This window comes from Enterobacter cloacae complex sp. SHL022 (assembly GCF_049237785.1).
Taxonomy (GTDB): Bacteria; Pseudomonadota; Gammaproteobacteria; order Enterobacterales; family Enterobacteriaceae; genus Enterobacter; species Enterobacter hormaechei_C.
Map to the genome: position 1 here is coordinate 1 of NZ_JBMKJH010000001.1, position 230,686 is coordinate 230,686.

The 230,686-nt window shown below is 54.5% G+C and carries 211 protein-coding genes, 2 tRNA genes, 1 other RNA gene, 8 pseudogenes and 1 other annotated feature (1 of these 223 cut by a window edge); of the genes and pseudogenes, 75 read left to right on the forward strand and 147 right to left on the reverse strand.

Annotation, left to right across the window (positions count from 1 at the left end; all coding sequences use genetic code 11):
* Positions 1-639: 639 nt before the first annotated feature.
* A complete protein-coding gene (locus ACOTZD_RS00005; RefSeq protein WP_048247263.1) occupies positions 640-2,256 on the reverse strand; it encodes a peptide ABC transporter substrate-binding protein in 1,617 nt (538 codons plus the stop codon).
* A 183-nt stretch (positions 2,257-2,439) separates the two neighbouring features.
* Here ACOTZD_RS00005 and mpaA point away from each other — a divergent pair, with 183 nt between their 5' ends.
* Positions 2,440-3,153, forward strand: a complete 714-nt coding sequence (gene mpaA, locus ACOTZD_RS00010; protein ID WP_137048625.1) for a murein tripeptide amidase MpaA — start codon at positions 2,440-2,442, stop codon at positions 3,151-3,153.
* On the opposite strand, the gene ycjG is transcribed toward mpaA, so the two are convergent.
* Positions 3,144-4,109 (reverse strand): L-Ala-D/L-Glu epimerase, encoded by a 966-nt coding sequence (gene ycjG, locus ACOTZD_RS00015; protein WP_072139935.1) that lies wholly within the window; start codon positions 4,107-4,109, stop codon positions 3,144-3,146. The two genes, mpaA and ycjG, sit on opposite strands and share 10 nt — an antisense overlap.
* 106 nt (positions 4,110-4,215) lie before the next feature.
* On the opposite strand from ycjG, the gene tpx reads away from it, so the two are divergent.
* The gene (gene tpx, locus ACOTZD_RS00020) at positions 4,216-4,722 is read left to right on the forward strand and encodes a thiol peroxidase (RefSeq protein WP_003856889.1); all 507 of its coding nucleotides are present in this window, start codon (positions 4,216-4,218) and stop codon (positions 4,720-4,722) included.
* A gap of 34 nt (positions 4,723-4,756) precedes the next feature.
* On the opposite strand, the gene tyrR is transcribed toward tpx, so the two are convergent.
* The 3 genes from tyrR to ACOTZD_RS00035 form a co-directional block, all read right to left on the reverse strand.
* Positions 4,757-6,298 carry a transcriptional regulator TyrR gene (gene tyrR, locus ACOTZD_RS00025; RefSeq protein ID WP_003856887.1) on the reverse strand — a complete coding sequence of 514 codons (1,542 nt, stop codon included), beginning with the start codon at positions 6,296-6,298 and terminating at the stop codon, positions 4,757-4,759.
* 111 nt (positions 6,299-6,409) lie between these two features.
* The gene (locus tag ACOTZD_RS00030) at positions 6,410-7,462 is read right to left on the reverse strand and encodes a TIGR01620 family protein (RefSeq protein ID WP_421636241.1); all 1,053 of its coding nucleotides are present in this window, start codon (positions 7,460-7,462) and stop codon (positions 6,410-6,412) included.
* Positions 7,459-8,856, reverse strand: coding sequence for a YcjX family protein (locus ACOTZD_RS00035; protein WP_045336517.1), 1,398 nt, complete (start codon positions 8,854-8,856; stop codon positions 7,459-7,461). Before ACOTZD_RS00035 ends, ACOTZD_RS00030 begins: the two co-directional genes overlap by 4 nt.
* A gap of 155 nt (positions 8,857-9,011) precedes the next feature.
* Here ACOTZD_RS00035 and ACOTZD_RS00040 point away from each other — a divergent pair, with 155 nt between their 5' ends.
* Positions 9,012-10,022, forward strand: a complete 1,011-nt coding sequence (locus ACOTZD_RS00040; RefSeq protein ID WP_003856881.1) for a LacI family DNA-binding transcriptional regulator — start codon at positions 9,012-9,014, stop codon at positions 10,020-10,022.
* A 33-nt stretch (positions 10,023-10,055) separates the two neighbouring features.
* Here ACOTZD_RS00040 and ACOTZD_RS00045 read toward each other — a convergent pair whose 3' ends face one another.
* The 15 genes from ACOTZD_RS00045 to pspA form a co-directional block, all read right to left on the reverse strand.
* Positions 10,056-10,970, reverse strand: coding sequence for an OmpG family monomeric porin (locus ACOTZD_RS00045; RefSeq protein WP_023314240.1), 915 nt, complete (start codon positions 10,968-10,970; stop codon positions 10,056-10,058).
* Positions 10,971-11,035: 65 nt separating this feature from the next.
* A complete protein-coding gene (locus ACOTZD_RS00050; RefSeq protein ID WP_003856876.1) occupies positions 11,036-12,118 on the reverse strand; it encodes an ABC transporter ATP-binding protein in 1,083 nt (360 codons plus the stop codon).
* Between the two features lie 13 nt (positions 12,119-12,131).
* Positions 12,132-12,797, reverse strand: coding sequence for a beta-phosphoglucomutase (pgmB, locus tag ACOTZD_RS00055; protein WP_023324784.1), 666 nt, complete (start codon positions 12,795-12,797; stop codon positions 12,132-12,134).
* Positions 12,787-15,066 carry a glycoside hydrolase family 65 protein gene (locus tag ACOTZD_RS00060; protein WP_059294431.1) on the reverse strand — a complete coding sequence of 760 codons (2,280 nt, stop codon included), beginning with the start codon at positions 15,064-15,066 and terminating at the stop codon, positions 12,787-12,789. The genes pgmB and ACOTZD_RS00060 overlap by 11 nt, the downstream gene beginning before the upstream one ends.
* A complete protein-coding gene (locus ACOTZD_RS00065) occupies positions 15,060-16,118 on the reverse strand; it encodes a Gfo/Idh/MocA family protein (RefSeq protein WP_121301500.1) in 1,059 nt (352 codons plus the stop codon). Before ACOTZD_RS00065 ends, ACOTZD_RS00060 begins: the two co-directional genes overlap by 7 nt.
* A gap of 11 nt (positions 16,119-16,129) precedes the next feature.
* On the reverse strand, positions 16,130-16,918 hold the full coding sequence (locus tag ACOTZD_RS00070; protein WP_059294430.1) for a sugar phosphate isomerase/epimerase family protein: 789 nt from the start codon (positions 16,916-16,918) through the stop codon (positions 16,130-16,132).
* A 16-nt stretch (positions 16,919-16,934) separates the two neighbouring features.
* Positions 16,935-17,987, reverse strand: coding sequence for a zinc-dependent alcohol dehydrogenase (locus tag ACOTZD_RS00075; RefSeq protein ID WP_003856866.1), 1,053 nt, complete (start codon positions 17,985-17,987; stop codon positions 16,935-16,937).
* Between the two features lie 28 nt (positions 17,988-18,015).
* On the reverse strand, positions 18,016-18,858 hold the full coding sequence (locus ACOTZD_RS00080; RefSeq protein ID WP_059294429.1) for a carbohydrate ABC transporter permease: 843 nt from the start codon (positions 18,856-18,858) through the stop codon (positions 18,016-18,018).
* Positions 18,845-19,726: a carbohydrate ABC transporter permease gene (locus ACOTZD_RS00085; RefSeq protein ID WP_003856862.1), complete on the reverse strand. Its 882-nt coding sequence runs from the start codon at positions 19,724-19,726 to the stop codon at positions 18,845-18,847. Before ACOTZD_RS00085 ends, ACOTZD_RS00080 begins: the two co-directional genes overlap by 14 nt.
* Positions 19,727-19,747: 21 nt before the next feature.
* Positions 19,748-21,040 (reverse strand): ABC transporter substrate-binding protein, encoded by a 1,293-nt coding sequence (locus ACOTZD_RS00090; RefSeq protein ID WP_003856860.1) that lies wholly within the window; start codon positions 21,038-21,040, stop codon positions 19,748-19,750.
* 13 nt (positions 21,041-21,053) lie between these two features.
* Positions 21,054-22,751, reverse strand: coding sequence for a sugar phosphorylase (locus ACOTZD_RS00095; protein ID WP_059294433.1), 1,698 nt, complete (start codon positions 22,749-22,751; stop codon positions 21,054-21,056).
* A gap of 195 nt (positions 22,752-22,946) precedes the next feature.
* Positions 22,947-23,171 carry a phage shock protein PspD gene (gene pspD / locus ACOTZD_RS00100; RefSeq protein ID WP_003856857.1) on the reverse strand — a complete coding sequence of 75 codons (225 nt, stop codon included), beginning with the start codon at positions 23,169-23,171 and terminating at the stop codon, positions 22,947-22,949.
* A 12-nt stretch (positions 23,172-23,183) separates the two neighbouring features.
* Complete coding sequence (pspC, locus tag ACOTZD_RS00105) at positions 23,184-23,543, reverse strand: envelope stress response membrane protein PspC (protein ID WP_045333121.1); 360 nt, start codon at positions 23,541-23,543, stop codon at positions 23,184-23,186.
* A complete protein-coding gene (pspB, locus tag ACOTZD_RS00110) occupies positions 23,543-23,767 on the reverse strand; it encodes an envelope stress response membrane protein PspB (protein ID WP_003856853.1) in 225 nt (74 codons plus the stop codon). Before pspB ends, pspC begins: the two co-directional genes overlap by 1 nt.
* A 49-nt stretch (positions 23,768-23,816) precedes the next feature.
* The gene (gene pspA, locus ACOTZD_RS00115; protein WP_022651342.1) at positions 23,817-24,485 is read right to left on the reverse strand and encodes a phage shock protein PspA; all 669 of its coding nucleotides are present in this window, start codon (positions 24,483-24,485) and stop codon (positions 23,817-23,819) included.
* Between the two features lie 151 nt (positions 24,486-24,636).
* Between pspA and pspF the strand changes: the two genes are divergently transcribed.
* The 6 genes from pspF to sapF all read left to right on the forward strand — a co-directional run bounded on the left by pspF (position 24,637) and on the right by sapF (position 30,997).
* Positions 24,637-25,629, forward strand: a complete 993-nt coding sequence (gene pspF / locus ACOTZD_RS00120; protein WP_160863291.1) for a phage shock protein operon transcriptional activator — start codon at positions 24,637-24,639, stop codon at positions 25,627-25,629.
* Positions 25,630-25,717: 88 nt separating this feature from the next.
* Complete coding sequence (sapA, locus tag ACOTZD_RS00125; protein ID WP_003856847.1) at positions 25,718-27,358, forward strand: ABC transporter substrate-binding protein SapA; 1,641 nt, start codon at positions 25,718-25,720, stop codon at positions 27,356-27,358.
* A complete protein-coding gene (gene sapB, locus ACOTZD_RS00130) occupies positions 27,355-28,320 on the forward strand; it encodes a putrescine export ABC transporter permease SapB (RefSeq protein WP_003856845.1) in 966 nt (321 codons plus the stop codon). Before sapA ends, sapB begins: the two co-directional genes overlap by 4 nt.
* A complete protein-coding gene (sapC, locus tag ACOTZD_RS00135) occupies positions 28,307-29,197 on the forward strand; it encodes a putrescine export ABC transporter permease SapC (protein ID WP_003856843.1) in 891 nt (296 codons plus the stop codon). The genes sapB and sapC overlap by 14 nt, the downstream gene beginning before the upstream one ends.
* Positions 29,197-30,189 (forward strand): putrescine export ABC transporter ATP-binding protein SapD, encoded by a 993-nt coding sequence (sapD, locus tag ACOTZD_RS00140; protein WP_003856840.1) that lies wholly within the window; start codon positions 29,197-29,199, stop codon positions 30,187-30,189. Before sapC ends, sapD begins: the two co-directional genes overlap by 1 nt.
* Position 30,190: 1 nt before the next feature.
* Positions 30,191-30,997, forward strand: coding sequence for a putrescine export ABC transporter ATP-binding protein SapF (sapF, locus tag ACOTZD_RS00145; RefSeq protein WP_003856838.1), 807 nt, complete (start codon positions 30,191-30,193; stop codon positions 30,995-30,997).
* On the opposite strand, the gene ACOTZD_RS00150 is transcribed toward sapF, so the two are convergent.
* Entirely contained in the window at positions 30,994-31,584 is a 591-nt protein-coding gene (locus tag ACOTZD_RS00150; protein ID WP_022651344.1) for a TetR/AcrR family transcriptional regulator, read from the reverse strand. The genes sapF and ACOTZD_RS00150 overlap by 4 nt on opposite strands.
* A gap of 132 nt (positions 31,585-31,716) precedes the next feature.
* Here ACOTZD_RS00150 and ACOTZD_RS00155 point away from each other — a divergent pair, with 132 nt between their 5' ends.
* Both ACOTZD_RS00155 and ACOTZD_RS00160 read left to right on the forward strand, forming a co-directional pair.
* A complete protein-coding gene (locus ACOTZD_RS00155) occupies positions 31,717-32,118 on the forward strand; it encodes a RidA family protein (RefSeq protein WP_003856835.1) in 402 nt (133 codons plus the stop codon).
* Between the two features lie 47 nt (positions 32,119-32,165).
* Positions 32,166-32,987 (forward strand): helix-turn-helix transcriptional regulator, encoded by an 822-nt coding sequence (locus tag ACOTZD_RS00160; protein WP_174402225.1) that lies wholly within the window; start codon positions 32,166-32,168, stop codon positions 32,985-32,987.
* An 8-nt stretch (positions 32,988-32,995) separates the two neighbouring features.
* Here ACOTZD_RS00160 and ACOTZD_RS00165 read toward each other — a convergent pair whose 3' ends face one another.
* Complete coding sequence (locus ACOTZD_RS00165) at positions 32,996-34,336, reverse strand: sensor domain-containing diguanylate cyclase (RefSeq protein ID WP_137047937.1); 1,341 nt, start codon at positions 34,334-34,336, stop codon at positions 32,996-32,998.
* A 393-nt stretch (positions 34,337-34,729) separates the two neighbouring features.
* Between ACOTZD_RS00165 and fabI the strand changes: the two genes are divergently transcribed.
* From fabI to pdeR, 4 genes are all read left to right on the forward strand, one after another.
* Positions 34,730-35,518 (forward strand): enoyl-ACP reductase FabI, encoded by a 789-nt coding sequence (fabI, locus tag ACOTZD_RS00170; protein WP_003856831.1) that lies wholly within the window; start codon positions 34,730-34,732, stop codon positions 35,516-35,518.
* 152 nt (positions 35,519-35,670) lie between these two features.
* On the forward strand, positions 35,671-36,657 hold the full coding sequence (locus tag ACOTZD_RS00175; protein WP_045333123.1) for a CMD domain-containing protein: 987 nt from the start codon (positions 35,671-35,673) through the stop codon (positions 36,655-36,657).
* Between the two features lie 88 nt (positions 36,658-36,745).
* A complete protein-coding gene (locus ACOTZD_RS00180; RefSeq protein ID WP_022651348.1) occupies positions 36,746-38,680 on the forward strand; it encodes an exoribonuclease II in 1,935 nt (644 codons plus the stop codon).
* A 204-nt stretch (positions 38,681-38,884) separates the two neighbouring features.
* Complete coding sequence (pdeR, locus tag ACOTZD_RS00185; RefSeq protein WP_003856827.1) at positions 38,885-40,876, forward strand: cyclic di-GMP phosphodiesterase; 1,992 nt, start codon at positions 38,885-38,887, stop codon at positions 40,874-40,876.
* On the opposite strand, the gene ACOTZD_RS00190 is transcribed toward pdeR, so the two are convergent.
* Entirely contained in the window at positions 40,873-41,742 is an 870-nt protein-coding gene (locus tag ACOTZD_RS00190; protein WP_003856826.1) for a crotonase/enoyl-CoA hydratase family protein, read from the reverse strand. The genes pdeR and ACOTZD_RS00190 overlap by 4 nt on opposite strands.
* Positions 41,743-41,933: 191 nt before the next feature.
* Here ACOTZD_RS00190 and ACOTZD_RS00195 point away from each other — a divergent pair, with 191 nt between their 5' ends.
* The 3 genes from ACOTZD_RS00195 (at position 41,934) to osmB (ending at position 43,387) form a co-directional block, all read left to right on the forward strand.
* Entirely contained in the window at positions 41,934-42,116 is a 183-nt protein-coding gene (locus ACOTZD_RS00195; protein WP_003856825.1) for a hypothetical protein, read from the forward strand.
* A 37-nt stretch (positions 42,117-42,153) separates the two neighbouring features.
* Positions 42,154-42,906 carry a DNA-binding transcriptional regulator YciT gene (locus tag ACOTZD_RS00200; RefSeq protein WP_032609351.1) on the forward strand — a complete coding sequence of 251 codons (753 nt, stop codon included), beginning with the start codon at positions 42,154-42,156 and terminating at the stop codon, positions 42,904-42,906.
* Positions 42,907-43,168: 262 nt separating this feature from the next.
* On the forward strand, positions 43,169-43,387 hold the full coding sequence (gene osmB / locus ACOTZD_RS00205; RefSeq protein WP_003856823.1) for an osmotically-inducible lipoprotein OsmB: 219 nt from the start codon (positions 43,169-43,171) through the stop codon (positions 43,385-43,387).
* Between the two features lie 104 nt (positions 43,388-43,491).
* Here osmB and yciH read toward each other — a convergent pair whose 3' ends face one another.
* From yciH to pgpB, 5 genes are all read right to left on the reverse strand, one after another.
* Positions 43,492-43,818, reverse strand: a complete 327-nt coding sequence (gene yciH / locus ACOTZD_RS00210) for a stress response translation initiation inhibitor YciH (RefSeq protein WP_003856822.1) — start codon at positions 43,816-43,818, stop codon at positions 43,492-43,494.
* The gene (gene pyrF / locus ACOTZD_RS00215) at positions 43,818-44,555 is read right to left on the reverse strand and encodes an orotidine-5'-phosphate decarboxylase (protein WP_003856820.1); all 738 of its coding nucleotides are present in this window, start codon (positions 44,553-44,555) and stop codon (positions 43,818-43,820) included. Before pyrF ends, yciH begins: the two co-directional genes overlap by 1 nt.
* A gap of 184 nt (positions 44,556-44,739) precedes the next feature.
* The gene (lapB, locus tag ACOTZD_RS00220) at positions 44,740-45,909 is read right to left on the reverse strand and encodes a lipopolysaccharide assembly protein LapB (RefSeq protein ID WP_003856819.1); all 1,170 of its coding nucleotides are present in this window, start codon (positions 45,907-45,909) and stop codon (positions 44,740-44,742) included.
* A gap of 6 nt (positions 45,910-45,915) precedes the next feature.
* The gene (locus tag ACOTZD_RS00225) at positions 45,916-46,224 is read right to left on the reverse strand and encodes a LapA family protein (protein ID WP_003856817.1); all 309 of its coding nucleotides are present in this window, start codon (positions 46,222-46,224) and stop codon (positions 45,916-45,918) included.
* Between the two features lie 148 nt (positions 46,225-46,372).
* Positions 46,373-47,140 carry a phosphatidylglycerophosphatase B gene (gene pgpB, locus ACOTZD_RS00230; protein ID WP_003856815.1) on the reverse strand — a complete coding sequence of 256 codons (768 nt, stop codon included), beginning with the start codon at positions 47,138-47,140 and terminating at the stop codon, positions 46,373-46,375.
* A gap of 197 nt (positions 47,141-47,337) precedes the next feature.
* On the opposite strand from pgpB, the gene ribA reads away from it, so the two are divergent.
* Positions 47,338-47,928: a GTP cyclohydrolase II gene (ribA, locus tag ACOTZD_RS00235; protein ID WP_003856813.1), complete on the forward strand. Its 591-nt coding sequence runs from the start codon at positions 47,338-47,340 to the stop codon at positions 47,926-47,928.
* Between the two features lie 36 nt (positions 47,929-47,964).
* On the opposite strand, the gene acnA is transcribed toward ribA, so the two are convergent.
* From acnA to topA, 6 genes are all read right to left on the reverse strand, one after another.
* On the reverse strand, positions 47,965-50,640 hold the full coding sequence (acnA, locus tag ACOTZD_RS00240) for an aconitate hydratase AcnA (RefSeq protein WP_022651350.1): 2,676 nt from the start codon (positions 50,638-50,640) through the stop codon (positions 47,965-47,967).
* Between the two features lie 165 nt (positions 50,641-50,805).
* Entirely contained in the window at positions 50,806-50,904 is a 99-nt protein-coding gene (gene ymiC / locus ACOTZD_RS00245) for a small membrane protein YmiC (RefSeq protein ID WP_032103392.1), read from the reverse strand.
* Positions 50,905-51,041: 137 nt separating this feature from the next.
* Entirely contained in the window at positions 51,042-51,206 is a 165-nt protein-coding gene (locus ACOTZD_RS00250; RefSeq protein WP_162183706.1) for a hypothetical protein, read from the reverse strand.
* Between the two features lie 8 nt (positions 51,207-51,214).
* A complete protein-coding gene (locus ACOTZD_RS00255) occupies positions 51,215-51,355 on the reverse strand; it encodes a YmiA family putative membrane protein (RefSeq protein ID WP_213083754.1) in 141 nt (46 codons plus the stop codon).
* A 336-nt stretch (positions 51,356-51,691) separates the two neighbouring features.
* Complete coding sequence (gene cysB, locus ACOTZD_RS00260) at positions 51,692-52,666, reverse strand: HTH-type transcriptional regulator CysB (protein WP_033486857.1); 975 nt, start codon at positions 52,664-52,666, stop codon at positions 51,692-51,694.
* 186 nt (positions 52,667-52,852) lie between these two features.
* Positions 52,853-55,450, reverse strand: a complete 2,598-nt coding sequence (gene topA, locus ACOTZD_RS00265) for a type I DNA topoisomerase (protein WP_003856806.1) — start codon at positions 55,448-55,450, stop codon at positions 52,853-52,855.
* Between the two features lie 398 nt (positions 55,451-55,848).
* Between topA and ACOTZD_RS00270 the strand changes: the two genes are divergently transcribed.
* Positions 55,849-56,100 carry a YciN family protein gene (locus tag ACOTZD_RS00270; protein ID WP_003856804.1) on the forward strand — a complete coding sequence of 84 codons (252 nt, stop codon included), beginning with the start codon at positions 55,849-55,851 and terminating at the stop codon, positions 56,098-56,100.
* A 35-nt stretch (positions 56,101-56,135) separates the two neighbouring features.
* On the opposite strand, the gene sohB is transcribed toward ACOTZD_RS00270, so the two are convergent.
* On the reverse strand, positions 56,136-57,182 hold the full coding sequence (gene sohB, locus ACOTZD_RS00275; RefSeq protein WP_048240659.1) for a protease SohB: 1,047 nt from the start codon (positions 57,180-57,182) through the stop codon (positions 56,136-56,138).
* 252 nt (positions 57,183-57,434) lie between these two features.
* Here sohB and ACOTZD_RS00280 point away from each other — a divergent pair, with 252 nt between their 5' ends.
* Positions 57,435-58,196 carry a YciK family oxidoreductase gene (locus ACOTZD_RS00280; protein WP_017384219.1) on the forward strand — a complete coding sequence of 254 codons (762 nt, stop codon included), beginning with the start codon at positions 57,435-57,437 and terminating at the stop codon, positions 58,194-58,196.
* Positions 58,193-58,783 (forward strand): cob(I)yrinic acid a,c-diamide adenosyltransferase, encoded by a 591-nt coding sequence (cobO, locus tag ACOTZD_RS00285; protein ID WP_023314251.1) that lies wholly within the window; start codon positions 58,193-58,195, stop codon positions 58,781-58,783. Before ACOTZD_RS00280 ends, cobO begins: the two co-directional genes overlap by 4 nt.
* A 36-nt stretch (positions 58,784-58,819) precedes the next feature.
* On the opposite strand, the gene rluB is transcribed toward cobO, so the two are convergent.
* The 3 genes from rluB to rnm all read right to left on the reverse strand — a co-directional run bounded on the left by rluB (position 58,820) and on the right by rnm (position 61,303).
* Complete coding sequence (gene rluB / locus ACOTZD_RS00290) at positions 58,820-59,695, reverse strand: 23S rRNA pseudouridine(2605) synthase RluB (protein ID WP_003856794.1); 876 nt, start codon at positions 59,693-59,695, stop codon at positions 58,820-58,822.
* 97 nt (positions 59,696-59,792) lie between these two features.
* Complete coding sequence (locus tag ACOTZD_RS00295) at positions 59,793-60,413, reverse strand: L-threonylcarbamoyladenylate synthase (RefSeq protein ID WP_003856793.1); 621 nt, start codon at positions 60,411-60,413, stop codon at positions 59,793-59,795.
* Positions 60,410-61,303 carry an RNase RNM gene (rnm, locus tag ACOTZD_RS00300; protein ID WP_023314252.1) on the reverse strand — a complete coding sequence of 298 codons (894 nt, stop codon included), beginning with the start codon at positions 61,301-61,303 and terminating at the stop codon, positions 60,410-60,412. The genes ACOTZD_RS00295 and rnm overlap by 4 nt, the downstream gene beginning before the upstream one ends.
* 127 nt (positions 61,304-61,430) lie before the next feature.
* Here rnm and trpL point away from each other — a divergent pair, with 127 nt between their 5' ends.
* The 8 genes from trpL (at position 61,431) to yedF (ending at position 69,718) form a co-directional block, all read left to right on the forward strand.
* On the forward strand, positions 61,431-61,475 hold the full coding sequence (trpL, locus tag ACOTZD_RS00305; RefSeq protein ID WP_071524153.1) for a trp operon leader peptide: 45 nt from the start codon (positions 61,431-61,433) through the stop codon (positions 61,473-61,475).
* Positions 61,452-61,546, forward strand: a sequence feature (Trp leader region). It overlaps the preceding gene by 24 nt.
* Positions 61,547-61,569: 23 nt before the next feature.
* Positions 61,570-63,132 carry an anthranilate synthase component 1 gene (locus tag ACOTZD_RS00310; RefSeq protein WP_099543743.1) on the forward strand — a complete coding sequence of 521 codons (1,563 nt, stop codon included), beginning with the start codon at positions 61,570-61,572 and terminating at the stop codon, positions 63,130-63,132.
* Positions 63,132-64,727, forward strand: a complete 1,596-nt coding sequence (gene trpD / locus ACOTZD_RS00315) for a bifunctional anthranilate synthase glutamate amidotransferase component TrpG/anthranilate phosphoribosyltransferase TrpD (protein ID WP_017384223.1) — start codon at positions 63,132-63,134, stop codon at positions 64,725-64,727. The genes ACOTZD_RS00310 and trpD overlap by 1 nt, the downstream gene beginning before the upstream one ends.
* Before the next feature lie 3 nt (positions 64,728-64,730).
* Positions 64,731-66,089: a bifunctional indole-3-glycerol-phosphate synthase TrpC/phosphoribosylanthranilate isomerase TrpF gene (trpCF, locus tag ACOTZD_RS00320; protein WP_003856781.1), complete on the forward strand. Its 1,359-nt coding sequence runs from the start codon at positions 64,731-64,733 to the stop codon at positions 66,087-66,089.
* Between the two features lie 10 nt (positions 66,090-66,099).
* The gene (gene trpB / locus ACOTZD_RS00325) at positions 66,100-67,293 is read left to right on the forward strand and encodes a tryptophan synthase subunit beta (protein WP_174402223.1); all 1,194 of its coding nucleotides are present in this window, start codon (positions 66,100-66,102) and stop codon (positions 67,291-67,293) included.
* Entirely contained in the window at positions 67,293-68,102 is an 810-nt protein-coding gene (gene trpA, locus ACOTZD_RS00330) for a tryptophan synthase subunit alpha (RefSeq protein ID WP_032609356.1), read from the forward strand. Before trpB ends, trpA begins: the two co-directional genes overlap by 1 nt.
* Before the next feature lie 174 nt (positions 68,103-68,276).
* A complete protein-coding gene (gene yedE / locus ACOTZD_RS00335; protein WP_110108473.1) occupies positions 68,277-69,488 on the forward strand; it encodes a selenium metabolism membrane protein YedE/FdhT in 1,212 nt (403 codons plus the stop codon).
* Positions 69,485-69,718, forward strand: coding sequence for a sulfurtransferase-like selenium metabolism protein YedF (gene yedF / locus ACOTZD_RS00340; RefSeq protein WP_003856774.1), 234 nt, complete (start codon positions 69,485-69,487; stop codon positions 69,716-69,718). The genes yedE and yedF overlap by 4 nt, the downstream gene beginning before the upstream one ends.
* A 286-nt stretch (positions 69,719-70,004) precedes the next feature.
* Here the strand turns inward: yedF and ompW are convergent, their stop codons facing one another.
* Entirely contained in the window at positions 70,005-70,637 is a 633-nt protein-coding gene (gene ompW / locus ACOTZD_RS00345; RefSeq protein WP_017693317.1) for an outer membrane protein OmpW, read from the reverse strand.
* 282 nt (positions 70,638-70,919) lie between these two features.
* Between ompW and ACOTZD_RS00350 the strand changes: the two genes are divergently transcribed.
* The 5 genes from ACOTZD_RS00350 to yciA all read left to right on the forward strand — a co-directional run bounded on the left by ACOTZD_RS00350 (position 70,920) and on the right by yciA (position 75,507).
* Positions 70,920-71,324, forward strand: coding sequence for a YkgJ family cysteine cluster protein (locus ACOTZD_RS00350; protein WP_174402222.1), 405 nt, complete (start codon positions 70,920-70,922; stop codon positions 71,322-71,324).
* Between the two features lie 25 nt (positions 71,325-71,349).
* Positions 71,350-72,093 carry a YciC family protein gene (locus ACOTZD_RS00355; RefSeq protein ID WP_003856765.1) on the forward strand — a complete coding sequence of 248 codons (744 nt, stop codon included), beginning with the start codon at positions 71,350-71,352 and terminating at the stop codon, positions 72,091-72,093.
* A 13-nt stretch (positions 72,094-72,106) separates the two neighbouring features.
* Complete coding sequence (locus ACOTZD_RS00360) at positions 72,107-72,646, forward strand: septation protein A (protein WP_003856762.1); 540 nt, start codon at positions 72,107-72,109, stop codon at positions 72,644-72,646.
* A gap of 180 nt (positions 72,647-72,826) precedes the next feature.
* Positions 72,827-75,013 (forward strand): TonB-dependent siderophore receptor, encoded by a 2,187-nt coding sequence (locus tag ACOTZD_RS00365; RefSeq protein WP_174402221.1) that lies wholly within the window; start codon positions 72,827-72,829, stop codon positions 75,011-75,013.
* Positions 75,014-75,111: 98 nt separating this feature from the next.
* Positions 75,112-75,507, forward strand: coding sequence for an acyl-CoA thioester hydrolase YciA (gene yciA / locus ACOTZD_RS00370; protein WP_023314256.1), 396 nt, complete (start codon positions 75,112-75,114; stop codon positions 75,505-75,507).
* A gap of 38 nt (positions 75,508-75,545) precedes the next feature.
* On the opposite strand, the gene tonB is transcribed toward yciA, so the two are convergent.
* A complete protein-coding gene (tonB, locus tag ACOTZD_RS00375) occupies positions 75,546-76,274 on the reverse strand; it encodes a TonB system transport protein TonB (protein ID WP_017384230.1) in 729 nt (242 codons plus the stop codon).
* A gap of 221 nt (positions 76,275-76,495) precedes the next feature.
* On the opposite strand from tonB, the gene ACOTZD_RS00380 reads away from it, so the two are divergent.
* Positions 76,496-76,792, forward strand: coding sequence for a YciI family protein (locus ACOTZD_RS00380; RefSeq protein WP_003856755.1), 297 nt, complete (start codon positions 76,496-76,498; stop codon positions 76,790-76,792).
* A gap of 33 nt (positions 76,793-76,825) precedes the next feature.
* Here the strand turns inward: ACOTZD_RS00380 and leuE are convergent, their stop codons facing one another.
* The 4 genes from leuE to ACOTZD_RS00400 all read right to left on the reverse strand — a co-directional run bounded on the left by leuE (position 76,826) and on the right by ACOTZD_RS00400 (position 78,371).
* Positions 76,826-77,461, reverse strand: a complete 636-nt coding sequence (leuE, locus tag ACOTZD_RS00385) for a leucine efflux protein LeuE (RefSeq protein ID WP_022651359.1) — start codon at positions 77,459-77,461, stop codon at positions 76,826-76,828.
* Between the two features lie 67 nt (positions 77,462-77,528).
* Positions 77,529-77,939 (reverse strand): Exc2 family lipoprotein, encoded by a 411-nt coding sequence (locus tag ACOTZD_RS00390; protein ID WP_003856751.1) that lies wholly within the window; start codon positions 77,937-77,939, stop codon positions 77,529-77,531.
* Between the two features lie 11 nt (positions 77,940-77,950).
* Entirely contained in the window at positions 77,951-78,079 is a 129-nt protein-coding gene (locus ACOTZD_RS00395) for a KPN_01571 family protein (protein WP_210911827.1), read from the reverse strand.
* Positions 78,080-78,197: 118 nt separating this feature from the next.
* Entirely contained in the window at positions 78,198-78,371 is a 174-nt protein-coding gene (locus ACOTZD_RS00400) for a YciY family protein (protein WP_017384232.1), read from the reverse strand.
* A gap of 143 nt (positions 78,372-78,514) precedes the next feature.
* On the opposite strand from ACOTZD_RS00400, the gene cls reads away from it, so the two are divergent.
* Both cls and ACOTZD_RS00410 read left to right on the forward strand, forming a co-directional pair.
* Positions 78,515-79,975: a cardiolipin synthase gene (cls, locus tag ACOTZD_RS00405; protein ID WP_003856750.1), complete on the forward strand. Its 1,461-nt coding sequence runs from the start codon at positions 78,515-78,517 to the stop codon at positions 79,973-79,975.
* A gap of 33 nt (positions 79,976-80,008) precedes the next feature.
* Complete coding sequence (locus tag ACOTZD_RS00410) at positions 80,009-80,338, forward strand: HI1450 family dsDNA-mimic protein (protein ID WP_003856748.1); 330 nt, start codon at positions 80,009-80,011, stop codon at positions 80,336-80,338.
* Positions 80,339-80,369: 31 nt separating this feature from the next.
* Here ACOTZD_RS00410 and ACOTZD_RS00415 read toward each other — a convergent pair.
* The 7 genes and pseudogenes from ACOTZD_RS00415 to ACOTZD_RS00445 all read right to left on the reverse strand — a co-directional run bounded on the left by ACOTZD_RS00415 (position 80,370) and on the right by ACOTZD_RS00445 (position 88,250).
* Positions 80,370-81,237 (reverse strand): annotated as a pseudogene (locus ACOTZD_RS00415) (ion transporter).
* 14 nt (positions 81,238-81,251) lie between these two features.
* Complete coding sequence (gene oppF / locus ACOTZD_RS00420) at positions 81,252-82,256, reverse strand: murein tripeptide/oligopeptide ABC transporter ATP-binding protein OppF (protein ID WP_003856743.1); 1,005 nt, start codon at positions 82,254-82,256, stop codon at positions 81,252-81,254.
* The gene (locus ACOTZD_RS00425; protein ID WP_003856742.1) at positions 82,253-83,266 is read right to left on the reverse strand and encodes an ABC transporter ATP-binding protein; all 1,014 of its coding nucleotides are present in this window, start codon (positions 83,264-83,266) and stop codon (positions 82,253-82,255) included. Before ACOTZD_RS00425 ends, oppF begins: the two co-directional genes overlap by 4 nt.
* An 11-nt stretch (positions 83,267-83,277) precedes the next feature.
* Complete coding sequence (gene oppC, locus ACOTZD_RS00430) at positions 83,278-84,186, reverse strand: oligopeptide ABC transporter permease OppC (protein ID WP_003856740.1); 909 nt, start codon at positions 84,184-84,186, stop codon at positions 83,278-83,280.
* A gap of 12 nt (positions 84,187-84,198) precedes the next feature.
* A complete protein-coding gene (gene oppB, locus ACOTZD_RS00435) occupies positions 84,199-85,119 on the reverse strand; it encodes an oligopeptide ABC transporter permease OppB (protein ID WP_022651360.1) in 921 nt (306 codons plus the stop codon).
* Positions 85,120-85,201: 82 nt separating this feature from the next.
* The gene (gene oppA, locus ACOTZD_RS00440; protein WP_003856736.1) at positions 85,202-86,833 is read right to left on the reverse strand and encodes an oligopeptide ABC transporter substrate-binding protein OppA; all 1,632 of its coding nucleotides are present in this window, start codon (positions 86,831-86,833) and stop codon (positions 85,202-85,204) included.
* A gap of 769 nt (positions 86,834-87,602) precedes the next feature.
* Entirely contained in the window at positions 87,603-88,250 is a 648-nt protein-coding gene (locus ACOTZD_RS00445; protein WP_017384236.1) for a YchE family NAAT transporter, read from the reverse strand.
* 480 nt (positions 88,251-88,730) lie between these two features.
* On the opposite strand from ACOTZD_RS00445, the gene adhE reads away from it, so the two are divergent.
* Positions 88,731-91,412, forward strand: coding sequence for a bifunctional acetaldehyde-CoA/alcohol dehydrogenase (adhE, locus tag ACOTZD_RS00450; protein ID WP_003856730.1), 2,682 nt, complete (start codon positions 88,731-88,733; stop codon positions 91,410-91,412).
* A gap of 69 nt (positions 91,413-91,481) precedes the next feature.
* Here adhE and tdk read toward each other — a convergent pair whose 3' ends face one another.
* Positions 91,482-92,096, reverse strand: coding sequence for a thymidine kinase (tdk, locus tag ACOTZD_RS00455; protein WP_003856726.1), 615 nt, complete (start codon positions 92,094-92,096; stop codon positions 91,482-91,484).
* 550 nt (positions 92,097-92,646) lie between these two features.
* On the opposite strand from tdk, the gene hns reads away from it, so the two are divergent.
* Positions 92,647-93,060, forward strand: a complete 414-nt coding sequence (gene hns / locus ACOTZD_RS00460) for a histone-like nucleoid-structuring protein H-NS (RefSeq protein WP_003856724.1) — start codon at positions 92,647-92,649, stop codon at positions 93,058-93,060.
* 202 nt (positions 93,061-93,262) lie between these two features.
* On the opposite strand, the gene galU is transcribed toward hns, so the two are convergent.
* From galU to rssA, 3 genes are all read right to left on the reverse strand, one after another.
* Positions 93,263-94,168 carry a UTP--glucose-1-phosphate uridylyltransferase GalU gene (gene galU / locus ACOTZD_RS00465; protein ID WP_003856723.1) on the reverse strand — a complete coding sequence of 302 codons (906 nt, stop codon included), beginning with the start codon at positions 94,166-94,168 and terminating at the stop codon, positions 93,263-93,265.
* A gap of 199 nt (positions 94,169-94,367) precedes the next feature.
* Positions 94,368-95,381 (reverse strand): two-component system response regulator RssB, encoded by a 1,014-nt coding sequence (gene rssB / locus ACOTZD_RS00470; RefSeq protein ID WP_003856721.1) that lies wholly within the window; start codon positions 95,379-95,381, stop codon positions 94,368-94,370.
* 89 nt (positions 95,382-95,470) lie between these two features.
* Positions 95,471-96,373, reverse strand: a complete 903-nt coding sequence (gene rssA / locus ACOTZD_RS00475; RefSeq protein WP_045351007.1) for a patatin-like phospholipase RssA — start codon at positions 96,371-96,373, stop codon at positions 95,471-95,473.
* Positions 96,374-96,486: 113 nt separating this feature from the next.
* Here rssA and ACOTZD_RS00480 point away from each other — a divergent pair, with 113 nt between their 5' ends.
* From ACOTZD_RS00480 to ACOTZD_RS00500, 5 genes are all read left to right on the forward strand, one after another.
* Entirely contained in the window at positions 96,487-96,951 is a 465-nt protein-coding gene (locus ACOTZD_RS00480) for a YchJ family protein (protein WP_026094296.1), read from the forward strand.
* A 41-nt stretch (positions 96,952-96,992) separates the two neighbouring features.
* Positions 96,993-97,835: a formyltetrahydrofolate deformylase gene (gene purU / locus ACOTZD_RS00485; protein WP_003856715.1), complete on the forward strand. Its 843-nt coding sequence runs from the start codon at positions 96,993-96,995 to the stop codon at positions 97,833-97,835.
* A gap of 157 nt (positions 97,836-97,992) precedes the next feature.
* Positions 97,993-98,077 (forward strand) — tRNA-Tyr (locus tag ACOTZD_RS00490).
* A 34-nt stretch (positions 98,078-98,111) separates the two neighbouring features.
* Positions 98,112-98,196: transfer RNA gene (locus ACOTZD_RS00495), tRNA-Tyr, on the forward strand.
* 45 nt (positions 98,197-98,241) lie between these two features.
* Positions 98,242-98,372, forward strand: a non-coding RNA gene (locus tag ACOTZD_RS00500) — RtT sRNA.
* 211 nt (positions 98,373-98,583) lie between these two features.
* Here ACOTZD_RS00500 and narI read toward each other — a convergent pair.
* From narI to ACOTZD_RS00525, 5 genes are all read right to left on the reverse strand, one after another.
* A complete protein-coding gene (gene narI, locus ACOTZD_RS00505) occupies positions 98,584-99,261 on the reverse strand; it encodes a respiratory nitrate reductase subunit gamma (protein WP_003856712.1) in 678 nt (225 codons plus the stop codon).
* Positions 99,261-99,971 carry a nitrate reductase molybdenum cofactor assembly chaperone gene (gene narJ / locus ACOTZD_RS00510; protein WP_022651366.1) on the reverse strand — a complete coding sequence of 237 codons (711 nt, stop codon included), beginning with the start codon at positions 99,969-99,971 and terminating at the stop codon, positions 99,261-99,263. The genes narI and narJ overlap by 1 nt, the downstream gene beginning before the upstream one ends.
* On the reverse strand, positions 99,968-101,503 hold the full coding sequence (gene narH / locus ACOTZD_RS00515; protein ID WP_017384243.1) for a nitrate reductase subunit beta: 1,536 nt from the start codon (positions 101,501-101,503) through the stop codon (positions 99,968-99,970). Before narH ends, narJ begins: the two co-directional genes overlap by 4 nt.
* Complete coding sequence (locus tag ACOTZD_RS00520) at positions 101,500-105,243, reverse strand: nitrate reductase subunit alpha (RefSeq protein WP_022651367.1); 3,744 nt, start codon at positions 105,241-105,243, stop codon at positions 101,500-101,502. Before ACOTZD_RS00520 ends, narH begins: the two co-directional genes overlap by 4 nt.
* A 381-nt stretch (positions 105,244-105,624) precedes the next feature.
* Positions 105,625-107,022: a NarK family nitrate/nitrite MFS transporter gene (locus ACOTZD_RS00525; RefSeq protein WP_003856705.1), complete on the reverse strand. Its 1,398-nt coding sequence runs from the start codon at positions 107,020-107,022 to the stop codon at positions 105,625-105,627.
* A gap of 309 nt (positions 107,023-107,331) precedes the next feature.
* Between ACOTZD_RS00525 and narX the strand changes: the two genes are divergently transcribed.
* Together narX and narL are read left to right on the forward strand one after the other, a co-directional pair.
* The gene (gene narX / locus ACOTZD_RS00530; protein ID WP_003856703.1) at positions 107,332-109,128 is read left to right on the forward strand and encodes a nitrate/nitrite two-component system sensor histidine kinase NarX; all 1,797 of its coding nucleotides are present in this window, start codon (positions 107,332-107,334) and stop codon (positions 109,126-109,128) included.
* Entirely contained in the window at positions 109,121-109,771 is a 651-nt protein-coding gene (narL, locus tag ACOTZD_RS00535; RefSeq protein WP_003856701.1) for a two-component system response regulator NarL, read from the forward strand. The genes narX and narL overlap by 8 nt, the downstream gene beginning before the upstream one ends.
* A 1-nt stretch (position 109,772) precedes the next feature.
* On the opposite strand, the gene ACOTZD_RS00540 is transcribed toward narL, so the two are convergent.
* From ACOTZD_RS00540 to nasR, 7 genes are all read right to left on the reverse strand, one after another.
* A complete protein-coding gene (locus ACOTZD_RS00540) occupies positions 109,773-111,191 on the reverse strand; it encodes a YchO/YchP family invasin (RefSeq protein ID WP_045351009.1) in 1,419 nt (472 codons plus the stop codon).
* A gap of 174 nt (positions 111,192-111,365) precedes the next feature.
* Positions 111,366-113,843: a nitrate reductase gene (locus ACOTZD_RS00545; RefSeq protein WP_137048246.1), complete on the reverse strand. Its 2,478-nt coding sequence runs from the start codon at positions 113,841-113,843 to the stop codon at positions 111,366-111,368.
* Positions 113,840-117,826 carry a nitrite reductase large subunit NirB gene (gene nirB / locus ACOTZD_RS00550; protein ID WP_137048243.1) on the reverse strand — a complete coding sequence of 1,329 codons (3,987 nt, stop codon included), beginning with the start codon at positions 117,824-117,826 and terminating at the stop codon, positions 113,840-113,842. Before nirB ends, ACOTZD_RS00545 begins: the two co-directional genes overlap by 4 nt.
* Positions 117,827-117,838: 12 nt before the next feature.
* Positions 117,839-118,627 (reverse strand): ABC transporter ATP-binding protein, encoded by a 789-nt coding sequence (locus ACOTZD_RS00555; protein ID WP_045336446.1) that lies wholly within the window; start codon positions 118,625-118,627, stop codon positions 117,839-117,841.
* Between the two features lie 9 nt (positions 118,628-118,636).
* Positions 118,637-119,515, reverse strand: coding sequence for a nitrate ABC transporter permease (gene ntrB, locus ACOTZD_RS00560; RefSeq protein WP_003856687.1), 879 nt, complete (start codon positions 119,513-119,515; stop codon positions 118,637-118,639).
* 2 nt (positions 119,516-119,517) lie between these two features.
* The gene (locus ACOTZD_RS00565; RefSeq protein ID WP_174402219.1) at positions 119,518-120,765 is read right to left on the reverse strand and encodes a CmpA/NrtA family ABC transporter substrate-binding protein; all 1,248 of its coding nucleotides are present in this window, start codon (positions 120,763-120,765) and stop codon (positions 119,518-119,520) included.
* A gap of 227 nt (positions 120,766-120,992) precedes the next feature.
* On the reverse strand, positions 120,993-122,165 hold the full coding sequence (nasR, locus tag ACOTZD_RS00570) for a nitrate regulatory protein NasR (RefSeq protein ID WP_174402218.1): 1,173 nt from the start codon (positions 122,163-122,165) through the stop codon (positions 120,993-120,995).
* A 73-nt stretch (positions 122,166-122,238) separates the two neighbouring features.
* Here nasR and ACOTZD_RS00575 point away from each other — a divergent pair, with 73 nt between their 5' ends.
* From ACOTZD_RS00575 to ACOTZD_RS00585, 3 genes are all read left to right on the forward strand, one after another.
* Positions 122,239-122,592 (forward strand): DsrE/DsrF/TusD sulfur relay family protein, encoded by a 354-nt coding sequence (locus tag ACOTZD_RS00575; RefSeq protein ID WP_045895428.1) that lies wholly within the window; start codon positions 122,239-122,241, stop codon positions 122,590-122,592.
* Between the two features lie 106 nt (positions 122,593-122,698).
* On the forward strand, positions 122,699-124,483 hold the full coding sequence (locus ACOTZD_RS00580) for a methyl-accepting chemotaxis protein (protein ID WP_060579462.1): 1,785 nt from the start codon (positions 122,699-122,701) through the stop codon (positions 124,481-124,483).
* Positions 124,484-124,677: 194 nt separating this feature from the next.
* Entirely contained in the window at positions 124,678-124,917 is a 240-nt protein-coding gene (locus tag ACOTZD_RS00585; protein WP_003856678.1) for a hypothetical protein, read from the forward strand.
* Between the two features lie 30 nt (positions 124,918-124,947).
* On the opposite strand, the gene ACOTZD_RS00590 is transcribed toward ACOTZD_RS00585, so the two are convergent.
* Both ACOTZD_RS00590 and chaB read right to left on the reverse strand, forming a co-directional pair.
* Entirely contained in the window at positions 124,948-125,643 is a 696-nt protein-coding gene (locus tag ACOTZD_RS00590) for a gamma-glutamylcyclotransferase (protein ID WP_017384255.1), read from the reverse strand.
* A 176-nt stretch (positions 125,644-125,819) separates the two neighbouring features.
* Positions 125,820-126,050 (reverse strand): putative cation transport regulator ChaB, encoded by a 231-nt coding sequence (gene chaB, locus ACOTZD_RS00595; protein ID WP_023314272.1) that lies wholly within the window; start codon positions 126,048-126,050, stop codon positions 125,820-125,822.
* A gap of 268 nt (positions 126,051-126,318) precedes the next feature.
* Between chaB and chaA the strand changes: the two genes are divergently transcribed.
* Positions 126,319-127,419 carry a sodium-potassium/proton antiporter ChaA gene (gene chaA / locus ACOTZD_RS00600; protein WP_003856672.1) on the forward strand — a complete coding sequence of 367 codons (1,101 nt, stop codon included), beginning with the start codon at positions 126,319-126,321 and terminating at the stop codon, positions 127,417-127,419.
* 106 nt (positions 127,420-127,525) lie between these two features.
* Here the strand turns inward: chaA and kdsA are convergent, their stop codons facing one another.
* The 6 genes from kdsA to hemA are packed head-to-tail and all read right to left on the reverse strand — an operon-like array spanning position 127,526 to position 132,829.
* Positions 127,526-128,380: a 3-deoxy-8-phosphooctulonate synthase gene (kdsA, locus tag ACOTZD_RS00605; RefSeq protein WP_003856671.1), complete on the reverse strand. Its 855-nt coding sequence runs from the start codon at positions 128,378-128,380 to the stop codon at positions 127,526-127,528.
* A gap of 36 nt (positions 128,381-128,416) precedes the next feature.
* Positions 128,417-129,226 carry an invasion regulator SirB1 gene (gene sirB1, locus ACOTZD_RS00610; RefSeq protein WP_003856670.1) on the reverse strand — a complete coding sequence of 270 codons (810 nt, stop codon included), beginning with the start codon at positions 129,224-129,226 and terminating at the stop codon, positions 128,417-128,419.
* 3 nt (positions 129,227-129,229) lie between these two features.
* The gene (gene sirB2, locus ACOTZD_RS00615) at positions 129,230-129,622 is read right to left on the reverse strand and encodes an invasion regulator SirB2 (RefSeq protein ID WP_003856669.1); all 393 of its coding nucleotides are present in this window, start codon (positions 129,620-129,622) and stop codon (positions 129,230-129,232) included.
* Positions 129,619-130,449: a peptide chain release factor N(5)-glutamine methyltransferase gene (prmC, locus tag ACOTZD_RS00620; RefSeq protein ID WP_045346353.1), complete on the reverse strand. Its 831-nt coding sequence runs from the start codon at positions 130,447-130,449 to the stop codon at positions 129,619-129,621. Before prmC ends, sirB2 begins: the two co-directional genes overlap by 4 nt.
* Positions 130,449-131,531 carry a peptide chain release factor 1 gene (prfA, locus tag ACOTZD_RS00625; RefSeq protein WP_003856667.1) on the reverse strand — a complete coding sequence of 361 codons (1,083 nt, stop codon included), beginning with the start codon at positions 131,529-131,531 and terminating at the stop codon, positions 130,449-130,451. The genes prmC and prfA overlap by 1 nt, the downstream gene beginning before the upstream one ends.
* Positions 131,532-131,572: 41 nt before the next feature.
* Complete coding sequence (gene hemA / locus ACOTZD_RS00630) at positions 131,573-132,829, reverse strand: glutamyl-tRNA reductase (RefSeq protein WP_003856666.1); 1,257 nt, start codon at positions 132,827-132,829, stop codon at positions 131,573-131,575.
* Positions 132,830-133,030: 201 nt separating this feature from the next.
* Between hemA and lolB the strand changes: the two genes are divergently transcribed.
* The 4 genes from lolB to dauA all read left to right on the forward strand — a co-directional run bounded on the left by lolB (position 133,031) and on the right by dauA (position 137,385).
* A complete protein-coding gene (gene lolB, locus ACOTZD_RS00635) occupies positions 133,031-133,642 on the forward strand; it encodes a lipoprotein insertase outer membrane protein LolB (RefSeq protein WP_003856665.1) in 612 nt (203 codons plus the stop codon).
* A complete protein-coding gene (gene ispE / locus ACOTZD_RS00640; protein ID WP_003856664.1) occupies positions 133,639-134,508 on the forward strand; it encodes a 4-(cytidine 5'-diphospho)-2-C-methyl-D-erythritol kinase in 870 nt (289 codons plus the stop codon). The genes lolB and ispE overlap by 4 nt, the downstream gene beginning before the upstream one ends.
* A 125-nt stretch (positions 134,509-134,633) precedes the next feature.
* Positions 134,634-135,581 (forward strand): ribose-phosphate diphosphokinase, encoded by a 948-nt coding sequence (gene prs, locus ACOTZD_RS00645; RefSeq protein ID WP_003856663.1) that lies wholly within the window; start codon positions 134,634-134,636, stop codon positions 135,579-135,581.
* 124 nt (positions 135,582-135,705) lie between these two features.
* Positions 135,706-137,385, forward strand: coding sequence for a C4-dicarboxylic acid transporter DauA (dauA, locus tag ACOTZD_RS00650; RefSeq protein ID WP_174402217.1), 1,680 nt, complete (start codon positions 135,706-135,708; stop codon positions 137,383-137,385).
* On the opposite strand, the gene ACOTZD_RS00655 is transcribed toward dauA, so the two are convergent.
* Together ACOTZD_RS00655 and ychH are read right to left on the reverse strand one after the other, a co-directional pair.
* The gene (locus ACOTZD_RS00655; protein ID WP_022651374.1) at positions 137,371-138,429 is read right to left on the reverse strand and encodes a MerR family transcriptional regulator; all 1,059 of its coding nucleotides are present in this window, start codon (positions 138,427-138,429) and stop codon (positions 137,371-137,373) included. The two genes, dauA and ACOTZD_RS00655, sit on opposite strands and share 15 nt — an antisense overlap.
* 120 nt (positions 138,430-138,549) lie before the next feature.
* Positions 138,550-138,825 (reverse strand): stress-induced protein YchH, encoded by a 276-nt coding sequence (gene ychH, locus ACOTZD_RS00660; protein ID WP_003856655.1) that lies wholly within the window; start codon positions 138,823-138,825, stop codon positions 138,550-138,552.
* Between the two features lie 274 nt (positions 138,826-139,099).
* Between ychH and pth the strand changes: the two genes are divergently transcribed.
* Positions 139,100-139,684 (forward strand): aminoacyl-tRNA hydrolase, encoded by a 585-nt coding sequence (gene pth, locus ACOTZD_RS00665; protein WP_006810922.1) that lies wholly within the window; start codon positions 139,100-139,102, stop codon positions 139,682-139,684.
* 126 nt (positions 139,685-139,810) lie between these two features.
* Positions 139,811-140,905 (forward strand): redox-regulated ATPase YchF, encoded by a 1,095-nt coding sequence (ychF, locus tag ACOTZD_RS00670; protein WP_003856650.1) that lies wholly within the window; start codon positions 139,811-139,813, stop codon positions 140,903-140,905.
* A gap of 49 nt (positions 140,906-140,954) precedes the next feature.
* On the opposite strand, the pseudogene ACOTZD_RS00675 reads toward ychF, so the two are convergent.
* The 7 genes and pseudogenes from ACOTZD_RS00675 to ACOTZD_RS00705 all read right to left on the reverse strand — a co-directional run.
* A pseudogene (locus ACOTZD_RS00675) lies at positions 140,955-141,245 on the reverse strand (YciI family protein).
* A gap of 100 nt (positions 141,246-141,345) precedes the next feature.
* Positions 141,346-141,711, reverse strand: a complete 366-nt coding sequence (locus tag ACOTZD_RS00680) for a hypothetical protein (RefSeq protein WP_003856647.1) — start codon at positions 141,709-141,711, stop codon at positions 141,346-141,348.
* 476 nt (positions 141,712-142,187) lie between these two features.
* Positions 142,188-142,664, reverse strand: a complete 477-nt coding sequence (locus ACOTZD_RS00685; protein ID WP_003856645.1) for a hypothetical protein — start codon at positions 142,662-142,664, stop codon at positions 142,188-142,190.
* A gap of 26 nt (positions 142,665-142,690) precedes the next feature.
* Positions 142,691-143,173, reverse strand: a complete 483-nt coding sequence (locus ACOTZD_RS00690) for a hypothetical protein (RefSeq protein ID WP_023314281.1) — start codon at positions 143,171-143,173, stop codon at positions 142,691-142,693.
* The gene (gene comJ / locus ACOTZD_RS00695) at positions 143,170-143,457 is read right to left on the reverse strand and encodes a competence protein ComJ (RefSeq protein WP_023314282.1); all 288 of its coding nucleotides are present in this window, start codon (positions 143,455-143,457) and stop codon (positions 143,170-143,172) included. The genes ACOTZD_RS00690 and comJ (ACOTZD_RS00695) overlap by 4 nt, the downstream gene beginning before the upstream one ends.
* 442 nt (positions 143,458-143,899) lie before the next feature.
* Positions 143,900-144,106, reverse strand: coding sequence for a hypothetical protein (locus tag ACOTZD_RS00700; RefSeq protein ID WP_022648388.1), 207 nt, complete (start codon positions 144,104-144,106; stop codon positions 143,900-143,902).
* A gap of 5 nt (positions 144,107-144,111) precedes the next feature.
* Positions 144,112-145,296, reverse strand: a pseudogene (locus tag ACOTZD_RS00705) (RHS repeat domain-containing protein); the annotation flags it as partial.
* Here ACOTZD_RS00705 and ACOTZD_RS00710 point away from each other — a divergent pair.
* Positions 145,292-145,689, forward strand: a pseudogene (locus ACOTZD_RS00710) (DUF933 domain-containing protein); the annotation flags it as partial. The pseudogenes ACOTZD_RS00705 and ACOTZD_RS00710 overlap by 5 nt on opposite strands.
* Before the next feature lie 518 nt (positions 145,690-146,207).
* On the opposite strand, the gene ACOTZD_RS00715 reads toward ACOTZD_RS00710, so the two are convergent.
* The 3 genes and pseudogenes from ACOTZD_RS00715 to ACOTZD_RS00725 form a co-directional block, all read right to left on the reverse strand.
* Complete coding sequence (locus ACOTZD_RS00715) at positions 146,208-146,726, reverse strand: hypothetical protein (RefSeq protein WP_023324823.1); 519 nt, start codon at positions 146,724-146,726, stop codon at positions 146,208-146,210.
* 629 nt (positions 146,727-147,355) lie between these two features.
* On the reverse strand, positions 147,356-148,144 hold the full coding sequence (locus ACOTZD_RS00720) for an Appr-1-p processing protein (protein ID WP_045898815.1): 789 nt from the start codon (positions 148,142-148,144) through the stop codon (positions 147,356-147,358).
* Between the two features lie 153 nt (positions 148,145-148,297).
* Positions 148,298-148,456 (reverse strand): annotated as a pseudogene (locus ACOTZD_RS00725) (RHS repeat protein); the annotation flags it as partial.
* Between ACOTZD_RS00725 and ACOTZD_RS00730 the strand changes: the two are divergent.
* Positions 148,443-148,850, forward strand: a pseudogene (locus ACOTZD_RS00730) (DUF933 domain-containing protein); the annotation flags it as partial. The pseudogenes ACOTZD_RS00725 and ACOTZD_RS00730 overlap by 14 nt on opposite strands.
* A 32-nt stretch (positions 148,851-148,882) precedes the next feature.
* Here ACOTZD_RS00730 and comJ (ACOTZD_RS00735) read toward each other — a convergent pair.
* The 45 genes from comJ (ACOTZD_RS00735) to ACOTZD_RS00955 form a co-directional block, all read right to left on the reverse strand.
* The gene (comJ, locus tag ACOTZD_RS00735) at positions 148,883-149,365 is read right to left on the reverse strand and encodes a competence protein ComJ (protein ID WP_023314287.1); all 483 of its coding nucleotides are present in this window, start codon (positions 149,363-149,365) and stop codon (positions 148,883-148,885) included.
* Between the two features lie 164 nt (positions 149,366-149,529).
* On the reverse strand, positions 149,530-150,081 hold the full coding sequence (locus tag ACOTZD_RS00740; protein ID WP_023324827.1) for a hypothetical protein: 552 nt from the start codon (positions 150,079-150,081) through the stop codon (positions 149,530-149,532).
* Between the two features lie 71 nt (positions 150,082-150,152).
* Complete coding sequence (locus tag ACOTZD_RS00745; RefSeq protein ID WP_032628402.1) at positions 150,153-150,629, reverse strand: hypothetical protein; 477 nt, start codon at positions 150,627-150,629, stop codon at positions 150,153-150,155.
* A gap of 1 nt (position 150,630) precedes the next feature.
* Positions 150,631-154,998, reverse strand: coding sequence for an RHS repeat-associated core domain-containing protein (locus ACOTZD_RS00750; protein WP_234903198.1), 4,368 nt, complete (start codon positions 154,996-154,998; stop codon positions 150,631-150,633).
* 3 nt (positions 154,999-155,001) lie between these two features.
* Positions 155,002-155,442: a DcrB-related protein gene (locus ACOTZD_RS00755; protein WP_023314292.1), complete on the reverse strand. Its 441-nt coding sequence runs from the start codon at positions 155,440-155,442 to the stop codon at positions 155,002-155,004.
* Positions 155,443-155,518: 76 nt separating this feature from the next.
* The gene (locus ACOTZD_RS00760; protein WP_023324830.1) at positions 155,519-156,595 is read right to left on the reverse strand and encodes a hypothetical protein; all 1,077 of its coding nucleotides are present in this window, start codon (positions 156,593-156,595) and stop codon (positions 155,519-155,521) included.
* Between the two features lie 3 nt (positions 156,596-156,598).
* Positions 156,599-157,165, reverse strand: coding sequence for a hypothetical protein (locus tag ACOTZD_RS00765; RefSeq protein ID WP_023324831.1), 567 nt, complete (start codon positions 157,163-157,165; stop codon positions 156,599-156,601).
* 63 nt (positions 157,166-157,228) lie between these two features.
* On the reverse strand, positions 157,229-157,726 hold the full coding sequence (locus ACOTZD_RS00770) for a hypothetical protein (RefSeq protein WP_072204174.1): 498 nt from the start codon (positions 157,724-157,726) through the stop codon (positions 157,229-157,231).
* Positions 157,719-159,641 carry a type VI secretion system Vgr family protein gene (locus tag ACOTZD_RS00775; protein WP_174401952.1) on the reverse strand — a complete coding sequence of 641 codons (1,923 nt, stop codon included), beginning with the start codon at positions 159,639-159,641 and terminating at the stop codon, positions 157,719-157,721. Before ACOTZD_RS00775 ends, ACOTZD_RS00770 begins: the two co-directional genes overlap by 8 nt.
* 159 nt (positions 159,642-159,800) lie before the next feature.
* Positions 159,801-160,901, reverse strand: a complete 1,101-nt coding sequence (gene tri1, locus ACOTZD_RS00780) for an ADP-ribosylarginine hydrolase Tri1 (protein WP_032634185.1) — start codon at positions 160,899-160,901, stop codon at positions 159,801-159,803.
* A gap of 38 nt (positions 160,902-160,939) precedes the next feature.
* Positions 160,940-161,320, reverse strand: a complete 381-nt coding sequence (locus ACOTZD_RS00785) for an immunity protein Tsi6 family protein (RefSeq protein ID WP_022651396.1) — start codon at positions 161,318-161,320, stop codon at positions 160,940-160,942.
* An 80-nt stretch (positions 161,321-161,400) separates the two neighbouring features.
* Entirely contained in the window at positions 161,401-162,471 is a 1,071-nt protein-coding gene (gene tri1 / locus ACOTZD_RS00790) for an ADP-ribosylarginine hydrolase Tri1 (protein WP_047653768.1), read from the reverse strand.
* Between the two features lie 209 nt (positions 162,472-162,680).
* A complete protein-coding gene (locus tag ACOTZD_RS00795) occupies positions 162,681-162,764 on the reverse strand; it encodes a hypothetical protein (protein WP_230246519.1) in 84 nt (27 codons plus the stop codon).
* A 482-nt stretch (positions 162,765-163,246) separates the two neighbouring features.
* Positions 163,247-164,320 carry a hypothetical protein gene (locus tag ACOTZD_RS00800; RefSeq protein WP_023314297.1) on the reverse strand — a complete coding sequence of 358 codons (1,074 nt, stop codon included), beginning with the start codon at positions 164,318-164,320 and terminating at the stop codon, positions 163,247-163,249.
* Between the two features lie 14 nt (positions 164,321-164,334).
* A complete protein-coding gene (locus ACOTZD_RS00805) occupies positions 164,335-164,781 on the reverse strand; it encodes a hypothetical protein (RefSeq protein ID WP_023314298.1) in 447 nt (148 codons plus the stop codon).
* Between the two features lie 24 nt (positions 164,782-164,805).
* Positions 164,806-165,876, reverse strand: coding sequence for a PAAR domain-containing protein (locus ACOTZD_RS00810; protein WP_023324835.1), 1,071 nt, complete (start codon positions 165,874-165,876; stop codon positions 164,806-164,808).
* Positions 165,877-165,897: 21 nt separating this feature from the next.
* Positions 165,898-167,856, reverse strand: a complete 1,959-nt coding sequence (locus tag ACOTZD_RS00815; protein WP_048240619.1) for a type VI secretion system Vgr family protein — start codon at positions 167,854-167,856, stop codon at positions 165,898-165,900.
* 84 nt (positions 167,857-167,940) lie between these two features.
* Positions 167,941-168,357 carry a hypothetical protein gene (locus ACOTZD_RS00820; RefSeq protein WP_023314301.1) on the reverse strand — a complete coding sequence of 139 codons (417 nt, stop codon included), beginning with the start codon at positions 168,355-168,357 and terminating at the stop codon, positions 167,941-167,943.
* A gap of 52 nt (positions 168,358-168,409) precedes the next feature.
* Positions 168,410-169,156, reverse strand: a complete 747-nt coding sequence (locus ACOTZD_RS00825) for an ankyrin repeat domain-containing protein (protein ID WP_032628406.1) — start codon at positions 169,154-169,156, stop codon at positions 168,410-168,412.
* An 11-nt stretch (positions 169,157-169,167) separates the two neighbouring features.
* Positions 169,168-170,634: a phospholipase gene (locus ACOTZD_RS00830; protein ID WP_174401954.1), complete on the reverse strand. Its 1,467-nt coding sequence runs from the start codon at positions 170,632-170,634 to the stop codon at positions 169,168-169,170.
* Positions 170,635-170,659: 25 nt separating this feature from the next.
* Complete coding sequence (locus ACOTZD_RS00835; RefSeq protein ID WP_045617713.1) at positions 170,660-172,093, reverse strand: serine/threonine protein kinase; 1,434 nt, start codon at positions 172,091-172,093, stop codon at positions 170,660-170,662.
* 24 nt (positions 172,094-172,117) lie between these two features.
* Positions 172,118-174,733, reverse strand: coding sequence for a type VI secretion system ATPase TssH (tssH, locus tag ACOTZD_RS00840; RefSeq protein WP_032658917.1), 2,616 nt, complete (start codon positions 174,731-174,733; stop codon positions 172,118-172,120).
* 38 nt (positions 174,734-174,771) lie between these two features.
* Positions 174,772-175,815: a type VI secretion system baseplate subunit TssG gene (tssG, locus tag ACOTZD_RS00845; RefSeq protein WP_045896019.1), complete on the reverse strand. Its 1,044-nt coding sequence runs from the start codon at positions 175,813-175,815 to the stop codon at positions 174,772-174,774.
* Entirely contained in the window at positions 175,812-177,683 is a 1,872-nt protein-coding gene (gene tssF / locus ACOTZD_RS00850) for a type VI secretion system baseplate subunit TssF (protein WP_045332153.1), read from the reverse strand. Before tssF ends, tssG begins: the two co-directional genes overlap by 4 nt.
* A gap of 2 nt (positions 177,684-177,685) precedes the next feature.
* Positions 177,686-178,249 carry a type VI secretion system baseplate subunit TssE gene (tssE, locus tag ACOTZD_RS00855; protein ID WP_063869205.1) on the reverse strand — a complete coding sequence of 188 codons (564 nt, stop codon included), beginning with the start codon at positions 178,247-178,249 and terminating at the stop codon, positions 177,686-177,688.
* The gene (locus tag ACOTZD_RS00860; protein ID WP_174401955.1) at positions 178,242-179,054 is read right to left on the reverse strand and encodes a type VI secretion system accessory protein TagJ; all 813 of its coding nucleotides are present in this window, start codon (positions 179,052-179,054) and stop codon (positions 178,242-178,244) included. Before ACOTZD_RS00860 ends, tssE begins: the two co-directional genes overlap by 8 nt.
* Before the next feature lie 9 nt (positions 179,055-179,063).
* On the reverse strand, positions 179,064-180,050 hold the full coding sequence (locus ACOTZD_RS00865) for a hypothetical protein (RefSeq protein ID WP_022651409.1): 987 nt from the start codon (positions 180,048-180,050) through the stop codon (positions 179,064-179,066).
* A 16-nt stretch (positions 180,051-180,066) separates the two neighbouring features.
* Positions 180,067-180,864, reverse strand: a complete 798-nt coding sequence (locus ACOTZD_RS00870) for a PP2C family protein-serine/threonine phosphatase (protein WP_174401956.1) — start codon at positions 180,862-180,864, stop codon at positions 180,067-180,069.
* Entirely contained in the window at positions 180,861-182,636 is a 1,776-nt protein-coding gene (gene tagH, locus ACOTZD_RS00875; protein WP_174401957.1) for a type VI secretion system-associated FHA domain protein TagH, read from the reverse strand. Before tagH ends, ACOTZD_RS00870 begins: the two co-directional genes overlap by 4 nt.
* Before the next feature lie 90 nt (positions 182,637-182,726).
* The gene (locus ACOTZD_RS00880) at positions 182,727-183,080 is read right to left on the reverse strand and encodes a hypothetical protein (RefSeq protein ID WP_225622224.1); all 354 of its coding nucleotides are present in this window, start codon (positions 183,078-183,080) and stop codon (positions 182,727-182,729) included.
* 73 nt (positions 183,081-183,153) lie between these two features.
* Positions 183,154-183,546 carry a hypothetical protein gene (locus ACOTZD_RS00885; RefSeq protein ID WP_032628301.1) on the reverse strand — a complete coding sequence of 131 codons (393 nt, stop codon included), beginning with the start codon at positions 183,544-183,546 and terminating at the stop codon, positions 183,154-183,156.
* Positions 183,547-184,563 (reverse strand): hypothetical protein, encoded by a 1,017-nt coding sequence (locus ACOTZD_RS00890; RefSeq protein WP_022651412.1) that lies wholly within the window; start codon positions 184,561-184,563, stop codon positions 183,547-183,549. It abuts the gene before it with no gap.
* Positions 184,564-185,162: 599 nt separating this feature from the next.
* Complete coding sequence (locus ACOTZD_RS00895) at positions 185,163-185,645, reverse strand: Hcp family type VI secretion system effector (RefSeq protein WP_014884229.1); 483 nt, start codon at positions 185,643-185,645, stop codon at positions 185,163-185,165.
* A gap of 180 nt (positions 185,646-185,825) precedes the next feature.
* Complete coding sequence (locus ACOTZD_RS00900) at positions 185,826-186,275, reverse strand: T6SS amidase immunity protein Tai4 family protein (protein ID WP_022651413.1); 450 nt, start codon at positions 186,273-186,275, stop codon at positions 185,826-185,828.
* On the reverse strand, positions 186,260-186,754 hold the full coding sequence (locus tag ACOTZD_RS00905) for a T6SS effector amidase Tae4 family protein (protein ID WP_022648411.1): 495 nt from the start codon (positions 186,752-186,754) through the stop codon (positions 186,260-186,262). Before ACOTZD_RS00905 ends, ACOTZD_RS00900 begins: the two co-directional genes overlap by 16 nt.
* Before the next feature lie 3 nt (positions 186,755-186,757).
* Positions 186,758-187,183 carry a Rap1a/Tai family immunity protein gene (locus ACOTZD_RS00910; protein WP_022651414.1) on the reverse strand — a complete coding sequence of 142 codons (426 nt, stop codon included), beginning with the start codon at positions 187,181-187,183 and terminating at the stop codon, positions 186,758-186,760.
* Positions 187,184-187,262: 79 nt separating this feature from the next.
* Complete coding sequence (tssC, locus tag ACOTZD_RS00915; protein ID WP_006810956.1) at positions 187,263-188,762, reverse strand: type VI secretion system contractile sheath large subunit; 1,500 nt, start codon at positions 188,760-188,762, stop codon at positions 187,263-187,265.
* 3 nt (positions 188,763-188,765) lie between these two features.
* A complete protein-coding gene (gene tssB / locus ACOTZD_RS00920) occupies positions 188,766-189,290 on the reverse strand; it encodes a type VI secretion system contractile sheath small subunit (protein WP_022648413.1) in 525 nt (174 codons plus the stop codon).
* A gap of 75 nt (positions 189,291-189,365) precedes the next feature.
* Positions 189,366-190,382 (reverse strand): type VI secretion system protein TssA, encoded by a 1,017-nt coding sequence (tssA, locus tag ACOTZD_RS00925; RefSeq protein ID WP_003859964.1) that lies wholly within the window; start codon positions 190,380-190,382, stop codon positions 189,366-189,368.
* An 11-nt stretch (positions 190,383-190,393) separates the two neighbouring features.
* A complete protein-coding gene (gene tagF / locus ACOTZD_RS00930) occupies positions 190,394-191,110 on the reverse strand; it encodes a type VI secretion system-associated protein TagF (protein WP_006810959.1) in 717 nt (238 codons plus the stop codon).
* A 16-nt stretch (positions 191,111-191,126) separates the two neighbouring features.
* A complete protein-coding gene (gene tssM, locus ACOTZD_RS00935; RefSeq protein ID WP_058648322.1) occupies positions 191,127-194,747 on the reverse strand; it encodes a type VI secretion system membrane subunit TssM in 3,621 nt (1,206 codons plus the stop codon).
* A 2-nt stretch (positions 194,748-194,749) separates the two neighbouring features.
* Positions 194,750-195,988 (reverse strand): DotU family type VI secretion system protein, encoded by a 1,239-nt coding sequence (locus ACOTZD_RS00940; protein WP_003859963.1) that lies wholly within the window; start codon positions 195,986-195,988, stop codon positions 194,750-194,752.
* A gap of 17 nt (positions 195,989-196,005) precedes the next feature.
* A complete protein-coding gene (gene tssK / locus ACOTZD_RS00945; protein WP_174401959.1) occupies positions 196,006-197,349 on the reverse strand; it encodes a type VI secretion system baseplate subunit TssK in 1,344 nt (447 codons plus the stop codon).
* A gap of 28 nt (positions 197,350-197,377) precedes the next feature.
* Entirely contained in the window at positions 197,378-197,881 is a 504-nt protein-coding gene (gene tssJ, locus ACOTZD_RS00950; RefSeq protein WP_015570327.1) for a type VI secretion system lipoprotein TssJ, read from the reverse strand.
* Between the two features lie 23 nt (positions 197,882-197,904).
* On the reverse strand, positions 197,905-198,399 hold the full coding sequence (locus ACOTZD_RS00955; RefSeq protein ID WP_006810964.1) for a hypothetical protein: 495 nt from the start codon (positions 198,397-198,399) through the stop codon (positions 197,905-197,907).
* An 848-nt stretch (positions 198,400-199,247) separates the two neighbouring features.
* Between ACOTZD_RS00955 and ACOTZD_RS00960 the strand changes: the two genes are divergently transcribed.
* From ACOTZD_RS00960 to ACOTZD_RS00970, 3 genes are all read left to right on the forward strand, one after another.
* On the forward strand, positions 199,248-200,228 hold the full coding sequence (locus tag ACOTZD_RS00960; protein ID WP_022651417.1) for a GlxA family transcriptional regulator: 981 nt from the start codon (positions 199,248-199,250) through the stop codon (positions 200,226-200,228).
* Between the two features lie 78 nt (positions 200,229-200,306).
* Entirely contained in the window at positions 200,307-201,317 is a 1,011-nt protein-coding gene (gap, locus tag ACOTZD_RS00965) for a type I glyceraldehyde-3-phosphate dehydrogenase (RefSeq protein ID WP_045332133.1), read from the forward strand.
* Between the two features lie 213 nt (positions 201,318-201,530).
* Entirely contained in the window at positions 201,531-203,213 is a 1,683-nt protein-coding gene (locus ACOTZD_RS00970) for an alpha,alpha-trehalase (RefSeq protein ID WP_045332135.1), read from the forward strand.
* Positions 203,214-203,298: 85 nt separating this feature from the next.
* Here ACOTZD_RS00970 and ACOTZD_RS00975 read toward each other — a convergent pair whose 3' ends face one another.
* Complete coding sequence (locus ACOTZD_RS00975; protein WP_421636242.1) at positions 203,299-205,401, reverse strand: TonB-dependent siderophore receptor; 2,103 nt, start codon at positions 205,399-205,401, stop codon at positions 203,299-203,301.
* Positions 205,402-205,561: 160 nt separating this feature from the next.
* Here ACOTZD_RS00975 and ycgR point away from each other — a divergent pair, with 160 nt between their 5' ends.
* Positions 205,562-206,293: a flagellar brake protein YcgR gene (ycgR, locus tag ACOTZD_RS00980; RefSeq protein WP_022651421.1), complete on the forward strand. Its 732-nt coding sequence runs from the start codon at positions 205,562-205,564 to the stop codon at positions 206,291-206,293.
* A 37-nt stretch (positions 206,294-206,330) separates the two neighbouring features.
* On the opposite strand, the gene emtA is transcribed toward ycgR, so the two are convergent.
* Positions 206,331-206,942, reverse strand: a complete 612-nt coding sequence (emtA, locus tag ACOTZD_RS00985) for a membrane-bound lytic murein transglycosylase EmtA (protein WP_017384310.1) — start codon at positions 206,940-206,942, stop codon at positions 206,331-206,333.
* 107 nt (positions 206,943-207,049) lie between these two features.
* Between emtA and ldcA the strand changes: the two genes are divergently transcribed.
* Together ldcA and ACOTZD_RS00995 are read left to right on the forward strand one after the other, a co-directional pair.
* Positions 207,050-207,964, forward strand: a complete 915-nt coding sequence (gene ldcA / locus ACOTZD_RS00990; RefSeq protein ID WP_023324854.1) for a muramoyltetrapeptide carboxypeptidase — start codon at positions 207,050-207,052, stop codon at positions 207,962-207,964.
* Between the two features lie 97 nt (positions 207,965-208,061).
* Positions 208,062-209,729: pseudogene (locus ACOTZD_RS00995) on the forward strand (potassium/proton antiporter); the annotation flags it as partial.
* Here ACOTZD_RS00995 and ACOTZD_RS01000 read toward each other — a convergent pair.
* The 3 genes and pseudogenes from ACOTZD_RS01000 to ACOTZD_RS01010 form a co-directional block, all read right to left on the reverse strand.
* A pseudogene (locus ACOTZD_RS01000) lies at positions 209,682-209,786 on the reverse strand (hypothetical protein); the annotation flags it as partial. The pseudogenes ACOTZD_RS00995 and ACOTZD_RS01000 overlap by 48 nt on opposite strands.
* Positions 209,787-209,891: 105 nt before the next feature.
* Positions 209,892-210,962, reverse strand: a complete 1,071-nt coding sequence (dadX, locus tag ACOTZD_RS01005) for a catabolic alanine racemase DadX (protein WP_023324856.1) — start codon at positions 210,960-210,962, stop codon at positions 209,892-209,894.
* Positions 210,963-210,971: 9 nt separating this feature from the next.
* Positions 210,972-212,270: a D-amino acid dehydrogenase gene (locus tag ACOTZD_RS01010; protein ID WP_015570317.1), complete on the reverse strand. Its 1,299-nt coding sequence runs from the start codon at positions 212,268-212,270 to the stop codon at positions 210,972-210,974.
* Positions 212,271-212,591: 321 nt separating this feature from the next.
* Here ACOTZD_RS01010 and ACOTZD_RS01015 point away from each other — a divergent pair, with 321 nt between their 5' ends.
* A complete protein-coding gene (locus ACOTZD_RS01015; protein WP_022651425.1) occupies positions 212,592-214,124 on the forward strand; it encodes a SpoVR family protein in 1,533 nt (510 codons plus the stop codon).
* A gap of 114 nt (positions 214,125-214,238) precedes the next feature.
* Here ACOTZD_RS01015 and fadR read toward each other — a convergent pair whose 3' ends face one another.
* Positions 214,239-214,958, reverse strand: a complete 720-nt coding sequence (gene fadR / locus ACOTZD_RS01020) for a fatty acid metabolism transcriptional regulator FadR (protein WP_003859951.1) — start codon at positions 214,956-214,958, stop codon at positions 214,239-214,241.
* Between the two features lie 201 nt (positions 214,959-215,159).
* Here fadR and nhaB point away from each other — a divergent pair, with 201 nt between their 5' ends.
* Together nhaB and dsbB are read left to right on the forward strand one after the other, a co-directional pair.
* Positions 215,160-216,698: a Na(+)/H(+) antiporter NhaB gene (gene nhaB, locus ACOTZD_RS01025; protein WP_023314322.1), complete on the forward strand. Its 1,539-nt coding sequence runs from the start codon at positions 215,160-215,162 to the stop codon at positions 216,696-216,698.
* A 46-nt stretch (positions 216,699-216,744) separates the two neighbouring features.
* A complete protein-coding gene (dsbB, locus tag ACOTZD_RS01030; protein WP_017693268.1) occupies positions 216,745-217,275 on the forward strand; it encodes a disulfide bond formation protein DsbB in 531 nt (176 codons plus the stop codon).
* A 99-nt stretch (positions 217,276-217,374) separates the two neighbouring features.
* On the opposite strand, the gene ACOTZD_RS01035 is transcribed toward dsbB, so the two are convergent.
* The 3 genes from ACOTZD_RS01035 to ACOTZD_RS01045 all read right to left on the reverse strand — a co-directional run bounded on the left by ACOTZD_RS01035 (position 217,375) and on the right by ACOTZD_RS01045 (position 218,891).
* Positions 217,375-217,815: a YcgN family cysteine cluster protein gene (locus ACOTZD_RS01035; protein ID WP_015570314.1), complete on the reverse strand. Its 441-nt coding sequence runs from the start codon at positions 217,813-217,815 to the stop codon at positions 217,375-217,377.
* A 93-nt stretch (positions 217,816-217,908) separates the two neighbouring features.
* Positions 217,909-218,568, reverse strand: a complete 660-nt coding sequence (locus ACOTZD_RS01040) for a fumarylacetoacetate hydrolase family protein (RefSeq protein ID WP_003859945.1) — start codon at positions 218,566-218,568, stop codon at positions 217,909-217,911.
* Between the two features lie 47 nt (positions 218,569-218,615).
* Positions 218,616-218,891: a YcgL domain-containing protein gene (locus ACOTZD_RS01045; protein ID WP_006810982.1), complete on the reverse strand. Its 276-nt coding sequence runs from the start codon at positions 218,889-218,891 to the stop codon at positions 218,616-218,618.
* A gap of 123 nt (positions 218,892-219,014) precedes the next feature.
* Between ACOTZD_RS01045 and minC the strand changes: the two genes are divergently transcribed.
* The 3 genes from minC to minE are packed head-to-tail and all read left to right on the forward strand — an operon-like array spanning position 219,015 to position 220,827.
* Positions 219,015-219,722 carry a septum site-determining protein MinC gene (minC, locus tag ACOTZD_RS01050; RefSeq protein ID WP_017384318.1) on the forward strand — a complete coding sequence of 236 codons (708 nt, stop codon included), beginning with the start codon at positions 219,015-219,017 and terminating at the stop codon, positions 219,720-219,722.
* A gap of 22 nt (positions 219,723-219,744) precedes the next feature.
* On the forward strand, positions 219,745-220,557 hold the full coding sequence (gene minD / locus ACOTZD_RS01055) for a septum site-determining protein MinD (protein ID WP_003859938.1): 813 nt from the start codon (positions 219,745-219,747) through the stop codon (positions 220,555-220,557).
* A gap of 3 nt (positions 220,558-220,560) precedes the next feature.
* Positions 220,561-220,827, forward strand: a complete 267-nt coding sequence (gene minE, locus ACOTZD_RS01060; RefSeq protein ID WP_003859937.1) for a cell division topological specificity factor MinE — start codon at positions 220,561-220,563, stop codon at positions 220,825-220,827.
* A gap of 86 nt (positions 220,828-220,913) precedes the next feature.
* On the opposite strand, the gene rnd is transcribed toward minE, so the two are convergent.
* The 5 genes from rnd to ACOTZD_RS01085 all read right to left on the reverse strand — a co-directional run bounded on the left by rnd (position 220,914) and on the right by ACOTZD_RS01085 (position 227,293).
* A complete protein-coding gene (gene rnd / locus ACOTZD_RS01065) occupies positions 220,914-222,029 on the reverse strand; it encodes a ribonuclease D (protein WP_122959317.1) in 1,116 nt (371 codons plus the stop codon).
* 83 nt (positions 222,030-222,112) lie between these two features.
* Positions 222,113-223,798, reverse strand: coding sequence for a long-chain-fatty-acid--CoA ligase FadD (fadD, locus tag ACOTZD_RS01070; RefSeq protein ID WP_003859933.1), 1,686 nt, complete (start codon positions 223,796-223,798; stop codon positions 222,113-222,115).
* Between the two features lie 203 nt (positions 223,799-224,001).
* On the reverse strand, positions 224,002-224,583 hold the full coding sequence (locus tag ACOTZD_RS01075; RefSeq protein WP_003859931.1) for a Slp family lipoprotein: 582 nt from the start codon (positions 224,581-224,583) through the stop codon (positions 224,002-224,004).
* Positions 224,584-224,620: 37 nt separating this feature from the next.
* Positions 224,621-225,316: a tRNA (adenosine(37)-N6)-threonylcarbamoyltransferase complex dimerization subunit type 1 TsaB gene (gene tsaB / locus ACOTZD_RS01080; protein WP_045332149.1), complete on the reverse strand. Its 696-nt coding sequence runs from the start codon at positions 225,314-225,316 to the stop codon at positions 224,621-224,623.
* 66 nt (positions 225,317-225,382) lie between these two features.
* Positions 225,383-227,293, reverse strand: a complete 1,911-nt coding sequence (locus ACOTZD_RS01085; protein WP_003859928.1) for an ATP-dependent DNA helicase — start codon at positions 227,291-227,293, stop codon at positions 225,383-225,385.
* Positions 227,294-227,426: 133 nt separating this feature from the next.
* Here ACOTZD_RS01085 and ACOTZD_RS01090 point away from each other — a divergent pair, with 133 nt between their 5' ends.
* Positions 227,427-227,771, forward strand: coding sequence for a RidA family protein (locus ACOTZD_RS01090; RefSeq protein ID WP_003859927.1), 345 nt, complete (start codon positions 227,427-227,429; stop codon positions 227,769-227,771).
* Between the two features lie 5 nt (positions 227,772-227,776).
* Here the strand turns inward: ACOTZD_RS01090 and ACOTZD_RS01095 are convergent, their stop codons facing one another.
* Complete coding sequence (locus ACOTZD_RS01095; RefSeq protein WP_003859925.1) at positions 227,777-227,959, reverse strand: YoaH family protein; 183 nt, start codon at positions 227,957-227,959, stop codon at positions 227,777-227,779.
* Positions 227,960-228,020: 61 nt separating this feature from the next.
* Here ACOTZD_RS01095 and pabB point away from each other — a divergent pair, with 61 nt between their 5' ends.
* The 3 genes from pabB to sdaA all read left to right on the forward strand — a co-directional run.
* Positions 228,021-229,355 (forward strand): aminodeoxychorismate synthase component 1, encoded by a 1,335-nt coding sequence (gene pabB / locus ACOTZD_RS01100; protein WP_048244339.1) that lies wholly within the window; start codon positions 228,021-228,023, stop codon positions 229,353-229,355.
* The gene (locus ACOTZD_RS01105; protein ID WP_003859921.1) at positions 229,352-229,930 is read left to right on the forward strand and encodes a CoA pyrophosphatase; all 579 of its coding nucleotides are present in this window, start codon (positions 229,352-229,354) and stop codon (positions 229,928-229,930) included. Before pabB ends, ACOTZD_RS01105 begins: the two co-directional genes overlap by 4 nt.
* Before the next feature lie 184 nt (positions 229,931-230,114).
* Positions 230,115-230,686, forward strand: partial view of an L-serine ammonia-lyase gene (gene sdaA / locus ACOTZD_RS01110; protein ID WP_003859920.1) — the 5' end (the start) only. 793 nt of this gene lie beyond the right edge of the window; 572 of the gene's 1,365 nt are visible here — the first part of the coding sequence; its start codon is at positions 230,115-230,117; the stop codon falls past the right edge of the window.

Consider the following 230,686-nt stretch of genomic DNA (forward strand, 5'->3'; position numbering starts at 1 on the left):
CTCATTCTGGAATGAATCGGCCATAGCAATCCCTTTCTTTAAAAGAAATAAATGTTAAGTGAGTGACGTTTGTTTACAAAGCCATATTAGAGCAAATATCCATTTGAAATCAACTTTCCAGATCAAAGATCTACCATTAGACTTTTCTTAAGAATATTCCACTAAATTAGTGTACTCATAAATGCCATAGATACATGACACACAGTAAAAATTAACTATTTATTCACATTAATTTGGCAGAAATGACTGCTTTGATTGGAAATATTGAACTTATTGTTCCATGAGGTTGAATAATTGATTTACATCAATGCATTTATTAACACACCCCGTAACAGCGCAGAGAAATAAGGCTTTAATTCAATAAATGGCCTGAATATGAAAAAATCCTGTATCGGACAAATTCAATCTTTAAAACAGTAATGACTATACTGCTACAGGAATGGCGAATAAATGACTACGCGTTTTTCGATAAACGGGAGAAAGAATCTCTCTGAAGATATTCATCATGACAATAAGTGATGGGCTGATATGAAGGGGATATTTGGTAATAATCAGGCTGTAAAACTATCAACCCTGAGAGCGGGCGCTTATGCGGTTAATGGATATTTACCATAATCACGTAGCGCCCTGACCTCTTTTTTAATGCTTTTCAATATACATTGTACGGCTGTACGCAACATCCTCCGGGTTATTTATCGGATAACCTTTAACCCATGGCTTGATGAGACGGCCATTGGTGTACTGATAAATAGGGGCAATCGGTGCTTTCTCGGTGAGGATCTTCTCGGCCATGTTGTAGTCGGCATTACGCGCTTTTTCAGTAGTTTCGAGCGTCGCCTGATGAATAATCTTATCGTAAGCAGGATCGTTGAATCGTGAGATATTCCCGCTATGGGAGGAGGTCAGCAGCGACAGGAATGTAGACGGCTCATTGTAGTCCCCTACCCACGATGCACGGATGACGTCAAAATTCCCGGTATTGCGGCTGTCGATGTAGGTTTTCCACTCCTGATTCTGCAACTTAACGTCAACACCCAGATTTTTCTTCCACATGGATGCAACGGCAATCGCGATTTTCTGGTGGTTTTCAGACGTGTTATACAGCAGCGTTAATTTTAGCGGACGCTGGGGGCCATAGCCTGCCGCCTGCAACAACGTTTTCGCTTGCGCATTCAGCTCCTGCTGTGACATCTGCTCAAATGGCGAGGTTTCCGGCGTAAAACCCGCAGTGACATCGGGAGTAAAATGCCAGGCCGGTTTCTCGCCGGTCCCCAGGACTTTTTCCGCCATAATACGTCTGTCGATAGTCATGCTGAGCGCGAGACGTACGCGTGCATCCGCGGTTGGGCCTTTTTGCGTATTAAACGCGTAGTAATAGGTCCCAAGCTGTGGCGGTGTATATACCTGTCCCGGAATATCTTTAAGCAGCTTCTGGTACATGTTTTTCGGAAACGATTCTGTAATATCGATATCGCCCGCAAGATAGCGTTTGGTCGCTGAGGACTCCTGGTTGATCGGCACAAAGGTGACTTTTTTAAGCACCGTCCTGCCGTTATCCCAGTAATGAGAATTTGGCTCAACCACCAGTTTTTCATTCACCACGCGATCTTTCAGCACATACGCACCGTTGCCAATGAGCGCGCCAGGGCGCGTCCATTCCTTACCGCTCTCCACATTGGCCTTTTGAACAGGATAAAACGCGAAGTTAGCCGTCAGATTGCTGAACCAGGGCAGCGGTTTGTCAAGCTGCACGCGCAGCGTTTTAGCATCCACCGCCGTCACGCCGAGCGTATCCGGAGCAGCTTTGCCGTCGATAATGGCCTGGGCATTGTTAATGCCCGCCAGCGCCGCAAACCAGGCGAAAGGTGACGTTGTTTTAGGATCAACCAGACGACGCCAGCTATAGACAAAATCTTGTGCCGTCACTGGGGTACCGTCAGACCACTTAGCGTTATCCCGCAGCGTGAACGTCCAGACGCGGTTGTCATTGCTCTGCCAGCGCGTCGCCACGCCGGGAACTAACTCCCCTTTTTCGTTCTGATTTACCAGCCCTTCATAGAGGTCGCGAATCACCTGTATCTCGGGCAATCCCACCGCTTTTGCCGGATCGAGCGAAGCGGGCTCATCTTTGATATGTCGAACCAGCTCCTGCTTTTGCGCCAGAACCGTTCCTTCGGGAACCTCCGCGGCATATGAAAGTGAAGAAAGCCCGCACAGCCACAGCGCAGTACAAAGAAGCGAAACAGGATGCTTCATACGATCCCCTTAATGATGTCAGGTAACAGGCAGATGCGTAATTATTTGTTTCGAAACGGAGAAATGCAAATGCTTCCTCTGGAAAGTTGATGTCAGGCAATTTTCCACACACACGGAAACTATTTGATTAAGCGCGGCTTTTGCACAACACTGCCAGAAGTGACTTTATCATCAGGGTTTACTATGGCAACTACCCGACCAAGAACGGAACGCGGCGCCTTCCCGCCCGGAACTGAACATTATGGACGCTCATTTTTAGGCGCGCCGCTGATCTGGTTTCCGGCCCCCGAGGCCGATCGCAATAGCGGCTTAATCATTGCAGGCACGCATGGCGATGAAAACTCGTCTGTCGTGACACTCTCGTGCGCGCTACGTACGCTGGCCGCCGATTTACGACGTCATCATGTGATTTTGACCGTCAACCCGGACGGTTGTCAGCTTGGATTGCGGGCGAATGCACGCGGCGTTGACCTGAACAGGAACTTCCCGGCGGCAAACTGGCGCGCCGGTGAAACGGTGTATCGCTGGAACAGTTCGGCGCAGGAGCGAGATGTGGTCCTGCTCACGGGAGACAAACCCGGTTCCGAACCGGAGACTCAGGCGTTGTGCCAGCTTATTCATAAGATCCACCCGGCCTGGGTTGTCTCTTTCCACGATCCCCTCGCCTGTATTGAAGATCCTCGTCATACGGCGCTCGGGCAGTGGCTGGCGGATGCGTTTGCTCTACCTCTGGTGAGCAGCGTTGGCTATGAAACACCCGGGTCGTTTGGCAGCTGGTGCGCAGATCTCAGCCTTCACTGTATCACCGCAGAGTTTCCGCCCATCTCCTCGGATGAAGCGAGCGAAAAATACCTGCGGGCGATGACAGATCTCCTGCGCTGGCAGCCTCAAAGATGAAGTACGCCGGAGGTAAAATTCAGCGCGGGTGAGACGTCAACCGCCAGCCAGGTTGGGCCGTCAAGATCGGCAAAACGCACGCTGTTCACCAGCGGGAGCGCAGCGCCGATCGCTCTGGACGTGCACAACATACAGCCCAGCATCAGAGCAAAGCCTTGCGCCTGCGCATCTTGTGCCAGTGCCAGGGCCTCGGTTAATCCACCTGTTTTATCCAGCTTAATGTTCACCATTTCGTAGCGTCCATTGAGAGCTGACAGGCTCGCACGGGTATGACAGCTTTCATCTGCACAGACGGGAAGCGGATGAATAAAATTCGCCAGCGCGGCATCGTCTCCTGCCGGGAGGGGTTGCTCCAGCATAGCAACGCCCAGATCGGCAAGCAGCTGACAACGGGCTGCCAGCCCTTCGCTGTGCCATGATTCGTTCGCATCGACGATAAGAGTGGCATCAGGTACCGCCGCACGAATGGCGACCATGCGTTCGCTAATCAGACGATCGTCGAGCTTCACCTTTAATAATGTTGCACCTGTGGCATACAACGCCTGAGCGCTGGCGGCCATTTGCTCTGGTTCACCGATGACCACCGTTTGCGCGGTGACGATCGATTGCGGCAGCGTAACGTCCAGCAGCGCAGGCAGCGGTTTTTGTTGTTTCGCCGCTTCCAGACTCCAGAGTGCGCAGTCAATCGCGTTGCGTGCCGCGCCGGCCGGCAACCGAAGCTGAAGAGCCTCACGCGTCAGGCCCGCCTGCAACTCGGGCACTACCGTCATAATTTGCGCCATGACTGACGCCAGGCTTTCTCCGTAGCGAGGATAAGGGGTACATTCCCCGACGCCTTTTACGCCGTCCTCTTCACATTCAACCACGACCACGCAGGCCTCATTACGGCTGCCGCGCGAGATCACAAACGGGGTGTGCAATGGCCAGGCTTCTTCATAGACCTTAACGCTTCTCATCACTGACTCCTTGCAGGCCGGAAAGGCAGAAAATTGGTTTGCCGTGCTAACTGCGGATGACATACACTAGCCACGACGTTAACTATTTGTAAACAGGAAGATACCTATGTCACAACTCGTTCATTTCCAGGGCAACCCGGTTGCTGTTGCAGGTTCCATCCCACAGTCTGGCAGCAAAGCACAGCCTTTTACTCTGGTGGCTAAAGATCTGTCTGACGTCACGCTGAGCCAGTTTGCTGGCAAACGTAAAGTCCTGAACATTTTCCCAAGCATCGATACTGGCGTTTGCGCTGCATCAGTGCGTAAATTCAACCAGCTGGCGACCGAAATGGACAACACCGTAGTGCTGTGCATTTCTGCTGATCTGCCGTTTGCCCAGTCCCGCTTCTGCGGCGCTGAAGGCCTGAGCAACGTCATCACCCTATCCACTCTGCGCAGCCCGGATTTCCTGGAAAAATACGGTGTTGCCATTTCCGAAGGCGCGCTGAAAGGTCTGGCTGCTCGTGCGGTGCTGGTGATCGACGAAAACGACAACGTTGTTTTCAGTGAGCTGGTGAACGAAATCACTACCGAACCGGATTACACCGCTGCACTTGAGGCGCTTAAAGCCTAAACGTAAAAAAGCCTCTGCAAAGAGGCTTTTTTATTTATTCGTCACCCTTCTTCTGATTTAACCCATACTCGCGCAACTTATTCGCAATCGCGGTATGTGACACCCCAAGACGTTTAGCCAGCTTGCGCGTGCTCGGATAGCTGCGATATAGCTGCGTTAACACCGAACGCTCGAAACGGCTGGTGATGTCATCCAGCGAGCCTTCCATTGCCTCTTCGCCTACCGAGACCGTCCCGGCATCGTAATCCGGCAATAGAATATCCTGAGGGCGCAGTTCATACCCTTCAAGCTGAGTTAATGCGCGATAGACCGCATTTTTAAGCTGACGAATATTGCCCGGCCAGCCGTAACGCGTCAGCACGGTGCCCAGGTCGGCAGAGAGCTTCGGACGCGGCACGCCCTGCTCATCGGCAAAACGGGCCACGAACAGTTCTGTCAACGGCATGATGTCCTGTGGGCAATCGCGCAGCGGCGGAATATTGAGCGTCAGAACGTTGAGACGATAGTAGAGATCTTCGCGGAATACCCCTTTCTGCACCAGCTCCACCAGGTTTTTCTGGGTGGCGCAGATGACGCGCACGTCCACGTGAACTTCATGATCTTCCCCCACGCGGCGGAACGTGCCGTCATTGAGGAAACGCAGCAGTTTCGCCTGCATGCGTGGCGACATTTCGCCAATCTCGTCCAGCAGCACCGAGCCGCCATTCGCCTGTTCAAAGAAGCCTTTTTTACCTTCCGGCGCATGCCCGAACAGCTCACTTTCAACGGCATCTTCAGGAATAGAGGCGCAGTTCAGCGCCAGATACGGTTTTGCCGCACGCGGGCTGGCCATGTGCACAGCATGCGCCAGCAGATCTTTCCCCGTACCGGTATCCCCGGTAATCAGCAGCGGCGCCGTAAGATTTGCCAGCTTGCGCGCCTGGTCGATCACATGACGCATCTTCGGGCTCACCGCAATAATCTGGCTGAATGCGCCGACGTCCTGGCTGGAAAGGTTCTGTAACTGACGCCCCATTCGCACCGTGGAGCGCAGCATGATCACTGCGCCGGTCAGCACCCGCGCGGCATTTTCCCCTTTCAGGTAGACCGGCGTGATCTCCATCAGGAAATTCTGTCCGTTGATGACGACATGCTCGCTATGGGTATTTTGCGGGTTGCTGTCCAGCCAGCGCTGGAAATTAAAACCGGTGATCAGTTGCGTGGCGTGGTGCCCGATAAGTTTTTCCTGAGTCTGCGCAAACAGCTGGCAGCTGGCCTGGTTAACGCGCTCGACTTTATTTTTCAGATCGAGAGAGAGAAACGGCTCCGGCATTGCTTCCAGCAGCGCGCTCAGCGCAAGATGTTCCCGCTCGGACGGCATCCAGGGGATGGTGCGTACATCCGTAACGCCAGCGATACGGCGGATTTCCGCCATCAGGCTACTGAAGGTATTAAATTCAATTTCGGCAAAATTGAGGTAAATTCGCCCGACAGGGTCGATCTCTATGCCACGTAAATCAATGCTACGTAAAACAAGAAGATCGAGTAACTCGCGGGTCAGACCGAGACGGTCCTCACAAAAGACTTCCAGACGCATGGGAAATTCACCGTTTAAGCCAATAACAGTAAAATGATATGTCAGATCACGGTGTTCGGGAAGGTGGCTGTCAACAAATATTGACAGCCCGCACGATTAGTAAACAAAACCTCACTGAGCAGGTTTTTTATTGAGCGTCTCTTTAAGCTGGCCAATCAATTCGCGACGGAAATCCCCCAGCCGCGGCTTATCGCCATCGATCCAGGGGAGTGGACGACAAACCTCCATCGCTTTGATACCCAGGCGTGCCGTCAGCAGACCGGCACCAATCCCCTGCGCCGCCCGGGCAGAGAGACGCGCCGCAAGATCCTGCGACATCCAGTCCATCCCGACCTCCCGTTCCAGTTCGCTTGCCCCGGCGAAGGCGATATTCAGCAACACCAGTTTGAACAGGCGCAGTCGGCTGTAATAGCCAAGCTCAATGCCGTACAGCCTGGCGATGCGGTTGATCAGACGCAGGTTGCGCCAGGCGATAAAGGCCATGTCCACCATTGCCAGCGGACTGACGGCGATCATCAGGGTAGATTCCGCCGCCGAACGGCTGATCTCACGACGAGCCTGCGCATCCAGTACCGGCTGAACAATGTGCGCATAGAGCGTGACCACTTCCTGGTCATTCTGGGTTTCGTGGATCGCCGCATACCAGCGCTGAAGCGCCGGGTGAGAGTGATCTATCCCGGCCTGAGCCGCAAGCTTTTCACAAAAAGCACGCCCTTTTCCTGTGCCGTGACTGTGCAGCAGATCCCGCGCTTCATCGCGTTCGTGGGCACGCTGACGCAAACGCCAGAGGCGACGCCACTCGCTGACGACTGAGCCAACGCCCGCACCAACAATCAACGCCCCGGCGGCGCATCCCCCCAGCGCCACCCAGTCCTGCGTTTGCCAGGCATTGACGCCCCACTGCACGCCCTGGCCGATTACGCTCACACCAAAAAGGGCTAACCCGGCGGTCACCATCTTACGCCACAGGCTGCGTTTCGGGCGCAGTGCCGCATCAACCACCGCTTCCGCCTGCCCCTCTTCAACCATCGGCTCGTCTGCCAGCACGGGAGCAAAGTTGTCAGCCTGCGGGCCGCTGAAGGTTTGCGCCGTTTTGAACGCCTCATGGGGCGTCTGCTCAAGCTGGCCGGTAAAATCAATGCGTGGTTTTAACGGTTCCGTCATCGCAATTTATCTCCAATTAAAAACTCCAGCGCAGCATCCAGACGGATATGCGGCAATGGCTGGTCAACGTTCATGCTCTGCGGACGGAAGGCTTCGAACTGAAAACCCTGGCTTTGCCAGAATGCCTGGCCCGGCAGACGCGCCGGAACTTCCCCCGGATAGACCGTGAGCGGCTCACCGTCGCTGAGACGGTTGCCCCGCAGGGCCGGAATTTTCTCGCCATTCAGGTCAATCAACCCACTCTGCGTTGCCTGTACGGACGCCAGCCCCAGACAGTCCATGCTGATCCCTTCGAAGGCCGCATTCTGCCAGGCATCCTGCACCAGCTGTTGCAGCAGGGATACCATGTTGGCGTGCTGATCGACCGTCACATGGTCAGCTTTTGTGGCGGCAAACAGCAGCTTGTCGATGACCGGCGAGAACAAACGGCGAAACAGCGTACGCTGGCCATAATGAAAGCTTTGCATCAGCTGCGTCAGCGCCAGCCGCATATCATTGAACGCCTGCGGCCCGCTGTTGAGCGGTTGCAGGCAGTCCACCAGCACGATCTGGCGGTCAAAGCGTAAAAAGTGATTTTTATAAAAGCCCTTAACCACCTTCTCACAGTAATAATTGTATCGCTCGCGGAGCATACCGGCGTTGGTGGTCTTGTCCGCCTGCGCCAGTTTCGATTCGCCGATGCTGTCAACGTCCGGCCACGGGAAAAACTGTAGCGCGGGAGCACCGGCTAAATCACCCGGCAGAACGAAGCGGCCCGGCTGAATGAAATGCAACCCCTCCTGCTTGCACTGATGCAGGTAATCCGTCCAGGCTTCGGCTATGACGGCCAGACGGTTTTCATCCGCCGGCGCCAGCGGGTCCAGCCCTTCGCAAAGCTGGCGCCATTTGGTCGACCACTCTGCCCGCTGCCCCTGCAACAAACCGGTCATCTGTCGGGACCAGTTCAGGTAATCCTGCGCCAGCATCGGTAAATCGAGCAGCCATTCTCCCGGATAATCCACAATTTCGAGATAGAGCGTGGACGTTTCTTTGAAGTGACGCATCAGGGATTCATTCGAGCGGAAACGCAGCGCAAGACGGATTTCGCTCACGCCACGCGTCGGGGTGGGCCAGGCGGGAGGTTCCCCGTATAACTGCGCCAGACCTTCATCATAGGTGAAACGGGGGATGCCAAAATCACGTTGCGGTACGCGTTTCACCCCCAGCAACCGCTCCTCGCGCACTGCGCTAAGCAGTGGCAGGCGCGCCCCTGCATGCAGGTTCAACAGCTGATTGACCATCGCCGTAATGAATGCTGTCTTACCGCTGCGGCTCAGCCCCGTCACGGCAAGACGCAAATGGCGATCAACGCCACGGTTCACCAGAGAATTGAATTCGTTTTTAAGTCGCTTCATCGCCGTCCTTCATTGCCTGGAACCCTGAAAAAAGTCACTTCAGAATACAGTAAATTGGGGCAGATCGTTGATTATCAATTCTTAATTATTGCTATTGCCGTTTTCTCTCCAGTAAGATGGGCGCAATTGCTGTCCGTCTGGAGTGAGTAAGGTGTATGTCACCCACCATCTATGATATTGCCCGCGTTGCTGGCGTTTCGAAATCAACCGTGTCGCGCGTTCTGAATAAACAAACGAATATTTCTCCTGAAGCGCGCGAAAAGGTGTTGAAGGCGATAGAAGAATTAAATTATCAACCGAATAAACTTGCCCGCGCACTCACCTCTTCTGGCTTCGACGCCATTATGGTTATTTCGACCCGTTCAACCAAAACCACCGCAGGGAATCCGTTTTTCTCTGATGTACTGCATGCCATAACGGCAAAAGCAGAAGAAGAAGGTTTTGATGTTATTTTACAAACGTCCAAAAGCAGCGAAGATGATCTGCAAAAATGCGTGGGTAAAATAAAGCAGAAGATGATCAAAGGGATCATCATGCTAAGCTCGCCGGCGAACGAGTCTTTTTTCGCGACGCTGGACGAATACGGTGTGCCCGTGGTCGTTATTGGTAAAGTGGAAGGCAATTACCAGAATATCTATTCTGTCGACACGGATAATTTCCACGACAGCGCCATATTAACCGACTCATTTATCAAACATGGTCGCACTAAAATTGCCTGCCTGCATGCCCCGCTCGATTATCACGTTTCTATCGATCGCCTGGCGGGCTATAAATCGAGCCTTGAGAAGCACGGTATTGCGATTAATCCGGACTGGGTTATTGATGGCGGATATACCCATGAAAGCGCGCTTCAGGCGGCCTGTCAGCTACTCTCATCAGACAACCCGCCTGATGCAGTTTTTGCGACGGACAGCATGAAATTGCTAAGTCTTTATCGTGCCGCGGATGAGCTAAATCTGACGATCCCGGAACAGGTCGCAATGGCAGGATACAGCGACCCGATGCTATCTCTCATTTTAACCCCTGCACCAGGCGGTTTTGATATCCCCACGAGAAAGCTGGGCGAAGAGAGCTGCGATTTGTTGTTCAGGTGCATTGCGGGTAAACCTGCCCCGCATAAGGTATTGGTTGAAACGCATTTTTCAGATGCGGCTTCATTACGCTAAAAACCAGGGGCAAACGCCCCTGGTGAAGTGTTATCAAAACGCGTAATTCACGCCGATACCGGCATAGTGGAAGCGGTCACTTTCCCCTTCGTCATGGTTTTCCCATTCGTAGGCATATTCCAGCGTCATGGATAAACCATTGTTAAAATCATAGGCGTACAGCATACCCAAACGGTTGAAATCATGTCCTTCACGCTCAGGATCGTCTTGCCAGTCCCAGTTTGACCAGCGATCGAGTCCCAGACGGGTATAAGGCGTTAGTGTCGTCTGACCCAATGAAATCGGCAGATAGGCGCGAATTTCCTGAGTGGAGAATTCACCGTTATTACGTGAACTGTCCATATTGAAACCCCGCTCTAAATAGTAATTAACTTTTGCAGAGACGGTTTCGTTAATTGTCCAGGTAAAACCGGTTTCCGTTTCAACACGGCTGTCAGAATAACCGGTTTTTGCCAGGTCATTCGCAAACTGGTACATGGCAAACCATCCGCCAAAACGCCAGTCATCGGTTAATTTTACATCCCAGTCCGGTTGAATTTTATAGCGCTGCATATTTGCGCTGCCCGCTTTCGCGCCATCCTCATCTTTGAAATGATAGCTGTAATTACGGAAACCACCCGTCAGTCCCAGCGTGAAATCATCGGTACCAATAATACGATAGCGTAATTCTACTTCGGGACGATCGAAATAGGTGCCGCGCGTCATGCTACTGTAATCAACCGGCCCTTCCTGATACATAGCCAGCGAAATGGTCCATGCATCCCAAGTGGCATTAAACCACACGGAGGGTTCATATAATCCATCTTTATCGTCGGCCTGACCTTCGACGTTTTCAATTTCATACATGGCGCCAATATTAAATTCCCACTGTTTGGCTGATTCAGTTGCTTGCGCGCAGCTCACCCCTGCGCACAGGACGAGCGCAGCACTTCTTAGTAGAGTACTCATTAAAATATTCCTTTATAATTAACATACAAAAAACCGGAAACTTTCATTTCCGGCGAACACCTTTCTTATCTAATAGCTGTTTCAGTATCAGCATCGAAGAAATGGCACTTATTCATATCGAACTGGATGCCGATATTATCTCCGGCAACGTAATCATCCGCCGCTCCCGCACGGACAACCAGTTCATGCCCACCCACGGTGGCATAAAGCATAAATTCAGCCCCGGTCAGCTCAGCAACGCTGATCTTCGCCGTGATGTTTTCGCCGCTTCGCTGTACGGTGAGAATATCTTCCGGACGGATCCCAAAGACAACCGCTTTACGCTGGTAACCTTGCGCATTCAGTACGGCCAGCTTGTCCTCCGGGATCTCCAGACGCAGCGTTTCCGTCACAAAATAGCGGTCGTCGATTGCGCCACGAATGAAGTTCATCGCCGGTGAGCCAATAAATCCTGCAACGAACATATTCGCCGGCTCGTTGTAGACCTGCTTCGGCGCGCCCACCTGCTGAATGATGCCGTCCTTTAAAATCACGATGCGGGTCGCCATCGTCATGGCTTCCGTCTGATCGTGCGTCACGTAAATCATGGTGGTATTAAGCTTCTGATGCAGCTTGCTGATTTCAGCGCGCATCTGCACACGAAGTTTGGCATCAAGGTTGGATAAGGGCTCATCCATCAGGAACACCCCCGCTTCGCGCACTATCGCCCTGCCTAACGCCACGCGCTGACGCTGACCGCCGGACAACGCGCCAGGTTTACGCTGGAGGTAATCGCGCAAGCCCAGGATCTGTGCCGCCCAGGTAACGCGTTCTTCAATGACGGAGGGCGCAATTTTTTGCATTTTCAGGCCAAACGCCATGTTGTCGTAGACCGTCATATGCGGATAGAGCGCATAGTTCTGGAAGACCATCGCGATATCACGGGACTTTGCGGGAACATCATTCATGCAAACCCCGTCAATAATCAGTTCACCCGCGCTGATCTCCTCGAGGCCGGCAATCATTCGCAGCGTCGTGGATTTCCCACAACCCGATGGACCGACGAAGACGATAAATTCTTTGTCTTCAATTTCGAGGTTGAAATCCTTCACCACGTGGACCTGGTTATCATAAATTTTCTGAATGTGTTTCAGAGACAGTTGAGCCATTATTAATTCCTTATCAATACGCCCGGGATGCCCAGAAAGCCGTCAGGCGTTCCCAGGTCAGTTCCTGCGTTGAATGAAGTTGTAATCCCGCATGGTTCAGGCCAGGCCCAATCCCGACCGACAGCATTCCTGCGGCGTTGATCGCATCTACCCCTGCGGCGGCATCTTCGATACCAATGGCCTCTTCAGGACGCACGTTCAGTCCTTTACAGGCCGCAAGGAAGATTTCCGGGTCCGGCTTTGAGCGGCTAATACGCGAAGCATCGGCGCAAAAATCGAAAGCCTGATGAATACCCAACGCGTGCAAAATCCCAGGAGCATTAAGCGATACGGATGCCAGGCCAATTTTGACCTTCGCGGCGCGAATATCCGCCAGCACGTCGCGAATACCCGGCAGCAGCGAATCCTGCGTCAGTGATGCCAGCGACTGGAAGTAAAGCGCGTTTTTTTTCGTCGCCAGCGCCAGGCGCTGCTCGTCACTGAACATCCCCTCTTTCCCGCCATGTTTCAGAATGCGCTGGAGGGAGTCCATACGGCTTATTCCCTTCAGCTGTTCGTTAAATACTTCATCGAAGGTGATACCAATCTCCTCCGCCACGGCGCGCCAGGCCAGAAAGTGAAGATGCGCGGTATCGGTGATCACCCCGTCCAGATCGAATACAACAGCGTTAAGCGTCATGGCGCCCCTCCGTGGTAGCGGTCCCATTAACAGGTACAAGAAAGTCCTTACGCTCACAGACCTTTCGCCCTGATACATGCAGCGTTTCACCCCACAGCGTCAACGTGACAGGTGCGGTGGTTTCAATGGTTAACAGGTCATCTTCACAGGTAATGTGCATTGTTGCGCCCCGCCACCGCAGCGGGAAGGCGAGTTTCTGCCAGTGAGCAGGCAGCTTCGGCGCAAGATGCAGCTCCCCTTCGCTAATGTGCAGGCCAGCAAATCCCTGAATGGCGCCCAACCAGATCGCACCGGTGGCGGCAGCATGAATACCGTCATCACTGCTGTGCGGGTCGTCCCCCAGGTCGATGGCAATCCCATCGCGCCAGAAGGCATACGCCCCCTCGGTGTCACCGCAACGTGCGAGCACAATGCCGTGAATGGCTTTACTCAGGGATGAATCATGGATCGTGCGTGGCTCGTAGAACGCCAGATTGGCGGCACATTGCTGCGGCGTAAACCGTTCCGGCAGCAGGTAGTTAAGCATCACCACGTCGGCCTGCTTCAGGATCTGCATCTCGTTCACTTCCGCGCGAGAGTAATCAAGCAGAATGGTTTGCTTACCCGCTTTGGCTTTATAGCGGCTCAGATCGATGGCAGGTTTTGCCATGAAGGTATCATCCTGCGGGATCACACCCTCTGCGTCGGCCTCTGGCAGCCACAGGCGCGCCAGGAACTTACCGGCATTCTCCGTAAAACGCGCATCTTCACGCCCAAATTTCGCCATAAACTGACGCGCGCAGGCCACGTTGTGCCAGGCCAGATAGTTGGTGTAAGCGTTGTTGTTGACATGCTCGGTGTATTCATCCGGTCCGATCACGTCATGGATCTCAAGACGACCATTAATTTCCGTCGCGCGTCCCATCCAGAACGAAGCGGTTTCCATCAGCAGCGTCAGACCCTCATTGCGCATAAAGGCATCGTCGTGTGTTGCCTGCCAGTAAGCGACAACGGCCCAGGCAATATCAGCCACGATGTGGTGTTCAGCGAGTGCGGAGGCGACCTTCTGGCGAACCCCGGTGCGGATGTTAATGGCTGCGAATTCTGGCGTCTCTTCCTCTCCGCTGGCGGCGCTTTCCCACGGGAACAACGCGCCCGGCCAACCGTTACGGCGTGCTTTTTCACGCGCGCCAGAAAGATTCAGCCAGCGATAGCGCAGCAGGCTGCGGGCAATCTGTGGACGGGTAAACAGATGGAACGGCAACAGGAAAATTTCGGTATCCCAGAAGACGTGCCCTTTGTACCCTTCCCCCGTCAGCCCTTTCGCGGCAATGCTGCTTCTTTCGCTATGGGCTGGCGTCATTGTCGTCAGGTGCCAGACGGCATAATCCAGTGCAAGCTGATCCTGCTGTTCTGCACAAGTCACTTCCACCCGAGCGTCACGCCAGACCGCTTCCCAGGCGTACGCTGAGCTTTCAAGCAACGCATCGTAGCCTCTTGCCGCGCAGACTTTGAGATCGGCCAGCGCGTTGCGGGCGAAAGACTCCTGTGAGAGCGCTTTATCGCTGCGATGGGTCAGCCAGACGATCTTCTCAAGCGTGACGGTGTCACCTTGCGAGATAGTCAGAGAATGATGAACGCTGAGGCGACGATTTTTGGCGGTGAAACAGCTGTCGCTCTGAGCGGAGAGCTGACAAAACGCCGAAACAACAACTTCAGACGCCCGGTCCTGCGTTTCATACACACCCTGCATGTAGTGCTGGTCAAAAACCCTGACCGAGATTTCATCCAGATGCTGCCTGCCGCTGTTCGTCTGTGTCGCATCTATGCCGGTTTTCAGCACGGCCTGAGCGGCGCCATCAAGCGGTGTAATCGAGAGCCGCATTGCCACTAAGGGCAACTGGTCCAGCGAAACAAAACGACGGCTCTCGAGGCGATAGCGTTTTCCGTCCGGCGAACGCCAGACAACGTTACGATGCAGTTCGCCGTTAGCAAAGGCCAGCTCGCGTTGCCACTCAAGAATTTCGCCTGAAAGGAGCGTGAAATTGACGCCGTCCAGCTCAACTTCAACCCCGGTGACATCCGGCAGATTGATCAGCTCTGTGGTTTCGTTGCGTCCCGCGCGATGATACAGCCCCGCGAGATACATGCCTCTGGTCTGCTGGGTGTAATCTTCTTCATGCGTGGCGCGAATGCCCATGTAGCCATTGCCGCAGGCCATAATGGACGCGTACTTATTCAGGCTATGCGGGCAAAAGCTCGGATCGGTTAATACAGACTGGTTCAGCATAACGTCACGCTTTCCCCTGTTTCCGCGGCTTCATATAACGCCGCGACTAATTGCTGGATCACCAGCCCCTGCTCCGCATCGGCAATCATGACCGGCTCGCGCAATACGTGGCGAACAAACGCGTCCATACTGCGCAGATGTCGGCGATCGTCAGCTTCTTCCCGCTGGGTCAGCGTCTGTAAAACACCGGCTTCGTCGTTATAAATGTGTGCCGGGAACAGCGTTGCACCCGCCTTCTCACCGCAGAAAGAGACGTTCATGATCGACTGCTCGCGGATATTAAGCGCAAAAGAGGTATCCAGACGCAGAATGCCACCGTTGCAGAACTCAATCGTGCCAAACAGGGCATCTTCCACGGTAAACTGCGCAGGATCCCATTCGCCAAACTGGCCGGTGTGTTTCCGGTTCCCCAGTCTCTGGAAGCTGTGCGCGGTTACCCGCTTCACGGGCGGGAAACCCAGCACGTACATCGCGGCGTCCAGCATATGAATGCCGATATCGATCAGCGGCCCGCCGCCCTGGAGCGATTTATTGGTGAAAACGCCCCACCCCGGCACACCGCAACGACGCAGCGCCTGCGCGGAGGTGAAGTAAATTTCACCGAGCGTTCCGTTCATTACCGCATCGCGCAGGAGCTGGGTATCCAGCGCAAAGCGATGGTGAAAATCGTACGCGAGGACTTTTCCGGCCTTGCGCGCCGCGAGACGCATCTCATCCGCCTGGTGCGGCGTCATCGCCGGCGGCTTTTCACACATCACATGACAACCTGCTTCGAGAGCCGCCATCACATGTTCAAAATGGAACCGGTTAGGCGAACAGACGCTCACCACATCCGGTTTTACTTCCTGCAACATCTCGTGAGCGTCCTGCCATGCCGATGGAATAGCATAACGTTCCGCGAACGCCTGTGCCTGCTCAAGGCGGCTGTCCATGACAGCCACCATTTGAACATCACTGTGCGTGGCGTAATACGAGGCATGCACTTTGTCTGCAACCTGCCCGGCGCCAATGATGGCGACGCGCAGAGGCAAAGGTGTAGAAGCACTCATCACGCTCGTCATCCTTAGCATTCACGCAAGTAAGTGAGAGAGTCCTTATAGGCCTGAGCCGGATCGTCGGCACGCACCCGGCACTCGTACACGACGTAACCCTGATAATTATCGGCACGCAGCTGATCGAACAGGCTGGCGAAATCGAGGCTGCCGCTGCCCGGCTGATAGCGGTGGTTATCAGCAATGTGCACATGACCCAGCAGGTCGCGGTTCTGATGCATCGCTTCCGTCAGGGAGTCTTCTTCAATATTCATGTGGTAGAAATCACCGATGATCTGCACGTGCTTCAGGCCGTTCTCTTCGATATAACGACGCGCGTCGGCCAGAGTGTTGATCATATGATCCTGATAGCGGTTCAGCGGCTCCAGGTAGACGGTAGTACCGGTGCGCGCTGCCACCTCATCCAGCCAGCGCAGGGAAGCGCTGACCGCTTTGCGATCGCCGTCCAGACTACGTGGCGAAGTCATTGGCGGCAGACGGAAGGTAAACATCCCCCAGGCAGCCGGAACGATAATCCCCTTTCCGCCCACTTCTGCCAGCGCTTCCAGAATGCGTTCAATCTGCTGTAGACCGTTCAGGCGGCGTTCTTCAATGAAATCCCCGATCCAGCCATCGTATCCGCCACAGGCCGTCGTGACCGGCAGGCCGGTGGCTTTGATAGCCGCTTTTACTTCGTCGAGGTTTTCCACCAGCAGTCGGCCATCAATTTCGTAGCCATCAAATCCCATCGCTTTGATGTATTCGAATTTTTCCATGATAGCGGTCGGGAAAAAGGCCTGGTTTTGTGTTGCGATTTTCATGATTGCTGTCCTTAGCTTAAAAAGTGACGCCCATTTTGATACTGAGTTCCGGGTGCTGATCGACATACTTCATATAGCTTTCCGGGCTGGTGGTGAAGGTGACGACCGGGTCGATCAGATCTTCGCAATTGAGATAACCGTTCATCAGCAATTCCCAGCAGGTCTCTTCAATACGCTTGCGGCTCCAGCGCGGATAATCCGGGTTGGGTTCACTGCATGCGCGGGAGAAGACAATTTTGGCGTTATTGAAGTGTGCTTCGCGACCAAGGTTGAAGCCTGCCGCAAACGGCTTGGCGAAAGCCACGTAGGAGATCGTTCCACCGTAGGCGAGACCGCGCAGCGCAGATTGCAGCGCATCTGCAAATCCGCTGGTTTCGATGATCACATCGGCGCCCTGCTTGCCGGTCAGTTTCTTAATTTCCAGACCGACATCGGTACCGATTGGGTTCAGGCAGTGGTCTGCACCGTGACGGCGGGCGATCTCACAGCGATGTTCGATAGGATCGACACCAATAACCACTGACGCGCCGGCTTTTTTCGCCAGCTGAATCGCAATCTGGCCAATCGCGCCCAGCCCCACAACCACGACGAAATCCCCTACGCGGACGTTAGCATCACGCACGCCGCTCATGGCGAACTGCGCCGGATCGTAGCAAACGGCGTTTTTCCAGGATGCGCCCTGCGGCATTTTGCGCAGCTTATAGTTGTTCACCGCGTTTACGATGACCGTTTCCTGCAACGGGCCGTAGCAGCAGACGCTGTCGCCGATCTGGTATTCCGTCACGTCCGCACCACATTCGATAATGTCGCCGACGATCATGTTCCCCAGCTGGAATTTACCAAATTCGATGCCGCGCGCTGCACCTTTTTCACGCGGGGTAAACATCTGCCACTCAGCGTTGAACTCTTCATCGATGAACGGGCTTGCCGCGCGGAAATCCACGACTTCGGTGCCGTGTTTCGGGGCACCATAACGGGCACGAATCTTCACCTCATGTGCTGCAACAGGACGATCTTCGTATTCCACCAGCGCCGCTACACGAGGCGCTGTCGCAACTAATTTTTTCATGACTGACTCCTTGTTAATATCGGCCGCCTCAGCCCTTCACGCCGCCGGCGGTCAAACCACTTTTAATGAAACGTTCAGACAGGGCATACATAATGACGACCGGAAATGCCGTTACCAGCGATGCCGCCATCATGCGACCCCAGATGTAATCTGGCGTACTGAAGAGCGTGTTCAGCCCCACCGGCAACGTGAAGTTGCTGGCGCTGGACAGGAAAATGGAGGCGAACAGATAGTCATTCCACGCCACCATGAAGCAGTAGACAAAGACCGACACCAGACCCGAGATCGCCAGCGGGACGGTGATGCGGAAGATGATTTGCAGGCGGTTCAGGCCGTCCATCATCGCGGCTTCTTCGATTTCGTCCGGGATGGTGTCGAAATAGCTGCGCAGCATAAAGACCGCGGTAGGCAACGTCTGCGTCACCATGGTGATGATCAGCGCCAGTTCGGTGTCATAAATGCCGAGCGCGGTGATGATTTTGAACAGCGGCACCACCAGCAGGATCCCGGAGAACATATAGACGGTGTAGAAGCTCGCATTGATCGTCGTACGCCCTTTAAAGCGCAGTTTGGATAACGCATATGCGCCCAGCGTGCCGAGAAACACCGCAATGACCGAGGAGGTCAGCGACACCACCATGCTGTTACGGAAGTAATCCACAAACGGGAAAATCAGCGGGTTAAAGATGTCGATGTAGTGCTGTAGCGTCCACTCCTGCGGCAGAATGGTCGGGTGCAGCGAGATCGCCTCTTTCGCGCTTTTGAATGACGTCATCAACATTACAAAAAACGGAAACAGCGTGATAATCAGGAATACCGCCAGTCCCAGATAAAAACCGATACGGCCCAGAACGCGTTTATTTGTTGCCATTGAGGTTTACCCTTTTTCTGGTCAGCAGAATGACCGCGAAGATGATCACAAACAGCACAACGGAAATGGCGGCTGCTTTACCCAGGTCATTGAACGCAAAGGCGGTTTTGTAGAGATATACGCCCAGAATGTCGACCTTGGTGGTGAGCAGATACACATCCGCAAACATGTAGAACATCCAGATGGTTCGCAGCGTGACCACCGTGGCCAGCACCGGCATGATGGCGGGCAACGTCACGATACGAAAACGCTGCCAGGCATTCGCCCCGTCCATCTCTGCCGCTTCGTACAATGATTTATCAATGGTCTGCAAAATTGCGAGGAACGAGATAAAGGCGTACGGGAAGTAACGCCAAATGGCGAACAGCACAACCAGGACAAAACTGCTGCCAGGATTATCGAACCACAGCGGCGCCTGATCGTAGAGATGCAGCAGATCAACGCCCAGGTAGTTCACAATCCCGTAGCCGTTGTTGAACATGTATTTCCAGGCAAATACCAGTGAAATAGACGGCGTCACGTAGGACAGAATCACCAGTGAACGTGCCGTTTTCCGCATGCGGAATTCACGGTTAAAGAAGATCGCTACGGCCAGTCCCAACCCGGTGCTGCCGAGCACGACCAGGGCCGTATACCAGAACGTCATCCACAGGGAGTGCCAGAACGCAGCATCGCCCAGAATGCGAATGTAGTTATCCAGGCCGACGAACACCGCATCAATACGCGGGTTCAGCGGTAAACGTAAAAAACTGATTTCAATGTTGGAAATCATTGGCCAGGCCACCAGGCCCCCCAGCAAAATCAGGCTGGGGGCCAACAGCAGCATGGCGAAAGGCATATCTGAACGACCAGAAAACAACGTCTTCATAATTCCCTTCGCAAAGCGCTCCTATCGTTGTGAGATCAGGTCAGTCAGTTTCTTCTGGCTGTTGCTTAACGTCGCATTGAGATCTTTTTGTCCCACCGTTACGTTATGCACCATGGAACTGATAATGCCGGACCCGGTAACATCTCCCATGCGGGTAAAGTTTTTGTCGCCTACGGCGCCAAATACCTGGACGTTCGGGAACTGCGCAATCAGCTCGTAAGGCAGTTGACCAAAGGCTTTGATCACGTCGTTGTTTTTCCAGCTCTCAGTGCCCACCACGAGTTTGTTCACCGGCAGCGCCGCACCAGGGGACATCATCACCCAGTCAGACGCGTTTTGAGCCTGCTCCATCCAGGTCACAAATTTTTCTGCCGCCTGCGTTTCCTCTTCGGTCTGGCCGGTCGTGATCGTCAACGAGGTGATCATGCCGTACACGGCTGATGATTTTTCCGTCGGGACCACGAACCCCAGGTTGGCCGGATTGCCATCTTTGTAGACCGCGGGCAGGATATAGGTGGAGTAAACGGCCATCGGCGCAGAGCCGTTCATGAAGGCGTCTTTGATCTCCATGACATCATTCGAGCCCGGCATGGTGTTCGCGGCCAGTGCCCGATAAAACGCCAGCGCTTTCGACATTTCAGGGGTATCGATTTTCACGTTGCCGTTTGCATCAAAGACGTTGGCTCCGCCTGACAACGCAAACTGCGAGAAAGCCTGCTCGGTCATGACGCTTTCTGCGGTTGGCAGCGCGATACCGTAATGTTTTTTCGCCGGATCGTTGAGCGACTGACTGGCCTTCAGCAGTTGCTCCCAGTTGTGCGGTTCTTCGATTCCTGCTGCCGCGAGCGCATCTTTGTGATACCAGACGCCGGACAGCCAGGCGCTAACCGGCACCCCCGTCCATGCCTTGCCGTCTTCAGTGCGAACAACGCGTAAAATGCCGTCATAAAAGGTATCTTCACCGACGGCTTTAATCGCGTTGCCGATCGCGTCACGGTCCAGCAGTTGCTCTTTATCCATGACTTTGGCGTAGTCATGGCTGACTTCAATCACTTCCGGCAGCGCGCCGGTACGGGCCAACGTAATGACCTTGGTGTTATAGGCATCTTCCTCAACGGGTACCTGTTTCACCGTAATAGTCGGGTTCTCTTTCTCGAATTTTTCGATCAGTTTCGTAATAACTGCCTGACGCTCCTGTTCTACCGACGAGTGCATAAACTCAATGGTGACCTGAGATGCTTTATCGTCCTTACAGCCTGATAACAGGGCGCACGAAACCAGTGCTGATAACAGCACAATTTTAGGCATTTTCATTTTAGGGTCCTTTTTAGTTTTCTTTAATCCACATTACCTGCCATGGATTGAGGTTCAGTTCCGTACCGCTAATATCGTGTCCTGATAGTAATTCCCTACCAAAGAGCGTTTGTCCATAAATGGTCTGCATTTTATTGCTAAAATTAAATAATGCTGTCATTCGCTCGCCATTTTCAGCAACACGAACAATTTTAAGAATATGTTCGCCGATTGCGTCAAAAATAGCCTGGCTATCCGGATGGAACGCACTCTCGCCGCGACGAATAGCAATAAGCTCACTCAAACGAGAATAAATTTGATAACGAATACTCTTCTTATTATTGAGTTCCAGATCAACCTGACCTGCGGTGTATTTCTTCCTGTTTATTGCGCGGTTATATCCAAGACGTTCGACACCTTCATAATCGTTACGCGAACCGAGAATGCTTTGAATATATACAGCCGGTACGCCAGGAAAACTTAACAACACAGCATGCGCCAGGATGAACCGCGCAATGCGCTCATCATCTGAGCTGTCTCGCAAACTCAACGCATCAAGATAGGTGACATTAATTTCATAGGGGCTTCGCGTACCGTCAGGATTATTTTTCCAGTTGACCAGCGCGCCTTCCTGCTGAAGCTTTTCAACCAGCGAGAGGATCTCTGATTCCGGAAGGATGCCGCGTAACGGGTTCAAACCGATACCATCATGCGAGGCCAGGAAATTAAACCAGGTGGTATGAGTTGAAGACAGCGCCAGTGACCCCGCCCACTGGCATAGGGCTTTAACATCCTGACGATGAACAGCATGCAGCACCAGCGGAGGTAAGGAAAACTGATAGACCATCTGGGCTTCATTTTCACCATCACCGAAGTAAGAGACATTGTCTTTGTGGGGAACATTTGTCTCAGTGATGATCACCGTTCCAGGCGCCACAGCGTCCGTAATGGCGCGGAACAGCTGGATAAGGCAATGGGTTTGTTCCAGATGGATACAGGTGGTTCCCGGGATCTTCCACATAAACCCGACCGCATCCAGACGGATATAACGCGCCCCTTCCATGAGGTAATGGAGCAGAACGTCAACCATGGCAATCAGCACCTGCGGCGAGGCGAAATTGAGATCGATCTGGTCATCGCTGAATGTGGTCCACAGATGACGAACGCTGCCATCATGAAGCGTGAACGGCGTCAGCAGCGGTAATGCGCGTGGACGCGTCACCGCGGATAAATCGGTTTCGGGGTCGACAGAAATAAAGAAATCTTCGTAGCCCGGCTTCTGCGCAAGATAATTAGCAAACCATTCGCTTTTCGCTGACATATGATTGCAAACGAAGTCAAACATTAAGCTGGCTGAATGTTTTAATTCCGCGACATCTCGCCAGGTTCCTGTTTCAGGAGCAACCTCGTGATAATCAATAACGGAAAATCCATCATCCGAAGACCACGGATAAAAAGGTAACAGATGGACATGGGAAAACGTACGAGAAAGCCATTCATTATAGAACCGGGTAAATACCGGCAACGCTTGCTCCCCTTTTGTGGAGAACTGATCGGCATAGGTAATCAGCACAACGTCTTTTTCATCCCAGCCTGACTTACGCTTTTCCGTAATATTAGCCGCCGCTTTTTCAAGCTTAGTTAATAACACGTTAAGGTGTGCATCTGAAAATGATTCACCGTAGATATGATTGATGAGTTTTTTAATTTTTGCGTTCACATTATTTTCCATGGTAGCGGTCCCACGGAGTGGCAATCTACTCCCATGAAAAATAACTGTCAACGGACCCGGGGGCAGAAAGCAGCATTCTCAGCGCAGCGCAACGCATTATTGTGAGCTGCCGCAAAGAAAGCAGAAAAGCAGAAGAAACGCAGAAAGGAAAGTCATGCCCCTTCTCTGGGGGAGAAAGGGCTTATGCGGGAGGATCTAGCGTGACAAGTAGCGCCGGGAAACGCGTTTTGCCAGTTTCTGTAACAGCGGCTCCAGAGCGACCGCCAGCATCATTCTGACCGGCTTGCGGGCAACAGACTTGATCGCCCAACCCGCCACACCGGCCGGGCCATAACGTAACGCCGTCATCAGAACCAGTTTACCTGCGATTTTCAGGCCGGGTTTTACCTTCTGACCGGCCTGTTGCCAGTTTTGTTTCATGTAAGTTCTCTCTTAAAGCTGACGAAAACGACTTCTCAGCGTAAAGGTATCGGAGGTGACATAACGTTCCATCTCGCGCAATCGCTTCTCCCCTGCGCTCAGCTGTTCATCCACCGCGTTCAGGAGATCGCTGCTGGTTGGCGTGTTCTCAGCATTCAGCTCACCTTCCGGCATAGGATCGAGTACAAACGACAGAATGATGTATGCCACCAGTGTAATAAAGGCCAGACCGAAGAAAATCGACAATACGGTGACCACACGCACCAGTTTTACCGGGACATCCAGATAGTGCGCCAGCCCGGCGCAAACGCCCCGAACCATGCCCTGCTGTGGGAGCCGCCACAGTTTTTTATTCAGATTCAGTCCAGCCATTACCGTTCCCTCCAGTTTGGGTGTTCCGCGTCCAGGATGGCTTCCAGCGCCTGAATACGTTCGCGCATTTTATTTGCCTCGGCAGAGAGCTGCGCCAGCCGCTGTTGTTCACTCTGCGACAGCTCACCGCGTGAAGAGCGGTTGCTGTAGTGCAGCCATAACCAGATGGGCAGAACAAACAGCACGAAAATGGTCAGGGGTATAGCCAGAAAAAGCGCGCTCATGTGTACTCCTTGTCTAACGATGCGGCACGCTCAGGTGCCGCAGGAATTATTATTGGTTGTCTTGTTTCATTTTGGCTTTCAGCGCAGCCAGTTGCTCGCTAATTTCATCATCGGCCTTCAGGTCAGCAAACTGCTGATCCAGGGTTTTCTGCTTACCGATGCTGTGGCTTTCGGCTTCCGCTTCCATGTGGTCGATACGACGTTCAAACGATTCGAAACGCGCCATTGCTTCATCCAGTTTGCCGCTGTCCAGCTGGCGACGCACGTCGCGGGACGAGCTCGCAGCCTGGTGGCGCAGCGCCAGCGCCTGTTGACGTGCACGGGTTTCGCTGAGTTTGTTTTCAAGCTCACCAATCTCTTTCTTCATACGCGTCAGAGTATCATCCACCAGCGTCACTTCATGTTCCAGCGTGGCAACCATGTCGGTCAGCTTCTGCTTCTCAATCAGCGCAGCGCGGGCCAGATCTTCTTTATCTTTACGCAGCGCCAGTTCCGCTTTTTCCTGCCACTCGTTAAGCTGGGCAGTCGCCTGCTCGATACGACGTGTTAACTGCTTTTTCTCTGCCAGCGCGCGGGCGGAGGTGGAGCGTACTTCAACCAGCGTGTCTTCCATCTCCTGAATCATCAGGCGCACCAGCTTCTGCGGATCTTCCGCTTTCTCCAGCAGCGAGTTGATGTTGGCGTTCACGATGTCGGCAAAACGAGAAAAAATACCCATAATTCAATCCTCATAGTTCTGTTATCGGGCGATGCCCTGCTGAACAGATAATACAAATCCCATGCCAACTTTTTATCTTATTGATTTTACTCAATGTGATTGATATTTATCCATCCAGCGGCTATTCTCACCTGGTGAATATCACTAAGGAGTGGTTAATTTCATCATGGCTGAATATAAAGATAATTTGCTTGGCGAAGCCAACAGCTTCCTGGAAGTGCTTGAACAGGTTTCGCGCCTCGCGCCGCTGAATAAACCGGTGCTGATTATCGGTGAGCGCGGAACGGGTAAAGAACTTATCGCTAACCGCCTGCACTTTCTGTCTGGCCGCTGGGACGGCCCTTTTATTTCCCTTAACTGCGCGGCGTTGAATGAAAATCTGCTCGACACCGAGCTGTTTGGTCATGAAGCTGGCGCCTTTACCGGCGCACAAAAACGCCATCCCGGACGCTTTGAGCGCGCCGATGGCGGAACGCTCTTTCTCGACGAGCTGGCGACCGCGCCGATGCTGGTGCAGGAAAAGCTGCTGCGCGTCATTGAGTATGGCGAACTGGAACGCGTTGGCGGCAGTCAGCCGCTCCAGGTTAACGTTCGCCTGGTGTGCGCTACTAACGCCGACCTGCCCGCGATGGTGGCAGAAGACAAATTCCGCGCCGACCTGCTGGACAGGCTGGCTTTCGATGTCGTTCAGCTGCCGCCGCTGCGGGAGCGGCGCAGCGATATCATGCTGCTGGCCGATCAGTTTGCCATTCAGATGTGTCGGGAACTGGGCCTGCCGCTCTTTCCGGGCTTTAGCGAACAGGCCACTGAGACCCTGCTCGGTTACCACTGGCCGGGCAATATTCGTGAACTGAAAAACGTGGTGGAACGGTCCGTTTACCGGCATGGCAGCAGCGAAACCGAACTGGACAACATTATTCTCGATCCGTTTCGTCGCGAGGATAAACAGCCCCCGGTTCCGGCGACGCGCCAGCAGGATCCGGCGTTGCCGCTCGATTTACGCCAGTTCCAGCATCAGCAGGAACAAAACTTGCTCGAGCAGAGCCTGAAAGAGGCGAAATATAATCAGAAACGGGCGGCTGAACTGCTGGGCCTGACCTACCATCAGTTAAGGGCATTGCTCAAAAAACATCAAATGCGCTGACATTATCAGCACTTACCCCCAGACATTTTTACGAAGCAGGCGTAAGTGCGATACACTTTGCAGATCGAATCTAAAAACCTTAAAAACTATGCGCCTGGTTTTATCGTCCCTGTTTGCACTCGGTCTGTTCAGCAATCTGGCCTTTGCTGCGCCCGATCGCGCTGTGCCCCCTGATATCCGAGAGAGTGGTTTCGTCTATTGCGTCAGCGGGCAAGTTGATACCTTTAACCCACAAAAAGCGGGGAGCGGCCTGATTGTTGATACGCTGGCCGCACAGCTCTACGATCGCCTGCTCGACGTCGATCCTTATACCTATCGGCTGGTTCCGGAGCTTGCTGAAAGTTGGGAAGTGCTTGATAACGGTGCTACATACCGCTTTCGTCTACGCGATGATGTCGCCTTTCAGCACACCCCGTGGTTTACGCCAACCCGTAAACTCAACGCGGATGACGTGGTTTTCACCTTCCAGCGCATATTCAACCGAAATCATCCGTGGCATAACGTTAATGGCGGGAACTTCCCCTATTTCGACAGTCTGCAATTCGCGGACTCGGTCAAAAGCGTTCGTAAGCTGGATAACCGCACGGTTGAGTTTCGCCTGACTCGCCCGGACGCCTCCTTCCTCTGGCATCTGGCGACGCACTACGCCTCGGTCATGTCAGCCGAATACGCAGATCAGCTGACGAAAAAGGATCGTCAGGAACGTCTCGATCGTGAGCCTGTGGGCACAGGTCCGTTCCAGTTAGCAGAGTACCGCGCCGGACAATACATTCGCCTGCAACGCCACGATCGTTTCTGGCGCGGCAAACCGCTGATGCCGCAGGTCATTGTCGATCTGGGTTCAGGTGGAACAGGCCGACTCTCCAAACTGCTGACCGGCGAGTGCGACGTGCTTGCCTGGCCTGCGGCCAGCCAGTTGACCATTTTGCGCGACGACCCACGCCTGCGCCTGACACTGCGCCCGGGAATGAACATCGCTTATCTGGCGTTTAACACCGATAAGCCGCCGCTGAATAATCCGGCCGTGCGCCATGCGCTGGCGTTAGCAATCAACAATCAGCGTCTGATGCAGTCGATTTACTACGGGACCGCGGAAACCGCCGCCTCTATTCTTCCGCGCGCCTCCTGGGCCTATGACGGCGAGGCGAAGATTACCGAATATAATCCGGCGAAAGCGCGCGAACAGCTTAAAGCGCTGGGGGCAGAAAACCTGACGCTACAGCTGTGGGTGCCCACCAGCTCTCAGGCGTGGAACCCCAGTCCGCTTAAAACGGCTGAGCTGTTGCAGGCTGATATGGCGCAGGTGGGCGTTAAGGTGATCATCGTGCCTGTCGAAGGCCGTTTCCAGGAGGCGCGTCTGATGGACATGAATCACGACTTAACGCTGGCTGGCTGGTCCACCGACAGTAACGACCCGGACAGCTTCTTCCGTCCTCTGCTGAGCTGTGCGGCAATCAACTCCCAGACCAACTACGCCCACTGGTGTAACCGGGAATTTGATGCCGTGCTGCAAAAAGCGTTGGCGTCTCAACAGCTTGCCTCACGCATTGAGGCCTATGATGAAGCGCAAAATATTCTGGCCAGAGAACTTCCCGTGTTGCCGCTTGCCTCTTCCCTGCGCCTCCAGGCCTACCGTTACGATATTAAAGGGCTGGTACTCAGCCCGTTTGGTAACGCCTCCTTCGCGGGCGTCACCCGTGAGAAAGAACAAGAGGTGAAGAAACCATGATTATATTTACCTTGCGTCGGCTGCTGTTACTGCTGGTCACCCTGTTCTTCCTGACCTTTGTCGGCTTTAGCCTGAGCTACTTTACGCCGCACGCCCCGCTTCAGGGCTCCTCCCTCTGGGACGCCTGGCTGTTCTGGTTTAATGGCCTGCTACACTGGGATTTTGGCGTGTCCAGCATTAACGGACAGCTCATCTCCGAGCAGCTGAAAGTGGTTTTCCCGGCCACCATGGAGCTGTGTGTACTCGCCTTTGGCTTTGCCCTCATGGTGGGGATCCCGGTGGGGATGCTGGCGGGCATTTATCGTAATAAGTGGCAGGATAAATTCATCAGCGCGCTTGCCTTAATTGGCTTTTCCATCCCTGTTTTCTGGCTGGCGCTGCTGCTTACCCTCTTCTTCTCACTGACGTTAGGCTGGCTGCCGGTATCTGGCCGTTTTGATCTGCTGTATAACGTGCAAACGGTGAGCGGCTTCGCCATCGTTGACGCCTGGCTTTCTGATTCAGTGTGGCGCGACGAAATGATCGTGAGCGCGCTGCGCCACATGGTGCTGCCGGTGCTCACGCTGGCCGTCGCGCCGACGACCGAAGTAATTCGCCTGATGCGTATCAGCACTATCGACGTCTTCGATCAAAACTATGTGAAGGCCGCCGCCACGCGCGGACTGTCTCGCCTGACGATTCTCCGTCGCCATGTGCTGCACAATGCGTTGCCACCCGTAATCCCACGTCTTGGGCTGCAATTTTCAACCATGCTGACGCTGGCGATGATCACCGAGATGGTTTTCAGCTGGCCGGGCCTTGGACGCTGGATGATCAACGCCATTCGCCAGCAGGATTACGCGGCGATCTCTGCCGGCGTGATGGTGATTGGCTCCCTGGTCATTATTGTTAACGTTGTTTCCGATATTTTGGGTGCCATGGCCAACCCATTGAAGCATAAGGAATGGTATGCCTTACGATAACGTCTACAGCGAAAAGCGCACGCCCGGTGCGCTACGTACCGTGTGGCGTAATTTTTACGGCGACACCACGGCGATGATCGGCTTTTACGGCTGCATTGGCCTCGTGTTGCTGTGCGTTTTGGGTTCGTGGTTTGCACCGTATGGCATCGATCAGCAGTTCCTTGGTTATCAGCTTTTACCGCCGTCGTGGTCGCGTTACGGGGAGGTTTCGTTCTTCCTGGGGACTGACGATCTCGGACGCGACGTGCTAAGTCGTTTACTGAGCGGCGCCGCACCTACGGTAGGCGGCGCGTTCGTGGTCACCCTGGCTGCCGCGATCTGCGGCCTGGCGCTGGGCATTTTTGCCGGCTCAACCCACGGGCTGCGGTCGGCCGTGCTTAACCATATTCTTGATACCCTGCTCTCTATTCCTTCGCTGCTGCTGGCGATTATCGTCGTGGCCTTCGCGGGGCCGCACCTCACCCATGCGATGTTCGCCGTCTGGCTGGCCATTCTGCCGCGCATGGTGCGTTCGGTTTACAGCCTGGTTCACGACGAGCTGGAAAAAGAGTATGTCGTCGCCGCCCGTCTGGATGGCGCCACCACGTTTAATATTTTGTGGTTTGCCGTGCTGCCTAACATTGCCGCCGGGCTGGTGACGGAGATCACCCGCGCCCTTTCGATGGCGATTCTGGATATCGCAGCGCTGGGCTTCCTGGACCTTGGCGCGCAGCTTCCCTCCCCGGAATGGGGCGCCATGCTCGGCGATGCGCTGGAGCTGATTTACGTTGCGCCGTGGACGGTCATGCTGCCGGGCGCGGCCATCATGGTGAGCGTGCTGCTCGTTAACCTGCTGGGCGACGGGATCCGCCGCGCAATCAATGCGGGGGTGCAATAATGCCGTTACTCGATATCCGCAACCTCACGATAGAAATTAAAACGGGCGAAGGCTGGGTCAAGGCCGTGGATCGCATCAGCATTACGCTCGCAGAGGGCGAAATCCGCGGGCTGGTGGGCGAATCGGGTTCGGGGAAAAGTCTGATCGCCAAGGCCATTTGCGGCGTGGCGAAAGACAACTGGCGGGTGACCGCCGATCGTATGCGCTTCGACGACATCGATCTGTTGCGTCTCTCCCCGCGCGAACGCCGCAAACTGGTGGGCCATAACGTCTCGATGATTTTCCAGGAGCCGCAATCCTGTCTCGATCCGTCCGAGCGCGTCGGGAAACAGCTGATGCAGAACATCCCCGGCTGGACCTATAAAGGCCGCTGGTGGCAGCGTTTCGGCTGGCGCAAACGCCGTGCCATTGAGCTGTTGCACCGTGTCGGGATCAAAGACCATAAAGACGCGATGCGCAGTTTCCCCTACGAACTGACCGACGGTGAATGCCAGAAAGTGATGATTGCCATCGCCCTGGCGAATCAGCCGCGTCTGCTGATTGCGGACGAACCAACGAACGCGATGGAGCCAACCACCCAGGCGCAGATTTTCCGCCTGCTCACGCGTCTGAACCAGAATAACAACACCACCATTTTGCTGATCAGCCACGACCTGCAAATGCTGAGCAAGTGGGCGGATAAAATTGATGTAATGTATTGCGGCCAGACGGTAGAAACCGCGCCAAGTGAAGACCTGGTGACGACGCCACATCATCCCTACACGCAGGCGCTGATCAGGGCGATCCCGGACTTTGGCAGCGCGATGCCGCACAAAAGCCGTCTGAATACGCTGCCTGGCGCGATACCGCTGCTGGAATCGCTGCCCATTGGCTGCCGTCTGGGACCACGTTGCCCGTATGCTCAGCGTAAATGCATTGAAACACCGCGCCTGACAGGGCCGAAAAACCATCTGTTTGCCTGTCATTTCCCGCTGAACATGGAGAGAGAGTGAAATGGTCGAAACCTTACTGGAAGTACGTAACCTGAGTAAGACCTTTCGCTATCGCACCGGCCTGTTTCACCGTCAGACCGTCGAGGCGGTTAAACCGCTGAGCTTTACGCTGCGCGAAAAGCAGACGCTGGCGATTATCGGTGAAAACGGCTCGGGCAAATCGACCCTGGCAAAAATGCTCGCGGGCATGGTCGAGCCAAGCGGCGGTGAAATACTGATTGACGATCATCCTCTGGAATTTGGGGACTATTCTTTTCGCAGTCAGCGCATCCGGATGATTTTTCAGGATCCGTCGACGTCCCTGAACCCGCGCCAGCGTATTTCCCAGATCCTGGATTTCCCGCTGCGGTTGAATACCGACCTGGAGCCGGAAGCGCGTCGCAAACGGATTGTCGAAACCCTGCGTCTGGTAGGCCTCCTGCCCGACCATGTCAGCTATTACCCGCACATGCTGGCCCCGGGCCAAAAACAGCGTCTCGGTCTGGCCCGCGCGCTGATCCTGCGCCCGAAAGTTATTATCGCCGACGAAGCGCTGGCGTCGCTGGATATGTCGATGCGTTCGCAGCTCATTAACCTGATGCTGGAGTTACAGGAAAAGCAGGGGATCTCTTATATTTACGTGACTCAGCACCTGGGCATGATGAAACACATCAGCGACCAGGTGCTGGTGATGCACCAGGGAGAAGTGGTCGAGCGCGGCAGTACCGCTGACGTACTGGCCTCCCCGCTCCATGACCTGACAAAACGCCTGATTGCCGGACACTTTGGTGAAGCATTGACGGCGGACGCGTGGCGTAAAGATCGTTAGCCGTTGCGTAACCCGCTTGCCAGCAGAGTAAACACCTCTATGGCATACGGAAGGGTCTTCTGCGGTTCATCACTCGCGGCAATCAGCAGAGCCGCATTCAGCGCAGCGCCGTTCAGCAGATGGGCTGCGACTCTGGCATCCATCTTTTTGATTACGTTGCACTCCATCATTTTTTCGATGGTCTGACGGGTCGACTCAAGGCAGTTGTTCTGGCTGGGCCATTGCGCCGGGTCACCCAGAACAGCCGGGCCGTCAAGAAGGACGATACGCTGAACTTCCGGAACGAGCGCCATTTTGATATAGGCGATGCCCTCCGCCAGCAGTCGCTCCCAGTCATCATCGGCGGCGGCGGCAATCGCTTTCGCGTTTGCTGCCATTTCGCTGTCTATCTGCGCGACCACCGCCGCCAGTAATCCCTTCTTGTCGTTGAAATTATGATATAGCGCGCCGCGTGTTAACCCCACGCTTGCCGTGAGTTCATCCATTGACGCTGCGGCATAGCCTTTTTCAGCAAATGCCTTCCGCGCCGCCTGAATCATTTTCTCGCGATTTTCCTGGGCCGTTTCAGCACGACGTTTTGTAGCCATGGGACTTCCTTCATTAAGCGGTAATTATAATTTGACATACGCGGCGTATGTGGATTACATTTTTGACATACATCGCGTATGTTACTTCTACTGCGTAAGCACAACAATACCTCTGACAGAAAAGGAAAAGCCATGCATCCACGTGACCCCGTCTTTCCGGCTAATCGACATGCCCTCTATGAAGAGCATGGCTATTCAGCAGCAATCCGCTCTGGCGATCTGTTATTTGTTTCCGGTCAGGTTGGCAGCCGCAGCGATGGCACACCTGAACCCGACTTCCCCGCTCAGGTGCAGCTGGCGTTCGATAATTTACGGGCGACTCTGGCAGCCGCAGGGTGTACTTTTGACGATCTGATTGATGTCACGACATTTCATACCGATCCTGAAAACCAGTTCCCCGCCATCATGGAGGCAAAAAAACTGGCGTTTCCGCACCCCCCTTACCCAAACTGGACAGCAATAGGCGTTAACTGGCTTGCGGGTTTTGATTTCGAAATTAAGGTTATCGCCAGGATCCCTACGCCCGCGAATTAACATCTGGCAGCAAACTGATTTACCGTTAAGCTATCACTGACGCACAAATGAAAGACAGCATCAGCAACTATATTCTCTCCTGGGTAGAAGAAAATAACTTTACTATTTTACACATTGGTGATTTGGTTGCAGATATTGGATACAGCAGAAGAACCATCGAAACATGGTTTAAAGAGAAGTATCGGTTCTCTTTAGGTGAATATATTCTCCGACGGAGGTTAAGCCGTGCCGCCATTATGCTGAGAATGACGTCGATTCCGGTGACGGATATTGCGTATTTATTCCATTACCAGAGCAGTCAAGGATTTTCCAGAGCCTTTAAAAAAATGATGGGGCTGACACCCTCTGAGTACAGATGTGCCAGAGGGTGGAATTTTGACATCTTACAGCCCTCTTTTTTATTAAGCGAACATGAAACGCCTGAGCTCGAGGTCTGCTATCTGGATGAAACGTTTATCTATACGCATGAAATTATCGAACACGATCATCTTTTTGATACCTCAGTGCATGATATTACTAAAAAAATCAAAAAGCTCCTGACAGAAAACCGCCATGATATCGATAAAATTATTCTGATGCCCCGCCGCCCCGAGTTAGGCAAAAGCCGATCGTATCTGGTCGAGGTATTAATATCGTACGCGTTACAAAGCGACACGGTGACAAATAAAAAATCCTGCATTGTGCGTGGGAGATACGCAAGAATGCCCTTTAGCGGTAGCTGGGAAATCTACAGCGCGTTTAACAAGATTGCCTTCGTTAAGGCGATGGTAAATCAACGCCTGACGTTGCGCGACGGTATTTACCTGATGAAAATTAATGGGTACAGCGACGAGTCTGTCGATTTTGATGTTTTCATCCCCATCCTGTAACCTCAGCTTCATTCAGCCTGTCTGGTAACAATTCTGTTTTTACCGTTGTGCTTAGCCTCATACAACGCCTCGTCCACGTCACGCATAATATCATTGCCGTTGACGTTATTCTGAATGGCTGAGCACACGCCGATACTTAATGTGACCTTTACAGGGAGAGCATAATGATAGCCCGGCCCGGTGCGCTGTTGAACGTTCTGGCGAATACGCTCCGCGACGGCCATAGCCTGCTTACCGTCGGTATCCGGCAGCAGCAGACCAAATTCCTCGCCTCCCAGTCGGGCAAAGATGTCGTTATCGCGAATGCTGTCTTTGATAATATCCACGACCGCCAGAATCACGCGATCCCCCACAAGATGCCCCCAGTTATCGTTAATCGACTTAAAGTTGTCGATGTCCAGCATCATAATGCTGGTCCCCTTTTCTGTCCTGAGCGAGCGGACCCGCGGAAGTGCCTCATAAAAATATTTACGGTTGTAGATCTGAGTAAGCGGATCGCGATCAACCCGATCGCCGAAAATTTTCAACAGGTTAAAGACATGGAATATTAAGGTACAAATCACAAATAATTTGCTGAGGACCTCTACTGCCCGGCTGATATACCAGAGCGACAGATTGTAAGTATCAAGCAGTAAGAGGAAAAAATTGTAAACGATGGCGGAAAGGCAAACCACAATAATACTGTTCCAGATCCCGGACGCCAGGCGTGTCACAGAGATCATATAACAAAGTAAAGCCGACCAGAGCAGGATCAGAACGTTTACGTACCTGATATCCCAGACAGGATAATGATGTTCATCTTCGAATGCTGCAATCGTTAATGTCCAGGCCGGATGGTAGCTGCTGAGATAATGGGCCAGCATCGGAAACATAACCAGTGTCATCATTAATGCTAACGTCATGCTGATCTTATTTCGGAATCTGAGCGTGGATCGTATCGTGATTTTTTCCACACGGACCGCCAGCGCCAGTAATACGATAAAGCTCAGCTGCCGAAAAAAATAGAATACCGCCGTATCGTTGGTTTTTGCCGCCTGGGTAAAACCAGCATGCTCCGGAAGCTGAATGACAATGATCGTCTCAATGAAATAAACCAGCCCACTAAGAAATGCCAGGCTCAGAATGAATAAGGAAAAACGCGATCGGTCGGAGGCATACAGCATCTGGATAAAAATAAAGATAATGGTATCCAGAAAGAACAGCGCAATCATGACGATCAAATAGGTGGTCATAGGCACCCTGAAACCAGGATTATCATTCACGCAAAAGGAGTTCACCGCGATCATAAGCGCAAAAAGCGCCGCACCTGACAGCATGATCAGTTTTTCGGCCAACGTTATATTTTTCATCTTCCTTCTTACCGCACACAGATAAAGACTCAAAATGGCATAGCCGTTATCGACCCTCGCGCTATTTTAAAGCGTTTAAAGGGCTAAACGGATCATTTTGCGCAAAAGGCGCTGGACACATCAGCATGAGGGCGGCGTCACGGTGCCCGCTGGTTGGATGAGGCGAACCCCGCGTGCGGTGATATACTGCTGGGATACACACGAAACGGCCTGATGAAGAGTCAGTTCAACCTCTTCCGTGAGCCCATTCACGGCGCAGGAGCGAGAAATATCGTGACACATGGGGCTGTGAGTGGGCTATAATTTCGAGCTAATTTCGAATGATTTTGAAATACTGCCTGTAACGCTATGAATTACAAGGCAAAATAAGCAATGAATATAAGGATTAAAGCTATGGGTTTTCTTTCCGGTAAGCGCATTCTGGTGACTGGCGTTGCCAGCAAACTGTCCATCGCATACGGCATCGCACAGGCAATGCATCGCGAAGGCGCTGAGCTGGCGTTCACCTACCAGAACGACAAGCTGAAAGGCCGTGTTGAAGAATTTGCCGCGCAGCTGGGTTCCAGCATTGTTCTGGAATGTGACGTTGCACAAGACGAAAGCATTGATGGCATGTTTGCTGAACTGGCAAAAGCATGGCCGAAATTCGACGGTTTTGTTCACTCCATCGGCTTCGCTCCTGGCGACCAGCTGGACGGCGACTATGTGAACGCGGTTACCCGTGATGGCTTCAAAATCGCCCACGACATCAGCTCCTACAGCTTCGTTGCAATGGCAAAATCCTGCCGCGCGATGCTGAACCCGGGCGCAGCCCTGCTGACCCTGTCCTACCTCGGCGCAGAACGTGCTATCCCTAACTACAACGTTATGGGTCTGGCGAAAGCGTCTCTGGAAGCCAACGTGCGCTACATGGCGAACGCAATGGGTCCTGAAGGCGTGCGTGTTAACGCTATTTCTGCGGGTCCAATCCGTACCCTGGCCGCTTCCGGTATCAAAGATTTCCGTAAAATGCTGGCACACTGCGAAGCGGTTACCCCGATTCGTCGTACCGTTACCATCGAAGATGTGGGTAACTCTGCGGCATTCCTGTGCTCTGACCTTTCCGCAGGTATCTCCGGCGAAGTGGTTCACGTTGACGGCGGCTTCAACATCGCTGCAATGAACGAGCTGGAAATCAAATAAGCTTGTCACTCTCTTCCCGCCAGGGAAGAGAGTTTCTCCCCGCCCCGCTCCTCGTTATTCCGTTCTGCTATTTGTTATCACCTAACAATATTTTTCCCCTCATCCGCCTTACGCCAGGATATTGATCGCCATTTTGAGATCAAGGAACGCCCATGGAACAACGCCGTTTTTCCGGCAAAGGCCACTGGTATCATGAAACCCAGTCGAATCATTCGCAGACGGACGTTCTGCCGCTGGTGCCCGAAGCCGCTAACGTCGACGACCGTTTTTTGCTCGATTTAGCCCTGCCCGATGACATTCTCGCAAGCTGTGCTGGTTGGCTTGCGCCTGCCCGAACCCTGTGTCATCTTTTGTTCCCGCTTGATACTCCCGTGAGCCGTCTGCATACGCTCAGCGCCTACGACAGGCTGAGCACGGCATTAACGGTTGCCCAGGCGTGTGGTGTTCAGCGGCTCTGTAACCACTACGCTGCCCTGCTCGCCCCTCTTCCGGGGCCGGACTCCTCCCGGGAAAGCAATCGACGCCTTGCAGAAATTACCCAGTATGCCCGCCAGTTAGCAAGCTCACCCGATGTGATCGATGACAAAGCCCAAAACCAGCTTGATGAGGTTGGACTCACAACGTATGACATTGTGCTTATCAACCAGATCATCGGCTTTGTCGGTTTTCAGGCGCGAGTGGTCGCGGTATTTCAGGCATTGCTTGGCCATCCGGTACGCTGGTTGCCCGGGCACCACATTCAGCCCCATACGCTGCCGGTTAGCTTCAGCAGATGGACCGCCACGCTACCTGCGGTAGAGCTAAAATATGCCAGTGCGCTTCAGCTTGAGGCGCTCTCACGCTGGCAGGCGGAACCGGCGCTTGAAGCGCTCACCCCTGTGCTGTGTCATGAGCCGATGCTGCTTAATCTGACGGGCGAAATTCTGCTTAACCATCCGCTAAGTGAAGGCCCCGCGTCTTCGATGATCTCAGCCGCTCGTGCGCTGCTCGTCGCCTCTCCGGATCGCTTTAGCGCCGCCCAGTTAACGCCCCTGACCGGGTCAGGTCTCTCGCCAGAGAAGGCCATCAATCTGCTAACCCGAGATGCATTTTATGGCTGGCTGGACCGTCTGCGTGTGGCGCTCGGCAAAGAGGAATAACCATACTCTTTACCTAAAGAGCGCTTGCTGTAGCAGTGAGATTCGCGTAAAACTGTCAGCCGCTCAATGGCTACGAAAATAGAACATTATGTTTCAGGACAACCCGCTGCTAGCGCAGCTTAAACAGCAACTGCATTCCCAGACGCCGCGTGCAGAAGGGGTCGTAAAAGCCACGGAAAAGGGCTTTGGCTTTCTTGAAGTTGATGGGCAGAAGAGCTACTTCATTCCGCCTCCTCAGATGAAGAAAGTGATGCATGGCGACCGTATTTCGGCCGTTATTCATACCGAAAAGGAACGAGAGTCTGCCGAGCCGGAAGCACTGATCGAACCTTTCCTGACCCGCTTTGTCGGGAAAGTGCATAAAAAAGACGATCGTCTTTCCGTCGTGCCGGACCATCCTCTCCTGAAAGATGCTATTCCGTGCCGCGCCGCGCGTGGCGTTGAGCATGATTTTGTTGAGGGTGACTGGGCGGTTGCTGAGATGCGCCGTCATCCTTTAAAAGGCGATCGCGGTTTCTACGCCGAGCTTACCCAATACATTACCTTCGGCGACGACCATTTCGTCCCATGGTGGGTGACGCTGGCGCGCCACAATCTCGAAAAAGAAGCGCCTGATGGCGTGGCGACTGAAATGCAGGACGAAGGTCTGGAACGTCGCGATCTGACGGCGCTGGACTTTGTCACCATTGACAGCGCCAGCACCGAGGATATGGACGATGCGCTGTATGCCGAAGAGACAGCCGATGGCAAACTGCATCTGACCGTCGCCATCGCCGACCCTACCGCATGGATTGTCGAAGGCAGCAAGCTGGACGAGATGGCCAAAGTGCGCTCGTTCACCAACTACCTGCCGGGCTTTAACATTCCGATGTTGCCGCGTGAACTCTCCGACGATCTTTGTTCGCTGCGTGCGCATGAAGTACGTCCGGTGCTGGCATGTCGGATGACCATTGCGGCTGACGGTACCATTGAAGAAGATATTGAATTCTTCGCCGCCACCATCGAATCCAAAGCCAAGCTGGCCTATGACGACGTGTCCGACTGGCTGGAGAACACGGGCAACTGGAAACCCGAGTCGGACAACATTGCCGCACAAATTCGTCTGTTGCACCGCGTCTGCCTGAGCCGCAGCGAATGGCGTCAAACTCACGCGCTGGTCTTCAAAGATCGTCCGGACTACCGTTTTGTGCTGGGTGAAAAAGGTGAAGTGCTGAATATCGTCGCTGAGCCGCGCCGTATTGCCAACCGCATCGTTGAAGAAGCGATGATTTCCGCCAACATTTGTGCTGCACGGGTGCTGCGCGACAAATTAGGCTTTGGCATTTACAACGTGCACACCGGGTTTGATCCGGCGAACACCGAAGCGCTGGCTGCCCTGCTGAAAACCCATGACGTACACGTCGATCCTGAGGAAGTGCTGACCCTGCAAGGTTTCTGCAAACTGCGCCGCGAGCTGGACGCACAGCCGTCAGGGTTCCTCGACAGCCGTATTCGCCGCTTCCAGTCCTTTGCGGAAATCAGCACCGAGCCTGGCCCGCACTTCGGCCTTGGCCTTGAGGCTTATGCGACCTGGACCTCCCCGATCCGTAAGTACGGCGACATGGTTAACCATCGTCTGCTGAAAGCGATCATCAAAGGGGAATCTGTTGCCCGCCCACAGGATGATACGACATTGCAGATGGCAGAACGTCGCCGTCTCAACCGTATGGCGGAGCGTGATGTCGGCGACTGGTTGTACGCGCGCTTCCTGAATGATAAGGCAGGGACTGATACCCGTTTCCCGGCTGAAATCATTGACATCAGCCGCGGCGGTATGCGCGTTCGCCTGGTGGATAATGGCGCCGTTGCCTTTATTCCTGCCCCGTTCCTGCATGCCGTCCGCGACGAACTGGTTTGTAGCCAGGAAAACGGGACCGTGCAAATTAAAGGCGAAACGGTTTACAAGGTCACTGACGTGATTGATGTCACCATCGCTGAAGTGCGCATGGAAACCCGCAGTATTATCGCGCGCCCTGTCGCCTGATAACCGCGTAAACTTCCGGCCGTTCCGTTAAGGGATGGCCGGGAGTTCTCTCCTGAATTATCTCCCGCAAAATCATCGTTTTTTCTCACACTTTTCTGTTTCCCAACGCCACATTTCTCCAGAATTATCTACAGTAAAAGAGAGCCGTCATTGTCGACTGCAAATGAATAATTTGTGCGCTACTCAGCAGCCGCGGGAGAAAACGTGATGGACGATCTGGAGCAGAATTTGCTGTTTCGTTACATGGGTACGCATAGCCCCTGGTGGCGACTGACAGCAGACAGCAATGCTCTGCATCTTGCTGCCAGTGAAAGCGCTGACATCATTCAGGTGGTTGCGCTGGATGATGAACAGGCCGCGCTGATCCGCCAGCTCACCGTAATCACCTCCAGCATTGCCATGACCCTGCCTTTGTACGGTGTGGACGTTCCCGTTCATCTTGTCGGCCGTAAAATTAACAAAAATGAGTGGGCAGGAACGGCATCAGCCTGGAACGATACTCCTTCCGTTGCGCGCGACCTGGCGCAGGGGCTCTCCTTCGCCGAACAGGTAGTTTCCGAGGCTAACTCCGTGATTGTGATCCTCGACCAGAACGGGAATATTCAGCGCTTCAACCGTTTAAGTGAAGAATATACGGGCCTGAAGGAACAGGAAGTTATCGGGCAAAACGTGTTCAAACTGTTTATGAGCCGCAGCGAAGCCGCGGCCTCCAAACGCAACATCACCGGTTTTTTTCGTAACGGCAGCTCCTACGAAGTTGAACGCTGGATCAAGACCCGCAAGGGGCAGCGCCTGTTTCTCTTCAGAAATAAATTTGTTCACAGCGGCAGCGGAAAAAATGAAATTTTCCTCATCTGTTCAGGTACCGACATAACCGAGGAGCGTCGGGCCCAGGAGCGCCTGCGCGTTCTCGCCAATACGGATACGATTACCGGTTTGCCTAACCGAAATGCCATCCATGAGCTGATCTCTGATGCCATCACCGCTCGGGGTGACACGCAGGTTGGCGTAGTTTACCTCGATCTGGATAATTTTAAAAAAGTGAACGATGCCTATGGGCATATGTTTGGCGACCAGCTGCTACAGGCCGTTGCGCTGGCGATCCTGAGCTGCCTGGACGAAGGACAAACCCTGGCGCGCCTGGGTGGGGATGAGTTTATCGTGATGGCCACTGATACCTCGCAGGGCGCGCTGGAAGCGATGGCGTCGCGAATACTGACCCGACTGCGTCAACCTTTCCGCATCGGGCTGATTGAGGTTTACACCGGCTGCTCGCTGGGCATCGCGCTTGCGCCCCAGCACGGTAACGATCGCGAAAGCGTCATTCGCAATGCCGACACCGCCATGTACACCGCCAAAGAAAATGGCCGGGGCAAATTCTGCGTCTTCTCGCCAGAGATGAACCAGCGCGTATTTGAATACCTGTGGCTGGATACTAACCTGCGTAAAGCGCTGGATAACGATCAGCTGTTAATCCACTACCAGCCCAAAATGACCTGGCGCGGCGAAGTCAGAAGTCTGGAGGCGCTGGTGCGCTGGCAGTCGCCAGAGCGTGGCCTGATCCCGCCGATGGAGTTTATCTCCTATGCAGAGGAATCAGGGCTGATTGTGCCTCTGGGCCGCTGGGTTATGCTTGATGTGGTGCGCCAGGTAGCAAAATGGCGCGACAAGGGGATCAACATGCGCGTCGCGGTCAACGTCTCCGCCCGTCAGCTGGCGGACCAGACCATCTTCAGTGACCTGAAGCAGGCGCTGAAAGACCTGAATTTTGAATACTGCCCGATTGACGTGGAATTAACCGAAAGCTGTCTCATTGAAAATGAAGAACTGGCCCTGTCAGTGATCCAGCAATTTAGCCGCCTGGGAGCGCAAATTCATCTGGATGACTTTGGTACGGGGTACTCTTCCCTGTCGCAACTGGCGCGCTTCCCTATCGATGCCATTAAGCTTGACCAGTCTTTCGTGCGGGATATCCATAAGCAGTCCATTTCACAGTCGCTGGTGCGTGCGATAGTCGCCGTGGCGCAAGCGTTAAATTTGCAGGTCATTGCTGAAGGGGTGGAAAGTGCAAAAGAAGACGCCTTTCTGACGAAGAATGGCGTCAACGAACGGCAGGGTTATCTTTTTGCTAAGCCCATGCCCGCTGCCGCATTCGAGCGATGGCTAAAACGTTATCAGGCCAGGAATGTCCGTTAGCTGGCTTTGCGTAAGCCCGTCGCCTGATGGCGATTTTGCAGCATAACCAGCCGCTCCATGTAGGCGATATCCTTCGGTTCAAGGCAGAAGGCGGCATCAACCCAATCCTCAGTAATGTCCATCAACTCGCTTCGCGGAAGTGGCAGCACGCGCGTACGTGCACGCAGCATGGCCCTTACGCCGTTCAGCTTCGGCTGTAGCGTGTCGATAAACGTCCGCACCGAAACATAGCTCTGTAACGGCTCAAATAAGAGATCCACAAGACCATGCTGCTCATACCATTCCGCCGTATGCGTCTCACCTTTGTAGATCAGCGCCTCCGCCATTTTCATGCCGGCACGACGCGCCACCAGTGAATAGCCGCCCATGCCCGGGAACAGATTGAACGCGATTTCCGGAAAGCCTAATCGGGCATCGCGCTGGGCCAGAATGAAATGATGCGCCAGCGCGGCTTCAAACCCGCCCCCTAAAGCGCTTCCTTCCACCATAGCCAGCGTGACAGCGCCGGTATCAAACCCTCGCGAGGCGGCATGAACGCAGTCCACACAGGCCCGGGCATAGGCGCGTAACGCTTCGCGTCGGTTGTTTTTGATGCACTCAACGAAGAACTGTAAATCACCGCCGGTATTGTAGATGTCGGGGACCAGCGATCCGGTGACCCAAAAATCAACGACAAATCCGGACTGTCGAACCAGCCAGGAGAGATTCATGATCTCCTCGATCAGCGCATGGTTGAAGCAAGGCCGTGGCGTGGCGCGTAACATCATCCACACCGTACGCCGTTCGGCCTCATAATAAGCCGCCAGTTGAGTGAATCGTTCAGCATCAGTAAACAATGTGCAGGTTGTCTGGTTGATAACTGTCATAGTCGAATTCCTCTTATAAAAAAGCGCGTTGCGCGCAGTTTTAGACTAATCCACCCCTACAACCCGCAGCAGACGGGGGTTAAATTTATCACTTTCATTTATGGACTTTGGTTATTGCATTTTTTACCTTCTCTTTTGAATCAATTTTCTGCATCATTGATAATATTAACTTTTCGCTTCAGGGTGAGCTTATGTCTAACATTGATGCAACAGCCGTGGCGCAGCGTATTGATACTGTGCTGGATATTCTTGTCGCAGGCGATTATCACTCTGCTATCCGTAATCTTGAGATCCTCAAGTCTGAACTGCTGGCTGAGAACGGCGCTGATAACGCTCCAGAATCCACTCAACCTAAAGCCCCGTGGGAAGTGTAACCACGTCGTTTCCGACCTTGCCTTTTAAATGGATGCTATGAACTCCCGACAACAAATCATTTTGCAGATGGTGATCGATCAGGGGCGCGTAAGCGTGGTCGATCTCGCTAAAGCCACCGGCGTTTCTGAAGTCACCATTCGTCAGGATCTGAATCTTCTGGAAAAACAGAGCTACCTGCGGCGTGCGCACGGATATGCCGTTCCACTGGACAGCGACGACGTTGAAACCCGCATGATGAACAATTATGCGCTCAAGCGGGAGCTGGCGGAGTTTGCTGCATCCCTGGTGAATAACGGTGAGACCGTCTTTATTGAAAATGGTAGCAGTAACGCCCTTCTGGCGCGCACGCTTGCCGATCAAAAAGACGTTACCATCATCACCGTAAGCAGCTATATTGCCCATCTGTTGAAGGAAACTCGCTGCGAGGTGATTCTGCTGGGCGGCATTTACCAGAAGAAAAGCGAAAGCATGGTGGGGCCATTAACGCGCCAATATGTTCAGCAGGTTCACTTCAGTAAGGCATTCATAGGTATTGATGGCTGGCAGCCCGACACCGGCTTTACCGGCCGCGACATGATGCGTTCAGACGTGGTTAACGCCGTACTCGCCAAAGAGTGTGAAGCGATTGTGCTGACCGACAGCTCTAAGTTTGGCGCCGTACACCCTTATACGATGGGGCCGGCCTCGCGCTTCAGCCGTGTGATCACGGATGAGCGTTTGAGTGATGAATATCGCCAGCAATTAGAACAAGACGGTCTGACTGTCGATATTGTAAAAAAAACGGCCTGATTATCCTGCTGCGCCCGAATAATGGGCGCACTTAAACCTTTCTCTGAGAGTATTCCGACCCTTCCTTTAAGAGTTTTTACCTGTTGAAACCGTTCTAAACACGTAAAATTAGTATTAGCGATATAACAGGAAGTGACTATCACCTGCGTGATGATGAAACGCCTGCGCGACCAGCTTTCACGGGAACAGAATTTAAGTATGGATATTGTCTATACTTAAAGTGCATTCCTTTCCGTGAATCGATAATTCAGGAGAAAGTATTATGACCTTTACCAGCAAAAAATTAGCCGCCGCTGTTCTGGCAATCACTGTAGCAATGTCCCTGAGCGCTTGCTCTAACTGGTCTAAACGTGACCGTAACACCGCGATTGGTGCCGGTGCTGGTGCGCTTGGTGGTGCAGTATTAACGGATGGTAGTACGCTGGGTACATTAGGTGGTGCTGCCGTAGGTGGTATTATCGGTCACCAGGTGGGCAAATAATCACCATAACGGCTCTCACCGGCATAATAATATATTAAGTATTTTCAGGTCTGACTTACGCACGTAAAAAAAAGAGCCACGGCAATGTCCGTGGCTCATTTATTTTAGCCGCCCGCCAGTTTGACTTTCATTCCTTTGGCTTCCAGCAGCGTTTTAATTAAATCTCGTTTATCGCCCTGAATCTCAATAATGCCGTCTTTTACTGCCCCACCGCATCCGCACTTCTTTTTAAGCTCAGCGGCGAGCTTTACCAGGTCTGCATCATCCAGGTCAATGCCGGTGACAAGGCAAACGCCTTTCCCTTTTCTGCCGCTGGTCTGGCGCTGAATTCGCACGATACCATCGCCTTTTGGACGTTCAGCTTTCTCTTTTGGCTCTTCAATGCGCCCGGTATCCGTTGAATAGACCAGACGACTGTTGGCGTCACGCATTATGCCCCCTTTTTCAGTGATGCATTAATCGCTTTCAGGGTCTCTGCCGGATGAGCGGATTGCGTCACCGGGCGACCAATCACCATATAGTCTACACCCGCGCTCAGCGCCTGCTCTGGCGTCATGATACGTCGCTGATCCCCTGACTCGCTGCCTGCTGGACGAATACCTGGCGTCACCAGTTTAAAATCGCGGCCTAACTCAGATTTGAAGCGAACCGCCTCCTGAGCCGAACAGACCACGCCATCGAGACCACACTGTTGCGTGAGGCGCGCCAGACGCTCTGCATGTTCGGCAGGTGACAACGTCACACCCAGGTCGCGCAGGTCGGATTCATCCATACTGGTCAGCACGGTGACGGCGATCAGAAGCGGAGCGTCATTACCAAACGGCACCAGCGCTTCGCGCGCAGCCGTCATCATGCGTGCCCCGCCCGATGCATGTACGTTAACCATCCACACGCCGAGTTCAGCTGCCGCAGCAACGGCGTGCGCAGTGGTATTTGGAATGTCGTGGAATTTCAGGTCGAGGAAAACGTCGAAACCACGCTGATGCAGATCGCGGACGATTTGTGGGCCGAACAGCGTAAACATCTCTTTGCCTACTTTCAGACGGCAATCGCGGGGATCAATGCCATCAACAAAGGCCAGTGCGGCGTCACGGTTATTGTAATCCAGAGCAACAACTACGGGAGAATCGGTAACTACGCGGGAAGTGGAGGATGTAACAGACGTCATGACCAGCCCTTTTCGTCTATGGGCGCGCAGCGGCGCGGAACAGATAAACGGCGTGCATTCTACCTGCCCTCGGGGTAAATGAACAGAATCGAATGCTTTTCCTGCTGAACCCCAGACCGCACGGTGCTGATGGAATTACTGTAACCATTAGTATGTTGTAACTAAAGTGCAGCGTTTTAAAAAATTACTGTCCGTCCAGACCTCGGATTGGCTTAATGGTGGACCACGCCCGGCAGGAAGGGCAATGCCAGTAGAGCGAATAGGCGGTGAAGCCGCATTTCTGGCAGCGATAGCGCGGTTTGCTGCGCACCTGTTCACCCACCATGTCTCGCAGCACCATCAGGCTCTCTTTAGCGCGCCCTTCTTCTGCGTCATTAAGGTGGTAATCCATCAGCTTATGGAAGACACGCATGGTAGGATGACGCTGCAACTGACGGGTAATGTATACCTGGGCGGTATCGCTCCCTTCATGCTCTTCGACGACATCTGACAGCATCAGCTCGGCTGTGGCACCTGTATTCTCTTCAACACAGCGACGCAGAAACGCAACCCACTCGTCCTGCTTACCGAGCTGCTGATAGCAGGTTTGCAGCATTTCCAACGTTTCGCTGACCAGCTCTTTGTCCTGATCGATAACGCGAAGCAGGCTCTCCACGGCTTTGGCGTAATCACCGTTAGCCATAAAGACCCGCCCCATCATGATCGAGATGCGCGCGCTGTTGCGATCGGCCGCTGCGCCTTTCTTTAACAGTGCCATGGCTTTATCCATGTCATCGCTACCCATCTGCTGGAGAGCCAGCTCGCAATAGAAGTGGGCAATTTCGACGCGCTGTTTGTCTTTGCCGAGTTTGACCAGCCGTTCAGCGGTATCAATCGCTTTTTGCCAGTCGCTGGTGGCCTGATAGATTTGCAGAAGCTGCTGAAGCGCACCGATACGGAAGTCCGTCTCATCCACCAGCTGAGAGAACATATCCTCGGCGCGATCGTAAAGCCCCGCGGCCATGTAATCCCGCCCAAGCTGCTGCACGGCCAGCAACCGTTGCTCATAGGTCAACGAAGCGCTTTCCATCAAGGTCTGGTGGATACGAATGGCACGGTCAACCTCTCCGCGCGAGCGGAACAGGTTTCCCAGGGTGAGATGCGCCTCAACGGTGCCGGTATCCTCTTTAAGCATATCGAGGAACAGATCCACCGCTTTATCCTGCTGATTGCTCAGCAGGAAGTTCACCCCCGCTACGTAGTCACGGGAGAGTCGGTTTGCTTCATCCTGTTTTGTTTGTTGCGCGCTTCTGCGGCCCATATACCAGCCATAGGCTGCGGCGACAGGCAAAAGCAGAAACAACAACTCCAGCATATTCGATTATTCCTTGACTACCGGCACACCAGAGCTCGCCGGAATGTCAGACGCAGGCGTAAGTTGATGTTCAAGTCGTTTAATTTTACGTTCAGCGCGAACAAGAGAAACACGAACCTTAAGCCAGAACAGGCCGCATACAAGCCAGCCGATGACAAACCCCGCCGCGAATAACACAGCCAGCAGGCTCGACACCCGGTACTCGCCCTGCGCCAGCAGATAGTTGAAACTTACCTGTTGATCGTTTTGCGCGCCCAATGTGACTGAAATGACAAAAATCGCCAACACCAGTAAGAAAATGAGTAAATATTTCACATGACTTCCCGTTATGTGGTTCGAGCGTATAAAGCGTGTTCAACTCACTGCAATCAGCCTTATAAGCTACCATTTTAGTGGCGGGCGCGAAATGGAAAAAGTAATGCGCCCTACATGGATTTATGGTCAAAATGCGGAATATCAACCTTCAGGTTCCGCCAGACTCCCTTTCGGCTATTTCTTCCTTCTCTTCCGGCGGCGGCGTCAGGGGTCCACAAAAACGTTGTGCAAGCCAGGTCGCCAGCGTCACCAGTACCCACGAGATCAGCGTTGCCACCACCAAATCACGCGGCCAGTGCATCCCCAGCAGCATCCGGCTGCCCATTACGCCTGTCGCCCAGACCAGCAAAATCGCAATCGTGAGGGTACGCCGACGCGGCCACAGCAGTCCTACGCCAAGTAGCGCCCAGCTGGCAGCAAACATCGTATGCCCGGAAGGAAACGCAAAGCCGGTCTCTTTTTGCCAGTGTTTGCGTAAAAAGGTCGGGATATCCTGCTGTTCCGCAAGTTGCTCCTTTACCAGCGCACCGCGATCTTTACGCTTTAAATTGTAGAACTCATCCACCGGAACATGGTGCGTTTTTTCCAGCCAGACGACGAAAGGACGGGGTTCCTGCACGCGATCTTTCACCCACGACTTCACCCCCTGCCCGATGAGTATGGCCCCGCCGAGAATGGCAAACAGTACCAGCGCCGCACGAAGGCGAAAGCGCAGGCACCACAGGAACCAGCCACAGAGCAGCACGTGTGTAATAATCCCCCACGGCTGGGTGACCGTCTCGGTTATCCAGTATAGGGCTTTCAGCCACGTCTCGTTTTGTCCGGGCTGCCACATCCAGCCGGAGAACCAAACGACCAGGGGTATAACGAGCAATACGGCGGCACCTGCGGCCGTTCGTCTGGCAATCGAAAGCATGTCCTCTCCTTTTTCACTAAGCACCACAATCATAACTGAATTTCTTCATTCAGGTGGATATGTCGGATTGTGCGTTTAACGTTTGTAAAGCGTGGTGGTGATTAGGTGAAGTTGCCGGGCTTGTGGCAAAATAGTCCAATACAGAAAGCATAATGGGGCAAAGGCACGAAACGTGTCAGCCTGGTCTGGAGAATCACATGCAGCTTAAACGTGTGGCAGAAGCCAAACTGCCAACCCCATGGGGCGATTTCCTGATGGTGGGTTTTGAAGAACTGGCAACCGGGCAAGATCACGTCGCCCTGGTATTCGGCGACATTTCGGGGCAAACGCCGGTGCTGTCCCGCGTTCATTCAGAGTGTCTGACCGGTGACGCGCTGTTCAGCCTGCGGTGCGACTGCGGTTTCCAGCTTGAAGCCGCCCTTTCTCATATCGCAGAGGAAGGACGTGGCGTTCTGCTGTATCACCGTCAGGAAGGACGCAATATTGGCCTGCTGAATAAAATCCGCGCCTACGCGTTGCAGGATCAGGGCTACGATACCGTCGAAGCGAACCATCAGCTCGGCTTTGCTGCTGACGAGCGCGATTTCACCCTGTGCGCAGATATGTTCAAGCTGCTGGGCGTGGACGAAGTGCGTCTGTTGACCAATAACCCGAAGAAAGTGGAAATCCTCACTGAAGCGGGCATCAATATCGTGGAACGCGTGCCGCTGATTGTCGGCCGCAACCCGAAAAACGCGCACTACCTCGATACTAAAGCCGCCAAAATGGGGCATCTGCTGAGCGAGTAAACGCAAAACGCCCGGCACATGTGCCGGGCGATTTTATCAGTCCAGCATCTTACGAATTACATAATGTAAAATGCCGTCGTTCTGGTAATAGGTCAGCTCTGTTGCCGTATCAATACGACACCGGCAATCCAGCACTTCTGTCGTACCATCTGCGCGCGTTAATTTCACCGGAACGGTTTTACCCGGTTGCAGATTTTGCAGACCGCTGATATCAATCTGCTCTTCCCCGGTCAGACCCAGCGTTTTACGCGTCACGCCCTGCGGGAACTCCAGCGGCAAGATCCCCATGCCGATCAGGTTTGAGCGGTGGATACGTTCAAAGGATTCGGCAATCACCACGCGAACCCCGAGCAGACGCGGACCTTTTGCCGCCCAGTCGCGACTGGAACCGGAGCCGTACTCTTTACCGGCAATAACGGCCAGCGGCGTCCCCTCCTGCTGATACTTCATGGCTGCGTCATAAATTGAAATGACCTCTGTATCCGGCAGGTGGCGCGTCATGCCCCCTTCCACGCCCGGAACCATTTCATTGCGAATGCGGATGTTGGCAAAGGTCCCGCGCATCATCACTTCGTGGTTACCACGGCGCGAACCGTAGGAGTTGAAATCGCGACGTTCCACGCCACGGCTTTGCAGATACCGACCTGCCGGACTGTCCGCCTTGATGCTCCCCGCCGGAGAGATATGGTCGGTGGTGACGGAATCGCCCAGCATCGCCAGGATCCGCGCGCCGTGAATATCTTTCAGCGGTGCAGGCTCCGCCAGCATTTCGTCGAAGAATGGCGACAGGCGAATATAGGTGGAATCATCCTGCCAGTCATAGGTATCGGAACCCACCACGTCGATCGCTTTCCATTCCGCTGTGCCTTCGAACACTTCCGCATACTCTTTGCGGAACATCTCGGTGGAAACTTTCTCTACCGCGCGCGCAATTTCACGCGATGATGGCCAGATGTCTTTCAGATAGACCGGTTCATTTTTGCGATCGTGACCAATCGGATCGGTCGCCAGGTTAATGTTCATGTTTCCGGCCAGCGCATAGGCTACAACCAGCGGCGGCGAGGCCAGCCAGTTGGTTTTCACCAGCGGATGAATACGCCCTTCAAAGTTTCGGTTACCAGAAAGTACCGCGCCAACGGTCAAATCACCCTGCCTGATCGCCACTTCAATAGGCTCAGGCAGTGGACCAGAGTTACCGATACAGGTCGTACAGCCGTAGCCCACCAGGTTGAAGCCCAGCTCGTCGAGGTAAGGCGTGAGTCTGGCCTGCGCCAGATAATCGGAAACCACTTTCGAACCAGGCGCCAGAGAGGCTTTAACCCATGGCTGTGGCTTGAGCCCCAGTTCTACCGCTTTTTTTGCCAGCAGCCCGGCAGCCATTAACACACTCGGGTTGGACGTGTTGGTACAGGAAGTGATAGCGGCGATCACCACGGCGCCGTCAGGAAGCTGATACTGATGCCCGTTCAGAACATAGTCCACCGGACGGTGATCTTTTTGCGCGGCGTTAACCTCCAGCTCATTGCTGGCGGCAAAGGCTTTGGGAACGTTGCTCAGGGCGACGCGGTCCTGCGGACGTTTTGGCCCTGCGAGGCTTGCCTCAACGGTGCCCATATCCAGTTCCAGCGTACTGGTAAATACCGGCTCGTCACCCGGGTTACGCCACATGCCCTGCGCTTTGGTGTAGGCCTCAACGAGAGCCACCTGCTCCTCGCTGCGACCACTGAGGCGCATATACTCCAGCGTAACGCTATCAATCGGGAAAAAGCCGCAGGTCGCGCCATATTCCGGCGCCATGTTGGCGATGGTGGCCCGGTCCGCCAGCGGCAAGGAATCCAGACCATCGCCATAAAATTCAACGAATTTACCCACCACACCATGCTTACGCAGCATCTGGGTGACCGTCAGAACCAGATCCGTGGCGGTGATGCCTTCGGACAATTTACCGGTCAGCTTAAAGCCCACCACATCGGGAATGAGCATTGATACCGGCTGGCCGAGCATGGCCGCTTCCGCTTCAATACCACCGACGCCCCAACCCAGAACGCCAAGGCCGTTAATCATGGTTGTGTGTGAATCGGTGCCCACCAGCGTATCCGGGTAAGCCACCCACTCTTTATCCTGCAATTCACTCCAGACGGCTTTGCCGAGATATTCCAGGTTGACCTGGTGACAAATGCCGGTGCCCGGTGGAACAACGCTGAAGCGGCTGAACGCCTGCTGACCCCATTTCAGAAATACGTAGCGTTCATGGTTACGTTCCATCTCCAGACGGACGTTTTCGCCGAAAGCATCGTCGTCACCAAAGTGATCGACGGTGACGGAGTGGTCAATGACGAGGTCTACCGGGGACAGGGGGTTAACCTTAGCAGTATCGCCCCCGAGACGCTTAACGGCTTCACGCATGGCAGCCAAATCCACAACCGCTGGTACGCCGGTGAAATCCTGCATCAGCACCCTGGCCGGGCGATAGGCAATTTCTCTGTCTGCATGTGCATTCTTCAGCCACCCTGCCAGAGCCTGGATATCCTCCTCGGTAACCGAGTCGCCATCCTGCCAGCGCAAGAGGTTTTCCAGTAAGACTTTCAACGACTTGGGTAACCGCGAAATGTCCCCAAGCGTTCTGGCAGCCAGCGGTAAGCTATAGTAGCGCCAGGTTTTATTTTCCGCCTGTAATGTGTCCTTACTGGCTTCGCGTAGGGTTAACGACATAAGCTCCTCCTTAAAAACAGGGATGTCCTGACAATCATCAGGGCTGTAATTAAAGATAACACAAAGATGTCGTAACGTTTTGATAACAACCCAAATTGATAAATTTAGGAATGGTCCAACACGAGGGATAAAACAAAAAACCCCGCCGTGGCGAGGTTTTACGATTTAGTGCAAGGCCAGCCAGAGGAGCTGACACCAGAAGAGGATCGACGCTGAGAATACGCCGAGCCATGACCAGTATTTTACGGTTGTCATGTTATTCATCATAGGGACACCAGACTTTAATTATTTAAGGTTGCGAGGTCTGCCCTCGTTCTATATTGCTGATGTGTATTTATTAAGGAGTACAAAAGCGCACAGTCTTTATTCAGACTATTTGCATCATTACGCAAAATTCAAAATTATTGTTTTTTGGGTTCGTCTTCCGCGAACACATCAATAAAGGCCTGCTGCTGTGGCGTCAGTTTCCAGGAAGCTGGCACGCTGGTTGCTGGCGCCTTACGGGCTTTGTGAGCATTGTCACGAAGCTGACACATCTCTTTTCTCGCTTCTGTACGCACCGTCATGACCATAATCAACCCCAGTAATTCCAGACAAGAAGAGCAACCACCACCCAGAACAGGGCAGAGCCAAGAAAGACCGCCAGCCAGGCTTTACGCTTAAGCGCGGGATCCCTTTGCGGTTCTTCACTTCCTGACGGCATTGCTAACCTCATACAATCGACATCGCTTATCATTTAGAGACCAAACAATTGGCACAAGTAATCATCTGATGAGATAAATCCTAAAGAAACTTTAGCCGAAAAGCCAGTGAATTTACGTATCTGGGCCTGGGAAAATTCAATCTTTTGACCCGAAATAAATAATTGAAAAGAATAATTTGCACACCTGTAAATTAGTTTCTACTTTTGTCGCAAATTTGCGACAGTAAAACCATAGTCATTTAATGGGTTATGACGATATATGACAGTGGACGTAGATGATGATAATTCTAATTCAGGTTTAAAGGGGAATGACGGTATCTTTCCGTACCAGAAAGATACCGGGTGTGATTATTTGGCGGGAAGTTTAATGTCTTTAAACATCTCTTCGATGTCTTCATTGGAGCGTAACGCTACAGCTGTATCCACCACGTCGCGCGTTAAATGTGGCGCGAAGCGTTGAATAAAATCATACATATAGCTGCGCAGGAACGTGCTGCGACGAAAACCTATCTTGGTGGTGCTGTGGCTGAAAATATCATGCGCATCCAGACGCACCAGATCCGGGTCTGAGACAGGATCCACCGCCATGCTGGCAATAACCCCAACGCCCAGGCCCAGACGCACATACGTTTTTATGACGTCCGCATCCGTCGCCGTAAAGACAATCCGTGGCGTTAATCCGGCGCGGTTAAACGCGGTGTCCAGTTCAGACCGGCCCGTAAAGCCGAACGTATAGGTCACCAGCGGGTATTGCGCCAGTTCTTCGATTGTCACTTCATCCTTCCCCGCCAGCGGGTGATCCGGGGTCACAACAATAGAGCGGTTCCAGTGGTAGCACGGGAGCATGACCAGATCATCGTACAGATGGAGCGCTTCCGTCGCGATAGCGAAGTCTGCATTGCCTTTAGACACGGCCTCTGCGATTTGCGTCGGTGAGCCCTGATGCATATGCAGGGAAACGCGGGGATAGCGTTCGATAAAACCTTTGATCACCCCGGGAAGCGCATAACGCGCCTGGGTGTGCGTGGTGGCAATATACAGAGAACCTTTATCGGGCCAGGTATGTTCCCCGGCGACGGATTTAATGGCGTCGACTTTGGAGAGCACTTCCCGTGCGATGCGTATGATTTCCTGTCCAGCCGGCGTGACCTGCGTGAGGTGCTTACCGCTGCGGGCAAATATCTGAATACCTAACTCATCCTCCAGCATACGCACCTGCTTGCTGATGCCGGGCTGAGAGGTATAAAGACCTTCTGCGGTGGAAGAGACATTGAGGTTATGATTGACGACCTCAACGATATAGCGAAGCTGCTGTAATTTCATGCCAGACCATCCGATTTAGCGCATGCGTCAATCGCTTAAGACGATTTGATAATAAAAAACGGGTTAACTATAACCACTATATCATTTATAGCCAGGCTGTATAGTACGGAACAAAAAATAATAACTACGTAATAAAAAAGGGCCGGAAGTCCGGCCCTTTCACAGGTAAGTTACGGTAAGGAAAGATTATTTCTTGCCTTCAACCCATTTCCCGTCGACAAAGAAGGCTGACCATCCGGTCGCTTTGCCCTCTTTCTCTGCCGCCACGTACTGCTGCTTCGTTTTACGGCTGAAGCGCACCACGGTTTTGTTGCCTTCCGGATCCTGCTGTGGCGCATCGGCCAGGTAACGCAGTTTTTCCGGCAGACGGTCACGGAAGCGGTACAACTCTTCTACCAGCGGCGCACGGGTTTCGCGCGATTTCGGGAAGGTGTTGGCCGCCAGGAATACCCCGGCAGCGCCGTCACGTAGCACGAAATACGCGTCTGACTTCTCGCACGGCAGCTCAGGAAGCGGAACCGGATCTTCCTTCGGCGGCGCAACTTCACCGTTACGCAGGATCTTACGCGTGTTTTTACAGTCGTCGTTGGTGCATGCCATGTACTTACCGAAGCGTCCCATTTTCAGGTGCATTTCGGAACCACATTTCTCACACTCAACGATCGGACCGTCATAGCCCTTAATGCGGAACTCACCTTCTTCGATCTCATAACCATCGCAGGTCGGGTTATTGCCACAAACGTGCAGTTTGCGTTTTGGATCGATCAGGTAGCTGTCCATCGCCGTGCCGCATTTCTTACAGCGGCGTTTGGCGCGCAGTGCGTTAGTCTCCGCATCGTCCCCTTCCAGCACGTTGAGAACTTCGTTCTCCGGCACGAGGTTGATGGTGGTTTTGCAACGCTCTTTCGGCGACAGCGCATAACCAGAGCAACCGAGGAACACGCCCGTGGTCGCGGTACGGATCCCCATTTTACGGCCACAGGTTGGGCAGTCGATGCTCGTCAGTACCATCTGGTTCGGCAGCATGCCGCCCTCTTCAGGATCTTTCTCGGCTTTCTCAAGCTGATTGGTAAAATCGCTGAAGAAGCTGTCGAGAACTTTCTTCCACTCTGCCTTATGGCTGGCAACCTCATCAAGGCTGTCTTCCATCTGCGCGGTGAAGTCATAGTTCATCAACTCGCGGAAGTTCGCTTCCAGACGGTCGGTGACAATCTCCCCCATTTTTTCAGCATAGAAACGACGGTTCTCAACGCGAACGTATCCACGATCCTGAATGGTCGAAATGATTGACGCATAGGTGGACGGGCGACCGATGCCGCGTTTTTCCAGCTCTTTTACCAGCGATGCTTCGCTAAAGCGCGCAGGTGGCTTGGTGAAGTGCTGAGCCGGGACCAGATCAACCAGCGACAGCTCGTCACCTTTGTTGACTGAAGGCAGCGTTCTGTCTTCATCACCTTTACGCAGCGCAGGCATCACTTTTGTCCAGCCGTCGAAGCGCAGAATACGGCCGCGCGCTTTCAGGCGGAAATCACCCGCGCCGACGGTCAGCGTGGTGGAGTCGTATTTCGCTGGCGTCATCTGGCAGGCTACGAACTGGCGCCAGATCAGCTGATACAGCTTCTGGGCGTCCGCTTCCATATCTTTCAGCGATTCTGCCAGAACCGAAACGTCAGAAGGTCGAATCGCTTCGTGCGCTTCCTGAGAATTCTCTTTGCTGGCGTACTGATTAGGACTGTCCGGCAGATATTTCTTACCGAAGTTGTCCTCGATATAGCCGCGCACCATGTTGACAGCGTCCTGGCTCAGGTTGGTGGAGTCAGTACGCATGTAGGTGATGTAACCCGCTTCATACAAACGCTGGGCCATCATCATGGTTTTCTTCACGCCGTAACCCAGACGCGTACTCGCCGCCTGCTGAAGCGTTGACGTGATAAACGGTGCGCCAGGCTTGCTGCTGGTCGGTTTGTCTTCACGATCCAGAACCTGATAACGCGCTTTTTCCAGCAGCGCCACGGCGGCCATGGTCTGATCGCGATTTTCAGGTCGGAACGGTTTGTCGTTGTGGTGGCTCACCTGCAACGGCAGCGCATCGCCGCCCGGCGTGGTGACATTCGCATCCACTTCCCAGAACTCTTCCGGGACGAACGCTTTGATCTCGCGTTCACGCTCAACAACAAGACGAACAGCAACAGACTGCACACGCCCCGCAGACAGGCCGCGAGCGACCTTTTTCCACAGCAACGGCGAGACCATGTAGCCAACAACGCGGTCCATAAAGCGACGCGCCTGCTGAGCGTTAACACGGTCGATATTCAGTTCACCCGGCTTTTCAAACGCCTGACGAATCGCATTCTTTGTAATTTCGTTGAACACTACACGGCTGTAGCGTTTGTCATCACCCCCGATCACTTCCCGCAGGTGCCATGCGATGGCCTCCCCTTCGCGGTCAAGGTCGGTTGCGAGATAAATGTGGTCTGCTTTTTCAGCAAGCTGTTTCAGCTCGTTAACGACTTTTTCTTTGCCTGGCAGCACTTCGTAATGTGCATCCCAGTTGTGCCATGGGTTAACACCCATGCGGTTGACAAGCGCGCTACGTTCATCCTTTTTAGGCTTTTTAGCCCCTTTGGTGGAGGTAGAGTCTGCGCTCTTTTTGCTGGCTGAGCCACTGGTCGGCAAGTCGCGAATGTGACCAACGCTGGACTTAACCACGTAGTCATTGCCCAGATATTTATTGATCGTTTTGGCTTTTGCCGGGGACTCAACGATGACGAGAGCTTTACCCATATTCACCTTTACCTAATTTAATTCTTCCAGGAATACGCCGCACGTTGATTTCCCTTCCGCTGACGACGAGCCATTGATATTGCGACGTCGTCAGGGGATATCAACCCCTATGTGTTACCGAACGTCAGAATGGCGACATCCAGGTCATTGAGTTTTCGGGTATTTTTCTCACATCAAAGTTCATTCGTGACGAATTCCCGGTCGAATGTCAAGCAATTCTGTTGCCAGAATGACGAAAGCGCACACTGTACCTGATAAAATTCGTTACGCAACTTTATTAGCATGCAAAAGCAAATCCCGCCAGCCAGCCCCTGTTCCTTATCCCCTCGGATAACAGGGAAAATTTGCCCCCGAAGCGACCCAGGCGTAGACTATTGTCACTGTTTAAGGAGTGGAATATGCAGAATACGACCCAACCCATTGACCGAGCTTCACTGCTTATCGAAGCAAACAAACTCATTCGCGACCATGAAGACACCCTGGCGGGGATTGAAGCGACTGGCGTGGAACAACGTAATGGCGTGCTGGTGTTCAGCGGTGAATACTTCCTTGATGAACAAGGATTACCCACCCCAAAAAGCACCGCCGTATTTAACATGTTTAAATACCTGGCGCATACCCTCTCAGAGAAGTACCACCTGGTCGATTAAAACGAAAACGCGAGGCATCTGCCTCGCGTTTTTCTTTACAGCAGCGGCTTTTGTCCGCGCTGCAACCAGCGTAGCAGCAGGCGATCCGCGCTTTCTGCCGCGCTATTGGTAAAACGGTCGAGCAGGCGCTTACGTCGGGTGAAGCGCACCCCCACCAGCTCACGGCCTTCCATCAGGTTGAGCAGGAGGTCGTCGCTGGTACCCACTTCATCCACCAGCCCTTTCTCCTGCGCCTGCGTGCCGTACCAGTGTTCGCCCGTAGCCACCTGCTCAATGTCCAGCGTTGGGCGCATGCGGTGCACGAAATCTTTGAACAGATGGTGGGTTTCGTTCAGATCTTCCCGGAATTTCTGCCGTCCCTCTTCGGTATTTTCGCCGAGCAGCGTCAGCGTACGTTTGTACTGGCCCGCCGTATGCAGTTCAATGTCGATCTCTTTATTTTTCAGGAAACGATTGAAGTTAGGGATCTGCGCGACTACCCCAATCGAGCCGATAATGGAGAACGGTGCCGCGACGATTTTATCCGCCACGCACGCCATCATATAGCCGCCACTCGCCGCGACCTTATCTACCGCTACGGTGAGCGGGATCTGTTTATCCCGCAGACGTTGTAACTGCGAAGCCGCCAGTCCATACCCATGCACTACGCCACCCGGGCTTTCAAGGCGTACCACCACCTGATCCTGGACTGTCGCCACGGCCAGCACCGCCGTCACTTCTTCACGCAGTGAGGAGACTTCATGCGCATCCATGCTACCTTTAAAATCGAGCACATAGACGCGCGGTTTTGCGTCAGCCTGTGGCGTGGCGAGTTTAGCTTTCGCCTTCGCAGCTTTGGCGTCCTGCTTATGTTTTTTCTTCTGGGCTTTTAGCCACAGCTTCTGTTGATGATCGTCAAGCAGCGCCAGAGACATCTCCTCCTGCATCTCTTTATACTGTTCGCTCAGGCGGGTAATGCGTAACTCACCACGCTGACGCTTACGCTGCGTCAGGTTGACAATCAGGACGGCAATCACCGCGACAGCTATAACCACCGTCGCGATTTTGGCCAAAAACAACCCATACTGAGAAAGTAATTCCACGCGTTCCACCTTGATTTAACCACGAATCTTTCACGCCAGTGTACAACAGCCCTGCGCAGGCGTCTCGCTCTGGACATTACCTCTGCGAGGCGGCTTCAGGAATCCCCCGTTTCTGGTTTAAATCTTTGCAAATTGTTAATTTCCCAGCGATCTGTCCTGTAGACTGATTGAATTCTGACGCTGTTTCGGGCATAAAGCCGAAAAGTCATAAATAAAGGTGCAAGTCACGCCCAATGCGCCTGAGGAGCCACCGTGCATTATCAGCCACAAAAAAACCTTCTACAGAACCGCATCATTCTGGTTACCGGTGCCAGCGACGGGATTGGTCGCGAAGCGGCGCTGACCTATTCTGAATACGGTGCGAGCCTTATTCTGCTGGGACGTAATGAAGAAAAGCTCAAGGCCGTCGCCCGTGAAATCGAAAACGCCGGCGGTACCCCCACGCCCTGGTATACGCTCGATCTGCTGACCTGTACGCCAGCGTCATGTCAGGCCCTTGCCCAGCGTATCAGCACGCATTATCCGCGTCTGGATGGCGTACTGCACAACGCGGGGTTACTGGGCGAAGTGCGCCCGATGGATGAACAGGATCCGGAGATTTGGCAGCAGGTGATGCAGGTTAACGTCAACGGGACGTTCTTCCTGACCCAGGCCTTGCTTCCTTTATTACTCAACTCCGATTCCGGCTCGCTGGTCTTTACCTCCTCCAGCGTGGGGCGTCAGGGGCGTGCGAACTGGGGGGCTTACGCCGTCTCAAAATTTGCCACCGAAGGAATGATGCAGGTGCTGGCCGAAGAGTACCAAAGCCGCCACCTGCGGGTTAACTGTATTAACCCGGGCGGTACACGCACCAAAATGCGTGCCAGCGCCTTCCCGACAGAAGATCCGCAAAAGCTTAAAACCCCGGCCGATATTATGCCTCTTTACCTGTGGCTGATGGGTGACGACAGCCGTCGTAAAACCGGAATGACCTTCGATGCCCAGCCAGGCCGCAAACCGGGGATATCGCAATGAGTGAAGATCGTCATCAGCAGCGCCAGCAGCGTCTGAAAGAACAGGTTGATGCACGCGTGGCAGCCGCTCAGGACGAGCGCGGGATCCTCATCGTGTTCACCGGCAACGGTAAAGGAAAAACCACCGCCGCATTTGGTACCGCCACCCGCGCAGTCGGACATGGGCAGAAAGTGGGCGTGATCCAGTTTATCAAGGGTGAATGGCCCAACGGCGAGCGTAATCTGCTCGAGCCGCATGGCGTTGAGTTTCAGGTGATGGCGACCGGTTTTACCTGGGATACCCAGAACCGGGAAACCGATACCGCAGCCTGCCTCGCCGTCTGGGAGCATGCCAAAAGAATGCTTTCAGACCCGTCGCTGAACATGGTGTTGCTGGATGAGATCACCTATATGGTGGCTTATGACTACCTGCCTCTGGAGGCCGTGCTGGCTGCCCTGAAAAACCGCCCAGCGCATCAGACGGTTATCGTCACGGGGCGCGGGTGTCATCGGGATATTCTGGAGCTGGCCGATACCGTCAGCGAGCTGCGTCCGGTTAAGCATGCGTTCGATGCGGGTATCAAAGCGCAAATGGGGATAGATTACTGAAGAAAAAAAGCCCGGTATATTCACCGGGCTTTTCGATTAACCGTTGTTATTACGGCTGCCAGAGCGGCGATTGCTGCTAACCTGGCTGTGACGCTTCACCGCACGGCGGATCTGATTCGCCTTCATGCGACGACGATCTTTCTCTACCGCTACTTTCGACGTGGTTTCTGGCGTCAGGCCAACCAGATCGCGCAGGTAGTTGGTTTGCGTCAGATCCAGTTCGGTATAGCCGCCACGTGGCAGGCCTTTCGGCAGCAGAATGTCGCCATAGCGGACGCGAATCAAACGGCTCACCTGGACACCGACCGCTTCCCACAGACGACGCACCTCGCGGTTACGTCCCTCTGTCAGGGTAACGTTGTACCACTGGTTAATGCCTTCACCACCGGTAAACTTGATGGTTTTGAACGCCGCTGGGCCGTCCTCCAGTTGAACGCCACGCGACAGGTCGCGCAGTTTGTTTTCATCAACTTGGCCGAAAACACGAACGGCGTATTCACGTTCCACTTCACGACTCGGGTGCATCAGACGGTTTGCCAGTTCACCATCGGTGGTGAACAGCAGCAGGCCGCAGGTGTTCACGTCCAGACGTCCTACGGCAATCCAGCGGGCGCCACGCAGTTTTGGCAGACGGTCAAACACCGTCGGGCGACCTTCCGGATCGTTGCGGGTACACAGTTCGCCTTCCGGCTTGTAGTAAGCCAGCACGCGGCAGATCTGTTCAGCAGACTCTTTCACGGAGATAAGATGGCCGTCAATGCGGATCTTCAGCCCCGGTACGATTTCAACGCGGTCACCGAGCGTGGCGATTTTACCGTCCACACTCACGCGGCCTGCTTCAATAATGGCTTCGATTTCACGGCGCGAACCGTGGCCGGCACGCGCCAGCACTTTCTGTAACTTCTCGCTCATTGAGCTTCCTCAGGTGTCGCCTTCACAGGCGTCGAATCAGGTCAAAAACAGGGCGGCGCCCTGCTTTGATGGCCGCGTAGTATATCTGCTTACACCCTTACAAGAAAGGCTTAACATCGCCCACGCCTTCACGAATGACTTCTGGCGCGTCTTCGGTGAGATCCACCACGGTGGTCGGCTGCTGGCCAAGATAGCCGCCATGGATAATCAGCTCCACCACCTTCTCCAGACGATCTTTGATCTCTTCCGGGTCGGACTCGGTAAACTCACTGCCCGGCAGCATCAGCGATGTGGAGAGCATCGGCTCGCCGAGGGTTTCCAGCAGCGCCTGGGCAATCGGGTTCGACGGCACGCGCATGCCGATGGTTTTACGTTTTTCCTGCAACAGACGACGCGGCACCTCTTTTGTCCCTTTCAGAATGAAGGTGTAGTTACCGGGCGTGTTGTTCTTAATCAGGCGAAAGGCCACGTTATCAACATAAGCGTAGGTCGACAGTTCAGAGAGATCGCGACACATCAGGGTAAAGTTGTGGCCGTCCGGCAGCTGGCGGATGCGACAGATGCGCTCCATCGCCCCTTTGTCCTCAATTTTACAGCCCAGCGCGTAGCCAGAATCGGTTGGGTAGACAATAACGCCGCCTTTGCGGACGATCTCCACGGCCTGATTAATCAGCCGTGGCTGGGGGTTATCCGGATGGATATAGAAAAACTGACTCATACTTCCCTCTCTTCAATTTGCTGTGGCTGTTCCCAGAGCTGCCAGACAGGCTCAACGCCCGCGGGTAACCAGAGCTTGCGCCCCAGTTCAATCCACGCGCAGGGCTGATGGAAATCTGAACCCTGTGAGCCAAGCAGGCCAAACTGACGGGCGTAGGTCGCGAGCTGCGAACGTTCATTGGGTGCCTGCTGACACTGGGCAACTTCCATCGCCTCACCGCCGCATTCGGCAAAGTGTGCCAGCAGTCTTTTCAGCCATTTAGCAGAAAGATTATACCGCCCCGGATGGGCCAGCACGGCCTTACCGCCAGAATGATGAATCACATCAATAGCTTGTTTTATTGTACACCACTGTGGGGGAACGTATCCGGTTTTCCCGCGCGCCAGATACTTTTTAAAGACATTCGCCATGGTCGTCGCCTTACCAGCGTCCACCAGAAAACGGGCGAAATGGCCGCGCGTCACCGCCCCACCGTTCGCCAGCTTTCGCGCGCCTTCCAGCGCACCGGGAATATGCGCTTTTTCCAGACGTTCGCCAATCATCTCCGCGCGTTGATTGCGGCGTGTTTTTTGTTCTTGCAAAAAAGCACGCATGGCCGGATGTTCTGTATCGATGTTCAGGCCAACGATATGAATTTCGTGGTTTTCCCAGACCGTCGAGATCTCAACCCCGGCCACCAGATCCAGCGCCAGTCCGCTGCGGACAATCTCGGCGCGCGCGGCGGGAATGCCGTCAGTGGTATCGTGATCGGTTATTGCCAGCGTGCCGACACGCATTTCAACGGCGCGATGGACCAGAGCTTCGGGTGTCAGCAGGCCATCTGAAGCCTGCGTATGGCTGTGTAAATCATAAATTACGGCGTAGGTGGTATCGCTCAAAGCACTTCCCATAACAGGTTGGAGACATCCGAAGCCCCTATGATACCGACTAACCGTGAAATACTGAAATCAGGGGTTGACAACACGCCATCGAACTAGTTAACTAGTACGCAAGTTCACACGAGAAAGGTATCTGAAAATGACAGCACATTTCGCTCTGCACGGTTGGTGGCGTACTTCCTGATCTTCGGGCAGTGTCACGCGTCTGCGATAAGCAAACAGATACCCAGCCCGCTACCCAGCGGGCTTTTTTTTGAACAGAATATGAGAACAACAACATGCAAACAGCCAAACCCCACCTCGAACTGCTGACCTGCGAGGCGGCCTATCGCCATAACCCTACCGCGCTGTTTCATCAGGTGTGCGGCGCACGTCCCGCGACGCTGCTGCTGGAATCTGCTGACATCGACAGCAAGGACGATCTCAAAAGCCTGCTGCTGGTTGACAGCGCGTTGCGCATTACCGCGTCGGGTGACACCGTCACTATTAAGGCGTTATCTGAGAATGGCGCGTCGCTGCTGCCGCTACTGGATGCGGCTCTGCCTTCAGGTATTGAAAATGAGCGTCATCCGGACCTGAGAATTCTGCATTTCCCACCGGTAAGCCAGCTGCTGGATGAGGATGCTCGCCTCTGCTCGCTCTCCGTTTTTGACGCCTTCCGTCTGCTGCAAAATCTGGTGGCCGTACCGGAAGATGAGCGCGAAGCAATGTTCTTTGGCGGGCTGTTTGCTTACGACCTGGTTGCTGGCTTTGAAGATTTACCCCAAACCGAGCAGGGTAACCGCTGCCCGGACTACTGCTTCTACCTGGCCGAAACCCTGCTGGTGATCGACCATCAGAAAAAATACACCCGCATCCAGGCCAGCCTGTTCACGCCGTCTGCGTCTGAGAAAAATCGCCTCGCGCAGCGCATCGCCCAACTGCAACAGCAGATGTCGGAAGCACCGCCCGCGCTCCCGGTGCAGCGTGTTGAAAAGCTGACCTGCGAGGTGAGTCAGACCGACGATCAGTACGGCGCGGTGGTGCGTCAGATGCAAAAAGCGATTCGTGCCGGGGAGATATTCCAGGTGGTGCCGTCCCGTCGCTTCTCACTGCCCTGCCCGTCGCCGCTGGCGGCTTACGATGTGCTTAAAAAGAGCAACCCAAGCCCTTACATGTTCTTTATGCAGGACAATGATTTCACCCTGTTTGGCGCGTCGCCGGAAAGCTCCCTCAAGTACGACGCCACCAGCCGCCAGATTGAGATCTACCCGATAGCGGGAACCCGCCCACGCGGCCGTCGTGCCGATGGCTCCCTGGACCGCGATCTCGACAGCCGCATTGAACTGGAAATGCGTACCGACCATAAGGAGCTCTCCGAACACCTGATGCTGGTTGACCTGGCGCGTAACGATCTGGCACGCATTTGCACGCCTGGCAGCCGCTACGTGGCGGACCTGACCAAAGTCGACCGCTACTCCTTCGTCATGCACCTGGTCTCCCGCGTGGTGGGTGAGCTGCGCCACGACCTCGACGTCCTGCACGCCTACCGCGCCTGCATGAACATGGGCACGTTGAGCGGCGCGCCGAAAGTCCGCGCTATGCAGCTGATCGCCGAAGCGGAAGGACGCCGTCGCGGCAGCTACGGTGGTGCCGTGGGCTATTTCACCGCTCACGGTGACCTCGATACCTGCATCGTGATCCGCTCCGCCTACGTTGAGGACGGCATTGCCACCGTCCAGGCCGGGGCCGGAATTGTGCTGGATTCTGTTCCGCAGTCGGAAGCCGACGAAACCCGCAGTAAAGCGCGCGCGGTACTGCGCGCCATTGCTACCGCACACCATGCACAGGAGATTTTCTGATGGCTGACATTCTGCTGCTCGATAATATCGACTCCTTTACCTACAACCTGGCAGATCAGCTGCGTGCGAATGGTCACAACGTTGTTATCTATCGCAACCACGTTCCGGCCCAGACGCTGATTGACCGTCTGGCGACCATGCAAAACCCGGTGCTGATGCTCTCCCCGGGCCCAGGCGCACCGAGCGAAGCAGGCTGTATGCCTGAGCTGTTGACCCGTATGCGCGGCAAGCTGCCGATTATCGGCATCTGCCTTGGCCATCAGGCGATTGTCGAAGCCTATGGCGGTTACGTGGGTCAGGCGGGGGAGATCCTGCATGGCAAAGCGTCAAGTATTGAACATGACGGTCAGGCGATGTTTGCCGGGCTGCCGAACCCGCTTCCGGTAGCGCGTTACCACTCGCTGGTTGGCAGCAACATTCCGGCCGGGCTGACCATTAACGCCTCGTTTGAAGGGATGGTGATGGCGGTGCGTCATGATGCGGATCGCGTCTGCGGGATGCAGTTCCACCCGGAATCTATCCTGACGTCCAACGGCGCGCGCCTGCTGGAGCAAACGCTCGACTGGGCGCTGCAAAAGCTGGAGCAGACCAACACCCTGCAACCGATTCTGGAAAAACTGTATCAGGCTCAGACCCTGAGCCAGCAGGAGAGCCACCAGCTGTTCTCCGCCGTCGTGCGCGGCGAGCTGAAGCCTGAGCAGCTGGCCGCTGCGCTGGTGAGCATGAAAGTGCGCGGCGAAAGCCCGCAGGAGATCGCCGGGGCGGCAACCGCGCTGCTGGAAAATGCCGCCCCGTTCCCGCGCCCGGACTACCCGTTTGCCGATATTGTCGGGACCGGTGGCGACGGCAGTAACAGTATCAATATTTCCACCGCCAGCGCCTTTGTGGCCGCGGCATGCGGTCTGAAAGTGGCGAAACACGGCAACCGCAGCGTGTCCAGCCGTTCAGGATCGTCCGACCTGCTGGCAGCTTTCGGTATCAACCTGGACATGAACGCCGAGCGTTCCCGTGAAGCGCTGGATGACCTGGGCGTCTGTTTCCTGTTTGCGCCGAAGTATCACACCGGTTTCCGCCACGCGATGCCGGTTCGCCAGCAGCTTAAAACCCGCACGCTGTTTAACGTGCTCGGTCCACTCATTAACCCGGCGCACCCGCCGCTGGCGCTGATTGGCGTTTACAGCCCGGAGCTGGTCCTGCCGATTGCGGAGACGCTGCGCGTCCTCGGTTACCAACGCGCCGCCGTGGTACACAGCGGCGGGATGGATGAAGTTTCCCTGCATGCGCCCACGCTGGTGGCGGAACTGAATAACGGCGAAGTGCTGAACTATCAGCTTGAGGCCGCTGACTTCGGGTTGACCCCGTACCATCAGGACGCCCTGGCGGGCGGCACGCCGGAAGAAAACCGTGACATTCTCACGCGCTTATTACAAGGTAAAGGTGAGGCCGCCCATGAGGCCGCCGTGGCGGCCAACGTAGCCATGCTGATGCGTTTACATGGCGAGGAAGATCTGAAAGCCAACGCCCAAAAAGTTCTGGACGTACTGCGCTCCGGTGCAGCTTACGATCGCGTTACCGCACTTGCGGCAAGAGGGTAAATAATGCAGACCGTTTTAGCGAAAATCGTCGCCGATAAGGCCATCTGGGTGGAAGCCCGCAAGCAACAGCAGCCGCTCGCCAGTTTTCAGAATGACGTCGTTCCGAGCAGCCGTCGTTTTTATGATGCGCTCCAGGGCGCGCGTACCGCGTTTATTCTGGAGTGTAAAAAAGCGTCTCCGTCCAAAGGCGTGATCCGTGACGATTTCGACCCGGCGCGTATTGCCGGTATCTACAAGCATCATGCGTCTGCCATTTCTGTGCTGACGGATGAGAAATATTTTCAGGGCAGCTTCGATTTTCTGCCCGTAGTCAGCGGCATCGCGCCGCAGCCGATTCTGTGCAAAGACTTTATTATCGACCCGTATCAGATCTGGCTGGCGCGCTTTTACCAGGCCGATGCCTGCCTGCTGATGCTCTCCGTGCTGGATGACGAGCAGTATCGCCAGCTCTCCGCCGTCGCGCACAGCCTGAATATGGGCGTGCTGACCGAAGTGAGCAACGAAGAGGAGCTGGAGCGCGCCATCGCGCTGGAAGCCAAAGTGGTCGGCATTAACAACCGCGACCTGCGCGACCTGTCGATTGACCTCAACCGTACGCGCCAGCTTGCGCCGCGTCTGGGCGCGGGCGTCACGGTGATCAGCGAATCCGGGATAAACAGCTACGCTCAGGTGCGCGAACTCAGCCACTTTGCCAACGGTTTCCTGATCGGCTCCGCGATGATGGAACACGACGATCTTAATGCGGCCGTGCGCCGCGTGCTGTTGGGTGAGAACAAAGTCTGCGGCCTGACCCGTGAACAGGATGCGCAGGCCGCATATGAAGCGGGCGCAATCTATGGTGGTCTGATCTTTGTTGAGTCCTCTCCTCGCGCCGTTAATGAGGAACAGGCGCGCAAGGTGATGGCGGCTGCGCCACTGAACTACGTGGGCGTGTTCCGCGATGCGGATATTAACGACGTTGCGGCTAAAGCGGACGCGTTATCCCTGAGCGCGGTTCAGCTGCATGGCGATGAAGATCAGGCGTACATTGATGCTCTGCGACATGCTCTGGCGCCTCAGGTTCAGATCTGGAAAGCGCAAAGCGTTGGCGCCACCCTGCCCGCGCGTAACCTGAAGCATGTTGATAAATACGTGCTCGACAACGGCCAGGGCGGCACGGGGCAGCGTTTCGACTGGTCACTGCTGCGTGGCGAAGTGCTGGACAATGTCCTGCTGGCGGGGGGATTAAGCCCCGATAACTGTGTGGAAGCGGCCAAAACCGGCTGCGCCGGCCTCGATTTCAATTCAGGCGTAGAGTCCCAACCGGGCATTAAAGACGCCAGCAAGCTGGCATCGGTATTTAAAACTCTGCGTGCATATTAAGGAAGAGAAGATGACGACATTACTTAACCCGTATTTTGGTGAGTTCGGTGGGATGTATGTCCCACAAATCCTGATGCCCGCGCTGCGCCAGCTGGAAGAAGCGTTCGTGAGCGCACAGAAAGATCCGGCGTTTCAGGCGGAGTTTACTGACCTGCTGAAAAACTACGCCGGTCGTCCGACGGCGCTGACAAGGTGCCGCAACCTGACCGAAGGCACTAAAACTACGCTGTATCTTAAGCGTGAAGATCTGCTGCACGGTGGCGCGCATAAAACTAACCAGGTGCTGGGCCAGGCGCTGCTCGCGAAGCGGATGGGTAAAACCGAAATCATCGCCGAAACCGGCGCGGGGCAGCACGGTGTGGCCTCAGCGCTCGCCAGCGCCCTGCTCGGCCTGAAATGCCGCATTTACATGGGGGCGAAGGACGTTGAGCGCCAGTCGCCGAACGTGTTCCGTATGCGTCTGATGGGGGCGGAAGTGATCCCGGTGCACAGCGGTTCTGCCACGCTGAAAGATGCCTGTAATGAAGCGCTGCGCGACTGGTCTGGCAGCTACGAAACCGCCCACTACATGCTCGGTACCGCCGCGGGCCCGCACCCGTTCCCGACCATCGTGCGTGAATTCCAGCGCATGATCGGCGAAGAGACTAAAGCGCAGATCCTCGAAAAAGAGGGTCGCCTGCCGGATGCGGTGATCGCCTGCGTTGGCGGCGGATCTAACGCCATCGGCATGTTTGCCGATTTTATCGACGAAACCAGCGTTGGGCTGATTGGCGTTGAGCCTGCCGGCCACGGCATTGAAACGGGCGAGCATGGTGCGCCGCTGAAGCATGGCCGCGTGGGGATCTACTTCGGCATGAAGGCCCCGATGATGCAGACCGATGAAGGGCAGATTGAGGAGTCTTACTCGATCTCTGCCGGGCTGGATTTCCCGTCCGTAGGGCCGCAGCACGCGTTCCTGAACAGCACCGGCCGCGCGGATTATGTCTCCATCACCGATGACGAAGCGCTGGAGGCCTTCAAAACGCTGTGCCGCAATGAAGGGATCATCCCGGCGCTGGAGTCTTCCCACGCGCTGGCGCACGCGCTGAAAATGATGAAGGAAAACCCGGAAAAAGAGCAGCTGCTGGTGGTAAACCTTTCCGGTCGCGGTGACAAAGATATCTTCACCGTTCACGATATTCTGAAAGCACGAGGGGAAATCTGATGGAACGCTACGACAACGCATTTGCACAACTGAAAGCCCGCCAGGAAGGCGCGTTCGTTCCCTTCGTGACGCTGGGCGACCCCGGCCCGGAGCAGTCGCTGAAGATTATCGACACCCTGATTGATGCCGGTGCCGACGCGCTGGAGCTCGGTATTCCGTTCTCCGATCCGCTGGCGGATGGCCCGACCATTCAGAACGCAACGCTACGCGCGTTTGCCGCGGGCGTGACGCCGAGCCAGTGCTTTGAAATGCTGGCGGCGATCCGTCAGAAGCACCCGACCATTCCGATCGGCCTGCTGATGTACGCCAACCTGGTGTTCAGCCGCGGTATTGATGCGTTTTACGCAGAGTGCGCCCGCGTGGGCGTTGACTCCGTGCTGGTGGCTGACGTGCCCGTTGAAGAGTCTGCGCCATTCCGTCAGGCGGCAATGCGCCACAACGTCGCGCCGATTTTCATCTGTCCACCGAATGCCGATGACGATCTGTTGCGCCAGATTGCCTCTTACGGACGAGGTTACACCTACCTGCTCTCCCGTGCGGGCGTCACCGGTGCGGAAAACAAAGCCGCGCTGCCGCTGCATCATCTGGTGGAGAAGCTTGCAGAATACCATGCTGCACCGCCGCTTCAGGGCTTTGGCATTTCCTCACCGGATCAGGTTACTGCGGCGATTGACGCGAAAGCCGCCGGGGCCATTTCGGGTTCGGCTATCGTGAAAATTATCGAGAAGAACGTGGATAAGCCACAGCAGATGCTGGCTGAATTACACGCATTCGTCACATCCATGAAAGCGGCCACGCGCAAGGCGTAACCGTTAACACCGTCTGGCCCCGGCGTCAGGCGGTTTTCCCTCCTCTCTTGCTGAAAGAAGCAGGTCAAAATTGATCCTGTCGATATTTTCGGTGTGAATGACTTTCCAAACTTTCGCGTAAGCGTATGATCTGGGCTCTTTTTAGCGTTACCCTTCTGAGTTCAGAGGTTATTCATGTCATGGTATTCCTTCAAACAGACTTACCTGGTTAAGTTCTGGTCACCTGTTCCGGCCGTTATCGCGGCAGGCATTCTCTCTACCTATTATTTCGGTATTACCGGCACCTTCTGGGCTGTTACGGGCGAGTTTACCCGCTGGGGTGGGCAGCTATTACAGCTGGCAGGCGTCCATGCCGAAGAGTGGGGCTACTTCAAACTGATCCATCTTGAGGGCACACCGCTGACCCGCATCGACGGGATGATGATCATTGGCATGTTCGGCGGCTGTTTTGCGGCCGCGCTGTGGGCCAACAACGTTAAGTTGCGCATGCCGAAAAGCCGCATCCGCATTATGCAGGCCGTGGTCGGCGGCATCATTGCCGGGTTTGGCGCTCGTCTGGCGATGGGCTGTAATCTGGCCGCGTTCTTTACCGGCATTCCGCAGTTCTCGCTGCATGCCTGGTTCTTTGCCGTCGCCACCGCCATCGGCTCCTACTTCGGTGCTAAATTCACCCTGCTGCCGCTGTTCCGCATTCCGGTGAAAATGACGAAAGTTAGCGCTGCCTCTCCGTTAACGCAAAAACCCGATCAGGCGCGTCGTCGTTTCCGCGTCGGTATGCTGGTCTTTTTTGCTATGGTTGCCTGGGCGATTTGCACGGCAATGAATCAGCCCAAACTCGGTCTGGCCATGCTGTTCGGCGTCGGCTTTGGTCTGCTGATCGAACGCGCGCAGATCTGCTTTACCTCCGCGTTTCGCGATATGTGGATCACCGGACGCACCATGATGGCGAAGGCGATCATTGCCGGCATGGCCGTGAGCGCAATTGGCATCTTCAGCTATGTTCAGCTCGGCGTGGAGCCAAAAATTATGTGGGCGGGCCCAAATGCCGTGATTGGCGGGCTGCTGTTTGGCTTTGGCATTGTGCTGGCGGGCGGGTGTGAAACCGGCTGGATGTATCGCGCTGTGGAAGGCCAGGTGCATTACTGGTGGGTGGGTCTGGGTAACGTGATTGGCTCTACCCTTCTGGCCTGCTACTGGGATGACGTCTCTCCGGTGCTGGCAACAAACTGGGACAAGGTCAACCTGCTGAAAACCTTTGGTCCACTCGGGGGGCTCCTGGTGACCTATGCCCTGCTGCTCATCGCCTTCTTACTGGTTGTTGCACAAGAGAAGCGCTTCTTCCGACGCGCCACCGCCAAAACTGAAACTCAGGAGAATGCCGCATGAAAGAGATCGTGCCTGATTATCGTCTCGATATGGTGGGTGAACCTTGCCCTTACCCGGCCGTCGCCACGCTTGAAGCGCTACCGCAGCTAAAGAAAGGTGAAATTCTGGAAGTGGTGAGCGATTGCCCCCAGTCGATCAATAACATTCCGCTTGATGCCAAAAATCACGGCTATACCGTGCTGGATATCCAGCAGGACGGACCAACCATTCGTTATTTAATTCAGAAGTGATTTCACGATCGAAAAAGGCCTCTCAGAGGCCTTTTCTAGTTTACTGGCTTTGGCCACCGTCGTCGTCTGAGCTTCGGCAGGCATGAATGAATGGTGAGACGTGTTCCGCAAACGGAACAGATAGCACCGTGAGGTAGGCTATGTGCTGGGCTGAACGTCGTGAACTGAAACTGTTTACCTGCACAAACCGGACACTCAAATTTGATGTTGGGGATATCCCCTCCAGACAGGTGTGTGGAACAACCACCATACAGCAATCACCGGCTGACAGGGGATATATCTTCTGTCAGAAACGATAGCCTGCTGAGAACATAAATACCCACGGATCCAGACGGGTATTGATACTTTGCTGCTGCCCGCCAGCTTTAAAGCGCACGTCCGTATCAATGTCCATATACCAGACAGAGGCGTTGATCAGCCAGTCACGATTAATCAGATAATCCAGACCAACCTGTCCCGCCATGCCCCACGAGTCTTTCAGGCTGAGATCGGAGAGCCCGGCCTCTTTACCGGTATCGTTAAATTTCTCATCAAAGAAGGTGGTGTAGTTAACGCCTGCACCAATATAAGGGCGCACCTTGCTGCTGGAATCGCCGAAGTACCACTGCGCCATCAGCGTTGGTGGCAAATGGTGCACCGTGGCAATGTCCCCGGTCGGTCCTAAACCGACGCGGTGACGGAATGGCGTGGCGGCTAAAAGCTCGACGCCAACGTTATCCGTTGCCATATACGTAAACGTCAGGCCTAACTGGGTGTTATTGCTGACGTTAAACCCGCCCATACCCAGCACATTGTCGGACCCTTCCGTTGGACGTACCGTTGCCGAACCGGCACGAATAAAGAATTCACCTGCTTCATGCGCGTAAGCGCCGCCAGAGAGACTGCTTAAGATAAGGGCTGCCACCGCTAATTTTTTCATATCCGCTCCATCGTTGTGGTTTTAATTGCGGAGGAGAATATACTCACAAATGAGTAATAAGTGATCTAACACAGATCACATTAAAACCAGTAAGTTAACATTCATTGATCTAGGTTAATTTTTGGTGACACCTCATAAAGCAATAAGTTGTTACCGCGTCAATTTTTGGCATTTCATGGTTACAAAATTTTCTGTTTTCCCTCTCTTGCGCTTCCTGTAGCGGCTGGATAATTTATCGCTCTCACAATGTGATTTGATGCGTTCTACTTTTGCAGGTGTGCCATGAGTGATCATAACCCGTGCATGACGTGCGGAGCCTGTTGTGCGTATTTTCGAGTCTCTTTCTGTTGGGCTGAAGCCAGCGATGGCGGCGGCACCGTTCCGGTCGATCTCACTGAACCCTTAACCCCTTTTCTGCGCTGTATGCGCGGCACCAATCAAAAACAGAGCCGCTGTGTGGCACTGGAAGGTGAACCTGGGGTATCCACCCGCTGCTCCATTTACGCGGATCGCCCCAGCCCGTGTCGCACTTTCGCGATGTCGGGAGAGGATGGGCAGGTCAATGAGGCATGCAATCGCGCCCGCGCCCGCTATGGATTACCGCCGCTTTACAAAGATATGCTTTTCCATACAAGCCTTGATGCTGCCACCAGCGTGTTATCCGGTGTACAATTGCCGGCTAATTAACACCTGCAATACTCAAGGAGAGTGCATGTCTATCACGGCGAAGTCTGTCTACCGTGACACGGGAAATTTTTTCCGCAATCAGTTCATTACCTTTTTACTGATCGCGTTGTTGTGCGCCTTTATTACGGTGGTGCTGGGTCATGCGTTCTCACCCAGTGATGAACAGATTGCCACGCTGAGCCAGGGGGATCATCTTGCAGGCAGCGCAGGGTTGTTTGACCTTGTGCAGAATATGACGCCAGAGCAACAGCAAATCTTGCTGCGCGCATCTGCGGCATCTACCTTCTCGGGTCTGATTGGCAACGCCATTCTGGCGGGTGGCGTGTTGCTGATGATCCAACTGGTATCTGCCGGCCAACGCGTCAGCGCGTTACGTGCAATCGGGGCCAGTGCTCCGGTGCTGCCAAAGCTGTTTATCCTCATCTTCCTGACCACGCTGCTGGTCCAGATGGGGATCATGTTGGTGGTCGTTCCGGGCGTGCTGCTGGCTATCGTGCTTTCATTCGCGCCAGTAATGGTTGTGCAGGACAAACTGGGCATTTTCACCGCCATGCGCAGCAGCATCAGGCTCGCATGGGCCAATATGCGACTGGTCGCCCCGGCCGTTATCAGCTGGCTGCTGGCCAAGACTCTGCTGTTGCTGTTTGCGCCGAATTTTGCGGTGTTAACGCCAAACGTCGGAGCGGTTGTCGCCAATACGCTGAGCAATCTGATTTCAGCCGTGCTGCTGGTCTATTTGTTCCGCCTGTACATGTTAATTCGTCAGTAACTGGGATCGCAGAATGAAGCAGTTTCTTGATTTTTTACCGCTGATCGTATTTTTCGCTTTTTATAAGCTGTACGACATTTATGCCGGCACGCTGGCGCTGATTGTGGCAACGGCTGTGGTGCTGATTTACAGCTGGGTTCGCTATCGCAAAGTTGAAAAGATGGCGCTCATCACCTTCCTGATGGTGGCGGTGTTTGGTGGTCTGACGTTGTTCTTCCACAATGATGAATTTATCAAATGGAAGGTCACGGTGATTTACGGCCTGTTTGCGGGCGCACTCCTCATCAGCCAGTGGGTGATGAAGAAGCCACTGATCCAGCGCATGCTGGGGAAAGAACTGACCCTGCCGCAGGCTGTGTGGGGGCGTCTGAATATCGCCTGGGCGCTATTTTTTATTCTGTGTGGTCTGGCGAATATCTATATCGCATTCTGGCTCCCGCAGAATATCTGGGTCAACTTCAAGGTGTTTGGCCTGACGGCGCTGACTCTTATCTTCACCCTGCTCAGCGGCGTTTATATTTATCGCCACATGCCGCAGGATGACAAGCACTGATCCTTCTGGCCAGATCGCCACGCGGTCTGGCCTCTTTTCCCGCCTTCTCTTTTCTCTACATCCTTCCTGCGAAAATGTCTGAATCATGAAGATTTTATGGAGATTGCTGTCACTTTATTGTAATGAGAATGACTATCATTAATATTCGTCATCGCATTTTTAACAAATGGAAATGAGTTGATGAATAACATAATAAGATTTGCCCCGGCTACACTTACGCTCGCCATTTTTTCAACGCTATACCAGAGCGCACACGCAGCGGAAGAGACTCTCACCGATGGTGAAACAATGGTTGTTCAGGCCACCGCTGAAGAGGCGCTGAAGCAACAGCCGGGGGTTTCCATCATCACGGCAAAGGACATAGAAAAGGATCCACCGGTTAACGATCTTTCAGAAATTATTCGCAAAATGCCCGGGGTTAACCTCACCGGAAACAGCGCGACAGGCAGCCGCGGTAACAACCGCCAGATCGACATCCGCGGTATGGGGCCGGAGAACACGCTGATTCTGATTGACGGTGTGCCGGTGACGTCACGTAACTCGGTGCGCTACAGCTGGCGCGGGGAGCGCGACACCCGCGGGGATACTAACTGGGTTCCGCCAGAGATGGTTGAGCGCATTGAAGTGCTCCGGGGACCTGCTGCCGCCCGCTATGGTTCGGGGGCGGCCGGCGGCGTCGTCAACATCATTACCAAACGCCCGACCAACGACTGGCACGGCTCACTCTCCCTGTACACTAACCAGCCTGAAAATGATAAAGAGGGGTCGACAAAACGCGCTAATTTTGATCTGAGCGGCCCCCTTGCGGGCGATGCGTTAACGATGCGCCTGTACGGGAATATCAATAAAACTGACGCAGATGCTCAGGACATCAACACCGCGCAAAATGGCTCTTACGCCGCCGGACGTGAAGGCGTGCGCAACAAGGACATCAATGCCCTGCTCTCCTGGAAACTCACGCCACAGCAGATTATCGATTTCGACTACAGCTACAGCCGCCAGGGCAATATCTACGCGGGTGATACTCAATACAGCAACAGCAACGTCAGCCCTGACGGTCTGGTGTCGTCCCTGTATGGACACGAAACCAACCGAATGTACCGCCAGTCTTATGGCATTACGCACAACGGCATCTGGGACTGGGGTCAGTCAAAGTTCGGTGTCTATTATGAAAAGACCAACAACACCCGCCTGGAAGAAGGCTCTACGGGCAAAGTTGAGGGGATGATCAATAGCGATAAATACGATACCAGCCGGCTGGAGTCATACCGTTCAACGGGTGAGCTGAACATTCCTTTCTTCTGGCTGGTCGAACAGACGCTAACCGTGGGTGCAGAATGGAACCGTGATGAACTGAACGATCCGGCCTCAATGCAGGCGACAAATGTGTCGGGAGAAGTGATTAACGGCGTTCCCGGTACGGCTTCTGAGCGCAACAGCAAAAACAGCGCTGACCTCACTGGCATCTATCTTGAGGACAATATTGAAGCGCGTCAGGGCACCAACCTGATCCCAGGGCTCCGCTTTGATTATCACAATCAGTTCGGCAGCAACTGGAGCCCTAGCCTGAACGTCTCCCAGGATTTGGGTGACATGTTCAAGGTTAAAGCGGGTATCGCTCGGGTATTTAAAGCGCCAAATCTGTATCAATCCAGCGAAGGCTATCTGCTTTCCACCCGCGGTAATGGCTGCCCGAACAACGTTTCCGAAGGAAGCTGTTACCTGTTAGGTAACCCGGATCTGGATCCTGAAATCAGCGTGAACAAAGAGATTGGCCTGGCCTTTGCGCTGGAAGGCTACGAGGCGGGCATAACCTGGTTCCGCAACGATTACAAAAACAAGATCGTTTCAGGAACGGACGTGCTGGGCCAGACAAGCAGCGGCGCAAATATCCTGCAATGGGAGAACGGCGGTAAGGCCGTTGTTGAAGGGCTGGAAGGCAACCTCACCGTCCCTGTTATTCGCGACACGCTAACCTGGCGTACTAATGCGACGTATATGATTCAGTCTAAAAGTAAAGACACCGGTAATCCGTTGTCGATTATCCCCAAATATACCGTCAACACCATGCTGGACTGGGAGGTTAACAGCAAGCTTTCAGCCAACGTAAGCTGGACGATGTACGGCCGCCAGAAGCCCAGAGAAAACGCTGAAATCCGCAAAGAGGAAAATGCGATGTCCAACAGAGAGATCGGCGCGTATTCCATCGTGGGTATCGGCAGTAACTATCAGCTGACCAAAAACCTGCGCCTGAATGCCGGCATCAGCAACCTCTTTGACAAGCAGATTTACCGTGAAAATGACGGTGCATCGACCTATAACGAACCAGGCCGTGCGTATTACGCAGGCGTGACCCTGTCCTTCTGACCCTAAGGCGCCTGCTCTGCGGGCGCTAACCCTATTCTCTCCAGCCAGAAATCATAGTAGCATCCCGCCTGAAGTCTTCAGTTACGAGTTTAAAAACAATGACAACAAATGACGCCCCACAGGGCGAACTGGTTTTACGCACACTGGCAATGCCTGCGGATACGAATGCCAATGGCGATATTTTTGGCGGCTGGTTGATGTCGCAGATGGATATGGGCGGTGCAATCCTGGCAAAAGAGATTGCACACGGGCGCGTGGTAACCGTCCGGGTCGATGGCATGACCTTCCTGCGTCCTGTCGCGGTGGGGGACGTGGTGTGCTGTTATGCACGCTGCGTAAAACGCGGCACTACGTCTGTCTCCATCAACATTGAAGTCTGGGTGAAAAAAGTCTCTTCTGAACCGATTGGTCAGCGCTATAAGGCGACGGAGGCATTGTTCATCTATGTGGCGGTGGATAGCGACGGTAAGCCCCGCCAGCTTCCACGGAGCTGATCCTCAGGTAAAAAAAAGCCTCCTTGCGGAGGCTTCTTTTATTCCATCTGTGCCCCGCCGTTCAGGCGGAAGACAATGTTCACAATCAACCCATTGCCGGGTTTACCGGCTTCATAGCGCCACCTGCGCATGGCCGATTTAACTTCACGTTCAAACATATTCGCCGGCTGTGCGGACAGGATTTCCACGTTATCGACACGTCCATCGGCCGTAACGTCGAATTTCACCCGTACACGCCCTTCAATACGTAACGCCTGAGCACGTGCCGGGTACTGCGGCTGGTTACGGCTCAGCGCGCGCGGGCCTGCTGGCGCCGTTACCGTCGGTTTTGTCGCGGTCGTGGTGTTATTCATCAGCGGACGTGACGGGGCGGCATTTTCAACCGGCTGCGTGGCGCGTGGCTCAACCGGACGCACTTCGCGTTTCGGACGTTCTTCAACCTTTTTGACCGGCTTGGGTTTTGGCTTCGGCTTAGGTTTCGGCTCCGGCTTATGGATCACCACCGGCGCTTCTTTCGGCGGTTCAGGAACCGGCTCGGGCTCTGGCTCCGGCTCGGGTTCAACAACGGGCTGTGGCGGCGGCGGCGCAACCTGCGGCGGCTCAAGATCCGCAGGCGATACCATGGTCACAGAAATTGGCTGCGCTGGCGCCGGCATTTCAATAACCTGATGAACCGAGGTATAGAGCAGACCCGCCACGACAGCACCGTGAATAACGACGGAAAGCAGCGTCGGCCATGGAAAGCGGCGAGGTAAATCAAGGGTCATCGAAGTCATAATCATCAACGTTAAAAAACCGAACCTTGATTTTAAATGCAAATAGCAATCATATTCAATAAGACACTTTGTCATGGCGCAATTTAAGCGTACATGAGGGCAAAAAAGGGGCATCCAGATCAGGGTTTTAACATTGTTATTATCTTTACATTGCAGTCATTTGTGCTTTCACATAACGTAATTGTCACTTTTACCGGTTAAGGAGCTTTGCCGTGCTTTACGTGATTTACGCTGAAGATGTACCTGATTCTCTGGAAAAACGTCTTTCCGTTCGCCCTGCCCATCTGGCGCGTTTACAGTTGCTACAGGATGAAGGTCGGTTGCTGACCGCAGGCCCGATGCCTGCCGTTGACAGCAACGATCCGGGCGCGGCGGGTTTTACCGGCTCCACGGTGATTGCCGAGTTTGAATCTCTTGAAGCCGCGCAGGCCTGGGCAGAAGCAGACCCGTACGTCGCAGCCGGCGTGTACGAGAAAGTCACGGTTCGTCCGTATAAAAAAGTATTCTGAAACGAAAGGCTCCCTCGGGAGCCTTTTCTTCATTCAGTGCAGCGACGCCAGCCTCGCCGCAAATCCGACAAACAGCAGACCTATCAGCCCGTTCCCCAGCTTCGCCAGTTTCTTTTTGGTTTTGAGGTAACGCGTGACAAACGCGCCTGAGAAAATCAGGAAGCTCATGTACATGAAGCTGATCAGCTCAAGCGTTGTGGCGAGGATCAGGAACGACGTGCCGGTATTCTTCGCATTGACATCAATGAACTGTACGAAGAACGACACGTAAAAGAGAATCGCTTTCGGGTTCGTCAGGCTCAGCACCAGCGAACGCTTAAGGATTGCGCTTGCCGGTTCGGCGCTACTTTCGTGCGCATTTTTTTGACGCATCATAACGGACCAGAGCATTTTCCCGCCCAGCCACAGCAGATAAAACGCGCCCAGATAGCGGACAATATTAAATAATACCGGAGTGGTCTGGATCAACGCGGCGACGCCCGCCCAGGCCAGAAACATCAGCACGGCATCACCAATAAACACACCGGTGGCTGCCAGATAGCCTTTCTTAACGCCGTGGCCAATCCCTGTTTTCAGCACAAACAAGGTGTTCGGTCCTGGAACCAGCACGATAAAAAATGCGCCGACAACATAGGTCCAGAAATTCAGTACACCAAACTCCGCAAACACGTCTCACTCCTTTCGCTCAAAAACAGCGGGGATACCGGTAATTACGGTATCCCCTTAATCAGTTGCGCTATTGTACGCCGTTATAGCCATCAAGATAAGTCGCGGCCAGTTCGTTGCCAAATAATATGGCGTCTTTACTGTCCATGTCCGATGACCATTTATCCTTCGTGTTGCCTGCGAACAATTCCTGAGACGTCGCATTTTCTTTTAGCTGATCGCGAATGCTTTGTGCGTATTCACTGGCTTCAGCCTGAGTCCGCCCTTCCGCGCGGTCAGCTTTGCCCCGGGCATAAAGCTCGCGGAACTGCGCCACGTTCAGCTGATAATTTTTCTGCACGCTGGAGGTGTAATTGCCGCCAGTAAAGCTGGACTGATGCGACACGAAATAAAACGCGTGCCGTTCGGGTGAGGTTTTGCTGCTGGCACAACCGCTTAATATCGCAATCCCAAAGAGTGCTGCCATTACTTTTCCGTTCATCCTTTGTTCCTTTAATAAAGCCAATGTATTCCGCATGCGAAAACATAATCTGCCAATGAGGAAAATGACGAAAGTCCTAAATCTTCCCTGAGCGCATCCAGCGCCAAAAGTACAATAAAAATCCAGAGATAAGGATTCATCTTTTAATATCATGACGTTAAGGGGACTCAGTATATCGCGGAAAGCAGATGGGAAGAGACTGCAAAAATTGATAGCCTGGATGTTTAATGGGCACCTTTACGGTGCCCTTCATGCTTTTCAGATGTCCTGGACCGCGAACAACAGCGCGTTACGGTGTCTGTTCAGGCCACATTTTCTGATGGCGTGGATACGCATATTGCGGCGGGATTGTGCTTCCAGCCAACGAGCCTTACGACGACTCACCTGTCGCAACATGCGCCAGCGCCCAACTTCAGTTCTACTGCGCTTCATGTCTACAACTCTTTCTCTAACAGAGATGCCATTATATGCCTAAGCAGGCGGCAAACCAGCGCTTTTATCTGGTGTTTTTATTTGCCAGATGAATCCTGATGCGTAAACTCATAACAATACGCTTTCAAAAGGATTTTTTATTTATGACAACCTTCTACACCGTGGTGAGTTGGCTGGTCATTTTAGGATACTGGCTGTTAATTGCCGGGGTGACGTTGCGCATTCTGATGAAACGCAGAGCGGTACCTTCCGCCATGGCCTGGCTTCTGATTATCTATATTCTGCCGCTGGTGGGCATCATCGCCTATCTCTCTTTCGGTGAACTTCATCTGGGTAAACGCCGCGCCGAACGCGCCCGCGCCATGTGGCCCTCCACGGCGAAATGGCTTGCCGACCTTAAAGCCTGCAAGCATATCTTCGCTGAAGAGAACAGCAGCGTGGCCGCATCTCTGTTCAAGCTGTGCGAACGCCGCCAGGGGATTGCTGGGGTAAAAGGTAATCAACTGCAACTGATGACCTCTTCCGATGATGTGATGCAGGCGCTGATCCGTGATATCCAGCTCGCACGGCATAATATCGAGATGGTGTTTTATATCTGGCAGCCGGGCGGCATGGCGGACCAGGTCGCCGAATCACTAATGGCCGCTGCACGTCGCGGTATCCACTGCCGCCTGATGCTGGACTCCGCCGGCAGCGTGGCCTTTTTCCGTAGCCCGTGGGCAGGCATGATGCGCAACGCCGGTATCGAGGTGGTCGAGGCGCTGAAAGTGAATCTTTTCCGCGTCTTTCTGCGCCGCATGGATCTCCGCCAGCACCGGAAAATGGTTCTGATCGATAACTATATCGCCTACACCGGCAGCATGAACATGGTTGACCCCCGCTTCTTCAAGCAGGATTCCGGCGTGGGGCAATGGATCGATCTGATGGCGCGGATGGAGGGACCGATCGCGACCTCAATGGGTATCGTCTACTCCTGCGACTGGGAAATTGAAACCGGTAAACGCATTCTTCCCCCGCCCCCGGATGGCAATATCATGCCGTTTGAGGAAGCCAGCGGGCACACTATCCACACTATCGCATCCGGTCCTGGCTTCCCGGAAGATCTGATCCATCAGGCACTGCTGACCGCCGCCTACTCCGCGCGGGAATATCTGATCATGACCACGCCCTATTTCGTTCCCAGCGACGACCTTCTGCATGCCATCTGTACAGCGGCACAGCGCGGAGTGGATGTGAGCATTATTATGCCGCGCAAGAACGATTCGCTGCTGGTGGGATGGGCAAGCCGCGCGTTCTTTAGTGAGCTGCTGGCCGCAGGCGTTAAAATTTATCAGTTCGAAGGCGGGCTGTTACATACCAAGAGCGTGCTGGTGGACGGAGAGCTGAGCCTGGTGGGCACCGTTAACCTCGATATGCGCAGTCTATGGCTGAATTTTGAAATTACGCTGGTCATTGATGACGCCGGGTTCGGTGGCGATCTGGCAGCGGTTCAGGACGATTATATCTCCCGCTCACGCCTGCTGGACGCCAGACTGTGGGCGAAACGTCCGCTGTGGCAGCGAATTGCCGAACGACTGTTTTACTTCTTTAGCCCATTGCTGTAAAACGTGCCCAACGATGTTTAACAGGTAGTCATCATGGAAATGGATCTGAACAATCGCCTGACCGAAGACGAAACGCTCGAACAGGCCTACGATATTTTTCTCGAGCTGGCGGTCGATAATCTCGACCCTGCTGACGTCATTCTTTTCAACCTGCAATTTGAAGAGCGTGGCGGTGCTGAGCTGTTCGATCCGGCTGAAGACTGGGCCGAACACGTCGATTTTGACCTCAACCCGGACTTCTTCGCAGAGGTGGTGATTGGCCTGGCAGATGAAGACGGCGGAGAAATTAACGACATCTTTGCCCGCGTCCTGCTGTGCCGCGAGAAAGATCACAAACTGTGCCATATTCTCTGGCGCGAATAATAAAAAAGGCTGCCCGCGCAGCCTTTTTTATTTAATCCGGTAAGGCATTTCCACAGCGGTGACAAAACCGCGCGCCGGGTTCATGATTCCCCTGCTGACAATTCGGACATTTGCGTTGCTGCTTGCTGTTCTGGAAGGCGCTGCTCATATGGGTGGTAATTAGCCCCGTTGGTATCGCTATAACTGAATAGCCGATCAGGATAAGAACCGATGCCACAATACGTCCGAGCGGCGTATGCGGGGTAATATCGCCATAGCCCACGGTGGTCACCGTGACGATAGCCCAGTAAACAGACGCATTAAGCGTGGTAAACCCGTATTTTGGCCCTTCGATTAAATACATCAGGGAGCCAAAAACGATCATCACGATAGCAATAAACGAATAGAAGAGAATCAGCTGGTGGCGAGCGCTGACAATGGCGACCCAAAAAACCCGCAGCGACGGCATAAAGCGCAGCAGTTTGAGAATTCGTAACACGCGAATCGCCCGCATTGCGCGCCAGGCAAACACATAATTCAGACTGATCTCAGGCCACAGCCACATGACATACAGCGGCAGGATGGTGGCTAAATCAATAAATCCCCAGAAGCTGAAAACGTATTTCGCCGGATTTGGCCAGCTAATGACCCTCAGCACATATTCCGCGGTAAACACCAGCGTGACAATCAATTCCAGCCAGACGAAAACGTGCCACTCCTCATACGTCATATGGTACTGCGTTCCGGCGCCGGATTCGATAAAGATAATAATGACGCTAATCAGGGCAAATAAACCACACAGGCCTTCGAAACGGCGACCGGAAACCGTCTCAGGATCAAATAAAAGGTGATACAGCCGCTGACGGGCCGACGTGAATAATCGCGACACATTAACCTCGAAAAATAAGGGCTGACATCATGTCAGCCCTTGCGATTATAACGGGTCTACTTTCAGGCAGGAAACCGCATGTCGGAAACTGCCCTCCAGAACCGGCCGTGTTTTTGCACATTCCGGCCCGGCTATTGGGCATCGCGTACGGAATACGCAGCCTGAAGGCGGGTTGATTGGCGAAGGCAGTTCACCTTCCAGAAGCTGAATGGTTTTATTTTTTTCCAGATCGGGATCCGGAACGGGAACCGCAGACATCAGCGCTTTGGTATAAGGGTGCAGCGGATTGTGGTACACCTCATCATACGTACCCAGCTCCACGGCGTGGCCCAGATACATGACCAGCACACGGTCCGAAATGTGTTTTACCACCGCCAGATCGTGGGCGATGAAGATCAGCGACAGCCCCATTTCCCGTTGCAGTTTCTGTAGCAGGTTAACCACCTGGGCCTGGATGGAGACGTCCAGCGCCGAAACCGGTTCATCACAGATAATCAGTTTTGGTTCAAGGATCAACGCGCGTGCGATACCGATACGCTGGCACTGACCGCCGGAAAACTCATGTGGGTAGCGGTTTATGAGGTTAGGTAACAGACCCACCTTGAGCATCATCGCTTTCACCCGATCGCGAACTTCCTGGCGCGGCATCTTCGGATGATAGGTGCGCAGCGGCTCGGCAATGATTTCGCCAATGGTCATACGCGGGTTCAGGGACGCCAGCGGATCCTGGAAAATCATCTGGATGTCGCTGCGCACGTCGCGCCATTCATCCGGCTTCATCCCCAGCAGATCTTTGCCAAGCCAGGCCACTTTCCCGTCGGTGGCTTTCACCAGGCCGATGATCGCACGCGCAAATGTCGATTTGCCGCAGCCAGATTCACCCACCACGCCCAGGGTCTCCCCTTCGTACAGGCGTAGCGTGACGCCATCCACCGCTTTCAGGGTTTTGGCAGGCTGCCAGAACCACTGTTTACCGTCTTTGATATCGAAATGGACCTTCAGGTCAGCGATTTCGAGCAGCACATTTCTTTTTTCGTCGATTGCGTTCATACCAGCTCCTCCAGCGGCTTAAAGCAGGCGCGCAGACGGCCAGGGACAAACGCTTCCAGCGGCGGTGCGCTGTTACAGATTTCCATCGCATGCGGACAACGCGGCTGGAACGGACAGCCTTTTGGCAGACGCAGCAGGTTTGGCGGGTTACCCGGGATAGTCAGCAGCGACTCCCCTTCCGCATCAAGGCGCGGTACGGCATTCAGCAACCCGATAGAGTACGGATGGGCTGGCTGGTAGAACACATCGCGGGCATTACCGTATTCCATCGTGCGACCTGCATACATGACTAACACTTTGTCGCAGATCCCGGCAACGACGCCTAAATCGTGGGTGATCATGATGATGGCGGTGTTGAACTCGCGCTTCAGCTCGTTCAGCAACGTCATGATCTGCGCCTGGACGGTCACGTCCAGAGCGGTGGTCGGTTCATCAGCGATCAGCAGTTTTGGCCGACAAAGCAATGCCATCGCGATCATGACGCGCTGGCGCATACCGCCGGAGAATTCGTGCGGATACATGCGCATGCGCTTACGTGCCTCAGGCATTTTCACCGCATCCAGCATTTTGACGGACTCTTCAAACGCTTCGGCTTTACCCAGCCCCTTGTGGAGCATCAGCACTTCCATCAGCTGTTCGCCCACACGCATATAGGGGTTCAGGGACGTCATCGGATCCTGGAAAATCATTGAAATCTGCTCCGCGCGCAGCTTATTCAGCTCATGTTCCGGCAAATTCAGGATCTCTTTTCCGTTAAACGTCGCCGAACCACCGATCACGCCGTTTGACGCCAGCAGGCCCATCAGCGCGAATGCGGTCTGGGATTTACCGGAACCGGATTCGCCCACAATGCCCAGCGTTTCACCGGCACGCAGGTCGAAGTTGAGATCGTTAACGGCAGTAACATCACCGTCGGGGGTTTTAAACGTCACGCGGAGGTCTTTAACGTCCAGCAGTGCGCTGGTCCGCTGTTGCGCCTGTGGCGCGGTTGCCGTTTCAATAATAGTCATGACGGCGCTCCTTAACGGTCTTTCGGGTCGAGGGCATCACGCAGGCCATCGCCGATAAAGTTGAAACAGAACAGGGTGACGACCAGGAAGCCCGCCGGATACAGGAGTAACCACGGTGACACTTCCATGGAGTTTGCGCCATCACTTAACAGAGCGCCCCAGCTACTCAGCGGCTCTTGCGTACCTAATCCCAGGAAGCTCAGGAAAGATTCAAACAGGATCATACTTGGCACCAACAGGGAGGCGTATACCACCACCACGCCCAGCACGTTAGGAACGATATGACGCACCACAATATTGGCGGTAGAAACACCACCAACCTGTGCGGCTTCGATAAACTCCTTACGTTTGAGGCTCAGCGTCTGGCCGCGCACAATACGCGCCATATCCAGCCAGGACACCATCCCGATCGCCACGAAGATCAGCAGGATATTTTGACCAAAGAAGGTCACCAGCAGAATGACGAAGAACATGAACGGGAAGGAGTTCAGGATTTCTAGCAGACGCATCATCACGGAGTCCACTTTCCCGCCGAGGTATCCGGAAAGCGAACCGTAAAGCGTGCCGACGATCACCGCCACCAGCGCCGCCGCGATGCCAACCATCAGGGAGATACGGCCGCCAATCGCCACTCGCACCAGCAAATCACGCCCGGAAGAGTCGGTACCGAAATAGTGCCCGGATTCCATATCCGGCGCGCTGGACATCATGCCCCAGTCCGTATCGAAATAGGTGAACTGAGAGAGCATTGGCGCCAGGGTGACAAACAGCGCAATAAGCACCAGCACGACCAGGCTGGCAACGGCGGCGCGGTTATGCATAAAACGACGGCGGGCGTCCTGCCAAAGGCTACGACCTTCAACCTCCAGCTTTTCACTGAAGTTTTCCAGCGCCTCGCTGTTTTTCTTACTCAACATCATGGCGTGCTCCAGTTAGTAACGGATTTTAGGGTCGATAACGGCATACAGCACATCGACAACGGCATTAAACAGAATGGTCAGCGCGCCCACGAGGATCGTCAGGCTCAGCACCAGCGAATAGTCACGGTTAAGCGCCCCGTTAACAAACAGCTGCCCGATGCCCGGCAGGCCATAAATGGTTTCAATCACCATTGAACCGGTGATAATGCCGACGAAAGCAGGCCCCATATAGGAGAGTACCGGTAACAGTGAAGGCTTGAGGGCATGACGGAAAATAATCCGGCGCATCGGCAGCCCTTTCGCACGGGCGGTACGGATGAAGTTCGAATGCAGGACTTCAATCATTGAACCGCGGGTAATACGGGCGATACTGGCGATGTAGGCCAGAGATAATGCCACCATCGGCAATATCATGAACTTCAGCGCCCCGCCGTTCCAGCCGCCTCCGGGAAGCCATTTCAGGGTTATGGCGAATATCATGACCAGCAACGGCGCAACAACGAAGCTGGGGATAACCACCCCGGTCATTGCGACCCCCATTACGGCGTAATCCCATCGGGTATTTTGTTTAAGCGCGGCGATAACGCCCGCAGTGACACCGAGAACAACGGCCAGGATAAATGCAGCAGCTCCTAATTTAGCCGATACCGGGAAGCTGGACGCCACCAGGTCGTTAACGGAATAGTCTTTATATTTAAATGACGGACCAAAATCACCGTGTGCAAGCTGCTTCAGATAGTTGAAGTACTGCGTGGTGATAGGATCGTTTAAATGGTATTTCGCTTCGATGTTGGCCATAACTTCTGGCGGAAGCGTGCGTTCACCGGTAAAAGGACTGCCCGGTGCAAGACGCATCATGAAGAAGGAAATTGTAATTAGAATAAATAACGTTGGAATCGCTTCAAGACAGCGACGCAGGATAAATTTCAACATTGCCCGTACCTTCTGGCGTGTGCCTGATGAATGTTACAAAATAGACACAGTGGGGCAAGCTCGCTCGCCCCACGTATTGCCATTAATGCTTGATAATATAAAGATTCTTAACGGAAATATTATCCAACGGGTCTTTACCGGTATAACCCCCTACCCATGGTTTCACCAGGCGGGCGTTAACGTAGTAGTAAACCGGAACGATCGCAGAGTCTTTATCGAGCTGTTGTTCTGATTTCGCGTACAGATCGGCGCGCTGGGCGTCATCTGCCACCTTCAGGGTTTCGCCAATCAGCTTATCAAACGCCGGGCTCTTATAGTGTGCGGTGTTGTTCGAACTGTCGCTCAGCATGGTGTTCAGGAATGAGGTCGGTTCGTTATAGTCCGCACACCATCCTGCACGTGCCACGTCAAAGGTTCCCTGGTGGCGCGTATCGAGGAAGGTCTTCCATTCCTGGTTTTCCAGCTTCACGTTCACGCCGAGGTTTTTCTTCCAGATAGACGCGACGGCAATAGCCAGTTTTTTATGCAGATCAGAGGTGTTGTACAGCAGGCTAAAGGTCAGCGGCTTGTCGGCGGTATAGCCAGCTTCAGCCAGCAGTTTTTTCGCTTCTTCGTTACGTTTTTCCTGGGACCATTTGAACCATTCAGGTTCAACCAGCTTCATACCGTCGGTGTAAGGCGGGGTGTAGCTGTAAGCTGGCAGGTCGCCCTGATTCTTCACTTTATTCACGATAATGTCGCGATCCAGAGCCAGCTTCAGTGCGGTACGAACACGTACGTCGGTGAACGGTGCTTTCTGGTTGTTAATTTCGTAATAGTAGGTGCACAGATACGGATCGACGTGAACTTCTTTCGGGATCTCTTTTTTCAGCTTCTGGAACAGTTCAATCGGCATGTTGTTATAGGTCATGTCGATTTCACCACTGCGGTAGCGGTTTACGTCCGTCACTTCAGAAGAGATTGGCAGGTAGGTGACCTGATTGATAACGGTCTTCGCATTATCCCAATACTGCGGGTTGCGCTCCAGCACCATACGTTCGTTAACGACCCAGTCCTTCAGCTTATATGCACCGTTGGTCACGATATTCGCAGGCTGCGTCCATTTTTCACCAAATTTTTCCACCGCGGATTTTGGTACCGGGGAGACGGACGGGTGAACCAGCAGCTTATAGAAGTACGGAACAGGTTCGCTCAACGTCACTTCAAAGGTGTTGGCATCGATGGCTTTTACGCCCAGGTCGGTTACTGGCTTTTTACCCGTGATGATGTCATCGATATTGGCAATATGGCCATACTGGAGGTAACTCGCATACGGGGAGGCGGTATTTGGATCCGCCAGACGCTGCCAGCTATAGACGAAATCTTCGGCGGTAACCGGCGTACCGTCGGACCATTTCGCATCTTTACGCAGATGGAAGGTCCAGACTTTAAAATCTTTGTTGTCCCATTTTTCCGCCACGCCCGGAGCCGGGTGGCCGTCTACGTCAGTCACCAGCAGACCTTCAAACAGATCGCGGTTAACGTTAGACTCTGGAACACCTTCAATTTTGTGCGGATCAAGAGACTGCACTTCCGCACCGTTATTACGTACCAGCGTTTGCTTCTCAGCCAGCTGAACACCAGCAGGAACGTCCGCAGCCATTGCAGCGTTGCCCGCGATTAGCGCAGTTAAAATCCCCGCCGCTACCAGACTTTTTTTTGTGATGATGGACATTGTGTTGATACTCCACTCATTATAATGACTGGCCTTCGCCAGTTGTGTAATCCCCTGTTGGGGCCTGTACAGCGCAGGAGTTTTTTTTGCTACTGTCAGGTTCTTTTTTACTTCTTGCTATCACCGACTTCATTATTACTGACCGCTCGTACGGCGGTCTTGCGTCGATTCTTTACACCGCTCCCCTGTCAGAGAGATGCGTTGGATATCTTACGTGAGGGCTATATGAAAATAGTTCTCATCAACTTGTTTAATGCTGCAAAATATAAGGCCGGAAAGTACCAAATGGTGCCAACTCTCGCCAATACATTTTGCAAATTTGTTAAGCATTTCTCTTTTACGATGGCTGGCATAACTAAGGCGCCAACCCTGGCTTACGCCGAAATCAACAAAAAGAGATATAATTCATACAGATAAGAAATTTTGTTGCTCCAAACGCGACGACATGGCTTAGTTGAACGACTTTTCACGATAATTTAACAATTGATTATTATTTAGCACATTCGTCTGAGTCAGCATCGAAATTACTAATATCATTTCGGTTATCTGTCAGCAAGCCCCAGAGTATCATGTGAGTAAAATAACAGAGGGTTTGAGGGATTTATGCGCGGCAAGGGGAAATGAAAATAAACAACCTCTTGAAAAACAACAAAAGAGAGTTATTAGTAGAACTTATTATGACTGGCGCCTATTTCAACTTTATTTATATGATTTGCAGATAATCACGTAAAAAAAACGGAGCCGCTGGCTCCGCTCTTTCAAATGAAAGTCAGTGTACTAACCCGGGGAAAATACTTTTTATACCGGTAACGATAAATTCGATGCCCAACGCCATTAACAACAGACCCATGATACGGGTAATCACGTTGATGCCCGTTTGTCCCAGCAAGCGAACCAGCCATGGCGCCATACGAAATACGCCCCAGCAGCACAGCGCGAACAGCGCAATGGCGACGGAAAAGCCAATCAGGTGCATCAGGCTGTGGTAGCGCGTTCCCCAGACAATGGTGGAACTGATCGCCCCCGGGCCCGCCATCAGCGGCAGTGCCAGTGGCACAACCCCAATGCTCTCGCGGATAGCTGTCTCTGATTTTTCCTGTTTGTTCTGTTTATCCTCCCCCAGCTTGCCGCTGATCATCGACATGGCAATCGTCACCACCAGGATCCCGCCTGCTATACGGAACGAATCAATCGAGATGCCGAAGACCTGAAGAATGGCGTCCCCGAGATAAAGAGACGTAAGTAGGATGATCGCCACCGACAGGTTTGCCGTCAGGTTGGTTTTATTTCGTGCCGCAGCCGTCTGATAGCTGGTCATACTGATGAAGACAGGGATGATCCCTACCGGGTTAACCAGAGCAAACAAGCCGATAAAAAACTTGAAATATGTAGGGAAATCAAAGAGCGTTTGAATCACATTAAGCTCCGCAATTGAGCATGTCCAGGGAGAAACTGCGTGTCATGATAAATCCGCGCTGAAGATACGCTTTTTAGCCGCACACTTCACCAGAAATCTGTTCTTAAACGTTATCAATTCATGATGTTAAACATTTGTGTAATCAATGATATTGCCGCTTCCAATAGTTACTTAATTATTTAACAGTAGAATAATTAGCACAAAATAACCCTGCTGAAAGGTATCAGCTTAGGACAAAATTGATCTTGATCATAATTTTCGTACTCAGAAGTGAGTAATCTTGGTTACGCCGCCAGGGAGATCACCTATCAAAAAGGTATGATGCTAAGGTAAGGCTCTTTTAGTAAATTAGTGAGCTGGAGCAGTGAGTAATCCTTTGTTTTACTGTGTGTTACGCAAGTGGGATCGGCTCTGACTATACTGTCAGACGTATCGAGCGCTGGTTTACTAAAAGAGTTTAAACATTATCAGGAGAGCATTATGGCTGTTACCAATATCGCTGAACTGAACGCCCTCGTCGAGCGCGTAAAAAAAGCCCAGCGTGAATATGCCAATTTCACCCAAGAACAGGTTGATAAAATCTTCCGCGCGGCCGCTCTGGCTGCTGCTGATGCTCGAATCCCTCTCGCTAAAATGGCCGTTGCCGAATCCGGCATGGGTATCGTTGAAGATAAAGTGATCAAAAACCACTTTGCTTCAGAGTATATCTACAACGCCTATAAAGATGAGAAAACCTGCGGTGTGCTGTCAGAAGACGATACTTTCGGCACCATCACCATCGCAGAACCGATCGGCATCATTTGCGGTATCGTTCCAACCACTAACCCAACCTCTACCGCCATCTTCAAATCTCTCATCAGTCTGAAGACTCGTAACGCAATCATTTTCTCTCCGCATCCACGTGCGAAGGACGCCACCAACAAAGCAGCAGATATCGTGCTTCAGGCAGCCATTGCTGCGGGTGCGCCAAAAGATCTGATCGGCTGGATCGACCAACCTTCTGTTGAACTGTCCAACGCTCTGATGCATCACCCGGACATTAACCTGATTCTGGCGACCGGTGGTCCTGGTATGGTTAAAGCAGCATACAGCTCCGGTAAACCCGCCATCGGCGTAGGCGCAGGTAATACCCCTGTTGTGATCGACGAAACGGCAGATATCAAGCGTGCAGTTGCTTCTGTGCTGATGTCTAAAACCTTCGATAACGGCGTTATCTGTGCATCTGAACAGTCTGTTGTCGTGGTTGATTCGGTATACGACGCCGTTCGTGAACGTTTCGCCAGCCACGGCGGCTACCTGTTGCAAGGTAAAGAACTGAAAGCCGTTCAGGACGTGATCCTGAAAAATGGCGCGCTGAACGCAGCTATCGTAGGTCAGCCAGCGTATAAAATTGCTGAACTCGCTGGCTTTAGCGTCCCTGCTACCACCAAGATTCTGATTGGTGAAGTGAAAGTCGTTGATGAAAGTGAGCCGTTTGCTCACGAGAAACTCTCCCCAACGCTGGCAATGTACCGTGCGAAAGATTTTGATGACGCGGTAGAAAAAGCAGAGAAACTGGTGGCAATGGGCGGTATCGGCCACACCTCTTGCCTGTACACCGATCAGGATAACCAGCCTGAGCGTGTTGCTTACTTCGGTCAGAAGATGAAGACGGCACGTATCCTGATCAACACCCCTGCTTCTCAGGGTGGTATCGGTGATCTGTACAACTTCAAACTCGCACCTTCCCTGACTCTGGGTTGTGGTTCCTGGGGTGGTAACTCCATCTCTGAAAACGTTGGTCCAAAACACCTGATCAACAAGAAAACCGTTGCTAAGCGAGCTGAAAACATGTTGTGGCACAAACTTCCGAAATCTATCTACTTCCGCCGCGGCTCTCTGCCAATCGCGCTGGATGAAGTGATTACTGATGGCCACAAACGTGCGCTCATCGTGACTGACCGTTTCCTGTTCAACAATGGCTATGCAGACCAGATCACCTCTGTTCTGAAAGCGGCTGGCGTGGAAACTGAAGTCTTCTTTGAAGTTGAAGCTGACCCAACCCTGAGCGTTGTACGTAAAGGCGCTGAACTGGCGAACTCCTTCAAACCTGATGTGATCATCGCACTGGGTGGCGGTTCCCCAATGGACGCTGCGAAAATTATGTGGGTGATGTACGAGCATCCGGAAACTCACTTCGAAGAACTGGCGCTGCGCTTTATGGATATCCGTAAACGTATCTACAAGTTCCCGAAAATGGGCGTGAAAGCGAAAATGATCGCCGTCACCACCACTTCCGGTACTGGTTCAGAAGTGACGCCATTTGCCGTTGTGACTGATGACGCAACCGGTCAGAAATACCCGCTGGCTGACTACGCACTGACGCCAGATATGGCTATCGTTGACGCCAACCTGGTCATGGAAATGCCGAAATCACTGTGTGCGTTCGGTGGTCTGGATGCGGTAACTCACGCTCTGGAAGCTTACGTTTCCGTACTGGCTTCTGAGTTCTCTGACGGTCAGGCTTTGCAGGCGCTGAAACTTCTGAAAGAAAACCTGCCAGCTTCTTACAACGAAGGTTCGAAAAACCCTGTTGCGCGTGAACGTGTACACAGTGCGGCAACAATCGCGGGCATCGCGTTTGCTAACGCCTTCCTGGGTGTCTGTCACTCTATGGCGCACAAGCTGGGTTCACAGTTCCACATTCCTCACGGTCTGGCGAACGCCCTGTTGATCAGCAACGTTATCCGTTATAACGCCAACGATAACCCAACCAAGCAAACTGCATTCAGCCAGTATGACCGTCCACAGGCGCGCCGTCGTTATGCTGAAATCGCAGATCACCTGGGTCTGAGCGCACCGGGCGACCGTACTGCCGCGAAGATCGAAAAACTGCTGGCATGGCTGGAAAGTCTGAAGGCGGAACTGGGTATTCCTAAATCTATCCGCGAAGCAGGCGTTCAGGAAGCTGACTTCCTCGCTCACGTAGATAAGCTGTCTGAAGATGCATTCGATGACCAGTGTACTGGTGCTAACCCGCGCTACCCACTGATTTCCGAACTGAAACAGATCCTGCTGGATACTTATTACGGTCGTAACTTCACTGAAAGCGATGTCGCAGCCGTAAAAGTTGAAATCCCCGCAGTTGTAAAGGCTGACAAGAAAGCGAAGAAAAACGCTTAGTTGACAGTGTGATAAAAAACCCGCCAGCGGCGGGTTTTTTTATATCTGAGGATCGGTAAAACATTCATGTTATTTTCGATTGTCGCCCTGTAACGCCGTCAGCGAGCCTACAGCCAGCGCCTCTTTATAATGCTTGCGGCAGACCGAGACATAACGTTCATTGCCTCCTATCACCACCTGCTCGCCATCAGCATAGGGTTTACCCGACTGGTCCAGGCGAAGAACCATACTTGCCTTGCGGCCACAAAAGCAGATTGTTTTCAGCTCAACCAGCTTATCCGACCAGGCGAGCAGATACTGGCTGCCGGCAAATAACTCCCCACGAAAATCGGTACGTAATCCATAGCAAAGAACGGGAATATCCAGCTCATCAACGACCTCTGAAAGCGCATGGACCTGCTCACGGGTCAGAAACTGGCTTTCATCTACCAGCACGCAATGGACAGGCTTAGAGGCATGCTCGGCACGAATGTCCTCCAGCAGGTCCGTTTCAGGGTTAAACAGCCTTGCAGGCGATGAAAGCCCTATTCTTGAGCTTACCTTCCCTGCCCCAAAGCGATCGTCGATTTCGGCGGTATAAACAACGGTACGCATCCCCCGCTCCTGATAATTGTATGAGGATTGCAGTAACGCCGTCGATTTCCCTGCATTCATTGCCGAATAGTAGAAATAAAGTTGTGCCATTGGCCGAAGAACCCTAATCAATGTGAAATATTCCCGATGGATCATTGTACCATATTTTGTACCGTCAGCTGCGGCGAGCAGCACACTCCAACCTGCCATGCACCGGTAAATCCTTCGCGAGTAGCGCAAAATAATGCGTTAAAACAGGCAGTAAAGGCATTAAACACTGACAATAAGGTGAGACCGCAACCAGAGATAACACTTCTTTTTATAGTGTCTTCTTCGTTCATTAAAATTCACTATTTATTAACTATTCCTGGCTTCGCTGCGTTTACACGGGGTAATACAAAAGGCTGATATTTATCAACCGCAACTATAATTCCTGAGGTAAAAGTCACAAAACAAACATGCAAATGACGCGCTTTTGCCGTTTGAAACGATATCTCGCAGCCCCAACAAACAATGAAATTTAAGTTAGCGTAATTAATAATAGCGTCGTTTATTTTGTATTTTTTGAATTCCTTACATTCCCACCTATTGCACAAGTGAAATTAAGGCTCTATTATTAGGACAACAAACCCACCCCCATTATAAGTTTGAGATTACTACAATGAGCGAAGCACTTAAAATTCTGAACAACATCCGTACTCTTCGTGCGCAGGCAAGAGAATGTACCCTTGAGACGCTTGAAGAAATGCTCGAAAAATTAGAAGTTGTAGTTAACGAACGTCGTGAAGAAGAAAGCGCAGCTGCGGCTGAAATCGAAGAACGTACACGTAAACTGCAACAGTATCGCGAAATGCTGATTGCCGATGGTATCGATCCAAACGAATTGCTGAACAGCATGGCTGCGGCTAAAACCGGTACCAAAGCAAAACGCGCGGCACGTCCTGCTAAATATAGCTACATCGATGAGAACGGCGAAGAGAAAACTTGGACTGGCCAGGGCCGTACTCCTGCTGTAATCAAGAAAGCAATGGACGAACAAGGTAAACAACTGGATGACTTCCTGATCAAGGATTAATCTGGAAAGATTCTGAAAAATCCCGCTTAATGCGGGATTTTTTATGCCTGTAATATCCGCCCGAACATCTCCTTACATTCTGTCATATTGTGAGGCTCCGTATTTAACGTCCTTGACAATCCCCCGTCATTTACAGAGTGACAGGCATAAAAAAACCGGTGGGCGACGCCACACCGGTCTTGTTCACAGGCTGGTGAGTTTATTACTTAATACCCACGCTACCTTTGAGCCAGGCTTTAAATTCTTCACCCAGGCTGTTATGGCGAATACCATATTCGACGAATGCCTGCATATAACCGAGCTTATTCCCGCAGTCATGGCTCTTACCTTTCATATGGTAGGCTTCCACGGTCTCTTTCTCGATCAGCATATCGATAGCATCCGTCAGCTGGATTTCATCGCCCGCACCCGGAGGCGTTTTCGCCAGCAGCGCCCAAATTTCAGCGCTCAGTACGTAACGACCAACGACAGCAAGGTTAGACGGCGCGACGTCCGCTTTAGGTTTTTCAACAACGCCAACCATCGGTACGCTTTCGCCAGGTTGCAGGTCAACGCCTTTGCAGTCAACCACGCCGTAAGCGGTCACGTCGTCGACTGGCTCAACCATAATCTGGCTGCTGCCGGTTTCGTCGAAGCGTTTAATCATTTCCGCCAGGTTTTCCTGGGAAAGATCGGACTCGTACTCATCAAGGATCACATCAGGCAGAATAACCGCGACCGGCTCATCACCCACTACAGGATGTGCGCACAATACTGCATGCCCCAGGCCCTTCGCCAGGCCCTGACGAACCTGCATAATGGTAACGTGTGGAGGACAAATAGACTGCACTTCCTCCAGCAGCTGGCGCTTAACGCGTTTTTCCAGCATTGCTTCGAGTTCGAAACTGGTATCGAAATGGTTTTCGATAGAGTTTTTAGATGAATGCGTCACCAGCACAATTTCGGTGATACCTGCTGCAATACATTCATTCACGACATACTGGATTAATGGCTTATCAACCAGAGGCAGCATCTCTTTTGGGATTGCCTTCGTCGCTGGCAACATCCTGGTACCCAATCCCGCCACCGGGATAACGGCCTTTCTGACTTTCGAATTAAGGGCAGCCATTGAAATTCTCCTGAACTGTTCAAGTTTTGAACTTTTATGCATTGAATAACGCGTTGAGTATACAGTCTCAGCCACTAATACGGGTCTGAAAAGAACGCGTTGCCGATCAATTAAGACAAATACGCATGAAACTTGCAGCGATAGTAGCACTGCCAGCAAAAACACAGGTAAAGCAATCTGAAAAATAAAATCTGACTGCTTACTCCGTGGACAACATTAAGCGTAACCGCCCTCCGGCACCCCAAATTTGGCACTGCCAGGAGGTGCAGCGATGGCTAATTTGATTAAGGTAAGTATTTCCCAGCGTACCCAACGGCACGCCGTTACTCACCTGAATATGGTGTTCGCCAGTATTCAGTGTGGCATTTAATCCCGCAGACACCAGAATAAGGTTATTCAACCCGCTGTGATAATAGCCAACCAGAAGCGGGAACTGCCCCGGTAAATTGGCCTGGCGAAAAAGTTGGTTGACCTGTTTTAGTAAACTGCCTAGCTCAGGAAGTCGTTGCCCCTGATGGGATAATTGTTCCTGTAGCAATCCATTAAACAGCGCCCGGAGTAATAAGGCCGCCAGAACGCCGTTATCTCCCGCTCGGGTAACATCCAGGCAATAAAAAGCGAGGTCGGAATCCGAGAGCGGCGCAATATCCAGCACCAGTCCAGGCTGGTCAGCCGCTACCAGCTGGCGATAATTTACTCTGCAATGAGAGATATTTTGCTGCACCGGCGGCTGAAGTTCCTGAAGCAGCTTCGCGGCCGCGAGAGGATTACTGACTAAAGCATCCCAGTCCTGGAAAAGACGTTCTTCTTCTTCCACCCGGGAATTAAACATATTGGGATACAGGCAGGCCAACACCGTTTCACGCAGACGGTTCAAATCTTTAACCGGTTTGAGCAGAATATCCTGCACACCTAAACGCAACGCCTTAGCAATATCCGCCATATTTTCGGTGGCCGAGATCACCAGTATCGGTGTCTGATAACCTTCATTACGCAGGTTTTCTACCAGCATTAATCCGTCCATGCGCGGCATCTCAAGATCGCAGATCATCAGATCCGGCGCCATGCTGGCCATTTTTTCCAGTGCCTCGACGCCATCTTCGGCAAGGGACGTGGTTGCACCCAGTGAGGATAACCACGAATCCAGTAGCGATCGGAAAACGGGCTCGTCTTCTACTATCAAAATATGTTTTCCGGCCAATGGCTGTGTCATGGTTCCTCCCCTGGCTGACAGTTACTCAATAGTGGCATGCTATTGGTACTATCGCCTGTCAGATTTTGCTGAAGTAATCAAAAAAGTGCTCAACGTGCTGTACGCACAAAAGGCAACAGTTCATCTATTTTCTTTTCGACGGCTAACGAGCCCGCTGCTATGGCGGCCTCAGCCCGGTGGAAATCAAGGGTAGAGATTTGTGGACAATAGGGTTGAATAAGAATATCCGGAGGATCGCCAGCCATACGGTTTCGCTTCAGGCGATTCTCAAGAATTTGAATAGAGGTCGTCATGATTTCAATGGCGTTCGGTGCGGTCACCGCGCGACGGGCAGCCAGGCGCCCTATTCTGCCGCGTAATCGAGCATGCCAGGCAAGTTTCTCTTCTTCCGCATCATCGCTCTGAAGATTAACCGGCATCAAATCTTGCTGCATGAGGTGAGCATCGTGCTGTAAATCCACGGCAATGACGATATCCGCCCCCATGGCGCGGGTCAGAGAGATGGGTACAGGATTCACTACGCCCCCATCAACGAGCCAGTAGCCGTTGTGAGGCACAGGCGCCATTAACCCAGGCATACTACAGGATGCACGAACGGCGAGATGAATATCCCCTTCGGTGAGCCATAACTCCCTGCCCGTACTGAGGTTGGTTGCAACGGCCCCGAAAGGCATTTGGCAGTGGCTGAAGTCAGCGAGGGGCATTATCTTGCGAAACTGATTGAACACGCGTTCGCCGCGCAGCAGGCCGCCACGCTGCCAGGAGAGATCCATCAGGCGCAGCACATCCCAGTAACTGAAGGAGCGCACCCAGCTTTCAAGCTCCGGGAGCTTACCGCAGGCGTACGCAGATCCGACCAGCGACCCGATAGAACATCCTGCGACAATATCAACGTCAATCCCCATCTGGTTTAAGGTATTGATAACGCCAATATGTGACCAACCCCGGGCTGCACCTGAGCCCAACGCCAGTCCAATTTTTACCTTTCTCATTAGCCCTGTTTTACTTCCCCTGGATTCCCGACATAGCGTCAACGCACCTGCTCAGTTAACATATTGCTACCTTAAGCGTTTAACGCCTTATTTTTTGTTCCAGGAAGAGAATCGTGTCTCAACTCTGCCCCTGTGGTAGCGCTCTGGAGTATAGCCTATGTTGCCAGCGATATCTTTCTGGCGAGCAGGTTGCACCAGAGCCGTCACACCTTATGCGCTCGCGGTATACTGCTTTTGTGATCAAAAACGCAGACTACCTGATTAAAACCTGGCATCCGTCCTGCCATGCTGCCGATTTTCGCCAAGAGATTGAAGCCGGATTTGCCAACACCGTCTGGCTGGGCCTCACCGTCTTTGAAGCCGCTCCCGGCCGCGATGCCAACGAGGGCTATGTCAGTTTTGTCGCCCGCTTTAGCGAACAAAACAAACCCGGCGCCATCATTGAACGCTCACGGTTCTTAAAGGACAGCGGGCAATGGTATTATATTGACGGCACACGTCCGCAATTCGGTCGTAACGATCCCTGCCCCTGTGGTTCAGGAAAAAAATTTAAAAAGTGTTGCGGCAGTAATGCCTGACAACTCAGACTTCGCAAATACATAAACAGGATTTCCCGGCGATGCAATCATTACAACGTAAAGTTCTGCGCACTATCTGTCCCGATCAAAAAGGGCTGATCGCACGAATTACCAACATTTGCTACAAGCATGAACTGAATATCGTGCAGAACAACGAGTTCGTTGACCACCGTACCGGTCGCTTCTTTATGCGTACCGAACTGGAAGGCATTTTCAACGACACAACCCTGCTTGCCGATCTGGACAGCGCCCTGCCGGAAGGCTCGGTGCGCGAGCTGAACCCGGCGGGCCGTCGCCGTATTGTCATTCTGGTCACCAAAGAGGCGCACTGCCTGGGCGATCTGCTGATGAAAGCCAACTACGGTGGCCTGGACGTCGAAATTGCCGCCGTCATTGGCAACCACGAGACGCTGCGTACGCTGGTAGAACGTTTCGACATTCCGTTTGAGCTGGTCAGTCACGAAGGCCATACCCGTGAAGAGCACGACAACCTGATGGCTGCTGCGATTGAAGCGCATAACCCGGACTACGTGGTGCTGGCGAAATATATGCGCGTGCTGACGCCATCCTTCGTGGCGCGCTTCCCGAACAAGATTATCAACATCCACCACTCCTTCCTGCCAGCCTTTATTGGCGCGCGTCCGTATCACCAGGCATACGAGCGTGGGGTGAAGATCATTGGCGCAACCGCGCACTACGTGAATGATAATCTGGATGAAGGCCCAATCATCATGCAGGACGTGATTCACGTGGATCACACCTACACGGCAGAAGATATGATGCGTGCTGGCCGTGACGTTGAGAAGAACGTACTAAGCCGTGCGCTGTATCAGGTACTTGCCCAGCGCGTCTTTGTGTACGGCAACAGAACGATTATTCTTTAATCCCTCGGAAAATGAATTGATTAGCTTTACGCCTTTGCGGATAAAAAGCAGGCAAACAGCTTCATTTTCCTAAAGGAATGCTTTACAGGGGCGTCTCATTTGATATGATGCGCCCCGCTTCCAACAGGAAGCAGGCCAGTTAAAAGCATTACCCCGTGGTGGGGTTCCCGAGCGGCCAAAGGGAGCAGACTGTAAATCTGCCGTCATCGACTTCGAAGGTTCGAATCCTTCCCCCACCACCATCTCCAGCTTTACCTCAAAATATGAATTACCCCTGGTGGGGTTCCCGAGCGGCCAAAGGGAGCAGACTGTAAATCTGCCGTCATCGACTTCGAAGGTTCGAATCCTTCCCCCACCACCATCACTTCCAGATGCTACAGCACTCTCTCAAAGCACAATGCCCCATGGTTCTTCAGTGCGGGGAAGGATGAGAAGCTTCGACCAAGGTTCGATTCGAGCGTAGCGAGAAAGCGTTGCCGCAGGCAACGACCCGAAGGGCGAAGCGCGAAGCGCTGAGTAATCCTTCCCCCACCACCATCACTTCTAGATGCTACAGCACTCTCTCAAAGCACAATGCCCCATGGTTCTCCCATGCGGGGAAGGATAAGAAGCTTCGACCAGGGTTCGATTCGAGCATAGTGAATTCTGTAGGCCGGGTAAGGCGCAGCCGCCACCCGGCATCCGCACGAAACCCTGGATCGGGGACAAAAAAAACCCCGCATATGCGGGGTTGTATTAATACAGCGAATCAGCGACGGGCACGCACAACCTGATATTTGCGCGTCAGGTACTCCACCGGCGCACTCCAGATGTGCACCAGGCGAGAGAACGGGAACAGCACAAACAGGGTCATACCCAACACCAGGTGAACGCGGAAGATGAACGCCACGCCGTCCAGATGCTCAGAGGCGCCCCCGCGGAAGGTCACGACAGACTGCGCCCATCCCACCAGCTTCATCATCTCGCTGCCGTCCATATGCTGCGCAGAGAATGGAATGGTCAGCAGACCCAGCGCACACTGCACCATCAGCAGGGAGAGTATAAGGATGTCCGCTCCGGTCGTGGTAGCCCGCACGCGTGGGCTGAACAGACGGCGTTTCAGCAGCAACAGACCACCCACCAGGGTCATCACGCCGCAGGCGCCACCGGCGAGCATCGCCATCTTCTGCTTCACGTCAATCGGCAGCCACGCTTCGTACATCCAGTGCGGGGTCAGCATCCCCAGGAAGTGACCGGCGAAAATCCCCAAAATCCCGATGTGGAACAGGTTTGACGCCAGGTTCATCCCTTTACGATCCAGCATCTGGCTGGAGGCAGCACGCCAGGTGTACTGGCCATAGTCATAACGCAGCCAGCTTCCCACCAGGAATACGGTGCCCGCGATATACGGGTAAATGTCAAAGAAGAACATATTCAGGAAGTGCATTAGTGCTGTCCTCCGTTAGAGATATTCAAATATTGCGGAGCCACCGCTCCGGCAAAACGACGCTGATGCGCGGAGATTTCAGATTCGCCACAGCTCTGGTCAGCAAAGAATTTCACCTGCTCTTCTTCCCAGACGGCATCCAGTGCTTGTGGGGTATCGTCCCGGGCTTCATCCGCGATTTTTTCCGCCACTTTTTGACTGTCAACCGAGGCGTTAGCCAGTTTCACCAGCAGATCAAACAGGACTGCATAGCTGCTCTCACGTTGCTGGAGACGCGCGCCGAGCAACGCCAGAATGGGAGCAATATCCTGCAACCCGCCCAGCGCTTCCTCTTTCGGCAACTGCGCCAGATATTCCAGATACAGCGGCAGGTGATCCGGCAGCTCGCGGCTGTCGAGTTGCAAACCGTGCTGCTCGTACTGGGCCATCAGATCCACCATCGCCTGACCACGGTCGCGGGATTCACCGTGAACGTGTTCGAACAACAGCAGAGACGTGGCACGACCCCGGTCAAACAGCTGGCTGTAGTCCGCCTGCGCATCAAGAAGATCGCGCGCCAGCAGATCGCGGAGGAAAACGCCCAGCTTCTGGGCATCCTCTTTATCCAGGTTTTCAGATGACGCGAGTGCATCAAAGAGTTCCTGTTGATGCTGCACAAGCGCAGCATCAGGGTACTCGAGCAGACGCGAAACAATGACGAGTTCAATCATTGGTGCGGCTCCGTTTTGCTGGTCACATCCATCGCGTCGATGCGGCGGCTGTTGAACAGGTTGAATTTGCTGTCTGACCCGTGGCAACCGTCGCCAAAGGTAAAGCCACACCCACTTTTCTCCGGGAAGGCCTCGCGAGCCAGTTCACGGTGGCTGCTCGGCACCACGAAACGATCTTCGTAGTTAGCGATTGCCAGATAGCGGTACATCTCCTGCGCCTGCGCTTCGGTCAGACCAACCTCTTCCAGCGCGCGGGTATCGTTCACGCCGTCAACGGTTTCCGCACGTTTGAAGTGACGCATCGCCAGCATACGTTTCAGCGCCAGCAGTACCGGCTGGGTATCCCCGGCGGTGAGCAGGTTGGCCAGATACTGAACCGGGATACGCAGGCTTTCCACGTCCGGCAGAATGCCGTTGCTGCCCAGTTCACCCGCATCCGCCGCAGACTGAATCGGAGACAGCGGCGGCACGTACCAGACCATCGGCAGCGTGCGGTATTCCGGGTGCAGCGGCAGGGCCAGCTTCCAGTCCATCGCCATTTTGTACACCGGAGACTGCTGTGCGGCGTCAATCACGCTCTGCGGAATACCGTCTTTAAGCGCCTGCTCAATAACCTTCGGATCGTTTGGATCGAGGAAGACATCCAGTTGACGCTGATACAGATCTTTCTCGTTCTCGGTGCTTGCGGCATTTTCAATCGCGTCCGCGTCGTACAGCAGCACGCCGAGGTAGCGGATACGACCTACGCAGCTCTCTGAGCAGACAGTCGGCATACCGGCTTCGATACGCGGGTAGCAGAAGATGCACTTCTCAGACTTACCGCTCTTCCAGTTGAAGTAGATTTTTTTGTACGGGCAGCCGGTGATGCACATACGCCAGCCGCGGCACTTGTCCTGGTCGATCAGCACAATGCCATCTTCTTCACGCTTGTAGATGGCGCCGCTTGGGCAGGTCGCCACGCACGCCGGGTTAAGGCAGTGTTCGCACAGGCGCGGCAGGTACATCATGAAGGTGTTTTCGAACTGGCCGTACATCGCCTTCTGCATGTTCTCGAAGTTCTGGTCTTTGGCGCGTTTTTCGAACTCGCCGCCCAGAATCTCTTCCCAGTTTGGACCGCTGGTAATTTTGTCCATGCGCTGGCCGGTGATCAGCGAGCGAGGACGGGCGATCGGCTGGTGTTTGCTTTCCGGCGCGTTGTGCAGGTTCTGGTAGTCGTAATCAAATGGCTCGTAGTAATCATCGATGCCCGGCAGATGCGGGTTAGCGAAGATTTTACCCAGCAGCATGGCACGGTTACCCATGCGCGGTTGCAGTTTGCCGTTGATTTTACGGATCCAGCCCCCCTTCCATTTCTCCTGGTTTTCCCAGTCGGTCGGGAAGCCGGTGCCCGGCTTACTTTCCACGTTGTTGAACCAGGCGTACTCCATACCTTCACGGCTGGTCCAGACGTTTTTACAGGTGACTGAGCAGGTATGACAGCCGATGCATTTATCCAGATTCAGCACCATGCCGACTTGTGAACGAATTTTCATTTTACGCTCTCCTGTACCTGGTCATTACCTTCGCCATCTAACCAGTTAATATTCTTCATCTTACGTACCACCACGAACTCATCGCGGTTCGATCCTACGGTACCGTAGTAGTTAAAGCCGTAGGCCAGCTGGGCATAACCACCGATCATGTGGGTCGGCTTCGGCGTAATACGGGTCACGGAGTTGTGAATACCGCCGCGCTGTTCGGTGATCTCAGACCCCGGCAGGTTAACGATACGTTCCTGCGCGTGGTACATCATGGTCATCCCGGCCGGTACGCGCTGGCTCACCACCGCACGTGCCGTCAGGGCACCGTTGCTGTTGAACACTTCAATCCAGTCGTTATCTTCGATACCCAGATCTTTGGCGTCCGCTTCGCTCATCCAGACGATTGGCCCCCCGCGCGACAGGGTCAGCATCAGCAGGTTGTCGCTATAGGTGGAGTGGATACCCCACTTCTGGTGCGGCGTCAGGAAGTTCAGCGCCTTCTCAGGGTTACCGTTTGATTTCGCACCCATCACCGCTTTCACGGAGCGGGTATCGATTGGCGGACGGTACACAAGCAAGCTTTCACCGAAGTCACGCATCCACTGGTGGTCCTGATACAGAGACTGACGGCCAGAAAGCGTGCGCCATGGGATCAACTCGTGAACGTTGGTGTATCCGGCGTTATAGGACACATGTTCATCTTCGAGGCCAGACCAGGTCGGGCTGGAGATAATCTTGCGCGGCTGGGCCTGAATATCGCGGAAGCGGATTTTCTCTTCCTCTTTATTCTTCGCCAGGTGCGTATGGTCACGACCGGTAAACTCGCTCAGGGCCGCCCAGGCTTTCACCGCCACGTGGCCGTTGGTTTCCGGGGCCAGGGTCAGGATCATTTCCGCCGCATCAATCGCCGTGTTCAGCATCGGCTGGCCTTTCGCCGGGCCGTCCGCTTTGGTGTAATTGAGCTTGCGCAGCAGGTCCATTTCACTCTGGGTGTTCCAGGCGATCCCTTTCCCGCCGTTACCGATTTTTTCCATCAGCGGGCCGATAGAGGTAAAGCGCTCGTACGTTGCCGGGTAATCACGTTCAACCGGAATAATGTGCGGCGCGGTTACGCCTGGGATCAGGTCGCACTCGCCTTTTTTCCAGTCCTTCACGTCCAGCGGTTGCGCCAGTTCGGCAGCGGAGTCGTGCTGGATTGGCAGCGTCACCACGTCGGTCTCTTTGCCCAGGTGCCCTACACAGACTTCGGAGAATTTCTTCGCGATGTCTTTGTAGATTTCCCAGTCGCTTTTTGATTCCCATGCCGGGTCAACGGCCGCAGACAGCGGATGAATAAACGGATGCATATCCGACGTATTCATGTCGTCTTTTTCGTACCAGGTGGCGGTAGGCAGCACGATATCGGAGTACAGGCAGGTACTGGACAGACGGAAGTCCAGCGTTACCACCAGATCCAGCTTGCCGTCCAGACCGTTGTCTTTCCATTCAACTTCTTCTGGCTTCACGCCGCCCTGCTTGCCGAGATCTTTACCCTGAATACCGTTTTCGGTACCGAGCAGGTATTTCAGCATGTATTCATGGCCTTTACCGGACGAACCCAGCAGGTTAGAGCGCCAGATGAACAGGTTACGCGGATGGTTTTTACCGTTCTCCGGCTGTTCTGCCGCGAAGCGGATTGAGCCGTCTTTGAGGGATTTAACGGTGTAGTCAACCGGTGACATGCCCGCTTTCTTCGCCGCTTCCGCAATGCGCAGCGGGTTCGTGCCCAGCTGCGGCGCAGACGGCAGCCAGCCCATACGCTCAGCGCGCACGTTGAAGTCAATCAGGTGGCCGCTGTAGCGGGATTTATCCGCCATCGGCGACAGCAGTTCCTGGGCGGTAACCGTCTCGTAGCGCCACTGGCTGGAGTGGTTATAGAAGTAGGAGGTGCTGTTCATGTGACGGGCCGGACGCTGCCAGTCAAGGGCAAACGCCAGCGGCTGCCAGCCGGTCTGCGGACGCAGTTTTTCCTGGCCCACGTAGTGCGCCCAGCCGCCGCCGCTCTGCCCGACGCAGCCGCAGAAGATCAGCATGTTGATCAGGCCGCGATAGTTCATATCGAGGTGATACCAGTGGTTCAGACCGGCACCGACGATGATCATGGAGCGACCGTGGGTTTTGTCGGCGTTTTCCGCAAATTCACGCGCGATACGGGTGATCTGCGCGCGTGGCACGCCGGTGATCTGCTCCGCCCAGGCCGGGGTATAAGCCTTCACGTCATCATAGCTGGTCGCGCAGTTTTCATCGTTCAGGCCGCGCTCCAGGCCGTAGTTCGCCATGGTCAGATCGTAGACGGTAGTGACCAGAGCAGTAGAACCGTCCGCCAGTTGCAGGCGCTTAACCGGCAGTTTGTGCATCAGAACGTTTTGCAGCTCAACCTTGTTGAAGTGCTCGGAACCTTCATTACCAAAGTACGGGAAGCCGACATCGGCGATCTCATCCTGGCTGCCCAGCATGCTGAGACGAAGTTCCGTCTCTTCACCCGTGGTGCCGTTACGCTGCTCCAGGTTCCATTTGCCTTTTTCGCCCCAGCGGAAGCCGATAGAGCCGTTTGGCGCCACCAGCTCGCCGTTGCTGTTGCAGGCGACCGTTTTCCACTCCGGGTTGTTTTCCTGACCCAGCGCGTCCACCAGATCAGCGGCACGCAGCATACGGCCTGCGGCGTAATAGCCGTCACGCTCTTCGAGCATCACCAGCATTGGCATGTCGGTGTAGCGACGCACGTAATCGGTGAAATACTGGCTTGGCTTGTCGAGGTGGAATTCACGCAACATTACGTGGCCCATCGCCAGCGCCATGGCGGCATCGGTACCCTGTTTCGGCGCCAGCCACAGGTCGCACAGCTTGGCGATTTCGGCGTAGTCCGGGGTCACGGCAACGGTTTTGGTCCCTTTGTAACGTACTTCGGTAAAGAAGTGCGCATCCGGGGTACGGGTCTGCGGAACGTTAGAGCCCCAGGCGATGATGTAGCTGGAGTTGTACCAGTCAGCGGACTCCGGCACGTCGGTCTGCTCGCCCCAGGTCTGTGGCGACGCTGGCGGCAGGTCGCAGTACCAGTCGTAGAAGCTCAGGCAGGTTCCGCCGATGAGTGACAGGTAGCGCGCGCCGGAGGCGTAAGAGACCATCGACATCGCCGGGATTGGCGAGAAGCCTGCCACACGGTCAGGACCGTAAGTTTTCACGGTGTAGACGTTGGAAGCCGCAATCAGCTCGTTCACCTCTTTCCAGGAAGAGCGAACGAAACCACCGCGACCACGCGCCTGCTTGAAGCTTTTCGCTTTGTCGGCATCTTCAATGATGGAGGCCCAGGCATCAACCGGATCGCTGTGCTGCACTTTCGCTTCACGCCACATTTTCATCAGGCGTTTACGCATCAGCGGGTATTTCAGTCGGTTTGCGCTGTAGAGATACCAGGAGTAGCTGGCCCCACGCGGGCAGCCACGCGGCTCGTGGTTCGGCATATCCGGACGGGTACGCGGATAATCGGTCTGCTGCATTTCCCAGGTCACCAGACCGTTTTTAACGAAAATCTTCCAGCTACATGAGCCAGTGCAGTTTACGCCGTGGGTAGAACGGACAACTTTGTCATGCTGCCAGCGTTGACGGTAACCGTCTTCCCAGTCCCGGTTGGTATCCAGAACCTGGCCGTGCCCATCGGCAAAAGTTTCACCCTTCTGTTTGAAGTAGCGAAACCGGTCCAAAAATTTGCTCATCGGGTATCTCCTGTGTGGAGCCTGTGGCTCTCTAAATCGACATTGCTGATTTGCAGCGAAGGTAACGCTATGAAAGATGGTGAGAATTGATAACGATCAAGACGAAGGGGGACTCTGAGGGGGGGTATTAGATCAAATACCACCAAAGCGGTAGTCGTTAATATTTCTTAACCTTGTGATTTATATAGATATATTTTATATATCGTACAATAAGCGAGGCAAAATTTAACATCTTAGGTATTAAGGGGTAGAAACACCTGTAAAGCGATGGCGATCACAGCGTTACCTGCGGGTGACCACGGGTAACGCCATTAGTATGTTGTAACTATTCAGCGATTAAAAAAAGCGCGGCACTCAGGCCGCGCAAACGGATAATCAAGCTTACTTGTTTTTCTTGGTATTACGGCCATATACCAGCCAGGTGATGACCACGCAGGCGATATAGAAGACGAGGAATACTTTCATCGCACCCGCCGGTGAGCCGGTCAGATCCAGTGAGATACCGAACGCTTTTGGAATAAAGAAGCCGCCAATCGCGCCTATCGCAGAGATAAACCCAAGCGCCGCAGCGGTATCGGTGGCGGCTTCACGCATTGCCTGCTCGTCGCTCCCACCCTGCGCTTTCACGCGGTCCATGGTCAGCTTGCGGAAGATGACAGAGATCATCTGGAAAGTAGACGCACTGCCCAGCCCGGCGGTCAGGAACAGCACCATGAAGACGCCGAAGAAGGCAAAGAAGTTACCCCCCTCACCACCCGCAGGCAGCGTCAGGAACAGCAGCGCACAGAAGATGGCCATTACAACAAAGTTCACCAGCGTAACGCGCGTCCCGCCCAGACGGTCGGAGATCATCCCGCCCAGCGAACGTGCCAGCGCGCCGATAAACGGACCGAAGAAGGCAAACTGAAGGATCTGCACGTCCGGGAACTGGGTTTTAGACAGCATGGCAAAGCCTGCGGAGAAACCGATGAACGAGCCGAAGGTCGCCAGATACAGCAGCGCCATCACCCACAGGTGGCCACGCTTCAGAACCGGCAGCTGCTCGCTCAATGACGCTTTGGACGCGGACAGATCGTTCATGAAGAACCACGCCGCCAGGGTAAAGACCACCAGGAACGGTACCCAAATCCAGGAGGCGTTTTGCAGGAACAGCACGGAACCGTCGGGCTGCGTCACACCGCCGCCGCCAAAGGCCGCAAAGATGGAGACAGAGATCGCCAGCGGGGCAATCAGCTGCATCACGCTCACGCCCATGTTACCCAGGCCGCCGTTAATGCCCAGCGCGCCACCCTGCTTCGCTTTCGGGAAGAAGAAGCTGATGTTTGCCATACTGGACGCAAAGTTCGCCCCCGCAAAACCGCACAGCAGAGAGATAATCACGAACACGCTAAACGGTGTGGAGGTATCCTGCACCGCAAAACCGAGCCACACGCACGGTATGATCATGATCCCGGTACTGAAAGCCGTCCAGCGACGACCACCAAAGACCGGCACCATAAACGCATAAGGAACGCGCAGCAGTGCGCCTGAAAGCGACGGCAACGCGGTCAACATAAACAGCTGGTCGGTGGTAAAGGTAAAGCCCACTTTTGGCAGGTTAACCGCAACCGCACTGAACAACATCCAGACGCAAAACGCCAGTAACAGACATGGAACGGAAATCCACAGATTACGACTTGCTACACGGTGGCCGCGCTGTTGCCAGAACGCCGGATCCTCTGGACGCCAGTCTGTAATAACGGCACCAGTTTCCCTTTCGGGAGCGGAAGAGTGACTCATAGACACCTCTGATTCTCGAATGATGCTGCAAACATTAGGGCTTTAGAGCGGCGGTAAGTTGATATAAATCAAAGGAAAAGTGGGAGGTTTTGCGGCAAAAAAAAAGCCATCACTCTTAATGAGTAGATGCAAAACGTAAAAAAGGTGTGGTTTTTCACGGTGCTGAGGCATCCCTGCTTCGTCCACCCACTAACCGTTACCTCTCTGGCAATTTAGAGGTAATCCTTTATTGGTATGGGTATACTCCAGGGTATGCACCAGAATAGCGCCATTCCTGCAATCAGGTCACGTCAGGAGCCCGGCAACTCTATGTTAAAAAGATGTTTATCTCCGCTGACGCTGGTTAACCAGCTGGCGCTTATTGTTCTGCTGTCCACCGCTATCGGTGTGACCGGCATGGCTATTTCTGGCTGGCTGGTACAGGGTGTACAGGGTAACGCGCATGCCATCAACGAGGCAGGCTCGCTACGTATGCAGAGTTACCGGCTACTGGCGTCGGTGCCGCTGACGCAGGCTGACCAACCGCTTATCGACGAAATGGAGCGTACCGCATTCAGCCCTGAACTGGAAAGAGCCGCCATCCGTGACGGTCAGCAATCTCAGCTTAAGGCGCTTCAGGGCTACTGGCATACCCAGCTGGAGCCCGGCTTAAAGCGGGCGGAAGACCGGGAAACGGTCGCCCAGGATGTCGCCGGGTTTGTGTCACGCATCGATCATCTTGTCTCCTCATTCGATCGCACCACAGAGTTACGCATTGACCGTGTGGTGATGGTTCACCGCGCAATGGCGCTGTTTATGGGTTTGCTGCTGATTTTCACGGTTATCTGGCTGCGCGCGCGGTTGCTTAACCCCTGGAAACAGCTCCTGGCGATGGCCCGCGCCGTCACACAGCGCGATTTTACCCAGCGCACGCACATCAGCGGGCGCAACGAAATGGCGATGCTTGGCGAGGCGCTCAATACCATGTCGGCAGAGCTATCAGAGAGCTACGCGGTACTGGAACAACGCGTCCAGGAGAAAACCGCCGGGCTTGAGCAAAAAAACGAGATCCTCTCTTTCCTCTGGCAGGCGAACCGTCGCCTGCATATGCAGGTACCGCTTTGCGAACGTCTCTCGCCAGTACTGAACGGCCTGCAAAACCTGACTCTGCTCCGCGATCTTGAGCTTCGGGTTTACGACGTTGAAGATGAGGAAAACCATCAGGAATTTACCTGTCAGTCGGACATCTCCTGCGACGATAAAGGGTGTCATCTGTGCCCGCGCGGCTTGCCGCCGCTTACCACCAGCGGCACGACCCTCAAGTGGCGGCTGATGGACAGCCATACCCAGTACGGTATTTTGCTGGCCACCCTGCCCGCCGGACGTCACCTGAGCCACGACCAGCAGCAGCTGGTCGATACGCTTGTTGAGCAGCTCACGGCCACGCTGGCGCTCGACCGCCACCAGGAGAAACAGCAGCAGCTGATCGTGATGGAGGAGCGTGCCACCATCGCCCGCGAGCTGCACGACTCCATCGCCCAGTCCCTCTCCTGCATGAAGATGCAGGTGAGCTGCCTGCAAATGCAGGACGAAGGCATGCCCGAGAGCAGCAAACAGCTGCTCAGCCAGATCCGCAACGAGCTTAACACCTCGTGGGTTCAGCTTCGCGAGCTGCTGACCACCTTCCGTTTGCAGCTCACCGAGCCGGGGCTGCGCCCTGCGCTGGAGTCCAGCTGTCAGGAGTTTAGTGCCCGGCTGGGCTTCCCGGTGAAGCTGGATTACCAGCTGCCACCGCGTTTTGTCCCCTCTCACCAGGCGATCCATTTGCTGCAAATTGCCCGTGAAGCCCTGAGCAACGTGCTCAAGCATGCCGAGGCGACGGCCGTTACGGTCACCGTCAGCTGCCAGGATAATCAGGTGAAGCTCAGGGTTCAGGATAACGGCCGCGGCGTGCCGGAAAATGCCGAACGAACGAACCATTATGGTTTAATTATCATGCGAGACCGCGCGCAAAGCCTGCGCGGTGATTGCCAGGTTCGCCGGGGAGAGTCAGGTGGCACCGAAGTAGTGGTCACCTTTATACCCGAAAAGCCCCTCATAACTGCTCAAGGAGAAAACCATGACTAATCAGGAACCGGCATCTATCCTGTTGATTGACGATCATCCGATGCTGCGCACTGGCGTTAAACAGCTTGTCAGCATGGCGCCAGATATCACCGTCGTCGGGGAAGCCAGCAACGGCGAACAGGGTATTGAACTTGCCGAATCGCTCGATCCTGATTTGATCTTGCTCGATCTCAACATGCCGGGCATGAATGGCCTGGAAACCCTCGACAAGCTGCGGGAGAAATCCCTCTCTGGCCGGGTGGTGGTCTTCAGCGTCTCAAACCATGAAGAAGACGTGGTCACCGCCCTCAAGCGAGGGGCAGACGGCTATCTGCTGAAAGATATGGAGCCGGAAGATCTGCTCAAGGCGCTGCAACAGGCTGCCGCAGGCGAGATGGTGCTGAGTGAAGCGTTAACGCCGGTACTGGCCGCCAGCCTGCGTGCTAACCGCGCCACGTCTGATCGCGACGTCAGCCAGTTGACCCCGCGCGAGCGTGACATTCTGAAGCTGATTGCCCAGGGGCTGCCGAACAAAATGATCGCCCGCCGTCTGGACATCACCGAGAGCACGGTCAAAGTGCATGTCAAACACATGCTGAAAAAAATGAAGTTAAAATCCCGCGTCGAAGCCGCCGTCTGGGTGCATCAGGAGCGCATTTTTTAACTTACTCATCCGGCAGCAACTTCCACCGTGGATCGTCGGCAGGCATTGCGACGAGCGGTTGCACCACGGAAAGCGTGATCTCATTGGAGGAGACACGCTGCCCATCCTTATCTTCCACCACGGCCGTTAGCCGCCATGCGTTTTTCGCCCCTTCTGAATCATCCCATGCAGGCATGATCACACTCCAGCCATCGCTGCTGTTGCCGTTTGCCGGTGAGGTCAGGCTGAGCGCCTGGGTATCACCCAGCCAGTGGATCTGCCGGATACCGTGCTTGCTGCGAATTTGCAGCTTCAGCATCACGGTTTCGCCTGGCTTAAGATCCCACGGCGGCGTGGCCAGATATACCGAGAGGGTTTTGCGCTGACGGAATTCCATCACGGGCAGATTATCGCGCTCAGGTGAATCATAGCGGCTGCCCCGCAGCGAGCGCGTCGCCGCCACTTCCCCGGCGGAAAGCTGTTTCGCCAGCGGCACGCCAAAGCGATAGTTGAGCTTCAGCCCGAGGTTATTCTGGCTAACGCCGCTCTCCCCCTGCTTATGGGCAGCCGTCAGGGTGACCAGCGGAACGGGGGTATAGTTCAGCCCCAGGTTGACCGCAACCGGATTGTGATATCCCGTACCGCTGTTAAACAGATCGACGTTATCGCCAAAATACTGTTCAAAGCTGACGCTGGTGTTCAGGTGATGAAACCAGGGAAGCCAGGCTTTGGCCGTTACGTCGTACCCGCGCGCCATGCGCTGCTCGCGGATGTCGGAACGCGGCTGCCAGCCAGCGAACGGCTGGTAGTAATTGGCCGACAGGCGCAGGTTTTCACCCCACGCCTCTGCGCCCAGCCCGGCACGTTGCAGGTTGTCTTCCAGCAGGTTGTCGTAAAAGGTGTTGTAGCCCAGCAGCCAGTTTCCGGCAACCCAGCGCTGCCCGATCCCGACATTGCTCACCAGCCCATCTGTCTGCTGCGTCAGGCCAAGCTGGCTCCAGCTCAGATAACGGGTGTTGTCGTTCCAGGGGATAAACCAGCTACCGCTGCTGCCGTTAAAGTTGCCGTCGTCATCCACCAGTACATTGACGCTGGCGTTTCCCCAGGGTGAAAGCCAGGATTCAATCTGCTCGTTGACTTCCCCACTGACGGCATCCCGCACTTTGCCAAACGCGAACTGTCGCGCCTGCTGCCCGGCCGTCAGGCCGTTATCGGTCATACTGGCTTCACCGAAGGCCTTTGCCATTTCAGCCAGATGCTTTTCGCCTTCGGTGGTCGGTTGCGCCATACCGAGATCCGGCAGGCTATCGCCGTTATTATCAAACGGATTCTGCGCCTGCTGCACGAAGGATTTCGGCGCACCGTGAACGGCTCCAGCCGTAAAAAGGGAGAGTAACAGCAAAAAACGGATGCGGGACGATACAGCCTTCAACGTCGTCAATCAGAACCTGTGTTTATGAACAAACACTTATTATGTTAACGCCATAAGCCCTGAAAACCAGTCTTAACAGAAATTTCAGGAATATCCTGAAAAGATTTGTCGGGTGGCGGCTTCGCCTTACCCGACCTACAAATTCGTACCGGTGCGAAGCCGCCAACCGACGCCCTTGCACTATTATCCCAACAGCGCTTTCAGCTCCGGCACGCAGGAGCCGCAGTTCGTGCCGCAGCGCAGCTTCACGCCCAGCGCTGCGGCAGAATCACAGCCTCCGGCTATCGCCTTACGTATCGTATTTTCACCCACGCTGAAGCAGCTACAGATAATTCGCCCGGGATCGGCATCTTCGCCCGGCCGTTGTCCGTGCAGCAGCGCATGGCGTTCAGCGAGTTGTACGGGTGCAGCAGCAAAGGCTTCTTCAATAAACGCATGCGCCAGCGCCGGCAGCGTATGGCCCTCCCAGTAGCCCAGCATCAGCTCGCCGTGATGCCAGGCGAGCACGCTGCTGCGTTCTCCCGTCTGTGCCACCTGTAACTGCCAGCCCCGACCGCTGGCGTACGCCCTGACCCACGACAGCAACGGCTGCTCCCCCGCCACCGTCAGACGTGAGGCTTTACGCCACCAGCAGACCGACGGCGGCAGCGCTGGCAGCTCGCGGGCATACAGTTCACCCTGCCAGGCCGGTAGCCAGGGCATGATCCTCACCGCGGTTTGTTTACTCTCCGGCTGGCCGGAACCGGCATCAATCCGCCCTTCTACCAACGCATTGACCTTCCCCTGCCGTGCAAATTGCGCGTTCCAGTGCATCGGCGCAAACAGCTCGCCCGCACGCTGCGCGGTGGAGATACGTACTCTGGCAACCATCACCCCGCGCGGGGAGCTTATCCGCGCCAGCTGGCCGTCAGTCAGCCCAGCGCGCGCCGCATCGGTTGCGTTCATCTCAACAAAAGGCTCATCAATATGCTGCATCAGGCGCGGAACATACCCCGTGCGCGTCATGGTGTGCCACTGATCGCGGATCCGCCCGGTATTCAGTATCAAGGGGTACAATTCGTCGACGCCTGCCCCATGCGAGGAAGGATCAACCGGTACAAGATTTCTTTGCGGGAAATCACCGGCATGCCACTGATAAGGCGCCAGCGCGTCCCACGCCTCTCGCGACAGCGACGCCAGTTCGCGCAGGTTTAGCGCCCGTTCGCCGTTATTTTCAAACGCCGTCAGCGCCGCATGTTCACAAAATATCTCCTGAGGGTGTTCCCAGGCGAAGGCATCGCCATAACCGAGCTGGTCTGCCATCCGGGCGATTATCCACCAGTCCGGTCTGGCCTCGCCCGGCGCAGGCAGAAAGGCACGCTGGCGGGAGATACGGCGTTCAGAATTGGTCACCGTGCCGTTTTTCTCGCCCCAGCCCAGGGCGGGAAAACGGATATGGGCAAACCGGCTGGTGTCCGTCTCCTGCATCACCTCAGATACCATGACCAGCGGGCAGGCTGCCAGAGCCTGACACACCGCGTGGCTGTCGGGAAGCGACACGGCAGGGTTGGTGCCCATGATCCACACCGCCTTCACCTCGCCGCGCGCAATGGCGTCAAACAATTCCACCGCCATCAGGCCCGGGGTCTGCGCCAGCCGTTCCGTTCCCCAGAAACGCGCCACGCGCGAAAGATCGTCCGGCTCGAAGTTCATGTGCGCCGCCAGCTGATTCGCCAGCCCGCCCACTTCCCGCCCGCCCATGGCATTTGGCTGTCCGGTCAGCGAAAACGGGCCGCAGCCAGGACGGTTGAACTTCCCGCTGGCAAGATGCACGTTAATGATGGCGTTACACTTGTCGCTGCCGGTGGAGGACTGGTTGATCCCCATGGTGTAGAGCGTGATCGCGCGTGGCGCGGTGATAAACCAGTCGTAGAAGGTGCCAATCTCGTCTGAAGGCAGATCGCAAAACGCCGCCACGCGAGGGATCGGCCACTCGCCCCGCCCCTGAATCAGATTGAGCAACCCCACAAACAGCCCGGCGTCGCTGCCGGGTCTGAGCGCGAGGTGGAGATCGGCGATATCGCAGGTGGCGGTTTTACGCGGATCGATCACGACCACTTTCATCTGCGGATTGTTGTGCTTTGCCTGCACCAGCCGCTGATACAGCACCGGATGCGTCCAGGCCGCGTTTGAGCCAACGAGTACCACCAGATCGCTGTTTTCCACGTCCTCGTAGCTGCACGGCACCACGTCTTCACCGAAGGCGCGTTTGTAGCCCACCACCGCCGATGACATGCACAGCCGCGAGTTGGTATCAATGTTCGCCGCCCCGATAAAGCCTTTCATCAGCTTGTTGGCGGCATAGTAATCCTCGGTCAACAGCTGGCCGGAGGCATAAAACGCCACCGCCTGCGGCCCCCATTCGTTGATGATGTTCCGTAACCGCTCGCCCGCTTCGCCCAGCGCCTGCGGCCATGCCACCTCCCGGCCATCGACCACCGGGCGCAGCAGGCGTCCCTGCAACCCCGTGGTTTCCCCGAGGGCAGATCCTTTTACACACAGACGACCGAAATTCGCCGGATGAGTTTCATCCCCCCGAATGCTCACCTTATCACCGTCTGCGCTGGCGACCACGCCGCAGCCCACCCCGCAGTAAGGGCACGTTGTCCGGGTTTCGGTCATGAGGCCTCCGCACGCATCACCAGCTCTTCATTTCCAACCCATACCTTGCCGTTTTCAATTTTTACCGGCCAGGCGCGCACCACGGGTTCGCCATTCTCCACCTGACAGCCGTCGCGCAGACGAATACGTTGCTTGTAGAGCGGCGAGATCACCACCGGTTCCCCCGCCGCATCGCCGAGGATGCCGCGTGAAAGCACGTTCGCGCGGCTACCCGGCTCCCGATCGTCGAGGGCATAAACGTTTTTGCCAAAGCGGAACAGCGCAATCGGTTTGCGCCCAAGATGCGCACCGATGCCCGCCTGCTCCGGGATCTCATCGATATTACAAATTTCCTGCCAGCGCTTGTTCTCCTCCGCGGCGGGGACGTTCACCGCAGTGCGGAACAGCGCCAGGCGATCAGGATCGTTGAGGGTGGTTTGCCATTCGCACTGGTAGGTCTCCACCACCCGGGCCATCTCCTGCTCCAGCTCGTGGGCGATCCCCAGGCTGTCGTTGAGGATCACCTCGCGCAGATAGTCGAGGCCGCCTTCCAGGTTATCCATCCAGGTACTGGTACGTTGCAGACGATCTGCCGTGCGAATGTAGAACATCAGGAAACGGTCAACGGTGCGGATCAGCGTTTCGTCGTCCAGATCGCTGGCGAAGAGGTCCGCGTGGCGCGGCTTCATCCCGCCGTTGCCGCACAGATAGAGGTTCCAGCCTTTGTCCGTGGCAATCACCCCCACGTCTTTGCTCTGCGCCTCTGCGCACTCACGGGTACAGCCGGAGACCGCCATTTTGATTTTGTGCGGCGCGCGCAGGCCCTTGTAGCGGTGCTCCAGCCTGACCGCGAGGCCGGTGGAATCCTGCACGCCGTAGCGGCACCAGGTCGACCCGACGCAGGATTTCACCGTGCGCAGAGATTTCCCGTAGGCATGTCCGGTCTCAAACCCGGCCTCCACCAGCGCCTGCCAGATTTCCGGCAACTGTTCGAGCGTGGCGCCAAACAGGTCAATACGCTGCCCGCCGGTAATTTTGCTGTAAAGGCTATAGCGTTTCGCGATCTGGCCGATGGCGATCAGCCCGTCGGCGGTCACTTCACCCGCAGGCATCCGCGGGACGATGGAGTACGTTCCGTCCTTCTGAATATTGGCGAAAAAGCGGTCGTTGGTGTCCTGCAACGGCAGATGCGCCGGTTTCAGCAGATACTCGTTCCAGCAGGAAGCCAATACCGATCCCACCAGCGGCTTACAGATCTCGCACCCGTGCCCCTGACCGTAGCGGCTGATAAGCTGGTCGAAGGTGCGGATATGGTTGACGCGCACCAGGTGGTAAATCTCCTGACGCGAGTACGGGAAGTGTTCGCAGATATCTTTCTTCACCTCCACGCCCTGCTCCGCAAGCTGGAACTCCATCACCTGCTTCACCAGCGCGCTACAGCCTCCGCAGCCGGTCGCCGCTTTGGTGCACTGCTTAATGGCGCCGATATCCGTTGCGCCCGCGCTTACCGCCTGGCAGATATCCCCTTTGCTGACGTTATGACACGAACAGATCTGCGCGCTTTCCGGCAGCGCCGCCACGCCCAGCGCTTTCGGCGCGCTGCCTGACGACGCGGGTAAGATCAGCGTTTCCGGCTCTTTTGGCAGGCTGATGCCGTTGAGCATCATCTGCACCAGCGTGGCGTATTCGCTGGCATCGCCCACCAGCACGCCACCCAGCAGGGTTTTGCTGTCGTGGCTGACCACAATTTTTTTGTAGATTTGCTGCGGCCCGTGCATCCACTGGTAGCTCAGCGCGCCCGGCGTGCGCCCATGGGCATCGCCAAACGACGCCACATCCACGCCCAGCAACTTGAGTTTGGTACTCATATCCGCGCCGGTGAAGCGCTTCTCCTCACCCGCCAGCACAGCGGCGGCCACGCGCGCCATCTGGTAGCCCGGGGCCACCAGGCCAAAGATTTTTCCCTCCCACAGCGCGCATTCGCCGATGGCAAGCACGTCCGGATCGGAAGTCCGGCAGCCGTCGTCAATACAGATCCCGCCGCGCTCGCCGATAACCAGCCCGCTGCTGCGCGCCAGCGCGTCCTGCGGACGAATACCGGCAGAGAAGACCACCATGTCCGTTTCCAGCTGTTCACCATCGGCAAAGCGCAGCACCAGCCCGTCGTCTGCGGTGGCAATCTCCGTCGTCGATTTACTGGTGTGTACCCCTACGCCCAGCGCCTCAATTTTCTTGCGCAGCATTGCCGCGCCGTCGCTGTCGAGCTGCACCGCCATCAGGTTCGGCGCAAACTCCACCACGTGAGTTTCCAGCCCGAGCTGCTTAAGCGCATTCGCCGCCTCCAGCCCCAGCAGGCCGCCGCCAATCACCACACCGCGGCGAGAGCCTGCCGCATGGGCCGCAATGTTGTCCAGATCGTCGAGGGTGCGGTAGACAAAACAACCCGGCAGATCGTTGCCCGGAACGGGTGGTACGAACGGGTACGAGCCGGTCGCCAGCACCAGCTTGTCCCAGTGAGTCTCATGGCCACTGGCGGTACGCACTACGTGTGCATCACGATCGATAGCAACGATCTGCTGGGAGAGGCGCAGCTCAATGCCGTTATCGGCAAAGAACTCCCCCGCCACCAGCGAGAGCGAGTCCGCGCTGCGTCCGCCAAAATATTCCGACAGATGCACGCGGTCATAGGCGGCATAGCGCTCTTCGCCAAAAACAATAATCTGATACTGCTGATGCAAATTGCGGTTAACGCAGTCTTCGAGGAAATGATGGCCGACCATACCGTGCCCAACCACCACCAGAGTAGGTTTTGTCATAGCGTTCTGTCCTGCAACCTGCGGTTGCGTTGTGAAACGATCGAACAGCCAGTCCGCGTGGGCGGGCGCAGCCGTTGCCAGTAAATCGGTAAAGGTTGCCGCGCTGCGGCAGTCACCCAGCAGCAGCACGCCAGCCAGCGCCTCCTGATGGATCAGTAAACGTCGATAGTGACGGGTCAGCGGATCCCATGAACTCCAGACCACATCGTCCGCCTGCGCCGTCGCGCGCCCGAGGCTGAACAGATCCACGCCGGTCACCTTAAGGCGCACACCGTTGTCGGTCAGGGTAAACGGCGCGGTGACCTCCCCGGCCAGCCGCGCGGCAAGAATATCCGCCTGCGCCAGACAGGGGGCCACCAGGCCAAACGTCTGGCCGTCAATTTCGCAGCACTCGCCGATGGCGTAGATACCCGGCACGGAGGTTTGCATCTCCTGATCCACCACGATGCCGCGCGCGCAGCGAATGCCGCTGGCATTTGCCAGCGCAACGTTGGGCTGCACGCCGGTTGCCAGCACCACGCGCGTGGCGGCAATGCGGCGTCCGTCGAGCAACGTCACGGCATCGTCAGCGATGGCGGTGATGCCGGAGGCGAGTTCACAGCTAACGCCCCGCGCCGCCAGCGCCTCTTCCAGCAACAGTCCCGCCTGCTGATCCAGCTGCTGTTCCATCAGCCACGGACCGCGATGCACGAGCGTGACGTTGTCACCCTTGCGCGCCAGCGCTGCCGCTGCCTCCACGCCGAGTACGCCGCCGCCCAGCACTACCGCCGGCCCGGAGATATTCTGGATGGCGCGGGTTTCTGCCAGGGTGCGAAAGGTGAACACATGCGGCGCATCGCCGCCGGGGATCGGCGGCACAACAGGGGTAGAACCGGTAGCAAACACCAGCGCATCCCAGCCCAGCGTGCGAGCAGAGGTATGCACTTCACGCGCGTTGACGTCTACTGCGAGCGCCGTTTCTCCTCGCAGCACCGTCACGCCTCGTGCCGTGTACCAGTCTTCATCGTGCAGACAGATGTGCTCCGCCTGCTTTTCGCCACCCAGCACTGGCGAAAGCTGGATGCGGTTGTATGCCTGCTCCGGCTCGTCACCGATGACGGTGACAGCGAAACGACCGGGAACACGCCCGGTGAGCGACGCAATCAGCCGGGTTGCCGCCATACCATTACCGATAATGACCAGTCGCATCGTGCCCCCTCATTACGCCGCTTTCGGCTGTTTTTCGTAGAGGAAATGGAGGATCTGCTGGCGCATGTGGTGATAGCGGCTGTCGTCCGCCAGCTGCACCCGGTTGCGCGGGCGCGGCAGATCGACGCGCAGGATCTCACCCACGGTGGCCGCCGGGCCGTTGGTCATCATCAGTACGCGGTCAGAGAGCAGTACCGCCTCGTCCACGTCGTGGGTGATGAGCACGATGGTGGTATTCAGCGCCTGCTGGATCTGCATCACCGAATCCTGAAGATGGGCACGCGTCAGCGCATCGAGCGCGCCAAACGGCTCATCCATCAGCAGCACTTTCGGCTTCATCGCCAGCGCGCGGGCAATCCCGACGCGCTGCTTCATGCCGCCGGAGATCTCCCCGGGATGCTTGTGCAGCGCGTGGCCCATCTGCACCCGGTCGAGATTGTGCTCAATCCACGCTTTGCGCTCGGCCTTACTCATGGTGTGACGGAAGACCTGATCCACCGCCAGCGCCACGTTGTCGAAGCAGGTCAGCCACGGCAGCAGCGAATGATTCTGAAACACCACCGCGCGCTCTGGCCCCGGCCCGGCGATTTCGCGGTTGTCGCAAATCAGCCCGCCTTCCGTCGGCAGCGTGATCCCGGCGATCAGGTTTAACAGCGTCGACTTGCCGCAGCCGGAGTGACCAATCAGACTGACGGTTTCGCCCTCGTGGATATCAAAAGAGACGTTTTGCAGCGCCAGAAACTCGCCGCTGGCGGTGGAAAAACGCTGGCTCACGGCCTGGACCTGAATTAACGGTTTCATCTTCACTCCTTATTTTTCCTGCCAGCTAAAGCGACGGGCGATCAGCATCAGCCCCTGCTCCAGCAGCAACCCGACCACGCCAATGATGACGATGGCGATGAGAATGTTTTCGACGTTGAGGTTGTTCCACTCATTCCAGATCCAGAAGCCAATGCCTAAACCTCCGGTGAGCATCTCGGCGGCGACAATCACCAGCCAGGCAATGCCAATGGAAAGACGTACCCCGGTCAGCACCGCAGGCAGCACGGCCGGGAAAAGAATGCGGCGCATGATGGTCCACTCTGAGAGTTGCAGCACCCGGGCCACGTTGAGGTAGTCCTGCGGAATACAGCGCACCCCTTCGGCGGTGTTAATGACCATCGGCCAGATGGAGCAGATAAAAATAGTCCAGCTCGATGCAGGCTCCGCTTTCTGGAACAGCAGCAGGCCGATAGGCAGCCAGGCCAGCGGGCTGACCGGACGCAGTAGCGCGATCAGCGGGTTGAACATGCGGGAGAAAAAGGTGAAGCGGCCAATCAAAAAGCCCAGCGGAATGCCCGCCAGCGCCGCCAGACCGAAGCCGATGGCGACGCGCTGCAACGACGCCAGCACGTTCCAGCCAATGCCCATATCGTTTGGCCCGTCGCGATAAAACGGATCGGCAAACAGGGTCATGGCCGAATCGAGCGTGCTGAGCGGCGTCGGAAAGCCTTTACTGTTTATCGCCGCCAGCTGCCAGAGCACCACCAGCAGGCCGAGACCGAGCAGCGCCGGGATGACGCGCTGTAAAAAATCATTCATCCGACGCGTAAACGCGGGCGCACGACGGCGAACCTGTAACGGAGGCAGGACTATCACTTCCCCGCTCTCTGACGTCTCTTGTGGTTTTGTATTTTGCAGATGCTGCATACTCAGGCCCCTTTACGGTGAATGGCGAAGCGGTTGGCGTACCCTTCCGGATCGGTGCCGTTCCAGACGGTGCCGTCCATCAGGGTGCTGCTGCGATACGGTGATGACGGTGTGAACATGCCGCCCACGGCGGTCGCGGCATCCTGCCAGACCGCGGTCTGGTTAATGCGCTGTGCAATGCCCGCGTAATCCGGCGCGGCGTTGAGCAAGCCCCAGCGGCGGAACTGGGTTAAGAACCACATGCCGTCGGAGAGATACGGGTAGCTCACGGCACCCTCGTTGAAGAAACGGATCGGGTGCGCATCCTGCCAGCGCTGACCGACCCCGTTGTCGTACTCGCCGAGCATACGTCCGGTGAGATACTGTTCCTTGCAGTTGAGCCAGGCGCGGCGCGAGAGGATCTGCGCGGTTTCGCGTTTGTTTTCCGCTGACGCCTCGATCCAGCGCGCGGCTTCCATCACGGCGCTCACCAGCGCCCGTGCGGTGTGCGGATTTTTCGCCACCCAGTCGCGTCGGGTGCCGAGGATCTTTTCCGGGTGATCGGCCCAGATGGACTGTGACGTGGCGGCGGTAAACCCGATGCGGTCGTTAATCGCCCGCGCGTTCCACGGCTCGCCAACGCAAAACCCGACCATGTTGCCAATGCGCATGTTCATCACCATCTGCGGCGGCGGCACCACCACGGTGCGCACGTCGTCAAACGGGTTAATCCCCGCGCTGGCCAGCCAGTAGTAGAGCCACATGGCGTGCGTTCCCGTCGGGAAGGTATGCGCGAAGGTGTAAGTTCCCGGCGCCTGCTGCGCAATCAGCTTTTTCAGCCCGTCGAGGTCACGAACGCCCTTCTCCGCCAGATCGCTGGAGAGCGTAATGGCCTGACCGTTCTGGTTGAGGGTCATCAGGTTCGCCATCTGCTGCGGCTTGCCCGCGATACCCAGCTCCAGACCGTACAGCAGGCCGTAAAGAATGTGCGCAGCGTCCAGCTCGCCCGCCACCAGCTTGTCGCGCACCGCCGCCCAGCTCGCCTCTTTGGTCGGTACAATGGTAATGCCGTGTTTTTTATCGAACCCCTTCAGGGCCGCGATAACCACGGGCGCGCAGTCGGTCAGAGGTATAAACCCGATACGCACGGTATCCTGCTCCGGCTTATCTGACCCCGCCGCCCATGCGGCCTGCATGACACCCGGCAACAGCATCGCACCACTCGCCAGCATGCTGGCCTGCAATAATCGCCGTCTCGACAAATCCGCCATAATTGCTCCTGAAAAAAGGCAAAAAAAAGCGCCCGACGGTGCTGAAGCACCGCTGGACGCCTTTATCCTGAAGACGCATGCACCGCCGTTGGCGCATCGTCGAAAATGGTTAATCTGTTAATGCAAAGGTAATGCCAGCTTTTCATCCCCGGCGTTACGGGGTTTCTGCAAGGAGAGCGCTGTTTTACGCACCTCAATCAGGCATGAATTGCCCACTGACTGTGCAACTACTCCCCAGGGGGTATCTTCCACAAATTTTTCACCGTAAGCAGCGCACGGGCGATATCCACCATGCGTTGGTTTTTATCCATCGCCATTTTGCGCAGGGCAGTCCACGCCTGCTCCTCGCTCATGTTCTGGTGCGTCATCAGCACGCTTTTGGCTTTGTCGATGGTCTTACGCTCCTCCAGCGTGTCGCGCAGGGAAGCAAGCTGACGGGAGAGTTGCTCAATTTCACGCGCCTGCTGGCGCACCAGCGGCAGCAGCGGTCTGTCAGGAAATCGCGCCAGGATATCGTCGTGCTCATCGTCTGCGTGCAGATTTTCGCTACAGCGACGCTCCTCAACTGCCGTCATCAGATCGGCAATTGCCACCTCCTCCAGCGTGCGCAGGTGCTCAAGGCGCGCGGTTTGCAGGGCGAACCATTTGACGGCGGTATCGCCGTTATCTGCCGGAGGCTGGCGGGTGCACGCTTCACGCCTGAGTTTTTCAGTCTCCAGACCCGGCTGGCAGTTGAGGGTAAATGACTCCTGCACGTCTGGAGTGCAATGGGAGATAAAAACCTCAAAGCAGGCCTGCTGGCCATCAATGCGATCCACCAGCCGCTGGCGGGTTTCATCGTCAAAGAATCCCTGGGTGAAACCAATAGCCCCCAGCGCCCGCTCTTGTCCCACAAGTTCTTTGCCCTGCATCAGGCTGTAAAGGGCCACAAATCGGCCCGCGATGTGCGGATCGTCAATGCTGTCGCTGAGTTGAGGTACGATACTGAGCAGATGACGCAGTATGCGGCTGTAATGTTCCATCGCCTGCGGCGCGGTGACGCATTGACCTGTAACGCCATCACGCAGCGCCGTCAGCGTCTCAAGGCCGTGCAGTGCGCTGGCAATACGTTCGCAGAGGGCGCTGCCCGGGAGCGGTTCGTTAAACAGAAGGTGCAATGCGGCAAGGTTTTCATCCACCAGGGCCCTGCTGGCCTGGCATTCAGGCGCGTACAATTTGCCCTGCGAGCAGAGCCAGACATTTGACGCACCGCGCTCGCACTGTAGCATATGCACCAGTCGACTGATGCCGTTCACCAGTGCGCCCAGCTGCGCCAGTCTGCCGAGCTGTTCCTCACGCAACATTCTCGCACGCTGGAACCATTCGGTTGCGCCAGGGGAACTGCCAGCCACTATCGTCATCGTTTCTCTCCCCGATACATATTCTTCGGTACGAGAAGCAATATTCGTGCCTTTTCAGAGAACAGGAGTCAACATGCAGAAGATTGTGATCGTCGCCAACGGTGCGGCCTACGGCAGTGAATCCCTTTTTAACAGCCTGCGCCTGGCAATCGCGCTGCGCGATAAGGAGAGTGGGCTGGAGCTACGCCTCTTTTTGATGTCCGACGCTGTCACGGCCGGGCTGAAGGGGCAGAAACCCGCAGAGGGCTACAACATTCAACAAATGCTGGAGATCCTGACCGCGCAAAATGTTCCGGTCAAACTGTGCAAAACCTGTACCGACGGGCGCGGCATTACCGGACTGCCGCTAATTGACGGCGTGGAAATTGGCACGCTGGTCGAGCTGGCTGAATGGACGCTTTCCGCCGATAAAGTATTAACTTTTTAATAATAACCCGATAAAAATATTATTTTCTTATGGACGCGGTTTCAGCATCAAGTTTACCTGCGCCGTTGCCGATAGGCATGGAAACAACACAGCAGGTATTACACTTATGTTCAGTTCGATTCGCGCCCGCATCATTGCTGCGACGACAGGCTGTCTGGTCGTCGCCCTTCTTCTTAATACCATTATTAACTTTCAGGTCACGCGCCAGGATAACCAGCAGTCGCAGCGCGATATTCTGACCAGCACCAGCGCCAGCCACAACATGGCGATTGCCGACTGGGTGAACAGCAAAATGACCGTCATCACTTCGGCGCAGTCGGTCGCGCTCAGCGACGATCCGGTTCCGGTGTTTAAACAGCTTGCACTGGCGGGTGGATTCACCAACGTCTACGCGGGTTATGCCAGCAAAACGGCTAAATTTTCTGACCCAACCGGGGTGCCCGCTGATTACGATCCCACCCTTCGCCCGTGGTATCAGCAGGTCGTCAGCGCTGATGGCCCGGTAGTGACTGCACCCTATGTGGACGCGGGCACCGGGAAACTGGTGGTGACGTTCGCGGTACCCGTTAAAGAGCAAGGCGCCCTGAAAGCGGTGGTGGCGGGCGATGTGGCAATGGACAGCGTGGTGGCTAACGTGCGCGGTATTCACCCGACTCCGGCCAGCAGCGGACTGCTTTTGGACAGCAACGGCACCGTAATTGCCGGCAGCGATCCTGCGCTGACGCTTAAGCCGTTTACTGAAACGATCAAAGGGACCGATTTTGCCACTCTGAAAAGCGGCAACCTGGTTGACGGAACGTCAAACGGACGCGAAAAAACGTTCCTGGCCACCGCCGTGCCGGGGACGCACTGGCTGCTGGTTGTGGCGCTTGATAACGGCGATGCCACCGCCGGGATGCGCTCATTGCTTAAAGCATCTGCACTGTCGCTGGCGATCCTCGCCCTGCTGAGCGGAGCCCTCATGCACCTCCTGATTGCCCGCCTGCTTAAGCGGCTGTCCGGTATCCGTGACGCGATGAACAACATTGCCAACGGTACTAACGATCTGTCGCAGCGTCTGCCGGATAAGGGAGGCGATGAAGTGGCGCAAATCGCGCAGGCGTTTAACGCCTTCAGCGATAAGCTTTCTGTGGTGATGGTCCAGCTGCGTGATGCCAGCGCCTCAGTGAAAAACGCCGCGCATGAGATTGCGGCGGGTAATCAGGATCTTTCCGGGCGTACCGAGCAGGCGGCATCAAGCCTTCGCGAAACCGCCAGCGCCGTGGAAGAGATCACGGCCTCCGTCACGCAGTCAAACGAGTCGGCAGCAGAAGCGAATGAGCAGGCGAGCAAGGCCTCTGCCGCCGCATCCCGCGGAGGTGACGTCGTCGCTCAGGCCATCAGCACCATGCAGTCCATCGAACTGGCTTCCGCGAAAATCGGCGATATCACCAGCGTCATTGACGGCATTGCCTTCCAGACCAATATTCTGGCGCTTAACGCCTCGGTGGAAGCGGCGCGTGCCGGGGAACAAGGCCGTGGGTTCGCGGTCGTTGCGGGGGAAGTACGTAACCTGGCCAGCCGCAGCGCTCAGGCGGCGAAAGAGATCAAATCCCTTATTGATTCCACCACCGAAAGCGTTGCAACCGGCTCCCGGTTTGTGCACCTTGCGGGCGACAGCATGGATGAGATCCGCGCCAGCGTCGGGAGCGTGTCAGGCATTATGCGTGAAATATCTATTGCCACCCGCGAGCAGATGAAAGGGATCCATGAAATTAACCACGCGGTGACTCATCTGGATCGCATGGTGCAGCAGAACGCCGAGCTTGTTGTACAGTCTGCTGCGGCGGCCAGCGCGCTGCAAAGCCAGGCGGGCGACCTTGCTGAGACCGCAGGCCATTTCCGCATATAATTTTTCCCGGACGCGCGTTAAACAGGGAAAAAGTGCGTCCGCTGAAAGGTTTCAGGGATTTTGTCATTTTTGTTTAATCGTTGCGCCATTTTTTGATCGAAATCAGCATCCCACCCCTGCCCCTTTGGTGTTATGCAATGAGTAAATTGTGAACAACATCACGCTCGGGATGGGCAAAAACGACGGGGTATAAAATGGCACGAGTTAAAACAAGTCTGAAACTGTTTGGCGGGGATACGGTAGTGGTGCGTTGCTCAGAGCGTTGCCGCATCCATCTGATAAGTTCGAAAGGACAGAAACAATCGCAGGCAGATATCCTTACCGTCCAGGACGACAAGGCCTGGCTGACGGTGCCTTACACCGGCACCTGGGATGTGCTGATCGACAGCCACAGCCAGTCGCTCGAACATTCCGTAAGTTACGTGGCGGCATAACCATAAACGCCCGGCCAGCCGGGCGTATTATCAGGCAAAACCCGGCCGCAGCGTATTGCTGAGCGGGTTCCCTTCCAGCAGAGCTTTCACCTTCACCACCAGCTCACTCAGACAGTCGTCCTGCATACCGAGACGCGTCAGCTCCTGATCGAGCGAGAAAAGGTACTGGGCGTTAGTACCCAGCGGTCCACTGGCGGCGGCAATCAGCGGGGCAATCACCTGGGTTCGGGTGTCGGCTTCATACAGCGGGTGGCGCGGATCCATAATGAACACCAGCGCGTTGACGGTGCGGCCGTCATCCAGTTCCAGCTTGCACCAGCTGGGCATATAGCAGCCGGTGATCATCTCGCGCTTCCACAGCAGCGTCAGCTCATCTTCCAGCGTGGTATCCGGCAGCCGGTATGCCACGCCCGTGGTGCGCCCGCCCTCTTTTAGTGCAAGCATGCGTCCTGGCTGACACGCGCTGCCGCGTCCGGCGGTCAGGCGCAAACAGAAGGCGCGGTGCCAGCCAGGCAGCGTTCCGGTTGCCGATTCAACAAATTCGAGCGCCGGGTTCCACATCAGCGAGCCGTAACCAAAGATCCAGACCGGGCCATCATCCGGGCGGCAGGCCAGCGTTGCCGCAAGCGACGCCGCACGTTGTTCAGCCGACCACAGAAGCGATTCCTCAATAGCACCAAATGCCGTCTTACAATCTGCCTTCATCAAGAAATCACGCGTTAACACATTCCACCTCCGCCACTGCATGCTTCCTTGCGACTTCTGTAATTCGCCTTCCCGGCATTCTGGGCTGTTCATTTTAACAGCAGTTGAGCAACGATAAGCAATTCGCGGGCCAGATGCAATACAGCGGCAGGTCAACCGCCTGAAATGTCAAAAGGGAGGCAGCGTATTATTCGCGGCTATTTCTTTTTGTGCCATTTATCATCGTCCCCTTTCTCATAGTCATTTTTTACGGCGGCCCAGGCCACCTTATGGGCCGTCTCTTCGCGGCTGGCATCGTCCCGGCGATCTTTTTTATCTTTGTACTGATCCCAGGCGCTGTTAAAGGCTTCTTTGTAGATATCCTGGGCGTGGGCAGGCAATACGTTTTGCACGTTATCTGGTAATTCGCTTTTCGATTTGTATGGCATCGTTAACCTCTCTTTTGGCTAAAAGATAAGTGTGGACGACGATACGCGAGGGTGCCAGCCAACAGAAAGAAATGAACAATATAAAAATGCAAGTCATTGTTATTAAATTAATATTTAATAGAGATAGGCCATTATAAGCCTCAGGCATAAAAATTATAATAAAGGGTAAAACTAAGTAAAAAATACAGGGTATTTAACAGATTTCTGTTAGTTTAATACCTTTAAAATCTATCTATAATTACAAGCACCTGCATTGTTGGAGAAACACATGACAGCAACACACGAGGCGGTGAAAACCCGCCACAAGGAGACCTCTCTCATTTTCCCGGTTCTGGCACTGGCTGTGCTGCTCTTCTGGGGAAGCAGTCAGTCATTGCCAGTGGTTGTGGGGATCAATATTCTGGCTCTGGTGGGTATTTTAACCAGTGCATTTAGCGTGGTACGCCATGCGGATGTTTTAGCCCACCGTCTTGGAGAGCCGTATGGGTCATTAATTTTAAGCCTTTCGGTTGTGATTCTTGAAGTCAGTCTCATTTCCGCATTAATGGCCACCGGCGACGCCGCGCCAACGCTAATGCGCGATACGCTCTATTCCATCATTATGATTGTTACCGGCGGCCTGGTCGGTTTTTCACTTTTATTAGGTGGTCGCAAATTTGCCACCCAGTACATGAACCTTTTTGGCATTAAACAGTACCTGATCGCCCTGTTCCCGCTGGCGATTATTGTGCTGGTATTCCCGATGGCGCTGCCGGGTGCAAATTTCACCACCGGCCAGGCGCTGCTGGTGGCGCTGATTTCCGCGGCGATGTACGGCGTGTTCCTGCTGATCCAGACCAAAACGCACCAGAGCCTGTTTGTTTACGAGCATGAAGACGACGGTGACGACGATGACCCGCATCACGGTAAGCCGTCGGCTCACAGCAGCGCGTGGCACACGGTTTGGCTGATCGTGCATCTGATTGCCGTTATTGCGGTCACCAAGATGAATGCGAACCCGCTGGAGGCGCTGTTAACTGAACTGAACGCGCCGGTCGCCTTTACCGGTTTCCTGGTGGCCCTGTTGATCCTGTCGCCAGAAGGCCTGGGAGCGCTGAAAGCGGTGCTCAATAATCAGGTGCAGCGGGCGATGAATCTGTTCTTTGGCTCTGTTCTGGCGACCATCTCCCTTACCGTTCCGGTGGTGACGTTGATTGCCTTTATGACGGGAAATGAATTGCAGTTTGCGCTGGGTGCGCCAGAGATGATTGTGATGGTGGCATCCTTGCTGCTGTGCCAGATTTCCTTCTCCACCGGCCGCACCAATGTGCTGAACGGCGCGGCGCATATGGCGCTGTTTATTGCGTATCTGATGACGATATTTGCGTAATTTTTTTGCGGGGTGGCGCTGCGCTTACCCGGCCTACAAAACCCGTAGGCCCGCGCAAGCGTAGCGCCGCCGGGCAAAGAAAAACCCGCCGAAGCGGGTTTTTTTATTAGTTGCTGGTATCCAGCTCGTCGAAGCTCTTCACCAGATCGTCAATCGCTTTGATCTGTTTCAGGAACGGCTCCAGCTTATCCAGCGGCAGCGCGGATGGACCGTCGCATTTCGCGTTAGCCGGATCCGGGTGCGCTTCAATGAACAGACCCGCCAGGCCGGTTGCCATACCGGCGCGCGCCAGTTCGGTCACCTGCGCACGACGCCCGCCAGACGCGGCGCCAAACGGGTCGCGGCATTGCAGGGAGTGGGTCACGTCGAAAATCACCGGAGACTGGTTAGAGACGTTCTTCATCACGCTGAAGCCCAGCATATCCACAACCAGGTTGTCATAACCGAAGTTTGAACCACGGTCGCACAGGATAACCTGGTCGTTACCGCCTTCGATAAACTTGTCGACGATATTACCCATCTGGCCTGGGCTCACGAACTGCGGTTTTTTCACGTTAATCACGGCACCGGTTTTCGCCATCGCTTCTACCAGGTCAGTCTGGCGAGCGAGGAACGCCGGAAGCTGAATCACGTCTACCACATCAGCCACCGGCTGTGCCTGAGACGCCTCGTGCACGTCGGTGATCACTTTCACGCCAAACGTCTGTTTCAGCTCCTGGAAAATCTTCATCCCCTCTTCCAGGCCCGGGCCACGGTAGGAGTGAATGGAGGAGCGGTTGGCTTTGTCAAAAGAGGCTTTAAACACGTACGGGATACCCAGCTTTTGGGTCACGGTCACGTAGTGTTCGCAGATGCGCATAGCGAGATCGCGGGATTCCAGCACGTTCATACCGCCAAACAGCACGAACGGCAGGTCGTTTGCCACGTTGATATCACCAATGCTAACCACTTTTTGTTTCATAGGATCGCCTTATTCAGGTGTGAATCGGAATTAAGATTAATGCAGTGTAATGTGTTTATGCGCGATCGCGTTGATCTGCGCGCGGATCATCTCGCTGATCGGGTCTTCCGGACATTGTTCGACGAAATAATTTAAATCATTCAGCGCCACGTGCTCGCAGTCGAGCTGCGCATAAATCAGGCCGCGGTCGCGGATTTCGTACGGATCTTCCGGATTGAACTGCAACAGCACTTCGCTTGCGCGCAGGGCCAGCTCCATCTGACGCTCTTCCATCAGCGCAGACTTCAGCGTATCCAGGAGCTTGCGGATCACTTCAGCGTTATCGGCTTCATCGAGATCTTCATTGAACAGCTCAGCTATCGGGCTGATGTTGCCTTTCAGCCAGACGTCCAGCGTATGCTCATCCAGCGTGTCGCCGTTGAACGGATTGATTAACCACATCTCACCGTCCAGCCACTCCGCCCGCAAAATCATCTGCGTCGGGAAAATGACCGGCACCAGTGGAATCTCCAGCTCGTGCGCAACCCACAGTAAAATGGCGCCCAACGCGACGGCGCTGCCCTGACGATTTTTCAACACCTGGTCCAGCCACAGTGCGTCAGACAGGCGGTACACGCCTCGCGTGTCGCAGAAACCCCATTCGCCGTAGAAAAGCTCAATCAGCTTCTCTAATTGCCAGTCCTGCGGACGTGCCTGATTGATCTCTTCGCGCGCCAGGCTGACCAGATTCTCCAGTTCAGCGTAAACATACTGTGACGTAAAATCGTCGCGGATCATTTCTGAAATCAGGATCATACCATCGCAGAGCGGCACTTTGTTAAATTCGAAATCGGCTAAGGACCTCATGACTTACCCCAGTAACGGTATTCTTGTGGTGGCGAGTTTAATGATGATGTACAGCACCACCAGACCCAGCAAAAAGGCGATAAACCCTGTCTGCTGGCTGCGCGGACGATGACGCCCAAGCGCGATAAAACCCAAAACGATGTAGATGATAACGCCAAACAGCTTTTCAGTCAGCCATGCGCCTTTATCAGTAAATGGCAGATAGCCGGTCTTCCACATTAACCCGGCTCCGGAAAGGAACAGCACCGTGTCGATACAGTGCGGGGCGATGCGTACCCAGCGGGCGTTAATCAGCGGATTGTTGTTGTAGCGCCACCAGTAGCGGGCAATAAAAAAGCCAATGGTCAGGGCAACGGAAACCAGGTGAACGGAGATCAGCAGCGTAAACAGGCTCATGACCGCTGCCCCAGCGTCAGACGTTCATTGCCGCCGTAATCCCGGCAGGTTTCCACGGCAGCGTATCCGGCATGCGTAAACAGCGCTCGCACCGCCTCTCCCTGCGTCCAGCCATGTTCCACCAGCAGCCAGCCACCGGGAATCAAATGTTGTCGTGACGTTGTCACAATGTGATCAAGATCCGCAAGTCCCTGATTCGCAGCGACCAGCGCGGTCAACGGTTCAAAACGCACGTCGCCCTGCGCGAGATGCGGATCGTCTTCGTCGATGTAGGGCGGATTGCTGACAACCATTTCAAACATGCGGCTTTCAAGCGCGGCAAACCAGCTGCTTTGCAGAACGGAAACATTGTTCAGCCCCAGCCGTTCAACGTTGCGCCGCGCGAGGGCGACCGCATCAGGCATCACGTCTACCGCCGTCACGGTGCAGTCTGGCCGCTCGCTGGCAAGCGCCAGCGCAATCGCCCCGGTGCCGGTGCCGAGATCGAGGATCTGACACGACTGCGCCGGTAACCGCGCCAGCGCCTGCTCCACCAGACACTCGGTGTCCGGGCGCGGGATCAGCGTGGCCGCTGAGACGTACAGTGGAAGGGACCAGAACTCGCGCTCGCCAACCAGATGCGCCACCGGCTCGCCGGTTTTACGGCGGGCAAGCAGCGTCTCCAGCTGCGATTGCTGTTCAGCGGTCAGCGCGGTTTCGCCGAAAGCCAGCAGATACGTGCGGGCTTTACCCGTCACATGCTCAAGCAGAATTTCGGCGTCGCGCTTCGGGCTTTCACTTGCAGAAAGCTCACTGGCGGCATGGCGTAACCAGCGCTGAAAATCCATTAATCCTGCTCGGACAGTGCCGCCAGCTGGTCGGCCTGGTATTCCTGCACGATAGGCTCAATCAGCATATCGAGCTTGCCTTCCATTGCCTCATCCAGACGGTACAGCGTCAGGTTGATGCGGTGGTCGGTTACGCGCCCCTGCGGGAAGTTATAGGTGCGGTTACGATCGCTACGGTCGCCGCTGCCCAGCAGGTTACGGCGGGTAGAGGCTTCCGCCTGCTGGCGTTTCGCCATTTCCGCCGCGTGGATACGGGCGCCCAGCACGGATAACGCCTTAGCTTTGTTCTTGTGCTGGGAACGTTCATCCTGACACTCAACCACAATCCCGGTGGGCAGGTGAGTAATACGGATAGCGGAGTCGGTGGTGTTAACGTGCTGACCACCTGCCCCTGAAGAGCGGAAGGTGTCGATGCGCAGATCCGCCGGGTTGATATCCGGCAGTTCCGCTTCCGGCAGCTCCGGCATCACCGCCACCGTACAGGCCGAGGTATGAATGCGCCCCTGCGATTCCGTCGCAGGCACGCGCTGCACGCGGTGACCGCCGGATTCAAATTTCAGTCGACCGTACACGCCGTCACCGCTGATTTTGGCGATAACCTCTTTGTAGCCGCCATGCTCGCCTTCGTTGGCGCTCATGATCTCCACGCGCCAGCGACGGGATTCGGCATAACGGCTGTACATACGGAACAGATCCCCGGCGAACAGCGCCGCTTCGTCGCCGCCGGTACCGGCGCGGACTTCCACAAAGGCGTTACGCTCATCGTCCGGATCTTTCGGCAGCAGAAGCACCTGAAGCTGCTGCTCCATCTCTTCTGAACGCGCTTTCGCATCCTGTAACTCTTCCTGCGCCATCTCGCGCATCTCAGGATCGTCGAGCATCATCTGCGCGGTTTCGATATCTTCCTGGACCTGTCGCCAGTCGGTAAAGCATTTTGAAACATCACTTAACTGCGCGTATTCACGCGACAGCGCGCGAAAACGTTCCTGGTCGGCAATGGTCCCGGCATCGCCGAGCAGCGCCTGGACTTCTTCATGGCGCTCGTGCAGAGCTTCCAGTTTAGCGACGATAGAAGGCTTCATAGGCGTAAATGCACCTTGTCTTAGAAAATGGGTATAGGGCGCTATTCCAGCCCGAGGCTGTTGCGCAGAATTGTCAGGCGTTCATCGTCCCCGTCACGGGCAGCCTGCTGAAGAGATTTGGTTGGGGCATGGATCAGGCGGTTGGTCAGTTTCCAGGCCAGATCCTGCATAATCGCCTGCGCGTCGCCGCCCTGTTCAAGGGCCGCTAACGCTTTGGCCGTCAGGTCATCACGCACCTGCTCCGCCTGACCGCGGTATTCGCGGATGGTCTCGCTGACGCTTTGCGCGCGCAGCCAGGCCATAAATTCACTGGTTTCCTGCTCAACGATAGTTTCCGCCTGCACAGCCGCCGCCTTACGCTGGGCAAGGTTGTGCGAAATGATGCTTTGCAGGTCATCCACGCTGTACAGGTAGGCGTTCGCCAGTTTGCCCACTTCCGGTTCGACATCACGCGGAACGGCGATATCCACCAGCAGCATCGGCTGATTGCGGCGGGATTTCAGCGCACGCTCGACCATCCCTTTCCCGATAATCGGCAGCGGGCTGGCGGTAGAGCTGATAATAATGTCCGCCTCTTTCAGACGTTCATCGATGTCGCTCAACGCAATCACCTCAGCGCCCACTTCATCTGCCAGCACCTGTGCACGTTCGCGGGTGCGGTTGGCGATGATCATCTTCTTCACCTTGTGTTCGCGAAGATGGCGCGCCACCAGCTCGATGGTTTCGCCCGCCCCCACCAGCAGTACGGTGACGGTCGACAGCGATTCGAAGATTTGACGGGCAAGGGTACAGGCCGCGAAAGCAACCGAAACCGCACTGGCGCCAATGTCGGTTTCGGTTCGCACACGCTTCGCCACGGAGAATGACTTCTGGAACATTCGTTCAAGTTCGCTGGCTTTCAGATGCCCTTTCTGGGAATCCGCGAAGGCTTTTTTCACCTGGCCGAGGATCTGCGGCTCGCCCAGCACCAGCGAATCCAGACCGCTGGCCACGCGCATCAGATGGCTGACCGCATCGTTATCCTGATGCCAGTACAGGCTGTTGCGCAGCTCTTCTTCGTTGAGGTTGTGGTAGTCACATAGCCAGCGGATCAGCGCCTCGTGAAGGTTGTCCTGCTCCTCCACGCTTAAATAGAGCTCGGTACGGTTGCACGTCGACAGCACCACGCCACCCTGCACCATCGGCTGTGCAAGCAGGCTGTCCAGCGCCAGGTCGAGCGTATCCGGCGAAAACGTAACGCGTTCTCGCAGTGAAACCGGGGCCGTTTTGTGGTTAATACCGAGTGCTAATAGGGTCATGTTGAGCGGGAGTAGTACCAGCGTTAATAAGGTTAGCAGGACGCATCATACAGGATGCGCGAGATCAATAAAAGAGACTGCCCCCTTTCGGAGTAATAGCTTACGCCACGCTTTGAGATAATTTGAACGTAGACGGTGGCACCCTTCAACGCTAGCATTAACAGTTATAACTGCAACGTATCTCAAGGATTTGTCATCATTATGACCCGAATGATTCGCCTGCTGCCTCTGGCGGCCCTGGTTCTGACCGCCTGTTCCGTTCATCAGCCGAAAGGCCCGGGCAAAAGCCCTGACTCACCGCAGTGGCGTCAGCACCAGCAGGACGTGCTGAAATTAAGCCAGTATCAGACCCGCGGTGCATTTGCTTATCTCTCTGACGAGCAAAAAGTTTACGCTCGCTTCTTCTGGCAGCAAACGGGTCAGGACAACTATCGCCTGCTGCTGCTGAACCCGCTGGGCAGCACCGAACTGGAGCTGAACGCGAAGCCTGGCGAAGCGCAGATTACCGATAACAAAGGCCAGCACTACACGGCAACCGACGCCGAAGAGATGATTGGCAAGCTGACCGGGATGCCGATTCCGCTCAATAGTCTGCGCCAGTGGATCCTTGGCCTGCCGGGTGACGCAACCGACTACACGCTCGACGATCAATACCGTCTGAGCCAGGTAAATTACACTCAGGGCGGTAAAACCTGGAAAGTGGTGTACAGCGCGTATGACAGCAAGACTCAACCGTCGCTGCCGTCCAATATGGAGCTGACGCAGGGTAGCCAGCGTATCAAGCTGAAAATGGACAACTGGATCGTTAAATGATGACCCACTGGCCCTCTCCCGCAAAACTGAACCTGTTTCTCTACATTACCGGACAGCGCGCTGACGGCTATCACACCCTGCAAACGCTGTTTCAGTTTGTCGATTACGGCGACACGATCTCCATCGAACCGCGTCAGGACGGGCAGATTCACCTGCTGACGCCGGTCGACGGCGTGGCGCATGAGGATAACCTGATCGTGCGCGCTGCTCGCCTTCTGATGAAAACGGCGTCGTCGTCGGGTCGTCTGCCAGCGGGAAGCGGTGCGGATATCCGTATCGACAAACGCCTGCCAATGGGCGGCGGTCTTGGCGGCGGTTCATCGAACGCCGCGACCGTACTGGTGGCGCTTAACCACCTCTGGGACTGCGGTCTGACGACGGACGAACTGGCAGCGTTAGGATTGACGCTGGGCGCCGATGTACCGGTGTTTGTGCGCGGCCACGCGGCGTTCGCTGAAGGTGTCGGTGAAATCCTCACGCCGGTCGATCCGCCGGAAAAATGGTATCTGATCGTTCACCCTGGCGTGAGCATTCCTACCCCGGTCATCTTTAAAGATCCTGACCTGAAAAGAAATACCCCGGTACGGTCAATAAAAACGTTATTAAATTGTGAATTCAGCAACGATTGCGAGGATATCGCAAGAAAACGTTTTCGCGAGGTTGATGCGGTGCTTTCCTGGCTGTTAGAATACGCGCCGTCGCGCCTGACCGGTACAGGGGCCTGTGTCTTTGCTGAATTTGACACCGAAACCGCCGCCCGTCAGGTGCTTGAGCAAGCGCCGGTTTGGCTGCATGGTTTTGTAGCACGCGGGATGAACATCTCCCCCCTACAGCAGGCCATTCTGGCGCAGACTGAGTTTCGGTGACAACGTCACCCTGTTCCAGACGTTGCATCGCGCTCTTTAATACACCGCCTGGATAGCGTTTGCTTAGGCCCCGCAGTTTGCGGCGAACGCTATCCACCACTGGACGCATGCCTGAGGTTCTTCTCGTGCCTGATATGAAGCTTTTTGCTGGTAACGCCACCCCGGAACTAGCACAACGTATTGCCAACCGCCTGTACACTTCCCTCGGCGACGCCGCTGTAGGTCGCTTTAGCGACGGCGAAGTCAGCGTACAAATTAATGAAAATGTACGCGGTGGTGATATTTTCATCATCCAGTCCACCTGTGCTCCAACGAATGACAACCTGATGGAATTGGTTGTTATGGTCGACGCGCTGCGTCGTGCTTCTGCTGGCCGTATCACTGCTGTTATTCCTTACTTTGGTTATGCACGTCAGGACCGTCGCGTCCGTTCCGCGCGTGTGCCAATCACCGCTAAAGTTGTCGCTGACTTCCTGTCCAGCGTCGGCGTTGACCGCGTACTGACGGTCGACCTGCACGCAGAGCAGATTCAGGGCTTCTTCGACGTGCCGGTTGATAACGTATTCGGCAGCCCAATCCTGCTGGAAGACATGCTGCAACTGAATCTGGACAACCCGATTGTGGTTTCTCCAGACATCGGCGGCGTGGTACGTGCGCGTGCTATCGCGAAGCTGCTGAACGATACCGACATGGCGATCATCGACAAACGCCGTCCGCGCGCTAACGTTTCTCAGGTGATGCACATCATCGGTGACGTGGCTGGCCGTGACTGCGTGTTGGTGGACGACATGATCGATACCGGCGGTACGCTGTGTAAAGCCGCTGAAGCGCTGAAAGAGCGTGGTGCGAAACGCGTATTCGCTTACGCCACTCACCCGATCTTCTCCGGCAATGCGGTAAACAACCTCCGTAACTCCGTCATTGACGAAGTTGTGGTGTGCGATACCATTCCACTGAGCGACGAGATCAAAGCGCTGCCAAACGTGCGTACGTTGACTCTGTCCGGGATGCTGGCCGAAGCGATTCGTCGTATCAGCAACGAAGAATCGATCTCTGCAATGTTCGAACACTGATCGAACACGGCCAAAAAACCCGCTACGGCGGGTTTTTTTGTTTATAGTATTTATTTGTATGACTTATGCCTCCTTCACCTGCCATTCATATGACAGATGATGCGCACACGGATGATAGATAATTGTGAAAAAAGTAACCTCCTCACATGTTCTGCCCTTTCGCGCCCTCATCGACGCCTGCTGGAAAGAGAAATACACGTCGTCACGCTTTGTTCGTGACCTGATAGCCGGGATCACCGTCGGGATTATTGCCATCCCGCTGGCGATGGCGCTGGCGATTGGTAGCGGCGTCGCGCCGCAGTACGGGCTGTACACCTCGGCCGTTGCGGGGATTGTGATTGCGCTGACGGGCGGGTCCCGCTTCAGCGTCTCCGGCCCGACGGCCGCCTTTGTGGTGATCCTCTACCCGGTTTCCCAACAGTTTGGTCTGGCAGGCCTGCTGGTTGCCACCCTGATGTCCGGCATCTTTTTAATTCTGTTTGGTCTGGCCCGCTTTGGTCGCCTGATTGAATATATTCCCCTTTCCGTAACGCTGGGGTTCACCTCGGGGATTGGGATTACCATCGGAACCATGCAGATCAAGGATTTCCTCGGCCTGCAAATGGCCCATGTTCCGGAGCACTATTTACAGAAAGTGGGCGCGCTGTTTATGGCGTTGCCGACGGCCAACCTGGGCGATGCGGCCATTGGCATCGTTACCCTCGGCACACTCATCGTCTGGCCTCGCTTAGGTATTCGTCTCCCGGGGCATCTCCCCGCTCTGCTGCTGGGCTGCGCGGTGATGGGCGTCGTCAACCTGCTCGGTGGACAGGTCGCCACCATTGGCTCCCAGTTCCACTATGTTCTGGCGGACGGCTCACAGGGTAGCGGTATTCCGCAGCTGCTGCCGCAGCTGGTTCTGCCGTGGGACATGCCGGGTTCCAGCTTTATCCTGAGCTGGGATTCCCTTCGAGCTCTGCTGCCCGCCGCATTCTCCATGGCCATGCTGGGCGCGATTGAATCTCTACTGTGCGCCGTTGTGCTCGACGGCATGACCGGCACTAAGCATAAAGCCAATAGCGAGCTGGTCGGCCAGGGCTTAGGGAACATCGTTGCACCGTTCTTCGGCGGTATTACGGCTACGGCTGCGATTGCCCGTTCCGCCGCGAACGTACGTGCGGGCGCGACATCACCGGTTTCGGCGGTCATTCACTCCCTGCTGGTGATCATGGCGCTGCTGATCCTTGCCCCGCTGCTTTCATGGCTTCCGCTCTCTGCCATGGCTGCGTTGCTGCTGATGGTGGCCTGGAACATGAGTGAGGCGCATAAGGTGGTTAACCTGCTGCGCCGCGCGCCGAAAGACGACATTATCGTGATGCTGATCTGCATGTCGCTGACCGTGCTGTTCGATATGGTTATCGCTATCAGCGTCGGCATAGTGCTGGCCTCGCTGCTGTTTATGCGCCGCATCGCGCAGATGACGCGTCTCTCCCCGGTTAACGTTGAGGTGCCTGACGATGTGCTGGTGCTGCGCGTGATTGGTCCGCTGTTCTTCGCCGCAGCGGAAGGTTTGTTCAGCGATCTGGAATCCCGCATCGCGGGCAAACGGATTGTGGTGCTGAAGTGGGATGCCGTCCCGGTGCTGGATGCCGGCGGTCTGGATGCCTTCCAGCGCTTTGTTGCCCGCCTGCCGGAAGGCTGCGAGCTGCGGATAAGTAACCTCGAATTCCAGCCCCTGCGCACCATGGCGCGCGCAGGCGTGCAGCCGATCCCTGGCCGATTGTCCTTCTACCCTAACCGTGAAGCTGCATTAGCGGATCTGTGAGTCATCTGATGCAGAGACGCGTCTTTGCATCATCACCCCGATCGCCTGCTGGAGCCATTCAAGCACGGCAGGCGTCATCCACGTGCCTTTCATCAGATGCGGCTCCTGCTGCATGGCGAGGCGAAATTTTTGCTGGGTCTGCGGGTTTGTTCCCGCATAGGACTGGAATAAAACCAGCCACTTTTCTGCCAGCTTTTGCGCATCGTCAGAAGCGGGACTGAGATTATCTCGCTGCGCCTGATGCAGCTTCGCCACCAGCGGCGGCCACTCCATCATCCGGTCAAAGTAGTGCGCCCGGGTAAAGGCCATCTCTTCGGCAGTGAGATATTTCTCCCAGATGCTGAGCTTTGATTCGGCAAACGCCCGCGTGATGTAATCAGTTATCTCCGGCGTAATGCCGGTTTGCTCCTGCATCTGCGGCTCCACGCTGTGCATCTCGTTCAGGCGGGTCAAAAATTCCGGTTTGCCTGCGGTATCCTGCTCCAGGCGTTCCATCCACCGTGAAGCCAAATCGGTCGCCCGCGCGTCCGTGACGCTGACGTTCTGTTCCAGCAAGTGTTTAACCTCCCTCACCAGCCCCGACCAGATATCCGCCAGCGCCTCTTTCTCTACCGCAAACGGCAGTTGCTGCAACTCTTCTTTGCTAAACCAGCGATCGTACATATTCATTAACTCCAGAGTCTGTAGCCAGGATTCCAGATCCGGCGTCGCATCGTCGGTCAGCCCGGTACGCAATTCCACCAGCCGGTTGCGCAGCGTATGGATACTACGCAGTTGCTTGTCCAGCAGAGTGATTTGCCCGTCGAGTAATTCGGCTAATGACAGCGAACGCTGTTTCAGAAAATCCCTGATTTCGGCAAGCTCCAGCCCGGCTTTTGCCAGCGTCTGGATCATATGCAGACGCTGCACATCCGCCAGGTTATAAAGCCGGTAGCCTGCCGCGCTTCTGGCAGAAGGTAACAACAGCCCTGTTTGCTCGTAGTGATGCAAAGTCCGCACGGTGATCCCGGCACGTTTCGCCAGTTCTCCCACCTGTATCAACATAACGGCTCCTTTTGTTCTGCCAGTGTTGTTACTCTGAAGCCTTACGTTACGTGAGGGTCAATGCGTCATGCAAAAAAAAACGACTTCAGATGAAGTCGTTTCGGTGTTCTTTATGGGGCACTAGCTATGCTTGCGCTGGTCGCGGCGGCATCGTTTATCGTAATGACGCACCCACCAGTATTTATCGCAGACTTCCTCATGTCCGCTCACGCGCGCCCCGGCGAGCCACAGTACCGCACCGAGGAAGATACTCAGCACCGCGCCATGCGCAAAGTATTGTGGGAGGTCAAGCTGCGGTAATTGGTTTAAGATTGAATAACCGACACCGGCGACCATCACGAACAGTCCCAACCCCATTAGCACGTTACCGAGCATTGAAGCGTTTTTGCGTTTCATATGTCACCTCCGGAACTTTGGGTTGTCAGGGGAAAAGCCCCTTCTCCTTGTGTGTAAAGTATAGACAACGCCTCTTATATGAGTTGCGTGAATGATCACATTTACTGATAACTCCCGGACAAAAATTTACAAATAAGACATTGAACAGCTTGAAATTCTAATTGTTCAAAGAAGAAATTATTCGCATTTCGGTGTACCGCAGGCAGAACTTTGTCAAGCGGCGCGCCAGACAGTAAACTACGCGCCAGATCTGGAACCCATTAGGAAGTAAATTGTGACGATTAAACTGATTGTCGGCCTCGCCAATCCGGGCGCAGAGTATGCCGCTACCCGCCATAACGCCGGTGCCTGGTATGTTGATCTGCTGGCGGAGCGTTTGCGCGCTCCCCTGCGTGAAGAACCCAAGTTTTACGGGTATACCTCACGCATCAATCTTGCGGGTGCTGACGTGCGGTTGCTGGTGCCAACCACCTTTATGAACCTGAGCGGCAAAGCCGTGGCGGCCATGGCAACGTTTTATCGCATCAATCCGGATGAGATCCTGGTGGCCCACGACGAACTGGACCTGCCGCCAGGCGTGGCGAAATTCAAACTGGGCGGCGGTCATGGCGGCCACAATGGTCTGAAAGACATCATCAGCAAACTGGGTAATAACCCTAATTTCCACCGTTTGCGCGTGGGAATCGGCCATCCGGGCGATAAAAACAAAGTTGTTGGTTTCGTACTGGGTAAACCACCGGTTTCTGAGCAGAAGTTGATTGACGAAGCGGTGGACGAAGCGGCCCGCTGCACCGAGATTTGGCTTCAGGATGGCCTGACAAAAGCCACCAATCGACTGCACGCTTTCAAAGCGCAATAATCGGCGCCCTGGGGCTTTTTTACCGCGCGTCGCGCGGGTTACGTGTATAATAGGCGTAGTTATTTACTTTTCTTCAATCGGTTATCGTTAACGGATTGATTATCAAGATATTAAGGTGATTTAGAAATGGGATTCAAATGCGGTATCGTCGGTCTGCCAAACGTGGGCAAATCCACCCTGTTCAACGCGCTCACCAAAGCAGGTATTGAAGCGGCGAACTTCCCGTTCTGTACCATCGAGCCGAACACCGGTGTTGTTCCTATGCCCGATCCGCGTCTGGACCAGCTCGCGGAAATCGTGAAGCCGCAGCGCATTCTGCCAACCACCATGGAGTTCGTGGACATCGCGGGCCTGGTAAAAGGCGCTTCCAAAGGTGAAGGCCTGGGCAACCAGTTCCTGACCAACATCCGTGAAACCGAAGCGATCGGCCACGTTGTGCGCTGCTTCGAGAACGACAACATTATCCACGTTAACAACAAAGTGGATCCGGCTGACGACATCGACGTCATCAACACCGAGCTGGCCCTCTCTGACCTCGACACCTGCGAGCGCGCCATTCACCGCGTGCAGAAGAAAGCCAAAGGCGGCGACAAGGACGCGAAAGCGGAACTGGCTGCGCTGGAAAAATGTCTGCCACAGCTGGAAAATGCCGGCATGCTGCGCGCGCTGAAAAACCTGACTGACGAAGACAAAGCGGCGATCAAATACCTGAGTTTCCTGACCCTGAAGCCAACCATGTACATCGCCAACGTTAACGAAGACGGTTTCGAGAACAACCCGTATCTGGACAAAGTGCGTGAAATTGCCGCGGCTGAAGGTTCTGTAGTGGTTGCGGTTTGCGCTGCCGTTGAATCTGATATTGCAGAGCTGGACGACGCCGACCGTGAAGAGTTCATGGCCGAGCTGGGTCTGGAAGAGCCGGGCCTGAACCGCGTGATCCGCGCGGGCTATGAGCTGCTGAACCTGCAAACCTACTTCACCGCTGGCGTAAAAGAAGTGCGTGCGTGGACCATCCCTGTGGGTGCGACCGCGCCTCAGGCGGCTGGTAAGATCCACACCGACTTCGAGAAAGGCTTCATTCGTGCGCAGACTATCGCGTTTGAAGACTTCATCACCTACAAGGGTGAGCAAGGCGCGAAAGAAGCAGGCAAGATGCGTGCGGAAGGGAAAGATTACATCGTTAAAGATGGCGACGTGATGAACTTCTTGTTTAACGTTTGATTTGAATGAAAAAAATCCACGCTTTGGCGTGGATTTTTTTATTGTGAGGTTAAAACACATTGTCTAAGAGATCAGTTTTCATGCTGGAATCTAAGGGAATGATTTCGGCAGACACAAGCCTAACGCCTGAAAAGAGCCCTCGCGCTAGCGCTCTTTAAGAGATGCAGGACTCTCAGATTTAGCGAGAATGACCCCACCAGTTCTTGGGATCCGTCTTCCGGAAGTCAGAAATATCCCCTCTGAATACCCTTTTTTAGTCACTCAACATGAGAAGGTATCGTTGCGTCAACCTCCTCAAGGGGTTTATATACGTCAATATGACAATGTAAACCGTAGTCAACTTTTTCCTCGTAGCCTTTTTTAAACTGCTTGATATAACTGCTGATACAGTTCCTTTTTTGCCACCGGTTATAGTTATCATTTTTTTGGCGCTTTTGAACTTAATACGCAGGGCCCGATTGAGACAACACGTTACGCTTCATATCCCAGGAATAAAACCAATCATGCCAGCCATTTTTTTTTGCTGGATAGCTACAGACAACGATCACTTCCTTTGACAGGTTGAATGTTAAGTAATAGAAAGTCGCACCTTCAGGAGGGGCAGACCAAAATAGTTTTTCGCCCTGCACATTGAAGATGGTCAAAACGGTTGGTAATGGCTTAGGCTCGCTTAACACAAAGACTAACTGGCGTGTTAAGTCGACCAATGCATAGCTTAAAAATGGCACACTAACAAGTATGTTACTTTCACCACACGCCCATTGAAGCAGGTCTTTTTCTTTAATACAAATGAGATTTTCAATCATTGGTAAACCTCAACGTTTAAAGTTTGATCTGCTTCAAATCACCTTCAAAAAGCCCCACAAGATATACCCGGTATCGGGCTGGCTGCACTTCTTTATACGTTAATATAGCGGAAAACTCTTTTAAACACTTTGAACATGTGTTTTTCGAAACATCTAATTGGCTTTCATCATAGCTATATTTCTTATGTTCACTATCAAGCTTCACACCTCTCATTTTCTTAACCAAAAAGCATTTTACCTCTTCTGTGAGCGTGTCAAACTCATATGAGTTTACGATAGAGTAGACTATTACCCCCTCGCATTCAGGGCATGTTATTTCCTTTCCATACTCTATGAAATCATTGTCAATGCCATCAAGGACTAATAACTTCTTTTTCAGTCGATTAGTAAGTTTCATTATTTAAATTTTAAGTTTATCAATAAAAAAGTAAGGCTATAAGAAATGGAGGATTTTATTAATCATTAACATCATTTAGTCAAACATTCCATTCTATATAAACACCACAATCGAAGCTTTTTTCATTAGACTGTACAACAATATTTCCCCATTCATGCCTCCATTGAAATCCATATGGGGGATTGTTAATTTTAAGATTAGGCTTTGATGTAATTTCATTCTCAACCCATACTGTCAAACGCTGCTGCTCATCCGATAAATTACTCAGACTAGCCCTTTTATCCCAATCCTCTAACGTTTTATAAAAACTTCCATCCTTACTAGTAAGGAATAATGATGGAGAAAAAGAAAATGCTGAAGGCCTCAGTTCCAAAATGAAAACTTGATCTTTCCATTTAACATTATCGATAGCGAAATAAAAAGGACCTACTGTAGTCAATGGCGAGAAAAACTTGTAAAATGCGGAATTTTTAAAAGTATCAACATCTTTTAATTCGATGGGGTAGTTGTTAATTTCTACAAATCCAGTATGAACATCAAGTTTCATTTCTAACATATCTAAACCACCTTTTTTGGAAGTGACTACTTTATATTCCAAACTATATATACCCCATGATTAAATGACTTTGTCTCATATGAGACTGAAACCCGCCCCCACTCAAAGTTCCACCTAATGATGTCTGTTTCCGTGGTATCAGGCGTGTCCAGGTTCAGTGATTCTTTCAGCCAGTCAGACAGGCTTTTCACTGATTCATTTAGCATGTGAACATTAGTTCGTGCATTCCAATCATTTAATGATTTATAGTATTGACTATTTTTATCAACAAGATGAAGCATAAAATGAAAACCATAGCACACCGGGCGTATAGTAACTTGAAATTCTTTATCGAAAAACATTACTGAGTCAACAAGGTAGTGATTCGACATATTTTTATTTACAGCTTTGCGTTTTACTAATTCGTGATATAAATCACACTTACAAAAGCCTTCTTCAGTATCTATTTTTAAAGGAAGACCATCAAGGTTTAGCTCACCGGTAATCGGGTTGAATTTAAATTCAATCATGCGACCTGAAGCTTATTTTTATTTGTAATAAAAAATGGCACTACAATGCAGCGTTGAGCAGTTTCATCTAATATAAAAGAATTATCTATTTTGATATTGACGTTGGCTCCAAATGCGTCCTCTGGTAATGGGTCGAATATAACATAATCTTTGTGAAGAACAGCACCTTGAGAAACATTGCCTTTTCCCCAGTAATTCAGCTTTTCGTCATAGTCTCTGGATCGTAACAACATTTGACTATGTGAAATCAGTAGCTCAACTATTTGTATTTTTTTATCATTCATTACATTACCTCGATTTTTATTATCGTTCTACCGATAATGTGGGGTCAGTCCATTAAAAATAAAATGCTTGTGAAATTCTTTAAGGGGTTAATGATTAGCTGTAATATGAAAACTGATAGGGGAAGCACCCTTCCCCTGCTGCTCAAACTTTGAGCAGCATGTTAGTAACAAGCGCAAACCCTGAAACCCCCATTATAGTTTAATTAGGATATTCGGCAACAACTAACCGCCTGATTTAGTCCTCTCCATTATACAAATCACCAGCATAATTAAATATTTTCAATTATTTTTTCTGTGAGATCAGCGTAACTAATAATTTCCTAAACGCCATTGCTGATATTTTGATTGCCGGTAAAGATAATTTTCATCTCTTTACCGAGCCATTCCCAACCAAAAAAATATAAAAACGAACGGAAAAATAAATCCCCCACGTAATTATCTGTCAACAAAAATAAAAGTAAATATCCCGTATTAAATCTCCATCAACTTCATCAACAGTTCTGGTTTTGATTTTATTAAAGTCAGCTAAAATACCTTTCACTGGCACAGTAGACTTTGATATATCATCATAAAATGCTTTTTGTTGACTTTCCGGAACATATTTTTTTATTAAAAAAACAAGATTCTTTCGTAACTCTTCATCTGTCATCGCTTTTACTCCGGAATTATAGTAACACGTTCAAAAATAACAGGGTAATTACGTTCGATTGGTAGCAACTGTAATGCCCCACCTTTACCATACTCAGGATATGCACTGGTGAAAAGCTCATATCCAGGCCCTCGACCACCATTGGCAAGAGGTACTTGCACCTGAGGCACTCCATTTTTATACAGTTGTAATGTATCAAACTCACCTAATAAACGTGCATCACTCCATGAATCAGGATTACCTTTCTCATAAAAAATTTGATAGGCGTCCCTGGCTTCATGTGCAGATTTATATTTCGTATACCCAAAATAACTTAACGGGGCTGATTTATTTTCTATTGTCTGTGGAGCATATTTGCTATCCATATAACGATATGCTGTAGAAGGCATAGTCGAACTAGGGCCATTTGGACCAACATAGAAATCAGGTTTTGTTTTACCGCTACACTCGCGGCTCAACCCCCACGGATCCACCCACCCCAGCGCATTCGGCGCATACTGGTAAAGGTTTATCCCCCCCGCCAGCCCTATCGGGTCCTGCTGCGTAAACCTTCCGCAGTCCGGGTCATAATACCGGAACAGATTGTAGTGCAGCCCTGTCTCACGATCCAGGTATTGCCCCTGCATACGCAGGTTCTGGGAATATCCTGATACCTGCGTCTCGCTTTCCCGCAGCAGTTTGCCCCAGGCACTGTTCACCCCTTCCCAGCGCACCTGCCCTTCGCTATCCGTCATCCGCTCCGGTGTGCCGTTGGGCTGGCAGTGGAACCAGAAGATTTCCGGGGCATCAACGCCGTCGATACGTGCCAGCGGATCGTAGCTGTCCTGATCGCTGTAGACGTAGGTCAGCGGCACATCCCCGTGCACCTCCTGCAACAGCCGGAACCCTTCCCAGACAAACCGGGTGGTGACCGGCTTGCCGGTCGGCTGCCCAAACAGCATCTGGCGGCGCGTTTTGCTGATGCGTCGTCCGAGTGGGTCATAGCGGAAGCTGACCTGCGTCTGCGGCCTGTTGCGGTCCCGCGGCTGGCTGATGACCTCCGTCAGGCGGTGCTCGCCGTCGTAGCGGTAGTGCCAGCGGGTCTGGCCGTTATCCTTCTCCACGGTGCGGCCGTGGATGTCATAGCGCCAGCGAATGCCGTTCAGCTGCGTCAGGCGGTTGTGCGTGACCTTCTCAGCAGACTCTTCAAGCGATAAAGGTTCTGTAGTGGTAGCGTTTTGGAACGCGGTTGAATCCGATATCGCTGAAATGAACGACGCCGATCGTGAAGATTTCATGGCCGAGCAGGGTCTGAACCGCGTGATCCGCGCGGGCCATGAGATGCTCAGCCTGCAAACCTACTTCACCGCGGGCGTAAAAGAAGTGCGTGGACCATCCCTGTGGGTGCGACTGCGCCTCAGGCGGCCGATAAAATCCACACCGATTTCGTGAAAGGCTTTATTCGTACACAGACTATCGTGTTTGAAGACTTTATCACCTACAAGGGAGAGCAAGGCGCGAAAGAAACAGGCAAGATGCGTGCGGAAGGCAAAGATTACATCATTAAAGATGGCGATGTGATGAACTTCTTGTTTAACCTTTGAGTTGTTTTTAATGGGAAAAATCCCCGCTTGGGCGTGGATTTTTTTTACATGGTAAAGAGAATGATGTCGGCAGTCGCAAATTTTAACGTCTGAAAAGGGTGCTGGTGTAAACGCTCTGCTGGTCAGGCAAGTCTCTCACCTTTAGCAGGTATACCCCCTTTGCGTACGCCAGTTTCAGGCACTCTTGTCGCTGTAATTTTAATGTTAAATGTGAATTTAGTACGAAGGTCCTGATCTAGACAACGCGTTACGCTTCATATCCCAAGAATAAAACCAATTATGCCAGCCATTTTGTATTACTGTAAAATTACATACAACAACCACTTCCTTTGACTGGTTTAATGTTAAGTAATAGAAAATAGCACTTTCAGGAGATGCAGACCAAAATAGTTTTTCACCCTGAGCGTTGAAGATGGTCAAAACGATTGGTAACGGCTTTGTCTCGCTTAACACAAACACAAATTGGCGTGTTGAATCGACCATTGCATTGTCTAAAAATGGTTTGCCGAAAATATATTTTATCCTTTAGCGATCAAAACGCTTCTATGATCAGTTTCATTTTTTATCCAGAACATTTCATCTTGAGGTAACGATCCATTACTGCAAAAATCAACAAGTTCACCTTGCCAACCATCAGGAACATATTCTTGATAATGCATACTCTCAACATATTCCGAATATAATCTTTTATTATCAAAGTCTATAAATAAATCCGGCATAAGTTCATATATATCCCACCAAATTGTTTTTTGCGAAAGCCTTTTATAAAACTCCTCAGCAATGTCATCCTTATCGTATGAATAACCATCGTTAATTAAACCATCAATGAATATCTGCGCGTTTTCTTCATTTACAACTGGTATGTCATATCTTTCCTTATGGGTATTCTGTAGGTTTATTTCCACCCCACTTTTCACAAAATCCTCTACCCATTTTACTCTGTCTAAGACCCACATTTCCTTGAACGCAACGAACCAATAAAATCTTCCTTCATACTTAACTATCACAAGGAGTTCGTCATCTTTATTGATATTCATATAGTAACCTATCTTACATTCCCGGAGCCTGGAATCGCTACTTCTTCAAGCCATTCTGCCCATATTGATGGTAATTCACACGACCTACCTGGCGTTGTCGGATCCACGCGTAATGTTTGATTTTTTTATAGAGTAACGAACTTATCCCTTTTGCGCAGATAGAACTCTAGATATTTTTTAGGTCTATCCTGAAACGCACGCTCTTTGCTGTAGTTATGAGCATCGTTAAAATATTTATACGCTTCCTCGAATTGATTTAACTCATAACAGACCATGCCGAGATCGATTAAGGGTGCAGTGTCTATATCCGATCCACGTGTCCGTAATGTCGTTTTTCCCCATTTGTTTTCCTCAGCATAATCCGCAAGATCAAAACATGCGCTGTACATGCAGGCAGCGATCCAGTTGGCGAGTTCCCATTCGAGCTTTGGCTCAGGAAGCGCTTGCCAGGCTTTTTGGTTTTGCTCTAAAGCCTCGGCGTATTTTTGGTTGTCGTGAAACTCGTTCCCTTGATCAATAGTATATTGTTATAGATATTATAATACTTAAGATCTTGTCCTTTTAAATAAAAAACTTTGCCTAAGAAACCGCCAAAAACACCATAATCTATGGTTAAATTTTATTTAAAATTATAAAGTTATTACATTGCAATCAATCATTTTATAGCAAATATTTTTTAGTATTAAGGACTCTATAACATTCCAATCACCACCACCGAGGCCAGCTCCTATCCTTGGCATTTGTATAGAAAGGCGATTAACTAAAGCAAAGTCAGATAATTTTTCAAGACAAACTTTCAGAGAGTCATAACATACGTATTGTTTTTTGTCGTTGATATTTTTCTTTATACCATCCTGCGCATACATATTCGCAATAAATATCTTCTCCTGAGCATCAACCATAACAAAATCAACCACCCCTAATTCTGGGAAGTTATTTTCTTTGAAGCAACTAAGATAGCTTTTTTTTGCCGCAGGATATTTATTTGAAAGGGACAGAACAAAACCTTTACCCCACTTCCCTTTATTATTCACAATATGAGCAATAACTGTGGATTTTTTCAAAGGTTCCACAGCATCTCCAGACAAGTATTTTATTCGCTTTTTTTCTTGCAATGAACCCGTTGATGTTTGCCAGAAAACTTCAAATTCCTCATTTGAAATTTCTTCGGCGTCACTTAAGTTCAGGTCGCTTTTCTTACCATCATACAGCAGGAAGCCAACTTTTTCTTTTTTATCTAGCAAAGAGGAAGAAGCATAATAATTTCCATCTATAATATTTATTTGTCGCGTGGCTACTTCTCCTATGAACTCATTGAGAATAGTCCCTTCACCTGCAATAAAATCAACACTTCCTTTATAATATATTTTCACCTCAACCACAACTCCTCCCACTTTTAACAATTCTTTTAGAGACAACGAGATCTTTTGTGTTTAAGATCAAAAATGTATTTTTCCGGGGTTCAATTACATCTAAGCCAGTTACATCTAATTTTACCTGTAACGCTTGATGATAACCCAAAGGATCACCTCTATATTGATTGACTGTTGGGAATGTCACAATGTATGAGGGTAACGGAAGCTGACCTGCGTCCGCGGCCTGTTACGGTCCCGCAGCTGGCTGATGACCTCCGTCAGGTGATGTTCACCGTCATAACAGTAGTGCCAGCGAATGACGTTCAGCTGCGTCAGACGGTTGTGCGTGACCTTCTCAGCAGAGTCTTCAAGCGGTAAAGGTTCTGTAGAGGTAGCGGTTTACGCCGCGGTTGAATCCGATATCGCTGAAATCATCGACGGCGACCATAAAGAGTTCATGGCCGAGCGGGGGCTGAACCGCGTGATCCGCGCGGGCTATGAGCTGCTCAGCCTGCAAACCTACTTCACCGCGGGCGTGAAAGAAGTGAACGCGTGAATCATCCCTGTCGGTGCGACTGCGCCTCACGCGGCCGGTAAGATCCACACCGACTTTGAGAAGGGCTTCATTCGTGCGCAGACTATCGCGTTTTAAGACTTTATCACCTGCAAGGGTGAGCAAGGCGCGAAAGAAGCAGGCAAGATGCGTACGGAAGGGAAAGATTACTTCGTTAACGAGGTTCATGTGGTGAACTTCTTGTTTAACGTATGATTTTTTTTCATTCGATTTAGTTATTATTAACTTTAAAAAAAACCCTCTTTTAGAGGATTGTATTTTTTCCCTCCCCAAGGGTCGTCTAATAAAAACTTAGCAGGGATTGCTTCTTTTTCAGGCACAAGAGTAAAATTATAATAAATCTCGTCCCCTTCACAAACCTCATAAAAGAGCGAATAAATCTTGCCGGTTACGTTAATGCTTACATCAAATTTCTCTGTCGCAGATGCGATCTGGATCTTATTTTTATCCGTAATAAAAAATGGAACAACAATGCAGCGTTGTGCATTTTGATCTAATTTAAAAGCATTATCTATTTTGATATTGACGTTTGCTCCAAATGCGTCCTCTGGTAATGGATCGAATACAACATAATCCTTGTGTAAAACAGCGCCTTGAGAAACATTACCTTTTCCCCACTGACTCAGCTTTTCGTCATAGTCTCTGGATCGTAACAATATTTGACTATGTGAAATTAGCAGATCTACTGTTTGCATGATCTTATCACTCATTATATTCCCTAGACTTTTATTCTTGTTCCATATGATTGTTATGGAAAAACATTACCAATACTCGAACCTGCACCAAAATTACTGCTTTTAGATATCAGTTATAAGTTGTGCCGTGCCGTTGGATTGGCAATGGACCCAGAAGATATATGAAGCATCAACACTATCTACACGCGCCAGCAAATCGTAGTTGTCCTGACCACTTTCGTCGACGTAGGTGAACAGCACATCCCCGTGCGCTTCCCCCAGTAGGCAGTCATTCCCAGACACACCGGGTGGTGATGGCTTGCCGGTTGGCTGTCCGCCCAGCTTCTGGCGTCGCGTTTTACTGATGCGGCGACCGAGCGGATCGTAGCGGAAGCTGACCTGCGTCTGCGGTTTTTTGCGGTTCCTCGGGTTTGGCCGTTATCCTTCTCTACAGTGCAAGCATGGGTATTATAACGCCAGCGAATATCATTCAGCTGCGCCAGGCGGTTGTGCGTAATGTTCTCAACAGAACCTTCGAGCGGGTTAGCGGCTGCATCCCAGACCCCCTGCTCCTCTCCGGCCAGCGTGCCGTCCTGAACCAGGAGACGCCCGGCACTGTCTGTCGTACTGCCAGCGGTACCATTTGAACGGGTTATCGTCCCGCTCTTCGCGCACCAAGTTATTGCGGTAGTAGTAATCCCAGCGGCGCTGCGACGGGCGCTGGGTATTTTACTTACGACAGTGGATGTCATGACTCCAGAAAATGCTTACCTAGGGTTTTATGTAAAGTAAATAATCCGAGGGATCAACCCTAACCCACACTTCAGCGTTTTATTTTTTGTGGGTTCCAATCAGAGTAATCAGCAACACGGATTTCATTAAGAACAAGATCTAGTGGAACATGTGCAATGCTATCTGCAATTTCATCATATGGCGCTGGCAACTCGAATGAAAAACCAAAGTCGTCATTTATAATAATACAGCCATTAAATATACGCTGTTTGTAAGTCAACCCTATTATTTCCCCCATCGTTTGGCCTGTTTGTAATATTTTATTATACCTCCCCTTATAGTTTACGTTACAACCAATAGAAATGATCGTTCCATCTTCAAGGGTAGCGATTGTCATTGTGTCATCTACAATATATGCAAGCCTTTTCTTATCATCAGGCAAGAAATAATCAAAGTAAGTTACCTTATAGCCAGCATATAACTCGCTTATGTACTTACTGATATTATCCCCCAAAAAAACGTTACCTAGTGCTCTTCCTGATAAAATATCAGCATTAAAATCAATCATTTTATACCCCCCCATTAAGTAAAACTCCGTCAACATAAACAGGTGAATCGGTTATTAAATCATAATTTTTAAACTCTCCATGACCAATTCTCCCATATACTACATCAGCACCATCAACTTCGCGATAAACTTTCCAGTAATCATTACCATGAATATTAGGTTGAGTTGGAGTCCCTCCGGGATGATAATCTAATTTGTACGTAGTACCTGATTTTGTTGTTTTGACATATTGAATATGTTGGATAGCTCCTGGTTTATTGGCTTGTGGATATGTTCTCGTCCAACCTTTGGATGTCAAAATATTATGAACATCAGCGGGTTTTTTCCCTGTTAATCTATCCACCCATCTTTGTGTTATACGATCTTTTTGAGAAAAACCACATTTTAACCCCCACGGATCCACCCACCCCAGCGCATTCGGCGCATACTGGTAAAGGTTAATCCCTCCCGCCAGCCCTATCGGGTCCTGCTGCGTAAATCGTCCGCAGTCCGGGTCATAATACCGGAACAGATTGTAGTGCAGCCCTGTCTCACGGTCCAGGTATTGACCCTGCATGCGCAGGTTCTGAGAATATCCTGATACCTGCGTTTCGCTTTCCCGCAACAGCTTGCCCCAGGCGCTGTTTACCCCTTCCCAGCGCACCTGTCCTTCGCTATCCGTCATCCGCTCCGGCGTGCCGTTGGGCTGACAGTGGAACCAGAAGATTTCCGGGGCATCAACGCCGTCGATACGCGCCAGCGGATCGTAGCTGTCCTGATCGCTGTAGACGTAGGTCAGCGGCACATCCCCGTGCACTTCCTGCAACAGCCGGAACCCTTCCCAGACAAACCGCGTGGTGACTGGCTTACCGGTTGGCTGGCCGCCCAGCATCTGGCGGCGCGTTTTGCTGATGCGTCGCCCGAGCGGATCGTAGCGGAAGCTGACCAGCGTCTGCGGCCTGTTGCGGTCCCGCGGCTGGCTGATGACCTCCGTCAGGCGATGTTCGCCGTCGTAGCGGTAGTGCCAGCACGTCTGGCCGTTATCCTTCTCCACGGTGCGGCCGTGGATATCATAACGCCAGCGAATGCCGTTCAGCTGCGTCAGGCGGTTGTGCGTGACCTTCTCAGCAGATCCTTCGAGCGGGTTACCGGCTGCATCCCAGCGCCACTGCTCCTGGCCGGGCAGCGTGCCGTCCTGAACCAGCAGCCGGCCTGCGCTGTCGTACTGCCAGCGGTACCAGCTGAACGGGTTATCGTCCCGCTCTTCGCGGACCAGGTTATTGCGATAGTCGTAATCCCAGCGGCGGGACCAGCGGCGCGGCGACGGGCGCTGCGCATTGCCGGTAAAGACGTCCCGGCGATGCAGTCGGCCAAGACGATCGTATTCGCTGCGGGTGGTCAGCAGCCCCTGGGTGCGGCTGGTCTCCCGGTGGAGTTCGTCGCGGGTAAAGTCGGAGACCGACAGCTTATCGAGCGCAATGCTGAGCAGATGCCCGCTGCCGTAGTAGAACTGCTTCAGCTCGCGGCCATCGGGCAGCGTGACGGAGGTGCGGTTGCCCAGCGCGTCATACTCCCACGCCAGCTCACCGTGCTCGCCAGCTTCGCGCGTGACGCGCCCGAGCGCGTCATACTCAAACACAAGCTCCTGCTCGGCCTCGGCGCTCCAGGCATCGGCTGAAAGTGCGGGATGCAGCCCAATCCGGCTCAGAAGGCCGGACGGGGTGTAGTGGTAGCGGGTCTGCCCTTCCGGCGTGGTGCGGGCGACCAGCTGGCCGCTCGCGCTCCAGGCGAAAGCATGGGTGATGGCCTCCGGATGTCCGGCGGCAAAGGTGCGCGCTATCGTACGCCCGCAGGCGTCATAGCGATACTGCGAGGCCACGCCATCAAGCCCCACCTCTTCCAGCAGCAGCGAGTCTGCGCCCCAGCGGAACTGATACGCTTCGCCGTTTTCGTTTTCCAGGGCAATCAAACGCCCGCGGCTGTCCCAGCGGCGGCGCACCTCTTCACCCTGCGTATTACGGGTGGCGGTTAAGCGCCCTGCCTCGTCGTATCTGAACTCGCTCTCTTTCCCATCGGCGCCCGCATGCTTCACCGGCAGGCCACGTTCGTTCCATTTGAGCGACTCGGTCCAGCCTTCTGGTCGGTCGAGCTGCACCGGACGCCCTGCGGCGTCGTAGCGGTAGCGAGTCTCTTCACCGTCGGCGGCTGTCTCAGCCACCAGCCAGCCCAGCGGATGATAACGGTATTGTGTCACACGGCCCGAACAGTCCGTCGCACGCACCATCTGCCCGGCCTCGTTGTACTCCTGGTAGCGGCTGTTCCCGGCGGCATCGACTTCTTCCACAACCTGACCAAACTCGTCCCGACGCAGCAGCGTGGTCTGCCCCATCGGGTCCACCACGCGCTTCAGCCCGTGATGTTCGTCGTACCAGAACCGGGTGGCGCTGCCGTCAGCTTCGATAATGGCCGCCGGAAGCGCGCGGTGCTCCAGCCAGGTGGTGGTGCGGGTGTTGCCGTCGGCGTCGATCTCCTGCACCCGGTTGCCCATGTCGTCATAGACGAAGGTAACGGCATTACCCAGCGGATCGATGCGACGCGTGAGGAGTTCGTTGTCATCCCACTCGTAGCGCCAGTTCTCACCGCTCTCGTCAACGTAGCGAACAATGAGGTTTTGCGCGTTCCAGTAATGCTTTCGCGTCTGACCGTCGTAGTGTTCGACGGTCGTAAGCCCGGCGGCTAGATCATAGGTAAAGCGACAGCCGTCGCCGGTGCTGGTGCGGTTTTCCACCACGCGCCAGTGGTCGAATTTTTGCCAGCGGTATTCGCTCTCCAGCCCGCCCGGCAGACGGTGCCAGACCATCAGGCCATCATCGTTATAACGGTATTCACGGGTAACCACGCCGGAGGCATCCGTTGCGCTGGCCAGCTGGCCGCGCGCGTCATACCCCCACTGCATCAGCGGCCATGTCTGGTTGCCGTCAAAATGGCTCGCCGAGGTAACGCGCTGCGGGAAACGTTCATCGTCATAGCGCAGGGTGACATCGATCGCCCGCGGCTCATCGTGCAGTCCGACCAGCCGCCCGTGCTCGTCCCATTCCGTCAGCAACGCGTTGCCGTATTCGTCGCTGAGGGAGGCCAGGCGCATGATGGCTGGGTTAGCGCGGGTCGGTTTATACAGACGCCACACCGCGCCGTCATCGTCGGCTATCGCCACGTCGCCGCTCTCATTGCGGCGGATAATGATGCCTTCGCTAATGCTGTAAAACGCGCGGTCGACCGGCGGCAGTTCAAAGCTCAGCTCGCGCCCGGTTTCATCGAACCAGGTGGCATTGTTTTCTTCCAGCGTCAGATAGCTGTCAAAGGTGGTAGCCCAGCCCAGACCGAAAAGCCCTTCGCGGGTGGTCAGGCTGTTGTAGCTGCGCTGCCAGCGCAGCGGAAAGCGCCCCGGCAGCGAGAAATCGAGTTCGTCGTCGTCATTCAGCACCTTCACGCCGGTAGCAGCGTGAACCGGGTGCGAGGAGCCGAACACGGCGTTGACGGCCATATCAGCCAGCATCCCGCCACCGGCAGCAGCCAGCGCGCAGGGCATGTTTTTCAGGATCTTGCCCGGACGCCCGCGCAGGAGGGAGAGCGCAATCATCCCCAACGCCAGACCCGGCGTTTTACCGCTTTTGATATCGCGGACCGTGAGGGTGTCGCCGCCGATGATCACGTTCGGGGAGACGTCGTCGGAAACGGTGCCTTCGCAGGTGGTGCGATCTTTCGCACGCACCGCGGGCTGCCCGTTGATAAAGACGCTTTTGGAGCCTTCCGCCAGATACTGTGGCCCGGAGTGTTTATCACACGCCACCTTGTCTTCTTCCAGCGGCGAGGTCCCTGCGGCGGCTGAGGCAACGCTCGGCTGCCACATTTCGCTGCCAAACTGTCCGGCAGCGGAGAGCAGCATACCCGCGTAGTCGGCAAAGCTGCCCGGCGACTGCGGCTCAGGGGACGGGGTATCGGCAGGCGTTAACGTCCCGGCGGCGCGTGCACCGGGAAGTTTATTTGTCAGAACATTGCTCGAACCGGTGGTGATTTTACCCGCAGGCGACGGCGGGAAAAGCGCATTGCCTAATCCTTCAGCGGCGTTGCTGATATCGTCGGTGATCCCGGCGACGTTCGCCAGAACCCCACCAATAATGCCGCTCAACAGACAGCTGGATCCAATCGCCGCCACGCCTGCTGCTGCGGCCCCGGCTCCGAGCAGTGGGGCCGCGACGGTCGCTGCCGCGCCCACCGCCGCGCCAATCACCGCATAGGCGGCACCTTCCGCCACAATGCTGGTAATATCAGCAAAAATGCTGGAGTGAATAATCTCGTCGCCCTTACGGGCCGCGTTGTTATCGCTCATGCCTTACACATTCCGGTTGTCGTTTAGCGTCAGACTCTGCTTCAGTGCGCTCCAGCGCGCCTCGTCCTCTTCCGTAAAGGCTTTTAAGGCCGAGAGGGTAAAAATCATCAGTACCGGTTTGCCCGGCGTCTGCACGGCCAGCTGTTTTTGCCACAGGCGCTGGCCGTTACGGTCAAAGGTGGTCTCAACTTCCAGTCCGCTAATGTTTCCGTCTGGCCCGGCTTTTACGTGCTGAAATTCGCTCTGGGCGATCTCCCCCATCTGAGGGCGCAGGACTTCCCACTGACGGTGGAACTCTTGTTCGTAATCGCTACCATCCGGGATGACGCCGCGGCTGACTACCACGGACAGCCCGCTTTCGTCATCGCGAATGATGTTCATGCTGTTGTCCTGCCAGGCGGCAGGAAAAAGGGTAAAGGAACCTTCCTGGAGGGTGTATTTCATAAGTGAACTCGGGATGATTAATATTGTGAGAAACAAAAGAGGCCAATCCGTGCTGGCCTTTTGGCTGGCTGTATAGTTATTTAAGCCACTGGCCTGACTGTTCGACTAAAACATGACTGCCTTTGCTGACAACCAATTTCACAGGTGCATACGTTACGGTGTAAACGGTCTCGCCATTCTTGTACGTTGAGCCGATTATTTTACCTGCGGAGTCGTGCAACGTTTTTCCCCTTAAGGAGATCGTACTGTTATCGCTTTTGCGCACGCCGAGATAGACCATCTGGTCACATTCGCTATCAAAATGACCGCACTTATTTATAAGAGAAATAGCGAACCTTTCGGTGTCCAGTTTTCTGGTTTCAGCGTTTTGAACCGAAGCGGCTTTACGTAACGTATAACGCTGCGGAGCATAATAATTTCCTTTTTGAGGAGGAGTAACTAAACGCCATTCCATCTCACTCCCCTTTATTTCCAGAACAGCCCGACCGCCTACGCCGCCAAATGATGAGTTGAACTCAACGTTGGCACGATTGCCAGCGATCGTACCGCTAAGATTTTGCTCATCATCTTTAGGGCAATCTATGCGGTTTCCTCTCTGGGAGATATAGCAATAAGAGCCGGTGATCCGGTTGCCTGATTCAGCTAACCGCAGTGTTAACGTCGAGTCGTTCTCGAATTCGCCAGCCCAGTCCCCGTCAAACGCGAGACCTGCCTGGATGTTCGTTGCAAAATGCATAGCATTGAATCTGGCAGCCCATTGCTGAATATCGGCATGAATAACCGGGCTATTATCAGAAGACTGGTAATGAATGACGTCCGACTCCGGAACCACCCAGGCCGCAAAGATTTTGCCGTCAGGATCGATGACCAGCGCTGACGCATTCTCCTGGTAGAGATCCTTTAGCCAGCCTTCGACAAACAATCCTCCACCTGTGGTGGTATGCGGTTCACCGAAGACATCAAAGTTATCAATAAAGGTCTGGTAATGATTTCCCAGCGTCTTCCTGAGATTGTCTGTCACTTCACTGTCGTTAACAATGTGACTAACCGTATTGAGCTTATTGTACTGCGATAATTCAAGTGCCGTAGAGGTTTCAACGACACCAGCCAATAAAGCCGCGCACAATGCGGGTGCTAAAAATTTATTGGGCATAATTTACTCTGAAGAACTATTATCGTAATTCATTGTTATTTTCACAACGTTGCCGCCCTTCATCTCAAAAGAGAGTACTTTTTTACCCAACGCATAGGAAACCCACTGGGTCCCGGAATCATTTTCAACAAGGCCATTGCCGTATGCGTTGTTCAGCTCTCTGGTTGTTGAACCCACATGGACACCCCGCGGCGTTGCGAAGTCTTCGGCAGTCAGCGTAATCTGCGACACGATATAATCATCAACGCTTCGTTCAGCTTTATCCCACCAGAGATTTGAACTGAATATTTCTAACCCAGCCCTTTGATGCTGGTAGAATTTATAGTTCGTTCCGTCAAAAGGAACCTCACCGACAAAGTTTCCTTCCCACGGCACATCAATTTTACCGGCACTATCAGGAGACCATCGGTCGCCCAATGCGACAGGCTGATCTTTGATCTGCACAGAAAAATCCCGTTTTGTCAGAACGGGAGGCATCACCTGAGCCAAAACCACATTGCTGCCGAGACAGGTAAACATCAGGGCAGAAAAAAGAAATGTCGGCGTGTGTTTTTTCACGTTAATCGTCATTTATTGAATGTGTATTGCAATTATCATCCAGAAGAAACCGCCAGGACATGAGTGCAGTATTTCTTAGTCTGCGCTAATGACGACTGAACCCAGACAGTGAGGATTTTTCACGGTGAAACTGAAGCTCACCTTTTGTCCATTCATATCTTTTCGGGCTGTATAGCTGGTCACTTCGTTCTCCGAACGGCCGCGCGGATAATCAGTTAACCTCAACTGCGGATAGCGCTTTTTAACGGTATCAAGCGTTATGCATTGACCTGAGGAGGGTGAAAAATTTAGTAAAGGCGCCATGCCGTCGTTATCTTTGCTTAAACGTAACTCAATTGCGGTTATGTTCGTCCCATCGGCGAGTTTGATATCGTCGGCATTGTAGAAATTGATATATTCATTTTGCCTGGTCATCTTAAACGATAACGGCGCATTACTAAGGGTTGTAACGGATAACGTCTTAAGCGATGCGCTCATCCCGGAAATGAACATCCAAAGATCCTTTTTCTGAGCGTCTCCTTCAGCCATTCCCGTCGTTAATAATGCGATAAGTACCGCACCGGCCTTACTCATCTTTTGGCGTAAATTTCGCCTGCACCGCCGCATCAATATCCCCTTTATGCCCCGATCCCGGCGCCGTAGTGCCCGGCTTGGTTCCCGACGTGTTCAGATGCAGCTTACCGCCCGTGGTGATATACCCATCCCCTTCGACAAAGAAGTTAAACTCTTTGCCGATCAGGTTAATCTTGCCGTTCGCGTTGAGTTCAATGGCGCTCTCACCCGAGACCAGCCGCAGCTTCGTCCCGGAAGCAATAACATACTGCTCTACCGCCGCATCCAGCTTGCCTTTACCCGTCAGGATCTCGGTTCCGCCTTTCACGGCCTGGATCTGATTAGCCTCCACGCGATGCAGCTCATTTTTCTTCACGTAATGGCTGCGCGCGCCGCCAACGGTGTGCGTTTCATCATTTTTAACGCTGGTGTCCATGTTGCGCTCGGCCTGGATCCACACCTGCTCTGCGCCCGCCTTGTCCTCAAAGCGCAGGGCGTTGGCGTTGTCCACGGAACCGTCTTTTGTCCGGCTCATAAAGCCCATCTGCGTCGCCGCAGCCGGCAGCGCCCACGGCGGCATGCTCGCGTCGTTGTACACGCGACCAGTAATGATCGGACGGTCCGGGTCGCCGTTGATAAAGTCCACCACCACCTCATCGCCGACGCGCGGGATTTGCACCCCGCCGTAGCCCTGGCCCGCCCACGCGCTCGACACACGCACCCAGCAGGAGCTGGTGTCATCGCCCTTCGCCAGACGGTCCCAGTGGAACTTCACCTTCACGCGACCGTATTTGTCCGTCCAGATACTCTCCCCCTGCGGCCCCACCACTTTCGCCGTCTGCGGGCCGTAGGTGCGCGGCCACGCCGTGGACTGTGCCGGACGGTAGGACACCGACGCCGGAATGACCGTGAAATCGGTGCGGTGAATGGTTTCCCCCTCACCGCTCGCGTAGCGGTTCTCCTCGAAATGGTAGCCCGCCGCCGTCACCAGATACTCGCCGTTGTCGCTGAAGAACGGCGCGTTGGTCAGGGTGAAGATGTGGCCCGGCGCAATGCCCGCAGCGGTAGCCGTCGCCTGAATCTGCTGATGCTCAACCTGCCAGCGCTCCTGACGGATGCGGGCGTAGAACTCCGCATGGCCTGTCTCCACAAAGCGACCCGGCCAGTCGTACACGTCGATGCTGCCCGGTTTCGGTGACGCCGGGTTCTGCTGCGCCTGGAACAGCCACGCATTCGGCTTGCGGAAGTCGTAGTCGTCGAGGCTGTAAATCCCCGGCGTGACGCTGTCCTCCAGCGCCCACTGGCTGATGCCCTCTTCATCCGTACTGCCGCCGGACGGCGTCTGATGGTAAGGAATGACCTCATAGCCGCTGAACGGCTGATGCTGCGTCGCGGCGTCGGTCAGCACCAGGGTGTGCTTGTCCGCCTCATGGCGGAAGTAGTACGCAATCCCCTCCAGCTCCATCAGGCGGCTGATGAAGTCCAGGCTCGACTCCTGATACTGCACGCAGTAGTCCCACACCCGGTAGCTGCCGGTGAGTTTGTCTTCGAGGTTAACCTGATGCTCACCCAGCAGGGTTTTGACAATCTGCGGTACCGTCTGGCCCTGGAAGATACGCAGGTTACGGTCGCGCTTCATTGGCCACAGGTCCGGCTCCACCGTCAGCTGGTACACCGCATAGCGGGTGCCCGTCAGCTCCACGGCGCTCACCGCCACGCGGGTAATCTTGCCGTTAACATAGCGGGAGGTCAGCAGATTCTGCGTCGGGATGGTCACCGTGACCGGCTGGCCGAGCAGCCTGCTGCGGTCGATGCGCGCGTCTGTGCCGAGCACGGTCAGCGTCAGCGCGAACGACTCGGACATCGCCTCGCGGCCGGAGAGTTTCCAGAAGAGCAGCCCCTCAACCGGGAGCTGGACGGTAATTCGGTTGAGCATAATCTTTATTCCACTATGGACGAATCTCAGTGCCAGAAGTTAACTCATCTCAGTATGCAAAGCGGAAACGCCGTTGATGTGATAATGAGTAGCTGTAAGATTGACTTCGCTTGCCACAAAATAAAACTACTTTTCCTGTAGTTTCATTGAGATAAACAGTTATAAGAAAGTGTCTTCGGGGGCTCTATCGAACAATTCACCAGCCATTTTGGCGATACGTTCATGTTGTACAAGATTGTTTTTCCACTCCTGCGGAATACCGGAATAACCATATAATGCTCCAGCTATTTGTCCCGCCGTCGCCGCAACGCTGTCAGCATCATCGGCAAGGTTGGCTGCCAGCAGAATGGCATCACGGAAATTATCCGTATTCCATACGGACCACATCGCGGCTTCAAGCGTATCGATAACATAACCACTTGAACGAATCTGATCGCGAGTTTTTTGCTTATATTCACCCGCGTTGATAATCATTACGCGTGGCTGAAGCGGCATAACGTGCGGAGAAAAAACAAAATCTTTATTGCTACCGTTAATCATATGCACAAGCAAATAACTTAAATACTGCGTGCTATTGATTGCTTCCGCGGCACCGTGTGTTGCGATACATTGTTTTTTAGCTTCATAAAACGCTTTGCTTAATGACTTTCTAAAAAAAATAGAGACAGGGGCTTGTCTGATAATGGAAGCATTACCCGCAGTTTCTGGAGCAGTATTGCCGCTCCATCCTGGGCCAATTGTTAAATATTGCTCTAAAGCAAATCGCGTTGTATTACCTATATCAAAACAGACGCCATTTGAACTGTTATAACCATGCTGATACCATTCCAGAAGCTTATTCCTGAAACATATAGTATCAGCATCGCCTTTCTCAAGAAGCGTTTCCGCAAGACATAATGCCATGGATGTATCATCCGTCCATTCGCCTGCACGAAGTTGAAATGGCCCACCTCCTGTCATATCTTTGACGTATGCTCTGTCACGAGGCAAAAATTCGAGCGTCGTACCTACAGCATCTCCAACAGCAAGACCAATAAGCGTACCTACCGCACGATCCCGTGATTGCGCTAGTGAGATATTACATGGTGGTGGTAAATCCCATTGTTTTTGTACATCACTATTTGAGGATGACTCTAATGGCTTATTATCATACGTATACTGCATCCTTCGCTGGACTGAAGGTCTGCTAATGGGTAAGTATTTACGATATCTATCAACATATTTTAACAAGGCATTTAAATCAGCATGTAAGTCAATCACCTTTCACCCATAATAAAAAATATTATTCATATGAAATACTAAAATTCATCAGGGAATTTCTTCATGAGGTTTTGTTTCTTTTTATTATAGTTGGTATCGACCTCATGCGGCAGCCTAACCTTTAACCCTCGGCGGATTTGATCCACAATAAACCAGGCATCTGACAACCTTTCAAAAAACAACTCATCAGAATGATCAAACTCCTTCCCTGCATACATACCGAACGTCATATCCCATAATTTCGCTCTATCCTTTTCCTTGCCTTCGATTAAATCCCGTAGAAATAATAATTGTTGTACAATAGAGTCGTACATTTGCAAAAGCGGGGATTGGGGATCACGATTCTTGACGTCTGCATATCTTTTCTGTGCTAAAGTTAATGCTCTATCAACGTAACCAAACATTGTCATTTCATTCATTGCAGTAGATTCAGTTAACTAAAAATTCCATACCTGATCGCAAGTCATCATATGCCCTCGCTTACCCTTGGTAATTCTAACTATAAAAAATTATCCTCAGGTGCTCTATCGAATAGTTTACCCGCCATTGTGGCAATACGTTCGTGTTGTACGAGTTTATCTTTCCAGTCCTGCGGGATAGCGGAATAACCATACAACGCCCCCGCTATTTGTCCCGCCGTCGCCGCAACGCTGTCAGCATCATCGGCAAGGTTGGCTGCCAGCAGAATGGCATCACGGAAATTATCCGTATTCCATACGGACCACATCGCGGCCTCAAGCGTATCAATAACGTAACCACTTGAACGAATCTGGTCGCGAGTTTTGTGCTTATACTCACCCGCGTTTATGATCATTACACGCGCGCACAGTGGGAAAACATGAGGCGAAAAAGCTTCTTCTTTTTGATAACCGTTGATTAAATAGTGCAATACCAATCCGAGAAATTGGCATGCGTTAATTGATTCTACCGCGCCATGCGTTGCTCGACTCTGAGCCTGTGATTCGAAGTAAATCGCACGCAGTGATTTTCGACGAAAGATAGACACCGGTGCTTGACGAATAACCCCAGCATTACCAGCAGTGTGTTTCTCTGTATTACCATACCAGGAAGGTCCGACACGCATATACTGTTCAAGCGCGAACCGCGTCGTATTGCCGATATCGAAGCACCGACCATTACTGCTATTCTCTCCGTCAAGATACCATTTCAGGATATATTTTCTAAGCACATCGGTGTGCATTCTGTTTTCTGAAAGATAAGTCTCTGCCAGACATAATGCCATGGACGTATCATCTGTCCATTCACCAGGTTTTAATTGAAAAGGCCCGCCACCAATCATATCTGCTACATGTTCACTGTCTCTTTTCTTAAACTCAAGAGTGGTGCCGACGGCGTCCCCAACAGCCAATCCCACAAACGCCCCAAGCGCTTTATCACGTGAAACATCTTCAGTCGTGACTAAAGGTAATGTTACATCCCATGGGAGAGATGAATTCGACGCATCTATACTATTGCTTCTTAATCCATTACGGACATCAATTGGCATATAACATTGATAACGATCGGCATAATGATTGATTACTGAGTCTTTACTGTGAAGATCTTGCATCACACACCCTTTAAATAGAGCAACAGGGGGGGTCATATGACAGACCATTATTCATCTTTTCTCTTACCAAAAAACCTTTGATTAATTTGAAGAAGGGAGATTGTAATCAAACACTGCGCATCACTTGCGATATCTTTTTTGCCTTTTTAAGTATTCTACGCCTTGCTCATGAGGAAGAATAATCTTAAATCCTTGTACCATTTGCGAAGCTATATACCTAGCATTGGACAATGCTGAGAAATTTCGTCATCAGTAGTATCAAACTCTTTGGACGCAAGCACTCCGAGATTCAATGTGTGTAATTTACTTTTATATTTTTCAACACCAATGAGAATAGATTTAATATAATCTTACTGATTCTTCTCCATAACATATAAAGAAATGTAGGATATTTCTCTAATCGACTATTAATTGCATCAATAGCATCATTGATATAATCCAGCGCGGTATAATTTTCTTTACTCATGATCCAACTTAAATATATCCTTTTCACTTGAAAGAATCTTTGAAAGCGTGCTCTGGCGTAACCACTGCCGCCGTGGTGGTGTGAATTTTCTGATGCCCGACTTACTTGCCTGCGCTCCTGACGGATATCGGCATAGCAATCCCTCCAGCGCCATCAGACGGCTGATGAAGTCCAGGCTCGACTCCTGATAGTGACGGTTTATGGTGGAGATGATATTGACAGGGCAGGGAAACCGACAAAGTCACCGATCATCTAAAAAAAGAAAAGCTACGCGTACGCATGAATTTGTCCTGAATATCGAGTCAAAGATTAGACATTTTCTATATGGAATGTTGACAGGATGATTTCGAGGCAGCGTTTATTCGCCTCGAAGTGGTAATCATGATAGTTACGGTGTCTGCCAATCAGTTCTGCATAGCACCAGACTTTGCCCACGCTAAAAATATAGCACTGGTAAACAGCGCGCATTTCTTCCTCTGCGCTGAACATTTCCCCCCGGCATGTCCACAGTGTTTTTCCGAGGGATGGATTAAACTCATTTGGAATAGTAGCAAGTGCTTCAGTCTTAAGCGTAACGGCAGGTTCTCGATCGTGAAACCGTTTAATCGAAACGCTAAAAACATCCTGCGCGGTAAACAACATCTCCTGCGAAAAAAAGCAAAGATTAATGACACCGTAGTTAATGCCATCAAACGAGTGCTCGACCACCAGGCGCGTTTCTGTAAGGGGATTCACCTGCCAGGATTCCGGTACTTTAAATCCACTGCTGTTTTTAGCACTGAGGTTCACGGTCTTAAGCAGTTCAGCCAGAACCAAGTTACTACGATGCAGTAAATCCCAGTTCACTACAGTAAAGTAAATATCATTCGCCAGCGCAGGGTAGTCGCGAGCGGCACAGGCCGCTTTAATCAGGAAATAATTTCCGCCTCCTTCTTGCGGATTGTAATCTTTCTGTACGGTATAACGTGAAATGACCTCGTCGCCGGACGAGTGCGTTTTGAGAGTTAGCACATCTGCAAAAAGGCCACTACCGGAAGGATGCGCAATCAAGCGCTGATTCAACACTTTTTCGCCCATCAGTTCCAGTTTATTAAACAGCCAATCAGAGGGATTCATCTCCCACTGACAGCGTTCATAAGCGGCCCAAACTTCCATATAGGGTTGCGCATCATCGGTGGCATAGCGACCCAAGTTAGTCAAGCCGACCTCAGGAAGGTGCTGCGGGGTCAGTTCAGCTGGCTTAACACGATTTGGCAAAATCACCCAGTACTGAAGCATTTTTTTATCAGCAGAGGTATACAGGCATTTCCAGTAGTTCGCCTTAATCTCTTCATTGCTTGCGGTTGAGACGATGGGAAAAGCATAATTATTACCAGTGTTCATAAAACCTCTTCAACTCAGACAGTGCTGCCAAACCAGATACCATAGAACATTAAGATACAGCCTAACGAGGCTAGACACTTTACTACCAGGCGTAATTTTGCCCCATACTTACCAGATAGTGATAATAATTTTGTATAGTTTGCTGCAGTGTTATAGCGCTTGTGGAATCGCATAATAATATCGAAAATATTATTCAACATCACGACAAAAAACTTCGACAGAAGCACTGCCATAAAGGAAGCTGGTATTATTACTGATAATGACCGTGCAGTTTCTCTGGTAAGCAACGGGATGAACTTAGAAAAGCCAACCAAAACAATGACCAATACAAATGCACCAATCAGTACTGAAATGAATTTTATTCCAAAGCCACGCCATTCTTCTTTTGTATACAGATCTTTTCCATTCCAGATATAGATCAAAGTGATTAAAATAAAAATCGTTAAGCCAGCCCATTTCATTATTTCATTGTCCTCTCACATCCCTTAATCGCCTATCAAAACAGTAACACACCCGGTAATAATTGTCCCATCCCCGCTTTCTGTCAGAACAGAGGTGACGGCTGGCTCATCCTCTTCGCCATACAAATAGTCAAAGAAATCCAGTATAGGCTTAAATGCCACTTTCAGACTTGCATCACCCTTAAGCCCTACAAGCCCTGCAGCCCCACCAGTCACCCTGACGTTAACGGAATAATCTTTAGTGTCCCAGAAAGCGCTTCCACCTCCCGCGAGACCAGCAGACCCAAAGCTACCGTCAATTTTTGCTTCTCCGGAAACGATGCCCAGAATATCAAGGTTACCCGAAACTTCGCCTTTCACTCCTTTCGCTTCCGCACCGGCGTCAGCAGTCAAACCATACTTCCCATCATTGCCGGTATAAACTTCTAATACGGCTTTAGCTTCTGCTGTACCAATAGTTACATCCCCTGATACTCCACCATACAACGTTCCTTCTTTACCCGCAGCAACCGAACCACCGTATTGTTCACCTGTCGCAGCGGCATTCGCATTCAAGCCATAAATATCGTTGCCGCCACCATACAGAGACCCCGTCGCATTGGCGACGGCGAGTTTATTACGCATTTCTGCCCGTAGCAGATCCTTACTTTTCATATTCCCAATTGTAATATCCGCCAACGCAAAACCAGCTGAAGCGGTATCAAAATCACCGTTGAGGTTTTTATCTTCGAGGCTGGCGTACGCACCCAGAACACGAGCATCAAAATGTTCGCCGTGCATCATCCCATCTTCGCCGGCATTTTTCGCCAGCGTGCCCCCCCAATATTGAGGTGCTGCTGCTTTCGGTATGGCAGGTGCCGGTGAGCCGCTAACATCACACTTCGTCTTGTCTCCTTGACGTGCAAGTGGCATACCGTTAACGAAGACAGTACCGGAGCCCCCCACAATAATACCGCTGCCGTGCGTCGAGCAGGATAACGTATCACCCTTTCGAGCGGCGGGAAAACCACCGATGATGACGTCCGGGCTTCCCGACTGTATTGGCCCCGAATGTGCGCTGACATCTATGGTCGCTCTGGCGGCAGGCTGTCCCATGTTCAAAAATCCTTCTACATATTAGCTGTTAATTTTAACAACAGCGCCTTTAATATCTGTCAGGTTTGTACCATTGAGATGAAGAGTATCATTAGCTTTCATCTCGGCATTTATTCCGCCGCCTAACTTCGTCAACTCCGTCCCTTTGAAGGATGCCACAGTAATACTCTCAGCCTTGAGTGTCCCTTCGGAAACGATAATTTCAATTGTCGATGGCGTGATAAGAATGTAGTTATCATTCACCTTTAACTTAATCGAGGTTGTCGCTTCCAGCAGAGCATTTCCCTCTTTATCCATAGTCAATACGGTTTGGTTTTTACCTACATTGAATTTGTGCTGATTACCCGTGTTGCTGGTTGAATTCGCCCCCACGTTCACGTCCCGGTTACGCTTAACCGTTACGTGCTCATCCCGGCCGATAATTTTTTTACGGTCTACCCCTACGTCATGTGTCTCGCAGTTCTCGATCTCGGTGTCCATGTTTTTTTCAGCATGAATCCAGATCTGCTCTTGCCCAGCCTTATCCTCGAATCGTAGGGCATTGGCATTATCTTTGTGGCCATCCTTACTGCGGCTCATAAAACCCATCTGCGTCGCGGCAGCCGGCAGCGCCCACGGCGGCATGCTCGCGTCGTTGTACACGCGACCGGTAATGATCGGACGGTCCGGGTCGCCGTTGATAAAGTCCACCACCACCTCATCGCCGACGCGCGGGATCTGCACCCCGCCGTAGCCCTGGCCCGCCCAGGCGCTCGACACGCGCACCCAGCAGGAGCTGGTGTCATCGCCCTTCGCCAGGCGGTCCCAGTGGAACTTCACCTTCACGCGGCCATATTTGTCCGTCCAGATACTCTCCCCCTGCGGCCCCACCACTTTCGCCGTCTGCGGGCCGTAGGTGCGCGGCCACGCCGTGCTCTGCGCCGGACGGTAGGACACCGACGCCGGAATGACGCTGAAATCGGTGCGGTGAATGGTCTCCCCCTCACCGCTCGCGTAGCGGTTCTCCTCGAAATGGTAGCCCGCCGCCGTCACCAGATACTCGCCGTTATCGCTGAAGAACGGCGCGTTGGTGAGGGTAAAAATGTGGCCCGGCGCAATGCCCGCCGCCGTGGCCGTCGCCTGAATCTGCTGATGCTCCACCTGCCAGCGCTCCTGACGGATGCGGGCGTAGAACTCCGCATGCCCTGTCTCCACAAAGCGACCCGGCCAGTCGTACACGTCGATGCTGCCCGGTTTCGGTGACGCCGGGTTCTGCTGCGCCTGGAAAAGCCACGCGTTCGGCTTGCGGAAGTCATAGTCATCGAGGCTGTAAATCCCCGGCGTCACGCTATCCTCCAGCGCCCACTGGCTGATGCCCTCTTCATCCGTACTGCCGCCGGACGGCGTCTGGTGGTAAGGAATGACCTCATAGCCGCTGAACGGCTGGTGCTGGGTGGCGGCGTCGGTGAGCACCAGGGTGTGTTTGTCGGCCTCGTGGCTGAAGTAGTACGCAATCCCCTCCAGCTCCATCAGGCGGCTGATGAAGTCCAGGCTCGATTCCTGATACTGCACGCAGTAGTCCCACACCCGGTAGCTGCCGGTGAGCTTGTCTTCGAGGTTAACCTGATGCTCACCCAGCAGGGTTTTGACAATCTGCGGCACCGTCTGGCCCTGGAAGATACGCAGGTTGCGGTCGCGCTTCATCGGCCACAGGTCCGGCTCCACCGTCAGCTGGTACACCGCGTAGCGGGTGCCCGTCAGCTCAACGGCGCTCACCGCCACGCGCGTCACCTTGCCGTTGATAAAGCGGGGAGTAAGCAGGCTCTGCGTGGGGATGGTCACTGTGACCGGCTGACCGAGCAGCCTGCTGCGGTCAATGCGCGCATCCGTGCCGAGCAGGGTCAGCGTCAGCGCGAACGACTCGGACATCGCCTCGCGGCCGGAGAGTTTCCAGAAAAGCAGCCCCTCGGCCGGGAGCTGGACGGTAATTCGGTTGAGCATAATCTTTATTCCGTAATGGTTTATGCTGAGAATATTTTTAACGCAAGGCTTTTTTAAACGTGAATGTTCTGGTTATTGGCCGTCTTACTCTTTAACCGGGGGCCTTTCCCCTTCATATTTATAAATCCACAGGGAATAGATTTTCAGAAACTCTGACAAAATGAATAAAAATCCATTTAGCCAGACATTCATCACGCCCGTGAAACTTAACACGAGGGGAAAAAGGGAAACTGAGTAGCGAAACCCAACCAGACGCAGTATTTCCTGGTAGAGTGCCAGTCTGCTCGCGTATAAATTCCGGGCGAAGAAGCACCATGCTGAGGCAATAAAAGAGAGCAACAACAAAAAATCGAGAATAAAGAAAAGAATAACCAGAGCGCTATACCCACCAGCAGACAGCGTGTTCACAACCGTACTGAAGGCGTGTATATCGGAAATAAAAGGGATCTTGTCATGCCGCATGGACTGGGCACAATATAAGACAACGGCCAGGGCATCCATGCATCCCCAGAAATCGAAAACCTTATCTCTGGCGTTCATGACAGTTGAGCAATCACTTAACCGGCGCGGGTGGCCATTCGCCCCCCTTCTGGATGAGCTTCTCTTTTATTTCGTTTAATTTCTCGTATTGCTCACTGCCTCGCTCGAGTCCATTAAGCGCGTCCGCGAGCGCATTGCTCATCGACCAGCCATTTTTGGCCTTAATTGACGGATCCGCTCCACGATCGAGCAGCAACAAGACATGATCGTAAGCCTGGTTATCCAGCGCATCAAACACCAGCGTTTTACCCAGTGAATTGGTTGAGTTGACGTCAGCACCGCGATCGAGCATGGCTTCCAGCGTCTCTGTATTTTTCGCTTTAAGCGACTGGAAGACGATCGGTTCGTGGAAAACCTTATCTTTCACGTTGGGTGAGAGGCCACCGTCCAGCATCGCGTCGATCCAGTCCGCACTGTCTCCCTTTAGGGCAAATTCGGCAGGACTGCTTTTTCCCTGCGGTCGAGGCTGGAGCGGATCTGCGCCAGCCTTAACAAGCAACGTAATCACCTTTAAATGGGGCGATGTCTTTTTATCATTAATCGCGTTGCCGATGGCCCAAAAAAGCAGGGTCATATCCTGCTTTCCCGGTTTATTAAGATCGCTGTCTGGTGCAAGCGTCTTCACCGCGTCGACATCGCCTTCTTCAATCGCTTTCGCCAGTTCAAGCTGCTGACCGCTGAAGTAGTCCTGTGGATTAAGGTCCATATCCTGCTTACACCCCTGAATCATGAATAAAAAACATAACGCGACAAAAGCCATCAACCCTTTTTTCACAATCGACTCCCGATTATCGAAATATCCTCATCCTTCTGTTGCTCTATGCAATCAATCGCCTGATTAATCCCGTGGCGGTCCAGCGCACTTCCGGTTCCACCGGGAAGGTCATGGGGTATTCCGGCAGCATTAGGGCTCAGCGCAGAGATTTCCTCTTTGAGGATCCACGAAGGGACATGCCCTTTCATCGTTTTCAGATCTTCCCAGGGGTTAACTTCCTGAATCTTCGTCAGCAGTTCACCTTCAACCCGATACGCCTGGATATTATCCGTACTGCCTAATATCTTACCGCCGTATTTTTCTACGGTTCCGGCATTGAGGCCGGCGGCGTTAAACGTCCACCCCGCTTTCCCGCTGCCCATAGAGGTTGCAGAGGCGAGACCACCGCCAAGGGAATGACCGGCAATATCAATATTCTGGCCTGACCTTGCCAGCTCCTTACCGATACTCACGGCCTTTTTATAATAATCTGAAGCCATACCCATGCCCTGTGAGAAGTTATTCGACCAGTCAGCCCCGTTTACCACCGGCGCCAGTTCCCCTTTGGTCAGTAGAGAGGAGACATTCTCAGACAGAGAGGCGAAGCCAGGCTCGCGCGATCCCCTGAATACCAGCGTGGGGTTCATATCTGCACCAAACACTTCCGGCTTCGGTTGATAGACGCGCGCCAGAAAATTGGGGGACGTATCATCGTCAAAGAGCATGGATTTGTTCAGCCCGAACTTTCCTAACAGCGCATCGTCATTACTGATATCCGTCCATCCCTCCGGCACGCCCGGTGTGGTTTCCAGCGGGTTCACGGTCTTATAAATATTTTCCGCAAGCTTCGCTTTTTCCACCGCGATATTATTCGCCGCCAGACGTTTCGCGGCGATCTGGGCATCCGGATAAAGGCTATTGCTCCCCTTCGCGATCAGATCTTTACGCGCCTGCCAGCGTTCTGCTTTGGTCATCTTCTGAAGCTGCCCGGCATAGGTTTTACCGTCCTTGCCCGGAGTAGGTTCATCCGGCACCTGTGCCGTTTTAGATTTCACCACCTGTTTTGGCAGAACCGTTTGCGCAGGGCGAGATCCGTACGTTCTCACCATAGTTTCGTAGCGGTCAACAATTGTACTCACCGGATACCAGCCCAGGCCGACCAGCGAGGCAGCCTGGAGTTGCCCTTTGGCGTTGATATAAAAAATTTCCGTTACTGATGACCAGTCACGAAAACTTTCGTCAATGGCAACCACTCTGCCCATCTCTAAATCCTGCGCGATCAGCGTACGGGTATCGCGCCCGGACTGATAAGGATTCGCACCGGTGATCGTGCGCAGCAGATCGTAGCGCGTGAAGAGTGAGCGCAGCGAATGGTCGGGAACCGACATAATCCACTGTCCGGCAACGGACGGGCGGATTATTTTCGCAAACAGCGCTGGCGAGACGTTCTCGTGGAACAGATAGACAAACTTGATGTTATACATTCGCTCCGTCCTGTTACCCGCAGGCTTACGGATTCACCAGCCAGGTGCCTGGCTTCGCAATATCCAGCGTCTGGGTACGCGTTCTTCCATTGCCTTCCAGTTCAATGCGGGTCTCGCCCGCAGGCAATTTCAGCGATGCGTAACCGTTATTCCCCGGACGCAGCGCTTTAGACTCGCCGTTCACCTTCAGCGTCTCGCCATCAAGCATGCGGATGTAGACCAGCGCGACCGGGCTGGCGTCGACAGGCGGCGCACTCTGCTGCGCCGTAGCAGGTGGCGCTACCGGCTCGCTCACGTCTGCCGTTGCCGGTCTGGTTTCCGATTGGGATGAGGTCTCAGCCGGAGGGCTCACGGCAGGGGTTTGCGCCGTCTGCTCTGGCGTTTCCTGACTGCCGCCGCCGAACAGCATCGCACCGGCAACCACCCCAACCAGCACGCCCGCGGCCACCAGCCCCGGAAGCTTGTAACGTCGCCAGTCCAGCGCGGAAGCAGATGCCTCCTTTTCCACCGGCACCAGCATCGTGCCGGTCTTCTTCGCGGTCAACACCTCGTCAATACCGGCGACGGGCATCTCGATCAGCGCCGCAAACTCCTCAATGGATTGCGGACGGTCTTCCATATGCAGCGCCAGCGCCTTGTCGATGGCCTGAAGCAGCGGAATGGAATAGCCCTGCGGCATCAGCTCCACCAGTGGTTTGCAGGTGTCCTGAATCGAACGCACCACGCTGACCGGTGGCGGTGAGCCGACGATAAGGGTGCGCAATACGGCGCCGAGCGCGTAGATATCCGTCCACGGCCCCTGCTCGCTTTCATTGTCGTCGGTATACTGCTCGATAGGCGCGAAGCCCGGACGCAGCATGGTTTCCGTCTCATCCGAGAGATTACCGATGGTGCGGCGCGCCGATCCGAAATCGAGCAGCACCGGCAGGCCGTTATCCTGAATCTGAATGTTATCCAGCGAGATGTCGCGGTGTAGATAACCCTCGTCGTGGATCGTTTTGATGGCGCCGAAGAGCATTGGCAGCATGCGGCGGATCCACGCCTCGTTAATCAGCTCCGGTTTCTCTTCGCGCAGACGCGACAGCGTGGTACCGCTGTAAAACAGCGTCCCCATATAGGCCGTGTCGTTTTGCACCCAGAAACGCAGTACGTGCAGCAGGTTCGGGTGGTTAAAGCGCGCCAGCAGGCGGGCTTCCTGGATGAAGCTGTTCAGACCGGCAGAAAACGCTTTGCCGAAGCGCTCGCTGCGCAGCACCAGCGTCATATCCTCGCCGCGCACGGCGAGGGAGGAAGGCATAAATTCTTTGATAGCGATAGTGCGTTCGAGCTGGTGATCCCAGGCGCGATAGACGATGCCGAATCCGCCGCCGCCAATCACCTCTTTTATCTCAAACTCATTGAAACGGTACCCGACCGGGAGCGCGTTTGGGACAGTCCGATTGTTATCATTATCCGTCATCTTTTACAGTTCTCTTGATGATTATTACGCGGCAAACTGACAGTGGAACTCGCCCTGCTCGCAGGTGACATGCAGACGTCGGTACTGCTGGTCGCTGCGGCTGGCGGTAAGTAAAATCTGGCTCATCTGAGGCAGCAACGTATTGGTCAGAATCGCATCCACCATACGCCCGCCCGACTCAACCTCGGTACAGCGCTGAACAATCTGTTCGACCACGCTGTCGTCAAATTCAGAAATAATGTTGTGATTCTCTTCCAGACGACGCTGAATGCGCCTGAGCTGAAGACGCACAATCTGCCCCAGCATCTCGTCGCTCAGCGGGTAATACGGCACCACCAGCAGGCGGCCCAGCAGTGCAGGCGGGAACACCTCCAGCAGCGGCTGGCGCAGGGCGCCGCTTAACGCGTCAGGCTCCGGCATCAGTTCCGGGTCGGCACACATGGCTGCGATCAGGTCGGTGCCGACGTTAGAGGTCAGAATAATAATGGTGTTACGGAAATCAATGTGACGCCCTTCGCCGTCCTCCATCCAGCCCTTGTCGAAGACCTGGAAGAAGATCTCGTGCACGTCCGGGTGCGCTTTTTCAATTTCGTCCAGCAGCACCACGCTGTAGGGACGACGGCGCACGGCCTCGGTTAAGACGCCGCCTTCACCATAGCCCACATAGCCCGGAGGCGCACCTTTTAACGTCGAAACGGTGTGCGCTTCCTGGAATTCACTCATGTTGATGGTAATGACGTTCTGCTCGCCGCCGTAAAGCGACTCTGCCAGCGCCAGCGCGGTTTCGGTTTTACCCACGCCGGATGGCCCGCAGAGCATGAATACGCCGACCGGTTTGTTCGGATCGTCAAGCTTCGCCCGCGAGGTTTTTACCCGACGGGCAATCAGATCCAGACCGTGACGCTGACCAATAACCCGCTGGTTCAGCGTGTCGGCCAGGTTCAGCACCGCGTCAATCTCATTTTTCACCATCCGGCCCAGCGGGATCCCGGTCCAGTCTGAGACCACCGCAGCCACCACGTTCTCATCCACCGCGGCAAACAGCAGCGGTTCGTCACCCTGTAAGATCTTCAGCGCCTGCTGCTGTTCTGCCAGCTGGCCGCGCAGTTCAGCCGTATCCTCATCTCCCGCCGCAAACAGCGCGGCACGCAGACGGATAATCTCCTGCACCCGCGTGCGCTCTTCTTCCCAGCGACGGGCCAGAGCTTCGCGTTGGGTTTCGAATGCGTCACGTTCGGCGGTTAAGGTCGCCACACGCGCCGGATCGCCCGCCCCCACGCGTGCTTCGCGTTCAGCAATCTCCAGCTCCACGTCCAGGGCCGCCAGGTGACGCAGACAGTCTTCCAGCTGAGCAGGCGGCGCGCTCTGGCTGACGGCCACGCGCGCGCAGGCGGTATCCAGCAGCGCCACCGCTTTATCCGGTAGCTGACGCGCAGGGATATAGCGATGCGACAGTTTCACCGCCGCGCTGACCGCTTCGTCGAGGAGTAAAACCTGATGATGGGTTTCCAGCGGCGACACGGTGCTGCGCAGCATCAGTACGGCTTTCGCTTCATCCGGCTCGTGAACCTGTACGGTCTGGAAGCGGCGGGTCAGCGCAGGATCTTTCTCAATGTATTTTTTGTATTCCGCCCAGGTGGTCGCGCCGATGGTGCGCAGTTGCCCGCGCGCCAGGGCTGGCTTGAGCAGGTTAGCGGCATCGCCGGTGCCCTGCTGTCCGCCTGCGCCAATCAGGGTGTGGATCTCATCGATAAACAGAATAATTGGCGTGGCGCTGGACTGCACCTCGTTAATCAGCGCCTGGAGGCGCGCCTCAAATTCCCCTTTCATGCCCGCTCCGGCCTGAAGCATGCCGATATCCAGCAGCCACAGCTGAACGTTTTGCAGCGGCTCCGGCACGTCGCCGTCGGCGATACGCAGCGCCAGCCCTTCCACCACTGCGGTTTTCCCGACGCCGGCTTCCCCGGTCAGCAAGGGGTTGTTCTGGCGACGACGCATCAGGATATCGACCATCTGGCGGATCTCTTCATCGCGCCCCACCACCGGGTCAATCTTGCCTTCCCGGGCGCGCGCCGTCAGATCCTGACCATACTGCGCCAGCGTGCCCTGCGCAGCCGGTACTGCCCCGGCAGGCGCGTCCGCAGCGGCGGCGGCCTGCTGGCTCTCTTTGCTGCTGGCGCAAATGGCGTCGAACTGCTCGACCAGCACCTCAACGTTAAGACGTGTGAACTGCGCCGAAATACTTTTCAGCACGTTAGCCAGATTCCACGTTTTCAGTATGCCGATCAGCAAATGGCCGCCGCGGATGCGGCTGACGCCAAACTTCAGCGAGCCGTAGACCCAGGCGCGCTCGACGGCGCTGTCGATATGCTCGGAAAGATCAGACACGGAACTCGCGCCACGCGGCAGGGCATCCAGCGCCGCCACGATATCGCGCGTCAGCTGCTGTTCATCAAGGGCGAAGTGACGGATGACCTGTTGCAGATCGCCATCCTGCTGCTGCATCAGCTGATGCAGCCAGTGCACCAGCTCAACGTACGGGTTGCCGCGCAGCTTACAGAAGGCAGTCGCGCTTTCCAGAGAGGTAAATAACAGCGTATCCAGTTTGCCGAAAAGCACGGCACGGCTAATTTCTGACATGTTAGTTTCCATTAACAATGATTCGGTATACGGAAGGATTATCGCTCTGCGCGATACACCAGATCGCCACGCGGAACAGGCTGAGGCTGAAGGCCGAGCCAGGTGTTGTACCCTAATCGCCCGGCGCTACCGAGCGTGGCGCCCTGCACCGCATCGGCGCGCAGGATCACCCGTGTTTCCCATTCAAATTCCACCCCGGCGTACTGTCGCACCCAGTCGCGCAGCTCGGTGACCCATCCTTCGCCCGGCAGAAAACGGTTGTAGTCGTCTGCGCTCAACGGGCCAATCTCGAGCCGGAATTTATGCTGCACGTCGCGTACCGCAATGCCGAGAAAAGCGGACTCTCCCATGCGCGGCAGGCGACGCCCCTCACCCAGCTGTGCCTGCTCCCGCGTTGAGAGCGGCATCCACTGCGGGACGTTGGCCACCAGCCTGACCGGCACGTTGAAATAGTTGCGCAGGATTTTCTCCAGCCCTTCCGGGTCCCGCCCGTGGCGGGTCAGGTGCCCGGCGTGAGTAAAGCGGGCATGCGCGCTCAGGCTGCCTTTCGACATCTGGGCAGGCTGCCCCATGCCAATCAGCGATGCCAGATACCCTTCGAAGCGCCTGTTGTCGTCGCGATCCAGTGAAACGGCAGGCTGCGCGTCCGCCCAGGCGCGGTAGAACAGCAGCGTCAGGCGGTGGTGAAAGAGGTCGGCAAACGCGCTGAGGCTGTGATCCTGATGATGATGAATACGCTCGCGGGCATACTCAGTCATGTGCACCGGCAGTGGGCCGTTAGGACCAAACAGGCCGAAGCTCAGAATGGAAACCTCATGCAGTCCGTTCTCTTCCCGCTGCCGGACCTCAGCAACCGTTGACGGCGCAAAGCCCATTGAAGGCTGCTGACCAATACGCAGCGGCTCAAATTTAGGCAGCGGTGCGCGCCCCAGCGGGTAACGCTCGCCGCCCTGGGCATCAATGCGTCTTAACAGCTGGAACAGATCGTAGCGCCACGGCGTCTCGCGAACTCCGCGCCAGAACGCATCGGGCAGCGGCGTCAGGCGATGCACGCGCAGCGTTGCAGGGGCAGCTTCACTCATACCAGCGCCCTTTTACCCATACGAGGCGCCCAGTAGCCGATTTCGCCGCGCTGCTGGCTCTTGAGCGTGAACTCCGTAAAGCTGTTGATGGAGACCAGGCGGGCAAAAAGGCGCTCCAGCACGCTGCCGAAAAGCCACGGGCTGGCGCCGGAAAAGGCGCGTTCGTCCACCGTCAGGGTGATGCCGATCCCGCGGGCGAACACCACCGGGCCGGGTTCCGGCACGCGGCGGTGCACCGGCTCCAGCACGCAGTGACGAACGCCATCCACCTGACGGGCAACCGGCGTCTCGGCGAGGTTGGCGTACAGCCCTAACAGCTGACGCAGCGCGGCAGCGCCCTCTTCGTTTTCGCTGTCCATCAGGCTAAGGTAGTTCATTTGCAGCTGGCTGATGAGCCGCCAGGTGCTGAACCCTTCGGCCAGTGCCGGACGCGGCGGCGTCGGGCCTTTACGCAGGGTTAACGCCTTCACCGGCATGGAGTCGGCCATAATAAACTGCCCAAGCTCCTGCTGGAGCATCAGCGGCAGGTCACGGCTGGTGCACAGCACCTCGGCGGAGATATAGCGCAGGTTTTCCTGCCACGGCGCGTGCTGCGCATCCACCAGCGAGACGAAGACCTCCGAGCCGATATAGCCCGTGCGGGTGCCATAGCGCAGCGCGTGTTCGGAGAGAACGCGCTGCTCACGGCGCAGGGAAAAATAGGCGCCGTAGTTGCCCGCGTCTCCGCTCCAGGTACTCCAGAACGGACGAAACGTCTGGTCGTCCCGCTGACCATCCGCGCTGGCATAGATTTTTTTCACGGCATAAATTTCATAATCCAGCGGGCGGATGTTATCCACCACCAGGTGGTATTCATGCTGGCTTTCGCTCAGCTTCTGCCGGGCCGCCACTTTCGGGAACAGGTTGATCACCGGCGTGCAGTGCAGCGCCAGGTGGCTGGCATCCACCACGCGCTCCAGCTGATCGTCGCTCTTGTCGAGCAGAATGAAGATATCAAACGCTTTTTCGTCTTCGCAGCGCTGGATCAACTTGCCCAGCCCGCTCAGGCTGATGAAACGAAAACGCGCCGGGAACGCGAAGTACTCCTGCAACAGGCGATAGCCGTCAAAGTTACGCAGATCGTCCGGGAGCAGGGCCTGGTCCGCATCAAAGCCTTCCTGACGCAGGGCGTCAGACGACAGCAGCTGGCGCTGGGGCTGCTTGCTGACCGTCTGGCAGACGATGCCCGCGTGGTGCTCCATCACCAGCTCCAGCAGCTTCAGCGCCTCGATGTCCGGGCCGCTTAAGAAGAACTCCAGGCGGTCAAAATTCAGGTGCCCGAGATGCTGCGGGCCATCGCAGGCAATGCGGACCCGTAAGGCGCTGCTGATCCCCCGCTGACTCAGGCCGAGCTGGGCCAGCGGCAGATCGGCGGGAACGCCGCCCAGCTCGATCCGCTCAATTTTTAACGGCAGCAGGTTGACCTCATGCGCCGTGGTATAGCTGCACGTAACGCCGGTTTTTTTCAGCGCCAGGCTGTCCATCATGGTGCCGCGCGGCACAATAAAGCCTTTGCTCAGGTCGCCCCGGCTGCTGTCGGGCTGAATTTCAGCGATCGCCATCGACGGCGTAGGCGCCAGATAATTTGGCGCAATCATCTCCAGCATACGCTGTGAAAAGCGCGGGAATTCGGCGTCCATTTTCATCTGCACGCGGGAGGTCAGGAAGGCGAAACCTTCCATCAGGCGCTCAATGTACGGGTCCGCCACTTCGATGCCGCGCATGCCGAGCCGCCCCGCCACTTTCGGGTAGCGTTCGGCGAACTCCGCGCCCATCTCGCGCAGATAGGCCAGTTCACGGTTGTAATATTCGAGCAGTTTGCTTTCCATCATTACCCCGCATCTTTCAGTTCAAAATGGCCGTTTTCCAGATCGACGTCGGTGCGAAAGAGAAACTCCAGCGGATACGGCACGCACCACAGGCGGCCTTTGATTTCGATAGACAGAACGTTGTGCAGATCTAACGAGGAGGTATCGGACACGCAGCGAACCTGAAGCCCCTGGGGCAGGATCCGCGGTTCAAAGTTAATAATCGCTTCGGTGAGCTTGCGCTGAATGTCGTGCCATTCGATATCAGACATTCTTTTCCCCGCCAGCGGCGCGACGCCGAAGTTAACGACGGAACGGCTCACCTGCGTCAGCCCGCTCAGATCGCTGGAGGCATCGTGGTTGATGGTATTAAACAACCACTGTAAATCCCGCAGGACGTTACGACGCAGCGCGGAGTGGGTAATCAGATTGCTGTTGGCGGACTCGCGTTTTTTTTCCGGATCGTTATCCGTCAGGCGATCCAGCAGTGAGGGCTGCATTTTGTCCCGCGCCCCCACCTTCTCCTGCCTGCTGCGGGCCTGCCAGCCGCTGCGCAGCAGATCGCCTTCGCCAGCGGGATTACTCATCCGCACCATCCGCAGCAAACGTCACCAGGCTCAGGGTGAGCAGCGGGCTTTCGCTTTGCTCGCTCAGCCAGGCTTTCTGCCCCATGCCTTCATACAGGACACCGTCGTCGCCGAGCGGGAGCCACTCGGTGGTGCGCCCCAGTCTAACGCTATCGGAAGCGCCGTCAGCAAACGGATAACGCGCCGGGATCTGACACACCTGCTCGGTGCCGTCCGTGAGGCGGACCAGCGCATGACGCCACACCAGATCGGTCACGCTGGCCGGAGCCTGAAAACGGATCGCATCGATGGCGCAGAACGGCACCCAGAAATAGCGGCCATTGACCAGGGTTTCACACACCGGCCCCAGACGGGCATCGCCGTCCATCAGCCATTCAAAGGTGTGGCTCTCTTCATTCTCCAGCGTGACCTGCCCGCGGCTTGCCGGGGCCTGTTCGAGTGCCGCCAGGCGCAGCGTTTGCGCTTGCCCGGCGCGTTCGGTCAGCGCCTGGGCTAACGTCGACAGCCACGGCCACTGCGCCTCGGGCATTGCCGGTCGCGCCTCTCCCGCGAACACGCGCGCCCGCTGCTGTTCACCCTGAATGGCCTGCTCCAGCAGCGTTACGGTTGGTTTTGCCTGCGGCTTCAGCGCCAGCCAGCTCTTCAGCTGGGTCAGGGCGCGCGCCCAGTTGCCGCTGAGGATCAGAAACTGCACAAACGCGGCGCGCAGATCGGCATCCGCCGGACGAGCTTTGATTTCGGCTTCCAGGCGAAGCAGCGCGTCGCTAATCGACTCACCCGCCAGACGTTGATAAAGCGTATTCATAGCCCCCCCTTAATTCGCCGCGCGCCAGGCGCCCACTGCCGGATCGCGCAGCTGCGGACGCAGCGTGTCAATCAGAACAACGTTCAGCTCCGCGCCCGGTGCAACCCATGCGCTCCAGATCTTCTTCACCTCTGCGATACGCGCCTGGAGTCTGGCGTCGTCGCTGGCGATCTCACGGGTGATTTCCACCGCCACCGTGCCGTTGCTCTTCCAGCCGTTCAGAGTGCTGTCGTACGGCAGGATCATCCAGCTCTGGTCGCTGTTCGGGGTGCTGAAGACCATGCGCTCTTTGTTGACGGAGGTGATCAGCGCCTTTTCAGGATCGACCGCGTTGTTCAGTCCCATCACCGGGAAGCCGTGAATGTAGGTGACCGGAATCGCTTTCTGCGTCCCGTTACGATTTTGCGTCACCACGGTGTGGCCGCTGAGCCAGCTACCGTTGCCGCAGCGGGTGGTGTCGGAATCCGGAATAAACAGCGCCGGCGCGGAGGAACCGCCCTCCCAGAAGGTGCGCAGGTGGCAACCGTCCTGAAGGGTGAACTCCTGCCATGGCGTACGATCTGCCGCCACGGTGTGCGTCTCCGGATTCTGGTCAGGCGGCAGCAGCGCGCCTGAGGTGGTGGTCGTTGCCGCCGCCGTTTCCTGCTGTTTCACCACCAGCGCCCAGTCCTGCGCTTTAGCCGCTGTGCCCCGGGCAAGCGTCGTGCCTTCCGGATCGTTAAGCGTCCAGTTCAGGGTATTCAGCTTGCTGCACTGGTGCTCCAGCAGCGAGCCAAGGCGCGGCACGAAGTTTTCCAGCACCGAAACCTCTTTCTTGCCGTTCGCCACGATACGCAGCGCCACGTCCGCCTTACACCAGCTTTGCGGCGTATTGTCTTTAATGTTGTCGATCCAGATATCCAGCTTCTGCGCAGGAGACTGCACGATGCGGAAGTTTTCAGCCTGTGCGGTGGTCGCCACCGTCAGAAGAGCCAAACCCGATAGCCAAAGTTTCATATCAATCCTTGTGTGTCTAATCAGTTCCGCAGGGAAGAAATTGTGCTGCGTCAGAGAGCGTATGCAGCAAAGTGGTGTCCTGAGGGTTGCCCATCCACACCGCCACGGCGGTATAGTTATCCTGAGCATTGCCCTCCTGTTCGGCATTCTTTTGAATGATTTGGTTCATTAAGGTCAGCCACTCCTGTGGCGTATTGACCATGTGCAGCGACTGCTTCATCTGCTCTTCGCTGACGCCGTGCCAGAAACCGTCGGTGCAGAGCAGGAAGGCATCACCGTCCTCAACCTGCACGACATCGCTGTAGCTCGCTTCCGGTCCGCCATTCTCAATACCCAGCGCCAGATACAGCAGGTTGCTGTTGAGATCGTCGGTCTGATGCCCGGCTTCTTTCATCTGCTGGACGAGGCTGTGATCGGTGGTGACATGCCACAGCCAGCCGCGGCGAAACAGGTACAGGCGGCTGTCTCCGGCGTGCGCCCAGTAAGCCAGACGGTAATCCCTGTCGATAAACAGGCTGACCAGCGTGGTGCCCATGCGGCGATAGTCCTGCACGGCCTGTTGTTCGCTGAGGATGGTGCGGTTCGCCGTTTGGACGTAGTCACGAATATGCTGCGCATTCAGGTGCTTGTCGCCGTCAAAGCGGGAAATAATGCTGTTGCGGGCCAGCTCAGCGGCCACCTCGCCGCCCGGCAGGCCCGCGATGCCGTCACAGACGACAAAGCAGGCTGAACGTTCCCCGATGGTTTCTCCCGTCTGATCCTGGTTGCTGGCGCGCGTCCCCTGGCGGGAGAGAGAAGCCGTTGCGATATTCATTTTTCTTCCGATCCGCTTTGTGAGTCTTTGTACTGATTGACCTCCATGTCATAGGCATGGAGGAAGGCTTCGCCAAACAGGGTATGGAAGTCGTCCTCGATCTCGCCCGCCGTCTCGCCATAGCTGCGAACGAAATAATCCCACAGCGCGGCTTTACGGCTGCCCGGCAGCGCCAGGCGTGACGTCATCCCGTTCTGCTTCGCCTGCTCTTCCAGCTGTTCCGGATTAAAGGATTGCAGCATGGCGGCGATAATGGCGCGGATACCGGAGATCATCCCCAGCTGGTGCGCCTGGAGATCGATTAGCGCATCACGCACCGATTTGGTCGGCGGCATAAAGCCCGGCATCGGCGTGCCGAACATCTGGATCAGCACCGTTTTCCCGGTCGGCAACAGTTTGAACGGGTTGTTCGCATCGTCGAGCACCATGGTCATATCGGCTTTCACCCCACGCTTGAGGATGGAGCGCGAGGAGAGCAGCGCCACGGTCCCCTGCGAGAACATGCCCAGGATCTGCCCCAGCTGACGCATATTTTCCCGGTCGAATTGCGGTACCGGCTGCATTTCGCTCAGGCCCATGCCCTCCAGCAGCGCCTCCAGCAGTTCGCCCTGAAGCACCTCGCCCCGCTCGCCGGTCTGCGCGGAGGCAGCAGGCGAAGCAGCGTTTTTAACCGGGTCGATACGCAGGCGGCCTTTAGGCGCCTGCGCGTTGCTGCGCGCCACGGCCTGCGGCGTTGGCATGGTGAAGCCAGCGTAATCGGGACGCGCGGGCTCTTCTTCCGCGCGCGGCGCATCCTGTGGTTCAGTCGGTTCCGGATCGAACAGCGGTGAGCTGGCCAGCGCATCCTCTTCCTGTGCGGCTTGCGGTTCAGGCTTTGGCTCCGGCTTATCGGCCACGATTTCATCCGGATGGGTTAACGGCGCGCCACCCATCAGGCCGAGGGGGTCATCGTGACGCGCGGCAGGTGCGCTCGCCGACCCGCCAAACAGGGCTAACGGATCAAGTTCGTCCGACGCCTCTTCCTTTGGCTGGGCAGGTTTGCTTTCGTCCGGCTGTACCAGCGTTGAAGGGGTGACATCGTCAAAGATGCTCTCTTTTTTAAACAACGCTTCATCGCTGAACAGCGTGTCCGGGTCAACGTTTTTACGTTCAAGCGACGGTTCGGCGTCGTTAAACATTGCCAGCGGATCTTCGGCATTCCGCTCCGGGGCCGCAGGCTGAGAGAACGGATCGTGGGATGCCGCGGGCTGTAGTTTTGCCCGGTTGCTGGAGATGCTGTCGGAGATGGAAAACTCCTGCATCAGGCTGTCCCAGATTTCCGACGGCACGGCCGTAGGTTCAGCTTTTCCGCGAGGCGCGGCGCTGGCCGGTTTCGGTTGTGGCGCCGGAGCAGGTGTCGCCGCTGGGCGCGCCTGCTGCATGCTGGCCGCCATGCGGCTTACGGGCTGGGTGTCATGAATGAGTTCGCTGACTTCAATGCGATAATCATCAATACCGAGAATATCCCCATCCTGAAGCTCAACCTGACGCCCACGCTCCAGCGGGATATCATTCAGTACCACGCGGGTAACGCTGCCGCGGTTCGTGACGCGGCATTCGCCACTGGCGTCGACGTGAACGATGGCCTGCAAACGCGAGATAGTGCGGTCATTGTCCGGCAGCACCAGATTGTTATCCGTACCGCGCCCAATGGTGCCGCCCGGGGCATAAAAATCACAGCTGCTTTGCGGCGGCTGATGACCGGGTTTCGTAGAAATAATCGTGAATCGCATGGCGTATTCCTGCTGGTATGATTAGCGCTCAAACGCTGCCGCTCTCGGGGGTGAAAACGGCGGGGTTTGGGGGTTATGGGCTGATTAAAATTATTTGACTACATTCAGGAAAATAATGCCAATAAGCAGCCATAGCGTGAAAAGAAAGGCCTGAGCTTTATAGCGTCGATGCAGTTTTAATATCCAGCCGATTCTCTCTTCCGGTAATGCCTGAACGAATTTATAGGCATCGTCCTGAACATTTCTGTCTTTGGTAAATTTCATCTTCACGCCTTTGCGAAGACGAACAAACCAGATTATTTTATGATAATTAGCCAGTGAACCAAAAAACGATGCATAATTTGTTATCAGGTCGATATCATAGCCTTTTTGGCGATATTCAGAGAGGAGCCACTTATAATCTGACTCGTGTTTTTTAAAAAACCGAGAACTGTAAACATCCATGATTACAACGTTAATAAATAAAAGCACAAGAAACAATAACGTTATATTTGCCAGGCATAAAGATGACATGCTTTTAGGGTCCTGTAGCAATCAATAAGAACAATAGAAGCATCAAAAAGACAACAAAAAGTGTCATCCTGTAAAACATTTTTATCCATGAGAAATCGTATATCGATGATACTAATGCCTCTGCCTCCGGAGGGAGATTTTTTTTGCTATTTTGCTTTGTGGCTTTTCCAGCCAAAATCCTTTTCATAAGGAACACACGATGCGCAAATCCGGGAAGACCAAGTTGTTCATAAAAAAGATAATCGTTTACATCTAAATATTGCTTATCACTCAAAATATGAAATGATTTTGATAGCTCCAGGGAATATTTACGATAAAAATAAAAATAAAAACACAAAGAAGCAAACAGTCCTAAAAAAACCAATAAAAGCAATATTAAACGCAAATCTCCATACATTTATTCGTCCCCAGAAAAAATCAAGTTACTAATCCCTTCACCCAATTCAGCCCCTCCTTTAGTACCCATCCAGGCTCCCGCAGAAGTAGCGCCTAGTCCTACAACAATTCCACACACAAGGGCACCAGTACCCATCGTAGGTATTCCCATTGCACCGCAAAGAGCGCCAGTACCTAAAGACGCAGCCCAGGCTCCTCCCGCAGCACCAAGCGTACCTCCACCAAACTTACTATATTCAGTAACAGCAACTTTTCCACATTCATCTTCACGATCGACAGTACAGGCTTTATAAACATCATTAGAAGTATTCAAAAAAGAGAAACCTAGTGAGATCCAGCCCCCTGCTTTCATAATACTAGCCGCGCGAGAAGAGCGTACAATATAATCTGAATATCCAGGGATCGCGCCGACACCAACCGTACTCCATTCATGGACGATAGAGCGGCTTGATAAGTTCAATGCTTTTTTAATATTTTCGTAGGTTTGAATCTTAAGTGTTAGCTTGCTTAGGTTATTTAATAAAGGTTTTAGCTGAGAGAATAACACCCTTCTTTCCATATAAAACTGCTGACCAATTAAAGAACCTTGGGATATAAACTGATTCTGATAAGTCCTCTCAATTTTAATGAGTATATTTTCAATTTGCCTGAAATATTTCTCACCTAAATCACCAGCATTCCCAGCTAGTTTATCACCTAAGGAAGTCAATGCGGAAATATTGTCATAATTAGCGTGGAGATACTCTGCAACCGATGTGTTTAATGATGCCAGCGCATGGTTAATTTTCTGTTTTGCCCTGGAAAGAATACTCAGTTGCGATGACTGATTCGTGTTGTCTGGGTCAGCCACGATGAGTAACTGCCCTGGTTTTAACCAAGGTGTGTCATTGTTTATTTGCATAAAGTATCTAGCGGCTTCGCTATTTACATTATTAAACAATAATCGAGCTTGATAATCTAAAGTTCCAGGATGTTGGACCACACAGTAGCCCGGGCTAACGGTTGAACGATGTGTCATATTTAAACCCTTTAATCAACACACATAGTTGTCCAGAGTTTGCAGTGGTGAATTGTTTAATTATTTTATAATTAAATAAACATTCAAACGCCGATGCACTCTCGAAAACACCGAGGTTTGAAAATTATATCATTCACTTGCCGTTAAAAGTAACTCGCAACTTATACCTTTCTTTAATATTAACCGTGCAGCATATCGAATAGCAGTTTTTTCATTGACAATCTTCAATACAACATCATACTCACTTTTGCGCCAGTCAACCTCATTCAGACGAATACACTCCTCTGTAATCAGATATGCATTGCTGGAAGTTGGTCATGAGAATTAATAGTTTTCCATTGATTACCAACGCGTTTCATTACAGATGGTGCGAAAACTGATACAGGCCCATTAAAATTTGCATCCAGTCTGATATCAAAACAAGGGATTTTGTTTTTTTAACGTAACAGAAAGTTTCTTATACTGTGCAGGTGGTGAAATGCAAGCACTACAGGCTAATGCGATTAATATTACGCTTAACTCTCTAATCATCATTCATCTGCAACATATTTGGAACCAATCATCATGACCGGGGAGGTTCCCCGGTCATGGATGAACAATTACGCTTCTTTGTTCTCTTTGATGTTCCAGCCAGCGCTGCTTTCAGCACCTTTACCACCGGCAGTGGTCTGCTCCCAGTACTGCTGTTTCACTTTCGCAGCTTGGAATGCATAGGTCACGCCAACGGTATCGCCGTTGTCGGCACCGGTGTACTGAACGGAAGTCACGAGAACGTCTTCCAGGGTGATGCGGGTATATTCAACCTGCTGACCACCCGCCTTGCAGACGGACAGTTCAACTTTGGTCAGGTGCTTACCGCTTGCGCAGTGTTTCAGGATTGCTGTAGTGGATTTGTCGATCAGAGCGTTAACGTGCAGATCGTTAAAGTTAACTTTACCGGCACCGCCGCCGCCACCAACGCTCATATTACCCGGCTGGGACGCGCCCCAGGAGAAGGAGGTAATATCAGTCCAGCCGGTGTGGTTAGAATCTTTAGATTCGCCCGTAACACCCTCGACCTTCAGAAACATATCAATAGCCATAATATCTACTCTTCGTGGATGAACAATATTGCTTTCGAAAAAGCCCTTATATGGCAAACAGGAAAGCATGGGGCTGAATAAAACCGTCCATATTTTACCTCTGCCTCATATCAAACGACCCGTGTCATTTGACAGTCTTACATTCCCCCTGAATGAACGGAAAGAATGTGAAGTCTTTTACTACTGCGGATTATCCTGAATCCAGGTACGATCAGGATCGCCAATGATGAGCTGCGGAACCAGTTTATTCAGTTCGTCGCTATGATAAAGACGTAGACAATTTAAGGTTACGCCTTTTACATCAGGTTTGCGCTCCGAGTGGAAACCATTAATTTGGTTTTTATACTTCCCAATAATGGCGTTAACTTTGTCAGTACCGTTTTCAGCATCAAACGGTATCCATTCAATAAATGCACTCGCACTGCGGGCCGCATCAGCAGAAAATTGACTGCCTTTATCTGCTACCTGCGCAAGGCAGCGCGCCAGGACAAAATCTTTAACCACCTGCCGGTATGTTTGCTGCTGATAAAAATCAACGTAAGGGTTGTCACCGCGAGCAGAAAAAGATAAGCAAGTGAGCAAAAGAAATACGGTCTTTAAACACCTGAATATAATTATTTTAATTCCCAAAACCAGATTTCCTGACAGTACGGAAAGCAATCGGAGTTACATATAAAAGAATTATTACTCAGAGGCTCGATAAGGTCGATATGACCACCGCCATACCCATCAATTTTATTGAAGAAAACAACACCTTTTCGGCCCAACATTGAGCGTGCACCAGCCTCGCGGTCTTTAAAGATTTCTGCCTTGCCAAACACATGGGATTTATAAAGCTGATCGGCAAGTAATTTTGCGCCAGGCTCGATTGTTTTTCCCTTATAGGGACCGGTCTTTATGGGTAAACGCCCTGTAAATTCAACATTGCATTTTAACAATGCCAGGCTCATTCTTACCGCACAGGTATTTTCGTATGCCGGTTGTTGCTTGATAATCGTCGAATAATCGTAGCCAATTTCTGAAAAAACCTGTTCACCCGAGGCAAAACCCGCGCGGGTATGATTTGAAGAGTAATGCTGACGTTTAAGTTGTTCGTATAATGGTCTCATTTGTCACTCTCCTTTTTTGCACGGGCGTAATTCTTTCATGCCGTCAATGATGATTTTTGAAGCGCGCTCCTCGCCTTGCTGTTTCGATAAGTTCGCAAAACGAGAATAGAGAAACTCATGTATTGTATTTGGCAAAAAAGGCCTGCCCTTGCACCATGCAGTGCCCTCAGACGCGTCGACTACGCCGAGAAGATACATATTTGCCTTAATGCGTTCACGTTCATTCGTTTTCGACAGCCAGGCTTTAGCAAAACGCTCTGCACTCAGATTTAAATCGTACCCTGTTAACAGCGTCGGATCGCGTTGGAAGTTCGATGTGTCATCCTGAGGCAATGCTTCCGCTTGAGGGTATTTGTAATTTCCAGCGTCAGCGCTTGCGAGAGTAGAAACTGCCAGCAAACTGGTCGCGATCACAAGTATATGTTTCACCGTCTATCCTTATTCACTGACAGAAATAAGCTAAGCTCTTCCGCTCAGATGGCCGGCCCCTTCGGGCCGGCAATCGTCATTACGCGTCCTTCGTCTTCAGCGACGGCAGTTTAGATACCAGACGCAGGGAAACGGTCAGACCTTCCAGCTGGTAGTGCGGACGCAGGAAGAACTTCGCGGCGTAGTAGCCAGGGTTGTCTTCAATTTCCTGCACCTGCACTTCCGCCGCCGCCAGCGGTTTGCGGGACTTGGTTTCCTGGGAGGAGTTCGCCGGGTCACCGTCGACGTAGTTCATCACCCAGTCGTTCAGCCAGCGTTCCATCTCTTCGCGCTCGCGGAAGGAGCCGATTTTGTCGCGCACGATGCACTTCAGGTAGTGAGCAAAACGACAGCAGGCGAACAGGTAAGGCAGACGGGAGGCCAGGCGCGCGTTAGCGGTGGCATCCGGGTCGTGGTACTCGGCCGGTTTTTGCAGGGACTGCGCGCCGATGAAGGCGGCGAAGTCGGAGTTTTTGCGGTGAACCAGCGGCATAAAGCCGTTTTTCGCCAGTTCCGCTTCACGGCGATCGCTGATGGCGATCTCGGTCGGGCACTTCATGTCCACGCCGCCGTCATCGCTCGGGAAGGTGTGGCACGGCAGGTTTTCCACCGCCCCGCCGGATTCGACGCCGCGAATCGAGGTGCACCAGCCGTACTCTTTAAAGGAGCGGTTGATGTTGGCCGCCATCGCATAGGCCGCGTTCGCCCAGGAGTAGCTGTTGTGGTTCGCGCCGTCGGTCTGCTCTTCAAAATCAAAGCTGTCGACCGGGTTGGTGCGAATGCCGTACGGCAGGCGCGACAGGAAGCGCGGCATCACCAGGCCCAGATAGCGGGCATCTTCCGATTCACGCAGTGAACGCCAGGCGGCGTATTCGGTGTTCTGGAAGATTTTGGTCAGATCGCGCGGGTTAGCCAGTTCCTGCCAGGACTCCATCTGCATCACGCCCGGTGCGGTACCGGTGATGAACGGACAGTGGGCCGCGGAGCCAATGCGCGCCATCTCGCCCAGCAGCTCAACGTCCTGCGGGCTGTGGTCGAAGTAGTAGTCGCCTACGATGCAGCCAAACGGCTCGCCACCGAACTGGCCGTACTCCTGCTCGTAGATTTTTTTGAAGATCGGGCTCTGGTCCCAGCCCACGCCCTTGTAGCGCTTCAGGGTGCGGCCCAGCTCCTGCTTGGAGATGCTCATAAAGCGGATCTTCAGCATCTCGTCGGTTTCGGTATTGTTCACCAGGTAGCTCAGGCCGCGCCAGGCGCTTTCCAGCTTCTGGAACTCCTCGTGGTGAATGATCTGGTTCACCTGCTGCGAAAGCTGCTCGTCAATACCGGCAATCAGGTTCTGAATGGTGCGGTAGGTATCGTTTGAGAAGGTCACGGTGTTTTCCAGCGCCTGCTGCGCCAGGGTTTTAACCGCGCTTTCTACGGCAGAGCGCGCCTGATCGGTTTTCGGGCGGAACTCTTTATTCAGCAGCGCGCTGAACTCGTCCTGGCTGAACGCCTGGCCCGCCTGCTGATCGTGTTGTTGAGTCTGGTTGCTCATCGATTATTCCTCGCTACCTTTCGCACTTTCGTCATTTTTTGGCATCTGGCTCAGGGATTTGAGCAGCGTCGGATCCTGAAGGATTTTTGCAATCAGCTCTTCCGCGCCGTTTTTGCCGTCCATGTAGGTCAGCAGGTTGGAGAGCTGGGTACGGGCTTCCAGCAGCTTGTTCAGCGGCTCTACTTTACGGGCCACCGCGTCCGGCAGGAAGTCGTCCATGCTGTCAAAGGTCAGATCGACGTTGAGCTTACCTTCGCCGGTCAGGGTGTTATCCACCTGGAACGCCACGCGCGGCTTCAGCGCCTTCATGCGTTCGTCGAAGTTGTCGATGTCGATTTCCAGGAACTTACGCTCGTCGACGGCTGGCAGGTTTTCCACCGGCTTGCCAACCAGATCGGCCATAACGCCCATCACAAACGGCAGCTGAATTTTGCGTTCTGCACCGTAGATCTCTACGTCGTATTCGATCTGCACGCGGGGAGCACGGTTGCGTGCGATGAATTTCTGTCCACTGTTACTCATTGCCATGATGTTCTCCATCAAAGATGCGCGGTGAAGGTGAAACGGCAGACTCCATGCCTGTCGTCATAATGCCAGGACGCGTCATTCGCGGCGTCCAAAGATGTTTTCCAGTTGGTTAACGCCGTCTGGCGCCAGGTCGCGAATAATGTCCATAAAGTTGAGTTCAGACAGCCGCTGCACCCGTTCAATCATCAGCGGTGCGGGATGGCTGGGTTCGTACTGCGCAAAGTACTGTTTCGCTTTTTCCAGCATTAGCTGCGCGTCGGCGCGGCTGGTCACCTGCACGCTGCGCCAGTCGGTGACCGGCTGAACGGGCTGCGCTGCCGCAGGCTGCGGCTCAGCGTGCTGTTCAGCCTGCGCGTCACGGTTCGGCAGCAGCTTACTGATGTCGGTCACCTGACACGCGCTGGCGACCAGCCCGACGGTTTTCAGCAGCTGTTCCATCTCCGGTACGCCACTTTCCCCGAGATAGCCGGTAAGCAGTTCGCGGATGGCCAGCAGGCGTTCGTTGATCACGATTACCGCTTCGGTGCCGGGCTGATCGCCCCGGGCCAGCTCATCGATCAGTCGTGGACGCCCGCCCGGATAATCCGGACACTCGGTTTTACTGCCGTCAAGCAGCGCCTGGGCGTCACGGAGCGAAATCTCATCGCCGTTTGAGCGGAGCAGTGAGGCGTTACGTACCGCGACCGTCAGGTCAGATTTATCACTCAGCCCGGCGAGGGCGTTGATGCGGTAGAACGGATCGGTTTCGCCATACTCTTCCAGCAGCGGGTAAAGCTGCTCCCAGTAACGGGACAGGGCTTCCTGCACCAGCAGTAGCCCGTCGGCGTAACCTGCCAGCCCGCGACGACGTGTCCAGGCATGGGTTAACGCCAGCATGACGCGAAGATCTTTGGTGCGTCCCAGTAGGCTGGTGGCGAGTTTTTCCACCGTGTTCCAGTCGGCAGGCTCTGCCGGAATGATGGTGTCGCCAAACTGCTGCTCGGCTTTGCCCTGACTGGCCTGCCCCATGGCCTGGAAATCAGCGTCGTACTCCAGGTTTTCACCGCAGGGGTTGTCGGGGCTTATCGGCGCGAGAAATTCATCGATATTCATAAGATCCCTGCTTATTCAAACATAGGCGGGTAAAGACCGTGGCGGCCCGGACGGGCGCCGCCTGCCGGATCGAACAGCAGCGTAAAGAGCTGCCCGGTGAAGTTTCCGCTGTGGACGTGGGTGTACAGCGGATAGCCGTCGCAGCGGTTTGTCCACCAGTAGCTGGTCTGGCGCAGCGGATCAAAACACTCCGCCGCCTGCGGCCAGCCCAGCGTGCTCTGACCCTCGTCGTCATAGCCAATCACGTCGAGAATGTCGGAGCGCTTTTGCGGCTCAACCGGCTGGGGCGCCGGGATGGTCATCAGCATTTCATCCAGCTGGGAGGCAGAATAGCTGTTACGCACCGCGTGCAGCCCCAGACGACCAAGCTGCTGGTACCAGCTCTCAGCCTGCCCGAGCAGGCGGGATGACCACTCGGCGGGAGTGAAACTCAGTTGCAGGCATACCGGATAGTGGCGGCCTACGCTGTCACGGCCCGGCAGCAGGCAGCCCATCTGAATCATCTGGCTACCGAGCATCGGCGGGACGACAAAGTTCCACACCGGGGCTTTAGAAAACGGGCGCTCGCCGCTGCGCTGCTCTTCCTGTTGCCAGGCCAGCAGGCCGACCTGGAACCAGTGCGACCACTGGCGTTGCAGGGTATCCGGAAAGCGACGCTGCAAAAAATCTCCGGCGCTGGGTAATTTGCCATACCAGCTATAACGGTTCATCGCAGGGGTATTCGTCATACGGCTGTCCTTGCGGTTATGGGCATGAGAAACGGGGAAGCTGGAACGGGTTGCGGATGCTGTTCGGGGCAAACTCCAGCGTGACCTGATGTCCGTCGACGTTGAACGTGGCCTGACGGCTCAGGCTACCCGCGCCAGGGCTGGTGCGCGCCTTGTCGAAAAAGCGGTTGAGTGCCCAGGAACCGTTAGTCACCAGCGTTGCGGTGCTGCCATTGGCCAGACCGAGCTGCATACGCACCTGGTTCGTCCCGCCCGGCCCCGGCCAGGTCATGATCTGCACCGCCTGCGGACCGTGGCTGTAGCGCAGCAGTTGGCCGTCCACGTCCAGCGTCAGGTTCAGAATGGTGTTGTCCATCCGCACGGTGCGCACCGTCACCTTAAAGGATGGCGTGGTCGCGCCGTTGGCGAAAAAGGCATCGCGGACAGACTGCGCCTGCTGGAACGGACGCAGCAGCCCTTCACTGCCCGGCAGCGTTTTACCGTCAATGCCCGGCATAAAGCGCCAGTTCGCCTGGGTGGTGTCCACCTTGTTGGTCAGGTTGTCGCGAAAGAAGGTGTCCATCAGCCCGGTGCCCGGCGCGAACATGCGGGCAAGATCGTCCGGCGTCACTTCGGTGCTGGCGCTACGCACCAGCGGGTAACGCCCGGCAATCGCCTGACGGCAGAACCCGCCCACTTCCACGTTGATGCGCTTACGCACGTTCTCCAGATCGCGACGCTGGGTATCGCTGCTGGCGCCCACGGCCATATTACTGAACATGGTTTGCAGCCCGCCCGGCAGACGGCCCGCGCTGGCTTGCAGGCGGCTGATGGCATCGCCGCCCGGCGCGGGCATACCGCTGTTTGCTGCATCCTGAACGGCTGTCAGGTAGCGATAAAGCTCGTCAACCTGCTTGAGAAAATCATCAAAGACGATGGTCTTACCGCCCTTCTCCAGCGGCTGCGCCAGCTCAATCATCGGCGCATAGTGGTCGGTCACCAGTTGCTCAGGCGCCTGCGTCACAACCGCGCCCTGCGTCGGGGCATTGTCACCGTTGCTGAACAGCGCTTCCAGCGTACGGGTGGCGCGGTTGCTTTGGTCTTCCGCTTTCTGCGCATCTTCCGGGGCAGGCGCAGTGCGCGACAGGGTCAGCACCTTGCTCAGGTTAAGTACCAGACGGCGCAGCGGCGAGTTGGTGCCTGAAAGCAGGCGCGCGGTGTTGATGCGCTGGGAAAGATCGGCGCTGTTGTTGAGCTGTATGTCCGCGAGAAAGCGATCCCAGTTGACGATAAAGTCGCGCATGTAGAGCTGGCGCACGGCGTTATCGATCTGCTGTTTATCTTCCTGGGCGGTGGCTGCTCCCAGCACCCAGGCATCATCTTCGTGCAGGGCGGTGGTCACGCTGTCGATCTGGTCGTTAAAACTCTTCCAGTAGCCGTCCGGCGTATAGAGCCCCGGCACGCCCTCACTCACCGGCTTGCCGCTCTTACGGGAAAACACCAGCTCGCTCTGCGGGCCGCCGAGATCTGAAAGCGAAACCGGCTTCAGGTTCTCATCATGCTCCAGCAAACGTTTCAGGCGTCCGTACACGCGGGTGGAGAGCGGCTGCTGTTTGATGAGCGCCCTTTCACGGGCCACCAGATCCTCATCCTGCGCATACGGTGAAGCCTGAATTTTTGGCTCCAGCAGCTGGGTCAGGTGCCATTCCAGCTCCTGAAGCTGCGCCTGCGTCACGTTCTGCGGCAGGTTGCGTTGCAGGTTGAGCATTACCCACGAGTGCAGGAATTTGCCGTCATAGTGCTTCGGCTGGTAGAGCATCTGATAGGCTTTCAGCGCCTCATAGCTGTATTCCACGTCGCTGCCGTTGTCGTTGCGCAGCCAGGTGGTAATGTGCATCGCCACGGCAGGCAGCAGCATCTGATCCAGCGCCTTCTGATACAGAGACTGCGAGGCATCGCTGACGTCATCCCCGCGATAAAGCCCCATGCGGCGGGAAACCGGCGGGTCGTTAACGTCGAAGGCATCGCTTTTCGGCAGATCCACCAGGCTGTTAAGCAGCGGCAGAAGCGCAAACAGATCGCGCTGGGGCTGGTTTTGCAGCGCCTTGCTCTGCTGCTCCAGCATCGGCACTTTTGCGTCCACTTCTTCCAGATAGGCTTTATTTTTAGCGTAGCTGGTCAGCCACAGGCCACCCAGGATCACCAGCAGAGCCAGCAGCGCCGCGTAGCCGGACCACATCACGGCGCGGTTGCGAAGCTCCCACCAGCGGTTTTCCCCGGCGATACCCGCTTCCTGGAAAATCACGTTTTGCAGCAGGTTCTTAATGAAGAAGCTTTGACCCTTCGCGCCCGGTATCGGCGCCTCTTTGCTCACCGAATCCCAGCGCGTGCTTTCCTCCCCTTCAGGTAAGGAGAGCGCGCGGTTCAGCTCGCCCATCACGCGGTCAAACGGCATCCCTTCCTGGGTGCCGCTGGCGAAGTAGATGCCGCGCGGCGAAAATTCGGTTTCGAAGTTTGAGCGGGCAAAGACCGTGCTCAGGTAGTCTGCCAGCAGCGGACGCAGCGCGGCGAACTCCTGCGGGAAGAGATAGGCTTCCGCACGGGTTTTGGCGTCATGCTCTTTGAGCATGGTTTCCGGAAGGCCAGCATCCAGACGCTGTTGCAGCAGGGAAAATTCCTGCTGGAAGTTGCCCATCAGATCGTAATCGGCGTGTTTGGTCTGCTCCCACGGCAGCGTAAAGCCCCAGATCTGGTCGCGCTGGGCTTTGTCGTAATCCGCAAACCAGGCGCGGAAGCCTTTAAGCAGGTCCGCTTTGGTCACCATCACATAAACCGGGAAGCGAATACCCAGCTGTTCATGCAGCTCGGAGAGACGCTGGCGCAGGTTGACCGCCTGCTGTCGGGAGGCCTCAGCGGACTGCGAAAGCAGGTCGGAAATACTGATAGTAATAATCACGCCGTTGATGGGCTGGCGACGGCGGTATTTACGCAGCAGGTTGATAAATTCCAGCCACTCCCCGGCGTCCTGAACCTGCTCACTCTCCTGAGTGGTATAGCGCCCCGCGGTATCCAGCAGAACCGCCTCGTTGGTAAACCACCAGTCACAGTTGCGCGTGCCGCCAATGCCGCGCAGCGCGGTTTTACCGAAGCGATCCGCCAGCGGGAATTGCAGCCCGGAGTTGGCCAGCGCGGTGGTTTTACCGGAACCCGGCGCGCCAATAATGACGTACCACGGCAGCTGATAGAGGTATTGCGTGCTGAAGCGCTGCGTCCACTGTGCGCCATGTCCCGCTTTGCTGAAGTGGGCTTTTTTCAGCATCTGGGCGGCTTCATCGAAACGCCCGGCAAGGATCTGCTCCTCGCTGTTCAGACGTTTCTGCGGATCGGCCGCCTCCGGGCTGGTGGTATTTTCGTTGAGCTTGTCCATCAGCTTACGGTTCAGCCAGGCGTTATACAGCCGTGGCAGAATATGGCTCTGGGCCCAAATCAGGTAGACCACCGCAATGCTGATGACGCGGTTCTGCTCTGATTCAAGCGGGCGGGTATCTACGATGGACAACAGCGGGCCAATCATCCAGATGACCGCCGCGAGCGCCGTTACGCCCAGGAAGCTCCACAGAATGCGATTGGTCAGTATAGAAAGTAGAGTAGTCAGCATCCTTAGTTTCCTTGCGGCAATCCGTTCAGCTCGGCCTGGGTATTGTCAGGCGATACCAGCAGCGTAATTTCCACGCGGCGGTTACGGGCGCGATTTTCAGGCGTGGTGTTAGGCGCTACCGGGTTGATCTCACCCCGCCCTTCGGCTTTGACGCGCTCAGGCTGCGAGAGGCTACCCTGGAGCTGTTTTTGCACCGAACGGGCGCGCTCAAGCGAGAGTTCATAGTTGGAGGCGAAGCGTGCGCTGCGGATCGGCACGTTGTCGCTGTACCCCACCACCAGAATTTTGCCGCTGACGTTATTCATCGCCTGGGCGATGCGGTCGATGACCGGCTCATAGCGATCGCGCACCACCGTTGAGGCCGAGGCAAAGAGTCCGTCCCCTTTCAGGATCACCACGCTGCGATCCGCCTCATCCTTAACGGCCACCAGACCGGCATCAATTTCCGGTTTCAGGAAGCCGCGCAGGTTCAGCACTGCCGGCAGCTGACGCGCAGGCTGCTGGATCGTGGTTTCCGGCAGTTGGGACTGGTAAATTTTCGCCAGTACCGGGCTGGTGTTATCACCCAGACGCCAGTTCAGCACGATATAAAACAGGCAGGCGATAAAACCGACCAGCGCCACGCACGCCCAGAGTGGGATCATCGGCCGCCAGAGCTTGCGCAGAACGGGGCGATCTTCCGGGTGCGGCGAGAGCGGCGGCGGGTAGCTGCCGCGCACGCCACGGATCATCTGCCACAGGCGCTGTTTGATGGTTTCAAGCTGGGTCCGGCCATTGTCCAGCACGCGGTAGCGGCCTTCAAAGCCGAGCAGCAGACAGTAGTTGATCATCTCCAGCAGCAGAATGTGTTCGCGCGGATTCTGCGACAGACGCGCCAGCAGCTGGAAAAACTTCTCGCCGCCCCAGGTTTCGTTATGAAACGTCACCAGCAGACCATTGCTTGACCAGACGCCGCTGCTTCCCCAGGGAGTCAGCGCGGCGGCTTCGTCCAGCGCCGTGCAGAGGCAGTAGCGCGCGCCGACAATCACTTCATACGGTAAGCCCGCCTGCTGGCATCGCACCTCGAAACGGCGAATTTCGTCAATCAGGCGCTGGCGCAGCCCGACCTGATCGTCGTGGGAAACCGAATGACGGATTTGCGGAATCGCATTGAGCAGCGGATTGGCGGCCGCCACCAGCTGATTGTTCCCACTGGCTCCGGTAAACACGGCATCACTGCCGGTATCCTGTCGTTCCTGCATATTAAGCGCTCGCTTTATTATTCTGTCGGGCTACGGATGGCCCAGAACTCCATATCGAGACCCGGGAATTCCCCTGCGAGATGCAGCGCGAATGCCCCGGACTTGTCCATCTCGTGCCACAGTTCGCTGCCCCTTTCGAGTTCGAAATAGCTGTAGCCTGCATGCCACGGGATCTGCGGCGGCGCGACGGGCATTGCCCGAAGCATGATGCCCGGCAGCTGAAGCTGAACCAGATCGCGGATTTTCGAGACTGGCGCAACCTTCATCTGGGCAGGAAAATGGGTTTGCAGGTGTTCGCCGGGGACATTGGCTTTTACCGCCAGCACGAAGCCAAATTCGCGGACCATGCTGGTCTCCGGCACGGTGGCGATGTTCAGACCGTGGGAGCGTTCGTGCAGCGGCAGCTGGATGGCATGATCTTCCATCACCAGCGACAGTCCCTGACGCAGCATCAGCATCAGTTTGCTGAAGCAAACGGCGAGATCGTCATGGTCGTATACCGGCAGTATGCTCTCTGCGGTACGCTGCGGCGTCCAGGTGGCGAGCTCCGTGGCAAACGGCAGCCAGCTGCGCCAGAGCGCTTCCGGATGAAGCAGCGGCAGCGTTTTTAAATGTGAGACATCGCCAATGTGGCGGTTGATCAGCGAGAGAAGCGTGAACTCAACCATCTCAGACGTATTGAAACGCCCCGGCTGACGCAGGCGGCCGCCGATCTGCTGGCTACGCTGCACCAGCAAGCCGTGCAGGTCATTGATCATGCCGTACAGCTGCGGGCTGTTATTGGCGTTCAGCATTGGCGGGATGTAGCTGTTATCCAGCCGCACGTGGTTGTCGTTACGCTTTTCAGCGACGTACGCCACGCCGATGGCGGTCCATTCTGCCGTCAGATCTTTCTCCAGCATCAGGGTCAGACGCAGGCGGCCAAACTGAACCGTCGCCTCCCCGACCGACATCGCGTTGTCGTCTTCCACCTCTTGTTCAAAGGTAATAAAACGCGCCAGAGAAGACTGCTCCTCGCTGAAAATCACCTCTTCACGGCCACCGCGACGAACCGGCAGCGCAAGCACCACCTTTTCATTGGTGAGATTATCGGGGATTTTTAGCGGAGCCGGACCGTTGCGGTCGCTGCGCACCTGGAAAAAGGTGCCGTCAGGCAGCAAACCGCTACAGTAGCTGAGGGCAATACAGCCCTGGCGAAGCATCGCTTCATCCAGCTCAAGGTCGAGAAAGCCCCAGAGATACGAACGCTGCAAGGCCCCCCACTCACGAACGTGGTTGAGGAGGTAACTTTCTGTCCGCTGAAAATGGTGGGGACGCAGGAACATGCCCTCGGTCCAGACGACCTTTTCTGCTTTCGTCATGATGATCTCTTTCCTGTTATGAAGGGCGTTACTGGCTGATGACCCGGATACCATTTACGTCAAGGAAGACGCTGGCCTGGAGTTCATCTGCGGACCATTTCCAGAACTGGTAAATCGCGTTTTCGCCGGGAACAGGCAAAGGAAGTGAGACGCGCCATTTTTTGCCGTCCAGCGCCTGGTATTCCGCCATCACGCCGATATAACGCGCTTCCGGTGAGCTTTGCCCGCTCAGGGTTTTCGAAAGCTGGCCCGGCATCAGGAAGAACACATCGCTGTTCAGCAGATTCGCGCCAAGCGTGGCTGACGCGTTGTTCTGTAAGGAGTAGAAGTCACTGGACATGAAATCCGCATCGGATTTCAGCAGCAACACTCTGACCTTAAGCGGCGCAGAATCATTGATTTGAGGATGAGCCTGAAACTGAAGATTGTAGCGGGAGGGGTCGCTGTGTGAAGACGACGTACAACCACCGATCAGCGCGAAAATCAACGCAAAAAAAGGGAACCACATCCGATGAAAATTTTTATTATTCATAAAAATATGCTCGTGAAACCCGTTTAGTTCAGGATCCAGGTACCGTTCGCGCTGTCTTTGCAGGCTTTGCTGTTGCCATCGACATCAACACAGGTGGTTTTCTTACGCGCTTTCGGGCGCAGTGCCTGTTTACGCACGGTGGCTTCGTACTGGTCAGCCTTGATCACGGCACGCATCGGCACATAACCAATCAGCTGTTCACTCCCTTCATCGGCCAGCGCCATCCAGAAATGTTCAACCTGCCCCAGCACGACGTAAGTTTTGCCGGTCTCAAGCGTACGGATCACTTTTCCACCGTAGTCAGGACGGCTCATCAGGGATGCCGGGTACATGGCACGATACGGTTCATTCACTTGAGTGAACTCCGCCGGAGGGGTAACAGCGTGACGGTGCGTCAGCGTGATGCCATTCACCTGGCTGGTCACAATCGTATCATCGGTGATCGCTGGTTTTTGCGGCGCCTTACAGCCCGCCACCGCCATAACAAACAGAAGTGATAACAATACACGCAGTTTCATATGCTTTTCCGTAGCGATATTTAGAGGATGAAGAGAGGGGGATAAAATTTGACTTAGGTGCTATTGTTAAAATAGTCGGGATATTTTCAGCAGGTAACTATTTTAAGGCATAGCTACCGCACGAACCCAACAGAAATGGGCCCAGCATGCTCCTGACATATTTTGACAAACGGTAGACAAGTTTACATGAGCTTGTCATCAATTCAATATTTCTTGCCTGCTTAATGGCGTTTAATGATACGCCCAATGCATTATAGGATTAATCTCATAAAAAATGCGCACTTAGCTGAAATCGTCTTTTTCTTAGACGAATTTCTAGCGTAACTGTATGAAAATTAATGGCTAAAAAGGCAAAAGAGAACCACTATCATTAACGTAACCCCTTATTATCGCCACTACCATAATTAGTAGAATTTCATTTTTTCTGTGCGCTGTGGGATATATCTGGGATATTTTCATTGTTGCATCTGGAAGATAACTTTTATTGGGTGCGAGCGTCCCGCATTAACAAATGACGGTGAAGAAAATGGCAGGGATTTAATTTCGCGATCCGAAATAACCTAGCCGAAATTATCCTCCGAGGTTATTTTTTGAGCCTTAATAATTAAGCATGGCTACATCTTTTTGTTCTCTTATTGTTCAGAACACTTCATTGCAGCCCATAAACTGGGGGTTTCAGCGGCAGTAACAGTAAACCTAACGCAAAAAGTTTTACCGTTACTACATATTTCTTTTACTTCTTTCCAACATCTGCCGTTCCACGCTTTCACCCGGCACGCCTCATTTGTCTCTGCGACGGTGTTTGTCTGCCGCTTGACTTATTTTGTGATAAAGGTACTTTTCAGGACATGAAGAAGATCCTGATTATCGTACCTGACGGTGGCATGTTGTTTGAGGCTGCCGGTATCGCCGACATTCTGATGCAGGCCAACCGGCTGCACCCGGACGGCCTGGCGCAGCCCCGCTACTGCATCATTATCGCCACCACCCAGCCTCACCTGGTGATCCACGGCCAGTCCGGCTTAAACCTGCTGGCGGACTATCGCCTGCCGGAGCTGGATCCGCGCGAGCCGCTGGATACGATCATCATTACCGGTCGTGGCATGAATGAACAGGAAAGCACCGCGGTGGTGGACTGGCTGCACCTGGCCGCGCCGCATGCGCGCCGCGTCGCCTCTGTCTGCGGCGGGGCCCTGCTGCTGGCACAGGCCGGACTGCTCGATGGGCGCCGGGCGACGACCCACTGGCGGCTGCTGGAAACCCTGAAAACCCGCTATCCTGCGGTCAACGTTGAGGGCGGCCCGCTCTATATTCAGGATGGCCCCGTCTGGACGTCCGGCGGCGTCAGTTCCGGGTTTGATCTGACGCTGGCGCTGGTGGAGGATGATTACGGCTTCACCCTCGCCCGCAACGTGGCGCAGGATATGGTGATGTACCTGCGTCGGCCTGGCGGCCAGCTACAGTTCAGCCGCTATAAACTGGAGCAGTCCGGCGCGACCGGACCGGTTAGCGAACTGCAAAGCTGGATCCTGCAAAACCTCACCGCAGATTTGTGCGTCGAAAGGCTGGCCGAACGGGTCGCCATGAGTCCGCGCAATTTCACCCGCGTGTTCACGCGTGACGTCGGTGTACCTCCGGCCCGTTATGTCACCGAAGCGCGCCTGGCCGCCGCACGACAGCTTCTGGAGCAGACCTCGTATCCGCTTGAGGTCATTGCCGAAAAAAGCGGGTTTGGGACCAGCATCAACCTGCGCCGCGTTTTTGAAAAGCAGCTTCATCTCACGCCGGGCGAATATCGCCAGCGCTTCCACTGCCGCAGAATGGCGTAATCTGATCCTTTTTTGTCATTTACGCCATCCGACCTGACACCTAAAGTCACTCCAGACAACACAGATAAGGAGTGCATCATGGTTAAGGTCGGTATTAACGGTTTCGGCCGTATCGGACGTAATGTTCTTCGCGCGGCGCTGGGCAACCCGGATCTCCAGATTGTGGCCATTAACGATCTGACGGACAGTAGAACCCTCGCCCATCTTCTGAAATATGACTCTCTGCTCGGCACGCTGCCGGTGCCCGTTGAAGCGGCGGACGGCGCGCTACAGGTTGACGGGCAACGCATCACCGTGTTCAGTGAACGCGACCCGGGAAACATTGCGTGGAAAGACGCTGGCGTTGAGGTGGTAATCGAAGCCACCGGCTTCTTCACCGAACGTGAAAAAGCAGCGGTGCATATCACGAGCGGCGGCGCAAAACGCGTCATTATTTCCGCCCCGGCTAAAAATGATGATCTGACGGTGGTAATGGGCGTGAACCACACGCTGTACGATCCGGCCCAGCATTTTGTAGTCAGCAACGGGAGTTGCACCACTAATGGTCTGGCGCCAGCGGCGCAGGTGCTGCACCAGCAGTTTGGCATTGAACACGGGCTGATGAACACCACGCATGCCTACACCAACAGCCAGGCGCTGCATGACCAGCCGGAAAAAGATCTGCGCGGCGCGCGCGCGGCAGCATTATCCATTGTGCCTTACTCCAGCGGCGCGGCAAAAGCGCTCGGGAAAGTGATCCCCGAACTTGACGGTAAACTCACCGGATATTCCCTGCGCGTACCGGTTCCGGTGGTGTCGATTGTCGATCTGACGGTGACGCTGAGCCGCAACGTGACCGCCGAAGAGGTGAATGACGCGTTCCGTCAGGCCGCCGTCAGCGGGCCGCTGAAAGGCATCCTGGGCTACAGCGATGAACCGCTGGTCTCCCGTGATTATCAGGGCGACCCGCGCTCATCCATCATCGACGGGCTTTCAACGCTGGTGATCGGCGGGAATATGGTGAAGATCCTGTCGTGGTATGACAACGAATGGGGCTTCTCGAACCGTCTGGTGGATCTGGCGGTGCTTATGGATAAAAAAGGGTTGTAGGGCTTAAGCCGGGTGGCTTGAAGCTTACCCGGCCTTTCTGTGATGTGGTTAAAAATTAAGTAATCCACCCCCGGTGTTGTGAAAGCGCACCCGAATTATCTGGTTATGTGAAAAATGGGATATTCAACACGCGAAGTTAACGATATTCGTCTAAGGTTTTCAGGTAATTGACAACAGCGGTCACGCTGCTCAGTGAAGACAGGAGACGAACCGATGATAAGACCTCGCGCACGACGCCCCGCTTTTTTACCCCTTGCGTTGGCAGGCGCACTACTCGGTGTTACCGCATTTGGTTATGCTGAAGACCAGCCAACGAGCCAGCAAAGCTCACCTGATATTCTTCTTGGCCCCCTCTTTAATGACGTACAGAGCGCCAAACTGTTCCCGGATCAGAAAACCTTCGCGGATGCCGTTCCCAAAAGCGACCCGCTAATGATCCTGGCGGATTACCGGATGCAGCATACCCAGTCCGGTTTTGACCTGCGCCACTTCGTGGAGATGAACTTTATCCTGCCGAAGGAGGGTGAGAAATATGTTCCCCCTGAGGGCCAGAGCCTGCGCGAACACATAGACGATCTGTGGCCTGTTCTGACCCGCACCACCGACAAAGCGAACAAATGGGACTCCCTCCTGCCTCTGCCAAAACCCTATGTCGTGCCGGGAGGACGCTTCCGCGAAGTCTATTACTGGGACAGCTATTTCACCATGCTGGGGCTGGCCGAGAGCGGCCACTGGGATAAGATCGGCGACATGGTGGACAACTTCGCTTACGAGCTTGATACCTGGGGCCATATCCCTAACGGTAACCGCACCTACTACCTGAGCCGCTCTCAGCCGCCGTTCTTCTCGCTGATGGTGGAATTGCTGGCCACGCATGACAGCGACGCGTTAAAGAAATACCGTCCGCAGATGGAAAAAGAGTATGCCTACTGGATGGAGGGGGCTGATGGGCTCCAGCCTGGTCAGGCGAACAAACGCGTGGTGAAGCTGGATGACGGCGCGATCCTCAACCGCTACTGGGACGATCGGGACACGCCGCGCCCTGAGTCGTGGCTGGATGACGTCACCACCGCCAAAAATAACCCTAACCGTCCGGCCACCGAGATCTATCGCGATCTGCGCTCTGCCGCGGCCTCGGGCTGGGATTTCAGCTCCCGCTGGATGGACGATCCTCAGAAGCTGGATACCATCCGCACCACCAGCATCGTGCCGGTGGATCTGAATGCGCTGATGTTTAAGATGGAAAAACTGCTGGCCCGTGCCAGCCAGGAAGACGGGGATACCGCCAGCGCAAGTAAATATGACGCGCTGGCCTCCGCGCGTCAGAAAGCCATAGAGAGCCACCTGTGGAACGATAAAGAGGGCTGGTATGCGGATTACGATCTGAAAACCAGGAAGGTGCGTAATCAGCTGACTGCCGCGGCCCTCTTCCCGCTGTATGTGAAGGCCGCATCACAGGATCGCGCCGATAAAGTGGCCGCAGCCGCATCGTCGCGCCTGCTGAAACCGGGCGGTATTTCTACCACCACCATCAACAGCGGGCAGCAGTGGGATGCGCCGAACGGCTGGGCGCCGTTGCAGTGGGTAGCGGTGGAAGGGTTGCAGAACTATGGTCAGCAGAAAGTGGCGATGGACGTGACCTGGCGTTTCCTGAAAAACGTTCAGCATACCTACGATCGCGAGAAGAAACTGGTTGAGAAGTACGATGTCTCTTCGACCGGTACCGGCGGTGGCGGCGGTGAGTATCCGTTGCAGGACGGTTTCGGCTGGAGTAACGGCGTGACGCTCAGGATGCTGGACATGGTCTGCCCGAAAGAGAAGCCATGCGACACCGTACCGGAGAATCAGCCTGCGGCAAACGATGATGTTGCACCTGCGAAACAGGCGGCGCAGTAGCGCCCCTCACCCTGACCCTCTCCCCAAAGGGGCGAGGGTCAGGGTCCGTGCAATAAAGTGACCCGCTAGCGCCACCGGGCTTTTTTCAGAAGCTGTAACTCGCCCCGACCTGGAAGGTGCGGTCGCGGCCTATCCAGCAGTTGGTCGCGTCATAGCAGGTGAGCGTCTCTTTGTTGGTGACGTTCTGCGCGCTCGCTTTCAGCGTCAGCCCCTCCAGCGATGGCGCCAATTCGCCCATGCGGTAAGATGCCGCCAGATCGTACTGCGTCGTACCGCCCAGCTTGCCTGCGTCGTTGGCTGGCGAGATCTCCATCGGCCCGGTGTAGCGTGCGCCTCCCCCCAGCGTTACCCCTCTCAGCGGCGTGCTGTCGAAGGTGTAATCGCCCCACAGATTAAAGGCGTTCTCAGGGACCTGCGTCGGTCGTTTGCCCTGGTACTTGTCATCTTCGGTATTGATGGCGTGGGTGTAGGCATAGTTGGCAATCAGCGTCAGGTTATCCGTTGGACGACTCATAGCGGAAAGCTCCGCGCCTTTCGATTCCACTTCCCCGGTCTGGCGATAGTTGAGGAAGCCCGGATCGCTGGTCACCACATTTTTCTGACGAATGTTAAACACCGAGGCGGTGAAGGTGGTTGCGTATTCCGCCAGCAGGTATTTCACCCCACCCTCCACCTGCTTGCTGGTGGTGGGCTTAACGTCTTTCGCGGTCAGCGTGCCCTGCGGCGATACTGGGGCGAACCCTTCTGAATAGCTGATAAACGGCGAGAGTCCATTGTCGAAGGCATAAAGCGCGCCCAGTCGTTTGGTGAGGCGATCCTGCGATACCCAGGCTTTGTCACCGTTTTGCAGATAGTTAGTGGTGACGGAACGGTAGTCGTCATAGCGCAGGCTGGCCAGCATGTTCAGCCCGCCAAACGCAATCTGCTCCTGGAGGTAATAGCCATTCTGCTGATAGCTGAGTCGGTTTTTCTGCGCGGTTTCAAGCCCCAGCGCATCGTTATCGATCTGCGAGTGATCCGGATGACGCATATCGATACCCGGGGTGGATGAGGCGTAACGATAATGGAAGTGAGAGTTCAGCTTCTGGTAGTCAAAGCCCGCCAGCAGATGATGTTTCCAGTCCCCCAGCGCGACGGTTCGGGTGACCTGGTTATCAATATTGAAGCTCTGCAAATCTTCATCCGTGGTATAGGCGAAGCGGTTAAGCTGGTAGACCTCGCTGCCCGTCCCGGTGGAATAGGCGCTGCGCTGGTGGGTGTCCACGTCAAAGTAGCGCGCTTTCTGGTTAAAGCCCCAGCCACTGTCAAACTCATGCTCAAAGCTGTATCCCAGCATCCACTGGCGCTGCTTAAAGCCGCTCCACTCATCCCCGGCATAGTCACGACGATCGGCGTATTTAGACCGCAGATAGCTTAGCGGCATCGGATCAGACGGCGTCAGGCTCGGCGTATTTTGCGCCAGCGCGTCAATGGTCAGGCGCGTTTTGTCATCAGGCTGCCAGGTCACGGAGGGGGCCACCAGATAGTTTTCATAGCGCGTGGTGTGCGCCTGTTCGTCACTTTCCGTCGCTTTGCCCAGCAGGCGATAGTTCCAGTCGCTGTTCGCGATCTGCCCCGTGGAGTCCAGGTATCCCTCCTTCAGATTGCGGTTTCCGGTATTAAAGCCCAGTTCCGTTTTCGCCTCTTTCTGCGGCTTTTTACTCTGAATATTGACCAGCCCGCCCGGTGAGCCGCCGCCATACAGCACGGATGACGGCCCCTTCAGGATATCGACGCTCTCAATCAGCAGCGGATCGATTCGCGCTTTGGTGTTCCCGGTGACGTTATAGGGAAGTTGCAGGCCGTTGTAGAACTCCTGATCGACGTTGAACCCGCGGATTTTGTACTCGCTCATGTAAGAGGTGCTCCCGCGCACCTCCGTGGAAACGCCCGGCGCATAGCGCAGGATCTCGTTTACCGAACTGGCGTGCCGCTGCTCAATCTCTTTAGCGGCAATGGTGTTGATCACCTGCGGCGTTTTACTTTCCGCGACGGCTGATTTCGTGGCGCTGTTGGTCCAGGCAGGAAGCGCGCTGCCCTGCTCTGTGCCTGTCACCACGATGGTGGATTCTTCTGCGAAAGCCTGTGTTTGCAATGCCAGCGTGACGGCGCCTGCCAACGCGCATAACGCAAAACGTGAAGTGCTCATAGTGTCGTCTTGTTATTAGATGGTATTGGGAACGGCAATTATTATCATTTCCATTAGCAAATCAATATCGGCGGAGAAAAACAGATCGTTTGTATTAAGTTTCATGCCCGCGTGCCGATAACCCAGAGACAGTCTGTCATCTATCGAGGAGCCATCTGGCGTGAGTAGCTACAGTGAGCAGTTCCTGAAACAAAATCCGCTGGCTGTATTAGGGGTGTTACGCGACCTGAAAAAAGGCGAGGTGCCGCTGCGCATCAACTGGTCAACCAGCCAGTTTATCAGCAAGATCCTGGACGTGACGGCAGAGCACCTGATCGTCGATCTGGGTAGCCAGAGCGATGAAAACCGTGCCGCGCTACAGGCAGAGAATCTCTCGGTGATGGCCGAAACGCAGGGGGCGAAAGTCGAGTTTGTGCTGCCTCGTCTGACCACGATCGCGTACCAGGGTTTGCCTGCGTTTATCGCTCCCCTGCCCGCTAACCTCTGGTTCGTGCAACGCCGGGAGTTTTTTCGCATCAGCGCTCCGCTTCACCCGGCCTATTTCTGTAAGGCAAAAATGCCGGACAAAAAAGAGATTCGCTTTCGTCTCTTCGACCTGTCACTGGGCGGGATGGGCGCGTTAATGGATACGCCGAAGCCGGAAGGGCTGGTGGAAGGTATGCGTTTTAGTCAGATTGAGCTGGATATGGGCGGATGGGGACGCTTCTGGTTTGACGCCCAGCTGATTGCCATCAGCGAGCGCAAGGTGGTGGACAGCAAAAACGAAACCATTACCACGCCGCGACTGAGCTTTCGCTTTCTGAATGTCGGGCCAGGCGCCGAACGCGAACTACAGCGCATCATCTTCTCACTGGAGCGTGAAGCGCGGGAACGCGCGAATAAAGTGCGCTGATAGGCGTCGGGCAGCGTGCTGCCGCCCGACAAAGGCGTTACATAGCGTCCATCGCTTTCTGGACTTTCCAGATATAACGTGGAGCCTGTGCTGACGGATGATTCTTCACAACGTGCTCGAAGAATTCATCTTTATCCATATCGTTAATCTCTTCTATCGCCTCTTTGCGATCGGATGAGAAGGTTCGGAGCAGCGCGCCGGCTCCGTTAACGTACGACACCACCAGTGCATATTGCATCACTTCCGGATCGTCAATCCCCTTCAGAATGCCATGCTCGAGAATGCTCAGGTAAGCGGTTCCCATAGAGATATTACGCTCCGGGTTTTTCAGCTCGCTGGTGGATGGCTGTCCCTTCCAGCCCATGTAGCGATAGACCTCTCTTCCCGCCGTCGAGGCTTTTAACTGCATCAGCCCCACCGCATTCGATTTACTCACCAGCGTCGGGTTGCCGCCGGACTCCACGGCAATGATCGCCGTGATCAGACGCGGGCTCACGCCCCAGGCCTTTCCGGCTTGTTCGCTGATCGGCATCCACTGCATGGCCCGCTTTACCGGCACTTCAGGGTTCCAGGGGGGATTTTGATAATCATGTTTTGAACTACAGCCAGCGAGCAGCACAATCAAAAAAGCAAACCATCTCAATTTCACGTCATCTATCCTTATAGCCGGTCATCGCGGTACGTCGCCCCTTGAAGCAGGCGGCGTATAAGCGGCATGATATAGACAATTAGATTCTCATTCAGCAAGGAATTGCCATGCCTCAGTTTCATCTCATCGCACCGTCAGGCTACTGCATCAATCAGGAGGCGGCACAGCGGGGCGTTCAACGCCTGCTGGAAATGGGCCATCAGGTAGAAAATCAGACAATTATCCCCCGCCGCATGCAGCGTTTTGCCGGTACGGAGGCGCAGAGACTGAGCGATATCAACAGCCTGGCGACGCTGGAAGGTGAAAACACCATTGTGCTGGCCGTGCGCGGCGGCTATGGCGCAAGCCGGCTGCTGGAGAGCATCGACTGGGCCGGGCTGGCCGCGCGCCAGCAGCAGGATCCGCTGTTAATCTGCGGACACAGCGATTTCACGGCGATCCAGCTCGGCCTGCTGGCGTTGCATAACGTCATTACCTTTAGCGGCCCGATGCTGGCCGGTAACTTTGGCGCGCCGGAGCTGGATGCGTTTACGCAGGACCATTTCTGGCGCGCCCTGCAAAACCCGACGTTCACCATCGAGTGGCAAGGCAATGGACCGCACTGGGAATGTGAAGGACAGCTGTGGGGCGGCAACCTCGCGATGCTGGTGTCGCTAATTGGTACGCCGTGGTTGCCGCAGATCACGGATGGCATACTGGTGCTGGAAGATATCAATGAACATCCGTTCCGTGTCGAACGCATGCTGTTGCAGCTGTATCACGCCGGGATCCTGGATCGGCAGTCGGCCATTGTGCTGGGCAGTTTTAGCGGTTCAGCCCCCAACGATTACGATGCAGGCTATTCCCTGGAAACGATGATTGATTTCATTCGTTCCCGCCTGGATATCCCGGTGATCGCTGGCCTGGATTTCGGGCATGAGCAGCAAACCGTTACGCTGCCGCTGGGCGCCCGGGCGCACCTTGTACACGATAATTCAGGCAGTCGGTTAACAATCAGCGGTCATCCGGTCTTAAAGGCATAAAAAAGCCGTTATTCCCCCTCAATAATACGCAGTTACCGTTGTTAATATGTTAGGGTTTTAATAACAGCGTTCACATTGAGGTGGGAGTAAGACGACATTGGGTGCCACAGCGATAATCAGTCTTTTCATTCTGGGTTCCATCCTGGTAACCTTCAGCATTTTATTAAGTTCATTTTCATCGCGCCTTGGCATACCTATTCTTGTCATTTTCCTGGCTATCGGCATGCTGGCGGGAGTCGACGGAATCGGCGGTATCCCCTTCGATAATTACCCTTTCGCCTATATGGTGAGTAACCTCGCGCTGGCGGTCATCCTGCTGGACGGCGGTATGCGCACCCAGGCAAGTTCGTTTCGCGTTGCCTTAGGCCCGGCGCTGTCTCTGGCGACCGTCGGGGTGCTGATCACCTCCGGCCTGACCGGTATGATGGCGGCCTGGCTGTTTAACCTCGATATTATGGAAGGCCTGCTGATTGGCGCGATCGTCGGCTCGACCGATGCGGCAGCGGTTTTCTCGCTGCTCGGCGGCAAGGGGCTGAACGAACGTGTTGGCTCCACGCTGGAGATTGAATCCGGCAGTAACGATCCGATGGCGGTATTCCTGACCATCACTCTGATTGAGATGATCCAGCAGCACGAAACCGGCCTGAGCTGGATGTTCGCCTGGCACATCCTCCAGCAGTTTGGCCTGGGGATTATCATTGGTCTCGGCGGCGGTTACCTGTTACAGCAGACGATCAACCGTATTACGCTGCCTTCCGGCCTTTACCCGCTGCTGGCCCTGAGCGGCGGGATCCTGATCTTTGCCGTCACCACCGCGCTGGACGGCAGCGGTATTCTGGCGGTTTACCTTTGCGGTTTCCTGTTGGGCAACCGACCGATTCGCAACCGTCACGCCATTTTGCAGAACTTCGACGGTCTGGCCTGGCTGGCGCAGATTGCCATGTTCCTGGTGCTGGGCCTGCTGGTGACGCCGTCGGACCTGCTGCCTATCGCCGTACCGGCGCTGCTTTTGTCGGCCTGGATGATCTTCTTCGCCCGTCCGCTGTCGGTGTTTGCCGGGCTGCTACCGTTCCGCGGATTTAACCTGCGTGAGCGGATATTTATCAGTTGGGTGGGTCTGCGCGGCGCGGTGCCGATTATTCTGGCAGTGTTCCCGATGATGGCCGGGCTGGACAACGCCCGCCTGTTCTTTAACGTCGCCTTCTTCGTGGTGCTGGTGTCGCTGCTGTTCCAGGGGACGTCGCTGGGCTGGGCGGCGAAAAAAGCCAAAGTGGTGGTACCGCCCATTGGCTGGCCGGTCTCCCGCGTGGGGCTGGATATTCACCCTGAGAATCCCTGGGAACAGTTTGTCTACCAGCTAAGCGCCGATAAGTGGTGCGTGGGCGCGTCCCTGCGCGATCTGCATATGCCCGCTGAAACGCGCATTGCCGCCCTGTTCCGGGATAACGCCCTGCTTCACCCGACCGGCAGCACGCGGCTGCGTGAGAACGATATTCTCTGCGTGATTGGCCGCGAGCGCGACCTGCCTGCCCTCGGCAAGCTGTTCAGCCAGTCGCCCCCGGTGGCGCTGGACCAGCGTTTCTTCGGCGATTTTATCCTCGAAGCCAGCGCCCGCTTTGCGGATGTGGCGCTGATTTATGGCCTGGAAGGTGGACTGGAGAATCGCGATAACCAGCAAACACTGGGTGAAATTATTCAGCAATTATTAGGGGCTGCGCCGGTCGTCGGTGACCAGGTGGAGTTTGCCGGGATGATCTGGACGGTAGCCGAGAAAGAAGATAATGCGGTGCGCAAAGTCGGCGTAAGGCCGATGGAGGAAGAGGCGGAGTAGCTGCTTTTTTGCCGGGTGGCGCTAACGCTTACCCGACCTACTTTCGGGCTTTTGTAGGCCGGGTAAGGCGAAGCCGCCACCCGGCACATACACAAGTTACACCGTCACAACAGGCACTCTGGGTGCCAGCGCGCACATCAGCTCATACCCAACGGTGCCCGCCGCAGCGGCCACATCATCAATTTTAACTTCGTTGCCCCACAGCTCAACCGGTGACCCGATCCCCGCCTGGGGACACGGCGTTAAATCAATGGCCAGCATGTCCATTGAGACGGTGCCTACCGTGCCGGTGCGCACGCCATCGACCCACACCGGCGTGCCGCTCGGGGCGATGCGCGGATAACCATCTGCATAGCCCCCCGCCACGATACCGATACGCTGTTCGCCCGCTGCCCGATAACGGCTGCCATAGCCCACCGTATCGCCCGCTTTTAACGTCTGCACGCCGATAATCTCGCTTCGTAACGTCATCACCGGCTTCAGGCCGCTGTTGGCGATATCCTGCCACTGACCTGAGGGTGACGCGCCGTACAGAACGATCCCCGGACGCACCCAGTTGTAGTGCGCTTCAGGATGCCAGAGCGTTGCCGCTGAGTTCGACAGCGAGCGCGGACAGTCCAGCCCTTCTGCCGCCTGCTCAATGCGGACTATGGCATCGGCAATTCCGTCCGGCTTTTCCGCATCGGCGAAATGCGCCATCAGCGTCATCTCACCGACGTTTTTCAGCGCACGAAGCTGCTGCCAGACCGTGTGCACCCGTTCAGGCTGAAAGCCCAGACGGTTCATCCCGCTGTTCACTTTGAGATAGATATCCAGCGGGGCATGCAGCTTCGCGTCCTGAATCGCCTTGATCTGCCAGTTACTATGAATGCTGGTCGTCAGGCGGTACTTATCCAGCAGAGGCAGATCCTGCGCATGGAAGAATCCTTCCAGCAGCAGGATCGGTCCTTTCCAGCCGCGCTCGCGCAGCAGGATGGCCTCTTCCAGATTCAGCAGGGCAAAACCATCGGTGGCGCCGAGCGCACTCCAGATACGGTCGATACCATGACCGTAGGCGTTGGCTTTCACCACCGACCAGACACGAGAACCCGGCGCAGCACGGCGAACAATTTGCAGGTTATCCTTCAGCGCCTGCAAATCCAGCTGGGCCAGAATAGGACGGGACATTGCGACTCCTTAATTATGCGCGCCGTGCAGGTGTTGTGGACGCGATGGGGTAAACCCTGATTGATAGCGTGCGGCGCTCAAATCGTCAAACGGAATTGCCGGCGTCCGCCCGGAGATCAGGTCGCTCAGCAGCTGGCCCGAACCGCAGGCCATGGTCCAGCCAAGCGTGCCGTGGCCGGTGTTGGTCCACAAATTTTTGTATGGCGTACGGCCCACAATCGGCGTGCCGTCCGGGGTCATTGGGCGCAGGCCGGTCCAGAACGTCGCCTGCTCAATGAAGCCGCCGCGCGGGAAGAGATCGCCCACGACCATCTCCAGCGTTTCACGACGCGGTTTAAGCAGCTCAGTATTAAAGCCCACGATTTCCGCCATGCCGCCGACGCGGATCCGGTTATCGAAGCGGGTGATGGCGATTTTGTAGGTTTCATCAAGAATGGTCGAGACCGGCGCGCCGCTGTCCTCTTTCACAGGAATGGTCAGGGAGTAGCCTTTCAGCGGATAGACCGGGATATCCAGGATCCCTTTCAGCATCGCGGTTGAGTAGGAGCCAAACGCCATCACGTAGGCATCGGCTTTGATTACCTCTTCCCCACACTTCACGCCGTAAATCTTCTCCCCTTCCGACAGCAGTTTGTCGACAGAAGTATTGAAGCGGAATTTCACCCCGGCCTGCTCACACATGCGCGCCAGACGCTGGGTGAAAAGCTGGCAGTCGCCGGTTTCATCGTTCGGTAAACGCAGACCGCCCGTCAGCTTGTGCGCGACCTCGGCAAGCGCTGGCTCCACCTGCGCCAGCTGGCTGGCTTCCAGCAGCTGATACGGTACGCCCGCATCTTCAAGCACGGCGATATCGCGGGTCGCGTTTTCGTACTGTTGCGCGGTACGGAACAGCTGAAGCGTGCCGCCCTGGCGTCCTTCATATTCAATGCCCGTTGAGGCACGCAGCGCCTTCAGGCAGTCGCGGCTGTATTCCGCCAGACGCACCATGCGCCCTTTGTTTTCCATATAGTGGCGGGTGTCGCAGTTGCGCAGCATCTGCCACATCCACTTAAGCTGGAACTGCGTGCCGTCGAGGCTGATCGCCAGCGGCGCATGTCGCTGAAACATCCATTTGATCGCCTTCAGCGGAACGCCCGGGGCCGCCCACGGCGCAGCGTAGCCCGGGGAGATTTGCCCCGCATTCGCCGCACTGGTTTCCAGCGCCGGACCGGATTCGCGATCGATAACGGTAACCTCATGTCCCGCCTGACTTAAATACCAGGCGCTGGTTACGCCAACGACACCACTTCCCAGTATGACAACACGCATAGCCACTCCATTATGAGCAAAAGAACAATCATCTAATTACAGATTGATAACCTAGTTGAAAATATTATTCAACATATGACTTTTTTATGGTGACTCAACTCACATATCCCGCTGTATCAGGGGATAGCGCTTATTTGGGATCTCCTGCTGCGCGTTATTTTTAACCAGTAGAAAATTCTGTGAGCACCGCTTTTTTTGCCGTATCGAAAACGTGAAATCGCAAAGAAAAAATTTCTGCGCCCCGCGTATTTGAATGGGGTGATCTATGCTTGAAAGGAGGCTCTCCAGTCAGAGAGAGCGACCAACAACGAGGGCGCGCTAATGGCTACACTAGATTCCATGTCCAGGGACAGCACCCGTCTGAGCGATGGACCCGACTGGACCTTCGAGTTGCTGGATGTCTACCTGGCGGAGATCGACCGGGTGGCCAAACTCTATCGTCTGGATACCTACCCCCATCAGATTGAAGTCATCACCTCGGAACAGATGATGGACGCTTACTCCAGCGTCGGGATGCCGATTAACTATCCGCACTGGTCGTTTGGTAAAAAATTCATTGAGACAGAGCGGCTGTATAAGCACGGGCAGCAGGGATTGGCGTATGAAATCGTCATTAACTCTAACCCATGTATTGCCTATCTGATGGAGGAGAACACCATTACCATGCAGGCGCTGGTGATGGCGCACGCCTGCTATGGACATAACTCGTTCTTCAAAAATAACTATCTGTTCCGCAGCTGGACGGACGCCAGCTCAATCGTTGATTACCTCATCTTCGCCCGTAACTACATTACCGACTGCGAAGAGCGCTACGGCGTGGACGAGGTTGAGAAACTGCTGGACTCCTGCCACGCGCTGATGAACTACGGCGTTGACCGCTATAAGCGTCCGCAGAAGATCTCCTTGCAGGAGGAGAAAGCTCGGCAGAAAAGCCGCGAGGAGTATCTGCAAAGCCAGGTGAATATGCTGTGGCGCACCCTGCCAAAACGTGAAGAGGAGAAAACCGTCGCCGAGGCGCGTCGCTACCCTTCCGAGCCGCAGGAAAACCTGCTCTACTTTATGGAGAAAAACGCCCCACTGCTGGAGCCCTGGCAGCGTGAGATCCTGCGCATCGTGCGCAAGGTGAGCCAGTATTTCTATCCGCAGAAGCAAACCCAGGTGATGAACGAAGGCTGGGCGACCTTCTGGCACTACACCATTCTGAACCACCTGTATGACGAGGGAAAAGTCTCCGAACGGTTTATGATGGAGTTCCTGCACAGCCACACCAACGTGGTGTTCCAGCCGGCATATAACAGCCCGTGGTACAGCGGTATTAACCCGTACGCGCTCGGCTTTGCCATGTTCCAGGATATCAAGCGTATTTGTCAGTCGCCCACCGAAGAGGACAAATACTGGTTCCCGGATATTGCCGGTTCCGACTGGCTGGAAACGCTGCACTTCGCGATGCGTGATTTTAAGGATGAGAGCTTTATCAGCCAGTTCATGTCGCCGAAGATCATGCGTGATTTCCGCTTCTTCACCGTACTGGATGATGACCGCAACAACTTCCTGGAGATCTCCGCGATCCACAACGAAGAGGGCTATCGCGAGATCCGCTCGCGCCTGTCGTCCCAGTACAACCTGAGTAATCTTGAACCGAACATTCAGGTGTGGAACGTGGATCTGCGCGGCGATCGCTCTCTGACGTTGCGCTATATTCCGCACAACCGCGCACCGCTGGATAAGGGGCGTAAGGAAGTGCTGAAGCATGTGCATCGCCTGTGGGGATTTGACGTCTTGCTGGAGCAGCAGAACGAAGATGGCAGCGTGGAGCTGCTGGAGCGGTGTCCGGCGCGGTTGAATACGCTGTAGTGGGATTTTTTGCCCGGTGGCGCTACGCTTACCGGGCCTACGGGACCTGTAGGCCGGGTCAGGCGAAGCCGCCACCCGGCGAAAAAAAACCTCTCAATCGAGAGGTTTTTTCTTTTACCGGCCCTGAATCGCTAAATCACCCGGCAGCGTTTTCTGCATCCGGTGCCAGATTTCACCGGAGTCGTGGCCGTAACGACGCACGGTTTCATAGACCTGATCGTGCAGCCCTTCGGTGCAGAGTTTGCTCAGTTTATGATAGAAGCCGAGCGCCAGACTGCGGGCTTCAGGGTTAGCAAAGTAGTGACGACCAATGCGCGTATATAACCCTTTCATTCCATTCAGGATCAAACCGTAAACCGGATTGCCGGAAGCAAACGCCAGACCACGGAACACGTTGTAATCCAGGGTCGCAAAGGCATCCGCGTGGTCTTCCACCTCATTGGCGGTAGCAAGTACCTTCAGCGCATCTTCAGGGTGCTGGCGAAACGCGGTGCGGATGAAAATGGTGGCGATGTTGGTGCGCACGGAAAGCAGATTATCAATCAGCTGCGGTACGCTTTCGTGATCGAGACGCGCCAGCGTTTCCAGAATGTTCAGCCCGGACGTTTCCCAGAAGTTATTCACTTTAGTGGGTTTGCCATGCTGTATCGTCAACCAGCCATCGCGCGCCAGACGCTGGAGCACTTCTCGCAGCGTGGTACGGGTGACGCCAATCAGTTCAGAGAGTTCGCGTTCAGCAGGTAGAATTGATCCCGCAGGGAAACGATTATTCCAGATGCTTTCAATGATGTACTCTTCCGCGAAACCCGCCGGGCTCTGCGCCTTAATGACCATAGTGAGATTTCCATTACACAGCTTTAGCAAATTGCACTCATCATACCAGAGGTGTGCAGAGGCAGATAGCGCAGCAGAGACAGAAAAGAGGGATCGCCGTTTCATTTTTATGAAATTTACAAATGGCTTAATCCCCCGCTCTGCCGCCATTTTTGCGTATACTGATGTCTTGTCTTATTTGACGGGGAAAGGACGTCTGTCGTGGAAATTTCATTTGGGCGCGCGCTGTGGCGCAACTTTTTAGGTCAGTCACCTGACTGGTACAAACTCACTTTACTGGTATTCCTGGTCGTTAATCCCGTTATCTTTTTGCTGGATCCCTTCGTTGCCGGGTGGATGTTGGTCGCCGAGTTTATCTTTACCCTGGCGATGGCGCTGAAGTGCTATCCGCTGTTGCCCGGCGGGCTGCTGGCGCTGGAAGCCGTGGTCATTGGAATGACCAGCGCGGAGCATGTTAAAAACGAGATAGCGTCGAATCTTGAAGTCCTGCTGCTGCTGATCTTCATGGTGGCGGGGATCTACTTTATGAAGCAGCTTCTGCTGTTTATCTTCACCCGTTTGCTGTTGAGCATTCCGTCGAAAACGCTGCTCTCGCTGGCGTTTTGCCTCGCCGCAGCCTTCCTCTCTGCCTTCCTGGATGCGCTGACGGTCGTGGCGGTAGTGATCAGCGTCGCCGTCGGCTTTTACGGGATTTACCACCGGGTGGCCTCGTCTCGTCCTGGCGATAACTTGCAGGACGACAGCCACGTTGAGGCGCACAACCGCGATGTGCTGGAACAGTTCCGCGCATTTCTGCGCAGCCTGATGATGCATGCAGGCGTGGGGACGGCGCTGGGCGGCGTGATGACCATGGTCGGGGAGCCGCAAAACCTGATTATCGCCAAAGCAGCTGAGTGGCATTTTGGCGAATTTTTCCTGCGCATGGCGCCGGTCAGCGTACCCGTGCTGGTCTGCGGGTTAGCCACCTGTGTGCTGGTCGAAAAATTCAACCTCTTTGGGTATGGCGCGACGTTGCCCGATCAGGTCCGCCAGGAGCTGCATAAGTTTGACGAGCAGAGCCGCAAACAACGCACGCGCCAGGAGACGCTGCGCCTGATTGCACAGGGTTTCATCGGCGTGTGGCTTATCGCTGCGCTGGCCTTCCACCTTGCCGAGGTGGGGCTGATTGGCCTGTCGGTAATTATCCTTGCAACCAGCCTGGGCGGCGTTACGGACGAACATGCTATTGGAAAAGCCTTTACCGAAGCGCTGCCGTTTACCGCCCTGCTGGCGGTGTTTTTTGCCGTCGTGGCGGTGATTATTGACCAACATCTGTTCGCGCCGATCATCGCGTTTGTGCTTCAGGCTACGCCAGATTCGCAGCTAACGCTGTTCTATTTGTTTAACGGTCTGTTGTCCTCTATATCCGATAACGTCTTTGTCGGGACGGTATATATCAATGAGGCCAAAGCCGCAATGGAGCAAGGGATTGTCAGCAGTGAACAGTTCGAGCTGCTGGCGGTGGCGATCAACACCGGAACCAACCTCCCCTCCGTGGCAACCCCGAACGGTCAGGCGGCATTCCTCTTCCTTCTGACCTCGGCACTGGCACCACTCATACGACTTTCTTATGGAAGAATGGTCTGGATGGCGCTGCCGTATACGCTGGTGCTTACCCTGGTTGGTTTACTGTGCATCAAAATTACTCTCGTTCCCTGTACGCAATGGTTATTGCAAGCAGGTATACTTGCGGCGCATTAAAATTCGTTTACACTGCGCTGTCTAAGCATGTTCCAGGGAAATGATTATGTTGCGATTTTTGAACCAGTGCTCACGCGGTCGCGGAGCGTGGTTGTTGATGGCCCTGACCGCCTTTGCGCTGGAAATGGTCGCGCTGTGGTTTCAGCATGTGATGGGGCTGAAACCTTGCGTACTGTGTATTTATGAGCGTTGTGCGCTGTTCGGCATTATGGGCGCGGGTCTGGTAGGTGCGATTGCACCCAAATCACCGTTACGCTATGCGGCAATTGCCATCTGGCTGTACAGCGCCGGGAAAGGCATTGCGCTTGCCTGGGAGCACACCCAAATGCAGCTTCACCCGTCGCCGTTTATGACCTGCGATTTTGCCGCCCGCTTCCCGAGCTGGCTGCCGCTGGATAAATGGCTGCCGCAGGTGTTTGTGGCCTCCGGTGACTGCTCTGTACGCCAGTGGGAATTCCTGACGCTGGAGATGCCGCAGTGGCTGGTGGGCATTTTTGTCGCCTACTTTGTGGTGGCGCTGCTGGTGCTGATTGCCCAGCCGTTCAAACCAAAGAAACGCGATCTTTTTGGAAGGTAAAAGCAGAACGGCAACGTCAGTTTTGCAGGTCGGGTAAGCGCAGCGCCACTCGACACAATTGTGAACAATAAAAAACCCGCCTCGGCGGGTTTTTTATTATCACCGATTAGGGTGATTCATAATGTGGTCTTCCCAGTCCCGCACCTCGGACTCTTTCACCGCAATGTGGCGCACGGAAATACGTTCGCCGTGCATCGCCGCTTTCGACCCCGTCAACAGCGGATGCCATGTGGGCAGATCTTTCCCTTCCGCCAGCAGGCGATACGCGCAGGTATGCGGCAGCCACTCAAAGGTCGGTAGATTTTCACGGGTTAACTTGATGCAGTCCGGCTCATATTCGAAACGGCGCTCATAGTTGCGGCACTGGCAGGTTTTGATGTTTAACTGCTTGCAGGCTACGTTGGTGAAATAGATCTCGTCCGAATCTTCATCCATCAGCTTATGCAGGCAGCACTGCCCGCAGCCGTCACACAACGATTCCCACTCCGCGTCGGTCATGTCGTCGAGAGTTTTGCTTTGCCAGAAAGGAATGTCGTTCATCGGGATGTCCACACGTCAAAATAGAGCGCACCTTATAACGAGTCTGGCACGTTGATGCAAGTTTTGCCGCCCTTTTCAGGCGGCAAGGTGCTTTTACAGCACGCGGGTTTTCAGCGACAGGCCGTTAAAACTGACATCCAGTTCGTCGCCGCTAAGCAGCGGCCCCACACCTTCCGGAGTGCCGGTGAGGATCACGTCGCCAGGTTTCAGGGTGAAGAAGCGGCTCATGTAGGCAATCAGCGGAACGATCTTATGGATCATGTCAGCGGTCGTTCCCTGCTGGCGGATCTCGCCGTTGACCTTCAGGCTGAGCGGCGTGTTCTGCGGATCGTCGGTAAATTCACTCACCGGAATGAAACCGGAAATCGGGCATGAATTATCAAAACCCTTCGCTTTTTCCCACGGCTGCCCCGCTTTCTTCATTTTGCCCTGAACATCACGCAGCGTCAGGTCAAGCGCGACACCGTAACCCGCAATCGCTTTCTCTACATGCTCTTCGGTCGCCTGGCGCAGCGTCGCGCCGATCAGCACCGCCAGCTCCACTTCATGATGCACCGAGCCCAGTCCCTGCGGCAGAACCAGCGGCTGGCGAATATCGCACAGTGCGGTTTCTGGCTTAATAAACAGAACCGGCTCTTCCGGCACGGCGCTGCCCATCTCCTGAATATGTTTTGCATAGTTGCTGCCCACGCAGACCACTTTGCTGACGGGATAATCCAGTAATGCACCTTGCCAGTTATGATGTTGATACATGGTCGACCCCTAATCGGTTGATGAGTTGTTCCCGGAAGGACCCGGGCTTATTTCTTTCCGCTCACCTCAAGATGCTGTTTTAATAAATTCTCCGGTGGCGGCGGAAGCTGTAAATAATAGCCCTGCTCGGTTAACGCCTTTTTGACTTTCTCCAGATCGGCGTTCACCAGCTTCTTACGGCCGTCCAGCGGCAGCAGCATCGCCAGCTGCGGTCGGCCAAAGCTTTTCATTAATTCTTCAGGCACGCGGGAAAAATCGTCTTTCTTTTCGACATAAAGGTAGGTCTGGTCGCGGCTGGTACTTCTGTAGATCACACAAAACATGTTTTTACTCTGAATTAACGGGTGGTTGCTTGCCTCAATATACTCCTGACTATAACATGCCTGATACTCTTCGGAATATCGCGGCGATGTGTTGCGGTTAATAGCAAATTGAGTAAGGCCAGGATGTCAAATACGCCCATCGAGCTTAAAGGCAGTAGCTTCACCTTATCAGTGGTTCATTTGCATGATGCAAAACCCGAGGTTATTCGTCAGGCGTTAGAAGACAAAATCGCGCAGGCTCCCGCTTTTCTTAAGCATGCTCCTGTCGTCGTCAATGTAAGCGACCTTGAGGGGCCGGTTAACTGGAAGCGGCTCCAGCAGGCCGTCGCCTCCACGGGGTTGCGCATCGTGGGCATTAGCGGCTGCAAAGACGCAGAGTTAAAAGCCGAAATTGAACGCGCGGGTTTGCCCTTGTTAAACGAGGGCAAAGAAAAAGCCCCACGTGCAACGCCTGCAACCGTTCCCGCTCCCCCGCCTCCGGCGCAAAATGTAGCCCCAGTCACAAAAACGCGATTGATTGATCTGCCGGTTCGTTCCGGTCAGCGCATTTATGCGCCAAACTGTGATCTGATTGTTACAAGCCACGTCAGTGCGGGCGCTGAACTGATTGCAGATGGCAATATTCACGTTTACGGTATGATGCGTGGACGTGCGCTTGCGGGCGCCAGCGGCGATCGAGAAGCACAAATTTTTTGTACTCACCTGACGGCAGAACTGGTGTCTATCGCAGGTGAATATTGGCTGAGCGATAAAATCCCAGCCGAATTTTATGGCAAAGCGGCCCGTCTGCAACTGGCAGATAACGCTTTGACCGTTCAACCGTTAAATTGATCCCTTTTAACAAGGAATTTCTATGGCACGCATTATTGTTGTGACTTCGGGTAAAGGAGGCGTTGGCAAGACCACCTCCAGCGCGGCCATCGCTACTGGTTTGGCCCAGAAGGGAAAGAAAACCGTCGTAATCGACTTCGATATCGGTCTGCGTAACCTGGACCTGATCATGGGTTGCGAGCGTCGCGTGGTGTATGACTTCGTGAACGTCATTCAGGGCGATGCCACCCTTAACCAGGCGCTGATTAAAGATAAGCGTACCGAGAACCTCTACATTCTTCCGGCGTCCCAGACCCGTGATAAAGACGCCCTGACCCGCGAAGGCGTGGAAAAGGTGCTCGACGATCTGAAAAAGATGGAGTTCGACTTTGTGGTCTGCGACTCCCCGGCCGGTATCGAAACCGGCGCGCTGATGGCGCTCTACTTCGCGGATGAAGCCATCATCACCACCAACCCGGAGGTCTCGTCAGTACGTGATTCCGACCGTATTCTCGGCATTCTGGCCTCGAAATCCCGTCGCGCGGAAAATGGCCAGGAGCCAATCAAAGAGCACCTGCTGCTGACCCGCTACAACCCGGGCCGGGTGAACAAAGGTGACATGCTGAGCATGGAAGACGTGCTGGAGATCCTGCGCATCAAACTGGTTGGCGTGATCCCGGAAGATCAGTCCGTGTTGCGCGCCTCTAACCAGGGCGAGCCCGTGATCCTGGATACACAGGCAGACGCGGGTAAAGCGTATGCGGATACCGTTGACCGTCTGCTGGGAGAAGAACGTCCTTTCCGCTTCATTGAAGAAGAGAAGAAAGGTTTCCTCAAACGCCTGTTCGGAGGATAAGTTATGGCATTACTGGACTTTTTTCTCTCGCGGAAAAAAAGCACCGCCAACATCGCAAAAGAACGTCTGCAAATCATTGTTGCGGAACGTCGTCGTAGCGACGCCGAACCGCACTACCTGCCGCAGCTGCGCAAAGACATTCTGGAAGTGATCTGCAAATACGTGCAGATTGACCCAGAAATGGTCACCGTTCAGCTGGAGCAAAAAGACGGGGATATTTCGATTCTGGAGCTGAACGTGACGCTTCCGGAAGCGGAAGAGTCGCGTTAATCCGGTTGTGGTTTTGTAGGCCGGGCAAGCATCGCGCCACCCGGCAATTTCCCCGGTGGCGCTGCGCTTACCGGGGCTACAATTCTTTAGCGCGGATACCCTTCCAGCAGGGTATTCAGGCGTTCGGCCATCAGTTCCCCCCGCCATCCGGCGACCAGCTCCGGTAAACCATTTTGCGGTTTCAACTTCCAGTGCCAGTTCAGCAGCTGGTTAATCTGACGACGTGAAGCCAGCAGTTCGGCACTCAGTTTGCTTTCCCCCGCCACCGTCTGCACCAGCGCTTTGATATCTTTGAATGCCTTGCGGTAGCCCGGCATATCCATCAGGTTAAGCAGTGGTTCTGGCAGTGCGTCCTCCGGCAGCTGCTGAGCTTTCTCTACCAGCGCGAGCAGCGTTTTACCGTGGAAACGGATCTCACTCCCGGAAAGGCCAATGCTGTCCAGTTCGCCAAGGCTACCCGGCATATAGCGCGCCACCGCCCACAGGTGTTCTTCACGCACCACGAAGTTAACCGCCAGATCGCGCTCACGTGCTTTACGCAGACGCCAGTCAGCCAGCAGTTGCAGACAGGCCAGCTGGCGGGTGCGCAGCTGCCAGGCGTTGGTGATGTCACGCCAGGCCTCTTTCGGATCAACCACTTCCTGACGACGCTGCTGCGTCATGCGGCACTCGTCCAGTGCGGCAGACAGCCAACCGGACGCCTCAGCCTCTTTCATAAGCTGGCCGGCAATTGGAAGAAGGTAAAAGACGTCTGCCGCGGCGTATTCAAGCTGACGCGCCGTTAGGGGACGCGCGAGCCAGTCGGTACGCGATTCGCTCTTATCCAGCGTCAGACCGGTGTACTCTTCCACCATCGCGGCGAAGCCCCAGGAGAGCGGACGACCGCTGAACGCCGCGAGGATCTGGGTATCAATCAGCGGCTGCGGCATGATGCCAAAAGTGTTGAGAAAGACTTCCAGATCTTCACTGCCCGCGTGCAGATATTTGGTCACGGCGGTATCCAGCAACAGCTCGCGCATTGGCGCCCAGTCGGTAATGCCGAGGGGGTCAATCAATGACACGTGTTTGCCGTCATACATCTGAATCAGACCCAGCTGCGGATAGTACGTTCGGGTGCGGACAAATTCCGTATCCAGGGCGATAGCAGGAAATTCACGCGTCACCTCGCACAGCGAAGCCAGCTCGTCGTTGGTAGTGATCATCTGGTAATTCAAATCGGACTCTCTTTTGTTTGCGCCCATAAAAAACGCCGGCTTAACCGGCGTCTGGGCGATTAACGTGAAGCTCAGGCCTTATTGTCCACTTTGGCACGGGCTTCGTCACGTAATTCTCGTCGTAATATCTTCCCGACGTTGGATTTCGGCAGCTCATCCCGGAATTCCACCAGCTTCGGCACTTTATAGCCCGTCAGCTGACGGCGACAGAACGTTATCAGCGCATCCTCGGTCAGAGAAGGATCTTTCTTGACCACAAATATCTTCACCGCTTCACCGCTGCTGCCTGAAGGAACGCCCACCGCCGCCACTTCCAGCACGCCGCTGTGCTGCATCACCACGTCTTCGATTTCGTTCGGATAGACGTTGAACCCTGACACCAGGATCATGTCTTTCTTGCGATCGACGATGCGCAGGAAGCCTTCGTCATCCATCACCGCGATGTCGCCCGTGTGCAGCCAGCCGTCTTTGATGATCTCATCCGTGGCATCCGGACGTTGCCAGTAGCCCAGCATCACCTGCGGCCCTCTGACGCATAGCTCCCCTGGCTCACCGTGAGGCACTTCGTTATCCTCATCATCCACCAGTTTTGCTTCCGTCGACGGGACCGGCAGACCGATACTGCCGCTGTGGTAGTCGATGTCATGCGGGTTAACGCTGACCAGCGGGGCGCACTCCGTCAGGCCATAGCCCTCCAGCAGATACTGCCCGGTGAGTTTCACCCAGCGCTCGGCAACAGCCTGCTGAACCGGCATCCCGCCGCCCGCGGAGAGGTGCAGCGTGGAGAAATCGAGCTGCTGGAACTCTTTATTGTTAAGCAGCGCGTTAAACAGGGTGTTCACGCCGGTCATGGCGGTGAACGGGTATTTCGCCAGCTCTTTGACCAGCCCCGGGATATCGCGCGGGTTGGTGATCAATACGTTTTGACCGCCAAGCTCGATAAACAGCAGGCAGTTCATGGTCAGCGCAAAAATGTGATACAGCGGAAGCGCGGTGATCACCAGCTCCTTGCCCGGGTGCAGCAGCGGCCCGTAGGTGGCGTTAACCTGCTCAAGGTTCGCCAGCATGTTACGGTGGGTCAGCATCGCCCCTTTCGCCACGCCGGTGGTGCCGCCCGTGTATTGCAGGAAGGCCAGATCCTCGGACACGATCTCCGGCTTTACGTATTGCATCCGGTAGCCCGCATGCAGGGCGCGGCGGAAGGAGATGGCATCCGGCAGGTGGTATTTCGGCACCAGCCGCTTAACGTATTTAACGACAAAGTTGACCAGCGTACCTTTCGCGGTAGAGAGCTGGTCACCCATGCGCGTCAGGATGACGTGCTTAACCTGAGTTTTTTCAACGACTTTTTCCAGCGTGTGGGCAAAGTTGGAGACAATCACAATCGCCGCCGCGCCGCTGTCATTCAACTGATGTTCCAGCTCGCGCGGGGTATAGAGCGGGTTAACGTTAACCACGATCATCCCTGCCCTGAGGATGCCGAACAGCGCCACCGGGTATTGCAGAAGGTTTGGCATCATCAGCGCGACGCGATCCCCTTTCTGCAAGCCCAACCCTTCCTGTAAATAGGCCGCAAACGCCCGGCTGCGTTCTTCCAGCTTACGGAAGGTCATCACTTCGCCCATATTCACAAACGCGGGCTGGTCAGCGTAGCGCCGTACCGAGTGTTCAAATAGTTCAATCAGGGATTGATAACGGTCAGGATTGATCTCCGCAGGGACATCCGCGGGATAACGGTTAAGCCAAACCTTTTTCAATGCATCACCTCTGAAATGAGTGTTCGTCGTCATCACAGCCCCGATAATAAACAGTTTGTTAACATTATATTAACTCAGCGTACCAGTTTATTAATTGTTCAGATTGCAGGTTGCGAAGCGCGTCACTCTTTTTTTTCGTTTTATCCGTAAAAAAACAGAGACAGCGGCTGAGCCGCTGTCTCTTTCCTAGCAATAACAGTAACTTACTCAGTTACTATTGTTTGAACCTGTGCAGGGCCTGGATTGTACCACCCCCAGCCACCGTAGCCGTAACGATACGGATGCGGTCCCCACATCCACGGATCGATTGGCTGTGGCGGCATCACCACCTGCTGGGCGATACGCCAGCGTTTGTAGCCGTTCACCTGCATGGTCATAAATTTGTATGGCGTATTGCCGATTTTCCCCGCCACCGAACCGGTAATCGGCCCGACGACGGTCACCAGCTGCCCGCGGAAATCTACCGGATCGAGGAAGCCGCTGACGTCAGCGTAGATCCGCCCGCGCGAGGCTTCACCCAGAACAGGCCGCGCGCCGTCGTCCAGTGGAACGGTGGCAATCTCCAGCCGGGTTTTCCCCTGCTGGTTTAGCACTTCAACCACCTTGCCGCCAAACCGCGCTTCCTGCCCGACATACAGCTCCGGGGCATTCATCACGCGTACCAGATCCTGCTGTGGCGTCGGGCTGGTGCCCTTGATCGCATCAGGAACGGTGACGCACCCGCTCAGTGCTATGGCAACCGCGCCTGCCATAAAAAAGCGTACAACTTTAGTCTGAACCGCCATGATGCGACTCCTTTTTCTCAGTTCCTGTTACTGAGATTCACTCGCGGCCAGGAAGTTTCTTCCACGCGACGGTGTTTCGTAAATAAACCGGTTCAGCGTGTTCAACCGCCACGGTTTTTCCTGCGGCAAGCAGCTGACAGGCAATCGGCAGCATATCTTCGGCGGCGGGCAGGAGCATGTTACCGTCCACCAGCGTAAGGCCGGTGTCCTTCGCCATCTCCGGCCACGCCGCCCAGCCGGTTCCGACCGTCGCCCACTCACCGGAGAGCTGTTTCAGGCGCCCGGTGACGGCTTCAGGTTTAAGCACCGCTTCCGTCTCTTCGCCGTGCCAGACGCCGTTTTCGTCACGGGTGTACTCCGCCCAGTAGACTTCCCCCATGCGGGCATCAATCGCAGCCAGCACGCGGGTGGCGCCGGTCATGCGCCATGCTCCCTGGGCCATGGTCGCAAGCGTGGAGACGCCGATCATCGGCAGGTCAGCGCCCAGCGCCAGCCCCTGCGCAATGCCAATCCCGATACGTACGCCCGTAAAGCTGCCCGGACCACGGCCGTAGGCCAGCGCGTCGAGGTCAGTCAGGGCGGTGTTGCCCTCGGTTAAAATGGTTTTTACCAGGGGCAGAATACGTTGGGTGTGTTCCCGTGGGCACTCTTCGAAATGAGCAAAAATCGTACCGTCGTTCCACAGGGCAACGGAACAGGCCTCTGTCGCGGTATCAATAGCCAGAATTCGCATCAGTCGTCGCGCTCTCGCAATGGTCAGTCACAAAATGGCGCGCATCTTAACACACTCCGGGAAGAATTACTCCGCCGTCGGGTTCGCCAGGAAGCGGACCGCGCGTTTAATATCCCGCGTGCGCGGCGCGGGCGGCAGGCTGGCGAGGAAGGTCGCGCCGTAGGGACGCATCACCAGGCGGTTGTCGCAGATCACCAGCACCCCGCGATCGGTGACGTCGCGGATCAGTCGCCCTACCCCCTGTTTAAGCGTGATGACCGCGTCCGGCAGCTGGACGTCGTCGAACGGATCGCCCCCGCGCAGACGGCAGTCCTCCATGCGCGCTTTCAGAAGCGGATCGTCCGGCGATGTAAACGGCAGCTTATCGATAATCACCAGCGAGAGCGTGTCGCCGCGCACGTCTACCCCTTCCCAGAAACTACTGGTCGCCACCAGCAGGGCATTACCGGCGCTGACAAACTGCTGGAGCAGCTGGCCTTTACTGGTCTCCCCCTGCAACAGCACCGGTAGCGTCATGGTGGCGCGGAACTGCTCGGCCAGATCGCGCATCATGGCGTGTGAGGTGCAGAGCATAAAGCAGCGCCCGTTGTTGGCCTCGATCATCGGCTTCAGCATGGCCGCCAGATGTCGCGCCGCGCCCGGCTGGTTAGGCAGCGGCAGATTGCGCGGCACGCACAGCAGCGCCTGTCTCTCATAGTCGAACGGGCTCGGCAGAAGCAGGGATTCCGCCTGCTCAATGCCGAGGCGCTCGGTAAAGTGGTGCAGATCGTCATTGACCGACAGCGTGGCCGAGGTAAAGACCCAGGTGCCGGGCTTTTGCGCCATCACCTCTTTAAATTTATCAGCAACGGTCAGCGGCGTGAGCGCCAGGGTGAAGTGGCGCGAGGTACATTCGTACCAGTAGCTGTAGCCCGGCTGGTTGATCTCTTTCAGCCGCTTCAGCCGCCCACGGTAAAGCGTGGCGCGCTCGAAGGCGGCGTCCAGCAGCGCTGAACGTCCGAGGGACAGCTTCGCCACGTCGTAACAGAGTTCAAGGGCATCATCGAGCAGCAGCAGCGCGCGCTGGATATTTTTGTCTGCGAGCAGTTCGCGCAGGTTGCCGCGATAGCCCGGCTCGCCAAGCTGTAAGCGGAAATCCTGTGCGCATTGCGCCAGGCGGTCCGCGCACTTCTGCAACTGCTGGGTATCTTTGAGTTCGGTGCGATAGGCAATGGTAATATCTTTCGCCAGATCCTGAAGCTGACGGCTGGAAAGCGACTGCCCAAAATACTGGCTGGCGATGTCCGGTAGCTGATGGGCTTCATCGAAGATCATCACCTCCGCCTCCGGGATCAGCTCGCCGAAACCACTGTCCTTGACCACCATATCCGCAAGAAACAGGTGATGGTTCACCACCACCACGTCGGCGTCCATCGCGGTTTTACGCGCTTTCACCACAAAACAGTCTTTATACAGCGGGCAGTCGCTGCCGAGGCAGTTGTCATTGGTGCTGGTCACCAGCGGCCAGGCCGGGGAGTCTTCCGGCACGCTCGCGCAGGTGCTGATGTCCCCCTCCTCCGTCTGGTTGGCCCAGGCGCGCAGGACGATCACATCGCTCAGGGTTTGTACCGGCAGGTCGCCGCCCGCCAGCGCCTGCTGTTCAAGACGCTCCAGACACAGGTAGTTAGAACGCCCTTTCAGCAAGGCCAGACGCCCTTTGTATTTCAGCGCTTTCGCCACCGTGGGTAAATCGCGGCTGTAGAGCTGATCCTGGAGCGCTTTTGATCCCGTAGAGATGATCACCTTCTTTTTCGCCCGCAGCGCAGGAGCGAGGTAAGCATACGTTTTCCCCGTACCGGTACCGGCCTCCACGACCAGCGGCTGCGCCTTGTCGATAGCGTGCGCAACGGCATGCGCCATCTGACGTTGGGGTTCGCGCGGTTTAAAGCCGGGGATAGCCTGTGCTAACTGACCCTCTGGGGAAAAATCGTCTGCCACGGTGTTCTCTCACTGTATTTTTGCACAGGGATTATGTCAGCCCCTTCTCTCCGGTGCCACCCCAAATAGTGACGACGGCGGAACATTATGGCAGTCTTGCCGCCTGACGACGAAAGATAACGAGGATACGTTTATGACAATTACGCGCATTGATGCCGAAGCCCGCTGGTCTGATGTGGTGATCCACAACCAGACGCTGTACTACACCGGCGTCCCTGCCAATCTGGACGCCGACGCCTTCGAGCAGACCGCCAACACCCTGGCGCAGATCGACGCCGTACTGGAAAAACAGGGCAGCGACAAATCCCGCATTCTGGATGCGACGATTTTTCTGGCGAATAAAGACGATTTCGCGGCGATGAATAAAGCATGGGATGCGTGGGTGGTGGCGGGTCACGCGCCTGTACGCTGCACCGTACAGGCCACGCTGATGAAACCGGAATATAAGGTTGAGATCAAGATTATCGCGGCAGTGTAAGCCGGTTATTCTTCATCTTCATCCTCAAAGCGCGCCACGATCCGCTCGCCGGTATGGGTGGCGCGAAGTTCTTCCGCGACCTGGGAAATTGCCTGTCCGCTGCTCATCCCCTGGGACATCAGCTCCTGAATACGTTCAACGGCTTTCTGCTGTTGGTCATGGCTGAGAGAAGGTAAACCTGCAAACATCGTTAACTCCTGCTAAATTATTCGCGCTAATTATTTCACGCTGCCCGGTAGTATGCCATACATGAACATGCGCTTCCCCACTGTTATGACCTTGCCCTGGCGTGCTGACGCCGCGGAGTTCTGGTTTGCCCGTCTGAGCCACCTTCCTTTTGCCATGCTGCTGCACTCCGGCCATGCGGATCACCCCTACAGCCGCTTTGATATTCTGGTGGCCGACCCGGTTAAAACGCTGACGACCGATGCGCTGTCGCCAACGGACGATCCGCTGATGCGGCTTCAGAACGAGATCGATGCTCTGGGCTTAACTGCCACACCTGATCCGGATCTGCCTTTCCAGGGGGGCGCGCTGGGCCTGTTTGGTTACGATCTGGGTCGCCGTTTCGAAACGCTGCCTGAGCATGCGCAGGCGGATATTTCCCTGCCGGATATGGCGGTGGGGCTGTATGACTGGGCGCTGATCGTGGATCACCGTAAGCAGACGGTTTCTCTGCTGAGCCACCGGGACGTACAGGCGCGTCTGGCCTGGCTTGAGGCGCAACGGCCCGCCGCCCCGGAACACTTTATGCTGACCTCCGGCTGGCGCTCGAACATGAGCGCGGAGGAATACGCGGAAAAATTCTCCCGTGTGCAGGCGTATCTTCACAGTGGCGACTGTTATCAGGTCAACCTTGCCCAGCGTTTCCAGGCGGCGTACAAGGGAGACGAATGGCAGGCGTTTACCCGCCTCAATGCCAGCAATAAGGCCCCGTTCAGTGCATTTTTACGCCTTGAACACGGCGCCATCCTCAGCCTTTCGCCTGAGCGTTTTATTCACCTGGCTGACGGTATGATTCAGACCCGCCCGATAAAGGGCACACTGCCGCGCCTTGCCAACGCCGACGCCGACCGCCAGCAGGCGGAGACGCTGGCGGCCTCTCCCAAAGATCGCGCTGAAAACCTGATGATTGTCGATCTGATGCGCAATGATATTGGTCGCGTCGCCGAGCCGGGCAGCGTGCGCGTGCCGGAGCTGTTCGTCGTGGAGCCATTCCCGGCGGTGCATCATCTGGTCAGCACCATCACCGCACGCCTGCCGGCCTCGCGAACCGCCTGCGATCTGCTCCGCGCCGCGTTTCCGGGCGGCTCCATCACCGGCGCGCCGAAGGTCCGGGCGATGGAGATCATCGACGAACTGGAACCACATCGCCGCAACGCCTGGTGCGGCAGCATCGGCTATGTGAGTCTGTGCGGCACCATGGATACCAGCATCACTATTCGCACCCTGACGGCGTGCGACGGTAACCTGTACTGTTCCGCAGGCGGTGGCATTGTGGCCGATAGCCAGGTCGAGGCGGAATATCAGGAAACCTTTGATAAAGTGAATCGTATCCTGAAACAACTGGAGAATTTACGGTGAAGAAAGACAACCTGACGCTGGATGATTTTCTGTCGCGCTTTCAGCTTCTGCGGCCCCAGGTTAGCCGCGCCACGCTGAATCAACGTCAGGCGGCGGTGCTGATCCCGGTCGTGCGCCGTGAGCAGCCGGGTCTGTTGCTTACCCAGCGCTCACCGCATATGCGAAAACACGCCGGTCAGGTTGCGTTTCCGGGCGGCGCGGTGGACAGCACCGATGCATCCCTGATTGCCGCCGCACTGCGTGAAGCGCATGAGGAAGTGGCGATCCCCCCGGAGACAGTCGAGGTGATCGGCGTGCTGCCGCCAGTGGACAGCGTAACCGGTTTTCAGGTCACGCCGGTCGTTGGCATTATTCCGCCCGATCTTCAGTATCACGCCAGCGTCGATGAAGTTTCAGCGGTGTTCGAAATGCCGCTGGAAGAGGCCCTTCGTCTGGGCCGCTATCACCCACTGGATATTCACCGCCGCGGACACGATCATCGGGTCTGGCTGTCGTGGTATCAGCATTATTTTGTCTGGGGCATGACGGCAGGCATCATTCGTGAGCTGGCCCTGCAAATCGGCCTGAAGCCTTGACTATACTTTACATTCCACCCTTTTCTGGCAGGTTTGCGATCGGCGTCGCGCTATTAGCAAAACCATCGTTAACCATTAGTTTAATTCATGTGAATAGTTAAGCCGAGGTTGGTGTTCCCTCTTACACTATGCGCAGTTATAACATCGTTACTGGAACCCCAGTAACCCTGTCAGGAGTGTGAAAGTGATTAGTATATTCGACATGTTCAAAGTGGGGATTGGTCCTTCCTCTTCCCACACTGTAGGGCCGATGAAGGCCGGTAAACAGTTCGTCGATGATCTGGTCGAAAAAGGATTACTGGAAAGCGTTACCCGTGTCGCCGTAGACGTTTACGGTTCACTGTCATTAACGGGTAAAGGCCACCACACCGATATCGCCATTATTATGGGTCTGGCAGGCAATATGCCGGACACTGTTGATATTGATGCCATTCCGGCATTTATCCGCGACGTGGAAACGCGCGGACGCTTACTGCTGGCTAACGGTCAGCACGAAGTGGACTTCCCGCAGGATGACGGGATGCGTTTTCGTAGCGACAACCTGCCGCTGCATGAAAACGGCATGACCATCCACGCCTGGAGCGGCGAAAAAGAGATCTACAGTAAAACCTACTACTCCATCGGCGGCGGCTTTATCGTTGACGAAGAACACTTTGGTAAAGAGAGCGCGGGCGACGTCAATGTGCCCTATCCGTTTAAATCGGCCACCGAGATGCTGGGCTACTGCAAAGAGACCGGTCTGTCCCTGTCCGGCAT

What these genes read in the sequence shown, in the direction of transcription:
- ACOTZD_RS00350 (WP_174402222.1), top strand. Translation starts at nt 70,920, where the DNA reads ATGAGTGATCATAACCCGTGCATGACGTGCGGAGCCTGTTGTGCGTAT.
- ACOTZD_RS00865 (WP_022651409.1), bottom strand. Translation starts at nt 180,050, where the DNA reads ATGAAACTTTGGCTATCGGGTTTGGCTCTTCTGACGGTGGCGACCACC.
- narX (WP_003856703.1), top strand. Translation starts at nt 107,332, where the DNA reads ATGTTAAAAAGATGTTTATCTCCGCTGACGCTGGTTAACCAGCTGGCG.
- rnd (WP_122959317.1), bottom strand. Translation starts at nt 222,029, where the DNA reads ATGATCACTACCAACGACGAGCTGGCTTCGCTGTGCGAGGTGACGCGT.
- ACOTZD_RS00050 (WP_003856876.1), bottom strand. Translation starts at nt 12,118, where the DNA reads ATGGCTCAACTGTCTCTGAAACACATTCAGAAAATTTATGATAACCAG.
- ychF (WP_003856650.1), top strand. Translation starts at nt 139,811, where the DNA reads ATGGGATTCAAATGCGGTATCGTCGGTCTGCCAAACGTGGGCAAATCC.
- fabI (WP_003856831.1), top strand. Translation starts at nt 34,730, where the DNA reads ATGGGTTTTCTTTCCGGTAAGCGCATTCTGGTGACTGGCGTTGCCAGC.
- pgpB (WP_003856815.1), bottom strand. Translation starts at nt 47,140, where the DNA reads ATGCTTTCGATTGCCAGACGAACGGCCGCAGGTGCCGCCGTATTGCTC.
- ACOTZD_RS00905 (WP_022648411.1), bottom strand. Translation starts at nt 186,754, where the DNA reads ATGAGACCATTATACGAACAACTTAAACGTCAGCATTACTCTTCAAAT.
- ACOTZD_RS01010 (WP_015570317.1), bottom strand. Translation starts at nt 212,270, where the DNA reads ATGCGTGTTGTCATACTGGGAAGTGGTGTCGTTGGCGTAACCAGCGCC.
- pspD (WP_003856857.1), bottom strand. Translation starts at nt 23,171, where the DNA reads ATGAAACAAAACTGGCAACAGGCCGGTCAGAAGGTAAAACCCGGCCTG.
- ACOTZD_RS00070 (WP_059294430.1), bottom strand. Translation starts at nt 16,918, where the DNA reads ATGAAAATCGCAACACAAAACCAGGCCTTTTTCCCGACCGCTATCATG.
- prmC (WP_045346353.1), bottom strand. Translation starts at nt 130,449, where the DNA reads ATGGATTTTCAGCGCTGGTTACGCCATGCCGCCAGTGAGCTTTCTGCA.
- kdsA (WP_003856671.1), bottom strand. Translation starts at nt 128,380, where the DNA reads ATGAAACAAAAAGTGGTTAGCATTGGTGATATCAACGTGGCAAACGAC.
- ACOTZD_RS00360 (WP_003856762.1), top strand. Translation starts at nt 72,107, where the DNA reads ATGAAGCAGTTTCTTGATTTTTTACCGCTGATCGTATTTTTCGCTTTT.
- narL (WP_003856701.1), top strand. Translation starts at nt 109,121, where the DNA reads ATGACTAATCAGGAACCGGCATCTATCCTGTTGATTGACGATCATCCG.
- ACOTZD_RS00815 (WP_048240619.1), bottom strand. Translation starts at nt 167,856, where the DNA reads ATGCTCAACCGAATTACCGTCCAGCTCCCGGCCGAGGGGCTGCTTTTC.
- sapC (WP_003856843.1), top strand. Translation starts at nt 28,307, where the DNA reads ATGCCTTACGATAACGTCTACAGCGAAAAGCGCACGCCCGGTGCGCTA.
- ACOTZD_RS00770 (WP_072204174.1), bottom strand. Translation starts at nt 157,726, where the DNA reads ATGAGTAAGGCCGGTGCGGTACTTATCGCATTATTAACGACGGGAATG.
- ldcA (WP_023324854.1), top strand. Translation starts at nt 207,050, where the DNA reads ATGCCTCAGTTTCATCTCATCGCACCGTCAGGCTACTGCATCAATCAG.
- minD (WP_003859938.1), top strand. Translation starts at nt 219,745, where the DNA reads ATGGCACGCATTATTGTTGTGACTTCGGGTAAAGGAGGCGTTGGCAAG.
- ACOTZD_RS00575 (WP_045895428.1), top strand. Translation starts at nt 122,239, where the DNA reads ATGCAGAAGATTGTGATCGTCGCCAACGGTGCGGCCTACGGCAGTGAA.
- ACOTZD_RS00820 (WP_023314301.1), bottom strand. Translation starts at nt 168,357, where the DNA reads ATGGATGCCCTGGCCGTTGTCTTATATTGTGCCCAGTCCATGCGGCAT.
- sirB2 (WP_003856669.1), bottom strand. Translation starts at nt 129,622, where the DNA reads ATGAGCCTGTTTACGCTGCTGATCTCCGTTCACCTGGTTTCCGTTGCC.
- oppC (WP_003856740.1), bottom strand. Translation starts at nt 84,186, where the DNA reads ATGATGTTGAGTAAGAAAAACAGCGAGGCGCTGGAAAACTTCAGTGAA.
- ACOTZD_RS00085 (WP_003856862.1), bottom strand. Translation starts at nt 19,726, where the DNA reads ATGAAGACGTTGTTTTCTGGTCGTTCAGATATGCCTTTCGCCATGCTG.
- rssB (WP_003856721.1), bottom strand. Translation starts at nt 95,381, where the DNA reads ATGACACAGCCATTGGCCGGAAAACATATTTTGATAGTAGAAGACGAG.
- ACOTZD_RS00395 (WP_210911827.1), bottom strand. Translation starts at nt 78,079, where the DNA reads ATGAATCCTTATCTCTGGATTTTTATTGTACTTTTGGCGCTGGATGCG.
- tagF (WP_006810959.1), bottom strand. Translation starts at nt 191,110, where the DNA reads ATGACGAATACCCCTGCGATGAACCGTTATAGCTGGTATGGCAAATTA.
- ACOTZD_RS00250 (WP_162183706.1), bottom strand. Translation starts at nt 51,206, where the DNA reads ATGACGGTGCGTACAGAAGCGAGAAAAGAGATGTGTCAGCTTCGTGAC.
- purU (WP_003856715.1), top strand. Translation starts at nt 96,993, where the DNA reads ATGCAATCATTACAACGTAAAGTTCTGCGCACTATCTGTCCCGATCAA.
- ACOTZD_RS00700 (WP_022648388.1), bottom strand. Translation starts at nt 144,106, where the DNA reads ATGACAGATGAAGAGTTACGAAAGAATCTTGTTTTTTTAATAAAAAAA.
- ACOTZD_RS00080 (WP_059294429.1), bottom strand. Translation starts at nt 18,858, where the DNA reads ATGGCAACAAATAAACGCGTTCTGGGCCGTATCGGTTTTTATCTGGGA.
- tsaB (WP_045332149.1), bottom strand. Translation starts at nt 225,316, where the DNA reads ATGCGAATTCTGGCTATTGATACCGCGACAGAGGCCTGTTCCGTTGCC.
- chaB (WP_023314272.1), bottom strand. Translation starts at nt 126,050, where the DNA reads ATGCCATACAAATCGAAAAGCGAATTACCAGATAACGTGCAAAACGTA.
- ACOTZD_RS01040 (WP_003859945.1), bottom strand. Translation starts at nt 218,568, where the DNA reads ATGTATCAACATCATAACTGGCAAGGTGCATTACTGGATTATCCCGTC.
- nasR (WP_174402218.1), bottom strand. Translation starts at nt 122,165, where the DNA reads ATGACGATAGTGGCTGGCAGTTCCCCTGGCGCAACCGAATGGTTCCAG.
- ribA (WP_003856813.1), top strand. Translation starts at nt 47,338, where the DNA reads ATGCAGCTTAAACGTGTGGCAGAAGCCAAACTGCCAACCCCATGGGGC.
- ACOTZD_RS00955 (WP_006810964.1), bottom strand. Translation starts at nt 198,399, where the DNA reads ATGAAACTGCGTGTATTGTTATCACTTCTGTTTGTTATGGCGGTGGCG.
- ACOTZD_RS01035 (WP_015570314.1), bottom strand. Translation starts at nt 217,815, where the DNA reads ATGAACGACATTCCTTTCTGGCAAAGCAAAACTCTCGACGACATGACC.
- ACOTZD_RS00785 (WP_022651396.1), bottom strand. Translation starts at nt 161,320, where the DNA reads ATGAATGAAATGACAATGTTTGGTTACGTTGATAGAGCATTAACTTTA.
- tssK (WP_174401959.1), bottom strand. Translation starts at nt 197,349, where the DNA reads ATGACGAAAGCAGAAAAGGTCGTCTGGACCGAGGGCATGTTCCTGCGT.
- tssE (WP_063869205.1), bottom strand. Translation starts at nt 178,249, where the DNA reads ATGAGTAATCCCGCTGGCGAAGGCGATCTGCTGCGCAGCGGCTGGCAG.
- ACOTZD_RS00745 (WP_032628402.1), bottom strand. Translation starts at nt 150,629, where the DNA reads ATGATTGATTTTAATGCTGATATTTTATCAGGAAGAGCACTAGGTAAC.
- ACOTZD_RS00775 (WP_174401952.1), bottom strand. Translation starts at nt 159,641, where the DNA reads ATGCTCAACCGAATTACCGTCCAGCTCCCGGTTGAGGGGCTGCTCTTC.
- oppA (WP_003856736.1), bottom strand. Translation starts at nt 86,833, where the DNA reads ATGTCCATCATCACAAAAAAAAGTCTGGTAGCGGCGGGGATTTTAACT.
- yciH (WP_003856822.1), bottom strand. Translation starts at nt 43,818, where the DNA reads ATGCGTGACGCCAACAGTCGTCTGGTCTATTCAACGGATACCGGGCGC.
- ACOTZD_RS00960 (WP_022651417.1), top strand. Translation starts at nt 199,248, where the DNA reads ATGAAGAAGATCCTGATTATCGTACCTGACGGTGGCATGTTGTTTGAG.
- ACOTZD_RS00150 (WP_022651344.1), bottom strand. Translation starts at nt 31,584, where the DNA reads ATGGCTACAAAACGTCGTGCTGAAACGGCCCAGGAAAATCGCGAGAAA.
- ACOTZD_RS00860 (WP_174401955.1), bottom strand. Translation starts at nt 179,054, where the DNA reads ATGAATACGCTTTATCAACGTCTGGCGGGTGAGTCGATTAGCGACGCG.
- ACOTZD_RS00255 (WP_213083754.1), bottom strand. Translation starts at nt 51,355, where the DNA reads ATGAGGTTAGCAATGCCGTCAGGAAGTGAAGAACCGCAAAGGGATCCC.
- ACOTZD_RS00030 (WP_421636241.1), bottom strand. Translation starts at nt 7,462, where the DNA reads ATGACGGAACCGTTAAAACCACGCATTGATTTTACCGGCCAGCTTGAG.
- ACOTZD_RS00830 (WP_174401954.1), bottom strand. Translation starts at nt 170,634, where the DNA reads ATGTATAACATCAAGTTTGTCTATCTGTTCCACGAGAACGTCTCGCCA.
- cls (WP_003856750.1), top strand. Translation starts at nt 78,515, where the DNA reads ATGACAACCTTCTACACCGTGGTGAGTTGGCTGGTCATTTTAGGATAC.
- tdk (WP_003856726.1), bottom strand. Translation starts at nt 92,096, where the DNA reads ATGGCACAACTTTATTTCTACTATTCGGCAATGAATGCAGGGAAATCG.
- narH (WP_017384243.1), bottom strand. Translation starts at nt 101,503, where the DNA reads ATGAAAATTCGTTCACAAGTCGGCATGGTGCTGAATCTGGATAAATGC.
- ACOTZD_RS00555 (WP_045336446.1), bottom strand. Translation starts at nt 118,627, where the DNA reads ATGAAACCGTTAATTCAGGTCCAGGCCGTGAGCCAGCGTTTTTCCACC.
- gap (WP_045332133.1), top strand. Translation starts at nt 200,307, where the DNA reads ATGGTTAAGGTCGGTATTAACGGTTTCGGCCGTATCGGACGTAATGTT.
- ACOTZD_RS00545 (WP_137048246.1), bottom strand. Translation starts at nt 113,843, where the DNA reads ATGACCGAAACCCGGACAACGTGCCCTTACTGCGGGGTGGGCTGCGGC.
- ACOTZD_RS00520 (WP_022651367.1), bottom strand. Translation starts at nt 105,243, where the DNA reads ATGAGCAAATTTTTGGACCGGTTTCGCTACTTCAAACAGAAGGGTGAA.
- ACOTZD_RS00165 (WP_137047937.1), bottom strand. Translation starts at nt 34,336, where the DNA reads ATGAAAAATATAACGTTGGCCGAAAAACTGATCATGCTGTCAGGTGCG.
- ymiC (WP_032103392.1), bottom strand. Translation starts at nt 50,904, where the DNA reads ATGAATAACATGACAACCGTAAAATACTGGTCATGGCTCGGCGTATTC.
- pabB (WP_048244339.1), top strand. Translation starts at nt 228,021, where the DNA reads ATGAACATGCGCTTCCCCACTGTTATGACCTTGCCCTGGCGTGCTGAC.
- pgmB (WP_023324784.1), bottom strand. Translation starts at nt 12,797, where the DNA reads ATGACGCTTAACGCTGTTGTATTCGATCTGGACGGGGTGATCACCGAT.
- sirB1 (WP_003856670.1), bottom strand. Translation starts at nt 129,226, where the DNA reads ATGAGGTCCTTAGCCGATTTCGAATTTAACAAAGTGCCGCTCTGCGAT.
- fadR (WP_003859951.1), bottom strand. Translation starts at nt 214,958, where the DNA reads ATGGTCATTAAGGCGCAGAGCCCGGCGGGTTTCGCGGAAGAGTACATC.
- ACOTZD_RS00060 (WP_059294431.1), bottom strand. Translation starts at nt 15,066, where the DNA reads ATGCTGAACCAGTCTGTATTAACCGATCCGAGCTTTTGCCCGCATAGC.
- oppF (WP_003856743.1), bottom strand. Translation starts at nt 82,256, where the DNA reads ATGAACGCAATCGACGAAAAAAGAAATGTGCTGCTCGAAATCGCTGAC.
- ACOTZD_RS00075 (WP_003856866.1), bottom strand. Translation starts at nt 17,987, where the DNA reads ATGAAAAAATTAGTTGCGACAGCGCCTCGTGTAGCGGCGCTGGTGGAA.
- trpD (WP_017384223.1), top strand. Translation starts at nt 63,132, where the DNA reads ATGGCTGACATTCTGCTGCTCGATAATATCGACTCCTTTACCTACAAC.
- ACOTZD_RS00200 (WP_032609351.1), top strand. Translation starts at nt 42,154, where the DNA reads ATGAACTCCCGACAACAAATCATTTTGCAGATGGTGATCGATCAGGGG.
- ACOTZD_RS00005 (WP_048247263.1), bottom strand. Translation starts at nt 2,256, where the DNA reads ATGAAGCATCCTGTTTCGCTTCTTTGTACTGCGCTGTGGCTGTGCGGG.
- ACOTZD_RS00585 (WP_003856678.1), top strand. Translation starts at nt 124,678, where the DNA reads ATGGCACGAGTTAAAACAAGTCTGAAACTGTTTGGCGGGGATACGGTA.
- chaA (WP_003856672.1), top strand. Translation starts at nt 126,319, where the DNA reads ATGACAGCAACACACGAGGCGGTGAAAACCCGCCACAAGGAGACCTCT.
- ACOTZD_RS00355 (WP_003856765.1), top strand. Translation starts at nt 71,350, where the DNA reads ATGTCTATCACGGCGAAGTCTGTCTACCGTGACACGGGAAATTTTTTC.
- ACOTZD_RS00040 (WP_003856881.1), top strand. Translation starts at nt 9,012, where the DNA reads ATGTCACCCACCATCTATGATATTGCCCGCGTTGCTGGCGTTTCGAAA.
- ACOTZD_RS00525 (WP_003856705.1), bottom strand. Translation starts at nt 107,022, where the DNA reads ATGAGTCACTCTTCCGCTCCCGAAAGGGAAACTGGTGCCGTTATTACA.
- ACOTZD_RS01090 (WP_003859927.1), top strand. Translation starts at nt 227,427, where the DNA reads ATGACAATTACGCGCATTGATGCCGAAGCCCGCTGGTCTGATGTGGTG.
- tri1 (WP_047653768.1), bottom strand. Translation starts at nt 162,471, where the DNA reads ATGCAAGATCTTCACAGTAAAGACTCAGTAATCAATCATTATGCCGAT.
- lapB (WP_003856819.1), bottom strand. Translation starts at nt 45,909, where the DNA reads ATGCTGGAGTTGTTGTTTCTGCTTTTGCCTGTCGCCGCAGCCTATGGC.
- cysB (WP_033486857.1), bottom strand. Translation starts at nt 52,666, where the DNA reads ATGAAATTACAGCAGCTTCGCTATATCGTTGAGGTCGTCAATCATAAC.
- tpx (WP_003856889.1), top strand. Translation starts at nt 4,216, where the DNA reads ATGTCACAACTCGTTCATTTCCAGGGCAACCCGGTTGCTGTTGCAGGT.
- ACOTZD_RS00755 (WP_023314292.1), bottom strand. Translation starts at nt 155,442, where the DNA reads ATGAAATACACCCTCCAGGAAGGTTCCTTTACCCTTTTTCCTGCCGCC.
- tagH (WP_174401957.1), bottom strand. Translation starts at nt 182,636, where the DNA reads ATGCGATTCACGATTATTTCTACGAAACCCGGTCATCAGCCGCCGCAA.
- tssH (WP_032658917.1), bottom strand. Translation starts at nt 174,733, where the DNA reads ATGTCAGAAATTAGCCGTGCCGTGCTTTTCGGCAAACTGGATACGCTG.
- ispE (WP_003856664.1), top strand. Translation starts at nt 133,639, where the DNA reads ATGATGACCCACTGGCCCTCTCCCGCAAAACTGAACCTGTTTCTCTAC.
- sapF (WP_003856838.1), top strand. Translation starts at nt 30,191, where the DNA reads ATGGTCGAAACCTTACTGGAAGTACGTAACCTGAGTAAGACCTTTCGC.
- trpA (WP_032609356.1), top strand. Translation starts at nt 67,293, where the DNA reads ATGGAACGCTACGACAACGCATTTGCACAACTGAAAGCCCGCCAGGAA.
- ACOTZD_RS00680 (WP_003856647.1), bottom strand. Translation starts at nt 141,711, where the DNA reads ATGATTGAAAATCTCATTTGTATTAAAGAAAAAGACCTGCTTCAATGG.
- ACOTZD_RS00035 (WP_045336517.1), bottom strand. Translation starts at nt 8,856, where the DNA reads ATGAAGCGACTTAAAAACGAATTCAATTCTCTGGTGAACCGTGGCGTT.
- rssA (WP_045351007.1), bottom strand. Translation starts at nt 96,373, where the DNA reads ATGAGAAAGGTAAAAATTGGACTGGCGTTGGGCTCAGGTGCAGCCCGG.
- ACOTZD_RS00565 (WP_174402219.1), bottom strand. Translation starts at nt 120,765, where the DNA reads ATGGCGGATTTGTCGAGACGGCGATTATTGCAGGCCAGCATGCTGGCG.
- minC (WP_017384318.1), top strand. Translation starts at nt 219,015, where the DNA reads ATGTCAAATACGCCCATCGAGCTTAAAGGCAGTAGCTTCACCTTATCA.
- trpB (WP_174402223.1), top strand. Translation starts at nt 66,100, where the DNA reads ATGACGACATTACTTAACCCGTATTTTGGTGAGTTCGGTGGGATGTAT.
- ACOTZD_RS00190 (WP_003856826.1), bottom strand. Translation starts at nt 41,742, where the DNA reads ATGACAGTTATCAACCAGACAACCTGCACATTGTTTACTGATGCTGAA.
- oppB (WP_022651360.1), bottom strand. Translation starts at nt 85,119, where the DNA reads ATGTTGAAATTTATCCTGCGTCGCTGTCTTGAAGCGATTCCAACGTTA.
- ACOTZD_RS00580 (WP_060579462.1), top strand. Translation starts at nt 122,699, where the DNA reads ATGTTCAGTTCGATTCGCGCCCGCATCATTGCTGCGACGACAGGCTGT.
- minE (WP_003859937.1), top strand. Translation starts at nt 220,561, where the DNA reads ATGGCATTACTGGACTTTTTTCTCTCGCGGAAAAAAAGCACCGCCAAC.
- osmB (WP_003856823.1), top strand. Translation starts at nt 43,169, where the DNA reads ATGACCTTTACCAGCAAAAAATTAGCCGCCGCTGTTCTGGCAATCACT.
- prfA (WP_003856667.1), bottom strand. Translation starts at nt 131,531, where the DNA reads ATGAAGCCTTCTATCGTCGCTAAACTGGAAGCTCTGCACGAGCGCCAT.
- sapB (WP_003856845.1), top strand. Translation starts at nt 27,355, where the DNA reads ATGATTATATTTACCTTGCGTCGGCTGCTGTTACTGCTGGTCACCCTG.
- ACOTZD_RS00835 (WP_045617713.1), bottom strand. Translation starts at nt 172,093, where the DNA reads ATGACGGATAATGATAACAATCGGACTGTCCCAAACGCGCTCCCGGTC.
- ACOTZD_RS00890 (WP_022651412.1), bottom strand. Translation starts at nt 184,563, where the DNA reads ATGACACATCGTTCAACCGTTAGCCCGGGCTACTGTGTGGTCCAACAT.
- ACOTZD_RS00045 (WP_023314240.1), bottom strand. Translation starts at nt 10,970, where the DNA reads ATGAGTACTCTACTAAGAAGTGCTGCGCTCGTCCTGTGCGCAGGGGTG.
- rluB (WP_003856794.1), bottom strand. Translation starts at nt 59,695, where the DNA reads ATGAGCGAGAAGTTACAGAAAGTGCTGGCGCGTGCCGGCCACGGTTCG.
- ACOTZD_RS00095 (WP_059294433.1), bottom strand. Translation starts at nt 22,751, where the DNA reads ATGGAAAATAATGTGAACGCAAAAATTAAAAAACTCATCAATCATATC.
- hemA (WP_003856666.1), bottom strand. Translation starts at nt 132,829, where the DNA reads ATGACCCTATTAGCACTCGGTATTAACCACAAAACGGCCCCGGTTTCA.
- tssF (WP_045332153.1), bottom strand. Translation starts at nt 177,683, where the DNA reads ATGGAAAGCAAACTGCTCGAATATTACAACCGTGAACTGGCCTATCTG.
- ACOTZD_RS00410 (WP_003856748.1), top strand. Translation starts at nt 80,009, where the DNA reads ATGGAAATGGATCTGAACAATCGCCTGACCGAAGACGAAACGCTCGAA.
- sapD (WP_003856840.1), top strand. Translation starts at nt 29,197, where the DNA reads ATGCCGTTACTCGATATCCGCAACCTCACGATAGAAATTAAAACGGGC.
- acnA (WP_022651350.1), bottom strand. Translation starts at nt 50,640, where the DNA reads ATGTCGTTAACCCTACGCGAAGCCAGTAAGGACACATTACAGGCGGAA.
- ACOTZD_RS00760 (WP_023324830.1), bottom strand. Translation starts at nt 156,595, where the DNA reads ATGCCCAATAAATTTTTAGCACCCGCATTGTGCGCGGCTTTATTGGCT.
- ACOTZD_RS00195 (WP_003856825.1), top strand. Translation starts at nt 41,934, where the DNA reads ATGTCTAACATTGATGCAACAGCCGTGGCGCAGCGTATTGATACTGTG.
- dadX (WP_023324856.1), bottom strand. Translation starts at nt 210,962, where the DNA reads ATGTCCCGTCCTATTCTGGCCCAGCTGGATTTGCAGGCGCTGAAGGAT.
- tssA (WP_003859964.1), bottom strand. Translation starts at nt 190,382, where the DNA reads ATGAATATCGATGAATTTCTCGCGCCGATAAGCCCCGACAACCCCTGC.
- ACOTZD_RS00825 (WP_032628406.1), bottom strand. Translation starts at nt 169,156, where the DNA reads ATGGCTTTTGTCGCGTTATGTTTTTTATTCATGATTCAGGGGTGTAAG.
- ACOTZD_RS00765 (WP_023324831.1), bottom strand. Translation starts at nt 157,165, where the DNA reads ATGACGATTAACGTGAAAAAACACACGCCGACATTTCTTTTTTCTGCC.
- pspA (WP_022651342.1), bottom strand. Translation starts at nt 24,485, where the DNA reads ATGGGTATTTTTTCTCGTTTTGCCGACATCGTGAACGCCAACATCAAC.
- ACOTZD_RS00740 (WP_023324827.1), bottom strand. Translation starts at nt 150,081, where the DNA reads ATGACATCCACTGTCGTAAGTAAAATACCCAGCGCCCGTCGCAGCGCC.
- trpCF (WP_003856781.1), top strand. Translation starts at nt 64,731, where the DNA reads ATGCAGACCGTTTTAGCGAAAATCGTCGCCGATAAGGCCATCTGGGTG.
- nirB (WP_137048243.1), bottom strand. Translation starts at nt 117,826, where the DNA reads ATGCGACTGGTCATTATCGGTAATGGTATGGCGGCAACCCGGCTGATT.
- ACOTZD_RS00800 (WP_023314297.1), bottom strand. Translation starts at nt 164,320, where the DNA reads ATGAACACTGGTAATAATTATGCTTTTCCCATCGTCTCAACCGCAAGC.
- ACOTZD_RS00810 (WP_023324835.1), bottom strand. Translation starts at nt 165,876, where the DNA reads ATGGGACAGCCTGCCGCCAGAGCGACCATAGATGTCAGCGCACATTCG.
- adhE (WP_003856730.1), top strand. Translation starts at nt 88,731, where the DNA reads ATGGCTGTTACCAATATCGCTGAACTGAACGCCCTCGTCGAGCGCGTA.
- yedF (WP_003856774.1), top strand. Translation starts at nt 69,485, where the DNA reads ATGAAAGAGATCGTGCCTGATTATCGTCTCGATATGGTGGGTGAACCT.
- topA (WP_003856806.1), bottom strand. Translation starts at nt 55,450, where the DNA reads ATGGGTAAAGCTCTCGTCATCGTTGAGTCCCCGGCAAAAGCCAAAACG.
- ACOTZD_RS00090 (WP_003856860.1), bottom strand. Translation starts at nt 21,040, where the DNA reads ATGAAAATGCCTAAAATTGTGCTGTTATCAGCACTGGTTTCGTGCGCC.
- ACOTZD_RS00365 (WP_174402221.1), top strand. Translation starts at nt 72,827, where the DNA reads ATGAATAACATAATAAGATTTGCCCCGGCTACACTTACGCTCGCCATT.
- ACOTZD_RS01045 (WP_006810982.1), bottom strand. Translation starts at nt 218,891, where the DNA reads ATGTTTTGTGTGATCTACAGAAGTACCAGCCGCGACCAGACCTACCTT.
- ACOTZD_RS01015 (WP_022651425.1), top strand. Translation starts at nt 212,592, where the DNA reads ATGGCTACACTAGATTCCATGTCCAGGGACAGCACCCGTCTGAGCGAT.
- narI (WP_003856712.1), bottom strand. Translation starts at nt 99,261, where the DNA reads ATGCACTTCCTGAATATGTTCTTCTTTGACATTTACCCGTATATCGCG.
- ACOTZD_RS00975 (WP_421636242.1), bottom strand. Translation starts at nt 205,401, where the DNA reads ATGAGCACTTCACGTTTTGCGTTATGCGCGTTGGCAGGCGCCGTCACG.
- tssG (WP_045896019.1), bottom strand. Translation starts at nt 175,815, where the DNA reads ATGAGTGAAGCTGCCCCTGCAACGCTGCGCGTGCATCGCCTGACGCCG.
- ACOTZD_RS00655 (WP_022651374.1), bottom strand. Translation starts at nt 138,429, where the DNA reads ATGTTGATACAGGTGGGAGAACTGGCGAAACGTGCCGGGATCACCGTG.
- ACOTZD_RS00685 (WP_003856645.1), bottom strand. Translation starts at nt 142,664, where the DNA reads ATGTTAGAAATGAAACTTGATGTTCATACTGGATTTGTAGAAATTAAC.
- ACOTZD_RS00970 (WP_045332135.1), top strand. Translation starts at nt 201,531, where the DNA reads ATGATAAGACCTCGCGCACGACGCCCCGCTTTTTTACCCCTTGCGTTG.
- ACOTZD_RS00940 (WP_003859963.1), bottom strand. Translation starts at nt 195,988, where the DNA reads ATGCAGGAACGACAGGATACCGGCAGTGATGCCGTGTTTACCGGAGCC.
- tssJ (WP_015570327.1), bottom strand. Translation starts at nt 197,881, where the DNA reads ATGAATAATAAAAATTTTCATCGGATGTGGTTCCCTTTTTTTGCGTTG.
- pspB (WP_003856853.1), bottom strand. Translation starts at nt 23,767, where the DNA reads ATGAGCGCGCTTTTTCTGGCTATACCCCTGACCATTTTCGTGCTGTTT.
- hns (WP_003856724.1), top strand. Translation starts at nt 92,647, where the DNA reads ATGAGCGAAGCACTTAAAATTCTGAACAACATCCGTACTCTTCGTGCG.
- comJ (WP_023314287.1), bottom strand. Translation starts at nt 149,365, where the DNA reads ATGAGTGATAAGATCATGCAAACAGTAGATCTGCTAATTTCACATAGT.
- ACOTZD_RS00270 (WP_003856804.1), top strand. Translation starts at nt 55,849, where the DNA reads ATGCAGAATACGACCCAACCCATTGACCGAGCTTCACTGCTTATCGAA.
- tonB (WP_017384230.1), bottom strand. Translation starts at nt 76,274, where the DNA reads ATGACCCTTGATTTACCTCGCCGCTTTCCATGGCCGACGCTGCTTTCC.
- ACOTZD_RS00295 (WP_003856793.1), bottom strand. Translation starts at nt 60,413, where the DNA reads ATGAGTCAGTTTTTCTATATCCATCCGGATAACCCCCAGCCACGGCTG.
- yedE (WP_110108473.1), top strand. Translation starts at nt 68,277, where the DNA reads ATGTCATGGTATTCCTTCAAACAGACTTACCTGGTTAAGTTCTGGTCA.
- ACOTZD_RS00425 (WP_003856742.1), bottom strand. Translation starts at nt 83,266, where the DNA reads ATGACTATTATTGAAACGGCAACCGCGCCACAGGCGCAACAGCGGACC.
- ychH (WP_003856655.1), bottom strand. Translation starts at nt 138,825, where the DNA reads ATGAAACGCAAAAACGCTTCAATGCTCGGTAACGTGCTAATGGGGTTG.
- ACOTZD_RS00870 (WP_174401956.1), bottom strand. Translation starts at nt 180,864, where the DNA reads ATGAATATCGCAACGGCTTCTCTCTCCCGCCAGGGGACGCGCGCCAGC.
- ACOTZD_RS00880 (WP_225622224.1), bottom strand. Translation starts at nt 183,080, where the DNA reads ATGGATGTTTACAGTTCTCGGTTTTTTAAAAAACACGAGTCAGATTAT.
- ACOTZD_RS00155 (WP_003856835.1), top strand. Translation starts at nt 31,717, where the DNA reads ATGCATCCACGTGACCCCGTCTTTCCGGCTAATCGACATGCCCTCTAT.
- ACOTZD_RS01075 (WP_003859931.1), bottom strand. Translation starts at nt 224,583, where the DNA reads ATGGCGGTTCAGACTAAAGTTGTACGCTTTTTTATGGCAGGCGCGGTT.
- ompW (WP_017693317.1), bottom strand. Translation starts at nt 70,637, where the DNA reads ATGAAAAAATTAGCGGTGGCAGCCCTTATCTTAAGCAGTCTCTCTGGC.
- tyrR (WP_003856887.1), bottom strand. Translation starts at nt 6,298, where the DNA reads ATGCGTCTGGAAGTCTTTTGTGAGGACCGTCTCGGTCTGACCCGCGAG.
- tssC (WP_006810956.1), bottom strand. Translation starts at nt 188,762, where the DNA reads ATGAGCAACCAGACTCAACAACACGATCAGCAGGCGGGCCAGGCGTTC.
- yciA (WP_023314256.1), top strand. Translation starts at nt 75,112, where the DNA reads ATGACAACAAATGACGCCCCACAGGGCGAACTGGTTTTACGCACACTG.
- ACOTZD_RS00805 (WP_023314298.1), bottom strand. Translation starts at nt 164,781, where the DNA reads ATGAAATGGGCTGGCTTAACGATTTTTATTTTAATCACTTTGATCTAT.
- tssM (WP_058648322.1), bottom strand. Translation starts at nt 194,747, where the DNA reads ATGCTGACTACTCTACTTTCTATACTGACCAATCGCATTCTGTGGAGC.
- tssB (WP_022648413.1), bottom strand. Translation starts at nt 189,290, where the DNA reads ATGGCAATGAGTAACAGTGGACAGAAATTCATCGCACGCAACCGTGCT.
- ACOTZD_RS00160 (WP_174402225.1), top strand. Translation starts at nt 32,166, where the DNA reads ATGAAAGACAGCATCAGCAACTATATTCTCTCCTGGGTAGAAGAAAAT.
- ACOTZD_RS00750 (WP_234903198.1), bottom strand. Translation starts at nt 154,998, where the DNA reads ATGAGCGATAACAACGCGGCCCGTAAGGGCGACGAGATTATTCACTCC.
- ACOTZD_RS00175 (WP_045333123.1), top strand. Translation starts at nt 35,671, where the DNA reads ATGGAACAACGCCGTTTTTCCGGCAAAGGCCACTGGTATCATGAAACC.
- dsbB (WP_017693268.1), top strand. Translation starts at nt 216,745, where the DNA reads ATGTTGCGATTTTTGAACCAGTGCTCACGCGGTCGCGGAGCGTGGTTG.
- ACOTZD_RS00180 (WP_022651348.1), top strand. Translation starts at nt 36,746, where the DNA reads ATGTTTCAGGACAACCCGCTGCTAGCGCAGCTTAAACAGCAACTGCAT.
- ACOTZD_RS00885 (WP_032628301.1), bottom strand. Translation starts at nt 183,546, where the DNA reads ATGTATGGAGATTTGCGTTTAATATTGCTTTTATTGGTTTTTTTAGGA.
- lolB (WP_003856665.1), top strand. Translation starts at nt 133,031, where the DNA reads ATGACCCGAATGATTCGCCTGCTGCCTCTGGCGGCCCTGGTTCTGACC.
- ACOTZD_RS00895 (WP_014884229.1), bottom strand. Translation starts at nt 185,645, where the DNA reads ATGGCTATTGATATGTTTCTGAAGGTCGAGGGTGTTACGGGCGAATCT.
- ACOTZD_RS00390 (WP_003856751.1), bottom strand. Translation starts at nt 77,939, where the DNA reads ATGAACGGAAAAGTAATGGCAGCACTCTTTGGGATTGCGATATTAAGC.
- ACOTZD_RS00690 (WP_023314281.1), bottom strand. Translation starts at nt 143,173, where the DNA reads ATGATTGAATTTAAATTCAACCCGATTACCGGTGAGCTAAACCTTGAT.
- ACOTZD_RS00715 (WP_023324823.1), bottom strand. Translation starts at nt 146,726, where the DNA reads ATGAATATCAATAAAGATGACGAACTCCTTGTGATAGTTAAGTATGAA.
- pspC (WP_045333121.1), bottom strand. Translation starts at nt 23,543, where the DNA reads ATGGCTGGACTGAATCTGAATAAAAAACTGTGGCGGCTCCCACAGCAG.
- sapA (WP_003856847.1), top strand. Translation starts at nt 25,718, where the DNA reads ATGCGCCTGGTTTTATCGTCCCTGTTTGCACTCGGTCTGTTCAGCAAT.
- pyrF (WP_003856820.1), bottom strand. Translation starts at nt 44,555, where the DNA reads ATGACGTCTGTTACATCCTCCACTTCCCGCGTAGTTACCGATTCTCCC.
- cobO (WP_023314251.1), top strand. Translation starts at nt 58,193, where the DNA reads ATGAGTGAAGATCGTCATCAGCAGCGCCAGCAGCGTCTGAAAGAACAG.
- ACOTZD_RS01095 (WP_003859925.1), bottom strand. Translation starts at nt 227,959, where the DNA reads ATGTTTGCAGGTTTACCTTCTCTCAGCCATGACCAACAGCAGAAAGCC.
- ACOTZD_RS00310 (WP_099543743.1), top strand. Translation starts at nt 61,570, where the DNA reads ATGCAAACAGCCAAACCCCACCTCGAACTGCTGACCTGCGAGGCGGCC.
- rnm (WP_023314252.1), bottom strand. Translation starts at nt 61,303, where the DNA reads ATGGGAAGTGCTTTGAGCGATACCACCTACGCCGTAATTTATGATTTA.
- ntrB (WP_003856687.1), bottom strand. Translation starts at nt 119,515, where the DNA reads ATGCAGCATCTGCAAAATACAAAACCACAAGAGACGTCAGAGAGCGGG.
- mpaA (WP_137048625.1), top strand. Translation starts at nt 2,440, where the DNA reads ATGGCAACTACCCGACCAAGAACGGAACGCGGCGCCTTCCCGCCCGGA.
- narJ (WP_022651366.1), bottom strand. Translation starts at nt 99,971, where the DNA reads ATGATTGAACTCGTCATTGTTTCGCGTCTGCTCGAGTACCCTGATGCT.
- ACOTZD_RS00400 (WP_017384232.1), bottom strand. Translation starts at nt 78,371, where the DNA reads ATGAAGCGCAGTAGAACTGAAGTTGGGCGCTGGCGCATGTTGCGACAG.
- comJ (WP_023314282.1), bottom strand. Translation starts at nt 143,457, where the DNA reads ATGAATGATAAAAAAATACAAATAGTTGAGCTACTGATTTCACATAGT.
- galU (WP_003856723.1), bottom strand. Translation starts at nt 94,168, where the DNA reads ATGGCTGCCCTTAATTCGAAAGTCAGAAAGGCCGTTATCCCGGTGGCG.
- ycjG (WP_072139935.1), bottom strand. Translation starts at nt 4,109, where the DNA reads ATGAGAAGCGTTAAGGTCTATGAAGAAGCCTGGCCATTGCACACCCCG.